We start from the raw sequence: 230,686 nt of genomic DNA, 5'->3' as shown, positions 1-230,686 counted from the left end.
GATAGGTCTTGCCAGTGTTGGGATCGTAGATCTTGCCGTGCCATTTGTCGCCGTTGGCCACAAAATCGCTGAGGATGGGGAGCCCTACCAGCTTGCGCTTCTGCAGCGCGGGATTGGGGTTCTTGACGTCCGTGGTCACTCCGCTCTTGGGAGGCTCCAGCAGCCGGGTGATCTTGCCGCACAATGTCGCGCCGCAGGGCGCAATGGTGACGAGCGCACGCTTGTCCACCGTATGCCACCGGCCGGTGATGGACTCTGCGGCAAAAGCAGGGGCCGCCAGGGCCAGCGTGCCGGCAGCCAGAATTGCGACAGAAGCGAAAACGCGCATATTGTTCTCCACCTGGAATAGGATTAGCCTTCCACCCTCGGCCCGCATCAGACGGGCACCAGAACGGCATCGCCGGTTCCGGTGATAACGCGGGGAAGGAAAAGCATGAAGCGGAAATTTGCAGCAGCAATCGCGCTGATGGCGTGCGTCGCATCGACACCGCTGGTCGCAAGGGACATCGCCGTCGCGGCGGGACCGGGCGCGCAGGAGCGGCTGCAGGAGGCGCTGATCGTTGCGCAGCCGGGCGATGTCGTGAAGCTGGGCGAAGGCCGGTTTGCGCTGACCGATGGATTGTCGCTCGATATCGCGGGCGTCACCGTCAAGGGCGCGGGGCCGGACAAGTCGGTGCTCAGCTTCGCCGGCCAGTTGGCGGCGGGCGAGGGCCTGCTGGTGACGTCGGACAATGTCGTGCTGCGCGATTTCGCGGTGGAAGACAGCAAAGGCGATGCGATCAAGTCCAAGGGCGCGGACAATATTGTCTATCACAACATCCGGGTCGAATGGACCGGAGGCCCGAAGGAAACCAACGGCGCCTATGGCATCTATCCGGTGGAATCGGAAAACGTGCTCGTTGACTCGGTGCTGGTCATCGGCGCGTCGGATGCGGGCATCTATGTCGGCCAGTCGCGCAACATCGTGGTGCGCAACTCCATCGCGCGCTTCAACGTGGCGGGGATCGAGATCGAAAACTGTTTCAACGCCGACGTCCATGACAACGTCGCCACCAAGAACACCGGCGGCATCCTGGTGTTCGATCTGCCCAACCTGCCCCAGCAGGGCGGGCACAATGTTCGCGTGTTCGACAATATCGTCGCCGAAAACGACACCCCCAATTTCGCGCCCAAGGGCAATATCGTCGCCAGCGTGCCCAGCGGCACCGGGATCATGGTGATGGCCAATCGCGACATCGAAATCTTCGACAATGTCTTCGACGGCAATGGCTCGTCCAACATCATGGTCATCGGCTATCGCCAGAAGTACGACGACGCGAAATACCAGCCCAGCGTGCGCAATGTGCGGATCAGCGACAATGCGCATGGCAAGACCGGCTTTGCGCCGCAATTTGCAGGAGGCGAAATGCTTGCCGCGGCCTTCGGCGGCAGCGTCCCCCCGATCATCTGGGATGGCGTCGGCGGGGCGGAGGCCAGCATCGTCTCCAACGACGATGTTCCGGTGCTCAACCTGGGGCTCACCCGGTCCGATCAACCGATCGAGACCGCGCAGCCCGCGCTTGCAAAGCTCACCGGCGATGCTGCGCCCCGGCTGCCCAAAATCGTGATGCCCGAGGCGATGGAGGCCGCGATCAAGTGAAGCTGCGGCGCATTGCCCTGGCCCTCGCCTGCGCAGGTCCGCTGGCGAGCGCCGCGCCGGTACCCGGCAGCATCTCCGATAGCGCCATACAGGATGCGGGCTATCCGCGCACGCTGTCCGAATTCGGCTTCTTCACCGGGCAGGGGGTGACCGTGCCCTCGGACCAGCTGATCGGTTACAGCCTGCGCACGCCGTTGTTCTCCGACTATGCCGAAAAGCAGCGGTTCATCTACGTCCCCGCCTCGGCGCGGATCAGCGCAGATGCCAATGGCGCGCTCGATTTTCCCGTCGGCAGCGCGCTGATCAAGACCTTCGGTTATGGCGAGGGGGCCGCGTTCCGCCCGATCGAGACCCGGGTGCTGCTGCGCCGGGCATCGGGCTGGGAGGCGCTACCCTATGTCTGGAAGCCGGATATGTCCGATGCAGAGCTCAAGCTGGCAGGCACGCGTCTGACGGTCACGGTGCCCCGGGCATCGGGGAAAGCGCAGCCGATCAGCTATGCCGTGCCCAACAAGAACCAGTGCAAGGAATGCCATGCGCGCAGCGGCGCTGTGGTGCCGATCGGGCCAGTGGCCGCGAACATGGCGCTGACCGGAAAGGCGGCCGCGTCGCTGCGCAGCCGGACCAACTGGAAGGGACCGGTGTCGCTGGGCAGCGCGCCGGTGTGGAACGATGCCGGCACCGGGTCGCTCGATGCCCGCGCGCGCGCCTATCTCGCGATCAACTGCGCGCATTGTCACAATCCGCAAGGGTCCGCGAGCAACTCCGGACTCTTCCTCAATGCAGGCGCAGCGGGCGATCCGGTGGCAACCGGTCTTTACAAGCGCCCGGTTGCCGCAGGCCGCGGCAGCGGCGGGCACGACTTTGCGATTGCGCCCGGAGATCCCGATCGCTCGATCATGGTCCACCGGATGAGCTCGACCGAGCCCGGTATCGCAATGCCCGAGGTCGGGCGATCGCTGGTGCATGACGAGGGGGTCGCGCTGATCCGTGAATGGATTTCGTCGCTCCCCGCGAAATAGGGTTTGCACCCTTGCGGGCGTGGTTTAGTCGATCGCGCAGATACAGCAGACAAGGGGCCAGGGCCGATGAGCGAGTGGACGATTGGCGTGATCGGCGGATCGGGCCTGTATGCGATCGATGGGCTGGAGGACGCGCAGTCCATCCGTATCGACAGCCCGTTCGGCGAGGCATCGGACGAGGTGGTGATCGGCAGCCTGCATGGCCACCGCTTCGTGTTCCTGCCGCGCCACGGCAGGGGCCACCGGATCAGCCCGACCGATGTCAACGCGCGCGCCAATGTGGATGTGCTCAAGCGCGCCGGCTGCACCGATATCCTCGCGATTTCGGCGATCGGGTCGCTGCGCGAGGAGCTGCCACCGGGGAGCTTCGTGATCGTCGACCAGTTCATCGACCGCACCGTCAACCGCACCAAGAGCTTCTTCGGCACCGGCATGGTTGCGCATGTGTCGATGGCGGAACCGGTCTGCCCGCGGCTGTCGGGGCTTGCCGCCGCCGCAGCGCGCGCTGCAGGGGCGCCGGTCAGCGAGGGCGGCACCTATCTGGCGATGGAGGGCCCACAGTTTTCCAGCCGCGCCGAAAGCCATATGTACCGCGCCTGGGGTTGCGACGTCATCGGCATGACCGCGATGCCCGAGGCGAAATTGGCGCGCGAGGCCGAGCTGCCTTACGCGCTGGTCGGCATGGTCACCGATTATGATTGCTGGCGCGAGGGCGAGGCGCATGTCGAGGTGGGGGCTATCATCGCGCAGATGAACAGCAATTCGGCCAAAGCGCGGCAACTGGTGATTGAACTGGCCAGGTCCCTGCCGCAACAGCGGGCAGCGAGCCCGATCGACACCTGTCTCGATTTCGCGCTGATCACCGCGCCCGATGCGCGCGATCCAAGGGTGCTGGCGCAGCTCGATGCGGTTGCCGGACGGGCCCTGCGCGCGCGCTGACCGGCTCAGGCCGAGGCGGATGCGCTCCGTGTCGTGCTGCCCTGCGCCAGCGCCCAGCGGGTGATCGCCGCCATGCCCGTGGTGCCGCCGCGCACCGCGAGCCGGGCGGGCAGCGAGATCGAAAGCCCGTGCATCGATCGCGCCCAGCCGGGCAGCAGATCGACCCCGGCCTGCATCGTCATGTGATGGAACGGGGCCAGGCGCGGGCTTGCGGGTGGCTGGTTCAGCAACAGGTCGGCGATCTCGCGGGTGCGCTGGTCAAAACGCAGCGTCGGGCGCACATCGCGGATGAAGCGCTGCGCCGCCCGATAGGTGCGCGGCACCGGGTCCGCGCCCAGCATCGCGCCAACCTCGGCCATTTCGTCGAAATACCGGTCGCGATCGCGCATCGACATGTGCGGCCTGGAATAGCGGATGAAGCTTTCGACGAAGCACAGGCTCTCGGTGACATGCACCCAGGCCAAGGACTGCGGGTCGTTCGCCTCATAGGGCGTGCCATCGGGCAGGGTGCCGCGAACGTGATCGTGGATCCGCCGGATGCGGGCGATTTCGCCCAGCGCCTGCGCCTTGTCGCCATAGGTCGTCCGCGCAAGGAACGCGGCGGTGCGGCGCAACCTGCCGCGCATATCCTGGCGGAACACCGAATGGTCCCAGACCCCGGCGAGCACGCGCGGCTCGAGCATCTGGAGCAGCAACGAGGCAATGCCGCCGATCATCATCGCGGTCACATCGCCATGCACCTGCCAGCACACCGAATCCACCCCGAACAGACCTTCGTCCGTGCGCGAAATCTCGATCACCTTGCCGCCGGGTTCGGCGAAGATTCTGCGGATTTCGGTGCCGATGGAGTCGCGCAGCGTTTGCATGCCGGCAATATGGGGGCTGCGGCGCAATTTGCCAATCGATCCCGTCTGCCTGCTGCCGCATCTGGAACGCCGGATTTTACACGGTTCTATCCCCGTTGCGGGGCCATCGGTAACGCTTTGCTAATCGCCACGCGCTATGCGGATTGGCATGTTCGGACAGAAGAAGTCACCACAAGAAACTGCCGAAGCGCCGACGATTCACCGTCGCAGTCAGGGCGCGGTCGAAGGGCTGAGCGGGATCAACCCGATTTCGGCGGTGTCTTTGCTCGCCATCTGTGCGCTGTGGCCGATCGTCATTGGTGTCAGGACACTTGCGCTCACGATCACCGTCGTCGCGGGCGGTTTCGCACTCAGTGACGTTTCGCTCCCGCTGGTGATGGCCATTCTGGTGTCGATCGTCATCGATATCCTGATCTATCTGCCCTCGGTCAGCACGCGCGCGCGCCAGCTTGCCGGGGTGCGGTTTCCGCGGATGCTTGCCTGGGTGGTGTGCCTGTCGTCGGCCGCCTATTCCTTTGCGCTGCTCAGCATCTCGCACACATTGGGCCCGGTTGGAGAGCTGTTCGGGCTGATTGCCTTGCTCGGCGCGTTGCTGCCCTCTCTGGTGGTGCTGGTACCGCACCGGATGCTGATGTTCCTGGCCAGCGCGTCGACCGCCGCCGGGGTGCTTGCGGCGTGTGGCGAGCTTCAGTTCATGATCGGCGCGATGGTGTTCCTGCCCGCGATGCTGCTGGTCGCGCTGATCCGCAGCAAGGAGGACCATGAGGCTGAGGCCAAGGTCGATCAGCAGAAGCTCAACAACGAACGCGCGCGCTGCCTGCTGTCCGATTACGAGAAATCGGGCCGCGGCTGGTTCTGGGAAACCGACCGGCACGGCCGCATCGTCTATATCAGCCACGAGGCGATCAGCGCGATCGAGGCCGATCCGGACACGATCATCGGCCAGCCCCTGAGCTCGGTGATCTGCTCGCCAGGCGCCGAAGGTGGCGGCAGCGAGCGGACGTTCAACTTCCATTTCTCCGCGCGCACCGCGTTCAACGATCTGGCGGTGCATGTCGCCCAGTCGGCCGAAGAGCGCGCCTGGTCGCTTTCGGGCGGCCCGTTCTACAACGAGTTCGGCCAGTTCGTGGGCTTCCGCGGCCACGGCACCGACCTGACCGAGGTCAAGCGCTCGCACGAGGCGGTGACCCAGCTGGCGCGCTATGACAACCTGACCGGCCTTGCCAACCGGTTGTACATCAAGGAACTGTTCGAAAAGGCGCTGGTCGGCCACCGCGGCGAGCCCAATCCGTGCTCGCTGTTCCTGCTCGATCTCGATCGCTTCAAGCAGGTCAACGATACGCTGGGCCACCCTATCGGCGATGCGCTGCTCAAGCAGGTGTCCGAGCGGCTCAAGCGCACCATCGGCGACAGCGGCGAGGTCGGCCGTCTGGGCGGCGACGAGTTCCAGGTGGTGCTGCCGGGCATCATCAGCGAAGAGCGGCTGGCGGATATCGCCCGTTCGGTGATCGTGAACCTGAGCCATCCCTACATGGTAGAGGGCAACCAGATCGTCATAGGCGCCTCGGTCGGCATCGCGATTGCCGATGGCCGCCACGTCTCGGGCGCGGAAACGCTGATCCGCAACGCCGACCTTGCGCTCTATTCCGCCAAGGAAAACGGGCGCGGCATCTGGAAGTTCTACAGCGAGGACATGCACAAGGTCGCGCATGAACGCCGCGCGCTGGAAGGCGAGCTGCGTGCCGCGCTGGAGGCGGGCGGGATGAGCATCGCCTATCAGCCTGTGGTCAACGTCGCGACCGAAACGATCAGCGGGTTCGAGGCGCTGGCGCGCTGGGAGCATCCGGTGCGTGGCCCGATCAGCCCGGGCGTGTTCGTGCCGATTGCCGAGGAATCGGGCCTGATCATGCAGCTGGGCGAATGGGTGCTGCGCACCGCGTGCGCCGACGCCGCAGCCTGGCCGCGCCAGGTGCGCATCGCGGTCAACGTCTCGCCGATGCAGTTTGCCGATCCCGCCTTCCCGGCGATCGTGCTCAATGCGCTTGCGCAAAGCGGGCTCGAACCCGAGCGGTTGGAGCTGGAAATCACCGAAAGCGTGTTCCTCGACGACAAGCTCGACGCCGCCCGGATCTTCGAGCGGCTGAAGGCGATCGGCGTGCGGCTGGCGCTCGACGATTTCGGCACCGGCTATTCGGCGTTGGGCTATCTGCGCACCGCGCCGTTCGACAAGATCAAGATCGACCAGAGCTTCGTGCGCGGAGCGGCGCAATCGGGCAGCGCCAACAGCGCGATCATCCGCTCGATCGTCTCGCTCGCCGAAGCGCTCAACATGGAAACCACCGCCGAGGGCGCGGAAACCATCGACGAGCTCGAGCTGATCCGCTCGCTGGGCTGCAGCCATGTCCAAGGCTATATCTATGGCAAGCCATTGGGCCTCAAGGAAGCCAACGAGCGGCTCGCCGGGGTCGACAGCCATGTCGAACCGATCGGCCACAAGCACAGCCGCGAAACGCGCTACAAGGTGCTGCGCACCATCGGCATCCATCATGACGGCTATTGCTACCCCGCGCGCATCAAGAACATCTCGCCCGGTGGCGCGCTGATCGAGGGGCTTTGGGATGTGCCGCCCGGTACCGAGTTCGAGGTGGCGTTGGGCGTCAACTTGAAGGTCCGCGCGGTGGCGCGATGGTCGGTCGAGGATTGCACCGGACTGCAGTTCGAACTGCCGATCAGCCTTGAAAAGTTCCGCCGTTCGTCCCCGCCGCAGATCTCCACCGGGCTGCCCGAGCTGCTGCGCGCCTGACCCCGCGGCGCTCCTGCGGGCGCGCCATGCCTGTCCCGACCCGCAAACTCCATCCGTCGCGTCGGTCTTGCGCTTGCCGATCATGTGTCATAGCCTATGCCAAAATAATCTTCGACCAGCGGCACGGGAGATGAGGCTTGGCGGGCATCCGACGGAAAATGGCCATGTGGGCGATCGCCGGGCTGGGTGCGGCCTCGGTCGCGTTCGCCGCAACGGCACCGCGCGCCGCTCTGCCCGGCGCAGCACCGGCCCCCGTCGCCGCGACCGCTGCAGCGCCGCCCAACTTCGTGGTGCTGCTCGCGGACGATCTCGCGCTGATGGATCTGGGGATTTACGGCGGCGAGGCGAACACGCCAAATATCGATGCGCTGGCGCAGCGCGGGCGGATGTTCACCCGCTATTACAGCTCGCCCTTGTGCTCGCCTTCGCGCGCGATGCTGCTGACGGGGCTCGACAATCACCGCACCGGCGTCTCGACGATCCAGGAGGTGATCCCGGCAGAGCATATCGGCAAGACCGGCTATTCGCTGCGCTTCGAACCCGGCGTGACGACGATCGCCGAGCGGCTGAAGGCGCGGGGCTATCGCACCTACATGACCGGCAAATGGCATCTCGGCCATGGCGCGGGCGACCTGCCGGGCGATCACGGTTTCGATCGGTCGTTCATTCTCGATGCCTCGGGCGCGGACAACTGGGAACAGAAGTCCTATATGCCCTATTACAAGACCGCGCCGTGGTTCGAGGACGGCAAGCCCGCGAGCCTGCCCAAGGACTTCTATTCGTCGCGCTTTCTGGTCGATCAGATGGTCGACTATCTCGGAACGGGCCCGGCCGATCAGCCGTTCTTCGCCTATATCGGCTTTCAGGCGGTGCACATTCCGGTGCAGGCCCCGGCAGAGTTCACCCGGAAATACGCCGATACCTATCGCCAGGGCTGGGCCGCGATGCGGACCGCTCGCTGGCAGCGCGCGCAGGCGATGGGGCTGATTCCGCAGGGCGCGCCGCTCGCCGATCCACCTGAAGGCCTGCGTGAGTGGGACAGCCTGAGCGCGGAAGAGCAGGCGCTGTTCGCGCGGCATATGGCGATCAACGCCGGGATGATCGAGGCGATGGATCATCATGTCGGGCGGCTCATCGCGCACCTCAAGCGCACCGGCCAGTATGACAATACCGTGTTCGTGTTCACATCCGACAATGGCCCGGAGCCCAGCAACCCGATGGCGGGCGCACGCAGCATGGAGCTTTGGACCCGCGCCAACGGCTACAGCGTGTCGGCGGACAATTGGGGGGAGAAGGGGACCTATGGCTTTATCGGCCCCGAATTCGCCAATGCCGCCGCATCCCCCGGCGCGATGTTCAAGTTCTACGCGAGCGAGGGCGGGCTGCATGTGCCGATGATCATTGCCGGGCCCGGCATCGCGCCGGCCAAGCCCAGCGCGGCGATGACGACGGTGAGCGACATCGCGCCGACGCTGCTGGCGCTGGCGGGCGGCACCGCTAACGCCGATGCCTTTGACGGTGCATCGCTGGTGCCGCTGCTCAGCGGCGACAGCGATACGGTGCGCCCTGCCGAAGTGCCGGTGGGGTTCGAAGTGTCGGGCAACGCAGCGCTGTTCAAGGGGGCGTACAAGCTGGTGCGCAATCTCAAGCCTTATGGCGATGGCCGGTGGCGGCTGTTCGATATCGCCAGCGATCCCGGCGAGACGCGCGATCTCAGCAAGGCTGAGCCCGCCAGGTTCGCCGAGCTGATGGCCGATTACCGCGCTTATGCAAAGCGCAACGGGGTGCTCGAAATGCCTGCAGGCTATGATTCCACCCAGCAGATCGGGATCAACACGCTCAAGAAGATGGCGGTGCATTACTGGTGGGTGCTCGCCGGACTGGGTCTGGTGCTGATGGCGCTGCTGTATGGCGTGCTGCGGTGGGTGCGGGGGCGGGGGCGCGCGCGGCCCGCTTGACCCCGCACCTCTGTTGACATAGCCTGTGCCAATAAAATCAGGTCGGAGGAATGGATGCAAACGGTCGAGTTGCTCGGGGCTCCGGGATCACCCTATTCGCGCAAGATGCTGGCGCTGCTGCGTTATCGCCGCATCGCGCACCGCATGATCTGGGGCAGCCATATGCAGCCCATGCCCGGCTATCCCGCGCCCAAGGTCAAACTGCTCCCCACGGTCTATTTCAGCGAGGGCGATGATCGCGAGGCGGTGGTCGATTCCACCCCGATCATCCGGCGGCTGGAGGCCGAGTATGAGGGGCGCTCGGTCCTGCCCGAAGATGAGCTGCTGGGTTTTCTCGACCTGCTGATCGAGGATTTCGCCGACGAGTGGATGACCAAGGCGATGTTCCACTATCGCTGGCACTATGCCGAGGACGCCGCCAATGCCGGGCCGCTGCTGATCTTCTGGCAGGACAGCCGCTATGCCGATGAGGTGGCGCGGCCGATGGCCGACGGCTTTGCCCGGCGCCAGATCGACCGGCTGTATGTCGTGGGATCAAATGAAACCACCGCGCCGATCATCGAGGCGAGCTATCAGCGGCTGGTCGGCATTCTCGACCGTATCGTCCAGCGGCAGGGCTTCGTGCTGGGAACGCGCCCCTCGGCGGCGGACTTCGCGATCTATGGCCAGCTGACCCAGCTGGGCATTGTCGACCCCACGCCTGCGCTGATCATGGCGCAATCCTCGCCGCGCCTGCGTGCGTGGCTCGACCGGGTGGAGGACCTGTCGGGATTGCCCGATGGCCAATGGCTGGAGCCTGGCGCGCTTTGGGCGCATCTGGGCGAGCTGCTTGCCGAGATCGGTCGCGTCTATGTTCCGTTCCTGCTCGCCAACGCCCGGGCCGCCGCTGCCGGGCAAAGCGATTTCGAGACCAGTATCGACGGCAAGCGCTGGACCCAGCCGGTGTTTCCCTATCAGGCCAAGTGCCTGCTGACGCTGCGCGCGGCGCGCGACGCCCTGTCCGAGGATGCAAGGCAAGCGCTAGACGCGCTGCTTGCGGGGACCGGATGCGAAGAGATGTTTGTCACGGAGCCGGCCGCATGATCCGCAAGGGCCTGATCGCACTGCTCGTGCTGCTGGTGGCCGGCGGCACCTGGGCGTGGTTCAACAAGAGCACCGTGCTGCTGTTTGCCGCGTCGAACTTCGGCAAGCACGATGTCGCGCCCAACCGGCCGGTTCCCTGGCAGAAGGGCCCCGATGTGGCTACGCTCCCTGCCGGCGAGCGCCCGCCCAACATCGTCTTCATCCTCGCCGATGACCTCGGCATCAACGACATCTCGACCTTTGGCGGCGGCGTCGCAGGCGGTCTGGTGCCGACCCCCAATATCGACCGGCTGGCGGGCGAGGGTGCGATCTATTCCAACGCCTATTCGGGCACTGCGAGCTGCGCCCCATCGCGCGCGATGATCCTCACCGGGCGTTATCCGACGCGTACCGGGTTCGAGTTCACCCCCACCCCCGATGGCATGGGGCGCATCGTCTCGGCGCTGTCGGCGGAGATGGATTCGGGTCTGCCGCCGCTGACCTACAAGGAGGCAGCGGTCGAAGGCGCGCCCGATTTCGATGGCCAGGGCCTGCCCGGCAGCGAGCGCACGATCGCCGAGATCCTGAAACCTGCGGGCTATCACAGCGTGCATATCGGCAAATGGCATCTGGGCGATGGGCCCGAGTTCAGCGCCAACGCGCAAGGGTTCGACGAGAGCCTGTTGATGGCCAGCGCGCTGCATCTTCCCGAGGATGATCCCAATTCGGTCAACGCCAAGCTGCCCTTCGACCCGATCGACAAGTTCCTCTGGGCGCGGATGCAATATGCCACCAGCTACAATGGCGGCGACTGGTTCAAGCCCGGCGGCTATCTGGCAGATTACTGGACCGACGAGGCGATCAAGGTGATCGAGGCGAACCGCAACCGCCCTTTCTTCCTGTATCTCGCGCACTGGAACGTCCACACCCCGCTGCAGGCGACCAAGGCGGATTACGAGGCGGTGGGCGATATCAAGCCTCACCGCTTGCGCGTCTATGCCGCGATGGTGCGCGCGCTCGATCGCAGCGTCGGGCGGATCATGGCGTCGCTGAAGCAGCAGGGGCTCGACGACAACACGATCATCGTCTTTTCCAGCGATAATGGCGGCGCGGGCTATATAGGCTTGCCCGAGGTCAACGCCCCTTATCGCGGGTGGAAGCTGACGCTGTTCGAGGGCGGCATCCGCGTGCCGATGTTCGTGCGCTGGCCCGGACGGATCAAGCCGGGGACGGTGGTGGACACGCCGGTGGCGCATATCGATCTGATGCCCACCTTCGCCAAAGCCGGTCGCGCGCCGATCCCGGCTGGGCTGGCCATCGACGGCGTCGATCTGCTCGGCGACGATCCCGCAAACCCCGTTGGCAAGCGCCCCGACGACGCGATCTACTGGCAGAGCGCCTATTACCGCGTGGTGCGCCAGGGCGACTGGAAGCTGCAGGTGACCGAAAGGCCCGCCAAGACCTGGTTGTTCAACCTGAAGGACGACCCCACCGAAAAGCGCGATCTGGCTGCGAGCAATCGCGCCAAGGTGGACGAACTCAAGGCGCTGCTCGCCAGCCACCAGAAAGGCGCGCGCAAGCCGCTCTACCCGCACACCATCGAGGCGCCGGTGGCGATCGACAAGCCTCTGGGCGTGAAGTTCAAGAAGGGCGATCCCTATATCTACTGGCCCAATTGATGGCCCGATTGCTGCCTGCCGCCGAGCCGCGCCTGCCTGCCACGGCATCGTCCCTCTTCCTCGCGCTGTGCGGCATGCTGGCGGTGGTGCCGGGGATGATCCATGTGTTCGCGCCCGATGGCGGTGCCGGCATGATCGCGGGGCTGGACCTGGCGCGCGATGGCGGGCGGACGATTGGCCTGTTCGCCTGGGCAGGCGCGACGCAGATCGTCTGGGGCTTGATGATGCTGGCGGTGGCTTTGCGCTATCGCGCGCTGGTGCCGCTGGCGCTCGCGCTCTTGCTGTTCGAGCGGACCTTGCACGCGCTCAATTTCTGGGTGCTCAAGCCGGGCACCCATCATCCGCCGGAAAGTTATGCGGTGTTGGTCGCGCCGCCGGTCATCGCGCTGTTCCTGGCGCTGGCGCTGCGACATCGCGGATGATGCGAAAGCCGATATGGTTGGAGGAAAAGTCGTTTTCCTGCGGCTGGCGCGCGGCCGGGCGATAGCGCGCGCAGAAATTCGCCGCGCACAACCAGCTGCCGCCCTTGATGATCATGTGCGCATCGTCGACCGGGCTGTCGGTCCACTCCCAGACGTTGCCGATCAGATCGTGCACGCCGTTGCGGTCCGCTGAGAAGCAGGCCGCAGGCGCCGTGCCCGAAAAGCCGTCCGTGCCCTCGTCGACCACCGGAAACACGCCCTGCCAGTGATTGGCGCGCGGCTTACCGGCATCGTCCACCGCGCCGGAAAAGCGGTTGGCGCCGTCGGGAAGACCGGTGCTCGCGGTATATTCCCATTCTTCCTCGGTCGGCAGGCGGCCCCCGGCCCAGGTGGCATAGGCGCGCGCATCGGCCAGCGTCACATGCACCACCGGGTGGCGGCCCTTGCCGGTGATCGATGATCCCTTGCCCTCTGGCGCGCGCCAGGTTGCGCCCTTGCGCAGCACCCAGCGCCCGTTGCGGCCGTCTTCGTCGCGCAGGAACAGCGCGGACCCGGCAGCGGGATCGTCGCTGGTGGCGGCCTTCTCCGCATCGGTGACATGGCCGGTGGCCTGCACGAATGCGGCGAACTGGTCGTTGGTGACCTCATGGCTCTGGATCTGGAAGCCGCTGACGCGCAGCTGCATCGACGGCGCCTCTTCCGGATAACGCGGGTCGGCACCCTTGAGGAACGATCCGCCGGGCAGGGGGATGAAGCGGCCCGCGACAAAGCTCTTGGGGAGGCACCTGGCCCGGGCTGCGGCCGGCTGGTCCGGCGTCTCGTCAGGCGCCTGCTTGCACCCTGGAAACGCCAGCGATGCTGCGCACAGCAGGGCCAGCGCGCCGCGCATCGGGGTCAGTCCAGCAATTTTTCGATGGTCAGCTTGACCACGTCGGCCGCCTGCTCGATGCTCAGATTCTGGTCCTGCCGCAGCCTGCGCCAGGTCTGGAAGCCCGCGCACATCTCGATCGCCGACATCTGGATGGCATTCTTGCGCACCGCATCGGGCAGCACGTTTTCAAGACCCGTGCGCTCCAGATGCAGGAAGCGCTGGTAATTGAGCATCAGATAGTCCGAGCTGAACCGGCGGATGCTGGCAGCGATCTTCAGCGGCATGATCTTTTCATAGATCATCGCGCGGCGCTCGAGCAGCTGGCCCAACTGCGCGCGCCAGCCTTCACCGGTGAACGGCTGCTGGATGATGGGCATGATCTGCGCCTCCATCCGCTCGGTCATCTCGCTGTAAAGGCTGTCCATTTCCTCGAAATGGCGGAACACCGTGCGCGCGCTCACCCCGGCGCGCTCGGCAATCTCTGCGGCGCTGGGCTCCATCTTGCCCCCCATGATGATGTCGAGCATGGCATCGACAATCGCGAGGCGGCTGCGTTCACTGCGCTGTTTGCGGCCATCGGGATGGCGGGCTGGGGAGGGTGCGTCCATGTTAAGCGGCTTACTAGCAAGCCTTGTCGCTGTCACCCCTTGGCGCCAATCTGCGCAAGGATAGGCTGCAGCCAGGGCATGGCCATCGCTTCGGCCGACAGCACTGTCTCGATGTTGAGCTGGCCGTCAAGCCCGGCGCTGCGGTGGACCGCGATTTCGCGCCACTCTTCGGACATCGACATCCGCACCATGTCGGCACGTTTGGGGTAGACGCCGATCGCGACCTCGTCCCACAGCTCGCCGACCTGGCCAAGCGAGAGGAAGGTCACATCTGCGGCGAACATCGCGACGCCCCCGAACGTGGGGAGCAGCTGCGCCACGGCACGGCCATAGATCATATAGGCCTCGCGTCCGGTAAGGTCGGTCTCGCGGCCATCCTCGTACACCGCCTTGTCCTTGAACTTGAGCAGGTTGATCATGAAGATCGGACCATCGGGCCCCGGCTGCATCAGCCCCGCCATGGTCGCTGGATCGCCTGGAAAGACCTCGTTCAACACGGTGAAGGGCTGGGGCATATGCGGGATCCTCTCGTTTGTCCGATACCCGAAAGGCTATATATTGGCACAATGCGTGTCAATATATCGGTGCATTATCCGCCATGGTCGAGGATTACCTGCAGGAAGGCCTCTCCATAAGCCTCGAGCTTGCGGGTGCCGACGCCCGAAATGCGCGACAGCGCATCAAGCGTGCGTGGGCTGCGGTCGGTCATTTCGCGCAGCGTGCTGTCGTGGAAGATGACATAGGGCGGCACGCCGGCCTCCTGCGCCAGCTCGCGGCGACACGCTCGCAGCGCCTCGAACAGCGGATTGCTCACCGGGTTGGGGCTGTCTTCCGACCCGCGCCTGCCGCGCTTGGCGCGCTTGGGCGGCAGCACCAGCGACAGTTGCACCTCGTCGCGCAGGATCGCGCGCGCGCCGGGGCCGAGCATCAGCCCGCCATGTTCGTTGGTGTCGAGCGCATCGCGCAGCAGCAGCGCGCGCGCCACCGGCTTGATCAGCGCGACCTCGTCGTCCTGCACGATCCCGAACACCGAAAGCCGGTCGTGACCGCGCTGGGTGACCTTGTCGTTGGTCTGCCCGCGCAGCACCGCTTCGAGATGGCCGATGCCAAAGCTCTGCCCGGTGCGGTAGACTGCGGAAAGCAGTTTGCGCGCGGTCTGCGTCGCATCGACGCTCGCGGGCGGGTTGAGGCAGTTGTCGCAATTGCCGCAGGTCTCGGGCGGGCTCTCGCCGAAGTGCCGCAGCAGGATCGCGCGGCGGCAGCTGCCGGTCTCGACCAGTGCGCCCAGCGCAGAGATCCGCGCGCGCTCGCCCGCCTGGCGCTCGGGCTCGATCTCGCCGATCCGCATCCGCGCGCGCGCAAAATCGTCCGCGCCCCAGAACAGATGCGCCTCGGCAGGTTCGCCATCGCGGCCTGCGCGACCCGATTCCTGATAATATCCCTCGATCGACTTGGGCAGCCCCGCGTGCACCACGAAGCGCACATCGGGCTTGTCGATCCCCATGCCGAAGGCGACGGTCGCGCACATCACCATGTCTTCGCTGGCGATGAACGCGTCCTGGTTGGCGCGGCGTACCTCGGGCGGCATCCCGGCGTGATAGGCGCGCACCTGGCGCTTGCCACCTGGTCCAGGGAGTTTGGCCAACTGCTCGGCAAGCTTCTCGGTGCCTGCGCGGGTCTGCGCATAGACGATGCCGGGGCCGGGATTGGCGGAGACCAGATCGCCGATCTGCCGGGTAAGGCCATCGCGCGGGTGCACCGCATAGCGGATGTTGGGCCGGTCGAATCCCGCGATGATCATCCCGTCGCGTTCGATACCCAGCTGCTTGAGGATGTCCTCGCGGGTGTGCGCATCGGCGGTCGCGGTCAGCGCAAGGCGCGGACGATCGGGGAAACTGTCGAGCAGTGGCCGCAGCAGTCGGTAATCGGGGCGGAAATCATGCCCCCATTCCGAAACGCAATGCGCCTCGTCGATCGCGAACATCGATATCGGCGCGCGGCCCAGCAGGTTGCGGAACCCTTCCGAGCTCGCGCGTTCGGGAGCGACATAAAGCAGATCGAGCTCGCCCGCGCGGAAGCGGTCCTGTGTTTCCTGCCAGTCGGCATCGACCGAGGTCAGGCTTGCGGCGCGGATGCCGAGCGCGGTCGCCGCGCGCAGCTGGTCGTGCATCAGCGCGATCAGCGGCGATATGACGACGCAGCAACCATCGAGCGCGACGGCGGGAAGCTGATAGCACAGCGATTTGCCCGCGCCGGTGGGCATGATCGCCAGCGTGTTGCGCCCAGCCATGACGCGGCTGACCACCTGGTCCTGCACGCCGCGAAAGGCCGAGAAACCGAAGGTGTCATGCAACACGTCGAGGATGGGCTGAGTCATCTGCCCGCTCTTATGGATGGCGGGCAGCGCAGGGAAGGGAAAAAGCCGCGAGTGTGCGTGCCGCTCAGGCGGCGTTGTCGATGCCCAGCTCGGTCAGCTTTCGGTACAGTGTCGACCGACCGATCCCCAGCCGGCGCGCGACTTCGGTCATCCGCCCGCGATAATGGCCGATGGCGAGGCGAATGACATCGGCCTCGATTTCCTCGAGCGGGCGCAGATTGCCGTCCTCGGCATAGAGCTGGATCCCGATGCCGTCATGGCTGGCCGACGCGCGCCGCGGTTCGTCCTCGCCCAGCATGGTGGTGAGCTGCGGGAACTCGGCCGTGGTCAGCGCATCGCCGTCGCAGAAGATCGCGGCGCGGAACAGCGCATTCTGGAGCTGGCGGACATTGCCCGGCCAGTCGAAGCTCGACAGCAGCGACAGCGCCTCGTCGGTGATGCCGAGCCCCCGCATGCCGGGCTGCTCCGCGATGCGGTTGAGGAAATGGCGAACCAGCGAAGGAATGTCGCTCGAACGGTCGCGCAGCGCGGGGATGGTGATCTGCACCGGGGCGATCGCGTAATACAGGTCTTCGCGGAAGGTGCCTGCCTCGACCATCGGCTTGAGCGGCGAGTTGCTGGCGCAGATGAAGCGCACGTCGCAGCGCTGGCTGTGCCGCGCGCCAAGCGGGCGGATTTCACCCTCGCGAATGGCATCGGCAAGCTTGGCCTGCGATTCGAGCGGAACCTGATCGATCTCGTCGATAAAAAGCGTGCCGCCCTCGACCCGCTGGATCACGCCGACATGCCGGTCGAACGCGCCGGGGAACGCACCGCGTTCATGCCCGAACAGCTGCGATTCGAGCTGGCCGCTCGACGCACCCGCGCAGGTGACCAGCCGCAGCGCCAGCTTGGCGCGCGGGCTTGAGGCATGGATGGCGCGCGCGATCATTTCCTTGCCCGTTCCGCTTTCGCCCTCGATCAGCACCGGCGAATGGGTGCGCGCCGATTTCGCGGCGATGGCGAGCGCGGCGCGGAAGCGCGGCGACGATCCGATCATCTCGTCGAAATCGAGCGGCGCTGCGATCTTCTCGGTCAGCGGGCGCAGCTCGTCGGCGTCGTCCTTGCGCACGGCGGCGTTGAGCGCGGCGACCAGCCGATCGGGTGCGATCGGCTTGATCAGGTAATCGGTGGCACCTGCCCGCATCGCCTCGACCGCGAGCAGCGGCGAGGTGCTGGCGGTGAGCATCAGGATCGGCAGGGCAGGGCGGCGCGATTTGAGCTCGGCGATCAGTTCGGCGGCCTCGTCGCCCGGCACCCACTGATCGAGGATGATGGCATCGAGCATCATCCCTTCCTGCGTGCCCAGCATCGCGATCGCGGTTTCCGAATCATGCGCGAAAACCGTGCGCCAGCCAGCCTTGGCCGCCAGCGCGGCGACCAGCCGGCATTGCGCCGGTTCGTTATCGATCAGCATCACACGGCGGATTTGCTGATCTGCGTCGGTTCGTTCTTTTGCCATCATGGGTTCGTCTAGTCGCATGTGGTAAAAACCCGATTAAAGCTATGCTTGGGAGCACACTAGCGAATTGACGCTTGCGGGATTGAGCCGCACCCGGCATTCGGTTAAGGCGAACCGAGTTTAATTTCGGCAACATTTGTAATGGGGAAGGCTCTGACCATGGCCAACGACATGTCCAGCAACAACATCGAAACCGCCCGCCAGACCTATGAAGGGTTCATGGGCTGGATGAAGACCGGCACGATCATCGCGGCGCTGGTGACAGCGTTCGTCGTCGTTCTCATCGCCAGCTGACCGGCGACCTGCATGAAAATCGCGGTCCTCAAGGAGCAGGCATCGGGTGAACGGCGCGTTTCGGCGAGCCCGGAAACGGTGAAGAAATTCATCGCGCTGGGCGCGGAATTGGCGGTCGAGGCCGGGGCGGGCGAGTTCGCGTCGGTATCCGATGCCGATTTTGCCGCTGCCGGTGCCACCGTCGCCTCGCGCGCAGAGGTGCTCGCGGGTGCCGATATCATCTTCGGCATCCAGGGGCCCGATCCCGCCAGCCTGGCCGGCGCCAAGCCGGGCGCGATGATCGCAGCGTCGCTGAACCCGTTCGGCGAGCGGGCGCGCATCGATGCCTATGCCGCCGCGGGCTTTCAGGCGCTCGCGCTCGAGTTCATGCCGCGCATCACCCGTGCGCAGTCGATGGATATCCTGTCGTCGCAGTCGAACCTTGCCGGATACAAGGCGGTGCTCGATGGCGCCTCCGAATACGGCAAGGCGTTCCCGATGATGATGACCGCCGCAGGCACGGTGTCGGCTGCCAAGGTCTTCGTGATGGGTGTCGGCGTTGCCGGGCTCCAGGCGATCGCCACCGCACGCCGTCTGGGCGCGCAGGTGTCGGCCACCGACGTCCGCTCGGCAACCAAGGAACAGATCCAGTCGCTGGGCGCCAAGGCGATCTTCGTCGAAAACGTCGCCGGCATTGAGGGCGAAGGCGCAGGCGGCTATGCCACCGAGATGTCGGACGAATACAAGGCGGCGCAGGCCGAATTGGTCTCGTCGCACATCGCCAAGCAGGATATCGTGATCACCACCGCGCTGATCCCGGGCCGCGCCGCGCCGCGGCTGGTTTCCGACGCGCAGATCGCCAGCATGAAGCCCGGCAGCGTCCTGGTCGACCTTGCGGTCGAGCAGGGCGGCAATGTCGAAGGCGCCGTGGCGGGCGAGGTCGTCGTCAAGCACGGCGTCAAGATCGTCGGCCACCGCAACGTGCCCTCGCGGCTTGCGACCGATGCCTCGGCGCTGTTTTCGCGCAACCTGTTCAACTTCTTCTCGGCCTTCTGGGACAAGGAAGCCAAGGCGCCCGTGTTCCCCGACGATGACGAGATCGTCCAGGGCGTCCGCGTGACGATGGGCGGCAAGGTAGTCAGTGAGAGGCTGCTCGCGAGCTGATCGCCAGCAATCGATGTTTAGACCGGCGATCGCCGGCACATTCCCGACGGATCGTAGAACCGATCAAGCGGGGTGAATGGAGAATGTGAAGATGGACTTCATCTCAATCCTCTCGATCTTCGTGATGGCCTGCTTCGTGGGTTATTACGTTGTCTGGTCGGTGACCCCCGCACTGCACACGCCGCTGATGGCGGTGACCAATGCGATTTCGTCGGTGATCATCGTCGGCGCGCTGATTGCCAGCGCCGAGGCCGGATCGGCTGTCGCCAAGTATCTGGGGCTGCTGGCGGTGGTGTTCGCATCGGTCAATATCTTCGGCGGCTTTGCCGTCACCGAGCGCATGCTTGCGATGTACAAGAAGAAGGAGCGCAAGTGATGGCTCTGGGGGCAGCAATGAATTTCAATCGCCGTTCGATCCGCCAACGTCCGCTGGCGTTCGCCGCTGCTGCGTGCAGCGCGCTGACCTCGGTTCCCGCGTTTGCCTCGGGAGGCGATGCCGCCCCGGTGAGCCCTTGGGTGTCGCTGGCCTATCTGGTCGCCGGCGTGTTCTTCATTCTCGCGCTGCGCGGGCTTTCCAGCCCCGAAACCAGCCGCGACGGCAACCGTTTCGGCATGATCGGCATGGGCATCGCGGTGATCACCACGCTGATCACGCATGACATCGCCAACATCGTCGAGATCATCGCCGCGATCGCAATCGGCGGCGTTGCGGGCTTCGTCATCGCGCGCAAGATCAAGATGACCGACATGCCCCAGCTGGTGGCCGCATTCCACTCGCTGGTCGGCCTGGCCGCAGTGCTGGTGGCGCTGGCCGCGTGGCTCAACCCCGAAGCGTTCGGCATTCTCGATGCAACAGGCCAGATCCTCGCGGTCAGCCGCGTCGAAATGGGCCTTGGCGTTGCGATCGGTGCGATCACCTTCTCGGGATCGGTCATCGCGTTCCTCAAGCTGAACGGCAACATGTCGGGTTCGCCGATCATGCTGCCGGGGCGTCATGTCATCAACCTGGGCGTGCTCGCCGCAATCCTCGGCATGATCGCAGTCTACACCGTGTCGCCCGAAGGCGGTCCCGGCGAAGGCTGGCTTTTCCTCGCGATCACCGTGCTCGCGTTCATCATCGGCTTCCTGCTGATCATCCCCATCGGCGGTGCGGACATGCCGGTCGTCGTGTCGATGCTCAACAGCTATTCGGGCTGGGCGGCAGCGGCGATGGGCTTCACCCTGTCGAACACCGCGATGATCATCACCGGCGCGCTTGTCGGCTCGTCGGGTGCGATCCTGTCCTACATCATGTGCAAGGCGATGAACCGCAGCTTCATCTCGGTTATCGCGGGCGGTTTCGGTGCCGAATCCGGCGGCGGCGGCGATGGCGCGCCCAAGATCGATCGCCCCTGGAAGCGCGGCAGCGCCGAAGATGCGGCGTACATGATGAAGCAGGCCGAAAGCGTGATCATCGTGCCCGGCTACGGCATGGCGGTGGCGCAGGCGCAGCACGCACTGCGCGAGATGGGCGACCTGCTCAAGAAGGAAGGCGTCAGCGTCAAATATGCGATCCACCCGGTTGCAGGCCGCATGCCCGGCCACATGAACGTGCTGCTCGCCGAAGCCAACGTGCCCTATGACGAGGTGTTCGAGCTCGAGGACATCAACAGCGAGTTCGCGCAGACCGATGTCGCGTTCATTATCGGCGCCAACGACGTGGTCAATCCTGCGGCAAAGACCGACAAATCCTCACCGATCTATGGCATGCCGGTGTTCGATGTCGACAAGGCCAAGACCGTGTTCTTCATCAAGCGTTCGATGGGCGGCGTGGGCTATGCGGGGGTCGACAACGACGTGTTCTACATGGACCAGACGATGATGCTGCTCGCCGACGCCAAGAAGATGGTCGAGGATATCTGCAAGAACCTGGGGCACTGAGCCGGATGCGGAAGATCGGCCTGATCGGCGGGATGAGCTGGGTTTCAACCGAAACCTATTACCGGCTGATCAACAAGGAAGTGCAAAAGCGCGCAGGATCGCTGTGCAGCAGTCCGATGGTGATCGAAAGCCTGAACTTCTGCGATCTGGCGCAGGTGACCACGCCCGAGGGCTGGGATCATGCCGCCGAAAAGCTCACCGCAGCGGCGCGCTCGCTCGAACAGGCGGACGCCACCGCGATCCTGATCTGCGCCAATTCGATGCACAAGGTCTACGACCGGGTGCAGGGCGCCGTCAGCGTGCCGATCATCCACATCGCCGATTGCGTCGGCGAGAAGATGCAGGCCGATGGCATCAAGCGTGCCGCGCTGATCGGGACGCGCAACGTGATGCTCGAAAGCTTCTATCGCCAGCGGCTGATTCGTCACGGCATCAGCCTGCTCGCGCCCAAGATGGACCGCGTCGAGGAGATCGACCGGATCATCTATGACGAGCTGATGGAAGGCCGGGTGGTGCGCGAATCCGAGCGCACGATGAAGACCTTCCTCACCAACATCGCCAAGGAAGATGTCGAGGCGGTGGTGCTGGGCTGCACCGAGCTCGAGATGATCATCGACACCAAGGCCAATGTGCTGCCGATCTATGACGGCACCGAGATTCACGCGCATGCCGCGGTCGACTGGATCATGGGCGAGGGTTGATCGGCACGCGGCTTTGGCCGATGGAGGGTCCGTTTTCCGGCCTTTGTCCGGCACCCGCCATATTTTGAAAACGGTACCTAGCCAATGCACCCCCGCGCTCCTTATGCCTGCGATCCCGATGCCACGCGCGGACGGCAATATGCCGAAGGCGGTGCGCCAACCCGGGGCCCGCGCAGCGCATTCCAGCGCGACCGCGACCGCATCATCCACTCGATCAGCTTTCGCCGCCTTCGCCACAAGACGCAGGTGTTCGTCGCACCCGATGGCGACCATTACCGTGTCCGGCTGACCCACAGCCTCGAGGTGGCGCAGATCGGGCGGACGATCGCGCGCGCATTGGGGCTCGACGAGGATCTGACCGAGGCCCTGTGCCTGGCGCACGATATCGGCCACCCGCCGTTCGGGCATGCCGGCGAGGATGCGCTGCAGGAAGCGATGGCGGGGCAGGGCGGATTCGATCACAACGCCCACACGCTGCGCGCGCTGCACGTGCTCGAATCGCCTTACCCGCGCTGGCAGGGATTGAACCTCAGCTGGGAGGTGCTCGAAGGGCTGGCGAAACACAACGGCCCGGTCAGCGGCGCACCCTGGGCGCTGGCAGAGATCGACGCCGCGTTCGATCTCGACCTCGGCCGTCATGCCTCGCTCGAGGCGCAGGTGGCGGCGGTCGCCGACGACATCGCCTATGACAACCACGACATTGATGACGGCCTGCGCGCGGGCTTTCTGGCGTTCGACGACCTGCTCGCTCTGCCGTTCGCCGCTGCGCAATGGGACGCGATCCGCCAGCGCTTTGCCGATGTCAGCCCCGACCGGCTGCAGGCAGAGTTCGTCCGCGACCAGATCGGCCTGATGGTCAATGACGTGATCGCATCGACCCGGGCGCGAATCGCCGCTCTGGGGATCACATCGATCGCGGATGTCCGCAGTGCCGGACAGACGATCGCGGGGTTTTCCGAACCCATGGCGGCGCAGGAGCGGCAGCTCAAGGCGTTCATGTACGAGCGTGTCTATCACCACCCACGCCAGCTCGAGGCGGCGGCGCTGGCCCGCGAAGTCATCGCCGCGCTGTTTGCCGCCTATCGCGGTGATCCCGGCCTTCTGCCCGAGGACTGGCGTACCCGCATTCCCGCAGGCGAGCCCGCGCAGAGCCGCCACATAGCAGACTTCCTCGCCGGGATGACCGACCGATTCGCGCTGACCTGCCACCGCGCGATTTTCGGCCATGCGCCCGAGGGGCTCAGCCACGTCTGACGTGCGGATATTGCAACGCAGCGTAATTTGATTGACAGCCCTTGCGGCTTTGGTCATTCCCTCAGGCGTCGATGGGGCGCAAGCCCTTGAAAACGACACGGGAGAGCGCGGGGTGCAAGCCCCGCCACCGAAGGAGCAACCGCCCCGGAATCTCTCAGGTCATCGGGACCGTGTCGTTAGTCGGCGCTCTGGAAAGCGGGTGGCCCTGCCGGGCTGCTCCACCGAAGGGGTAAATGGGGGTTCGCGATGCGGATCATCATGAAAGCTCTCAGGTTCAAGTGACAGAGGGGGTTGGATGTCGGGCAGGGCCAATGGGCCGTGCCGTGGCGTTCAGCCTCATGCCACCGGAGTGCCAGATGACCACCGACTATATCGCCGAGATGCTCGAGCGCATTCCTGACAAATTGCTGACGCTGGACGCCTGGCACCGCGCGCGCGGTGGCCGGATGGTGTCGTTTGCGGGCTACCAGATGCCGGTGCAGTATGAAGGCGTCATGGCAGAGCATCTGTGGACGCGCGAGAACGCCGGATTGTTCGATGTCAGCCATATGGGCCAGGTGCTGCTGACCGGTGAAGATCCCGATGGCGCGCTCGAAACGGTGGTCCCCGGCGAGATCGCCAAGCTCCCTGTCAACCGCATGCGCTATTCGCTGTTGCTCGGCGAGGATGGCGGCGTGCTCGACGATCTGATGATCACCCGGCGCGAGCGAGACCTTTATCTGGTGGTCAATGGCGCCTGCAAATATGATGACCTTGCCTATATGCGCGAGACTTTCCCCGATGAGGTGGTGATCACGCTGCTCGACGAGCGCGCGCTGTTCGCGCTGCAGGGGCCCAAGGCGGGCGAAGCACTGGCCAGTCTGATCCCCGACGTGGCCTCGCTCTATTTCATGCAGGCGGGCGCTTTCACGCTGGACGACATGTCGCTGTGGATCAGCCGCTCGGGCTATACCGGCGAGGACGGTTTCGAGATCAGCGTGGATTGCGACCATGCCGCGGCACTGGCCGACCGGTTGTGCGCGATCGACAGCGTCAAGCCGATCGGACTGGGCGCGCGCGATTCGCTGCGGCTCGAGGCGGGCCTGCCGCTCTACGGCCATGACCTGGATGAAGACACCAGCCCGATCGAAGGCGATCTGGGCTTTGCGATCAGCAAGCGTCGCCGCGCCGAAGGCGGCTTTGCCGGTGCCGAGCGCGTGCTGGGCGAACTCACCGGCGGTGCACCGCGCAAGCGCGTCGGCCTGGCCGTCGAGGGCCGCCAGCCGGTGCGCGAGGGCGCCGAGCTGTTTGCGGGTGATCGTCTGGTCGGCAAGGTGACCTCGGGCGGTTTCGCCCCCAGCCTGGGCGCGCCGATCGCGATGGGCATGGTCACGGCCGCGCACGCCGCCATCGGCACCGCGCTGGAAGCCGAGGTGCGTGGCAAGCGCATCGCGGTCACCGTCGCTGCCATGCCCTTTGTACCCCATCGCTACCACCGGCCCACCGCGGCCTGATTTTACCTGAACGAACGGAGCCGGATCATGAGCCGCTATTTTACCGAAGAACATGAATGGGTCGAAGTCGAAGGCGACATCGCCACCGTCGGCATCACCGACTACGCGCAGCAGCAACTGGGCGATGTGGTGTTCGTCGACGTCCCCACCGAGGGCAAGCAGTTCGACAAGGGCGATGAAGCCGCGGTCGTCGAATCGGTCAAGGCCGCCAGCGACGTCTACAGCCCGGTCTCGGGCACCATCGTCGAAGGCAATGACGTGCTCGCCGACGAGCCTGCTTTGGTCAACACCGATCCCGAAGGCGATGGCTGGTTCTTCAAGCTCGAGCTCAGCGATGCCAGCGAACTTGAAGGTCTGATGGATGAGGGCGCGTACAAGAAATACGTCGCAGGCCTCTGATCCGACACGCAATCCCTGATTATACCCGGGCTATTCCGCCACAGGACATCACTCACCCATGCGCTATCTTCCCCTCAACTCCCATGACCGTCAGGCGATGCTGGCCACCGTTGGCGCCGCGACGATCGACGACCTGTTCATCGACATTCCACAGGAAGCGCGGCTGAGCGGGCCGATCCACGATCTGCCGATGCACGCGCCCGAAATGTCGGTCGAGCGCCACATGAAGAAGCTTGCCGGCCAGAACCTGGTTGCCGGCGAAGTGCCGTTCTTCATGGGGGCAGGCGCCTATCGCCACCATGTTCCCGCCTCGGTCGATCACCTGATCCAGCGCGGCGAGTTCCTCACTGCCTACACGCCCTATCAGCCCGAAATCGCGCAGGGCACCCTGCAGATGCTGTTCGAGTTCCAGACTCAGGTCGCACGGCTGCTGGGCGTCGATGTTGCCAATGCCTCGATGTACGACGGCTCGACCGCGTGCTGGGAAGCGATCGGCATGGCGCGGCGGATCACCAAGCGCGCGACCGCCCTGCTGTCGTCGGGTCTGCATCCGCATTATGTCGGCGTCGCCAAGACGATGGCGCGCTTCACCGGCGATGCACTGGTGCACTCCGCGCCGACGCTGACCGCAGACACCGATATCGACGCTCTGATCGCGCAGATCGACAAGAACACCAGCTGTGTCGTGGTGCAGTATCCCGACATTCTGGGCCGCGTGGGTGATCTCACCGCGCTGGCGCAGGCGACTCAGGGAGCCGGCGCTCTGCTGATCGCGGTGGTGACCGAGCCCGTGGCGCTGGGCGCGCTGCGCAGCCCGGGCGAGATGGGCGCGGACATCGTGGTCGGCGAAGGCCAGTCGCTGGGCGTCGGGCTGCAGTTTGGCGGGCCCTATGTGGGCCTGTTCGGCTGCAAGCAGAAATACGTCCGCCAGATGCCGGGCCGGCTTTGCGGCGAGACCGTCGATGCCGAGGGCAAACGCGGCTATGTGCTGACCTTGTCGACCCGCGAGCAGCATATCCGCCGCGAAAAGGCGACCAGCAACATCTGCACCAACTCGGGGCTTTGCGCACTGGCGTTCAGCATCCACATGACCCTGCTGGGCGAAAAGGGGCTGCGCTCGCTCGCCGAGATCAACCATGCGATGGCGGTGACCGCCGCTGACCGTCTGGCGCGGGTTTCCGGCGTGTCGGTCCTTAATGACAGCTTTTTCAACGAGTTCACTCTGGTTCTTCCCAAGGATGCGCGCGCGATCGTGCGCGAATTGGCTGATCGCCAGATCCTCGGCGGGGTTTCGCTCGGACGGCTTTACCCTGAAGAAGCGGCGCTTTCGAACGGGCTGATCGTCGCGGTGACAGAGACGGCGACGCATGAGGATATCGAGGCCTTCGCGGCCGCTTTGCAGGAGGTGCTGGCATGAGCATGAACAACCAGGGCCGCCCGACTCGCCAGTCGGTGGACGATGACGCAGGCACCGCCCAGGCGACCAGCACCGGCAACCGCGCGCTGATGCTGGAAGAGGCGCTGATCTTCGAAATCAGCGACTCCACCCGCACCGGGGTCGATCTGATGGAAGCCCCCAAGGTCGCTTCGCGCCTCGGCGGGCTCGAGCGCAAGGCCGCGATCGGCCTGCCCGGCCTGTCCGAGCAGGAAACCGTGCGGCATTACACCCGCCTCAGCCGCCAGAACTATGCCATCGATCTTGGCCTGTTCCCGCTGGGATCGTGCACGATGAAGCACAATCCGCGGCTGAACGAAAAGATGGCGCGGCTGCCCGGATTTGCCGACATCCATCCGCTGCAGCCGATCCACACCGTGCAGGGCGCTCTCGCGGTCATCGACGAACTCGGCGAATGGCTGATCAAGCTCACCGGCATGGCGGGCGTCGCGATGTCGCCCAAGGCGGGCGCGCATGGCGAACTGTGCGGAATCCTCGCGATCCGCTCGGCGCTCGAGGCGCGCGGCGACAAGCGTTCGGTGATCCTGGTCCCCGAAAGCGCGCACGGTACCAACCCTGCGACCGCGGCATTCGTCGGCTATCAGGTCGAGGACATTCCCGCCAATCCCGATGGCCGCATCAATCTGGAGGCGCTGCTGGCGCGTCTGGGCCCCGATGTCGCCGGCGTGATGATCACCAACCCCAACACCTGCGGGCTGTTCGAGCGCGATCTCAAGACGATCTCGGATGCGGTCCATGCAGCGGGCGGCTTCGTCTATTGCGATGGCGCCAACTTCAACGCGGTCGTGGGCAAGGTGCGCCCGGGCGATCTCGGCGTCGATGCGATGCACATCAACCTGCACAAGACTTTCTCCACCCCGCATGGCGGTGGCGGTCCCGGTTCGGGTCCGGTGGTGTTTTCGCAAGCGCTCGCGCCGTTCGCGCCTTTGCCGTTTGTCGAGCGGATGGACGATGGCCGGCTCGCGCTGATCGAGGAAGAAAGCGCCGAGGACCATCACGCGTCGAGCTTCGGCCGCATGGTCGCCTTCCATGGCCAGATGGGTATGTTCACCCGCGCGCTGTCGTACATCCTGAGCCACGGCGCGGACGGCCTGCAGCAGGTCGCCGAGGATGCGGTGCTCAACGCCAATTATGTACTGCGCTCGCTCGAGGACGTGCTCGACGCACCGTTCGGAGCTGCGGGGCCGTGCATGCACGAAGCTTTGTTCTCCGATGCGGGGCTGGCCGAGGGCTTTTCGACCATCGATATCGCCAAGGGGCTGATCGACGAGGGCTTCCACCCGATGACGGTCTATTTCCCGCTGGTGGTGCATGGCGCGATGCTGGTCGAACCCACCGAAACCGAGAGCAAGGCCGCGCTCGACCAGTTCATCGGCGCATTCCGCTCGGTGGCATTGCGCGCCAAGGCAGGCGATCAGTCGCTGCACAGCGCGCCGCATTTCGCTCCGCGCCGCCGTCTCGACGAGACGCTGGCCGCGCGCAAGCCGGTGCTGGTGTGGACCGAGCCCGCCACCGCGCAGGCCGAAGCTGCAGAATAGGAGAGGGGAGGCCCACCCGGTGACGCGCCGGGTGGGCACTTTCCCGGATCGCGGCGTTGGTCCGAGCGCCTAGAGCCAGCGCCGGACGCGGCGGCAATAATCCTCATACGGCTTGCCAAAACGCGTCGCCAAATATTTCTCTTCCTTGGCAATCACCGCCCGGTCGATGGCGATGAAGGCAAACGGCACGAACAGCAGCACGCCCATGCTGGCATCCCAGATCGCATAGCCGACATGGATGATCAGCATCGCCAGATACATCGGGTTGCGGCTGTGCCGATAGGGCCCGCGCGCGATGATTGCCTGGCTGGGTGTCCACGGTTCGGGGTTTTCGCCATAAGCGCGGAACAGCCCGAGCGAGACGATCAGCACCATGATCCCCGCCATCATCAGCGCAAACCCCGCCCAGGTAAGATCGCGGCCGATCGGCATGACGGGCAGGCCCAGCAGCCGGTCGGTTAGCAATCCGAGCAGGATGAAGCCCAGGAACACCAGAGGCGGCGGAAAGCCGACCGCAGGCGCAATGCTGGCTTCGATCCGCGGCAGCTGGGGTGGTTCGTCGTCCATCGCCGCCACCGTGCCGCCTCGTACCGGCTCTGGCAAGCTGCCTGATTGCGCGGTGGTCGATATCGCGGCATGGTCCTTTGCATGACTGACCCGAAACCCTGGCTGATCGACGAGGCGGGCGCCGAAGCGCGCCGCCATGCGCCTGCGACCTTGCGAAACCGCGATGCGATCACCGATGTGCTTCGCGGCGTGCTGCCGCCCCAAGGCACGGTGCTCGAGATCGCCAGCGGCAGCGGCGAGCATATCGTGCATTTCGCGCAAGCCTTCCCGCACCTCGTGTGGCAACCCAGCGATTGCGATCCCGCCGCGCTCGCCTCGATCGCGGCCTGGGCGGCGCAAGCGGGCGCATCCAACGTGCAGCCGCCGCTCGCGATCGATGCCGCGCAGCCCGGCTGGCCGCTCAAGCGCGTCGACGCCATCATCTGCATCAACATGGTGCACATCAGCCCGTGGGATGCGACGCTGGGACTGTTCAAAGGCTGCGCCCGGGCGCTCGCTGCGGAAGCGCCCATCATTCTCTATGGGCCTTATCTCGAGGAGGGCGTGGAGACGGCAGCCTCCAATCTTGCGTTCGATGAATCGCTCAAGGCGCGAAATCCGGCATGGGGACTGCGCCACCTTGATGCCATGGATCGCGTCGCATCGGACCATGGCTTCGCGCGGACCAGCCGCCACGCCATGCCAGCCAACAATCTCACGCTGGTTTACCGGAGGCGTTCGGCGTAGCGCGTGCTGAATCGAAGCTATGTCGGCTTTTGAGGTGCGAGAAAAAAGCTGCCGTTCGGCAAGCGACCCCAAAACAGACATTGAGGAACGTCTGCTCTGACCATTGTCCCCTATAGTGGAATCTTCCGCGAGAGGCTGTAGGTGAGGATGGACGCGAGGATGGACGAGCCGGATTGGACGATGGAGGATCACCTGCTGCATGGGCGAGCAGCGATCCGGAAAATAGCAAACGTTGCTGACCAAAACATCTCTGAGCCAAAGGTCTGCTTCCACCTTTACCCCCTCACGTCAGGTGATGAGGAAAACTGGGGTATGGAGGCGCAGTATTGCCAGCTTGCGAGGCGCGAGTTCGAAAACTGTGGTCAAGAGTTTGATGTTGATTACGTGGGAGGGCACTGCGGCATTGAGGCATGGCAAGACGTCATGCCTACCGAGGATTGGCTCACAAGTGCGGTTCCACTGATGTGGGGGACGGCTGCGAAGGCCAACATGTACCTTGCAGGATGGAGCTTCGAGCCGCGCACCGGGCCTTACATCTCCGTGAGCAGGTCGGTGAATGTCTATAACGGAAGCAAAATCAGCGAGCATCCGCCACCCGCCGCAGCCCAGTCATTTGGACGGTTGGGCGATTGGTTAAGAAGGCAGCTTCGTTGAGGCGACGCACTAAAAGCCGAATGTCTGGTTTCCACCCACAAACGGTCGTTCCCGATGCATCGGTAACTCTCCAAGTCCGGTCAGGCAGCTATCCGATGAATTCTGCCAAAGCCGACAACCCATTCACAGACCCCTTGGCGGCCAGCCCGCTTTGTCCGTCATCCCGGGCTTGACCCGGGACCCAGGGTTTTGATTCCCGGCGGCGCACGTGGTTGCTCTGGGCCCCGGATCAAGTCCGGGGTGACGATGAGGGGTGGGGCGGCTTTTTGCTGCGGCGCTGATCGCGATGCCCGGCAAACACCCTGTCGCTGGTCTATCGCCGGGTTTGACGCAATTCTATTGTCAAGCCGCCCGCATTCCGCCTAGCCTGCCCGCGTAAACGGCAGGGCCAAAATGGTCCGCCCTCACGACATTGGAGAGAGACATGCTGGCAACCACGGCGCTCGCGCGCACCGATCTGGGATCGACCATCGCCTATTGGGCGCACGAACGCCCCGAGGGCATTGCGCTGGATGACGGCGTGCGGCGGATCAGCTATCGCGAACTCGACGCTCTGGTGGATCGTTATGCCCGCGCGTTTGCCGGGGCCGGGCTGCAGCCGGGGGAGCGTATCGCCTGGCTGGGCAAGAACGCGAGCCTCTATTTCATCCTGCTGGTCGCAGCCTCGCGCGCGGGCTTGGCGATGGTGCCGGTCGGCTGGCGGCTGGCAGTGCCTGAGGTGCGCTATATCCTTGCCGATACCGGTGCCGCGCTGCTGGTGTGTCAGGATGCGTGTGCAGGCTTGGCGGCAGCGGCAAGCGAAGGCCTTGAGTCGTTGCGTTTCACGCTGGTCGAAGGCGACAGCGATGTCGGAGCCATGACGTCACTTGAAGCCTGGACCGATGCGCAGCCCAAAGGCGACCTTCCCGACGCCGATCCCGATCGCGGTGTGCTCCAGCTCTATACCTCGGGCACCACCGGCAACCCAAAGGGCGCGGTGCTGTGCAACCGCAACATGTTCGGCCTGCGTCCGATCATCGAGGCTTCCGATGTCGATTGGTACAAGATCAACCACCACGATTCGATGCTGGTGATCATGCCGGTGGCGCATATCGCGGGCTCGGGTGTGGGGACGATCGCGTTCTACAACGGCTGCCGCGCGGTGATCCGTGCGGAGTTCTCGCCCGATGCGGTGCTCGATTGCGTCGCCGATGGCGTGACGCACATGTTCTTGGTGCCCACCGCGCTGCAGATGGTGGTCAACCACCCGCGCACGGCGACGACCGACTGGTCGCGTATGAAGCTGGTGATGTACGGCGCAGCCCCGATCCCGCTCGAGCTGCTGCGCCAGTGCATGCAGACCATGGGTGCCGATTTCTGCCAGCAATACGGCATGACCGAAACCACCGGCACCTTCTGCGCCCTGCCGCCCGAGGATCACGACCCGGCGGGCAACGAGCGGATGCGCTCGGCGGGCAAGGCGCTGCCCGGGGTCGAGGTGCGGATCGTCGATGGCGGCGGCAACACGGTGCCCAATGGCACGATCGGCGAGATCGCGACGCGCTCGCCGCTCAACATGGTGGGGTACTGGCGCAACGAGGCCAAGACCCGCGAGACGGTCGACGCCGATGGCTGGCTGCGCACCGGCGATGCGGCGTATATGGACGATGACGGCTATGTCTTCATCCAGGACCGGGTGAAGGACATGATCATCTCGGGCGGCGAGAACGTCTATCCCGCCGAGGTCGAGAACGCCATCTTTGGCCATCCCGACGTGCTCGAAGTCGCGGTGATCGGTATTCCCGACGAGAAGTGGGGCGAGGCGGTCAAGGCGGTGGTGGTGCCCAAGCCGGGGCACGAGGTCGATCCGGCATCGGTGATCGCCTGGGCGCGCGAGCGGATCGCGCCGTTCAAGACCCCCAAGACGATCGATGTCATTCCCGAGATGCCGCGCAATGCCACCGGCAAGATCCTGCGCCGCTCGCTGCGCGAGCCTTACTGGCAGGGGCGCGAGCGGCAGGTCGGCTGAGCGATTGGCGGGCGTCGGGCGCGGGATCAGCCCTTGCGCAGCCGCGCCAGCCGGTTTTCGCGCCAGGCGATGTACAGGCCCGAACCGATGATCAGCGGTGCCCCGATCCAGGTCGCGGGTACCGGCCAGTTCTGCCAGATCAGCCATCCGATCAGCGCGGCCCAGATCAGGCTCGAATAATCCATCGGCAGCACGACGGAAACCGGCGCCAGTCGCAGCGACCAGGTGATGCCCAGCTGTGCCGCGGCCCCGAACAGCCCCATCAGGGCGATGATCCCCCAGGTCTGCGCATCGTGCGCCTGGCCGACGAACAGCATCGCGATGCCCAGCGGCACCATCGAGCTGACCGAGAACCAGAACATTGTCGTCACCGGGCTTTCGGTCGCGCCCAGCTTGCGGATCAGGATGCTCACCCACGCGGTCATCGCCACGCCGCACATCGCGACCAGCGCGCCGGTCGGCGGGATGTGGCCATCGCCGGGCTGGATCACGACCAGCACGCCGGTGAGCCCGATCGCGATCGCTCCCCAGCGGTGCACCCCGACCGATTCCCTGAGCAGGAAGATCGACAGCAAGGTGGCGACCACCGGCACCATGAAGCCGATCGCGGTCGCCTCTGCGATCGGCAACAGCGCAAACGACAGGAAGTTGAGCGTCATCGCGACCATCCCCACCACCATCCGGCTGGCATGAGTCCAGGGACGCTGCGTCTTGAGCGCGGCCAGCCCGGGGCCGGCCAGCGCGACGGGGACCATCAGCAGCACGCCCATCAGCTGGCGATAGAACACGCTTTCGAGCACATGAACGCCGCGGGCCGAGGCGAGCTTGACGCAGGCGAACATCGCGGTGAGGAATATCGCCGAAAACAGCCGCGCGGCGATGCCGTAAAGCGGCCTGTTGATCGAGGCAGCAGGCGCTGATTCCGGCGCAGGCAGGGGGTCGGGCAGGGCCATTGTCTGCCCTGCTATCAGCCAATCGGCCGCGCGTCATCCCGGAGCAGCGCATTTGTGCCGGACAATCGCACCTTGCCTTGCCTGGACGGGCATTTTCGCATGGGGCCTATGGAAAAGGGCAGGGTGGTCGCACTGGCCAAAGCGGGGCGATTGGATTATTCGCCTGATGCCCTTGAGGATAGTTCTTCTCCAGACCAGAGATGTCAGCGACAGGATTGCCATGACCACCCAGTTCGAGCTCACCGAAGACCAGCTTGCCATCCAGGAAGCCGCGCGCAAGTTCACCGCCGACCGGATCACGCCCTTTGCCGCCGAATGGGACGAGAAACACATCTTCCCGCGCGACACCATCAAGGAAGCCGCCGATCTCGGTTTCGCCGCGATCTATGTCAGCGAGGAAAGCGGCGGCATCGGGCTTGGACGGCTCGAGGCGGCGCTGATCATGGAGGCGATGGCCTATGGCTGCCCCTCGACCAGCGCGTTCATCTCTATCCACAACATGGCCGCCTGGATGATCGACACCTTCGGTTCGGAGGATCTGAAGGGCCGCTATCTCCCCGACCTCGTGACCATGGACAAGATCGCCAGTTACTGCCTGACCGAGCCGGGATCGGGGTCGGACGCCGCTGCGCTCAAGACCAAGGCGGTTTGCGATGGCGATCATTATGTGCTGAACGGCTCGAAGCAGTTCATCAGCGGCGCGGGCGCCAACGACGTGTATGTCACCATGGTGCGTACCGGCGAGGATGGCCCCAAGGGCATTTCGTGCCTGGTGATCGACAAGGACACCCCGGGCGTCAGCTTCGGCGCCAACGAGAAGAAGCTGGGATGGCACAGCCAGCCCACCGCGCAGGTGATCTTCGACAACGCCCGCATCCCCGTTGCCAACCGAGTCGGTGCCGAGGGCGACGGCTTCCGCTTCGCGATGATGGGGCTTGATGGCGGGCGCCTCAACATCGGCGCGTGCTCGCTGGGCGGGGCGCAGCGCTGCCTCGACGAGGCGGTCAACTACACCAACGACCGCAAGCAGTTCGGCAAGCGGATCAACGAATTCCAGAACACCCAGTTCATGCTCGCCGACATGGCGACCGATCTGGAGGCCGCGCGCGCGTTGCTGTATCTCGCCGCCGCCAAGGTTTCGGCCAATGCGCCCGACAAGACCAAGTTTGCGGCGATGGCCAAGCGGCTGGCTACCGACAGCGGGTCGAAGATCGTCAACGATGCGCTGCAACTGTTTGGCGGATATGGCTATCTGCAGGATTATCCGATCGAGCGCTTCTGGCGCGACCTGCGCGTGCATTCGATCCTCGAAGGCACCAACCAGGTGATGCGGATGATCGTCGCGCGCGAAATGCTGCGCCAGTAAGGATGACCGACATGACCAGCGATGTTCTCACCCGCGTCGAAGGGCGCACCGGCATCATCAGCCTCAACCGCCCGCAGGCGATCCACGCGCTGACCACCGCGATGTGCCAGGCCATGACCGATGCGCTGGTCGCCTGGATCGACGACCCTGCTGTCGAGGCGGTGATGATCGACCATGCCGAAGGCCGCGGCTTCTGCGCGGGCGGCGACATCCGCATGCTCGCGACCAGCGGCGCGAAGGACGGAGCCGAGGCGCGCGAATTCTTCTTCATCGAATATCGGCTCAATCATCTGCTGTTCGTCTATCCCAAGCCGGTGGTGGCGTTCATGGATGGGATCACCATGGGCGGCGGGGTCGGCCTGTCGCAGCCCGCGCGCTATCGCATCGCCACCGAAAACACGCGCTTTGCGATGCCCGAAACCGGCATCGGCCTGTTCCCCGATGTCGGCGGCGGCTGGTTCCTGTCGCGGCTGCCGGGGCGCACCGGCCAGTTTCTTGCGTTGACTGGCGCGCGGCTGGATGGCGCGGAGTGCCATGCGCTGGGGCTGGCGACGCACTATCTGCCGTCCGACACACTTGCCAACGCCAAGGCGCAAATCGCCGAACACCCCGACCGGATCGACGAAATTCTCGAGAGCCTTGCGGTCGAGCCGCCGCCGGCACGCATTCTCGGCAACCGCGATCTGATCGACCGGCTGTTCGCATCGGACCGCTACGAGGACATCCTCGCCGCGCTGACCGCCGAAGACTCGGAATGGAGCGCCAAGGAGCTTGCCACGCTGAGCCACAAGTCGCCGCAGACCTGCAAGGTGGCGCTGCGCCAGCTGAAGATCGGCGCGCACATGCCTGATTTCGCTGCCGAAATGGTGCAGGAATATGCCATCGGTGCGCGCGTCGTGCAGATGCACGATTTCATCGAAGGCGTCCGCGCGCTGATCATCGAGAAGGACAACGCGCCGCGCTGGAACCCGCAAACGCCCGAGGGCGTGACCGACGAGCTGCTCGACACCATTTTTGCGCCGCTGCCTGCTGATCAGGCCTGGACGCCCTTGGAGATTGCCTGATGACATATGAAACCCTGCTCGTCGAACAGCGCGGCGCCGTCACGCTGATCACCCTGAACCGCCCGCAGGCGCTGAACGCGCTCAACAGCCAGGTGCTCGCCGATCTGATCGCCGCGCTCGCCGCGTTCGATGCCGATGCCAGCCAGGGCTGCGCGGTGCTAACCGGGAGCGAAAAGGCGTTCGCAGCCGGTGCAGACATCAAGGAAATGGCAACGCAGTCCTTCGCCGACATGTATGGCGGCAACTTCTTTGCCGGCTATGACCGCGTCACCGCCACCCGCAAGCCGATTATTGCCGCTGTTGCAGGCTATGCGCTGGGCGGCGGCTGCGAGCTGGCGATGATGTGCGATTTCATCATCGCGGGCGACAACGCCAAGTTCGGCCAGCCCGAGATCAAGCTCGCCGTTACCCCTGGAATGGGCGGATCGCAGCGGATGGCGCGCGCCATCGGCAAGGCCAAGACGATGGACATGTGCCTCACCGGGCGGATGATGGACGCGACCGAGGCCGAGCAATCGGGTCTGGTGGCGCGCGTCGTGCCCGTCGCCGATCTGGTCGACGAGGCGGTCAAGGCCGCCGCTATCATCGCCGGCATGGCGCCGCTCGCCACGCTGGCGGTCAAGGAAATGGTCAACGCCGCGTTCGAGACCACGCTGCAGCAGGGCGTCGTCTTCGAACGCCGCCTGTTCCACGGGCTGTTCGGCAGCGAGGACCAGACTGAAGGCATGGCTGCGTTCGTCGAGAAGCGCCCGGGCAGCTGGACCGGTCGCTAGACCCGGCCTGCAAGCGCGGGTCTGCGCTAGACCTTGCCCCAGCCGCAATGTGTGTTAGCTTGACCGGACAAGGGGACGGGCAAAAGCCCGCCCCGGTGTCCGGGAGAGGGGGCATTTATGCGGCAACTGCAGGGGATGGACGCATCATTCGTCGCGCTGGAGCAGCGCAACGCGCCGATGCATATCGGCTCCATCCTGATCTACGATCCATCGACCGCGCCGGGCGGGTTTGTCCGCTTCAAGGACATATTGGCGTTCTTTGAATCGCGCATGCATCTGTCGCAGACCATGCGGCAGCGGCTGGTCAAGGTGCCGCTCAACCTCGATTACCCCTATTGGATCGAGGATCCGGATTTCGATCTTGAATATCACGTTCGCCACGTCGCCTTGCCCAAGCCGGGCGACTGGCGGCAATTGTGCATCCAGGCCGCGCGCATCTTCTCGCGCCCGCTCGACCTGACCCGCCCGCCCTGGGAGATCTGCGTCGTCGAAGGGCTCGACAATATCGAGGACGTGCCCAAGGGCAGCTTCGCGATGATCACCAAGATGCACCATGCCGCGATCGATGGCATGTCGGGCATCGATCTGATGGATGCGCTGCACACCCTGCGCCCCGATGACCCGGCTCCGCCAGCGTCCCAGGCCTGGCGACCCGACCGCGTCCCCGATCCGCTGGGCCTGTTCCTGAAAGGCTATGCCCGCGCCTGGCTCAACCCGTGGCGGCAGACCGGCGTGATCGCCAAGGCCGCGCCCGGACTGTACCGTGCGGCCAAGGGGCTGGTGACCAACGAGTTCAGTCTCAACACCGCCATCGCCGCCCCGCGCACCCGGTTCAACGTGCCCGTCTCGCCCAACCGCGTGGTCGAGGGGCGCACCTTCAGCCTGGCCGATATCAAGGCGCTGCGCGCGCTGTCGCCCGGGTGCAAGATCAATGACGTGTTCCTCGCGATCATCGGCGGTGGTCTGCACCGCTATCTGACGGCGCATGGCGAACTGCCCGAGAGCAGCCTCACCGCCATGGCCCCGATTTCGGTGCGGGCGGAGAAGGAAAAGAACACCATGGGCAACCAGGTGTCGGCGATGATCGTGCCTTTGGGCAGCCATATCGCCGATCCGGTCGAGCGCCTGGCCTATGTCCATGAGCAGACGGTCCGCTCCAAGGCCATGACCGACGCGATCGGCGCGCGGCAGATGACCGAAATGAGCAAGGTGTCGCCCGCATTGTTCATGGCGCTGGGGGCGCAGCTCTATACCCGGCTGGGGCTGGCCAATTACGTGAAGCCGCCGTTCAGTACGGTGGTGACCAATGTCCCGGGACCGCCGGTGCCGATCTATTCGACCGGCGCCAAGATGATCAGCATGCACGGCCTTTTGTGCCTGACTGACGGGCTGGCGCTGGGGCATGTGGTGCAAAGCTATGTCGACCAGGCGACCATCGCGTTCACCGCCTGCCGCAAGGCGATGCCCGATCCGGAATTCTATTCCGAATGCCTGCAGGCCTCGTTTGCTGACCTGATGGGCGCGCTGGCGGCTGGGGCATCACCGCCTGCCGAAAAGGCCGCACCCCGGCGCAAGCGCAAGAGCAAGGCGAGCGTCGCTGCGTGATGGGTCTGGTCTTTTGGCCCTGACGCTCCATATTGCATGACAGATCGGAGACATTGATGACCGCTACCGCTACCCAGTCTGCCAAGCCGCCGCACCTTTTCTGGACCCTGGCGGAAGGCCGGGCGGTGGTCGAGCTGGGAGCGTTCTACGCCTTTCGTGGCGCGCTCTCGATGCTGCCCAGGGGGGATGGGCACAGCGTGCTGGTGCTGCCCGGCTTCCTCGCCAGCGACCGCTCGACCAAGCCGATGCGCAACCTGCTGACCAGCCTGGGCTATGACGCGCATGGCTGGGACATGGGCCGCAATATCCGGATCGACAACGCGCGCGAGACGCAGATGAACGATCTGCTCCACGGCATTCACGAACAGTCGGGCCGCAAGGTTTCGATCATCGGCTGGAGCCTCGGCGGGGTGTTTGCCCGCGAGATTGCCAAGAACGCGCCGGACAAGGTCCGCCAGGTCATTTCGCTCGGCAGCCCGATTTCCAACGACCGCGGGCACACCAATGCGCGTAAGCTGTTCGACAGGCTCAACGGCCCCGAACCCGAGCCGCTGCAGCAGGGGCGCTTCCGCAATCTCGATGAAGCTCCCCCGGTTCCGACGACATCGATCCTGACCAAGACCGACGGCATTGTTGCATGGCGTGGATCGGTGCAGAAACCCGGCCCGCAGACCGACAATATCGAGGTGATCGCCAGCCATTGCGGCCTGGGCGTCAACCCGATGGTGATGTACGCCATCGCCGACCGCCTGGCGCTGCCCGAGGACGACTGGAAGCCGTTCGAGCGTTCAGGCTGGCGTTCCGCAGTGTTCGGATCGATCAAGCACGATTGACACCGGCGATGATCTGATTCGCCGCCAGTCGCCCGGTCTGGGCCGCGCCGTTCATGTAGCCGGTGTGGCTGTCGGACAGATGTTCGCCGGCAAACAGGATGGCTCCCGATGGTAGCGGCGCGGTCACCTTGCCATCGTCGTCCTCGCTCCAGAAATGCGCGGCGTAGCGGGTGAGCTGACCCGGCAGGAAGCGCGAATAGGCGCCCTGCGCGTACGGGTCGGCGGCCCATGCGGTGCGGCGCAGCGTGCGGGCGGCAAGGCCGGGGACGGCCGGGGCGATCTCGCGTTCGCAGGCGCGCAGGATGCCTTCGGGGCCCAGATCCTGCAGGCCCGAGACCTGCGATCCGCCAAAGAACCAAGTCAGCACGCCCTCCGGCACGGAATCCTGGCCCGCGCTCGCGCCCCAGAATTCGCTGAACAGCCCCGGCTCGCCGGTCCGCGCCGCCCACGCCGCGCCGCCTGCGCCCACCAGCGGCTCCCAGGGACGGGTGGCATAGCCGGCGTTGATCTTCTCGTTGCGGCCGCAACTGAACTCCTGGGTCAGCGACTGCCACGCGGGCGGAAGGGTGTCGCCGAAATCGATGGTGCGCAGGATCTGTGCGGGCACGGTGATGATCACCCGGTCGGCAGTGACGCTCTGCCCGTTGGCGAAGGCGAGCACCAGCGCCTTGCCCTTGCGGCGGACCGACAGCAGCGCGTGCCCGGTCCTGATCCGGTCCATCAGCGGCTCGGCCAGCGCGCGCGGGATGGTCGAGGACCCGCCGGCGAGGCTGTAGCGCTCGTCGCTGCCCGAGATCAGCGCCACGCGGTCATCGGCAATCGCGGGCAGGTTGAAGAACAGCTCGAGCGCGGAAACATCGCCGGGTTCAGAGCCATATTCGGTGCGGATCGTCGCCTCGACCAGCGCGCGGGCGCGCGGTGTCGCGGCGGCACCTGCGCCGTCGAGATACTGGCGCACCGACATTGCGTCGAACCGGGGCGCGTTGCGCTCGAAATCCTCGTCGACCAGCGTGGCATCTGCGGCAATGCGCGCGGCGAGCGGGCGGAACTCGGCGATCAGCACGGCCTCGGATAGCTCCACGCCATCCACGACGAAGCGCTCGCGCGCCACCATCGCGCCGCGGTCGATCAGGCCGATGTTGAAGCGCCTGGCCAACGCAAGGATGTCGGTGTGGTTGGTGTTGACCAGATGCGCGCCGTCCTCGACGTACAGGTTGGTCTCGGGCAGGCCGGTCGAGGTCAGCACCCGCCCACCGATGCGGCCGCGCGCCTCGTAGATCGTCGCATCGAGCCCGGCTGCCACCAGCCGGTCGAGCGCGACCAGCCCGGCCAGCCCTGCGCCGATGATCGCGATGCGCGATGTTCTGCCCGCCGCCGCCAGCGCGCTTCCGTCCCACGCCGAGGCCAGCCCCATCGCGGCCAGACCCGCGAGCACGTCTCGGCGGTTGAGGCCCGGACCATGCCCGGCTTTGGATGTGGATGTTTCGCTCGCCTTGGCGAGCAATTGCCAGAGTATTCCAGTACCGCGCATGATCATGCCCCCCGGTTTCCAGAGGGACACAGGCTAACCTAACGCCCGCGCTGGTCAAGGAATCGCTGTGGATCGCGCACGATTGGGGCTGGACAATGCGGCGCGCCACCCCAAATGGACGCGATCTGAGGAGAGTTGCATGTTGCACAGCATCTGGGGCCAGTTGGCCATCGCCATGTCCGCGCTGGCAGGCACCGCAGCGATCGCGGATGCGCGACGGATGCGCAGGCGCGACTTCGACCGGGTGGGCTTCATGCCCTGGCCGCTGATCCTGATCGTGTCGGCAGTGATCTCCGTGTTCGCCACCGCGATCGCTCTCAAGGGCTATTGATAAGCCGGACGGCTTTTACAGACAGGCTTCCAGATACGCCTGTTCGAAGCCGAACTGCCGCGCCTTTTCGAGCGTATAGGGGCGCAGGCCCGTCGAGCGGTACTCGCCGATGATCTTTCCGTCGGCACCCTCGTCCATGTACTCGAACTTGAACAGCTCCTGGGTGACGATGACCTCGCCCTCCATGCCGATCACTTCGGTGACGTTGGTGACGCGGCGCGAACCGTCGCGCAGACGCTTGACCTGGACGATGATGTCGACCGATTCGGCGATCTGGCGGCTGATCGCTTCCTTGGGGATCTTGATGTCGCCCATCAGGATCATGTTTTCCATACGGCCCAATGCCTCGCGAGGGCTGTTGGCGTGGAGCGTACACATCGATCCATCGTGGCCCGTGTTCATCGCGGCGAGCAGATCGAAGCACTCCGCGCCACGAATTTCGCCGAGGATGATGCGGTCGGGACGCATACGCAGCGCGTTCTTGACGAGATCGCCGATGCTGATCGCGCCCTTGCCCTCGAGGTTGGGCGGGCGGGTTTCGAGCGGAAGCCAGTGCGGCTGTTGCAGGCGAAGTTCGGCGGCGTCTTCGATGGTCAGCACGCGCTCGCCCGGATCGATCATCTTCGACAGCGCGTTGAGCATCGTGGTCTTGCCCGAACCGGTACCGCCCGAGATGACGATGTTGAAGCGGCAGGCACCTGCGATCTTGAGCGCGGTCGCCATCTTCTCCGACATCGCGCCCCAGTCCTTGAGGTTGTCGAGCGTGATCGGCTTTTCGGAAAACTTACGAATCGAGATCGCGGTGCCGCGCAGCGACAGCGGCGGGATGATGACGTTGACGCGGCTGCCGTCCTTGAGACGGGCATCTGCCAGCGGCGTGGTCTGGTCGATGCGGCGGCCGACCTGGTTGACGATGCGCTGCGCAATCTGCAGCAGATGCTCTTCATCGCGGAACTGGATAGGCGCGATGGTGAGCTTGCCCTTCTTTTCGATATAGGTCTGCTCGGGGCCATTGACCATGATATCGGTGATATCCGGATCGTTGAGCAGCTCTTCGAGCGGGCCGAAGCCGAGCAACTCGTCGATCAGCACCTTTTCGAGCGCGAACTGCTCGCGCCGGTTGAGCGTGAGCTTGAGTTCGGCGAGCACCTCAAGGATGATCGGGCGAAATTCCTCGGCCAGCTCGTCCTTGGTCAGCGTGGCGGCAGCTTCAGGATCGACGCGCTCGAGCAGGCGCGGCAGCACCTGTTCCTTGATCTTGTGGACAGAAGCTTCGAAGCCTTCGACCCGCGGGCCCAGATCGGCGACCGAATTGGCGCGATCCGACAGCCGGGTCATCGCCTCGTTCAGCGCAACGCTTTCGGGGGTTTCGTCCAGCATTTCCAGGCTGGGAAGGTCTGCAGAATCGAGGTCGGGGAACTGGTCGCCGCCCATGTCGAGCGACAGGCCCAGTCGCGATTCCGGGGCAGGAGCGGCCGATCCGCCCTTCATCGGGCGCGCGACGCCAAAGCTGGGGCGCGCTCCGGCGCCCATCTGCCCTATTCCGTTTTTCCTGCCAAACGCGCTCATGGTGACCGATTTTCCCGGATTTGCGGACAGATCGAAACATCTGCCGATGACCTACATGGTGAATAGCCCGGAAACTTTGACAATATCCTAACGCCTGGATGGCGAGGGGTTGGCGCAGAACGCCGGGCAGCGGCGATGCGGCTTGCATCGATCCGGATATCGGGCATTAAGCCCGGCAAAAGTTAACAACATCCAAGCAGGCGTGCGCATTGCCCGACAATTCCAGTTCCAAAGCGGAAGGTTCGGCTTCGGCCGACGCCCGGCGCAGCAATGTCGCAGCGGGCATGGCCTATGCGCTGGCCGGGTTTGCGCTGCTGTCGGGCGGCGACGGGCTGATAAAGTCCACCAGCGGCGAATGGCCCGGAATGGCGGTGGCGGCGCTGCGCTTCACCATCGGCGCCGTCGGGCTGGGGATCGTTCTGCTGCTGGTCGAGGGGCGTGAGGGCTTCCGCTTTCCCCTGCCCAGAGTACAGCTGGCGCGCGGGTTCTTCCTGGCGGTCGCCACGCTCACCTTCTTCACCAGCATCTTCCTGATGCCGCTGGCGACCGCGGTGTCGATCCAGTTCATGGCCCCCTTGCTCACCGCTGCGATCTCCGCGCTGCTCTATCGCGAACGGCTCAGCCGGGGCCGCTGGGTGGCGACATTGGTGGCGTTCATAGGCGTGATCATCGTGCTGCGCCCCAGCTTTGCCGAGCTGGGCTGGGCAGCATTGCTGCCGCTGGCGGCGGCGTTCGGGATGAGCGGGCTGATGATGGCCAATGCGCGCGCGGCAGGGTCGGGCAGCGTGCTGCTGATGCAGTTCATCGTGGCGGCCATTGCGGCGCCGATCCTGCTGCTGGCGGCAGCGATCGGCCATTTTTCGGGCTATCCGCCGCTGCAGATCGGCTGGCCGACGCAGCACGTCGTGCTGGTGTGCACCGTGGTCGCGGTCTCCGCCAGCTTTGCGCATATGCTGATCTATACCGCCACTGTGCGCGGATCGGCCGCGGTGGTTGCGCCGATGGTCTATGTCCAGATTCTGGTGGCGATCGGCCTCGGCGTGGTGTTCTATCAGGATTATCCCGATCTGGTGGCGCTGGTCGGAACCGGGATCATCATCGCCAGCGGCATCTATCTGCTGCGCGACGGACGCAAATAGGCACGCCAAAAGGGGTAGGGCTATGGGACTGGCTGGCTGGATCATCGCGATGGCATTGCAGGCGGGTGCCCTGCCGAGCCTGCCCGCGCCGCCATCGCTGCCGTGCTGGATCGAGGGGCGCTGGGTCTCCGAGGAAGCCGAAGGCAAGTGGACCGAGGAGAACTGGACCGGGTGCCGCGCGCAGACCATGCTGGGAACCGGGCGCGGCGGCCGCGCCGATGCGGTCACCAGCTATGAGTTCATGCGCATCGCGCGCAACGAGAATGGCGATCTGATGTTCTACGGATCGCCCTTCGGCAACCCCGCCGCGGCGTTTCGCGCGGTCAGGGCGGGGCCGGCCGAGGTGGTGTTCGTCAACCCCAACCACACATATCCCCAGCGCATCCGTTACTGGATGGAAGACGGGATGCTGCTCGCCGAAGCTTCGATGATCGATGGCAGCAAGCCGCAGGCGTGGCGCTACAAGCGGGTTGCAGTAAAATAGCGCCAGGCGCTTACAGCAGCCATTCAATCGGCAGCGCCCGCCAGAACACCACCTGCATCCGCCGCACCAGCGTGGTGCCGGGGTCGTGGGTGTGGATCACCGTGCCCTCGGGCCGCTCGTCGATCCATTCCAGCTCGCCCCGGGGCGTCAGTCGCACCTGATAGGCGCGCTGGCGCATCGGTTCACTGAACAGCTGCTGCAGCCTTTGCGCCAATGCCGGGCTGTCCATCAGAAAACCCAGCTCGGTGTTGAGGTGCATCGAACGCGGATCGAAGTTGAACGATCCCACGAACAGCCGCTCGCCATCGATGGTGAAGGTCTTGGCGTGCAGCGAGGACCGGCTGGAGCGCGGTAGGCTGCCCAGCACGCCGCTGCGCGGGGAGGGGTGACGCGGCGCATCGCCCTTCATCTCCCAAAGCCGCACGCCCGCGCGCAGCAGCCGCTTGCGGTAGCGCGAATAGCCGGCATGGACCACCGCGACATCGGTCGACGCCAGCGCGTTGGTCAACACGTCGACCGATGCACCGCGCGCCGCGATCGCTTCGAACATCGCCGCGCCCGACCTGGCAGGAACGAAATAGGCGGATACCAGCGCCAGCCGCTGCGTCGTCTCGTCCATGATCGCACCGATCTCGCCGATCGGTGTCCGCGACCTCGGTTCATGGCCCAGCGCCTTGGCGGGATTGTCGCTGATCATCGTCACCGGCACCCAGTCATAATCGAGCGAAGTGTGCGTCAGCGGATCGGCATAGGACAAAGTGTCCACGGCGGCGGCATAGGCTTTGGCAAGCGGGTCGGTCTCCATCATCTGCGCGATCCTGCCCGAGAGGTCATCGAGCGCACCTGGCGTGGCGGCGGGGAGGATCAATGGCGCGGGATAGGAGGAGGCGCTGGTCCAGTAGCGCGCGAAATCCGTCGCCATCTCGGGCACGATCGCCCCGATGGCGAGCACGTCGAGATCGGCGAATTCTGGCTGGTCGCCGGGGCCGAAATATTCATCGCCGATGTTGCGCCCGCCGATTATGGTCATCTGGTTGTCGGCGGTCAGGCTTTTGTTGTGCATCCGCCGGTTGAGCCGGAAAAAGTCGAGCAGATAGCCCATGACCTTGGGCTTGCGGATGACAAAGGGGTTGAAAAGGCGGATTTCGACATTGGGATGGCTTTCCAGCGCCACCAGCTCGTCATCCAGCCTGGCGATGCCGTTGTCGTCGAGCAGCAGCCGGACGGCCACGCCCCGGTCCGCGGCCTGGCGGAGCTCTTCGAGCATCAGCAGCCCTGCGACATCCTCGCGCCAGATGTAATACTGCACGTCGAGATAGCGGTCGGCGGCGCGGATGAGCTTGACCCGCGCGGCATAGGCTCCGCGCGAATCCACCAGCGGGAGGATCCCCGATAGGTCGGGATGCGCGGCCTCGAGCCCGGCAATCGCCTGGCCGATCCGGCTGTCGGGCGTGTCCTGCGGCGGAGGAGCGGGCGGATGCGGTGGCAGGGTGGGCAGCCGGAAGGCGATTCGGAGCACGATCCACACGCCAGCAAGAACGGCGACGGCAATCGCAATCCAGCCGGTGGCGCTCATGATTCCTCGGGCTGGCGAAGGCCCGGCAGCCGCAGCCGCGCCCAGACAGGGAGATGATCCGACGCCAGCGCTGCCAGCCGGCTGGCGTGCACCGCGGCCTGCTCGACCGCCAGATCTGCGGACACGAACATCCGGTCGAGATGCCCCACCGGCCAGCGTGCAGGGAAGCTGGGGCCGGGGCGGACATGCTCGAAATGCCGCACCAGATGCAGTAGGCCCGAAGGCTCGCGCCGCCATTCGTTGAAATCGCCGGTGATCAGCGTCGGTCGTTCCTCGTCCTGAGCGTGGACATGCCCGACCAGCGCCTTGAGTTGGCGCGGGCGCCACAGGCCCGACAGATCGAGATGCGCGCCGACGATGCGCAAGGGGTGGCCGTCGATCGCCAGATCGGCGAGCACCGCGCCGCGCGGCTCGAGCATCGGCAGCTTCAGCCGTTCGCCGCGCAGGATTTCGACCCGTGGGGAAACGAGGATGGCATTGCCGTGCCAGCCGATGCCGTTGCGCGCGGTCGAGACCGGCACCACCTGCCAGCCTGCCTCTGCCACCAGCCCTGCAGGGAGCGCGCTGTGCCGCTCGCCGAGGCGTCGGTCCGCCTCCTGAAGCACAGCGATATCGGCACCTGTCTCAGCCAGCACCCGCATGATCCGTTCGGGGTCGTGCCTGCGGTCGGCGCCGATCGCCTTGCGGATGTTGTAGCTCACGACACCAAAGGTTTCGGGGCTGGCGGCGGTCATGAAATGTCTGGCCTTGGTTGAAACACGGGGTCGGGAGATGGCAGGCGCCGGGTGGGCACCAGAGTTCTATACGATGCGAATAGGCGATTGTTGCGCCGACCGCCAGTTGCAGCCGCGCGGATCATCCCGCAGGCGGCGGTACCAGCCCGATCGCCTGCAGCAGCGCAGCCTGCAGCAGCATCGTCGCCAGCCAATATCCCGCCGCGCTGGCGATGGTCCGGACACTCGCCCTGCCGACCCCCAATGTCACCACCAGCACCGGAAGCACGAACCCGATCCAGATGATGAAGGCGCTGCCCAGCGCCATCGTCCAGGGCGGGGCCTGATCCGGCGCAAGGATCACCGCGCCCGCCAAGATCGCGACAAGCCAGAATTGGGCGAGCAGCGCGGCGATCCCCACGCCGATCGACAGGCGCAGCCCCGATATCCTCGCCCAGGCAACTCCCAGGGCAAGCCCGGCAAGGGTCGCGGCGAAAATGGGAGCGATGTTCAGCCATATATAGATCATGCAGCGCGTGTCCCTTGCAATCCTGCGACCATGCACCAGTTGGCGGCAGATGACGAGAGCACTGGAGACTGCCCGGGTCGCAGTGCAATCCCCGCAATCGTCGGGATTTGCTGCAATGCGGTATTTACATTGGCCCCCCGGCCATTAGGTTGTCATACAGGACTGATCCAGGCGACGGGGGTGGCGGCAGTGGCAATCGATTTCAAGGTCAACGGCAAGCAGGTCAGCGTCGAGGCGGACGCGGACACTCCGCTGCTCTGGGCGCTGCGCGAGGAACTGGAGCTCACCGGCACCAAGTTCGGTTGCGGTATCGCCGCGTGCGGCGCATGCTCGGTGCATGTCGATGGCCAGATCACCCGGTCGTGCAGCGTGCCGATCAGCGACATCGCGGGCAAGTCGGTCACCACGATTGAGGGGCTGAAAAGCGCCGATGGCGCGCTGCACAAGGTGCAGCAGGCGTGGATCGACGCGCAGGTGCCGCAATGCGGCTATTGCCAGTCGGGTCAGATCATGGCCGCAGTGGCGCTGATCGAGGCGACCGGCAGTCCGAGCGATGCGCAGATCGACGAGGCGATGACCAACATCTGCCGGTGCGGCACCTATCCACGCATCCGCAAGGCCATTCTGGCGGCGACCGGTCAGGCCGCAACCGCGCTCAAGGGAGAGGCATGATGGCTGACAATCCCACACCGCACCTCGATGCTCCGCTGGAAGCTGCTCCGCCCAGAAAGAAGAAGGGCATGGTCCGCCGCGCCTTTCTGATCGGTGGCGCGCTGCTGGTCGGCGGCGGGGTCTTCGGCGTCTACTGGAGCGACAGGTCCGCCAATGCCCGCGCCAAGGCGCTTACCGAAACCGGCAACGATCACAATTTCCTTGGCTGGATGAAGATCGCCGAGGACGACACCGTCACCGTCTATTCGCCGCACATCGATTTTGGCCAGGGCACGCACACCGCGCTGGGCCAGATGCTGGCGGACGAGCTCGATGCCGACTGGAGCAGGGTCAGGGTCGAGCAGGCTCCGGCCGATCTAGCCTTTGCCAACAGCGCGCTGGGCAAGGGCTTTCTGGCCGAAATGTCGGGTGCACCCGGCGTGATCAACGCGCTTCCCAACGCGATCATCGGGATGATCGCCCGGTCGATGCCGTTGCAGATCACCGGCGGCTCGTCCGCGGTGCGCTATACCGGGCAGTTCGGCATGCGCACGGTGGGTGCGGCGGTGCGGCTGGCGCTGATCGAGGAGGCCGCCGACCGGCTGGGCGTTCCGGCAAGCGAACTGACCACCGCGGACAGCAAGGTCATCCACGCAGGATCGGGCAAGTCGCTGCGCTATGGCGAACTGGCCGCGGGTGCGGCGGAACGCTCGCTGACGGGCAGCCCCGCGCTCAAGACACGCGACCAGTACAAGCTCATCGGCAAGCCGATTGCACGGCTGGACATCCCCGCCAAGGTAGATGGCAGCGCGGTCTATGGCATCGACCTGGTTCTGCCCGACATGCGCGTCGCGACGATCGCGGCGGCGCCGGTGCGTGGCGGCAAATTGCTCTCGGTCGATGAAAAACCTGCGCTTGGCGTTGCCGGGGTCGAAAAGGTGGTTAAGCTGGACGATGCGGTGATCGTGGTCGCCAAGCGCTACTGGCAGGCACTCAAGGGGCTGAAGGCGCTGAGCCCCAAGTTCTCAGATGGCGGGCACGGCGCGCTGTCGAGCGACACTATCCATGCCGCGCAGGAAAAGCTGCGCACATCGGGCAAGCCCGAGAACGAGGGCGGCAAGGGCGATGTCGATGCCGCATTCGGAGTGGCGGGCGCGAAGACGCTTACCGCCGATTATCGGGTGCCCTTCCTGCACCATGCGATGATGGAGCCGTTCACGCTCACCGGGCACTACAAGGACGGTAAGCTCACTTTGTGGGGCGGTCTGCAGGACCCGCTGTCGACCCGCGTGCGTGCGGCCAAGGCGGCCGGGATCGATGTCGATGCCGTCGTCTTCAACCCCATGCTGATGGGTGGCGGCTTCGGGCGCCGCTTCCCCGATGTCACCGAGATCATCGATCAGGTTGCGCTGCTCGCCAAGCAGCTGCCTTATCCGGTCAAATTGGTGTGGAGCCGCGAGGAAGAGGTGCGGCACGGCACCTATCGCCCGCAATCCTCGGCTCAGCTCAAGGCGACTTTGGGCAAGGACGGCAAGATCAGCGCGTGGCGCACCGATTATGTGCAGAGCGGCGATGCCGAGGGCGAGACGAGCTTCATCTACGCCATCCCCGCAACCTCGCGGAGGCATTTCAGCTATCAGTCGAACCAGCGTGACGGGCCTTGGCGCTCGGTCAATTCGACCCAGATCGGCTTCTACAACGAAAGCTTCATCGACGAACTGGCACAGGCGGCAGGCGAGGACCCCTATCAGTTCCGCCGCAAGCATCTGCCCGCGGATTCGCGGCATCTCAAGGTGCTCGACACCGTCGCCAAGCGTGCCGGATGGGGCAGCCCGCTGCCCGAGGGTGTCGGGCGCGGGATTGCCATCGTCGAGAGCTTCGGCACGATCGTCGCCGAGGTGATCGAGGCGACGGTGCGCGAGGATGGCAGCCCCCAGGTGCTCAAGGCGTGGGCGGTGGTCGATTGCGGCACCACGGTCAATCCGCTCAATGCCGAGGCGCAGATCGCAGGCGGCATGGTGATGGGCCTTTCATCGGCGATCGGCGAGGCAATCACCATCGACAAGGGCGCGGTGGTGCAGAGCAATTTCAACGATTACAATATCCTGAAGCTCGCAGGCGCGCCTGCCGTGATCGATGTGCATTTCATCGAGAGCGGGGCGAAGATGGGCGGGATCGGCGAGCCCGGCGTGCCACCGGCATCGCCAGCGCTGGCCAATGCACTGTTCGCCGCGACCGGCAAGCGCATCCGCACATTGCCGCTGATGACACAGGCCAAGGCCTGACCGGGCGCGGCTGACATGCTGCAGGGCTGGGGCGCGCTGATCCTCGCGGCGGGCGCCGGGCGGCGCTTTGGCGGGTACAAGCTGCTCGCCGATCTGGGCGGTGCGCCGGTGATCCGCCGCACAACCGAGGCGGTGCTGGCGGCAGGGTTCGGCGATGTCGTGGTGGCGACCGGGGCCGAGCATGCGCGGATCGACGCCGCGCTCCAGGGGCTGTCCTGCCGCATCGTTCCGACCCCTGGCTGGGAAGAGGGCATGGCCGCCTCGATCCGCACCGGCAGCGCCGCGCTGGCGTCGTGCAGGTCAGGGTTATTCGTGTTTCTGGGCGATATGCCGCTGGTGCCTGCGCATCTTGGAGCCCAACTGGCGGAGATCGCCATTCAGGCTGGCTATGCCGCGCGGCCTGTGGTCAAGGACAAGCCCGGCCATCCGGTGTGCTTTGTGGGGGAGGCGGTGCGCGACCTTGCGTTGCTGAAAGGCGATCAGGGGGCAGCGTTCGGTCTCAGGCAGCGCAGCGATATCGGCTATCTGCCGACCGACGATATCGGCGCGATCCTCGACATCGATTCGCCCGAGGATTTGCTAGCGGCCGAGCGCGCATGGAACTCGCGCGTCACGTCGGCGACCAGCGACAGCGCGATATCGCGAGGCGCCTTGCCGAAGCCCTGAAGCCCGATCGGCGCGTGCAGCCTGGCGATGGCGGTTTCGCCCACGCCATGGCCGCGCAATTTGTCGCGCCGCATCTCCAGCCGCGCGCGTGCGCCGATGGCGCCGACGTAGAACGCATCCGACTTGAGCGCGTACGCCAGGCCTTGCTCGTCGTCCTCGCGGTCGTGCGACATCACCGCGACTGCGGTCCAGCGGTCGAGGCCGATTGCGTCGAGCGCATCCGCCGGGGCACTGCGCTGATAGCCGATGCCGTCGAACGGGGCTGCCTCAGGGCCATTGGGTGTGACCAGCACGACATCCAGCCCCATCTGCCGCGCCAGGCCGGCGCTCGCCAGCGCCGAGGCATCTTCGCCGATGATCACCAGCCGCAGCGTCGGCTCGAACAGTTTGGCGAAGCGCGATCCATCCCAGGCCCGGGCGGGTGCATCACCGCCAGGCCGCGCAGCGCGCACGCGCCCGTCGCTCGACCACAGCACCGGCGTGCGCTCGGCAAAGCCGCTGAGCAGTGTCGCGACCGCTGGGTCGCTTGTCGCCAGCGGTTCGACCAGCACCAGGATCCCCGATCCACAGGCCAGCTTGATGTCAATCCACGGGCTGCCCTCGCCATAGCGCAGCAGCCTGGGTGCGCCATCGGCCATCGCCGCGCGGCCATGGGCCGCAACATCAGCCTCGATGCACCCGCCCGACAGAAAGCCCCAGTGATGGTCTTCGGTGATCAGCATCTGCGCGCCAATGTCGCGCGGCGCTGGACCGGATATCTCGACCAGTGTCGCGATGGCGCACATCGCGGAACGATCGCGCTCGGCCAGCAGCGGCTGCCGGATGTCGTCGATTTCGGCTGCCAGCCGCCATTGGCTCATCGCGCGCCCGTCCTTAGCCGCGCTGCAGCAGCATGTCGGCCATCGCATCGATGATCGCCTCGCTATCGAGCCTGTAGGTGCGATAGAGATCGGGCAGGTCGCCGGTCTGGCCGAAGCGATCGGTGCCCAGCGGGCTGACGCGATGGCCGTGCACACCGCCCAGCCACGAGAGCGCCGAAGGCGAACCATCAAGCACCGTGACCAGACCCGCATCGGGACCGAGCGCGCCCAGCAGCCGCTCGATATGGCTCGGCCCCTGCGCCTTGCCGGTCCAGCGCGCCGCTCGCTGGGCGGACCAGTCGCGGTGCAGCCGGTCGGGCGATGTCACGGCAAGCAGCCCGAGTCCGGGAATGTCGTCGCTGAGCGCTTCCCACGCCGCCATAGCCTCGGGCGCCACCGCGCCGCAAAAGGCGATCGCGGCTTCCGCCGCGCCCGAAGGTTCGCGCAGCCAATAAGCGCCCGCGATTGCGTCATCCTCCCATGCCCTGCTGTCGCGCGCGACCTGCTCGATCACCCGTGTGGTGAGCCGCAGATAGACCGAGCTGCCGCCATCCGCCTGCATGTGCCTGAAGGCCCAGCCCATCATCAGCGCGACCTCGTCGGCAAACGCCGGTTCGAAGCTCTCCAGCCCCGGCTGGCCCATGCCGATCAGCGGCGTGTTGATCGACTGGTGCGCGCCGCCTTCACCTGCCAGCGTGATGCCCGAAGGCGTGCCGACCAGCAGAAAGCGCGAATCCTGATAGCAGCCATAATTGAGCGCATCGAGCCCGCGCGCGATGAAGGGATCATACACCGTCCCCACCGGCATCAGCCGGGTGCCGAAATGCGGTGCGGCAAGCCCCAGCGCTGCGAGCGCGAGGAAGAAGTTGTTCTCGGCAATCCCCAGCTCGATATGCTGGCCTGCGCGGTGCGCCGACCATTTCTGCGCGCTGGGGATCTTCACCCGCTGGAACACATCGGCAAGCTCCTGTCGCCGGAACAGCCCGCGCTGGTTGACGAACGCGCCAAGGTTCGTGGTCTGCGTAACGTCGGGCGCGGTGGTGACAAGCCGGTCGGCGAGCGGCTCGCTCGACTTGGCCAGATCGTGCAGCACCTTGCCGAACGCCGCCTGCGTCGATTGCTCCGCACCTTCGGGTACGGGCAGACGATCGGGGAGGGGGATCGCAGGCGCGGCATGCTCGGCCTGTTTGCGCGCGATCGGGCTGCTGTCGACGAACGCCTGCAGCGTGGCCGCAAGATTGTCGCCCAGCCCTGACCATTTGCCCCATTCCTCGCCCGGCGCGATTGCCAGATCATCGCGCAGGCTTTCGATCTGGCCGGTGTTCATCATGCCCGAATGGTTGTCCTTGTGCCCCGCGAGCGGGAGGCCATAGCCCTTGACGGTATAGGCGATCAGCAGCGTGGGCCGCTCATCATCCATGCTGTCGAACGCGTCCAGCAGGGTTTCGATGCAATGCCCGCCCAGATTGGTCATCAGCCGGGCAAGCTCGGCATCGTCGAACGATCCGAGCAGGTCGGCCACGCCGCGCTTCTTGCCGATGTCGTGCATCAGCCGCTCGCGCCACGCCGCTCCGCCGAGATAGGTCAGGGCGGCAAAATCGGCGTTGGGGCAAGTCTCGATCCAGTCCTCCAGCGCCTTGCCGCCGGGGCGCTTGAACGCGGCGCGCTGCAGCTTGCCGTGCTTGAGCGTGACGACGCGCCAGCCGCAGGTCTCGAAGATATCGTCGAAGCGGCGGAACATGCGGTCAGCGGTGGTCGCATCGAGCGACTGGCGGTTGTAATCGACCACCCACCAGCAGTTGCGCAGATCGTGCTTGTAGCCCTCGATCAGGCATTCGTAGATATTGCCCTCGTCGAGCTCGGCATCGCCCATCAGCGCGATCATCCGGCCCGATTGCTCCTCGCGCATCTGGCCGTGCGCGATTAGATAATCCTGCACCAGCGACGAAAAGGCGGTGACCGCAACCCCAAGGCCCACCGATCCGGTCGAAAAATCCACTGGGATGCTGTCCTTGGTGCGCGAGGGGTAACTCTGCACCCCGCCAAGCCCGCGGAAGCGCTCCATCTTCTCGCGGGTCTGCTCGTCCAGCAGATAATGGATGGCGTGGAGCACGGGCCCGGCATGCGGCTTGACCGCGACCTTGTCCTGCGGGCGCAGAGCATGGAAATACAGCGCCGCCATGATCGCAGTCATCGATGCGCAGCTTGCCTGGTGCCCGCCGACCTTGAGCCCGTCGCGTTTCTCGCGCAGCGTGTTGGCGTTGTGGATCATCCACGACGACAGCCAGCGCAGCCTTTGCTCGATCTGGGTCAGCAGCTCGACGGTCTCGGCGCGGCTGTGCTGCACTGGGGTGTCGGCGGCGAGGGGGAGGGTAGGCATTCGCGGGAGAACCTTCCGATGGGCGAGGCTAATGGGCCAGGGAACAAGGCCTGATGCTATATCGTCTGCGCGCTGCAGATTGCTAGGCTGGAATGGCCTTTGCGCACCCCAAGCGCGAAATGTGCAGCGGCGGCAGCTAGCGTCCCTTGACATTCGGGCCATGCGACCGACCTCTTGAAGCGTGTCGATCGGCACCAGCGGGCTTGGGCATGCGCAAGGGCGATACGCGATGGGCAAACAGAACACCGGCGAGTTCATCGACCAGATCATTCACACCACCGCCAGCGACGGCAAGAGCATCTGCATCCGCTCGATCCGCAGCAGCGATGCCGAGCAGATGCGCGAGGGCATCGCGCACCTTTCCACCCAATCGCGTTATCTGCGCTTCTTCTCGCTGCAGCCGATGCCTTCGGACAGCGTCATCGCGCGGCTGGTCGACGCCGACGGGCACGACCACATCGCGTGGGGCGCGATCCATCTGGATGGGGCGGACAATCCGGCTATCGGCGCGGTGCACGCGATCCGCAGCACCGATGAGCAAAGGTCGGGCGAGTTTTCGGTCGCGATCCTCGATGATTATCACGGCATCGGGCTGGGACGGATGCTGACCGCGGTGCTGCTGATCAACTGCTGCGCCGAGCAGTTGCAGGTGCTCGACATCCAGACGCTGGCGGAAAACCACGCAGCGATCGGCTTCATCCGCTCGATCGGCGGCGAGCTCAAGCAATGGGACGGCGGGGTGCAGGACTATGTGCTCGAGGTGAAGCCCGCGATCGCCAAGCTGCGCGAGACCAGCGACCTGCAGGGAATTCGCGACATCTTCAAGGCGCTCGACCAGTATCTCTGATCGGTACGCGCACCGCGCGCGGGTCAGCGCGGGGCGTTGCCCATCATTTCGCCGAGGCGCACCGGCCGTTCGGGTGTCCAGTCCGGGTTGAGCGCGACCGCACCCGGGCGGAAAAGCATGATCACCGTCGATCCCAGCAGGAAGCGGCCCATCTCCTCGCCCTTGGCAAGCGTGATCGCCTGATCGGTGTAGTCCCATTGCGAGGGCCTGCCGGTGCGCACCGCGTTGACCACACCGTGCCAGGGTGTCGCCATGCTGCCCACCACGGTCGCGCCGACCAGCACCATCACGAACGGCCCATGTTCGGGCGAATCGAACACGCACACCACGCGCTCGTTGCGCGCGAACAGATTGGGCACCCCGCGTGCGGTGACCGGGTTTACCGAATAGAGCGCGCCGGGAACATGGATCATCCGCACCAGCCTGCCGTCGCAGGGCATGTGCAGCCGGTGATAGTCGCGCGGCGAGAGGTAGAGGTTCGCAAAGCGGCCGTGGCGGAACTGCTCTGCCAGGGTCGCATCGCCGCCAACCAGATCGGTGATGGTATAGCGGTGACCCTTGGCCTGGACGATGTGATGATCGTCGATATCGCCCAGCTGGCTGATCGCGCCATCGACCGGACAGACGAAATCGGCCGCTGCCAGCGGGCGCACGCCCGGGCGCAGCGGGCGGGTGAAGAAGTCGTTGAAGCTGGCGTAGCTTGCGATATCGGGGTTCTCGGCCTCGCTCATGTCGACCCGGTAGCGGGCGACGAACCAGCGGATCAGCCGGGTGGTCGCGCCGCCGCCGCGCGCTCCGGCGACGCGCCCGGCAAGCGTGGTGACCAGCTGCTTGGGAAGCAGGTGCTGGAACAGGATGCTCAGGCGATCGGACATGCACCGACCTGTGTGCGAAAAACCGCTTCAGGTCCAGTCACTGCGCGCCGCAGGTGCGCTCAATCGAGCCCGAGCTTGCGCAGCACGCGATAGCCTAACGACTTGAACGCGTTGTTCACCGGATAGCGCCGCGGCGGGGAAGGGTTGAGGCCGAACCGGCGCAGCACGCTGTTCATCGCGTGCGCATCGGTTTCGGCATAGCTCCATTCCGATCGCCAGGTGATCGAGAGCGAGATCGAGGGCCTGTCGCCATTGCGGACGTAATGCGGCGACATGACGGGAACGAAGATCGCCTGGCCGGGCTCCAGCCGGTAATCGGTACCGTGCAGCGCGAAGGCATCGTCCCAGGGCAGGTTGCGCGGGCCGCCACCCGAGTGATACGCCTCATGCGCCTCAGGCGCGGCAAAGCGCGGATCGCCTGCGGGGAACACGGTCATCGTCTTCCAGCCGCGCAGCTGCAGCAGGATGTTGTGCTCGGGATCGAAATGATAGGGGGTCATTGATCCGGGTGACGAGACGAAGATGAAGCCTTCGGGCCGCAGCATCTCACCGGTCGTCCCTTTGGTGACGTCCTCAAGCTCGCCCAGCAGCGTCAACAGCAAATCGCGATAGGCGGGGATCTGCTCTATGTTCTTGAGTACGCACCAGCTGTTGGCGCTGTCGATGCTGCGGATCGTCTCGCCGATGCTCATGCCGTTCGAGGGCACGTCTTCAGGGCGGATGCCGATTGGCAGGTCGCCGCGATTGTACTCGAGCGACTTTTCGGGCAGCAATTCCCCCAGCAGCGCCAAAGCTTCCAGATCGAGCAGCGGGTGCTGCAACAAACAGTGGCTGAGCACGTGCGGGGTTTCTGGATAGCACAGCGCAAAGCGCGCCTTGGCATCGCCGGTGAACACCGAACCGGTCAGCGCGCCAGCAAAATGGTCCGGATGGGGCTGGTCAGTCATCATCATTCTCCACGGAATGGGAAGGCTTGGGATCGCCCCCGGCGGCGGCGCGGCGGCGGTCCATGAAACGTTCGCCCTGGCGGAACAGGCCGAACAGGGCAGGGCGGCCATAGCCCTTGAGCGCCACCGACACCCGCGCGACATGGCGGCGTTCAGCCCATAGGCTGTCGATCATGGGATGGCCCTCGGCAGCGCAACTGTCCATCCAGGCGAGGCCATAGTCCTTGAGGATGTCGAGATTGTCGATCTGCAGCAGCACCCCGGGCGAGAAGCGGGCATATTCCTCGGCAAAGGCGGTCTTGAACGAAAAGCCGCCCGGCGGGCTGAGGAAATTGACCAGCATCGCGATCGCTTGCCCGTCGAGCCGCATCGCAATGAGGTGCAGCCGTCCGGCTTGATGCGCGGCACGCGCCGCCTCGCGAAACAGCGCGAGAGTCTCCGCCATGTCGGCGAGCGCCGAGCCGTTGCGGCCTTTCCAGCCCGATTGCTCCAGCGCCAGGAATTCGTCCAGCCAGGCGTTGAGACCTTCGGTATCGCAACCCTGGACGGTCTCGACCTTGCCCAGCTCTGTCAGCCGGTTGCGCAACCGCGCGAGCTCCTTGCGCTTCTTCTTGCGCACCACCTGCTCGTAATAAGTCTGTCCGTCCAGCGTGGTCGCCAGCATCGCGCGCTCCTCGGCCAGCGCGATGGCGCAGGCGCGTTTCTGCCGCGCGCACACTTGCTCCAGCGCGGCAAACACCGGGCCGTCGGTTGCGATGCCATAGAGGTGGAGGAACAGCCCCGCGCCGGGGGCGCGGTCCAGATCGGCGAGAATTGCCTGCCAGAATGCGCTCTCATGCCCTGGCCGCACCAGAGGCGTGCCGAGGAAGCAGTTGGGGTGGCGCCAGTTCTGGCTGTGCGGCACAGGCCAGCGGCCATAATGCTTCTCGCGCGCGATCGGCATCAGGCCGCACAATTGGCCATCGACATGCAGCGCGGCGATCTGCGCGCGGCGCAGCGCATCGCAATGCGCGATGGCCGGGACCAGAAACTCGGGAGCGTGAAAGACATTGGGCTCGCTGGCTGCATCGGCGAGCAGGCGCCAGCTGCGCAGAAACGCCGCATCCAGCGCGGCAGGGTCGAGCATCGTCAGACGCACCGCGCCTGCATCCGCCGGGGCGGGTGTCGATGCGGCCATGACCAAGCCCTGATCCATGCGGCTAAAGCAGTCCTGTATCAGTCCGCAACATTCACGGACCCCCCGGGGATGCTATAGGCCCAGACATCGAAACAACAGCTTAAGTGCATTGGTTAACCCGTTAAGCGTGTGCGGCGAGCATGTCGCGGCGCTGCGGGCAAGAAAAAGCCCCGCCGGAATGGACCGGCGGGGCGAGTTGTCGTTCGACTGGAGAGGCTAACGCAAGCCTCAGCCCGCTGCAAGCGCCGCGAGCAGAAGCAAGGCCACGATGTTGGTGATCTTGATCATCGGATTGACCGCAGGCCCGGCGGTGTCCTTGTACGGATCACCCACGGTGTCGCCGGTGACCGCCGCCTTGTGCGCATCCGATCCCTTGCCGCCATGATGGCCATCCTCGATGTACTTCTTGGCATTGTCCCATGCGCCGCCGCCCGAGGTCATCGAGAGGGCAACGAACAGGCCGGAGACGATCACGCCCAGCAGCAGAGCGCCCAGCGCGGCAAAGCCGTTGGCCTGGCCTGCCACGGCGGTGATCACGTAGTATACCACGATCGGCGCGAGCACCGGCAGCAGCGAGGGGATGATCATCTCCTTGATCGCAGCCTTGGTGACCAGATCGACCGTGCGGGCGTAATCCGGCTTCGAGGTGCCCAGCATGATGCCGGGATTGGTGCGAAACTGCTCGCGCACTTCCTCGACCACCGCACCTGCGGCACGGCCCACTGCGGTCATGCCCATCGCTCCGAACAGATAGGGCAGCAACGCGCCCAGCAGCAGTCCGACGATGACATACGGGTTGGAGAGCGAGAAATCGACCGGCACATCAGGGAAGAACTCCTTGAGGTCGGTCGTATACGCGCCGAACAGCACCAGAGCGGCAAGCCCGGCCGAACCGATGGCATAGCCCTTGGTCACGGCCTTGGTGGTGTTGCCCACCGCATCGAGCGCATCGGTCTTTTCACGCACGCTGTCGTCCAGCCCCGCCATTTCGGCGATGCCGCCTGCGTTGTCGGTTACCGGACCATAAGCGTCCAGCGCAACGACCATGCCCGCGAGCGCGAGCATCGCGGTTGCGGCAAAGGCGATGCCGACGACCCCTGCCAGTTGATGCGCGACGATCACCGCGACGACGATCAGCAGCGTCGGCAGCGCGGTCGCCTCGAGGCTGATCGCCAGACCCTGGATGACGTTGGTGCCGTGCCCGGTTTCCGATGCCTTGGCGATCGAGCGCACCGGACGGTAGTTGGTCCCGGTGTAGTATTCGGTGATCCAGATGATCAGCCCGGTAACGCCCAGGCCGACCAGCATCGTGAGATACAGGTCCATGCCGGTGAAGGTCTGGGTGATCACGCCCTCTTCGGGCTTGAGCGAATAGGCGCTGCCCATGCCGATGATGGCATCGGTGACGAAATACAGCCCGATGGCCGAGAGCACCGCGGTGACCGCAAAGCCCTTGTACATCGCGCCCATGATCGAGTTGGACGATCCCAGCCGGACGAAATAGGTGCCGATGATCGAGGTGATGATGCAAAGCCCGCAGATGCCGAGCGGAAGGCCGACCAGCGGCAGCAAGGCCGTATCGTCACCTGCAACCAGCAGCGCAATCGCGACCATGGTAACGCCGATGGTGACGACATAGGTTTCGAAAAGGTCGGCGGCCATCCCGGCGCAGTCGCCGACATTGTCGCCGACGTTATCGGCGATGACGGCGGGGTTGCGCGGGTCATCCTCGGGAATTCCGGCCTCGACCTTGCCGACGAGGTCGGCGCCGACGTCTGCGGCCTTGGTGAAGATGCCGCCGCCCAGTCGCGCGAAGATCGAGATCAGCGAGGCGCCGAAAGCGAGTGCGACGAGACCGTTGACGATGTTGCGGTCTTCGGGATCGCTCAGGCCATGGCCCGCGATCGCGTAGAGATAATAGAAATAACCTGCAGTGGCGAGCAATCCTAGCCCAGCCACGAGCATGCCGGTGATCGCGCCCGCCCGGAACGCAAGCGTGAGGCCGGCCTGCAGCGAGACGCTGGCGGCTTGCGCGGTGCGCATGTTGGCGCGGACCGAGATATTCATGCCGATATAGCCTGCCACGCCCGAGAGCACCGCGCCCAGCAGAAAGCCGATGGCGGAAACGGGATTGCCGAACTTGTCGAGAAGCGCCCAGACGAGCGCGAGCACGACGACTCCAACGATGGCGATGGTGCGATACTGGCGGCCGAGATAGGCCTGTGCGCCTTCCTGGATGGCGGCGCCGATTTCCTGCATTCTTGCGTTGCCAGGTGACTGGCTGAGGACCTGGCGGCTGGTGATGATACCGTACAGAACTGCAACCACCCCACACAGGATGGCTATCAAAACAACATTCATGCGTCGCTCCCCCAAAAAAGCGAAGGCCTGTTGGCCAAGGTCGGTGATCACCGCGCCCTTCACATGAACGTCAGCGTCCCGGCGCATAGGTATAAGCGGGGTTTGCGGGGGCGCAACTTAATAAAGTTAGTGAGGATCGGCGGCTTCAGCCGTGCAGCCAACCAAGTTTTGCCGGCAGGTCGACCGGCATTCCGTTCCAGCTGATCGTGAGGCCCGAGCCCTCGGCAAAGCCTCCGACACGTACGGCCGGCACCGGCAGATGCGCCTGTCTATCGGCGGCGAAAAGCAGTTGATAATCATCGCCTCCGGTGGCCGCTGAAAGCGCTGCGTCCTGGTCCGCCGCGAACGCCGCGACGAAATCCTGGGACAGCGGCACCTTGGCCAGATCGACATTGACGCCCAGCCCCGAAGCGTCTGCCATCCGCGCGGCATCGATCAGCAGCCCGTCGGACACGTCCATCATCGCGTGGGCGATCTGCGCCAGCGCGCGGCCGTCGGCGATGCGGGCCTGCGGGCGGCGATAGGCGCTGATCAGCGAGCGGGGTTCGGTCCTGCCCGCCTGCAGCAGTTGCAGCCCGGCCCAGCCATCGCCGATGGTGCCGGTGACGAACAGTCCGTCGCTTGCCAGCGCGCCGGAGCGCGAGGGCGGCACCGGCACCGATGGCAGCCCGATCGCGGTCAGCGAGAGCACGCGCGGCGCGCCTGCCGCCGCGCTGATCGTGTCGCCGCCGATCAGCAGCATGCCGTAATGGTCAAGCGCTTCGCCCAGCCCCTGAACAAACGCGCTGTCCCACGCGGCATCACCGCTGAGCGTGTGCCCGGTGAGGCAGGCAAGCGGGGTGGCGCCCTTGGCGGCAAGATCGGAGACGTTTACCGCCACCAGCTTCCACGCGACATCGGCAGGCGGGTCATCGGGGAGGAAATGCACGCCCTGGGCGAGCATGTCCTTGGTCAGGACGAGGGACTGCTTGCCGATGGTCAGCACCGCTGCATCGTCGGCCAGCCCCCGCGCTGCCGGATCGGTCCCGATGCTGCGGAGAAGGTCGATATAGGCGGGCTCGGTGGTCAAGATCGACCAACCTTGCCTCTTTCGTCACCCTCGCGCAGGCGTAGGTCCCGCTTCTTCGTCAGGTTCACGCAGAAGCGGGCTTCCCGCATTCGCGGGAATGACAGGGAGTGGCCGTTAAGCCCGCACATCTTTGGCGATCGCGTCGAGCAGCCCGTTGGCAAAGCGCGTGTCCTTGGCATCGAAGAACGCGTGCGCGACATCGAGATATTCGTTGATCACACTGCCCACCGGCACATCGGGCCGCGCCAGCAGCTCATACGCGCCCGCGCGCAGGATCTGGTGCAGCGTGCGGTCGAGCCGGGTCAGCGACCAGCCGCTGGCGAGCTTGGCCTCGATCAGCCCGTCGATCTCGACCAGCCGCGCGGTGGTGCCCTGCACGATGTCGTCGAAGAAATCGACATCCGCATCGGCATACTGATCGTCTTCGATTTCCGCGCCCAGCCGGTGCATGTGGAATTCGTGCAGCAGCTGCGCGATGGGCGTTTCCTCCATCGTGTGCTGGTACAGCGCCTGGACCGCGGCAAGCCGCGCGGCGGAACGGGATTGGGATTTCGGGTTCATCTGGGTTCCATCATGTCAGGCGGCGCCGGACGCTGTCGGCATGCGCGGGCAGGCCCTCCATCTCGGCGAGCGCGACCGCAGCCGGGCCGATGGCCTGCAGCCCCTCGCGGCCCAGTTCGATAAAGCTGGTGCGCTTCATGAAATCGAGCACCGAAAGGCCCGACGAAAAACGCGCGCGCCGCCCGGTGGGCAACACATGGTTGGGCCCGGCGACGTAATCGCCCACGGCCTCCGGCGTCAGGCGGCCGAGAAACACCGAACCGGCGTGACGGACCTTGTCGAACAGCGCCTGCGGATCGTCCACCGCCAGCTCCAGATGCTCGGCTGCCAGCCGGTTGACCAACGGCATCGCGTCTTCAAGGCTCTCGACGACAATGATCGCGCCATTGTCTTCCCACGCTTTGGTTGCGACCTTTTCGGTCGAAAGCTGGGTCAGCTGCACGCCGACCAGATCAGCGACGATATCGGCAAAGCCCGCATCGTCGGTGAACAGGATCGACTGGCTGGTCGGATCATGCTCGGACTGGCTGAGCAGATCAGCGGCGATCCATTCAGGGTCGCTCTTGTTGTCCGAGACGACAACGATTTCCGAGGGACCTGCCACCATGTCGATACCGACGACGCCATAAAGCTGGCGCTTGGCCTCTGCCACCCACGCGTTGCCGGGGCCGGTGATGACATCGACCGCGCGGATCCTTTCGGTGCCGAAGGCGAGCGCGGCGACGGCTTGTGCGCCGCCGATGCGCCAGATTTCATCGACGCCTGCCAGATGCGCCGCAGCCAGCACCAGCGGGTTGACCGCGCCCTTGGGGGTTGGAGTCACCACCACCAGCCGCTCTACCCCTGCGACCTTGGCGGGGATGGCGTTCATCAGCAGCGAAGACGGATAGGCCGCGCGCCCTCCGGGAACGTACAATCCCGCGGCGTCGACCGCGCTCCACCGCGCGCCCAGGCGCACACCTGCGGCATCGGTGTAATCGCGGTTCTCGGGCAATTGCGCCTCGTGATAGGCGCGAATGCGGGCAGCGGCCAGATCGAGCGCGGCGCGCAACTCGTCGCTCAGCGCCGCATAGGCTGCCGCGCATTCCTCCTTGCCGATGCTCCAGGCCCCGCCTGAAAGGCTGTGGTCGTCGAAGCGCTTGGTGTACTCCGCCAGTGCCGCATCGCCGCGTGCCTTTACGTCGGCGATGATCGCGCTGACATCGCGGCTGACTTCTATATCGCTCTCACGCCGTCCGCGCACGAGCTTGTCGAACGCTTTGCCAAAGTCCTTGTCGCGGGTGGAAAGCCTGAGCGTCATGCCGCCTGCCTCTGTTCGGCCGCAAGATCGCGGAAGGCGGACATCAGCGGACCCAGGCGCGCGTGATCCTTCTTGAGCGCGGCGCGATTGACGATCAGCCGGGCGGAAACCTGGGTGATCACCTCGGTTTCAACCAGGCCATTGTCTTTGAGAGTCCGGCCCGATTCCACCAGATCGACGATCTGCCGCGCCAGACCCAGCGAGGGGGCGAGCTCCATCGCGCCGTTCAGCTTGACGCACTCGGCCTGCACGCCCTGCCGCTCGAAATGGCGGCGGGTGATATTGGGGTATTTGGTGGCGACGCGGATGTGCGACGGGCGGGGTTGCGATGCGCCTGCTTCATCGACAGGCTCTGCCACCGAAAGGCGGCAATGGCCGAAATTGAGGTCGACCGGGGCGTACAGGTCCGAATAATCGAACTCATCAATCACGTCCGATCCGACGATGCCGATCTGCGCTGCGCCATGTGCCACGAAGGTTGCGACATCGAAGGCGCGCACGCGGATGATGTCCATGTCCGCGCGATTGGTGCGGAATCGCAGCGAGCGGTTCTTGGGATCGTGGAACTCCGCCGCAGGCTCTATTCCCACCCGCGCGAGCACGGGCAGCGCATCGTCGAGGATTCGCCCCTTGGGGATTGCAAAGATCAGCGTGTCGGCCATGGTGGCGGCATGTAGGGGCAAGCAGGCCAAAGGGCAATATGGAGCGGCGCGACGAAATCGAACGGCAAATCGGCGAACAGGCCGATCATGCGGCGCATAACGACGCGCCCGCGACGGCGGCGGTCTGCCGCGCACTGATCGCTCTGGCGCGGGGCGGCACTGCCTGCGGTGCGCGGATTGCGAACTGGCCAGGCGATGTGCTCGCCGATGCGATGCCGCTGCGGCTGGCGGGCGGGCTGCACCATCTGTTCCGCAAGGGGGAGGCCCCCGAACTGGGGGCGGTCTACGCCCGGGAGGTCCACGCGCAGAACTCGGTGGACGCCATCGTCGCCGATGTCGTCGCTCGGCACGATGCCGAACTGCTCCCGTGGTTCGATGGCCCGCCGCAGACCAACGAGGCGGGGCGCTCGTCGAGCTTCGTCGCCGCGCTGCACTGGCTGGCGAGCCGCACGACAGGGGTGTTCGCGCTCAACGAGATCGGGTCGAGCGCAGGGATGAACCTGCTGATCGACCGCTATGGCTATGATCTGGGCGGGGTGGTCTCCGGCCCGGCGGACGCGCCGTGCACGATCCGCCCCGACTGGCAGGGCCCGCCGCCACCTGCGATGCCTTTCAAAATCGCGAGCGTGCGCGGCTGCGACCTCCAGCCCATCGACGTGCGCGACAATGCCGCCGCCGATCGGCTGATCGCCTATATCTGGCCCGAGGCGCACGCCCGGTTCGAACGCATGGAGGCAGGCATCGCGATGATCCGGCACCGCGCGGTCGATCTGGTGCAGGCAGACGCCGCCGACTGGATTGCGGCGCGGTTGGCGGAACCGCAGGAGGCCGGGGTGACACGGGTGCTGATGCACTCGATCGTCTGGCAATACATCCCGGCCCAGAGGCAGGCGATGATCGAACGCGCGATGGCCGAGGCGGGAGCCGCAGCGACACCGGAGCGCCCGCTGGCGTGGATCGCGCTGGAGACAAACCGGACGACATTCCGGCATGAATTGAGGGTGCGGTACTGGCCGGGCGGCGGTGAGGTACACCTGCTGGGCGAGGCGCAGGCGCATGGCGCGTGGGTGCGGTGGATGGGGTGATGGGAGCCTTGCCCTAGCGGGTCAGATCGCGTCCGCTTTTGTCGCCCGGAATGAGGGGGCTGAATGGCCGGAAATGGATGGTTTGCTGCCGCTGTTGCTTTCCGACCGGGCGTGATAAAGACCGGCTATGACAATCGTTTATGACCTTTGGTTCACCCGCGAATACGACGATCGCGAGGATACGGAACTTCATATCGGGATTTACGCCAGTCGTTTTGAAGCAGAGGCCGCCATCGAAGCTCTGAAGGACAAACCCGGGTTTCGAGACTATCCAGAAGGGTTCGAGGCGCACGAAGTCGTTCTTGGCCAAACAGGTTGGCAATACGGCTTCGTGACTACCATCGGCGCTCCACCAAAAGATGCTGCGGGCGAGGCGTTCGACTTACCGGCGTTCGATTGAGTAACGACCGCAACGGGGTCGTTTGCTGAATGGCAACTTTCTGACAGAAATGCTCCAAAGCCGCCACCACCCGCGCAGCCTGAGCCTGTCGAAGGCCACGCGCCACCCTCAACTCAAAATCACATCATTCCCTTGAACTTGTTTCAGGGCTCATTTCTCCCCAAGCGGCTTCGGCTCTTTGGGGCGCGATGGGTCCTGAAACGAGTTCAGGATGACGGAAGTGGGATGGGGATTAGGGAGAGCCTTGCGGCGATTGACAACCCCTTCGCGGTATCGCGTCTGTGCGTGAGCCCCCTTTTGTTTCGCGCGAAGGCGCGAAGAAGGGGGGCTGCGATGGGCAGCCGAGGCTCTACACGACCCCTGGGCTCCGGCTTTCGCCGGAGAGCGATTGTAGTGGGGGCTGAGGATGGCGCGGGGCCCTCGACGGGCTCAGGCTGAGCGGGGGTGGTGTGGGCTCAACGCGCTGCCAGAAATCCCTCTATCGCCGCGATCAGCGCGTCGGGCTGTTCCCACGGCACGAAATGCCCGCCGGGAGCCTTCACCAGCGTGAGATCTGGCACCAGCGTTTCGATACCGTCGAGCAAGGAGGGTCGCAGCGCATAGTCGTCCATCGCCCAATAGAGCAAAGTCGGCTGGGTGACCGGCGGGAAGGGGCGGTCGAGGTATGCGGGGCGATCAATCTCGCCTTGCAGCGGCGGGACGATCAGCGGGCTGGCGCGGTACCAGTTGACCATCGCGGTGAACGCACCCGGCGTCTGCCATTGCGCGAGGTAGATCGCGCGCTCCTCGGGTGTGATCCGGCTGACCGCGCTGGGCTCGGCGAAGCGCGAATCGAAATACGCGTCCCAGCCCATCTGCGCGACGATGTCCTCGAAATCCGGGCGGCGCATTTCGGTGATGTATTGCGCCGAGGCGCGCTGGTCGGGGTCGTCGAAAAGCGCCTTCTGATAGGTGAACGGGTGCGCGGCGTTGGCCATGATCAGGCGCTTCACCCTGTCAGGATGGTTGAGTGCTGCCATCCAGGCGATCGCGCCGCCCCAATCGTGGCCGACCAGGGTGAACGTGTCGACGCCCAGATGATCTGCCAGCGCCAGCAGGTCGGCGACCATATTCTTCGGCTGATATGCTTGCACGCCTTCAGGCTTGGACGATCCCGCAAAGCCGCGCTGGTCTGGTGCGATCAGCCGGTAGCGGTCGGCAAAATGCGCCATCACGTAGCGCCAGGTGCGGTGCGATTCGGGAAAGCCGTGCAGCAGGATCAGCGGCGGTGCGTCTGCAGGGCCGGTGATCGCGACGTCGAGTTCGACCCCGGTGGGCAACGCGATGCGGGTGAGGGGGAGGTCCATCATGCGCGCGCTTTCACGTCCGCCCCCGCGTCAATGGAACCTCCGGAATCGGGATGAACTCGAGTTCGTCGCCGGGCACCTTGGGGAAGGCCCCAGCATTCCAGCGCTCGGCAGCCTCTTGGATGCGGGCGTTCGACGATCCGACGAAGTTCCACCAGATGTGCCGTTCCGATCCGAACGCCGCTCCGCCCAGCAGCATCGCGCGGCCGCCGCCGATGCTGTCCAGCTTCGGCTTTGCGCCGGGCGCGATCAGGTAGAGCAGATACGGCTCGAGCGGCAGCCCGTCGAGCGCTGCATCGCCCTCGACCAGCATCACCGCCCGCTCGTCCGCCTCGCTGTCGATCGGGATCGATCCGCCCGGCCGGAGCACGATATCGGCATAGATCGTCGGGCTGTGGCAGGTCGTGGGCGCGGTCTTGCCCCAGAGCGAGCCCATGATCACCTTGGCCGATGCACCGCCGCCGTCGATCGTCGGCAGGTCCGCGCAGCCGATGTTCTCGAACGCGGGGGCTGCGTCTTCCTGGCCGTCGGGCAGCGCCAGCCAGGTCTGCATGCCGAACAGCTTCGCGCCGCCGGCCATCTCGTCCGCCGGGCTGCGCTCGGAATGGACGATGCCGCGCCCGGCGGTCATCAGATTGACCTCGCCAGGGTGGATGGTCTGGAAGGTGCCCAGAGAATCGCGATGATCGATCGCGCCGGTGAACAGATAGGTGACCGTCGCCAGCCCGATATGCGGATGGGGGCGTACGCCGAGGTCGCGCCCGATATCGAGTTGCGCGGGGCCGAACTCGTCGACGAAGATGAACGGGCCGACCATCGCGCGCGCCTTTTGCGGCAGCACGCGGCGCACGCTGAACCCGCCCAGATCGTGCGTCACGGGCAGCAGGGTGAGCGAAATGGGGCTGGTCATGCACGGTCTCCGAACACGCGCCTGAGGCGGCGATGTCGATGGTGGAAGAATATGCGGATCAGGCCGGCCGTCAACCGGGGCAGGAAGCGCGGTTCGAACGTGAGCTTATCGGTAACCCTGCACCCCGTGCCGTGCGCGACGATGCGCCGCTCGTGCCGCCAGTGCGCCATTCCGGTCATCGGCGAGCATTCGACGAACCCCGATCCGGGATCGAGCGATTCCAGCGTGAGCCCGCTGGTCCCGGCTGGGATCAGGCCGCCAAGCAACAGCCGGCTGTGGAACAGCGGCCTGCCGGGCGTCATCGGAACATCGGTCAGCCGTTCGATCCCGGACGGCGCGGTCATCGCAAGCAGCGGCATCATCTCGCGCCGCAATCCCGCGAGCGATGTCGCCGACAGCCAGACGCTTTCGCGATCTGCGGCAAGGGTGGAACTGAACGTGGCGGTTGTCCGGCCCAGCGTTATTCCCCCGGCGCGCGCGCCTTGATCGCCATTGCGTGCACCTTCTGCCCCGGCAGGTCGCCGAGCGCTGCGTTGACCATCCGCTGGCGCTCCAGCCGCGATTTGCCGGCAAAGGCAGCGCTTTCGATCACCACCGTGAAGTGCGATTCGCCGCTGCCGTCATCGCCCATATGGCCGCTGTGCTTGGCGCTGTCGTTGATCACGTCCAGCTGGATCGGCGACAGAGCCGCGGTCAGCCGGTTTTCGATTTCGCTGGCCATCGGCCCCTTGGTTTTCATGTCCATGCCACCCTATATAAGCCGCTCTTCGCTGCAATGCGAGGCGCGTAATGGCAAGGGATGGTCGGGGTTTTGGCGGAACGGGACGGATCGGAAAAGGAAGGCAGCGCGCGGCGTCGTGCGCGGTTCCATGGCCGGATCGAAGGCACCGGACACCGCTGCGACTGGGCCGAGTGCCCCGAAGATGGCGAATTCCGCGCGCCGCCGGAAGAAAACCGCGCGCATGGATCGCGCTTCGACGGCCCGGGCCGCTACCGCTGGTTCTGCCTCGAACACATTCGCGAATTCAACGAGCGCTACAACTTCTTCTCCGGGATGAGCGCCGAGGAGATCTACGAGGCGCAGCGGCCGACCTCAGGCTGGGACCGCGAAACGCGCGCCTTTGCCGCAGGCGCGGGCCAGGCGCCGCGCTGGGGCGACTTTTCCGATCCGCTCGACGCCATTGGTGCGCGCTTCCGCCAGAACATCAAGGATCGGGCGGCGGCCCAGGCCAATGATCGCGCTGCAGCCCAGCGCGGCCTGAGCGTCGCAGACCGCAGCGCGCTCAAGACATTGGGACTGAGCGCGGACGCCAACCGGACGACGATTCGCCAGGCCTATTCGAAGCTGGTGCGCGCCTACCACCCCGACCGTAACGGCGGCGACCGCACCCACGAGAAAGCCTTGCAGGAGGTCATCGCCGCCTATACGCACTTGCGCAAACTTGCTGCTTTCACCTGATCGTGCCATCGGGCATTGCAGCTCCCTTAAGCGACCGATTAACAGCGGACACCCACATGACAGACATTTCCAATACCCAGCCTGACAGCCGTGACGGCACCCTGCTCGATGCGCCCGACCGGATGGTGAAGGCGCGCGACGTGTTCGGCGTCGACATTGACATGGAAGTGCCCGCGTTCAGCGAGGCCGACGAGCGCGTCCCCGATCTCGATCCCAGCTATGTGTTCGACCCGGAAACCACGCTGGCGGTGCTTGCTGGCTTTGCCCACAACCGCCGCGTGATGGTGCAGGGCTATCACGGCACGGGCAAGTCGACGCACATCGAACAGATCGCCGCGCGCCTCAACTGGCCGTGCATCCGCATCAATCTGGATGCACATATCAGCCGTATCGATCTGGTGGGCCGCGATGCCATCGTGCTGCGCGACGGCAAGCAGGTCACCGAATTCCGCGAAGGCCTGCTGCCATGGGCGCTGCAGACCCCGACCGCACTGGTGTTCGACGAATATGACGCGGGCCGTCCCGACGTGATGTTCGTGATCCAGCGCGTGCTCGAGACCGAGGGCAAGCTGACCCTGCTCGACCAGAACCGCGTTATCCGCCCCAACCCCTATTTCCGCCTGTTCGCCACCGCCAACACCGTGGGCCTGGGCGATACCAGCGGGCTGTATCACGGCACCCAGCAGATCAATCAGGGCCAGATGGACCGCTGGAACATCGTGTGCACGCTCAACTATCTGCCCGCCGAGACCGAAGCCAAGGTCGTTCTCGCCAAGGTGGGCGAGACCGACCCCAAGGTGGTCAAGAACATGGTCAAGGTCGCCGACCTTACCCGCCAGGGCTTCATCAACGGCGATATTTCGACCGTGATGAGCCCGCGTACCGTGATCAGCTGGGCACAGAACGCCGCGATCTTCCACAACATCGGTTTCGCCTTCCGGCTGTCGTTCCTCAACAAGTGCGACGAGGCCGAGCGCATGCTGGTCGCGGAATATTACCAGCGCGTGTTCGGCGAGGACCTGCCCGAGAGCATTATCGGCAAGGGGTAATTTGCGCGGTTGCTGAGGGCTGACAGCCGAGGATTGCGTGTTGATGGCGATCGAAAGCGCAATCCGGAGAGCGCACCCCCACGCAACTCTCTCCCATCGAGGGGGAGGGCTTTGATCAACCGCAACCCTCTCGCGCTTGCTGTCATATTGATATAATACACCGCTGTGTTCAAGAAATTGCGATTCGGATCGGGGCGTTTTGGGGGCGGCGGGGTTTCCGCCGTTGATGCCCCGTGGCCGCCGCCGGGGTTGGGCGAGGCGCGCAATCCGTGGCTCGATCCTGCGGACGTAAGATCGGTAGCGCCAGAGCCCATCAAGCCGCCGCGCAACCGCTGGTGGTGGGCCAAGCGCATCCTCGCGGCAGTCTTTGTCCTGTTCCTGATCCTGCTCGCCTGGCTGGCGATTACCGCGCCGTTGTCCAAATCGCTGCAGCCGATCGCGCCGCCGGAAATCACTTTGCTCGCCGCCGATGGTACGCCGATCGCGCGCAGCGGGGCGGTGGTCGAAGAGCCTGTCGTGGTCGAGCGCTTGCCGGAGCATGTCGTGCAGGCGTTTCTCGCGATCGAGGACCGGCGGTTCTACAGCCATTGGGGGATCGATCCGCGCGGTCTTGCGCGGGCGCTGTGGGCCAACGTCTCGGGATCGAGCGGTACCCAGGGCGGTAGCACGATCACTCAGCAACTCGCCAAGATCAGCTTCCTCACCCCAGAACGCAGCCTGACCCGCAAGCTGCGCGAGATGCTGATCGCGTTCTGGCTGGAAGCCTGGCTGACCAAGGATGAGATCCTGGGGCGATACCTCTCCAACGCCTATTTCGGCGACAACGTGTACGGGCTGCGCGCGGCCTCGTTGCACTATTTTGATCGCCAGCCCGAGCGGTTGAAACCCGAACAGGCGATCCTGCTCGCCGGGCTGGTTCAGGCGCCGTCGCGCTTTGCGCCGACGCGCAACTGGAAGGGGGCCAGCCGCCGCGCCAACATGGTGCGCACCGCGATAGTCAACGCAGGATTCATGACGCGGGAACAGGCCGATGCGCTGCCCCAGCCGCGGCTGGATGTGCACGAACGGCCCAAGCTTGCCAACGGCACCTATTTTGCCGATTGGGCGATGCCGCAGGCGCGCGCGCTGACCGAGATGTCGCATGCCAGGCTCGAGCTCACCACGACGCTGGATTCGCGGCTGCAGCGTGCAGCCGAGCGGATCGTCGCGCGGGCGGGACTGGGCAAGGCGCAGGTGGCGCTGGTGGCAATGCGCCCCAATGGCGAGGTCGTCGCCATGGTCGGTGGCAAGAGCCATGCGCAGTCGCCCTTCAACCGTGCCACCCAGGCGCGCCGCCAGCCGGGATCGACCTTCAAGCTGTTCGTCTGGCTCGCCGCGCTCGAAGCGGGGATGGAGCCAAGCTCGGTCGTCGATGACAGCCCGATCACCACCGGCACCTATCGCCCGCGCAACGCTGGCGACCGCTATCGCGGCGTGATCAGCCTGGAAGAGGCGTTCGTGCACTCGAGCAATGTCGCAGCGGTCCGATTGTTCCAGCAAGTGGGCAGCGAAAAGGTGATCGAACAGGCGACCAAGCTGGGGCTCAAGGGGCCGTTCACCGAAGGCGATCCCAGCCTGGCGCTGGGCAGCGCCAGCGCCAGCCTTATCGAGCTGACCGCGGCCTTTGCCGGGGTTGCGGGCAACAGCTGGCCGGTCGAACCGCACGCCTTCAAGCGCGAGGAGCAGGGCTGGTTCGAATGGCTGGTCGATGGCCCGGACAGCTATTCTTCACGGGTGCACGAGCAGATGCAGGACATGCTGCGCGCCGCTGTCAATCGCGGGACCGGCCGTGCGGCCAGTCTCAACATCCCCAATTTCGGCAAGACCGGAACCAGCCAGGACAATCGCGATGCGCTGTTCGTCGGCTATGCCGGAGATCTGGTGGTGGGCGTTTGGATCGGAAACGACGACAACAGCCCGATGAGCGGAATCCGCGGCGGCGGTCTGCCCGCGCGGATCTGGCGCCAGTTCATGGGCGAGGCGGTGCGCGGCGCCGTTCCGCCGCGCCGTGCCGCACCGGTGGCGCCGCCCGAGGAGGTAGACCCCGACCCCGCGATCGATCCGATCATCGAAGGCGAGATCGAGGCGCAGGTCGGCGGCGCGAATGTGCGCGTCACCCCCGATGGCCTGACGATTTCGGGCGATGTCGGCGGCGCGCCGGTTGCGGTCACCGTCGATGGCAACGGCGCGCAGGTCGAGCGGCGCAGACCCGAGCCTCCTGCTCCGCCCGGGCAATAGCTGCCCCGTATCGGCAGGCTGCTTGACATCGCAGGCCCGGGTGTTCAGCGATAGCGCATGACCAACCGCACGCCACTTGATGACCTGAAGAACGTTCTCGCCGGTACCGCGCGCGCCATCGCGCATCAACCCGAGGTCGAGGTGGCGTTCACCGCGGATCCGCCGTCGCAATCTGGCACCAAGCTGCGTGTGCCGATGCCGGGGCGCAAGCTGCCCGCAGATCAGGTCGCCGAGGCGCGCGGTTTTGCAGACCTCTACGCGCTGCGGCTGAAGCATCACAACCCCGCCCAGCACAACGCCAATGCGCCCAAGGAGGCGGTTGCCCGCGCTGCATTCGATGCGGTCGAGCAGGTGCGGATCGAGGCGCTGGGCAGTCGCGCGATGAGCGGTCTGGGGGCCAATCTGGATGCCGCGCTCGACATGCGCATGCGCTCGGACCCGATCGCGCGCGCGACCAAGGTCGACGAGGTGCCGCTCTCGACCGCTCTGGGGCTGATCGTGCGCGAACGGCTGACCGGCAAGCCTATGCCCGCAGGGACCGTTGCCGGGGTCGATCTGGTGCGCGACTGGATCGAGAGCAAGGGTGGCGAGGACATCGACAATCTCGCGCTGTCGCTCGACGATCAGGCGGCGTTTGCTGCGCTCGCCACCCGGCTGCTCGAACATCTCGACCTCACCGAGGGCCAGATGGACGAGGAGGACAGCCAGGACGACGGCGACGATGACGATTCGTCCGAAGAGGGCGAACCCGAGGACCAGGACGGCGAGCAGGAAGGATCCGATCAGGGCCAGACCGAGGCGCGCGGCGAGGAGCAGACCGGCGAGAACGAGGACGGCGACCAGTCCGAAACCGAAGGCGAGATGGAGCAGGGCGACGACGGCGACCCCGGCGAGATGGGCGACGATGGCATGATGCCGACGCGGCCCAACCGCCCCTGGACCGATCTTCCTTCCGATTTCGAATACAAGGCCTGGTCCACCCGCTTTGACGAGGTGGTCGAGGCCACCGACCTGTGCGACGAGGACGAACTGCTGCGGCTGCGCGCCTATCTCGACCAGCAGCTCGCGCATCTGCAGGGCGCGGTGACCAAGCTCGCCAACCGTCTGCAGCGCCGGTTGATGGCGCAGCAGAGCCGCAGCTGGGATTTCGACCAGGAAGAAGGGATGCTCGATGCCGCGCGGCTGGCAAGGATCGTGGTCGCGCCCGGACATTCGCTATCGTACAAGATCGAGCGGGAAACCGACTTCCGCGATACCGTAGTCACGCTGCTGATCGACAATTCCGGATCGATGCGCGGTCGCCCGATCAGCATCGCGGCGATCAGCGCGGACATCATGGCGCGCACGCTGGAACGCTGCGGGGTCAAGACCGAGATTCTGGGCTTCACCACTAAGGCATGGAAGGGTGGCCAGTGCCGCGAGGACTGGCTGGCGCAGGGCCGCCCGCAGCTTCCCGGACGCCTCAACGACCTTCGCCACATCGTCTACAAAAAGGCCGACGAGCCCTGGCGGCGTGCGCGCAAGAATCTGGGCCTGATGATGCGCGAAGGGCTGCTCAAGGAGAATATCGACGGCGAGGCGCTGCTGTGGGCGCACAACCGTCTGCTCGCCCGCCACGAGGAACGCCGCATCCTGATGGTAATTTCGGATGGCGCGCCGGTCGATGATTCTACGCTGTCGGTGAACCACGGCGCCTATCTCGAACAGCATCTGCGCAAGGTCATCGACTGGATCGAGAAGATGTCGCCGGTGCAGTTGATCGCCATCGGCATCGGCCACGACGTCACCCGCTATTACAAGCGCGCGGTGACGATCATGGATGCCGAACAACTGGGCGGCACGATGGTCGAGCAACTGGCGGGGCTGTTCGACGACGAGTGATGCGGGCTGGCGCGGCGCTAGGCCAGACTTGCCAAAGGTCGGCGCCCAGCTTAACCAAGCGATTAAATCGCGAACCCTGATCCGGAGATCTGCCTTGAACGTATCCGAAGCCGTTGCAACCCGTCGGTCCGTGCGCCAGTTCAGGCCCGATGCGGTTCCGCTCGACATGCTGCAGGATATCCTGACCAAGGCGCAGCGCGCGCCCTCGGGGGGCAATACCCAGCCATGGCATGCCATCGTGCTGACCGGCGAGCCGCTTGCCGATCTGACCGCCAAGATCAAGGCGAAGGCCGCGAGCGAGCCGATGGGTGCGGGGATGGAGTACGACATCTACCCCAAGGGCCTCGAGGGTCGCTACGAGGAGCAGAGGCGGCTGGTCGGCAAGCGGATGTTCGACGCGCTGGGGCTCGCGCGCGAGGATGGCGCAGGTCGTATCGCGCAGATGGCCAAGAACTGGGACAGCTTCGGTGCCCCGGTGCAGATCTTCACTTATTGCCGCACCTATATGGGGCCGCCGCAATGGTCGGACATGGGCATGTGGCTGCAGACGGTGATGCTGCTGCTGCGCGAGGCGGGGCTCGACAGTTGCCCGCAGGAAATCTGGGCGATGTACGGCAGCTACATGCGCGAGCTGCTGGGCATCGGCGACGAGTTCATCTTCTTCACCGGCATGGCGGTGGGCTATCGCGACCCCGATGCACCGATCAACAATTTTGCGGTTCCGCGCGTCGACCTGTCCGAGGCCATAGACTTTCGCGGTTTCTAAAGCGGGTCGGGGGCAGCGACATCCAAGGTTCATCGGGCGCTGTATAATCTGCCATCATTCCGATGCGGCAACTGGTCACGCCGCATCGGGGGGATTATAGCATCCCCAAACGAATCCAGACCGGGTCGCGCCGAAATCAGGATTTGCCGCCGCATCCTCAGGGATCGAGGCAAATGGGGTGTGACAATGTGCGACGGCCAGACAGGTGACACACGAGCGGACGCAGCGGCCACGGTGCCTGCGTGCGGGGCGCCATCCGGCCGCGTTGCCGCGTGCTCCAGCGCCTGGGCAAGCATGGACATGAACGCGCCGGGGGGCGGCAGCTGAGATCATGGCGCTGAAACCAGACACCGCTTCGGCCCCCAGCAGCCGCGATGAGGTTGGCCGTTCGGCCAACCGGCTCATTCGCCAGCTGGGGCTCGTGCGGATGCTCGCGACCTTGGGCTTTCTGGTGTTCGCGCTCGCGGTGGCGCGTTACAGCCCCACGATGCCGCTGCTCGGCGATGCCGAAAACGCGATGTACGACATGCGCGCGGCCAATTTCGCCAAGAAGGTCGATCAGGACCCGCGCATCCTGATGGTGGTCTATACCGACGACACGCTGATCGATACCGGCCAGCGATCTCCGGTCGACCGCACCATCCTTGCCAATGCGCTGACCAACATCGACAGGATGGGGGCAAAATCGATCGGCATCGATATTCTGTTCGATCAGCCGCAGGACGATGACGAGGCGCTCAAGACCGCATTCCGATCGATGCAGACCCCCACGCACGTCGCTTATGCATCCAACGAGACCAACACCGAGGCGATCCAGTTTCGCCAGCAGGAGTTTCTCGAGCAGTTCCTCAAGGACATCACCACCGCCAAGACGGTGCCCACCAGCATCCGGCTGCTGACCGATCCGGATGGTGTCGCGCGGCGCTGGCCCGACCAGCCGAAGAACCTGCCGCCGATCATGGTGCGCGCGATGACCCCGCCCAACGCAGCGTTCGCCGACTATCGCGGTGCGATCCGCTTCCGCCTCCCGCTGTCGTCGGACCGCCCGGTGATCAACAAGCTGCCGATCGACCTGTTTGCCGACCCTGAAAGCGCCGAGTTCGTCGCCAGCGAGGTCAAGGGCAAGCATGTGCTGATCGGCGGGGATTTCGTCGATTTCGACAAGTTCGATACCCCGCTCACCCGCATCGGCGATGTCGTCACCGGCGATTCGCAGATGATCGGGCTCGAAGTCCATGCGCACATGATGTCGCAGTTGCTCGACAACGATCAGCCGTTCTCATTCCCTGGCTGGTCGCTGTGGGTGATCGCTTTGGTGGTGGTGCTGGCCGGCTGCGCCACCGCGATCAGCCAGGCGCGTGCCTGGATCATGGGGCTGCTGCTCGGATCGCAGATCCTGTTCTTCATCACCGTGCCGTTCATCCTGCAATATCAGGGGTTCGATACATTAGACCTGCCAAGCTTCGGTTGGGCGACCGGATGGCTGCTCGCCTATACCTCGGTGGGCGCCGCCGCACGCGTGGTCGGGTCCAAGCAGCGCGCGTTCGCGCAGAACGCGCTGGGCAAGTACCTGCCCCGCTCGGTCGCGGCGGAAATCCTCAAGGACCCCGACAAGCTCGCGCTGCACGGCGAGAAGCGGGAGATCTTCTGCGTATTCACCGATCTGGAGGGTTTTACCAAGCTGACCCACGCGATCGAGCCGGAGATGGTGGCGTTCCTGCTCAACAACTATCTCGACAAGCTCGCCGACGTGGTGCTGCAATATGGCGGCACGCTCGACAAGTTCGTGGGCGATGCGGTGGTCGCCTTCTGGGGCGCGCCGATCAGCTTTCCCGACGACGGGGAGCGCGCGGTGCGAGCCGCCTGGGCGATGTACGAGGCTGGCGAGGAGTTCCGCCGCAGCGCGCCCGAAGGCGTCCCGCCGATCGGCCGCACCCGCGTCGGCGTGCATTTCGGCGAAGCGATCGTCGGCAACTTCGGCGGCGAGGGGCGCATCCAGTACACCGCGTTTGGTGACAGCATGAACACCGCCGCGCGGCTCGAGGCGGCGAACAAGAACCTCGACACCCGCGTGCTGGTCAGCCGCGAGGCGGCGGAGCGCTCGGGGCTAGACTGGTATCGTCCGATGGGCCGGATCGTGCTAAGAGGGCGCGCCAAGCCCGTGGATATTTTCGAACCCGCGCCGGACATGCCGGCAGGTGAACGTACCCAAATCGCTCAACTCGTGACTGCGCACGAGGCGGGAGATTCAGACGCTGTGGTTCAACTCACATCACAGCTGCAGGAAATGGGGCAGGAAGAGGCCATCGCGAATCTGTTCAAGCGACTTGGTCAGACACAAAAAGGAGAAAGCTATGTTCTCGGTTGATAGGAAGTCCGTACTTCACCGGGCGCTTGCGTTGGGTGCAGTTTTAGGCCTGGGGGTTGCCGTCAGCGGTACCGCGATGGCCCAGTCCATGGTGGTGCGATCGGCGGGGCCTTCCGCTGCGCAATATCCGGCCGGCAAGAAGCTGCCCGCCAACACCAAAGTGGTACTGAAGGCCAGCGACCGCGTGACCGTGCTCGACAAGGCCGGCACCCGCGTCCTTTCGGGCCCCGGTACCTTCACTCTCGATGGCGCGGTCAAGCGTGACCAGACGCAGAGCACGCAGATCGCCAGCCTGCTGTCTACCAGCGGCGGTGCCAGCCGGACCCGGACCGGAGCCGTGCGCGGTGCGCCGTCCGCAGCCAAGCCTTCGGCGCCCCGCAGCCCCAATCTGTGGTTCATCGATGCCAGCCAGTCGGGCAAGTTCTGCGTGGCCGAGCCCAACCGCCTGCTGTTCTGGCGCGCCAGCGTCGCCGACGACGTGAACCTCAAGCTCGCCAACGCCAGCGGCGCCAAGGCCGATCTGCTGTGGAAGAAGGGATCGGGCAACCGCGTCTGGCCCTTTGCCGAAGTGCCGGTGGTCAGCGGCAGCAGCTACACGCTGACCGGACCCGATGGCGCGGCCAGAAAGATCGACCTGGTGGTGCTGCCCAGCGTTCCGGCAGAGGTCGACGAACTGGCCGGCACGCTGATCGAGAATGGCTGCGAGAACCAGCTCGGTCTGCTGGTCGAGACGATGGCCGCCGTCGAGCAGGAGGTCAGCCCCGCAGGCGATCGCTGAACCAACCGCGATTTTATCCCCCGCCCGTGCCGCTGCGACCGGCGCGGGCGGGGTTTTTGTGTCTGCGCCATGGTGCTTGACGGCCCGCGCGGTTTGCAGGCAAGGGTTGCCGCATCATGACCCAGCCTGCACCCGATCCCCAAGCCGCACCGCTGATGCTGTTCAACAGCCTGACGCGCGCGGTCGAGCCCTTCACGCCCGTTCATGCCGGCGAGGCTCGCGTCTACAGCTGCGGGCCGACGGTCTACAATTACCAGCATATCGGCAACATGCGGGCCTATGTCTTTGCCGATACGCTGGGACGCACGTTGCAGTGGAAGGGCTACAAGCTCACCCATGTCATCAACATCACCGATGTTGGCCATCTGACGTCCGACGCCGACGAGGGCGAGGACAAGATGGAGCGCATGGCTGCGCGCGAGGGCAAGTCTGCGTGGGATATCGCGCGCTTCTATCAGGAGGATTTCGAGCGCGATCTGGCTCGCCTGAATGTCCAGCCCAAGCAGCACCCGCGTGCGACCGAATATGTCGGGGCGATGATCGAGTGGGGCAAGTCGATGGCCGACAAGCACTGCTATGAGCTGGACAGCGGGCTCTATTTCGATGTGTCGACTGTGGCCGATTATGGCCGCCTGGCGCGCGCGGTGACCGAGGACGGTGAGGGCCGGATCGAGAGCGTGGAAGGCAAGCGCAACGCCGCCGACTTCGCGATCTGGCGCAAGACTCCGCCCGGAGAGACCCGGCAGATGGAATGGGATTCGCCTTGGGGTCGGGGCGCGCCAGGCTGGCATCTGGAGTGCTCGGTGATGGGAGAAAAGCTGCTCGGCTTCCCCTTCGACATCCATACAGGCGGTATCGACCACCGCGAGATTCATCATCCCAATGAAATCGCCCAGAATCAGGCATTCTGCTGCACGAACGGCCTGGATGATCCGCGAAATTCGGGCGCCAAGATCTGGATGCACAACAACTTCCTGATCGACCGCACCGGCAAGATGTCGAAATCGAGCGGTGAGTTCCTCCGGCTGCAGCTGCTCATCGACAAGGGGTTCCACCCGCTCGCCTATCGGCTGATGTGCCTGCAGGCGCACTATCGCAGCGAACTCGAGTTCAGCTGGGACAATCTGCTCGCGGCGCTGACGCGGCTGAAGCGGCTGGTGATGGCAGTGGCGGCATTGCGCTCCGGCGCGAGCGCCGCGCCGAGCGTTGATCACCCGCGACTGGTGCAGTTGCTGGGAGATTTCGATGCTGCGGTGTCCGACGATCTCAACACCGCCAAGGCGCTGACCGTGCTGGACGAGGCTCTGGCGCAAAAGAAGATCGATGCGGGCCAGCGGCTCGCAGCGATCGGGGCGATGGATGCGGTGCTGGGGCTCGACCTGATGGCACTCGAGCGTTCGGCGCTGCGCCTCCGCCCGGTGGCGATCGAGATCGATGAGGCGCGCATCGAGCACATGCTCAAGCTGCGCAAGGATGCGCGCGCGGACAAGAACTTCGCCGCATCCGACGCGATCCGCGACGAGCTGACAGCCGCGGGGGTCGAGGTGATGGACGGCGATCCGCTGGGCTGGGAGTGGCGGATCGAGGTCTAGAGATTTGTTGACGTTTACCTACAGCGTAATCGCAGATGCGGTCGCATTCGTTAGAATGCCGACATGCTCCAACCGATCCTCTGGCTGCTGATCTGCGCGGTTCACGTGTTGCCGGCAGCGGCACTGTTCCAGCCGGGCCTGCTGGCGGCCCTTTACGGAATGGCCCCCGCAGACCCGGCGTTCCTTCTCGTCCAGCACCGCGCGGCATTGTTTGCATGCGTGGTTGTCGTCTGTATCTGGGCGATCTTCGACCCCGGCGTTCGCCGGCTGGCGGCAGTGGTGGCCGCCGTCAGCATGGTTTCGTTTCTTGTGTTGTTCTGGTCTTCGGGAGCGCCTGCATCGCTGCGAAGCATTGCGCTTGTTGACCTTGCTGCCCTGCCGCTGCTTATTGCTGCTGGCTGTCTCGCCTACAGGGCCTGACGCACAGGGAGCTTTTCAATGACCAAGGCCGTGATTTCCGCACTCGTACGACCATTGCTCGAACCGGCCATCCCCGATGGCGTCGATGTGGTGTGGATCGGTTCGGCGGACGAGGCCAGGGTCGAGGTGGCCAATGCCGACATCGCCTGGGTCGACATGCACGACAAGCAGGCGATGCGCGATGTGGTGCTGGCGGGCACCGGGTTGAAATGGGTTTCCACCCTCTATGCCGGGCTCGACCATTTCCCGGTCGAGGAGCTGACCGCGCGCGGCACCCGGGTCACCAACGGCGTCGGCATCAACACCATCGCGGTCGCCGAATACGCGGTGCTGGGCATGCTCAGCATGGCCAAGGGCTATGCTGACGTCGTGCGCGCCGCGGACAGGCGCGAGTGGCTGTGGACCTCGCCCGGGACGATCGAGCTTTACGAAACACGCGCATTGGTCATCGGCTATGGTGCGATCGGTTCGGCGATCGGCGAGCGGCTGAAGGGTTTCGGGGTGGAGGTAACCGGGGTTGCCCGCACCGCGCGGCCCGACGCCGGGATGCTGGGAGCTGACCAGTGGCGCGGGCGGATCGGCGAGTATGACTGGGTGGTCATTGCGACGCCTTCCACGCGCGAAACCGATGCGCTGATCGGTGCCGACGAGCTTGCCGCGATGAAACCCGAGGCGATCCTGGTCAACATCGCGCGCGGCGAATGCGTCGATCAGGACGCGCTGATCGCCGCGGTCAGGGGCAAGACCATCGCGGGCGCGTTTCTCGACGTCACCACGCCCGAGCCGTTACCGGCCGATCATGAGCTGTGGACTCTCCCCAATGTGCAGATCTCGATGCACCTCTCGGGCCGCGCGCAGAACCGGATGTTCCAGCGGGCCGCGGCCCTGTTTGCGGACAATCTGGGCCGCTATGTGCGCGGCGAGGCGCTGGTCAACGAGGTCGACCTCGCACTGGGATACTGATCGAGATCGCCGTCAGCTGTATTTGGCATGCGCGGCGGCGATCTTCACATGATAGTTGTTCGCGGCAAAGCCCGCGCCGTTATATCCCTTGGCAAAGGCCATGCACGCCGCTGCGACATTGCTGATCGCTCTCAGCGCGCTCACCAGCTTTTTCGAGGTGATGAACGCGGCGAAGGCCTTGAGATGCGCGGCTTCGGACTGCTTCATCGCGTCCCAGAACGCCTCGACCGTGGGGAAGCCCGCGGCCTGGTGGTTGAACCCCATGATCTGCGCGCCGCCGACGGAGGCGGATAGCAGCGCCGCCTTGCGATCCAGCGCCATCGCCCTCCACAACCGGATGTATTCGCCCTGGCCGCCGACATAGAGCTTCCGGTTCCAGCGCGCGCTCGACAGGTTGGGGTGGCTCGCGCGGTACTTGCCTTCGGTATAGCGATCGAAGATGTGCGCCTCGAACAGGATCTTGGGCAGATGCGGCCCGTCGAGAAAGCCGCCGGGGCCGTCAAGCGCCAGGATGTCGCCGCGGACGTCGCTGAACCAGCCGCCGCCGCTTTCGACCTCCCACACCGCGCGGATCTGCGCGACGGTGCAGCCCAGCGCTGCGGCGACTTGCTGAAAGTCCGCTTCGGTCAGTCCGATCTTGGTCGCGGTGGCAGCGGTGCCCGTCGATCGGGCAATCCCCAGCGTATCGAGCAGACTATCGATTGCGGTCACATCGGCCTGGGTGAAGGACTGGCCGGAGCGCAGGGCCTTGATCGCAGAAAAGACGGGGGAGCGGTCCATGGGCATTGACCTTTTGACAGCAAACACGACGCCGGCAGGGCAGCCGATACTGTATCGCCAGCCCCGCAATCGCAAAGTTATGATCGGTTAATTCTCCAGGATACTGGTCCAATTCCTACATTGACAGGCTGTTGGATACCCAGCGCCCGGCCGCCGTGCAGGCGATACCAGCAGGTGTTCCGCGCCCCGGACAGGGACAGCACTTTTGACGGGTGACTCGGCAAATATTTGGGGTTATGCCTTGCGTCACACGGGGCGTGGGCGGCGGAGCCCATGGTTTTTCCGCATCGCACATTCCGCCCGGGTAGCCCAAGCATAACGCACCGCCCGGTCATCCTTTCGGTCGCACGATTGCAACGACAAGCCATTTTCGGTTTCCGGGGGAGTTAATTCATGACCAAAGCATCCGATCTGTTCATCCAGTGCCTGGAGGAAGAGGGCGTCGAGTACATCTTCGGCGTTCCCGGCGAGGAAAATCTCGACATGCTCGATTCGCTCAGCCGGTCGACCAAGATCAAGCTCATCCTCACCCGTCACGAACAGGGGGCCGGCTTCATGGCGGCGACCTATGGACGCCACACCGGCAAGACCGGCGTGTGCATGGCCACCCTGGGCCCCGGTGCTACCAACTTCGTCACCGCCGCAGCCTATGCCCAGCTGGGCGGCATGCCGATCCTGATGGTGACGGGCCAGAAGCCGATCAAGAAATCCAAGCAGGGCCGGTTCCAGATCCTCGATGTCGTCGGCATGATGAAGCCGATCACCAAGTTCACCCATCAGCTGGCCAGCGCTGACAACATCCCCAGCCGCATCCGCGAGGCGTTCCGCCTGGCCGAGGAGGAAAAGCCCGGCGCCACGCATATCGAGTTCCCCGAGGACATTGCCGAGGAAAAGACCGATTCGGTGCCGCTGAAGCCCAGCCAGACCCGGCGACCCAATGCCGACAAGAAGTCGATCCGCGCCGCGGTCACCGCGCTCGAGCAGGCCAAGTCGCCGATCCTGGTGATCGGGGCAGGGGCTAACCGCACGATGACCAGCCGCATGCTGCTGCAGTTCATCGAGAAGACCGGCATCCCGTTCCTGACCACCCAGCTGGGCAAGGGCGTGATCGACGAGCGGCACCCCAAGTTCGTCGGCTGCGCCGCGCTGTCGGCGGGCGATTTCGTCCACCGCGCGGTGGAAGCTGCCGACCTGATCGTCAACATCGGCCATGACGTGATCGAAAAGCCGCCGTTCTTCATGCATCCCGGCGGCACGCCGGTGATCCACATCTCGTCCAAGACCGCCGAGGTCGATCCGGTGTATTTCCCCGAGATCGAGGTGATCGGCGATATCGCCAATGCGATCTGGCAGATGAAGGAAGATATCGTCCCCAATGGCGGGTGGAAGTTCGACCACATGCTGGCGTTCCGCAAGGCCGAGGTCGATCACACCAAGTCGCTGTCGGGCGATGCGCGCTTCCCGATCTTCCCGCCCTATCTGGTGCAGGAAATCCGCAACGCGATGCCCGACGACGGCATCATCTGCCTCGACAACGGCGTCTACAAGATCTGGTTTGCGCGTGGTTATGACGCGTACCGGCCCAACACCGTGCTGCTCGACAATGCGCTCGCCACCATGGGGGCAGGCCTGCCCTCGGCGATGATGTCGGCGATGGTCTATCCCGACCGCAAGGTGCTGGCGATCTGCGGCGATGGCGGGTTCATGATGAACAGCCAGGAGATGGAAACCGCGGTCCGGTTGAAACTCAACATGACCGTGCTGATCCTCAACGACAACAGCTATGGCATGATCCGCTGGAAGCAGGCGAACATGGGCTTCCAGGACTGGGGCCTGACCTATGGCAACCCCGATTTCGTGAAATACGCCGAGGCTTATGGCGCCAACGGCTATCGTGTCGAAAGCGCCGAGCATCTGAAGGAACTGCTCGCGCATACGCGCGACACGCCAGGAGTGCATCTCATCGATTGCCCGGTTGATTATTCGGAGAACGACCAGATCTTGAATATCGACATCAAGAAGATGGCGAAAGAGCTTTAATCAGAAATCCCCCTCTCCCGTTGAGCTTCGCTCGTCTGCGACTCAGGGGAGAGGGCCGGGGAGAGGGGAATGGATTTCCCACTGCCCACTTCATGCCAAGGGGGAGGGCGGCCCCCTCTCCCAACCCACTCCCTTCAAAGGGAGAGGGCTTCAAGGGACTTGTTATGACCACCCTCAAATCCGTCTACCCGCTCTATCTCAACAACGAGGCGCAGCAGCCGAACACCGATCTGGAGGTAACCGACAAGTTCACCGGAGAGGTCGCGTTCCGCGTCGCGCAGGCCGATGCCGCGACGATCGATGCAGCGATCGCAGGTGCGGTCGAGGCGGCAGAGCCGATGGCGCGGATGCCGAGCTATGAGCGGCAGGAGGTGCTCAACCACTGCGTCACGCGGTTCAAGGAGCGTTCGGAAGAACTCGCCTATGCACTGTGCGTCGAAGCGGGCAAGCCGATCAAGGATAGCGAAGGCGAGGTCAGCCGCCTGATCGACACCTTCCGCATTGCGGCGGAAGAATCGGTGCGGATGACCGGCGAGGTCCAGACGATGGACATCAGCCCGCGCGCCAAGGGCTATCGCGGCATGTGGAAGCGCGTGCCGATCGGCCCGTGCTCGTTCATCTCGCCGTTCAACTTCCCGCTCAATCTCGCCGCGCACAAGATTGCGCCTGCCATCGCGGTCGGCTGCCCGTTCGTGATGAAGCCAGCGAGCCGCACGCCGCTGGGCGCGATCATCATGGGCGAGGTGCTGGCCGAAACCAACCTGCCCAAGGGCGCGTTCTCGATTCTTCCCGCCAGCCGCGATGGCGCGGACCTGTTCACCACCGACGACCGCCTGAAATTGCTCTCGTTCACCGGATCGCCCGATGTGGGCTGGGATCTGAAGGCGCGCTGCGGCAAGAAAAAGGTCGTGCTCGAACTCGGCGGCAACGCTGCGGTGATCATCGATGCTGATGCCAATCTGAACGACGCGATGGAGCGCGTGATCTTCGGCGCGTTCTATCAGTCCGGCCAGAGCTGCATCGGGGTGCAGCGCATCCTGATCCACGCCGATGTCTACGATCGCTTCCGCGACATGCTGGTCGCCAAGGCCAAGACGCTGATCGCGGGCGATCCCAAGGACCGCGACACCTTTATCGGCCCGATGATCCACGTCAAAGAGGCGGCCCGCCTCGATGGCTGGGTGCAGGAGGCGGTGTCGCTGGGCGGCACATTGTTGTGCGGCGGCAAGCGCGATGGCGCGATGCTCGAAGCGACCTTGCTGGAGAACGTGCCGCACGAAGCCAAGATCGTCACCGAAGAGGCGTTCGGCCCGGTCGCGGTACTCTCGAGCTTCACCGACTTTGGCGCAGCGATGGCCGAGGTCAACAACAGCAAGTTCGGACTGCAGGCAGGCGTCTTCACCCGCGACCTGTTCAAGATGTTCGACTGCTGGGATCACCTTGATGTCGGCGGCGTCGTGATCAACGACGTCCCCAGCTTCCGCATCGACAACATGCCCTATGGCGGGGTCAAGGATTCGGGGTTGGGCCGTGAGGGCATCCGCTTTGCCATGGAAGACATGACCGAGATTCGCAACCTGCTGATCCGGGGCCAGTAGTCCACCAGAGGGTTGCACCGCCCGAGTGGGACGGCGCAACCCTGCCGACGAAGTCTGCTCAGTTAAGGCATCACAACCCCGCCCAGCGACGGTGCGGTGTTGAAGAAGTCATGCGCCTCGCTGCCGATCGCGAGCCCCAGCGGCACGCCACCGATGTTCTCACCATCGCGCCGCGGGATGCCGTCAAACCGCCAGTGCACGCCCAGATAGATCCGGCTCACCGAGTTTTCCCACACCGCCTCGGCGAAATTGTCGAAGGCCTTGTCCACCCGGGTACGGGTCGAGCCATCGGGATCGCTGGCAATGCCGTCGAGCTCGTCCGAGACGAAGCTGAAGCTCTCCTTGGCGATCGGGGCGCTGTTGTGCGTTTCGACGTCGAGCACGTCCTTGAGCGTGATCGGGCCCGGCGCGGTGTTGAGCGCCAACCGCAGCGTCTGGAACAGTGCCGCGCCAAAGGTGGCATGGCCCGAAGGATAAGCGGGAAAGTTGGGCGTCCGCGTCATCGGGCCGGCGGTATTGGTCTGCGGTGCGCCCAAAGGTGCCCAGAACGGATCGCCGCCGCGCGTCGCGTCTTCCTCGCGCAGCCCGACCACCGGGCGCCAAAGGTCGTAGAAATACTTCCAGTGCCACGCGTCAATGCCCGAATCCGCCATCGCGACGTTGAGCTGCGCGAACAACTCGGCGGCACGCGGGATATTGAGCGCGAGCGGCTCGACGACGCGGCGGGCGACCTGGTTGTACAGCCGCGGCGGCACGCCCAGGTTCATCGCGCCGTCATAGCCCCAATAGACCCCGATGCGCTCCTGTTCGGCGTTGCGCTCGCCGCGCAGTTTCGCCCCGTAGTCGCGGACCTCGTCGAAATCGTCCCTGTAGTCGGGATTGGCGAGATAGTCGGCCAGCCCGCTTCCGGGAAACGGATCGAGCGGCTGGTTGGCGGCGCCGGTGAACCGGGTGACATTGCCCCACACCGGCCCCAGCCGGTTCTGCCCGGGCTGGAACGGATCGGCGCGATGCTGGCCGTAGACCGGGTTGGCTGGCTGGTTTGTGGCGATGTCGATGTTCGATCCATCGGCGGCGCGCGCGTCTAGGATCGCCTGGCCGACCTGCTGGCCATAGGCAAAACGCGCTGCATTCACCGCGCCGGTCGAATCGTCGATATAGATGCCGTAGCGCGGGTACATCGCCTTCAGCGTCACCACCGCCGCGCCGGCGATGATGTCGGTCACGCTACCGCCGGGGGCAGGGCCAACGCCGTGCGCGATGCCTTTCTTGCTGAGCCAAGCAGCGCCCGGATTGCCGCTGGCGAAGGCCACCGCATCATGGATGGCTAGATGAACGATCGCCATCGCGCGCGAGGTGCGGATGGGACCGGGTTGCTGGGCGTTGTTGAAGCCGCGCGTGAAATCACGGCGCGAGCATTCCAGAAGTATAGCATTCCAATACAAAACGGGATTCATTGTCATTTCCTTCAGGCAAGCGTCATCGCTCTGCCAATTGCGGGCAAAGGATGAACGGGACACACGGATACGATCACCTTTTGGGTGGGCGTGCATTACTGATGATATTATGATATTCGCAGGCGTGACGGCATCGACCACGGCCTTGGTTCACGCATAGCCATGTTACTTGGCTTTACGTGTCACCCATAGGACAGATGCGACAGTTTTAGTGTTAAACTTTTGTTGAGGATGAAAGACGGCTTCTGCCGCTCAGGCTGGACAGGCGCTCAGCCGGGATAGGCGATGGCCATCACTTCCCACTCCTTGGTGCCACCCGGCAGAGTCACCATACGCAGATCACCCACCGCAGCGCCGCGCAGCGCGCGCGCCAACGGCGAATTCCAGCCGATCCGGCCAGCGCCCGCGTCCTGCTCGTCATCGCCCACCAGGGTGAGCGTGCGGCGCGCATCGTCCTCATCAGCGATCTGGACCTCGGCGCCGAACCACACGCGGCCGGTGTCCTGCTGCTCCTTGGGGTCGATGACCTTGGCGGCCTTCATCTTGCGCGCGAGCCGGTTCAGTTCGCGATCGATCTCGCGCATCCGCTTGCGGCCATACAGATAATCGCCGTTCTCGCTGCGATCGCCATTGCCCGCAGCCCAGCTGACGATCTCGACGATCGCCGGGCGTTCGACACCGAGCAGATGGTCATAGCGCGCCTTGAGCGCGGCATAGCCTGCAGGGGTGATGTGGTTGGGGCGGTCCATGAGCGGGCTTTAGCAAGGCAGGGTCGACAAGGCGACCAACACATCGGCAAATCACTTACCGTCACCCCCGCGAACGCGGGGGTCCCACTTCTGCGCAACCCTACAGAAAAAGCGGGATTCCCGTGTTCGCGGGAATGACGGAGAGGACTCAGCCGGGGCTGTTCTTTCCCAGATAGCGGGTGAGCTTGTTGTTGCCCCGCATCGTCGAACGCTCGGGGTGCATCACGTCATAGACCACGGCGTTCTCGAGCACGCGCTGGACATAGTTCTTGGTCTCAAAGATCGGGATCTTCTCGACCCATTCGACGATGTCGATACCGCCCATGCGCGGATCGCCATTGGCGCGCAGCCATTTGTTCACATTGCCGGGGCCTGCGTTATAGGCCGCCACCGCAAGCGGATAGCTGCCGCCGAAATAATCCATCATGCGCGCGAAATAGCCCGCGCCCAGCTGGATATTGTACTGCGTGTCGTCGGTCAGCGCGCCGATCGAATAGCTCAGCCCCATCTTGCCCGCCTGCTCGCGCGCGGTGCCGGGCATCAGCTGCATCAGCCCGCGCGCGCCGGCATGGCTGACCGCGTTCTGCGCATACTGGCTTTCCTGCCGGGTGATCGCGTGGATCATGGTCCAGTTGTTCTGGAAACCTGGCGGCACCGGCATCTGCGGGAAGGCGAGCGACTGGAGGTCGTCCACGCCCTTGGTCCGTGCCGCCTGGCCGACGATCACCGCAAGGTCGCGGCGCCCGATCTGGCGCGCAAGCTCTGCGGCCATCACATGCTCTTCGGGTGTTTTGGCAGAAGCGGCGACAGCTCCGAAGAAGCGCCGCTGGGTCGGCCAGTCGCCGCTGCGCGCGATGACCTGCGTCGCCTGCACCAGCGAACTTGCATTGAAGCGTCCACGCTCGACCGCGCTCACCTGCACGCGCGGTGCCTCGGCGAACGGGGCAATCTCGCGGCCCAGCCGCTCGGTGGCGAGCTGGCCGTAATAATGATCGGGATAGGCAGCGGCCATCTCGAAATAGCGGGTCGCCTGCGTCGTGTCGCCGGCAACGGCCGCAGCGCGTCCGGCCCAGTAATAGCCCTTGGAGCGGGTCTGCGGGGTGCGCGCGCCGCCGCCATAGCGCGCGAACATGCCGATGGCATCGCGCGGACGACCGAGATTCTGCAGCGCCACCGTTCCGGCGAGCCAGGTCAGGCTGGTGTAATCATCGCGCACGCCCAGGCTCTCGTCCGAGATGTCATGGCCATCGGGAAACGCGTCGTCGACCCTGGAGGCGATGTCGAAGGCGGTGCTGTACTGGCCGTCATTGTTCGCCGCGCGCGCCTGCGCCAGCAGCGTCTCGTACCAGGCCTCGGGGTTCACCGGGCGATACTGCAGCGGCGGGCGGGTAGCGAGCATCGTGCGCGCCATGCCCCAGTTGCCGCTGTCGTTCAGCCTTTTGGCGCGCTGGGCGATATAGCCTGCATCGCGCATCGCCTCTGCTCCCAGCGATCCGGCCAGACTGTCGGCATCGGGCAGGTTCTTTAGCATGGCGAGGCGCGCGGCAAAGATTGCCCGGCGCTCGGGCGAGACGAAGCCGAACTGCTCCTCTGCATCGGGCGTTGCCCTGGCCCAGAGCAGCGCGTCCATCCGCGCGTCATGATCGGCTAGCGAGAAGCCCGTGCCGAACAGGCTGAACAGCCGCATCTTGTCTTCGGGCATCATGGTGCCGCCGCGCCAGGCCCTGGCGGCCTCGGCGCGCGCAGCCTCACGCTGGCCGACCGCATCGAGCGCCACGGCATAGCGCGCGCGGCCGACATTGGTCAGCGGCGCGAAGCGGGTGAAATAGGCGACCACCTCCTGCGGCGCGGCGGGGCTGATGCCCAGCGCCTGCTCGGCGCTGCGGCGCAGTTTGTCCTCATCGGGCCAGCCGGGGTTCGAAATCAGGAAGCTCGCGAAGGTGGAGAAAGTGTAGTTGTTGGGGCTGGTGGTCAGCGAACGCCAGTTGGCGATGGTGCCCGACATGTCGGCGGGCATCGACTGCAGCAGCTGCGCGCGCGCGCGGTCCCAGTCGCTGCCGTCGCCGGATCGGCTCATCGGCGCGCTGCTGGCCGCATAATCGGACGATTGATCGCTTGCCAGGCAAGCGGCAGGGACACCCAGCAAGGGCAGGGCGATGAGTGCGGCAGTGCTGCGCGCAATTGCAATTCGTGAAACCATGCTGGACATCATGCGCTTTCGATCCTTATCAGGCGCTGAACACACAGCTATGTGCGTCTCGAAATCTTCTTGCCCGATTTGCGGGCGAGGTAAAGGAGCTACCCGATGTTTTCCGGCTCAATTCCGGCCCTTGCGACCCCGTTCCGCGACGGATCGTTTGACGAGCCCGCATTTCGTGCCCTGATCGATTGGCAGATCGAGAACGGCAGTTCCGGTCTGGTCCCGTGCGGCACCACCGGCGAGGCCGCGACGATGTCGATCGAGGAGCATGATTACATCGTGCGCGTGTGCGTCGAGCAGGCCGCCGGGCGCGTTCCGGTGATCGCCGGCTGCGGATCGAACGACACCAAGGTTGCCATCGGCCACATGCTCAACGCCAAGGCCGCCGGCGCCAGCGCGGCGCTGGTCGTGCCGCCTTATTACAACCGCCCGGGCCAGGACGGCGTGCGTGCGCATTTCAAGGCGCTGACCGAGGCGTGCGACCTGCCGATCATGCTCTACAACGTGCCCGCGCGCACCGTCACCGACATCAAGGTCGAGACGATGGCCAAGTTGTCGCGCTTCCCCACCGTCATCGGGGTCAAGGATGCCACCGGTGATCTTGAGCGCGTGAGCGCCCAGCGCGCGCAGTGCGGCAAGAAGTTCTGCCAGATGTCGGGCAATGACGAGCTTGCGCTGGGCCACCGCGCGATGGGCGGGGTGGGCTGCATCTCGGTAACCGCAAACGTCGCCCCGGCGCTGTGCGCGCAGTTCCAGGCGGCGCTCGCCAAGGGTGATTACAAGGCGGCGCTGGCGCTCAACGACCGGCTGTATCCGCTGCATTCTGCGATGTTCTCGGATGCCTCGCCCGGCCCGGTCAAATATGCCATCAACCGCGTGCGGCCCGATTTCCTGCCCGATCTGCGGTTGCCGATGACCCCGCCTGACAAGAAGAGCCGCAAGGCGGTCGATGCCGCCCTGGTTCACGCCGGGCTTATTTGATGGCGCGGCCCAAACCGGAAGCCTTTGACAAGCAGAAGATCGTCGCCGAAAACCGGCGCGCGCGGTACGATTATGCCATCGATACGGTGTACGAGGCTGGCATCGCGCTGACCGGAACCGAGGTCAAGGCGCTGCGCTCGGGCCAGGGCTCGATCGCCGAAAGCTATGCCGAGGTGAAGGACGAGCAGATCTGGCTGATCAACTCGAGCATCCCCGAATACAGCCATGGCAACCGCGAGAACCACGAACCCAAGCGCCCCCGCAAGCTGCTGCTGCATTCGCGCGAGATCAGCAAGCTGCACGGCGCGGTCAACCGGCAGGGGATGACCCTGGTGCCGCTCTCTGTGTTCTTCAACGGCCGCGGCCGCGCCAAGGTCGAACTTGCACTCGCCAAGGGCAAGAAGGCCCCCGACAAGCGCGCCGCGACCAAGGAGCGCGAATGGAAACGCGACCAGGGCCGCATCATGCGCGACAAGGGCTAGCACCTGCCTTCAAGTCGCAGGCGGAGCGTGATGCTCGCGTCGGGCTCCGATCATCGAAAAAAGCCGTCGGTTCGTGACATGACGTGCGCCAGATCACGCAGGTCCGCTATGGGCTGTGCTGCAAGGGGTCGCTACCGATTCGCGCCGGAATTGGGTAAACGTCGTTTTAATCCATCATGGGCTATGGCCTTTTGCGGCGGTGTTCCCACATGGGGCATCGACGCTGGCGTAGCGATCGATAAGGGCACAAGGGTTTGGAGTTGACTGAAGGCCGGTTCAGCCGCTGGGTGGGACGCAATCTGCCGACGCGCGAGAGCATGGAGCAGAACCGCTTCATCAAGCCCTTTGCCGCGCGCGTGCTGCGCTCTGAACTGTGGCGCTTTACCCGGCGTTCGGTGCCGCGGGGCGTCGCCCTTGGCGTTCTTGTCGGCGTGATCATCCCGCTGGGCCAGATTTTTGCCGCAGCGCTGCTGGCGCTGCCGGTGCGCGCCAATGTGCCGGTGGCCGCGCTGACCACCTTCATCACCAATCCCTTCACCACGCCGCTGTTCTGGCTGGCAAGCTATCATATCGGCAGCTTCATCCTGCGGATCGATGCAACCACTTATGGCCAGCCGGTCGCCACCGCGCTCAACCAGCCGCATGTCGAAACCTGGATGGAATGGCTGACGGGCGCTGCCTCGATCACCGCCTTCGGGCTGGTCGTGCTGGCGGTTGTGCTCGCTGCGATCGGCTATCTTGCCAGCGCCATCGGCTGGCGGGTGTGGATCGCCGGCAAAAGGCGCCGCAGGCTGACGCGGGTGCGGCACTCCTGATCGCAACATCCTGCACCTGAGCCGCATCTGCAATTTGTAACGCTGCGCAACTTGCGCTAGCGTCACCCTCTTGCAGGCGGGGCCCTACGGCCGCGCAGGGGGACCCGACGACCTTGACCACCACCCGTGCCCGACCCGAGCTTGACTGGCCGGAATGGTTGCCCGCACTGCCCGATCCCGATGCACCCGATGCCCGCATCACCGCGCTGATCATTGTCGGCGCGCTGGTTCTGAGCGGCGGTTTGATCTGGCTGGCGCTGGGCGACTGGGTACCGCTGATGCTGTTTGCCGCGGGCCTGGTCGGGCTTGCCTCGCTGATCATGGTGTATCGCCGCCAGTTTCCCGCACGAGTGCAGGTGCAGGCCGCGCTGCCCGACTGGTCGGTCACCCATGCCGCAACCGATCACCCTGTCATCGCGCTCGCGATCACCGACGAGGCCGGGCGGATGATCTGCGCCAACCAGCGCTTTGTCGACCTGTTCGGCTCAGAGGTAGTTCCGCCCAAGCTGCCGTTGGCGGGGCAGGGGGGAGATTTGCTGGCCGAGGCCGGGCGTGACGCCTGGCGCGACGGCCATGGCGGCGCTGCAGGGCTGGTGACTGCAGGTACCCGGATCGATGCAGCGGTTCAGCGGGTGGGCCGCGGGCAGGATTATCTGCTGTGGCGGTTCGAGCCGGTGCAGAAGTTCGATCTCGCGCTCGAGGCTGATCAGATGCTGGCGGGTCGCCCTGGCCGGGCGCTGGGCGAGGGCGGTTTCATGGCCGCAGCGATCAGCCCGGAAGGCCGCATCCGCGCTGCCAACAGCGCCTTTGCCGCGCGCGCCGCGGGCGCCGAGGCGGGCAATGTCGTGGGGCGTGATCTTGCGAGCTTCCTGCGCGCGGATGAGCGCAACCGCATCTATTTCGAACGCGAGGGGCGCAAGGGCGTGCCGCTCAGGCTGTTCCATCTGCCGCTGGTCGATCCGTTGCACACCACCGATCCGGAGGAGCGCGAGAAGGCGCCCGCGCTGGTCGTGCTTATCGATGAAGACGCCAGCGGCATGGATAAGGGCACCGCGCTTGGCTATGTCCAGAACCTGCTCGGGCTGCTGCCGGTGGGTCTGGCGATGACCGATCGCGACGGGCGCTTCCTGTTCGCCAACGATGCCTTTATCCGCGCCGCCGGAATCACCGAAGGCACGCTGCCACCCTATCCGGGCGATCTGGTGGTGCGCGAGGACAAGGGCGCGCTGGCCGATGCGGTGCGCCGGCATGCCAGCGGCCAGGCGATGTCCGCCGATGTCGCGCTGCGGCTGCGGCACCAGCCTGACGAGCCAGTGACGATGTCGCTGGCAGGGCTGCGCGGCATGGGCGATGCTGCGGTGTTGCTCTCGATCAAGGACAACTCCGAGGAAAGCCGTCTCAAGCGCCAGGTCGCGCAGGCCAGCAAGATGCAGGCGATCGGCCAGCTCGCAGGCGGCGTTGCGCATGATTTCAACAATGTGCTGACCGCGATCATCGGCCATTGCGACCTGATGCTGATGCGGCACAGCCCTGGCGACAGCGACTATGACGACATCCAGCAGATCCGCAGCAACTCCAACCGCGCCGCCTCGCTGACCCGGCATCTGCTCGCCTTCTCGCGCCAGCAGACGCTGCGTCCGCAGGTGCTGCAGCTGCCCGATATCGTCTCGGACACCTCGGAGCTCTTGAAGCGGCTGATCGGCGAGAAGATCGTGCTCGAGGTGCAGCACGACCGCAATCTTGGCCCGGTGCGCGCCGATCCAGGGCAGCTCGAGCAAGTCATCGTCAATCTTGCGGTCAATGCGCGCGATGCGATGCTCGCCAAGCGCCCGCCGGGCGGCACGCTCACCATCCGCACGCGCAAGATCACCGCTGCCGAAGTGCGCGCGATGGCGAGCGATATCCTGCCCGCCGACGATTACAGCGCGATTCTGGTCGAGGACAGCGGGGTGGGCATCCCGCCCGATGTCCAGGCGCGGATCTTCGAGCCGTTCTTCACCACCAAGGATGTCGGCAAAGGCACAGGCCTTGGGCTCTCCACCGTATATGGCATCGTCAAGCAGTCTGGCGGCTACATCTTCGTCGATTCGGAAACGGGCAAGGGGACGACCTTCTCGATCTACTTCCCCGTCTATCGCGGTGGCGCGGTCGAACAACGCAGCCGCAAGCCGGTCAAGGTCAACGCGGGCCAATGGGGCAATGCCCGGCTGCTGCTGGTCGAGGACGAGGACATGGTCCGTGCCGTCGCAGAGCGTGCGCTGACCCGCCAGGGCTTCACCGTCGTCACCGCCACCGATGGCGAGGACGGGTTGGAGCGGCTCACCGACAGCGGTCCGTTCGATCTGGTGGTCAGCGATGTCGTGATGCCCAATCTTGATGGCCCCGGCATGGCGATGGAGATGCGCAAGCGCATGCCCGGCCTGCCGATCCTGTTCATGTCGGGCTATGCCGAGGAGACGCTGCGCCAGAGCATCTCGATCGACCAGGTCCATTTCCTTCCCAAACCGTTTTCGGTTGCGCAGATCGTCGATGCCGTCCACGGCGCGCTCGCGGCCGCGGCCACACCGACAGACTGAAAGAACGCCCCCAACCGTGCCTGAACCCCGGACATTCCTGATCGCCGAAGACGAGGCGATGATAGCCATGCTGCTCGAGGACTTTCTCGACCTTCTGGGACACAAGGTGGCGCATATCGTCGCCAGCCTGTCCGATGGGCTCGATGCCATCGCCAGCGGCGGGTTCGACGCCGCGATCCTCGACGTCAATCTGGCGCAGGACAAGTGCTGGCCGCTAGCCGATGCGCTGGAAGCTGCAGGCATCCCCTATATCTTTGCCACCGGCGGCGGCGATACCATCCCGCCGCTGCATGCCGACGCGCCGACGCTCGCCAAGCCCTATACCACCGCCTCGCTCGAAGCAGCGCTGGACAGGCTGGGATAAATTCATTCCGGTCTTGCTTTTCTGATAATGTTCCCTACTTGTTCCAGGAGAACAAATCATATACATCACTGAGTCGTTGCACCCGATGGCGGGAGCAACTAGGCAAGGGAGGCGTGGCAATGGCCGGGCAACTGAAACTCATCCAGACCGAAAAAGAGGCGAAATCCATGGACAGGCAAAAGGCGCTCGATGCAGCGCTGGCACAGATCGACCGGGCCTTCGGCAAGGGATCGGCGATGCGGCTGGGCTCCAAGGAGGCGATGCAGGTCGAGGCGATTTCGACCGGATCGCTGGGCCTGGATATCGCGCTGGGCGTTGGCGGACTGCCACGTGGCCGCGTGATCGAGATTTACGGGCCGGAAAGCTCGGGGAAAACCACGCTGGCGCTGCACGTGATCGCAGAAGCGCAGCGCACCGGCGGTACGGCCGCGTTCGTCGATGCCGAACACGCGCTTGATCCAGTCTATGCCAAGAAGCTGGGTGTCAATATCGACGAACTGATCGTTTCGCAGCCCGATACCGGCGAGCAGGCGCTCGAGATCGTCGATACGCTGGTGCGTTCGAACGCGATCGATGTGCTGGTGGTCGATTCGGTCGCGGCGCTGGTGCCGCGTGCGGAAATCGAGGGCGAGATGGGTGACAGCCATGTCGGCCTGCAGGCGCGTCTGATGAGCCAGTCGCTGCGCAAGCTGACCGGATCGATCAGCCGCTCGCGCTGCATGGTGATCTTCATCAACCAGCTGCGCATGAAGATCGGGGTGATGTACGGCAACCCGGAAACCACCACCGGCGGCAACGCGCTCAAGTTCTACGCCTCGGTGCGTCTCGACATCCGCCGCACCGGCCAGATCAAGGACCGCGACGATATCGTCGGCAACACCACCCGTGTGAAGGTGGTCAAGAACAAGGTCGCACCGCCGTTCAAGCAGGTCGAGTTCGACATCATGTATGGCGAGGGCATCTCCAAGATCGGCGAAATCCTCGATCTGGGCGTCAAGGCCGGGATCGTCGAGAAGTCGGGCAGCTGGTTCAGCCATGATTCGGTGCGGATCGGGCAGGGGCGTGAAAACTCCAAGACGTTCCTCAAGGAACACCCCGAAATGACCGAGAAGATCGAGGCGCTGATCCGCGGCCACAAGGACAAGGTCGCCGAGGAAATGATGACCGGACCCGATGCCGAAGATGGCGAAGGCGACGATATGTGAGCCGCCGCGGCGGTCCGTCGAAGCGCTGATGGCGCCGAGACGGGCTGCTGTCGGACGATGGTCATGAAACGGAAGAAGCACAGGCAAGGGCGGTGCGGCACAGAGGCCGCGCCGCCCTTTCATTTTTGCGCACATAACGCTTCAATCTCGCTGCAACTCGTCTTATGTCGCAAGCCATGACATCGACAAACGACATAAGGCGTTCATTCCTCGACTATTTCGGGGGCAATGGCCACGATATCGTGCCTTCGGCACCGCTGGTTCCGCACAACGACCCGACGTTGATGTTCGTCAACGCCGGGATGGTGCCGTTCAAGAACGTCTTTACCGGGCTTGAACAGCGCGCCAACCCGCGCGCGACCTCGTCGCAGAAATGCGTCCGCGCCGGTGGCAAGCACAACGATCTCGACAATGTCGGCTACACCGCGCGGCATCACACCTTCTTCGAGATGCTGGGCAATTTCTCGTTCGGCGATTATTTCAAGGAAGAGGCGATCCACCACGCCTGGACCCTGGTCAACAAGACCTGGGGCCTCGCCGCCGACAAGCTCACCGTCACCGTCTATCACACCGATGACGAGGCGTTCGATCTGTGGCGCAAGATCGCAGGGCTCCCTGAAGACCGGATCATCCGCATCGCGACCTCGGACAATTTCTGGTCGATGGGCGATACCGGGCCGTGCGGTCCGTGCAGCGAAATCTTCTACGATCATGGCGATCACATCTTCGGCGGCCCTCCGGGCTCGCCGGACGAGGATGGCGACCGGTTCATCGAGATCTGGAACCTCGTGTTCATGCAGTATGAACAGCACGCCGATGGCAGCCGCACCAACCTGCCGCGCCCGTCGATCGATACCGGCATGGGCATCGAGCGGCTCGCTGCGGTGATGCAGGGCGTACACGACAATTACGACATCGACCTATTCAAGGCGCTGATCGCGGCATCGGGCCAGGCCACCGGCACCCATACCACAGGCGAGAACCAGGCCAGCCACCGCGTGATCGCCGATCACCTGCGCGCCACCTCGTTCCTGATCGCCGATGGCGTGCTGCCTGCCAATGAAGGGCGTGGCTATGTGTTGCGCCGGATCATGCGTCGCGCAATGCGTCATGCGCATATTCTGGGCGCCGCCGATCCGCTGATGCACCGTCTGGTGCCGACCCTGGTCGCCGAAATGGGGCAGGCCTTCCCCGAGCTCGGCCGTGCGCAGCCGCTGATCGAGGAAACGCTCGAGCGTGAGGAAACCCGTTTCCGCCAGACGCTCGACAAGGGCTTGAAGCTGCTTGACGAGGCCACCGCCGATCTCGGCGAGGGTGCAGTGCTGGCGGGTGAAACCGCGTTCAAGCTCTACGACACCTTCGGCTTCCCCTATGATCTCACCGAAGATGCGCTGCGGTCCAGAGGGCTTGGCGTCGATCGCGCCGGGTTCGACATCGCGATGGCCGCGCAGAAGGCTGCTGCGCGCGCCGCATGGAAGGGCTCGGGCGAAGCGGCTTCGGCGGATATCTGGTACGACATCGCCGAACGCGAGGGCGGCACCGAGTTCACCGGCTATACCGCCACCGAAGGCGAGGCGCAGGTCGTCGCACTGCTGCGCGATGGCGCCGAGATCGTTTCGGCCAGCGAAGGCGACACCGTTACCATCCTGGTCAACCAGACGCCGTTCTATGGTGAAAGCGGCGGCCAGATGGGCGATGCCGGGCGGATCACTTCGCTTGGCGGTCTCAAGGCCGTGGTCGATGACACCTCAAAGCCGCTTGGCCGTCTGCACGCGCACCAGGCGCGGGTCGAGGCGGGCAGCATTGCCGTCGGCGATACCGTGCATCTGGCGGTCGATGTCGAACGGCGCGATGCGCTGCGCGCCAACCACAGCGCCACTCACCTGCTTCACGCTGCGCTGCGCAACCATCTGGGCGGGCACGTCACCCAGAAGGGATCGATGGTCGGTCCCGACCGTCTGCGCTTCGACTTTTCGCACACCAAGGCGCTCTCCGATGCGGAGATCGCTGCGGTCGAGGCCGAGGTCAACGCCGAGATCCGCGCCAACGAGGCTGTCACAACCCGCTTGATGACCCCCGACGATGCGGTCAAGGCGGGCGCGCTGGCGCTGTTCGGCGAGAAATATGGCGATGAGGTCCGCGTGCTCTCGATGGGCCGCGCCACCGACAAGCATTATTCGGTCGAACTTTGCGGCGGCACGCATGTCCGTGCGCTGGGCGACATCGGCATTTTCCGCATCGTCTCGGAAAGCGCGGTCTCGAGCGGCGTGCGCCGGATCGAGGCGCTGACCGGCGAAGGCGCGCGGCAATGGCTGGTCGGGCGTGACGAACGGCTCAAGGCGATCGCGGCCCTGCTCAAAACCGCGCCCGACGAGGTCGAATCTCGTATCGCTGCCTTGGTCGACGAGCGGCGAACGCTCGATCGTGAGTTGGCCGAAGCGCGCAAAGCGCTGGCGCTGGGCGGCGGTTCGGGCAAGGCCGGGCCTGCGGTGGAGAGCATCGGCGGTGTCAGCTTCATCGCGCAGGTCATCGAGGGGCTGGACCCCAAGGAACTTCGCGGGCTGCTCGATCAGGCGAAGACCTCGCTGGGCTCGGGTATCGCGGCGATGGTCGCGGTCAACGATGGCCGCGCGGCCTTTGCCGCTGCGGTAACCGACGATCTAGTCGGCTCGTTCAGTGCGGTCGATCTGGTGCGGGCAGGCGTTGAGGCGTTGGGCGGCAAGGGCGGCGGCGGCCGACCCGACATGGCGCAGGGCGGCGGTCCGGATGGATCGCAGGCGCAGGCCGCGCTCGATGCGGTGCGCGCGGTCATCGCTTCGGTAAACGCGCCGGCAGCCTGATTGCTCGGGTGTATGATGGTCCTCTGCGAAGGCAGGGACCCATCTTGTTGCACCTGAACTCTGCCCATTGTCGGATCGGCATCAAACCCGAGCGGTGCGCCCCTTTAAACAGGCAAGCGCGATTTCGAGAGAGCACGAGATGGGCCCCTGCCTTCGCAGGGGAACCGTAAAGTTCAGCGCAACAAAAAAGGGCTGCAAACCGATCGGTTCGCAGCCCTTTTCATAATGTCGAAGCGGATCGGAGCGATCAGCCCTTCTTGAGCGACAGTCCGCCGAAACGCTTGTTGAAGCGTGCAACCTGGCCGCCTGCGTCCAGCATGCGCTGGTTGCCGCCGGTCCATGCCGGGTGCGAGGTCGGATCGATATCCAGCTGCAGCGTGTCGCCTTCCTTGCCCCAGGTCGAGCGGGTCTGGTAGACGGTGCCGTCGGTCATCTTGACGTTGATCATGTGATAGTCGGGATGGATATCGGTCTTCATAAGTTTGGTCCTCGTCAAACGGCTGGTTCCGACCAGCCTGCAGGATGAATGGGAAGCGGCGCGCATAACGGGCTGCGCGCCCGAAAGCAAGGGTTTTGGCGTAGCCGGCCGATCAGGCGGGCGGATCGGCGATCATCGCGGTGAAGCTGACTTCGCAGGCCAGCTTGCCGTTCATTTCCGCGCGCGCCTTGAACTTGCACACCTTGGCGCGCTTCTGTTCAAACTCGGCGTGGAGATCGAGAAGCACGCCGGGTTCCACCGGAACCCGGAACTTCGCGCCATCGATCGCCATGAAATAGACGAGCTTGCCCGAACCGGCCAGGCCCATCGATTCGACCGCGAGAATGCCAGCAGCCTGCGCCAGCGCCTCGATGATCAACACGCCGGGCATGATCGGACGGCCAGGGAAGTGCCCCTGGAAGAAGGGCTCGTTCATGCTGACGGCCTTGATCGCGTGGATCGACTGGTCCTTATCCAGCCGGGCCACGCGATCAACGAGCAGCATGGGATAGCGGTGCGGAAGCGCCGCCAGCACCTTCAGGATGTCATAGGGCTGCTCGCCGTCGGTCATGCCGCGATGCTCCGGAAATTACCGGCCTTCGGGCTGCTGCGCGGCAGGCGCTGCCGGTGCTGCAGCGGCACCGCTGGCAGCGGCCTGACGGGCCTGCTGTTCACGCTGCGCGCGGGGCAGCCAGCCCTGCGGGGGAACCAGCTGCGCGGTGGGAATGGCAGCGTTCAGCTCGGCGGTGATGTCCTTGGTCAGGTCGTAGGCGTCGTTGTGCGCGAGGGTCGATCCGACTTCGAAGACAACGCTGATCTTGCGCTTGGTCATCGCTGCACGAACGGCCGCGTCGAACTTGTCGCTGATCTGCTCGAGAACATAGGCTTCCGACAGCGCGACGGGCTGCAGGATTTCCTGGACTTCCTGCGAACCCTGTTCACGAAGGCCCTGAATCTGGCCGAGCTGCTGCTGCAAAGCTGCCTGATTGGCCTGGGCGTTGGGTGCCTGAACGTCGGCGTTGAACTTGGTCACCAGCGGCTCGAGCTGCTGACGGATCTGGTTCGACTTCGCCTGCGCCGCATCATACTGCGCCTTGTAGGTGGTCGGGCGTGCAGCGTTGGCGTTCACGAACGCAGCCGATTCCACGACGGCGCGGCGCTGATCGGCAATGCCGATGCCCTGCACGGTCTGGGCCATGGCAGGCGCGATGACGCCCGAAGCAACGGTGCCGAATGCCATCAGAGCTGCGGCGGTGCATTTCAGAAGAGTTTTCATCAGAACTGAGTCCCTACGTTGAATGTGAACAGACGGGTGTCGTCGCCCGGCTCCTTGAGCAGGGCACGGGCAATATCGATGCGGAACGGGCCGAATGGCGAGTTCCAGTTGACGCCAAAGCCCACGGAAACGCGTGGCTTGGGCGAATCGCCGAAGAACCTTTCGGTGAAGGCAAGACTGGGGGTGTTGGGCTGGCCATTGGCGTTCACCGCATTGGTGGTCACCGCAATCGCGCCATTGGCATCGACCGTGAGATATTGAAGCGCGCCGGTCACCGGGTCGCGGTTCTGCGGGGTCTGCAGCAGAGGCTGGACCACACCGAATACCGCGCCGGCATCGACGAACACCGAAGGCCGCAAGCCCAGTTCGCGCGCGCCGCTGCCCAGCGGAATGTCGAGTTCTGCACGCGCCAGATAGTAAGACCGTCCACCCAGCGCGTCGTCGACCCGGTTGCGCCGTTCGGTCACGATCGTGTTGACGATCTGGCCGTTGACGATTTCCGGATTGAAGCCCGAACGGATGACGCGCGGACCGACGCCGCGGATGTCGAAACCGCGGATCTGCGGCTGGCCCAGGAAGAAGCGGTCGGTCAGGCGGATATCGTCGATACCCTGTGCCGGGGTCCCGCGGTTTTCGAAGGCCATGATATGGCCGCCCTCTGCCGCGACAGTGAAGATGAAGCCGCTGCGGCCGATCCGCCAGTGCTTGGAGGCGTTAAGACGGGTGCGCAGATAGCTCACCGCGCCGCCAAGTCCGGCAAAGTCCTGCGACAGCGTGATGTTCTGGCCACGCGTCGGGCGGATGCGGTTGTCGCGATCATCATAGATCAGCGAGTAGCCGATCAGTGACGTCGTGCGCTTGCCCAGGTTGTCGCACAGGAAGAAGCCGGCGCGAACGGGATCGCACTCGAGCGTGCCGTCGCCGTTGAGATCGGAGAAGAACTGGTCGCGATCCAGCGTCACGTCATCGACGGTCAGCGAGTAGCGCAGCAGCGCCGACACATATTCGGTCAGCGGCACGCCCAGCCGGAACGAGGCGCCGGTGGTCAGCTGCTCGAAGGTGGTGTTGCGCGAGTTGCCGACGAAGTTGAAGCTGTTGAGATCGCGGCGGAAGATGTCCGCACCGAACGAGATGTTCTTGTCGAACACATAAGGTTCGGTGAAGCTGAGGTTGATCCCCTGCGAGAAGCGCGAATAGTTGACGCTTGCGCCGACCGTCTGGCCCTTGCCGCGGAAGTTGCGCTGGCGGATCGACGCCTGCAGGATGAAGTTCTCGATCGACGAGAAACCGGCCGACAGCTGGAGCTCGCCGGTCGCCTTTTCCTCGACGTTCGCTTCCAGGATGATGCGGTCAGGAGCGCTGCCCTGCTTCTGTTCGATCTCGAACTTTTCCTGGAAATAGCCGAGCGAATTGATGCGATTTTCAGAGCGCTTGACCAGGAAGCTGTTGAACGCATCGCCTTCGTTGAGACGGAACTCGCGCCGGATGATCTTGTCCTGGGTCAGCGTGTTGCCGTTGATGTCGATCCGCTCGACATAGACGCGCGCCGATTCCGCGAGCTCGAAGGTGATGCCCATGGTGAGCGTTTCACGGTCGCGGTTGAAGTTGGGCCGCACATCGGCAAACGCATAGCCGAACAGGCCTGCGGTCTCGCTGAGCTGCTCGACCGTGTCTTCGACCAGCTTGGCATTGTACCAGTCGCCGGTCTTCATCGACAGCTGGGCCTTGAGGCCTTCTTCGGAGAAGTCGCGGATCTGGCTTTCGACGGCCACGTCGCCGAACTTGTAGCGTTCGCCTTCCTCGACCACATAGGTGATGATGAAGTCGCGCTTGTCGGGCGTCAGTTCGGCAACGGCGGAGATCACGCGGAAGTCGGCATAGCCCTGGGTCAGATAGAACTGACGCAGCTTCTGCTGGTCGAACGCCATCTTGTCCGGATCATAGGCATCGCCCGAGCTGAAGAAGCGATAGAAGCGAGACTGCTTGGTGACCATTTCACCGCGCAGCTGGCCATCGGAAAACTTCTCGTTGCCCAGAATGTTGATCTGGCGGACCTTGGACTTGGGTCCTTCGGTAATTTCGAACACCACATCGACGCGGTTCTGGTCCTGCTGGACCATCTTCGGCTCGACGGTCGCAGCAAAACGGCCCTGTCGCTTGTACAGCTCGATGATGCGCGCGACATCGGCGCGCACCTTGGTACGGGTGAAGATCTGGCGCGGAGACAGCCGGATTTCGGGAAGGATCTTGTCGTCCTTGATCCGCTTGTTGCCTTCGAGGATCACGCGGTTGATCACCGGGTTTTCCTTGACGTCGATCACCACCGCACCGTCGTTGTTGCGGATCGAGACATCGGCGAACAGCTCGGTCTCGAACAGGTCGCGCAGCGCCTGGTCGGCCGCGACCTGGGTGTAGATGTCGCCCACGCGCAGCTGGATATAGGAGCGAACGGTATCCGCCTCGATCCGCTGCGAGCCGTTGACGGTGATCGACCGGATCTGCTGACCCTGGGGCAGCACGGGTGCGGGGACCGCAGCAGGTGCAGCCGCAGGCGGCGCAACCGGTCCGGTGGTCTGGGCAAACGCCGCAGTCGGAGTCCCCGCAAGTATCGTAGACCCCAGCAACAGGCCCAGGGCTCGCACGCCAATGGCGATTTTCTGTTCAGATTTCACGGAAAAAGACCCACCCTAAGCCATAAAACACATCAGACGGTCCCTGTAGATGCCGTCCGATAACCCGCCCCGGTGCGCAAACCCCTGCATCATCCGCCGCAATCAATCAACCAGTCTTTCAGCCCAGCAGGCCGAAGGACGCCAGATCGTTTACGGTAACGAACACCATCAGCGCCAGCACTGCTGCCAGACCCGACCGGAATGCCCATTCCATGACCCTGGGGTTCGCCGGTTTGCGCCGGATCGCCTCAACCGCATAGAACAGCAGATGTCCGCCATCGAGCATGGGGATTGGCAGCAGGTTGATGAACCCCAAGTTAATTGAAATCAGCGCGATGAAGAAGATGAAGTCATCCACTCCCGCCGAGAGCTGTTCGCCGGAAACCTGCGCGATCTTGAGCGGCCCGCCCAGCTCGGCGACCGAGCGGCGCCCCGTGATGACCTGGCCCAGGGTCGCGACCATCAACTGCACGATGTCGCCGGTGCGCTGGACAGCAACCACCGGCGCCTCCAGCAGCGACACGGGGCGAACCACGGGCTTGGCCGACATGATGCCCAGCCGCCCGATGCGGTATTCGTTGTCGAAGCGATCCTTCTGGATCTCGACGCCGATCGGGAAGCTGAATTCGCGTATCGCGCCATCGCGCTCGGCGCGCATGGTGATCCGCTCACCGGGACGATGGGCAATCTTGCGGCCGACCTCGTCGAACCATTCGACCGCCTCGCCGTCGATCGAGACAATCTTGTCGCCCGGCAGCAGACCGGCCTCGGCAGCGGCGGAGGAGGGGACCAAAGCGGCGACCACCGGCGGGGTCACACTCTTGCCATAGGCAAAGGCGAATCCTGCGAGAATCAGGATGGCGAACAGAAAGTTGATCGCGGGCCCTGCAAACACGATCAGTGCACGCTGCCACAATGTCTTGGACTGGAAGGTGCGGTTGCGCTCTTCTGCCGGGAGCGCGACCCAGTCGGGATTGGCGCGGCTGGAAGGATCCATGTCGCCTGCAAACTGGACATAGCCGCCCAGCGGCAGCATCCCCAGCTTCCAGCGGGTGCCGCGCTTGTCGGTCCAGCCGGCGATCTCGCGGCCAAAGCCGATCGAGAACGACTCCGCCTTCACCCCGAACCAGCGTCCGACCAGATAATGGCCCATCTCGTGAACGAAGACGAGTGGCCCGAGCACGAGCAGAAAGGCGAGGACGGTCAGCAGGAATCCGGGGTTTTCGCTCAATGTCAGTCCTTAGGTCTTGATCGCTGCAGCCGCGATGGTCCGCGCTTCACTGTCGATGGCCAGCACATCCTGCAGGCATTGCGGCGCAGGCGGGGTATAACCTGCCAGCACCTGCGATACAATTGCGGCGATATCGAGAAAGCCGATGCGTCCGGCGAGGAAGGCGGCGACGGCAATTTCGTTGGCGGCGTTGAGAATCGCCGGCGCGCCGCCACCTGCGGCAATCGCCGCGCGGCAGATGCCGGGGCCGGGGAAGCGTTCATCGTCCAACGGCTCGAAGGTCAGCTGGCCGATGGTCGCCAGATCCAGCGGCGCGCACTGCGTGGCGATCCGCTGCGGCCAGGCGAGCGCGCTGGCGATGGGGATCTTCATGTCGGGCGATCCCAGCTGCGCCAGCGTCGAGCGGTCGCGGTATTCGACCATCGAGTGGATCACCGATTGCGGATGGACGAGGATGCGGATCGCATCGAGCCCGACGGGAAACAAATGGTGCGCCTCGATCAGTTCGAGGCCCTTGTTGAACATCGTGGCGCTGTCGACCGAGATTTTGGCGCCCATCGACCAGTTGGGGTGCGCGACAGCCTGATCGGGCCGCGCGACACGCATCTGCTCGGATGTCCAGGTGCGGAACGGTCCGCCGCTGGCGGTCAGCGTGATGCTTTCGACCTCGTCGATGTTTCCGCCCGCAAGGCACTGAAAAATCGCGTTGTGTTCAGAATCGACGGGGAGCAGCGTGGCCCCGCTGGAGCGCGCGGCCTCGATCATCAGCGCGCCCGAAGAGACCAGCGCCTCCTTGTTGGCGAGCGCGACCGATCGACCGCGCAGCAGGCTGCGCATGATCGGGGCGAGCCCTGCACATCCGACGATCGCGGCCATCGTCCAGTCGGCATCGATATCTGCCGCATCGAGCAGCGCCTGCGGCCCCGACCAGGCCTGGATGCCCGACCCTTCGAGCGCATCGGCCAGCGCGTCGTGCTGCGCAGGGTCGCCGATGACCGCGACCTCGGCGGAGAATTCGCGAGCCAGCCGAGCAAGACCCTGCGCATCGCTGTTCGCGGTCAATGCGACCACGCGATAGGCGGCGGGGTTCAGCCGGACGAGATCGAGCGTCGAGGTGCCCACCGATCCGGTGGCACCAAAGATGCTGACGCTGCGCGGAAACGCAGACGGCGGCGGCACAGTCCTGCCGGAGGAGAGCATGTTGGGTCGCGACATATGAAAGACTATCCTAGCGCCCAAAACGCATTGCCTGCAACCAGCAGTGCGACGACCGGCGCCACCGGCACCAGACCGTCGACGCGGTCGAGGATGCCGCCATGGCCGGGGATCAGCGTCCCCGAATCCTTGACACCCGCCTGACGCTTCATCCAGCTCTCCAGAAAATCACCCATTTGCGCGATGATCGCCAGCGGCGCGCTTGCCAGTACCAGCACATAGGGCAGGGCAAACTGGGTGTGCATGAACAGCGCGAAACCCAGCGCGGCGATCATGCCGCCGGCAAGCCCCGCCCATGTCTTGCTCGGGCTGATCGACGGCGCAATCTTGGGCCCGCCGATCCCGCGCCCGGCAAAATAGGCGCCGACATCGGTCGCCCAGACGGTCGCCATCGTCCAGAAGGCGAGCAGCAGTCCGTTGTCCTGCTGGCGCAGGTACAGCAACGCCATCACCGGAAGCGCGCAGTAGAACACGCCCCAGGCCAATTTGAAGCTGCGATCGATCGTGGCGATGAAGAAGGCGCCGCCGATGATGAATCCGAACGACAGGAAGCCCGGGCCATCGGCGAAGGGCGAAAGCATCGACAGCGAGGCCATCAGTGCCAGCATGGACAGCCGCCTGCGCTCCAGCCGCCCGACCAGGCCCGCCCATTCGTGCTGCATGGTGAGCGCGCCCGCCATCAGCAGCAGCCAGAACGCGACGCCGCCCAGCCACAACGCGACGCCGGCAATGGCCACCAGCACCACGCCGGACAGGGTGCGGACCGCCAGATCATTGCCGAACAGCGAGCGGCGGACGGGGTCAGCGGCCACCAAAACGCCTTTCGCGCGCGGCGAACGAATCCAGCGCCGCTTTCAAGGCCGCGCCGTCGAAATCTGGCCAGAGCATGTCGGTGAAATACAGCTCGGCATAGGCTGCCTGCCACAGCAGGAAATTGCTCAGCCGCTGTTCGCCCGATGTGCGGATCAGCAGATCGAGCGGGGGCAGGTCGGACGTGTCGAGTGCGGCTTCGATATGCGCGGTCTGGATCGCTGCGGGGTCGATCTCGCCCCTGGCGGCGGCCCGGGCCAGCGCCTGCACCGCGCGCAGCATTTCGTCCTGCGCGCCATAATTGAGCGCTATGGCCAGCGTCGTGCCGGTGTTGGCGGCAGTGCGGTCGACGACATCGTCGATCATCTCGACCAGATCGGGCGCCAACGCCTTGTAATTGCCGATGATCTTGAGCCGGACATTGTTGGCGATGAACTCGTCGACATCGGCGCGGATGAAATGGCGCAGCAGACCCATCAGGTCGGCCACCTCATCTTCGGGCCGCTTCCAGTTTTCGGATGAGAACGCGTACAGCGTCAGCGCCTCCAACCCCATGTCGCGCGCGGCGCGTACCGTGGTACGGACCGCCTCGACGCCCTGCTTGTGGCCGATGAAGCGCGGAACGCCGCGCTTCGCGGCCCAGCGGCCGTTGCCGTCCATGATGATCGCCGCATGGCGAACGCCATGCTCGGGCGCCCCGTCTGCATGCAGATGAGAGGCTGCCTCCTGCACGGCCTTGGCCTGAACAGCCTTGGAATGTTTGGGGCCGGAGCGGAAGATCACTGACCCAGAATTTCCTTTTCCTTCTGGGTGGCGGCGGCGTCGGCCTGCGCGATGATCTCATCGGTCAGCTTCTGCACCTCGGTTTCGAAGCGCTTGCGCTCGTCCTCGCTGATCACGCCCTTTTTCTCGTCGGTCTTGAGCGAATCCATGCCGTCGCGGCGGACATTGCGGATCGCGATGCGGGCCTTTTCGGCATATTGTCCGGCGAGCTTGGCGAGTTCCTTGCGGCGATCCTCGGTAAGGTCGGGGATGGGCAGGCGCAGCGTCTGGCCGTCCATGATCGGGTTTAGGCCGAGGCCCGCCGAGCGGATCGCCTTGTCGGCGGGGCCGACGTTCGACTTGTCCCATACCTGCACCGAGAGCATGCGCGGCTCGGGCGCCGAGACGGTGGCGATCTGGGTCAGCGGCATGTGCGAACCATAGACTTCGACCGTCACCGGATCGAGCAGCGCCACATTGGCGCGGCCGGTGCGCAGGCCGGACAGATCGCCCTTCAGCGATTCCACCGCGCCGTTCATCCGGCGCTCAAGGTCTTTCTTGTCAAACTGTGCCACAGGTTCAGTCCTTCTGATGTACGGTGGTTGCCGTGCCTTGGCCGCTGAGAACGCGGGCAAGGTTGCCCTGTTCGCGGATCGAGAACACGACGATGGGGATGGAATTGTCGCGGCACAGGGCCACGGCGCTGGCGTCCATGACCTTCAGATTGTCTTGCAACACCCGGTCATAACTCAATGTATCGTAACGCACCGCATTTGGATCCAGCTTGGGATCGGCGTTGTAGACGCCATCGACGCTGGTGCCCTTGAGCAGCGCATCGCACTTCATTTCGGCAGCGCGCAGGGCCGCGCCGGAATCGGTGGTGAAGTAAGGAGCCCCGACGCCGGCTGCGAAGATCACTACGCGGCCCTTTTCGAGGTGCCGCTGTGCCCGGCGGCGGATCACCGGCTCGCACACCTTGTCCATCTCGATCGCGGATTGCACGCGGGTGGGGACGCCGAGCTGCTCGAGCGCGCTCTGCATGGCCAGGGCGTTCATCACGGTGGCGAGCATGCCCATATAATCGGCCTGCGCCCGGTCCATGCCCTTGGCAGCGCCGGCCATGCCGCGGAAGATATTGCCGCCGCCGATGACCAGGCAGATTTCAAGCCCGGTATCCTTTGCCGCCTTCACTTCGCCCGCCATGCGGGTCACCGTCGCCGGATCGATGCCGTACTGGCCGTCGCCCATCAAGGCTTCCCCCGACAGCTTCAAGAGGATGCGGCGATAGGAGGGGATGGTCATGGTTTTTCCGGTGATGAAGGCTAATCGGGCGCACGGGGGCGACGCGTGGCGCGCACCATAGTCAGTGGTTGCGCGACTGCCAAGCACGTTTGGCAGCCAGCTCTGGCGTGGTTGGTGGCAGGCGCCAGATCGAGACGCAAACGGCGGACAGCGCGAGGCTGCCCGCCGTTTTCATGGGCGTTGGCGCCGGGTCTCTTACAGACCGGCGGCTGCTGCCACTTCTGCAGCAAAGTCGGTTTCTTCCTTCTCGATGCCTTCGCCGAGCTGGAAGCGGACATAGTCCTTGAGCGTGATCTTGCCGCCCGCGTCCTTGGCGGCCTTGGCCACCACGTCGGCGATCGGGGTCTTGTTGTCGATCACGAACAGCTGGCTGAGCAGCGCGTTTTCCTTGCCGAACTTGGCGATCGCGCCATCGACCATCTTGGCCTGCACTTCGGCGGGCTTGCCGCTTTCGGCAGCCTTTTCCTCGGCGATCTTGCGTTCGCGCGCGATCATCTCGGCGTCCAGGCCATCGCTGTTCAGCGCCAGCGGGAAGGCAGCGGCAATGTGCATGCCGATCTGCTTGCCCAGCGGCTCCAGAATGTCAGCCGACACATCGCCTTCGAGCGCGACCAGCACGCCGATCTTGCCGAGGTTCGGCGCAACGGCGTTGTGCATGTACGAAACGACGGCACCCTGCGCGACCGAGACGGTCTTGATGCGACGGATCGACTGGTTTTCGCCGATGGTGGCGATCGAGTTGGTCAGCTTTTCGCCGACGGTCTCGCCATCGGGATAGGGAGCAGCCTTGAGCGTGTCGACATCGTCGCCCGTGGACATGGCAACCGACGTCACCTTGCGGACGAAATCCTGGAACTGTTCGTTCTTGGCGACGAAATCGGTTTCGCTGTTCACTTCGACAGCGACGCCCTTGAGGCCTTCGACCTGAATGCCGACGAGGCCTTCGGCGGCGGTGCGGCTCGACTTCTTCTGCGCGGTGGCGAGGCCCTTGGCGCGAAGTGCGTCAACGGCGGCTTCGATGTCGCCATCGGCTTCGGTCAGCGCCTTCTTGGCGTCCATCATGCCGGCGCCGGTGCGCTCACGCAGTTCCTTAACATTAGCAGCGGTTATAACAGCCATGTTCATGTTCCTTGTCTTGAAATGTGGTTGCAGGGGCCACAGGTGCGGGCCAGTGCCCGGCCCGTAGCCCCTGCATGTGTCAGTTTTGCGAAGTAAGCGGGTGAGCGATGGCTCGCCCGATCACATCAAGCCGTCCGATCAGGCAGCCGGAGCTGCGTCGCCGGCTTCTTCCGGGGTCGATTCGGCACCGGTGAATTCGGCAGCCGAAACTTCGGGCTCGGCAGGCGCTTCTTCAAGCGCTGCTTCTGCCGGCGGTTCGGCCATCGCGCCGACGTCCTGGCCCGATTCGACCACGGCACCGGTGCGGCCCTTGGTGGCAGCAGCGGCGATGGCATCGCAATACAGGCGCACGGCGCGCGCTGCATCGTCATTGGCGGGGACGGGGAAGGCGATGCCCTGCGGGTCGACGTTCGAATCGAGGATCGCGATCACCGGGATGCCAAGCACGTTGGCTTCCTTGATGGCGAGATCTTCCTTGTTGGCGTCGATCACGAACATCACGTCGGGAATGCCGCCCATGTCGCGGATGCCGCCGAGCGAAAGTTCCAGCTTGTCGCGTTCGCGGGTCAGCTGCAGGACTTCTTTCTTGGTGAAGCCCGAGGTGTCCCCGGCGAGCTGCTCTTCGAGCGTCTTGAGGCGCTTGATCGAACCCGAGATGGTCTTCCAGTTGGTGAGCATGCCGCCCAGCCAGCGGTGGTTGACGAAATGCTGGCCGCTGGCGCGGGCCGCATCGGCGATCGGCGACTGTGCCTGGCGCTTGGTGCCAACGAACAGAACCTTGCCGCCAGCCTGGACGGTGGCCGACACGAACTCGAGAGCGCGCGCGAACAGCGGCACGGTCTGCGACAGGTCGAGGATGTGGATGCCGTTGCGCGCGCCGAAGATGTACGGCTTCATGCGCGGGTTCCAGCGGTGGGTCTGGTGACCGAAGTGTGCTCCAGCTTCGATAAGCTGCTGCATCGTGACGACAGGTGCCGCCATAAGCTAATTCCTTTCCGGTTGTGCCTCTGGAAGACGGGAACCTGCTGGACATGCCCTCAAAGGGCCGCCGGGGCACCGGTATGTATGTCTTCCATGTGGATTGACTGCGGCACTGCGCCACAGACGAGCGCGCCCTTAAGCTCTCATCGGAGCGAAATCCAGCATTTTATGGCGCGCGGGGACATTTTTCCGCTTGACGGAACAGAACGTAGGTGGAACAAAGGGCAAACAAACAGGGTTAACCCGCCACCCGACCGGGGTTTTGGGAACCTGGGCTTGTCCACAACGTTATCCACATGTTCCCGCATCCGGTCTGGACCGCAAGCGGGTGAGGCCGAGGAAAACTTGCCATGGTTGCTGTCATCACCGCCCTGTTTTTCACCTGCGCAGCGGCATTTGCCGTGTTTACGATCAACCGATCGCTCACGGGCTCGGTCGACCGGATCGACGCGCTGTTTGCGCAGTATCGCGCCTTGGGAGATGATCGCGTCGTGACGGGCGGAATGCGTCCGGCGGTGCGGTTCAACCCCTCACCTGCACCCGACTTTGCACCGCGGACGGTCGTTGCCCTTCCGCGCAAGGCGGCAATGGTCGCTGAGGTCAGCCCTGCTGGCTGGCGCGCTGCCGCCTGACCTTGGAATAGGACCGGATGCCGAAAGGGATCAGGGTCAGATAAACCACGCAGATCGCGGTGAGCGTGATCCACGGCATGGTCAGCAGTGACGCGGCGGTGAGAGCGAACAGCGCCAGTGCCTCAAGCCTGATGTTCTTGCGCAGCCGCAGCGATGACCAGCTGAAGGTCGCGACGTTGGAGATCATCAGGAACGCAATCAGCAGGATCCACGGGGCGACCACCGTATAGTGGCGAAGTTCCTCGATCCCGGTTTCCATCCACAGATACAGCGGCAACATGGCCAGCCCGGCGCCAGCGGGTGCGGGCACACCAGTCATGTAGCCGGCGGACTTGTGCGGCTGGTCTTCCAGATCGATCTGGGCGTTGAAGCGGGCAAGACGAAGCGCGCAGCACACCGCCAGCGCGAGCGCGATCAGCCAGCCGAACCGCGGCAGTTCGTTGAGCGACCACAGGAACATTAACAGCGCGGGCGAGACACCGAAGGCAATGGAATCGGCAAGCGAGTCCAGTTCCGCACCAAAGCGGCTCTGTGCTTTCAGCATACGGGCCACACGGCCGTCGATCCCGTCAAGCACGCCTGCAAGCACTATAGCGCCCGCGGCAAGCGGCCATATGCCATCCATGGCAAAGCGGACGCCGGTGAGGCCGCAGCACAAAGCGGTCGCGGTGATCGCATTGGGCACCATCGCGCGCAGCGTCAGCCCCTCGCGCAGCCGCAGCCGCCTGCCGGCAAGATAGCGGATCGGGCCGCGCCGTCCGCGGCGTTCCAGAGGATCGGGATCGGTCATGCCAGAATATCCTTGGTCGGCGCAGGGCAGGCGGGGAGGGCGGCGGTGCCGGGCATCAGTGCGAAATTCCCTCGCGCACCGGGGTCTCGCCGATCACGGCCAGAATGGTCTCGCCGGCGACGATCCGCTGCCCCTTGACCACCGCAGGCGCAGTGCCCAGGGGCAGATAGACATCCACGCGGCTGCCGAAGCGGATCAGCCCGACCCGCTGGCCGACGGCGACAAAATCGCCTTCCTTGATGAACGGCACGATCCGCCGCGCGACCAGTCCCGCGATCTGCGTGAACCCGATGCGCGCGCCATCGCTGCGCTCGATCATGATGTGCTGGCGCTCGTTCTCGTCGCTGGCCTTGTCGAGATCTGCGTTGAGGAACTTGCCCGATATGTAGACGATCCGGCGGATCGTGCCGCCAATCGGGGCGCGGTTGATGTGGACGTCGAACACGCTCATGAAAATGGAAACCCGGTACATCGGATCGGTTCCAAGGCCTTCGGCCCCGGCCAGTTCCACGGGCGGCGGCACCAGCTCGATCATCGTGCACAAACCGTCGGCAGGCGCCACCACCAGCCGCTCGTCGAGCGGTGTGACCCGTGCCGGATCGCGGAAAAAGGCGAGGATCCACAAGGTTATCCCGGCCATCGGCCAGGCCAGTGTTTCCCATGCCAGCAACGCGAAGATCAGCGTCATGGCAGCGGCGGCGACCGCAAACTTGCGTCCCTCCGGGTGTACCGGCGGCATGCTCCAGCTCGCCAGGCCCTTGCCCCGGTTATCCAGTAATTCTTGCGACATGCCGGACCTCTTAGGGGCTGCAGGCGGGTGTGACAACGCCCAAACCCCGCCTTGCGCGGCGAACCGTGTTGCAACGCAGCATTATCATGCGCTTACCAGCGCCCGCACGCGCAGGCGCCGGGACCGGGTGCTGCACGGTTGAAACATGGGCGGACTTTGCTAAGAGCGTCCCATTCTACGATTCCTCCCTAGCAAGAAGGCGCAAATCCCGCATGGCCAAGATAAAAGTAGCCAAGCCCGTCGTCGAGATCGACGGCGACGAAATGACCCGCATCATCTGGGAGTGGATCCGCGAACGCCTGATCCTGCCCTATCTCGATATCGATCTGAAATATTACGATCTTTCGGTCGAGAAGCGTGACGAGACCAACGACAAGATCACCGTCGATGCCTCCAACGCGATCCGCGAGCATGGCGTTGGCGTCAAGTGCGCGACGATTACCCCCGACGAACAGCGCGTCGAGGAGTTCAATCTCAAGAAGATGTGGAAGTCGCCCAACGGCACGATCCGCAACATTCTGGGCGGCGTGGTCTTCCGCGAGCCGATCGTGATCTCGAACATTCCGCGTCTGGTTCCCGGCTGGACCGACCCGATCGTGGTCGGCCGTCACGCCTTTGGCGACCAGTACAAGGCCACCGATTTCCGTGTCCCCGGCCCTGGCAAGCTGCGTCTCGTATTCGAAGGCGAGGACGGCACCAAGATCGACGAGGAAGTGTTCCAGTTCCCGTCCTCGGGCGTCGCCATGGCGATGTACAACCTCGATGATTCCATCGCCGATTTCGCCCGCGCCTCGATGAACTATGGTCTCGATCGCGGATGGCCGACGTATCTGTCGACCAAGAACACCATCCTCAAGGCCTATGACGGCCGCTTCAAGGACATCTTCGAAGAGGTCTTCCAGGCCGAATTCAAGGACAAGTTCGATGCAGCCGGCATCACCTATCAGCATCGCCTGATCGACGACATGGTCGCATCGGCGCTGAAATGGTCGGGCAAGTTCGTCTGGGCGTGCAAGAACTATGACGGCGACGTGCAGTCTGACACCGTCGCGCAGGGCTTTGGTTCGCTGGGTCTGATGACCTCGGTGCTGATGACCCCGGATGGCAAGACGGTGGAAGCCGAAGCCGCTCACGGCACGGTCACCCGCCACTATCGCATGCACCAGCAGGGCAAGGCGACCTCGACCAACCCGATCGCGTCGATCTTCGCCTGGACCCGCGGCCTCATCTATCGCGGCCGCTTCGACGAGACGCCAGAAGTGGTGCGCTTTGCCGAAACGCTCGAGCGTGTTTGCGTGGAAACCGTCGAAAGCGGCGCGATGACCAAGGATCTGGCGATCCTCATCGGCCCCGATCAGGCATGGATGACCACCGAGCAGTTCTTCGAAGCGATTCGCCAGAACCTCGAAACGGAAATGGGCACCTGGGCGTAAGGCGTTGATGGCACAGCGCAGCAGCAAGGCACGGTTGGAGGTACGGCAGGCCCGGCGGGGTGATATTCCCGGAATATCGCAACTGGTCGAGCGTGCCTATCCCAGCCTGCCACCGTACAAATTCGGTGAGCTGCGCGGGCAGATCAACAACTTTCCCCAGGGCCAGTTCGTCGCCATTCTGGACGGCGAGATCGTTGGTTACTGCGCCTCGTCTCGGGTCACCGAGGCGATGGCGTTCGCCCCGCACGACTGGGAAGAGATCAGCGGAAACGGATTCGGCACGCGCCATGTGCCCACCGGCGAATGGCTGTACGGCTATGAGATGTGCGTCGATCCGGCGCAGCGCGGCGTACGCATCGGGAAGCGTCTGTACGAGGCCCGGCGCGCGCTCGCCGAACTGCTCGATCTCAACGGCATCGTCTTTGCCGGGCGGATCCCGGGATATGACAAGGCCAAGCGCACCAAGAAGACGGACAGTCCGGAAGATTACCTCGCCAAGGTGATCGACGGCAAGTTGCGCGATCCGGTGATCGGCTTCCAGATCGCAAACGGCTTCGCGCCGGTCGGCATCCTCACCCGCTATCTGCCCGAGGACAAGCAATCGCGCGGCCATGCGGTGCAAATGGTGTGGCGCAACCCCTATGTAAACCCAGACGAGCCGCCGACCCACCGCGTTCCGCGCGGTGTGGAGAGCGTTCGCCTCGCCACGGTGCAATTCCAGGCGCGTGCGGTCGCGAATTTCGAGGAGTTCGTGCGCAACGTCGAATATTTTGTCGATGTGGCAGCCGACTACAAAGCCGATTTCGTGCTGTTTCCCGAAATGTTCACCATGTCGCTGCTCTCCTTCGCCAAGAAGAAGATGGGGCCGCAGGAGGCAATCGAGGCGCTCAGCGAATTCACTCCGCGCATCCGCGACGAACTCACCCGGATGGCGATGGAATACAACATCAATATCATCGGCGGATCGCACCCCACGCGCGCCGACGATGGCGATATCCAGAACATCGCGCTGGTGGCGCTGCGCGACGGATCGATCCACGCGCAGGAAAAAATCCACCCCACGCCCAACGAGCGCTACTGGTGGAAGATCAAGGGCGGCGACAGCATCGATGCAATCCAGACCGATTGCGGTCCGATCGGCGTGCTGATCTGCTATGACAGCGAGTTTCCAGAGCTGGCGCGACGTCTGGCGGACGAAGGCGCGCGGATCATCTTCGTGCCGTTCTGCACCGACAGCCGCGAGGCGTATATGCGCGTGCGCTATTGTTGCCAGGCGCGCGCGATCGAGAACCAGTGCTATGTCGTGATGTCGGGCAATGTCGGCAATCTGCCCGATGTCGAGAACATGGATATCCAGTATTCGCAAAGTTGCATCCTGACGCCCTGCGACCTTCCGTTCGCGCGCGACGGCATCGCCGCCGAAGCCAGCGAGAATGTCGAGACGCTGACGATCAGCGATGTGAACCTGGACGACCTTAGCTGGGCACGCAGCGAGGGCACGGTCCGCAACCTGGGCGACCGCCGCTACGATCTCTATCACATCGAATGGGACCGCGCAGTGGGACGCGGCACGGCCGCTGCCAAGCGCGAGCGCGCACGGCAGGCGGCGCCTGCCGGGCCGCAGGGCGGCGGCGGCGGATAAAGCGCTGCCACGGCGCGATTAAAGGCTGACAGCCGCGGCGGCATCGGTCATTACCTGATCCATGCACAATCCGCTCGACAATCCGGTTTTCAGCGACGCCCTGGTCATTCTGGGCGCGGCCGGGATCGTCATCCCGGCCTTCGCCCGCTTCCGGATAACGCCGATCATCGGGTTTCTGCTGATCGGTATTCTGGTCGGGCCTTCGGGGCTGGGATCGCTGGTGGATGAATATCCCTGGCTGTACCACATCACCATCACCGATGCGGAATCGATCGGGCCCTATGCCGAGTTCGGCATCATCCTGCTGCTGTTCACGATCGGGCTGGAGCTGTCGTTCAAGCGGTTGTGGAGCCTGCGCAAATTGGTGTTCGGTGTGGGTGCCGCCGAGCTTTTGCTGTCAGCGCTGATCATCGGCGCTGCGCTCAACCTTGCCGGGCAGAACTGGAGCGGCGCGATCGGCCTCGGGCTGGCGCTGGCGTTGTCGTCCACCGCGCTGGTGCTGCCGATGTCGGGCACCACCTCGCCGGTGGGCCGCGCGGCGCTGGCGATGCTTCTGTTCGAGGATGTGGCGATCGTGCCGATCATCTTCCTGCTCGGCGCGCTGGCACCGATGGCGGGGGCGGTGGGGGCCACCAGCCTCGCCATGACACTGCTGCTGGGCGTAGCCACCGTGGTCGCCATGCTGGTGCTGGGCCGGCTGGTGCTGCCGCGCATGTTCGCGCAGGCCGCACGCACCAAGAGCCCCGAGCTGTTTCTTGCCGCCAGCCTGCTGGTGGTGATCACCGCCAGCCTTGCGACCGCGTCGGTCGGGCTGTCGCCGATCGTGGGCGCGCTGCTCGCGGGGTTGATCATCGCCGAGACCGAATATCGCGGCGAGGTCGAAATCCTGATCGAACCGTTCAAGGGCCTGGCGCTGGGCGTGTTCCTGATCACCGTGGGCATGTCGATCGATCTTCGCGTGATCGCCGCTTATTGGCAGGAACTCGCGATCGCGGTGGTCGGCGTGCTGGTGGTCAAGGCGGTGGTGACCGGGTTGTTGCTGCGCGTCGCAGGCGCGCGGCGCGGGACGGCGGCAGAGGCCGGCGTGCTGATGGCCAGCCCGTCCGAGACCACGCTCATCGTGCTCGCGGCCGCGGTGCAGGCGCAGCTGATCCAAGCATCGACCGCGCAGTTCTGGCAGATCGTCACCGCGATCGGGCTCACCATCACCCCGCTGCTCGCCAAGCTCGGCCACACCATGGCCCGGCACCTCGAGATGCGCGCCAGCGACGCTGCGCCGATCGACCAGTCGGATATCGCCAACGACCGCACCGTGATCTTCGGCTATGGCCGTGTCGGCGAGATCATCGCGGACATGCTCAAGCAGCACCAGCAGCCCTATGTCGCGGTGGAATCCAATGTCGATGTGGTGATGGACGCGCGGCGCTCCGGCGTCCCGATCGTGTTTGGCGATGTCGCGCGCCCCGAACTGCTCGACCGGCTGCGGCTGGGCCATGCCCGCGCGCTGATCTTGACGATGGACGATCCGGTGCTGGCGGTGCAGATCGTGCGCCGCGTGCACGGCTGGGTTCCCGACCTCACCATCATCGCCCGTGCGCGCGATACCGAGCACGCCGCCGAGCTTTACCGCGCCGGAGCCACGCTTGCGGTGCCCGAAGCGCTGGAAAGCTCGCTGCAGCTTTCCGAGGCGCTGTTGGTCGATCTGGGGATAGCGATGGGCCACGTCATCGCGTCGATCCACGAAAAGCGCGACGAGATGCGCCGCCGGATCATGGACGAGGGCGAACTCGACGAGAAGCCCGCATTGCGCTCCAGCGAGGTCGCTGCGGGGTAGGGCCTTGTCTCTCCCCTCCCGCTTGCGGGAGGAGAGAGATGCCGTCAGCCCAAAGCCGCCTGCTTTTCCTCCGCCAGCCGGTCGAGCTCGGCGCGGCTCTTCTTCTCGGATGCAGATTTCAGCTGGCCGCACGCGGCCATGATGTCGCGGCCGCGCGGGGTGCGCACCGGGGCGCTGATGCCGCCTTCGAACACGATGTCGGAAAAGCGCTTGATCCGCTCGGGGTCCGAACACTCGTAGATCGCGCCGGGCCAGGGATTGAACGGGATCAGGTTGACCTTGGCAGGCAGGCCATAACCCTTGATCAGCCGGACCAGCTCGCGCGCATCCTCGTCGGTGTCGTTCTTGTCCTTGAGCATCACATATTCGAACGTGATGCGCCGCGCGTTGCTTGCGCCAGGATAGTCGGCGCAGGCCTGCAGCAGCTCTTCCAGCCCGAACTTGCGGTTGATCGGCACGATCTCGTCGCGCACCTCTTTGGTCACCGCATGCAGCGAGACCGCAAGGTTCACCCCGATCTCCTCGCCGCACCGCGCCATCAAGGGCACCACTCCGCTGGTCGAAAGCGTGATCCGGCGCTTGGAAAGCGCCAGGCCATCGCCGTGCATCACGACCTTCATCGCATCACGCACGTTGTCGAAATTGTAGAGCGGCTCGCCCATGCCCATCAGCACGATGTTTGTGAGCAGCCGGCCATCGGCGGTGTAGGACGCAGCGTCCTCCTCGTCGTCGAGCTGGTCCATCGCGCCTTTCGGCCATTCGCCCAGTGCATCGCGCGCCAGCATCACCTGGCCGACGATCTCGCCCGGGGTCAGGTTGCGCACCAGCCGCATCGTGCCGGTATAGCAGAATCGGCAGTTGAGCGTGCACCCGACCTGACTGGAGATGCACAAGGTGCCCCGGTCCGCATCGGGGATGAACACCATCTCGTATTCCTGCGAGTCATCGGTGCGCAGCAGCCATTTGCGGGTGCCGTCACTCGACACCTGCGCCTCGACCACCTGTGGACGGCCGATGACGAAACGCTCCTCCAGCCAGGGCCGCATCTGCTTGGCGATGTCGGTCATGCTGTCGAAATCGGTCACGCCGCGGTGATAGATCCAGTGGAACAGCTGCTTCGAGCGCAATTTGGCCTGTTTGCGGTCGAGCCCGGCAGTCTCGAGCAACGCGGCGATGTCCTCGCGCATCAGCCCCATCAGGTCGGAACGGCCATCGGCGCGTGGCGTGATCGGGCGCGGCACGGGAACGGGATCGATATGGCCGGGGATGGCCATGTCCATCGAGGTCGCGGCGGAAGCTTCGAGGGAAGTGTCGGTTGTCATGCGCGCCACATAGTCAATCGGGCCGCCAAATGCTACCTCCGCGGTCCAAGCTGTTCCCAGCCAGCATGCAGGAGTTTCCATGGACCGGTTCTTCACCCTCATTGCGACCCATGTCTCGCGCGCCGTGGGGCAACCTTTCGCCTTTGTTGCGGCGATGGGCATCATCTGTGTCTGGGGGGTGACCGGGCCGGTGTTCGGCTATTCCGATACCTGGCAGCTGGTAATCAACACTGGCACCACGATCATCACCTTCCTCATGGTATTCGTCATCCAGAACAGCCAGAACCGCGATGCCGCCGCGATGCAGGCCAAGCTCGACGAGCTGATCCGCACCCAGCAGGATGCGCGCAACGCGTTTATCGGGATCGAACACCTCACCGAGGTGCAGATCGAAAAGATCCGGGCGGCGCTGGAAAGCGAGGGCGAAGCGCAGGAAGAGGCGCGGCTGGAGCGCCACGAGAGCGTCGACCGGTTCCTGAAGCGGCTTTGATCAGGAGCGCTGATCAACGGTCCCGGGCACAGCCCAAGGCGGCAGCGTCGAGCGCGGTGGCGGCGCCCTTGAGCAGATAGACATCGCGTATCGTTCTGCCGTCCGCGCCATCGGCGCTGGCGGTCATCTCGCGCGCCGAGCGCATCGCCGCAATGATGCTGGCGTCCATCGCCTTGTCGCTGGCCCAGGCGTCGCCGCCGCCGCCGATGAGCGTGAACCTGCGCACGCCGATGGTCAGCGTCACCGGGCTTCGCCTTGCCATCGGGCGGCTCAGCCTCAGGTGAAACTGGCCCCGCGTTCCGCGCCTGGGCCAATAGCCGATGCTGGCGAACGGGCGGTACTGGCGGGTTCCGCGCACGGTCTCAGGCTGGGATATGGCATAGCAGCGCGGCACCTGCGGGTCGCGAAACGCACCCCAGCTGTCGAACACGCCCAGGCTGTCGCGCGCCTGGAGCGGAGCGGCGGCGAAAACGGCGACCGTTGCCGCCAGCGCCGCCAGCCCCCGTCTCACGCATGGCCTCCGCCGGTGCCGGTGACGACGATTTCCTCGCGGCCATCGGCGATCATCACCACCGATCCCTGCGGCAGTCCGGGGGCGACCGGGGCGCCGAACACCGGGTGCGGCGGCAGGCCGAGCAGCACGCCGCGCAGCACCCGGCTCGAAATGCCGTGCATGATCACCAGCCGGTCGCCGGGGTCGGCGGCATGCTCCGCCAGCCAGTCGATGACGCGATCGGCGATCTCGGGATAACTCTCGCCATCGGGCGCGCATCTGAGCAGCATTTCCGGTGCCTCGATCACCGGGCCGACCTCGGCGATGACATCGGCATAATAGCGCCCGCCCCAGCAGCCCATGCCGATCTCGACCAGCCGGGGGTCGTGCGCCGCATCGTGCCAGTCGAGCCCGAGATGCTCGGTGATCACCGCCAGTGTCTGCAGCGCGCGGCCGGTGTCCGATGCGTGGAGCGACAGGGCAGGGCGGGGGCCCAGCACCCGGGCCAGCGCCGCGCCCATGCCATCGGCCTGGGCAAAGCCTGTGCGGGTCAGCGGTGTGTGGAGATGGTCGCCCTGCAGCCTTTTGGCGGCGTTGAACACGGTTTCGCCGTGCCGCGCGATGAACAGGCGCCCAACCATGGGAGGGCAGGAAAAACGGGAATTTTGCGTCATATCGGTCCCGTTTCGGCAATAGTGGCGGCGCGTGCAAGCCCGGGCGCCCATTTTCCACAGTTTAAACGGAATTCCGCGGCTATCGGCTTGCGGGAAAAGCCAATATTGTTAATGAAGTTGGTCCGGATTCTGCCATTATGGCAGGGCATGTCTTTTGGTTTTGAGGCCGCCCGGCCTCGGGGGATTTTCATGAAAGCGACAATCGAACGCGCGACGCTCCTCAAGAGCCTCAGCCATGTTCAGTCGGTGGTGGAACGGCGCAACACGATCCCCATTCTGTCCAACGTGCTGATCGAGGCCTCGGCAGATGGCGCACTGCGCTTCATGGCGACCGACCTCGATCTGCAGATCGTTGAAACGATGAGCGCTTATTCGGTGGAAACCCCCGGATCGATAACGGTTTCGGCGCACACTCTGTTCGAAATCGCCCGCAAACTGCCCGACGGCAGCCAGGTGATGCTCGATGCCGCCGACGGCAAGATGCTGGTCCGCGCGGGGCGCAGCCGCTTTACGCTGCCCACGCTGCCGCGCGACGATTTCCCGGTGATCGCCGAGGGCGACCTGCCGACCAGCTTCGAGCTGGCCGCGGCAGAGCTGGTGCAGATCATCGACAAGACCCGCTTTGCGATCTCGACCGAAGAGACGCGCTATTATCTCAACGGCATCTTCCTGCATGTCGCCGATGATGATCGCCCGGTTCTCAAGGCTGCGGCGACCGATGGCCATCGCCTCGCCCGCGTCACGCTCGACCGTCCCGATGGCGCAGAGGGGATGCCCGACGTCATTGTTCCGCGCAAATGCATCGGCGAATTGCGCAAGCTGCTCGACGAACGCGGCGATGCCAAGGTGCAGATCGACCTGTCCGCCAGCAAGATCCGCTTCACTTTGGGCAGCGCGATTCTGACCTCCAAGCTGATCGACGGGACCTTCCCCGATTACAGCCGGGTGATCCCGACCGCGAACGACAAGCTGCTCAAGATCGACCCCAAGGCTTTCGCTCAGGGCGTCGATCGCGTCGCGACCATCGCCACCGAAAAGACCCGCGCGGTCAAGATGGCGCTGGAAAAGGACAAGATCACTCTGTCGGTCACCAGTCCGGAAAACGGCACCGCGGCTGAAGAGGTCGAGGGCGAATATTCTAGCGACGGGTTCGAAATCGGCTTCAATGCGCGCTATCTGCTCGATATCCTGGGTGAACTAGAAGGCGATGTCATCGAACTGCATCTGGCCGACAGCAGCGCGCCGACGCTGATCCGCGAAAACGACAAATCGAATGCGCTGTACGTCCTGATGCCGATGCGCGTCTGACGCCATGCCCGGCGTCGGGGCCTTTGTCCTGATCGCCGTTATCCTTGCACTGCTGGTGCTGGTCTACCGGTTCGATCGAACCGGGGGAACTCTGACGCTGTTTGCCAGCCTGTTCGTGATCGCGCTGCTGGTGCTGATGCTGTTGATGGCTGGCCTGGTCGTCGCCGCTGGCGCAGTCTGAACACTCCTTGCCCACACAGCAAAACGCCCTCCCGGTTGGACCGGGAGGGCGTTTTTGCGTTTCGGTCTCTTATCGGCTTAGCGCCAAAAACTCAGCGCTTGTCGACCGGAACATAGGGACGCTGCGTCGGGCCGGTGTACAGCTGGCGCGGGCGACCGATCTTCTGGCCGGGATCGGAGATCATCTCGTTCCACTGCGCGACCCAGCCGACGGTGCGCGCAAGTGCGAACAATGCGGTGAACATCGTGGTCGGGAAGCCGATCGCCGAGAGGATCACGCCCGAATAGAAATCGACGTTCGGGAACAGCTTCTTCTCGATGAAATAGGGGTCGTTGAGCGCCATTTCTTCGAGTTGCAGCGCGACCTCGAACACCGGATCGCTGACCTTGAGTGCCTCGAACACTTCGCGCACGGTCTTCTGCATCACCGTCGCGCGCGGATCGTAGTTCTTGTAGACGCGGTGGCCAAAGCCCATCAGGCGGAACGGATCGTTCTTGTCCTTGGCGCGCGCAATATAGTGCGGGATCTTGTCGGGAGTGCCGATCTCGCGCAGCATGTTGAGCGCTGCCTCGTTGGCGCCGCCATGCGCCGGGCCCCATAGGCAGGCGATGCCCGCAGCGATGCACGCGAACGGATTGGCGCCCGAGGACCCTGCCAGGCGAACGGTCGAGGTCGAAGCGTTCTGTTCATGATCGGCGTGGAGGATGAAGATGCGGTCGAGCGCGCGCTCGACCACCGGGTTCACCTCATAAGGCTCTGCCGGAACGCCGAAGGTCATCTTGAGGAAGTTGCCGGTGTAGGACAGCGAGTTGTCGGGATAGACGAAGGGCTGGCCGACCGAATACTTGTACGCGGCAGCAGCAATCGTCGGCATCTTGGCGATCAGCCGATGGCTGGAAATGCGGCGATGCTCGGGGTCGGCGATATCGGTCGAGTCATGATAGAAGGCAGAAAGCGCGCCGACGACACCGCACATGATCGCCATCGGGTGCGCATCGCGACGGAAGCCGCGATAGAACTGCATCAGCTGCTCGTGCAGCATGGTGTGGCGCGAGATGGTGTAGGTGAAGGTGTCGAGCTCGTCCTTGCTGGGCAGTTCACCGTTCAGCATAAGGTACGACACTTCCATGAAGCTCGAATCCTCGGCGAGTTCGCCGATCGGATAGCCGCGGTGCAGCAGCACGCCTTCATCGCCATCGATATAGGTCAGCGCGCTGTCGCAGCTGGCGGTGGAGGTGAAGCCCGGGTCATAGGTGAAGCAACCCGTCTCGGCATAAAGCTTGCGGATATCGATGACATCCGGGCCGATCGTTCCCGACCGGATGGCATAGCTGCTGTCCTTGTCGCCGATCTTCAATGATGCGCTGTCTGACACGGTTCGTTCTCCTCAAAGCGGTTCTTTGGCAAGCTAGTGGTGTGCGTGAGGCCCCTCAGGCGGCCACGCGCGTGACGTCGTTGATCCGGGCGAGCGATTCCTCGCGTCCCAGGAGTTCGAGCACATCGAAAATGCCCGGAGAGCGCGCCTGCCCGGTCAGGGCGGCGCGCAGCGGCTGGGCGTAAGTACCGAGGCCGTGCCCCTGAGCCTCGGCGAATTGCGTAACCTTGTCCTCCAGAGCGGCGGCAGTCCAAGGCGCTGTCTCGGCCAGAACTGGCGATACTGTCTGCAAAATCGCGATCCCATCGCCTTCTAGCAAAGATTTTGCTTTCTCGTCCATGCCTAAGGGTCGCGTCTTGAAGAGAAACTGAGCGCCATCGGCAAGCTCGTTGAGGTCGCGCGCGCGAAGCTTCATCACCGGCATCGCGCGGGCAAGCAGATCGGTGCTGGCGGCGGCATCCACATCCGGCATCAATGCGGCAACCCGCGGCGCGACAAGGGCGGCGAGCGCGGCGTCTTCCATCTCGCGCAGATACTGGCCGTTCAGATTGACGAGCTTCTTGGCATCGAAGCGCGAGGGCGACTTGCCGACATTGGCGAGGCTGAACAGCTCGACCGCCTCGGCGCGCGAGATCTTCTCGCGGTCGCCATAGCCCCAGCCCAGCCGCAGCAGATAATTGAACATCGCATCCGAGACGATGCCCATGTCGTCGCGGTAATTCTCGACACCCAGCGCGCCATGCCGCTTTGACAGCTTGGCGCCGTCGTTGCCGTGGATCAGCGGGATATGCGCATAGATGGGCTCGGGCCATCCCATGGCCTGGATCAGCACGAGCTGGCGGAAGGCATTGTTGAGGTGATCGTCGCCGCGGATGATGTGGGTAACGCCCATGTCGTGATCGTCGACCACGACCGCGAGCATATAGGTCGGCGTGCCATCCGAACGCAGCAGGACATAGTCGTCGAGCTCGCGTGCGTCGACGGTGACCGATCCCTGCACCTCGTCGGCGATGGTCAGCTTGCCGGTCTGCGGCGCCTTCAGCCGGATGACATAGGGCGCGCCTTCGGGCGCTTCGGATGCGTCGCGGTTCCGCCAGCGGCCATCATAGCGCATCGGCAGCTTCTTTTCGCGCTGCTCGGCGCGCATCGCCTCCAGCTCTTCTGCGGTGGCGAAGCACTTGTACGCATTGCCCGCAGCCAGCAGCTGATGCGCGACCTCGGCATGGCGGCCTGCGCGTTCGCTCTGGAACACCGGGGTGTCGTCCCAGTCGAGACCCAGCCAGTCGAGCCCGGCAAAGATTGCCTCGATCGCTTCGGGGGTGGAGCGCGCCTTGTCGGTGTCCTCGATCCGCAGCAGCGCCTTGCCGCCGTGATGCCGCGCGAACAGCCAGTTGAACATCGCGGTGCGCGCGCCGCCGATGTGGAGGAAACCGGTCGGCGAAGGCGCAAAACGGGTGACGACCTGTCGGTCGGCCATGGCTGCCGAAACAGGCTGATTTTCGCCGCTTGCACTCACTTACGCTTTCCTTTCAAACTCGCCCGACATGGCAATTTCGACCGCCTCTAGCACGGCTTTCTGGCAGCGACAAATGGCCAGTTTGTCCCGTTTTTTACCGCCTGTCGGTCTCGGCGCGGTGGCGGAGCGCTTTGTTCTGGCAGAGCGCGATCAGCTGCCGCCCTGGATCGTGGTGGCCTTTGGCGGCGGCATTGCCGCGTGGTTCCTGCTGCCGGGCGGCGCGTGGCATGCGGCGGTGGTCGCGATGGGACTGGCGGTGGCGCTCGCGGTGCTGGGGCTGCGGGGCGGCTGGACTGCGATGGAGCTGGGGCCACGTTGCGTGTTCGTCGCTGTGCTGATGATCGCTGCCGGTACCGCGCACATGGCCTGGCGCGCCGAGCGAGTCGCCGCCGATCCACTTCCTGCGCCGTGGTTCGGCACGCTCACCGGGCGGGTGATCGAGCGCGAGATGCAGCCCGCGCGCGAGCAGGTGCGGCTGGTGCTGCGAACCGCACCCGCGCTTGGTCTGCCACAGACGGTGCGGGTGAACCTCGATCTGGCGAAGGACGATCCGCAGGCGCGCACCGGAGCGATCATCAGCGCCCGCGCCCGGCTGATGCCGCCTGCGCAGGCCTCGCTGCCTGGAGGCTACAGTTTCGCGCAGCGCGCATGGTTCGAGCAATTGGGCGCCACCGGCAGCATGCTCGATCGCCCACGCATCGTGCAAGCGGCAGCCGGGAGCAGCGGGCTGGATTCGCTCCGCGCGCGGCTCTCGGCACATATCCAGGCGCAGGTCGGCGGCGGGGCAGGGGGCATTGCCGCGACGCTCGCGACCGGGGATCGCGGCGCGATCGCCGAAGAGGATGCCGAGGCGATGCGCCGCAGTGGCCTTGCGCATCTGCTCTCGATCAGCGGGCTGCATGTCACTGCGCTGATCGGTGCGGTCTGGCTGGTCACGCTGAAGGTGCTGGCGCTGTCGCCGCCGCTGGCGCGCGCCTGGCGGTTGCCTTTGGTGGCGGCGGGGGCGGGCGCGCTGGCGGGGATCGGCTACACTCTGCTCACCGGCGCAGAAGTTCCCACGATCCGCTCATGCGTCGCGGCGCTGCTGGTTCTGGTCGCACTCGCGCTGGGGCGTGATCCGGTCTCGCCGCGGCTGATCGCAGCAGGTGCGATGCTGGTGCTGCTGGTCTGGCCCGAAGCGCTGATGGGGCCGAGCTTCCAGCTGAGCTTTGCGGCGGTAACCGCCATCGTCGCGCTGCACGATCATCCTCGGATGCGCGCCTGGGCCGCAGCGGACTATTCCTGGCCGGGGCGAGCGGCGCGGTTTCTGGCGATGCTGTTCTTCACCGGGTTGCTGATCGAATTCACGCTGATGCCGATCGCGCTGCACCATTTCAGCAAGGCCGGGCTTTATGGTGCGCTCGCCAATATGGTAGCGATCCCGCTGACGACGTTCGTCATCATGCCGATCGAGGCACTGGCGCTGGTACTCGATCTTGCGGGCTGGGGAGCACCAGTCTGGTGGCTATGCGGCGTGGCGCTCGAGGCCCTGCTGGCGCTCGCGCATGCGGTGTCCGATGCTCCCGGGGCGGTCACCTTGTTCCCCAGAATGCCCGGTTGGGCGTTTGCACTGTTCGTCACCGGCGGGTTGTGGATGTTCCTGTGGCGTAGCCGTGCACGCTGGCTGGGGCTGGCGCCGATCGCGGTCGCCAGCGTTCTGGTCGCGCTGCAACCGGTGCCCGATCTGCTGATCACCAGTGATGGGCAACATCTCGCGGTGGCCGGGGAGCGCGACCAGATGGTGGTGCTGCGCGCGCGCATCGGCGACTATGCGCTGCAGACGCTGAGCGAAAGCGCGGCGTTCGAGGGGCAGGCGACCGCGATGCAGGACTGGCCGCAGGCTGCGTGCTCCGCAGAGTTCTGCAGCTTTGCTCTGAGCTCAGGGCAGCGACGCTACGCGGTCCTGGTCGGGCGCAACCGCGAGCGGGTGCCAGAACGCGGGCTCGCCGCTGCCTGTCGCCGCGCGGATATCGTGATCGCAGGCCGCTGGCTGCCGCGCAGCTGTCGCCCGCGCTGGCTCAAGGTGGATCGCAGGTTGCTGGCCGAGACCGGCGGGCTGGCGCTGTATCTCGAAGACCAGGCGGTGCGCACCGTTGCTGCGGACCATCGCGGCCATCCCTGGTGGGACCGGGCGGTGGAACAGCGCGAGCAGGCGATGGAGGCCAAACGCGCCGCGCGGCTCAGCACTCCACCACGTTGACCGCAAGCCCGCCTTGCGAGGTTTCCTTGTAGCGCTCGTTCATGTCGAGCCCGGTGCGGCGCATCGTCTCGATCACTTCGTCCAGACTGACGCGGTGGGTGCCGTCGCCCATCATCGCCAGCCGCGCTGCCTCGATTGCCTTGACCGCGCCGACCGCGTTGCGCTCGATGCATGGCACCTGCACCAGCCCCGCGACCGGATCGCAGGTGAGGCCAAGATTGTGCTCCATGCCGATCTCGGCGGCGTTCTCGACCTGCATCGGCGTCCCGCCCCAGGCGGCGACCAGCCCGGCGGCGGCCATCGAGCAGGCGACCCCGACCTCGCCCTGGCAGCCGACTTCGGCGCCCGATATCGACGCATTTTCCTTGAACAGCGACCCGATCGCCGCCGCGGTGAGCAGGAATCGCTCGACGCCTGCCTGATTGGCACCCGGAGCGAAGCGATCGTAGAATCGCAGCACCGAGGGGACAATTCCTGCGGCGCCATTGGTGGGCGCGGTGACGACCTTGCCGCCGGCCGCGTTCTCCTCGTTCACCGCCAGCGCCCACAAATTGACCCAGTCGATCACGGTCAGCGGGTCGGAGAGCATCCGCTCCTGTCGCGCCATCAGATGCGCCATGATCAAAGGCGCGCGGCGCTTGACCCGCAGACCGCCGGGAAGCTCGCCGCCGGTGCGGATGCCACGGTCGATGCAGGCGGACATTGCGGTGGCGATCTCTTCCAGCCCTGCCGACAGTGCCCCGGCATCGCGCGCCGCCAGCTCGTTTGCGCGGGTGATTTCGGCGATCGAAAGCCCGGTCTCGGCGGCAATCGCCAGCAGCTCGGCGCCCGAGCAGAAAACATGAGGCGGATCCCACAGCCCTCCTGCGCCCGGAGCATTGCCACCGGTCTCGTCCTCATCGACCACTGCGCCGCCGCCTACCGAGAAATACGCGCGCTGATCCAGCTGCGACCCGCTCGAGTCGAACGCGGCAAAGGTCATCGCATTGGAATGATAATCGAGCCGCTCGCGCTGCAGGAACAACAGGTCTGCCGCCTCGTCGAAGCTAATGGCGTGACGCTTGCCGAGCAATATCTCGCCCGACGCCCGGATCTCGGCAATCAGCCGGTCGGCGGCATCGGGATCGCAGCTCACCGGCTCTTCTCCGGCAAGACCCAGCAGGATCGCCCGGTCGCTGGCATGGCCCTTCCCGGTCAGCGCGAGCGACCCGTAGAGCCGGGTCTCGACCCGGGTGACGCGCTCCAGCACGACGCGGTCGCTCAGGCGCTCGACGAACCGGTTGGCCGCGACCATCGGCCCCATGGTGTGCGAACTCGACGGGCCGATGCCGATCTTGAACAGATCGAAGACTGACGCGACCATGCTATTCTCCTGCGCGAACCGTTGGATCAGTCCGTCGCCCGGCCCTTAGCGCCCAGCAGATGGCGTTGCCAGAAGGCGAGTGTGGTCCAGAACATGTAATCGGCGTTTTCCTTGCGGCGAAAACCATGACCCTCGTTGCGCGCCAGCAGGTGCCAGGCGGTGCCGCCGCGTGAACGGATCGCTTCGATGATCTGGTCCGCCTCGCTCGCCGGAACGCGCGGATCGTTGGCGCCGGTGACCACCAGCAGCGGGATTTTCAGTTCGTCGACGCGGGTGAGCGGGCTGATCTCTTCCAGCTTGGCGCGCAAGGCTGGGGCTCGCTCGTCGCCATATTCAAGGCGTCTTAAATCCCGCCGGTATTCCTCTGTATTTTCAAGGAATGTGACAAAATTCGAGATCGCCACGATGCAGTTTGCGGCGTTGAACCTGCGGCCATAGCGAATGGCGCTGGCATAGCACATATAGCCGCCATAGCTGCCCCCGGTGACGCCGAAGCGGCGCTGATCGAGCATCGGATGCCTCGCCAGTCGGTCGAGCAACGCGCCAATGTCCTTGACCGAATCCTCGCGCAGATACGGGCCGTTGTCGAGGCTCACAAACCGCTTGCCGAACCCGGTCGATCCCCTGACATTGGGATAAAACAGAGCAATTCCAAGCTCGTTGACCAGATAGTTGGTACGCCCCAGAAAGCCTGCCGTCGCCTGACCCTCCGGGCCGCCATGGATCGACATGATCAGCGGCCGCTTGCCGGGGTGGCGCTGGGGATCGGGGCGGTAGAGCAGCCCGGACACCGGTTCGCCATCGAAGCTCTTGATCTCGACCAGCTCTGGCATGACGTTCTTTGCGGGATCCAGCCCGCCGGTCTCGCTTTCAGTCCACCGGGTGATCTGCAGCGTCACCGGATCTAGGCTATAGGCATCCCCGGGCGACTGGTTGGAAAAGACGGTGAAGCCCAAAGTACCCCAGGGCGCAAACTTCATCCCCGTGCCGATTTCGCCCGGCGGCAGGCCGGTGACCAGCCGCTTTTCACCGCTTGCGATGTCATAGAGGTGAAGCCGCGAAAATCCTGCTTCGTTAACGACATATGCGATAGTCTTGCCATCACTTGCGATATCGAAATTGCTGATGTCCCAGCGGCCGCCATCGATCATCGGGGTGAACAGGCCGGTATCCATATCGAGCAGCCCGATTCGCTGCACGTCCGAATCCTTGTCGCTCGAAACCCAGAGCCGCCCATCGGGCGCGAACTTGAGATTGCCATAGGCCACCGGCGTCGCATCGCGCGAGACCTGGCGGAAGGTGCCGGTTTCGACGTTGATTAGGTGCAACTGGCTATCGGTGACCGACACATAGTTGAACACCAGCAGATCGCGGCCATTGGGCGCGAAATCGATCGCCGCCCAGCCGCCGCTGTCGCTCGACAACACCAATTGTGCCGACTTGGGGTCGCGCGGGTCCATGACATAGATGTCGTTGAACACCCCGGTGCGCATGTTGCTGCCAAAGGCCACCAGCCTGCCGTCATCCGACCATGGCCCCAGCGCGTGGCGGCTCTTGCCGTCGGTGAGCAGCGTCATCCGCCCCGAATCCAGCGCATAGATCTGCGAGACCTCGTTGCCGCCGGCGTCCTTTTCGACCAGCAGCATCGATCCGTCGGGCGACCATGTCCCGCCGAAGATCGGCTCTTCTTCAAAGCTGATCTGCCGCCGTGCGCTGCCTGGCGCCGCGACCCGGTGCAATTGCGCGACGTTGCCGAACCGGGTGGTGATCAGCATCGATCGGTCCTGCGGGTTCCACCCGGCAAAGCTCGCGGTTCGATATTCCAGATAAGGCCGGGTGTCGGCCACAAGCGACATCGGGATCGGCGGCACGCCATCGGCGAGCATGGCGGCGGGGGGCGGGACCGATGGCTCTGCCGCGTCGGCTTCACGCGCCTCGATCGGTCCGGTGGCAGCCATGCACAAAGCGGCGCACAGGCCGGATACGGCCGTCCACCATCTTGCTCTGCGCATCTGCGATCCCTCCTGTTCTGGTTGAGCGCTGCTCTATTCGGCAGCAGCGCGCTTGGCAATCGGTGCGGTGACGCAGCCTGCTGCGCGTTAGCCCTAGGCAGCCCCGGCAGCACGCCCTAGAAGCGCCCGGATGAACCGCCCCGCCGCCCGTTCTCCTGCTCCCTCTGCCGCCCCGTTCGTCCTTCTCGACGACGCCCGCACCGGACACGCCAGCGCCGCCCGGCTTTACAGCAATCCCGTCCGCTGCCTGCGCGCGCGGACCGCAGGCGAGTTCGACCGGTTGCTCGAGGAACTCAAGGCCGCAGGGCGCGAGGGGCTGCATGCGGCGGGCTATCTTGCCTATGAGGCAGGGCTTGCGCTCGAGCCGCGGCTGCGCCCGCTGCTGGAGGCGCTGCCGCCGATGACCCTGGCGTGGTTCGGGTTGTTCGAGCGCCATGACGTCATGCCGCCCGATCAGGTGCCGGCCTGGCTGGCACAGCAGGGTGGGGAAGGCGAGGCCTATCTTGCGCCCGCCGGCCCTTCGATGGCGGCGGCTGATTATGCCGCGCGATTTGCCCGGGTTCACGAAGCTATCACCAGTGGAGACATCTACCAGGCCAATCTCACCTTTCAGAATGAGGCCGCGATGTCGGGGCATCCGCTGGCGCTGTATCGCGCGCTGCGCGCGGGCTCGGCGGCGGGCTATGGCGGGGTGGTGTTCGATGGCGAGGACTGGTTGCTCAGCCTTTCTCCCGAACTGTTCTTCTCGCTGCGCGAAGGCCAGGTCACCGCGCGCCCGATGAAGGGCACCGCACCGCGCCAGCACGATCCCGCGCGCGATGCCGAGGCCGCGCGCGCGCTGGAGGCATCCGAAAAGGACCGCGCCGAAAACCTGATGATCGTCGATCTGCTGCGTAACGATCTGTCGCGCATTGCCGATCCCGGCAGCGTCGCGGTGACCGATCTGTTCCGCATCGAAAGCTATCCCACCGTCCACCAGATGACTTCGACCGTCCGCGCGAGGCTGGCGCCGGGGCTCGATGCGCTTGACATCCTGCGCGCCATCTACCCTTGCGGGTCGATCACCGGGGCGCCCAAGATCCGCGCGATGGAAATGCTGCACCAGATCGAGGCCGGCCCGCGCGGCATCTATTGCGGTTCGATCGGCCGGATCGACCCGTATGCGGGCGATGCGCCGGGCGACGCCGCGTTCAATGTCGCAATTCGCACCTTGCATCTGGCAGGCGATGCGCAAAAGGTCTCGCTGGGTCTGGGATCGGGCGTGGTCGCGGATTCCGAGAGCCAGGACGAATGGCGCGAGTGTCTGGTCAAGGGGGCGTTCTTGAAGGCGGCGACGAAGAATTTTGATCTCATCGAGACGATGGGTTTCGATCCGGCGCAGGGAATTATCCGTCTGGAGTTGCATCTGGAGCGGATGAAGGCGAGCGCTGCGGCGCTCGGATTTTCATTCGATCGGCATGCGGTGCGCAATGCGCTCAACCATGCGTGCTTCTATCTCGACGCGCCCACGCGCATCCGTCTGCTGCTGGCGGCCGGCGGCGATACCGCGATCGAGATGCGGCCCGCGCCCACGCCGATGGCCGAGCCGCTGGGCGTGGTCATCCGTCCGATGATGCTGGAGGCAGGGGATATCCGGCTGGCGCACAAGACCACCGACCGCGCCTGTTACGACCAACCCCGCATCGATGCGAAGGCGCAATGCGGCGCGGACGAAGTGCTGTTCACGGATTCCGATGGCGCGCTCACCGAAGGCAGCTTCACCAGCCTGTTCGTCGAACGCGATGGCATGCTGCTCACCCCGCCGCTCACTAAGGGCCTGCTTCCCGGCGTCTTGCGGCGCGAACTGCTGGATCAGGGCAGGGCGATAGAGGCCGTGCTGACCGGGGCGGATCTTGGCCAGGGCTTCTGGCTGGGCAACTCGCTGCGCGGGCTGATGCGGGCGCGGCTGATCGGTTGATCGAACGGGGCGTGCTGCCTGCAGAATGACCTGAACACTCCCCTGTGCCGTGGTTCACAGCGGATACAGGCGAAACAGGCGAGCTTGGGGAGGGCCAAGCAAAGCCATCCCGGCACATTGCTTGATTCGCACCCGGCGCGGCTTATGTCGCTGCCAAGATTGTAACCCCGCACGTCCTGGTGACGAACATCGTCGTGCGGATACAAGAAGACGAGATCGAGATGAGCAACATTCTGACATCGGACCTGTTCCGCAATTTCATGGGTGGATTCGCGCTGGGCGCGGTCGCCCTGTTTGCCCTGCAACCCCGCGATGCCGACGCCAGCCCCCCTGCTGCGCCCGTCGTGCAGGAAGCGGCTCTGGAGAATTCCGACAGCTGATGACCCTTCGCACCCGCACTCTTTCCGCCCTTGCCGCGATCGGCCTGATCGGCGTTGCCGCGATTGCCGTCGATGGTGGCGCCGCAGCGTTCGCCGCCGAAGAGGCCAAGATCATTCCGGCGCCCAAGCTGAAGGCGGTGGAACCGGGCAAGCAGCGCGTCGCGATCTTTGCCGGCGGCTGCTTCTGGGGCGTGGAGGGCGTGTTCAGCCATGTGAAGGGCGTCAAGAGCGCGGTCTCGGGCTATCATGGCGATGGCAAGGCCAACGCCAGCTATGACGAGGTGTCCAGCGGCGCAACCCGGCACGCGGAATCCGTGCGGGTGGTTTATGATCCTGCGCAGGTCAGCTATGGCCAGCTGCTTCAAGTCTATTTCTCGGTGATTGCCGATCCCACGCTGCTCAACCGGCAGGGGCCGGATACCGGCCGCCACTATCGCACCGCTTTGGTGCCGGTGGACAAGGGCCAGGCGCAGGTCGCGCGTGCCTATATCGCCGAGCTGGAGAAATCGGGCGCATGGAAGAAGCGTATCGTCACTGCGGTCGAGCCATACAAGGCGTTCTATCCCGCCGAAACCTATCATCAGGACTTCATGTTCAAGAACCCTGACCACCCCTACATCCTGCGCTGGGATGCGGTGAAGGTCGCCAATCTCAAGCGTGTCTTTCCTGCACTCTATTCGGCAAAACCGGTACGCGGCTGACCGCAGCGCGACATCGTTGCCATTGCAACCGGCAGGTGCCGCGCGTAGATATGGCGGATGTCCATCGTCAAAGACCACGGCCACAGGCACAAGGAGCATGAGGGGGCAGACCTTGCCCATGCTGCGCGCGTATCGCTGGAAGCAGCGGGCGAGCAGTGGACCGACATGCGCGAGTCGATTTTCACGGCCCTGGCCGATATCGAAAAGCCTGCCTCTGCCTATGATATCGCCGATGCTGTCAGCAAGGCGCGCGGCAAGCGCGTCGCGCCCAACAGCGTCTATCGCATTCTCGACCTGTTCGTGCGCACCAACCTGGCGCGGCGGGTAGAGAGCATTAACGCCTATATCGCAAATTCCCACCCCGGGTGCCTGCATGACTGCATCTTTCTGGTGTGCGATTCGTGCGGATCGGCGACGCATATCGACGATGACGGCCTGTCGCGGAGTGTCCGCAAGACCGCGGAAGCCGCAGGCTATGTCGATATTCGCCCGGTTATCGAGGTGCGTGGGCGCTGCGCGGACTGCGACTGAAACTCCGCATTTGCGGAACTGTCCAAAAAACTTTACACTCAAACCGCTTGTCCATGTCGATCAATCGACAGAGCCCGCAAATGGGGCTAGGATTTGCGGTTGAAAGGGAACTCAATGACCAATCTGCCCGCCACACCGCTGCTTGATACCGTCGAAACACCGGCCGATCTGCGCAAGCTCAAGCCCACGCAGCTGCGCCAGCTGGCCGACGAACTGCGGCAGGAAGTGATCTCTGCGGTATCGGTGACCGGCGGACATCTGGGCGCGGGCCTGGGCGTGGTCGAGCTGACCACCGCGATCCATTACGTCTTCGATACCCCCACCGATCGGCTGATCTGGGATGTCGGCCATCAGTGCTATCCGCACAAGATCCTCACCGGACGTCGCGACCGCATCCGCACGCTGCGCACCGGTGGCGGGCTTTCGGGCTTCACCAAGCGTTCCGAAAGCGAATATGATCCGTTCGGCGCAGCACACAGCTCGACCTCGATCTCGGCGGCGCTTGGCTTTGCCACCGCCAACCAGATGACCGGCGCGCCTGGCAAGGCGATTGCGGTGATCGGCGATGGCGCGATGAGCGCGGGCATGGCCTATGAGGCGATGAACAACGCCGAGCGCGCGGGCAACCGGCTGGTGGTGATCCTCAACGACAACGACATGTCGATCGCGCCGCCGGTCGGCGGGCTGTCGGGCTATCTTGCGCGAATCGTCTCGAGCCGCGAATTCCTCGGCGTGCGCGAGGCATTGAAGCGTCTGGCGCGCAAGCTGCCCAAGAGCCTGCACCAGGCCGCGCGCAAGACCGACGAATATGCTCGCGGCATGGCGATGGGCGGCACTTTGTTCGAGGAGCTGGGCTTCTATTATGTCGGCCCGATCGATGGTCACAACATGGACCAGCTGGTCGCGGTGCTCGAGAATGTCCGCGATGCTGCCGAAGGGCCGTGCCTGATCCATGTCGTCACGCAGAAGGGCAAGGGCTATGGCCCGGCCGAAGCGGCCGCCGACAAATATCATGGCGTCGCCAAGTTCGATGTTGTCACCGGAAAGCAGGACAAGGCAGCCGCAGGCCCGCCCGCCTATCAGAACGTGTTCGGCGAAACATTGGCGAAGCTCGCCGATACCGACCCGACCATCTGCGCGATCACTGCCGCGATGCCCTCGGGCACCGGGGTGGACAAGTTCGCCAAGGCGCACCCCGATCGCAGCTTCGATGTCGGCATTGCCGAGCAGCACGCGGTGACCTTCGCAGCGGGGCTTGCTGCGCAGGGCATGCGCCCGTTCTGCGCCATCTATTCGACCTTCCTGCAGCGCGCCTATGACCAGGTCGTGCACGATGTCGCGATCCAGAACCTGCCGGTCCGCTTCGCGATCGACCGCGCCGGGCTGGTCGGCGCCGATGGTTCGACCCATGCCGGCTCGTTCGATGTCACCTATCTCGCGACATTGCCCAACATGGTGGTGATGGCGGCGGCCGACGAGGCCGAACTCGTCCACATGACCTATACCGCCGCATGCCACGACAGCGGTCCGATCGCGTTTCGCTATCCGCGCGGCAACGGCACCGGCGTCGCACTTCCGCAGGTGCCCGAGCGGCTCGAGATCGGCAAGGGCCGGATCGTGCGCGAGGGCAAGAAGGTCGCGATCCTCTCGCTGGGCACCCGCCTGGCAGAGGCGCAGAAGGCTGCCGACCTGCTCGACGCCAAGGGTCTGTCGACCACGGTCGCCGATCTGCGCTTTGCCAAGCCGCTCGACGAGGAACTGATCCGCAAGCTGCTGGCGACGCACGAAGTGTGCGTGACGGTGGAAGAGGGCGCCATCGGCGGTTTGGGCGCGCATGTGCTGACCATGGCATCGGACGCAGGGCTGATCGATTCCGGCCTCAAGCTGCGCACGCTGCGGCTGCCCGATACCTTCCAGGATCACGACAAGCCCGAAAAGCAGTATGCCGATGCCGGGTTGGATGCCGATGGCATCGTCGATTGCGTGCTCAAGGCGCTGCGCCACAACAGCGCGGGCGTGGCGATCGTGGGGGATGGCGCGCGCGCCTGATCCCCCTTCGCAAGCGAACACAAAAAAGCCCGGCAAATCCTTGGATCGTCGGGCTTTTTTGTGTCTGTCGTGATCGTCCGCTTATTGCGGGATCGAGGCCTTGGCGTCCTGACCATCGCCTTCGGGCGCGGCGACGATGTCGCGGGTGGTGGTGCCCTTGTCGGTGGTCTGCGTCTTGGGATCGCCCACCTGTGAACGGATGGCGGTATCGGGCGAACCGGCGCGATCGAGCGCAGCGCCTTCGACTCCGGTGCGCGCCTGCGGGCCACCGAACAGCGCATCGAGCGCCTGCTGGCTGGCCGAGACCGACTGCGGACGCACCGCGCCAGGAGTGGGCGGGGTCAGCGAGAAGTCGGGCGGGATGACCAGAGGTGCCTGACGCGACACGGCGAACTCGTCCGGACGGTCACGGTTGAAGATGCCTCCGCCCGAACCGCAGGCCGACAGCGTCGTTGCCGCGGCCGAAATCCCGGCGATCAGGGCCAGTTTGCGGCTAGGATTAAACATGCTCATTCTCCGTTTTGGCGGCTGGGGCGCCATCGCTAATCCCGCCAGCCTGAACCCCTGATGTAGGGGCCTCAGATTTGGCCGACTTGTCGCCGATTATCAGAACGCGGGCAAGCAATAACAGCACCCCGATGGTGATCGCGGCATCGGCGATGTTGAAGATCATGAACGGCCGGAAGGCGCCGAAATGCAGGTCGGCATAATCGACGACATAGCCCAGGCGTGCGCGATCGATGATGTTGCCGAGCGCCCCGCCCAGGATCATGCCCAGCGCCAGAATGTCGCCGCGCGCGCGTTCCTTCCACATCCACAGCAGCACCACCGTGGCGATCAACCCGGTGAGCGCGACCAGCAGCCAGCGCGCGGTGTCGGTCTCTGCGGTGAGGAAGCCCATCGAGACGCCGCGGTTTTCCGCCCAGGTCAGGTTGAAGAACGAGGTGATCTCGATCTGCAACCGGCTCTTGAGCGCGAGCGGCCCTGCAACGATGAACTTGGCGATCTGGTCGATGACGAGGATCGTGATGGCGAGCGCGACGCCTTCGGTGCGATAGCGGGTGAGGCTCATGCGAAGCGCTCCCTGTTTCCGTGGTCGTCATGCTGAACTTGTTTCAGCACCCATTTTGCAACTGCAACCGAAGCCGCGTGGGGAGAAATGGGCCCTGAAACAAGTTCAGGGTGACGGGGAGGGGAGGTCGGCATATTCCAGCTCACGCCAGCATCTCCGTGCAACGGTCGCACAGATTGCCGTCCTCGGTCACCTCGGGAAGGTGACGCCAGCAGCGGCCGCATTTGTGGTGGGTGGTGCGGGTGACTTCGATGACCTTGATTTCGGCGACGGATTCATCCGCAAAGCCGGAGACTTCCGCTGAAGACACGATCAGCAGCTCTTCGAATTCGTCCTTGGCCAAGGATAGAGCAGAATCCGCAGCAAGCGGGTCCTTCAGCTTGATCGCCACTTCGGCCTCGAGGCTTGATCGAATGATCTTGTCCCTGCGGAATGGCTCGATCGCTGCGGAAACGCTCAAACGCAGATCGCGCAAGCGATCCCAACGCATGACGAGTTCGCCGTCCTCTGGGAGGGTTGGCAGCACCGGCCACTCGAGCAGATGCACGCTGCCACCATCGGGATGGCGCGTGGTCCAGACCTCTTCTGCCGTGAACACCAGCACCGGCGCGGCGTAGCGCACCAGCGCCTCGAACAGCACGTTGAGCACGGTGCGATAGGCGCGGCGCTTGTCGGTGCCGTGCGGGTGCGCGGGGCCGATGTCGCAATACAGGCAATCCTTGCGGATATCGAAGAAGAACGCCGAAAGGTCGTTGTTGGCGAAATCTGCCAGCGTGCGGACATACGTATTGTAGTCGAAGTCCTCGACCGCCTGTTTCAGCTTCGCGTCAAGCTCGGCGAGCAGGTGCAGCACATAGCGTTCGAGCTCGGGCATGGCCTCGACCGCCACGCCCTCGGCCTTCTCGTCAAACCCGCCGAGTGCGCCGAGCAGATAGCGGAAGGTGTTGCGCAGTTTGCGGTACTGGTCCGAGACCCCTGCGAGGATTTCCTTGCCGATGCGGTGGTCTTCGGTGAAATCGACCGACAGCGCCCACAGCCGCAGGATGTCCGCGCCCGAATCCTTGATCAGCGTCAGCGGATCGATGGTGTTGCCCAGCGACTTGGACATCTTCATGCCCTTGGCGTCCATGGTGAAGCCGTGGGTCAGTACCGCCTTGTACGGCGCATGGCCGCGCGTGCCGCAGCTTTCCATCAGCGAGGACTGGAACCAGCCGCGATGCTGATCCGATCCTTCTAGATACAGGTCCGCCCACGGGCCGACATGGCCTTCGGGGCGGGTCAGATCGGGCCATTTGCCGCTTTCGAGCACGAAGGCGTGGGTGCAGCCGCTGTCGAACCAGACGTCGAGAATGTCGGTGACGCGCTCGTAATCGGCGATGTCGTAATCGGGGCCGAGCAGGGCAGGGGCCGCCGCGTCGTTCCACGCATCGACACCGGCCTCGCGCATCGCCGCGACAATCCGGGCGTTGACCGCGGAGTCCTTGAGATATTGGCCGGTCTTGCGGTTGACGAACAGTGTGATCGGCACGCCCCAGGCGCGCTGGCGGCTGATCACCCAGTCAGGGCGGCCTTCGACCATCGAGCGGATGCGGTTCTCGCCCTTGGCGGGCACCCAGCGGGTGTCGGTGATCGCCTGCATCGCGGTCTCGCGCAGCGTCGGCGAGGCGCACAGGCTCTCGTCCGCAGGATCGACCGCGCCGCCTTCATTCTCCCAGCCCTTTTCGGCCCGGGTCTTGGCAGGCAGATAGGTCAGCGGCATATCCATCGGGATGAACCATTGCGGCGTGCAGCGATAGATCACCCGCGCCTTGGAGCGCCACGAGTGTGGGTAGCTGTGCTGGAATGCTGCGGCGGAGAGCAAGGCTCCTGCCGCGCGCAGGTCCTCGCAGATCGGGCCGTCGGGTGCGTTGAACTTGGGGTTGATCACCGACATCCGCCGCTCATCCGCGCCGCCGAGCCACGCCCAGTCATCGCGATAGCGCCCGTCGCCCTCGACCGCGAACACCGGCTCGATGCCATGCGCCTTGCACAAGTCGAAATCGTCCTCGCCATGGTCGGGCGACATATGGACAAGGCCAGTACCCGCATCGGTGGTGACGAAATCGCCGGGCAGGAAGGGGCGGGGCTTGGCAAAGAACCCGCCGAGTGCGTGCATCGGATGGCGGGCGGTTGCTCCTGCGAGGTCTGAGCCTTTGACGTTGCCCTTTATTTCCCAAGCAAAAAGGTCAGGGCTTTCGATTTGAAGCCGACTCTTGAATGCTTCCAAGAGCGGCGTCGCAACGATGAACTTACCGGGCTCACCCAAGTTGGCAGCCAGGCCTTCTTCGTAATTCACAATTACTTCGACGAGTGAGTACTCAACCTCAGGGCCGTAAGCCAAAGCCTGGTTCACCGGGATCGTCCACGGCGTAGTCGTCCAGATCACCGCATAGGCACCAACCAGTTCGGGCGCGTTCGGCGCATCAACGATCTCGAACGCCACATCGATCTGCGTGCTCGTCACATCGGCATATTCGACCTCGGCTTCGGCGAGCGCGGTCTTCTCGACCGGCGACCACATCACGGGCTTGGCGCCGCGATAGAGCTGGCCGCTTTCGGCGAACTTCATCAGTTCCTGCACGATGGTCGCCTCGGCGGCGAAGTCCATTGTCAGGTACGGATTGTCCCAATCGCCGTTGATGCCCAGGCGCTTGAGCTGCTCGCGTTGCGTGTTCACCCATTGCTGGGCATAGGCGCGGCATTCGGCGCGGAATGCGACGGGGTCGACCTCGTCCTTGTTGAGCTTCTTCTTGCGATACTGCTCCTCGATCTTCCACTCGATGGGCAGGCCATGACAATCCCAGCCGGGCACATACGGCGCGTCCTTGCCGAGCAGCGACTGGGTGCGGCAGACCATGTCCTTGAGGATATGGTTGAGCGCATGACCGATGTGCATGTCGCCGTTCGCGTACGGCGGGCCATCGTGCAGGATGAACTTTTCGCGGCCTTTGCGGGCATCGCGCAGCTGGCGGTAGAGGTCCGCCTCCTGCCAGCGCGCCAGAATCGCCGGTTCCTTCTGGGCGAGGCCAGCCTTCATCGGGAAGTCGGTCTGCGGCAGAAAGACGGTGTCTTTATAGTCCGCGGCGGGGCTTGCAGTTGGCTCAGTCATAGTGGCTGGCGCTTAAGGCGCGCGCGGCCTTCAGGCAAGCAATTCCCGCGCGCGCACGCAGTCCGCCTCGATCTGGGCAGTGAGTTCTTCCATGGAAGCGAACTTCGCCTCGGGGCGGATGAAGTGGCGCAACGCGACCTCGATCGTCTGGCCGTAAAGGTCTTCGTCGAAATCGAAGAAATGCGGCTCGAGCAGTTCCTTGGGCGGGTCGAACTGCGGGCGGATGCCGAGGTTTGCGGCACCATTCAGCACCCGGCCATCGGCGAGGTGCCCGGTGACGGCATACACCCCATACATCGGGCGCAGATAGCTTCCCATATCGACGTTCGCGGTAGGATAGCCCAGCAGCCGTCCGGTCTTGTCGCCATGCTGCACAACGCCCTGCACCGCGAACGGCCGCGTCATCAGCCGCTCGGCCTCGTCAGGTTTGCCCTCGATCAGGCACTGGCGAATGCGGCTGGAGGAGATCACCGCGTCCTCGGTCGACACCGGGCCGACCGCTTCGCTGCGCAGGCCGAGCAGTGCGCCCAGATCGCGCAGCACCTCGATATTGCCGCCGCGGCCCTTGCCGAAGGTGAAGTCCTCGCCGGTGACCACGCCCTTCGCGCCGAAGCGGGTGACCAGTAGATCGCCGACGAAATTGCCCGCGGTGGTGTTGGCGAGCGTTTCGTCAAAGGCGAACACCAGCATCGCATCGGCGCCTGCCTCAGCGAACAACTTCTGGCGCTGGTCGAGACTGGTGAGGCGGAACGGCGCGACATCGGGCTTGAAATAGCGCACCGGGTGCGGATCGAAGGTGGCGATGATCGCCGGGCGGCTTTCGGCCTTTGCCCACGCGATCGCGCGTCCCGCCACGGCCTGATGCCCGGCGTGAAATCCGTCGAAATTCCCCAGCGCGATGATGCCCCCGCGCAAGCGTTCTGGCAGCTGATCGCCACCTTCTACCCTGATCATGGCGCTGCCCTATAGGGCCTTGCCGGGCAGGGGTTCAATGCCCTGTTTGATCAGCCTGAGCGCATTGCCGCCCATGACGGCGCGAATCTCCGCCTCGGTGAAGCCGATATCGATCAGCGCCTGCGTCACCTGGACGATCTGGCTGGCGTCGAAGCGGGTGGTCACCGCGCCATCGAAATCGCTGCCAAGTGCGACGTGCCCGATGCCGACGAGGTCGCGGACATGCTTGATCGACTGCGCGATCTTGACCGGATCGGTCGAACACAAGGCTCCGTCCCAATAGCCGATGCCGATGATGCCGCCAGTGGCGGCCACGCCGCGGATTTCGGTGTCGGAAAGGTTGCGGTTGACCCCGCACACCGCCTGCACTCCGCCGTGGCTCGAGACGACCGGGCGCCGCGCCATGGCGAGGATCTCGGCGACCGACTTGTGGCTCGAATGCGCGATATCGACGATGATGCCCTTGGCCTCCATCGCGAGGATCATCTTGCGACCGAACGGGGTGAGCCCGCCCTTGGCCTGCCCGTGCATCGATCCGCCCAACTCATTGTCGAAGAAATGCACCAGCCCCGCCATCCGCATGCCGACGCCATAGAGCCGGTCGAGGTTTTGCGCCTTGCCTTCGAGGTTCTGCAGTCCCTCGACCGAATAGAGCGCGCCGGTGACCGGCTTGCCTGCAGCGCGCGCCGCGAGCAGCCGGTCGATATCGGCCGCGCGGCGCACCAGCATCAGGCGCCCATCAGAGGCCTTTGCTGCCGCTTCGAGCCTTTGGCCGTGCCACATCGAGCGTTCGTGCACCGAAAACCAGGTGCGCACCGGCTGCAATTGCGCGATGGCGAGCAGGGTGATGTTGTCGGTATCGGCGGAGTTGCTGTCGTAATTCTGCCCACGCGGGGTCTTGGACACCGACGAGAAGATCTGCAGCGCGACATTGCCCGCCTCGAGCCGGGGCAGGTCGATATGGCCGCGTGCGGCCTTGCCGAGCAGGTCGCGCTTCCACAGCAGGGTGTCGCCGTGCAGATCTGCGATCTGCAGCGTCGCGTGCAGCTTGGTTGCATCGGCGCGGACCGCTGGCAACGGCTCGTCGGTCACGACATTGGTCTGCGCCTCGAACCGGCCCGGCAGCACGGTGACCACGTAGATCAGCCCCGCTGCCAGCAGCAGGAGCAGCCCGAACAGGACCTTGCGGATCACCGGTGGGTCACTTGCGGACCAGTGTGACGAAGCTGAACGCGGGGCGCTCGCGATGGTCGGGATCGACAGCGTGGTCGGTTCTGGCGGTTTCCTGCCACACGCCCGGATCGAACGGCGGCATCACGGTATCGCCTGCGGGTTCTGCATGCACTTCGGTCAGTTCGACGCGGTCGGCGCGCGGCAGGAACAGCGCGAAGATCTCCGCCCCGCCGATCACCGCGACGTGCGGCGCGTTGGCGGCGGCGATCGCTTCGTCGACGCTGTGCACGACTTCTGCGCCCTCGTCGTTCCAGTCGCGGCTGCGGGTCAGCACGATGTGGCGGCGTCCGGGAAGCAGCCCGGGGAGGCTGTCAAAGGTCTTGCGGCCCATGATCATCGGCCTGTTCTGGGTCAGCGCCTTGAAGTGGCGCAGGTCCATCGGCAGATGCCAGGGCAATGTGCCATTGGCGCCGATGACGCCGTTGCGCGCGCGCGCCAGCACCAGAAAGATATCGGGATGGTTCATGGTTGCCTTGCCCTGGGCTCAAGCGAAATGCGTGTGACGTGCCCCATCTTGCGACCGGGTGCCGCGCGGTGCTTGCCGTAGAGATGGAGATGGTTGGCGGGATCGGCGAGCAGATCGGGCCAGCGGCTTGCGTCCTCGCCGATCAGATTGTGCATCTCGGCGCCGTGGCACGCGAGCGCGGTTTCGCCCAGTGGCAGCCCGCAGATCGCACGGATGTGGTTCTCGAACTGACTGGTGAAAGCGCCTTCGATCGTCCAGTGGCCGCTGTTGTGGACGCGCGGCGCCATCTCGTTGAAAACCGGTCCGTCGCCAGTCGCAAAAAACTCCAGCGTGAGCACGCCGACATAGTCGAGCGCTTGTGCCACCTTGGCGGCGAGCGCGCGCGCCGCAGGCACCTGCGCGGTGATCGCGGCGCTGGCAGGGATGCTCGATCGATCGAGGATCCCTGCGACATGCGCGTTCTCGGCGCTGTCCCAGAAGCGGATATCGCCATCAAGCCCGCGCGCGAGGATTACGGAGAACTCCGCGTCGAAATCCACGAAGCCCTCGATGATCGCGGGTACGCCGCCGGCCTCATGCCAGCGCGCAACGGGATCGTCGCCGGGCATGACGCGGGCCTGGCCCTTGCCGTCATAGCCCATGCGGTTGGACTTGATGATCGCGGGCGTCCCGGCGATGGCCATTGCGGCCGCGACATCCTCGGCGGTCTCGGCAAAGCCGTAAGGCGCGGCGCGTCCGCCCAGATCGGTAACGAAGCGCTTCTCGTCGATGCGGCTCTGCGCGATTTCCAGAGCCCTGGGGCTGGGGCGAAGCGGCACCTTGCCCGCGATCGCGGCGAGCGGCGCGACCGGCACATTCTCGAACTCATAGGTCACGACATCGCATGCCGCGGCAAAAGCCGTTAGCGCAGCATCGTCGGAATAGTCCGCGCAGCTGCTGGCGGCGGAAACCTCCGCGCCCGGGCTGGTCTCTTCGGGCGCGAAGATGTGGCAGCGATAGCCAAGCTGCGCCGCCGCCATGCTGAGCATCCGGCCCAGCTGCCCGCCGCCCATGATGCCGATAGTGCTGCCCGGAGGTATGACGCTGCTCATACCGGGCGTTCGCCCACCGATTCGGTCTGCGCGCTGCGCCAGGCATCGAGCCGCTCGGCCAGCGCTGCGTCGCTTGTCGCCAGGATCGATGCGGCCAGCAGCCCTGCATTCTTGGCACCGGCTGGTCCGATGGCCAGCGTGCCGACGGGAATGCCGCCGGGCATCTGGACGATCGACAACAGGCTGTCGAGCCCGCTCAATGCCTTGCTGGAGACAGGCACCCCCAGCACCGGCAGCCGGGTCATGCTGGCCACCATGCCGGGCAGGTGTGCTGCGCCGCCGGCGCCCGCGATGATCACCTTGAAGCCTGATTCGACAGCGCCTCTGGCGAATTCCACCAGCCTTTCGGGGGTTCGGTGGGCCGAGACGATGCGGCAATCATGCGCGACGCCGAGCTCGTCCAGAACTGCCGCTGCCCCTGCCATGGTTTCCCAGTCGGACTGGCTGCCCATGACAATGGCGACCGGGGGCGCAACCGGCACCGGGTCGGGCTTGTGGGATGGCTCGGCCACGCATTTCTCTCCGCAGGTTTGCTGGTTCGATCAGGGTCTTAAAGCCAAAGACCCGCACCCGCAATCGCCATGAAAAGGAAATTGGGCAGGCCAGTCGAGCGGTCTATCCTGTCCCGCTTGTGCACAGATTATACATGGTTTCCTCAATTTTCATCATGCTGCGCTGCGTCATAGTTGCTATGTCGTGCGTGAGGATCGCATCCGGGGGCTTCCAGGTAAAATCAGATGAGAATGAACGACGTTCAGGGCGACGAGGGTGCCTTTGCACCCCAGGCTGATATGGCGATGAGCCATGAACAGCTTGCGCTGCTCTGCGCCGATCTCAAGCAGCAGAACGCCAGGCTCAGCGCGCGGGTGCGCGTGCTTGAGGACGAAATCTGCCGCGACACGCTGACCCCTTTGTACAACCGTCGTCATTTCGAACAGGCGGTGGCGCTGGCGATCGCGCACTGCCAGCGTTATGGCAGTCGCTCTGCCCTTTTGTTCATCGATGTCGACGACCTCAAGGCGATCAACGATACCTATGGCCATGCCGGGGGCGACGAGGCGCTGCGCACTGTCGCGGACGTTCTGCTGGCCAATGTCCGCTCCACAGATGTCGTCGCGCGGATCGGTGGCGATGAATTCGCGCTGCTGCTCGGCACCATCGGCGACGATGATGTCGAGCAGAAGATCGCCGAACTGACCGCGGGAATCGAGGCGTGCCGACCGCAGTTTTCTGGCGGCAAACCCTGTCTTTCGGCGACCTTTGGCCACGCCTTCATCCATGCCGATGACCGCGCCGACAAGGTTCTGGCGCGCGCGGACAGCCAGATGTACCGCTCAAAACGCCTGCGCGGTGGCGCCCGCCGCTGACGCACCGCGTTTTCTGCCCGATATTTGGGCGGCGTTAACGCTTATGCTTTACGCGGCGTTACATGACCCAGTGGCACAAAGTCCTGATCGCTATGGGGTTCAGTGTGGGCGTCACTTTGGTGTCCATGCTGGCAATGGCGATATTGACCGGTGAACATATCCCCTGGCCGTTCTGGGCCTTTGCCGCCGTGTGCCCGGCGATCATCTCCGGCCCCGTCACCTATATCCTGGCCAGCCAGGCAGAAGTGAACCGCAGGTTGAACCAGCAGTTGATGGCAACCCAGGCGGTGCTGCGCGCGCAGGCCGATATCGACCATCTCACCGACACGCTCAACCGCGCGGCATTCTATCGCCAGGCGTCCGACTATGCCGACGATGCGCCCGGCTGCGTGCTGCTGGCGGATATCGACCATTTCAAGGCGATCAACGATCTGCACGGCCATGCCGCAGGCGATCATGCACTGCGCATCGTGGCCAGGACACTGCAGGCGGCGCTGCGCCCGAACGATCTGCTCGGCCGCGTCGGGGGCGAGGAGTTCGCCGTCCTGCTGGCGGCCATGCCCGAGGAACTGGGTATCGTCATCGCCGAGCGGGCACGCTCGGCCATCGCCGGCCTCGAGGTCGCCACCGCAGATGGAACGCCGGTGGTCCTGTCGATCTCGATCGGGGTCGCGCCGCTGGAGGCGGGAGACTCGCTCGAACAGGCACTGGCGCAGGCTGATGCTGCGATGTACGCCGCCAAGCGCGGCGGCCGCAACCGGGTTCGCGCCGCAGGATAACATCCCGATTGCCAGCACGCGCGCTCGCTGCAATGCTGCAGGCCTGACAGCAAAAACAGGGGTTTGCGATGCGAATGAAGGCTTTGGTGGTGGCACTGGCGATCTCGGCGATGGCAGTGCCTCTGGCGGCGCAGCCCGGACCGACCACCGGACAGGTGGCGGTCGATTATGCGGCGAAGATTCAGCAGGGCGATGTCATCCTCAGGGATTTTACCTTCGGCAGCGGCGAAACGATGGCCGAGCTGCGGATGCATTATGCGACATTGGGCACGCCCAGGCGGGACGCTTCGGGCCGGGTGACGAATGCGGTGATGGTGCTGCACGGCACCGGTGGCACCGGGCTGCAGTTCCTCCAGCCGCAGTTCGCCAATGCGCTGTTCGGACCCGGCGAGCCGCTCGACATCACGAAATATTACGTCATCCTCCCCGACAATATTGGTCATGGCAAATCGTCAAAGCCGTCCGATGGCCTGAAGATGGGTTTCCCCGCCTATGACTATACCGACATGGTCAAGGCACAGCGGCGGATGCTGGTCGAAGGGCTCAAGGTCGATCGGCTGCGGCTGGTGATGGGCACCTCGATGGGGTGCATGCACGGCTTCACCTGGGGGCAGGTCGATCCCGGCTTCATCCAGGCGATGATGCCGATGGCGTGCCTGCCGATGCCGATCGCCGGGCACAACCGCATGTGGCGCAAGGCCGCGATCGAGGGGATCAAGGCCGATCCGGCATGGAACGGCGGCAATTATGCCAGCCCGCCGATCATGGGGCTGCGCGTCGCCGCCAGCCTGTTGCAGGTCGCAGGCTTCGCGCCGCTCTATTTGCAAAAGGCGTTTCCCACCCGGGATGCTGCGGATGCCTATATCTCGCAGCGGATCGAAGCCTCGATCAAGGGCATCGATGCCAATGACACGATCTACCAGATCGAATCCTCGCGCAATTACGACCCTTCGGCGACGGTCGAGCAGATGACCATGCCGGTCACCTGGATCAACTCCTCGGATGATTTCATCAATCCCTGGGATTATGGCGTGGCGGAAGGCTTCGGCAAGCGGCTGCCCGATGGCAAGTATCTGCTGATCCAGGCGACCGACGACACGCGCGGCCACGGCACCCACACTTGGGCGAAGTTCTGGAAAGACGAGCTGGTGGCATTGCTGGCGCGCAGCGAGAAGTGACGTTTCGCGTTATCGTCACCCCCGCGAACGCGGGGGTCCCGCTTTCCTGAGCCGCGCTGGCCAGGAAGCGGGACTCCCGCCTGCGCGGGAATGACGAGGCAAAAGGCAGGATCTTAAGCGAACACGCTGGCAAGCTGGTCGCTGCTGGTGCCCTCTTTCGATCCGCGCAGTTCAATATACACCGCTGCGATACCCGCTGCGCCCACGGCGGCACTGACGGTGCTGAGCAGCGCGCTGCTGACCAGCGAGAGGCTTTCGCTGATCAGCGAGATCACGCCGATCGGGATGGCGATGATCATGCTGAACACAATGAACACGATGATCAGCCCCAGCAACTTCCAGCGCGACCCCTTGGTCAGCGCCGAGCTGCGGCTGAGGGATTCGAACACACCCAGGTTTTCGACCATCATCACCGGCACCGCGATCATCCACATCAGGTACAGGATGATCCCGGGGATGATGAGGAACATGAAGCCGATCGACACCCCGATGGCGACGACGATGCCCAGCCCGATCAGCGGAAACAGTTTGGCGATCGCGCGGTTGACGCACTCGCCGAAGTTCACCGGCTTGCCCGCCAGATCATTGGCTGAGGCGACGATCAGCGAGGCCTGCAGCACGATCGAGAGGAACAGGAACACGATATAGCCGATCACGCTTGAAAAGATCGCGCCCGGCGAGCTCATCAGCGCCAGCGGATCGGCGGTTTCAGGTGCCAGCACCAGGCCGATCAACAGCTGGGGCACGCCGACGATGATCAGCGACAACCCCAGGAACAGCGGTGCATTGCGCGCGATGACGCCGAAGGTATTCGAAAACACGTTGGAAATGCTGAAGTCAGCCGGTTGACTGGCCATGGAAATTCTCCCCGTTGTCTGGTCCCGCGCGCCCGAATCCTCAAAGTCTTCTTTTCTGCAGCCTAACACTCAGGGGCATCACGTCCAGTGCTGCGGGACACAGCGAGCGTCCGGCGCGCGACCGCCCTGGGCTGCAAATCGCCTTGCTCCGCCGGGCGGCATCTGCGATCAAACCGGGTGTGACAACCGGCCCCGATCTTTCCGCACCCCGCCGAGAAGGCTTTGACGCGGCCTATGATCAGGTGCGCGGGAACAGCGATATCCAGTTTTCCGCCAGCTTCGCCAAACCGCCCGAACCGCCGCCCGAATGGTGGGGCGATGTGACCCGCTGGCTGGGCGAAGTGCTTGAGCCCGTGGTCCGCCTGCTGGCCGCAGCCTGGCCGGTGCTGAGCAAGCTGCTGCTGGTCGCGCTGGTGATCGGGGTGGCGGCGCTGGCGTGGGTGATCCTTGCCCCTTACATTGCCGACTGGCGCGAGCGGCGTGCAGCCGCGGTCCCCGATTGGGTACCCGATCAGGCCGTGGCGCGGCGGTTGCTCGAAGAGGCCGATGCGCTCGCGGCGCAGGGCCGGTTCGACGAAGCCGCGCATCTTCTGCTGTATCGTTCGATCGAGGACATCGCCGCCAAACGCCCCGAACTGCTGCGGCCATCGACCACCGCGCGCGAAATCGGTGCGTTCGAGGCGCTCTCGGCGCGCGCACGCAGCGCATTCGGCATCATCGCCGGGCATGTCGAGGCGAGCTTCTTTGCGCGCCGTCCGCTCGACCGCAGCGCGTGGGACAGCTCGCGCGAAGCCTATCGCGCGTTTGCGCTGGACGGGGGCTGACATGGCAGCTGGCAACGCAAGCGGCGGCAGCGCCAATCCCTTCGCACGCGGAACCGTGCTGCTGATGGTGGCGATCGGTTTTGCCGCGTTTCTTGCGCTGCTCTACGCAATCGGGGCGGGCGGGGCATTGCGTTCGGGCAACAACGGTGCGGCGCACGGCGCCTCGGTGAGCGCGATCGGCTATTCGGCGCTCGGGCGGCTGCTCGAACAGACCGGCACCAAGGTCAGCTATGGCCGCAGCCCGAATTCGCTGCAGCAGCAGGGCCTGCTGATCGTGACGCCAGAGCTCAGCGCCGACCCCGAAGAGCTGGCAGCGATGGTCAACCAACGCCGCACCTTAGGGCCTACTCTGATCATTCTGCCCAAATGGCAGGCAACTCCCGAACAGGGATTGAGGACCGGGTGGGTGCGGCTGGAATCGCCCTCGGTTGCACTGCAGGCGCCGCAGGTCCTGTCGCAGCTTGTGCAAGCGAGGACGCGGCTGGAAGGCTTCGACAGCGAGTTCACCTCGCTCCCACCGATCGACCTGGAGAAGCCTGCACAACAGGCTGCTGTGCTGAAAGCAGCGCTCAAATCAAGGGTTACGATTAGCGGCTCAGGTCTGCGCACGGTGCTGGCTGACCCCGCAACCGGTGCGGCGCGCGTCGCCGTGATCGATGATGGTAGCTTGCCAAGTTCGCCTGAGACCGTAGCTGAACCGCAGACTATGAACGGTTTCGGGGGGCCGTTGTACCGCACGGTGATTGTTGCTGACGCCGATCTGATGAACAATCTGGGCCTCGCCAGTCGCGAGACTGCGGCGCAAGCTTTGCAGATACTGGATGTGGCGGGAGCCGGGAACGAACGAGACGTGGTGTTCGATCTTACCCAGAATGGCCTCGGCACATCTGAAAACCTGCTCTCGGTCGCCTTCCGCCCGCCGTTTGTGGGTGCGGTGGTGAGCCTGGCGCTGGCGGCGATCGCGTTCGGCTGGATGGCATTCTGCCGTTTCGGCCCGGCGCTGGCCGAGGCGCAGCCCTTCGGCTTCGGCAAGACCGCACTGGTCAAGGGTGGCGCCGGGCTGATGCGGCGATTGGGGCGCGAGCATCTGACCGCGCCTGCCTATGCCGATCTGGTGCGGGAACGCGCGGCGCGCTCGCTGGGTCTGCCTGCGGGCATGCCGCATCAGCAGGTCGATGAACGCCTGGCGATGGTATCCCCCGATGCCGAGGGCCGCAGTTATGAAACATTGAGCGCATCCATGCGCGCCGCGCGCGACCGCCCCTCGATAGTCGCGGCGGCGCGCGCTCTTCATGCCTGGAAAAAGGAACGTTTGGGATGAACATTGCCGATATCAACGCGCTGGGCGGGCGCATCCGGGCGGAGATGGCCAAGGCGATCATCGGCCAGGACGACACCATCGACCACATGCTGATCGCGTTGTTCTCGTCGGGCCATGTGCTGCTGGAGGGACCGCCGGGCACCGCCAAGACTTTCATGGCGCAATGCTTTGCCGCGTGCCTGTCGCTCGATTTCGGGCGCATCCAGTTCACGCCGGACCTGATGCCGGGCGACATCATCGGCTCCAACCTGTTTAACTTCCAGACCAGCGAGTTCACGCTGACCCGCGGCGCGATCTTCACCGATCTGCTGCTCGCCGATGAAATCAACCGTACCCCGCCAAAGACCCAGGCAGCTCTGCTCGAGGCGATGCAGGAGCGTAGCGTCACATTGGATGGCACCCGCCACGCGCTGTCGCCGCATTTCATGGTTGTGGCGACCCAGAACCCGATCGAGCAGCAGGGTGTGTACCCGCTGCCCGAGGCGCAGCTCGACCGCTTTCTGTTCAAGCTGCTGGTCGGCTATCCCAGCGCCGAGGAAGAAACGCGGATCGTCGCCGAATACGGCAAGCGCACCGGCGCACAGCGGCCATCGGCGTTCGCCATCCAGCCCCAGGTCAGCGGCGACGAGCTGGTCGCGGCGCGCGCGGCGGTGGGCGAGGTGAGGCTGGTCGAGGATGTCGTCGCCTACATCGTGCGGCTGGTGCGCGCGACGCGCGAGACTGCGGATTTCGAAAGCGGTGCATCGCCCCGCGCCGCGATCATGCTCGCCAATGCCGCGCGCGCGCGCGCAGCGCTGCAGGGCCGCGATTATGTGATCCCCGATGACGTCAAGCAGCTTGCCGCCTCGGTGCTGCGCCACCGCACCTTGCTGTCGCCCGCCGCCGAGATCGAGGGCCGCCGGGTCGAGGCGATCGTCGCCGAGCTGGTCGAGCGCACCGAGGCGCCGCGTTGATTGCGTTCTACCCCAGTCTGCGCGCCGGGCTGCTGATTGCGGGCGGAGCGCCGTTATCGGTGCTGCTGGCGGCGGTGTCACCGGGTCTTTGGGCGCTGGGCCCGGCCTGGTCGGCGGCCATGCTGCTGCTGGCCGCGCTCGATGCGCTGGTCGCGGGCCGCGCGCGCGAAATCCGGCTGGTGGTCCCTGCGAGCAGCGAGCTGGGGCAGGCTGTGGTGATCGGGGTGGAGGCCGAGCTTTCGGCCCGGACGCCGGTGCGCCGGGCGGAGGCCAGCATCGCGGTGGAGACCAGGCTGGTGCCGAGCGGGCGCGGCGATGGCGGGCTGACCGCCTCGGGCCCGTCCGATGACCTGTCGGGCAGCATTGCGCTGCATCCGGTGCGCCGCGGTTCGCTGGTGATCGAGCGGCTGTGGATCCGCTGGCAAGGGCCGATGGGGCTTGGCTGGCGGCAGGCCAGCCAAGCGAGCGGCGAAAGCGTCGCGATCCTGCCCGATATTGCCGCGGTGCGTGCGCCGGCGCTGCAGGTATTCCTCAAGGAAGCGATCTTCGGCATCCTCGCGCGGCAGATGCGCGGCGAGGGTAGCGAATTCGAGGCGCTGGTGGAGTATCAGCCTGGCTTCGACCGTCGCGCGATCGACTGGAAGAGCTCTGCGCGCCATTCCAAGCTGCTGGCGCGCGAATATGACACCGAGCGCAACAACCAGATCGTCTTCGCGCTCGATTCCGGTTCCGATATGTGCGAGCCGGTTGCGGGCCTGCCGCGGATCGACCGCGCGGTGTCGGCGGCGCTGCTGACCAGCTATGTCGCCTTGAAGGCGGGCGATCAGGTGCGGTTGTTCTCCTTCGCCGCGCGGCCAGAGCGCACCACGCCGTTCGTCTCGGGCAGCCGCAACTTCTTTCGCCTGCAATCGGAAGCCGCGCAGATCGATTACCGGTTCGAGGAGAGCAACTACACGCTTGCGCTCTCGACGCTGGCCGCGCAATTGCAGCGCCGCTCGCTGATCGTCGTCTTCACCGATTTCACCGACCCGACCAGCGCCGAGCTGATGCTCGAATCGGTGGGGCGGCTGATCGACCGGCACCTGCTGCTGTTCGTCGCGATGGAGGACGAGGAACTGCTCGCGCTTGTCGACCAGACACCCGAGACCAGCGAGCAGGTAGCGCAGAGCGTCGCGGCCGTAGGCTTGCTCGCGCAGCGTCGGATGGTGATCACACGCCTCAGGCATCTGGGGATCGAGGTGATCGAGGGGCGGCATGACGAGATCGGCACGCGGCTGATGAACGCCTATCTCAAGATAAAGCGGCGGGGACAGCTGTGAACGGGCAGGTGACCAATCCCGGCGGCGAGCAGGCGGTTGCCGCTGCGGTGCTGCGCAGCGACCGCTTCCGGCTGGAGCGCGAGGCCGACTGGGTGCGGCTCGATGGCATGATCACCGCGATGGAAAAGGGCAAGCTCAAGCGGCTCGCCGATGATGACGTGATGGCGCTGCCGGTGTTGTATCGCAACCTGCTCTCCAGCCTGTCGATCGCGCGCGAAAGCTCGCTCGATGCCGGGCTCATCGCCTATCTCGAATCGCTCACCTTGCGCGCCTATTTTATCGTCTACGGCACGCGCACCACCTTTGGCGGCTGGTGCCGCAGCTTCTTTGGCGGCGCCCTCAGCCGCGCGGTGCGCGCAATCGGGTTCGACATCGTGGTCGCGCTCGCAGCGATGGTGATCGGGGCGGTGCTGGGTTTCATGCTGGTCGATGCCGACCCGCAATGGTTTTACAGGCTGGTGCCAGCGCAGTTCAGCGACGTGCGCGTTCCCGGTGCTTCGCGCGAGGCTCTGGCGGGCACGCTGTTCGGCAAGCAGGACGGCGAGGGCCTTTCGGTGTTCGCTGCCTATCTGTTCAACAACAACGCCCAGGTCGCGATCCTCGCCTTTGCATTGGGGTTTGCCTTTGGCGTGCCGACGGTGCTGCTGCTGATCTACAACACCGCAACGCTGGGGGCGATGCTGTGGGTTTTCGCCTCGCGCGGGCTGACGGTGGAGTTCGTCGGCTGGTTGTCGATCCACGGCACCACCGAGCTGCTGGCGATCCTGCTGGCAGGCGCAGCCGGGCTGCATATCGGCCGTGCGCTCGGTTTTCCCGGAAAGCGCAGCCATCTGGCGGCGCTCAGCCAGTCGGGGCGCACCTCGGCGCAGGTGATGACTGGCGTCATTGTGATGCTCATCTGCGCCGGGCTGCTCGAAGGCTTTGCCCGCCAGCTCGTCCAGGCGACCGAAGTCCGTTATGCCATCGGCTATGGCATCCTGGCGCTGTGGCTGGCCTATTTCTTCGCTTTCCGTCCGAGGCGCAGCTGATGGCGCGCGCTGCGCAGCCGGGCCGCAGCCACGGCACCGATCCGAAGCTGAAACGCACGCTGGTGACGCCCGAAGGCGTCGCATTGGCGGTCGCTGTTGCCCCTGCCAGCGCGCGGATCGGGGCGCTTTTCATCGATCTGGCCGCGCTTTTCGGTCTTGTGCTGGGCTTTGTGCTGACGCTGGCGCTGCTCGCCTGGGCCTATTCGTCCGCAGGACTGCCTGCCGTCTCGGATGGGTTCGTCAATTTCCTGGTGGTGCTGTTCATCATCGGGCTGTTTCTGGCGCGCAACGCGTATTTCCTTTTCTTCGAGCTGGGCCAGCGGGCCGCGACCTGGGGCAAGCGCGCGGTTGGTATCCGCGTGGCCTCGCGCGATGGCGGGCGGCTGACGGCGGAGGCGGTGATCGCGCGCAACCTGCTGCGCGATATCGAGATGTTCCTGCCGCTGATGTTCATGACATCGGGCGGGGTGCAGGGGACGCTGAGCGAATTTGCCGCGTGGTCGGGGATCATCTGGGTTGGCATCTTCTTGGTCTTCCCGCTGCTCAACAAGGACCGGCTGCGCTGCGGTGATCTGATCGCGGGGACCTGGGTGGTGGAAGCCCCGCGGTCCACGCTGGGCGCGGTGGTCACCAACGGTGTGACGCCAGGCGCTGCGGCGGCGGACGCACCGAGCCTGCCGCCCGATCGCTATCGCTTCGGGGATGACGAGCTTTCTGTCTATGGCGAATACGAGCTTCAGATGCTCGAACAGGTGCTGCGCACCGCCAATCCCGATGCGATGGAAACGGTGGCCGCCACCATCTGCGCCAAGATCGGCTGGAGCGCGCCATCAGGCGATGAACGCGCATTCCTGGACGCGTATTATACCCAGTTGCGCGCGCGGCTGGAACGGGGTCTGCGCTTCGGGAGACGCCGCGCCGACAAGAACAGCTGACCTGCTCGCGCCGATGGGCGCGGGGTCTTCGCCATGTGAGCCCACCCTCTTTTGACGCGCGTCTGCAACGCTTCGTCGTTTGCGGCGTAAGGGTGTTGTTCAAATCGAAACGCGCCGGATGCGGGGCAGGTCACCTGATCTACTCCCGCAACTACGGCAGATTTCGTCACCAAGGGAGACGTCAACGTGCCTATTCTCAGCCTTATTCTTGTTCTCGTAGCAGTTGGCGTCGGCCTGTGGCTGATCAACAATTACATCCCGATGGATGGCAAGATCAAAAGCATCCTGAACGCCGTGGTCGTGATCGGCGTGATCATCTGGCTGCTGCAGGTATTCGGCATTCTGGGCTCGCTCAGCGGCGCGACCGTGGGCTGATGCTCGACCCGGCCGCTCCGCCATGTTGAGCGGAGCGGCCGGGGTCAATGTTTACCAGTGTGATTGCGCCAGTCGTCAGCCGAACCGATTGCCCAGCAATCCACTGACACTCTCCGCGCCGGGCGCTCGCTGGCTGCGCATCGCCTGCATCGGATCGGCCAGCATCGTCTGCGCTGTCTGCCAGGCGAAAACCTCCATCGACGCATCCGAACGATCGCCGCCATCGATCGCCATCAGCCGCGCACCCGTGGGGCTTGAAGCCGACGGGCGACTGACCATGCTGATCACGCCGTCTTCTGGAGACGTGCTGCTCGCCGAATCGGTCGCGGGCGGCACGATCGCGCTGGTCTGGGTCGATGCGCGTATGTAGACCGTCCGCATGACGGGCGAACCGGCAGGGTCTGAGCTGTTGTTGATCATGGTGACACGCTTTCCGGCTAAATTTCAGCTAGAGAGTGCCAGATGCGGATTTAAGCGATCATTGCCGAACGTGGCAGACGCCGGTTTAACGATGTTTTGCGCCCCTTTTCACCGCCTTGCGCCGTTCAACTTGGCCCAGGCAAGCTCCGCAAACTCGCAGAGAAGGGGCCGGGTGTCGCGCGGATCGATTATATCCTCCACCGCGAAATGTTCCGCGCTGCGGAATGGGCTGCGGACCTTGTTGAGCCGGTCGCGGATCGCCTCGAGATGCGCCGCCGGATCAGCGCTCGCCTCAAGTTCCGACTTGTAGGCAACCTCAACCCCGCCGTCGATCGGCAGCGAGCCCCAGTCGCCGCTGGGCCAGGCAAAGCGATACTGGAACCGCTCGGCGTTCGACATCGCGGAGCCTGCAATGCCATACGCGCGGCGCACGATCACCGATGCCAGCGGTACCGTGGCGCGATAGATCGCGTTCATCGCGTTGACGCCGTAGCGGATGGTGCCCGCACGCTCGGCATCAGCGCCGATCATGAAACCGGGATTGTCGACCAGATGCACTATCGGCAGCCGGAACTGGTCCGCAAGCCTGACGAAACGCTCGGCCTTTTCGCTGGTCTTGGCCTCCCACGATCCTCCCAGAAAGCTGGGATCGCTCGCCAGCACCGCGACCGGCCAGCCATCGAGCCGGGCAAAGGCGGTAATTACCGCGCGGCCCCAGCGTCTGCCCGTCTCGAACACGCTGCCGGTATCGAACACCTGGGTCAGCACGCGGCGCATCGCATAGACCTGCGCCGGGCTGCGCGGGACGGTGGAGAGCAGCGCCTGTTCGCGGCGATCCACAGGGTCGTTGCAAGCTGCGCGCGCGGCAAGCGTGTCGACCGAGGACGGAAGGTAGGACAGAAAACGCCGCGCGGTGGCAAAGGCCTGAGCTTCGCTCTCCACCTCCTCGTCGACCACGCCGTTGCGGCAATGGATCTCGGTGCCGCCCAGCTGCTCCTTGTCGACCGTCTCGCCGATCGCGGCGGCGACCGCGGGTCCCGCGGCGAACAGCTGCGACAGGCCCTTGACCATGATCGAATAATGGCTGGCGACCGTTCGCGCAGCGCCCAGGCCCGCGGTGGGGCCCAGCGCGAGCGCGACGACAGGCACGGTTTCCAGATTGGTGACGATGTGGTCCCAGCCGGGCACCATCGGCACATAGGTATAACCCATCGTTTCGAGCGTCTTGACCGATCCGCCGCCGCCGGTGCCATCGATCATGCGGACCAGGGGCAGGCGCAATTCGTGTGCCATCGCCTCGCACTGGACGAACTTGCGGTGCAGCGCTGCATCGGCGGAGCCGCCGCGGACGGTGAAATCATCGGCGCTGGCGACCACCGCGCGGCCGTCGATATCGCCGCGCCCGAAGATGAAGTTGGAAGCGGCAAAACCTGTCAGCTCGCCATTGGCATCATAGCTGCCGCGCCCGGCGATCTTCCCGATCTCGCGGAAGCTGCCGGGGTCGAGCAGCCCGTCAATCCGCGCGCGCGCATCCATCTTGCCGCGCGAATGCTGGCGCGCGACTTTCTCTGCGCCGCCCATATCCTCGGCGAGCGCGCGCCGCCGGTTCAGCTCATCGATTTCGGTCTGCCAGGTCATGGCGGGACGCTAGCGCGGGACCATCACCGGGTCACGCGGGAAAAGGCATCAGCCCTTCTTGGCTTTGGCCTTGGCCATCGACTGCACAGCGCCCAACGTCAGCTTGACGTGATCGCGATAGTCCATGTCGTTGTGGACGAAGGTCACCCGGCCATTGGGGGCGACGACCATGCTGGTGCGTCCGGTCATGTTGGGACGTCCGGCGAGACCCACGCCATAGGCCTGGATCATCTGCGGTGTGGCCTGCGCCACGGCGAACTTGCTCTGGCATGCCTCGGTCGAGAATTTCTTGAGCTCGTCGATGCCGTCTGCGGACAGGCCGATCACGGTCGCACCGGCCTTCTTGAAGTCGTCCATCCGCGTCGCGAATTCATGCGCCTCTGCAGTGCAGCCGCTGGTGAACGCCTTGGGGAAGAAATAGAGGACGACCGGGCCCTTTTTGAGCTCGCTCGCCAGGTTGAGCTTGTAGGCCTTGCCGGCCTTGGCGCCCGTGGTGGTGAACAAGGGTGCCTTGCTGCCGATCGCGACCTTGGCGGCGTCGGCTGCGATCGCCGGGGATGCGGCCACCAGACCTGCGGTTCCGGCGGTGAGGGCGAGAGCGGCGAGCGAAAAGGCGATGGAAGCGCGCATGTTGAAGATCCCCGTGAAATGATGCTGATCCCCATCTAGGTGGGAAATTAGGGTTTTCCAGTGCGCGCGGCCGCGGCTGCTGCATCTGCCCATGCAAAAAGCCCTTCCCCCGTCTGCGAAGGAAGGGCTTTTCGCTTGCTTGGGCTTATGCCTTGCGCGTGCCGGTCATCGCCATGGTGCCGAAGGCGCCTGCCTTGACCTGGCCGGTGATGGTGTCGCCATCGACGGTGGCGGTGCCTTCCAGCTTCATCGGCATGGGCACCTTCATGTCCATGGTCCAGGTCAGCGTGTTGCCGTCGACCTTGCCGTCGGTGATGTCGAGCGCGCCCATCTGGCCGGCGTTCGATCCGGTCCAGCTGTCGCCGTCGACGTTGACGGTCAGAACCGACTTCTGGTCCCCCATCGGCGATTTGGTGACGCAATCATATTGTCCAGCTACTGACATGTTCAGTCCTCTCTTGGGTTGGTTGAAGGGTAACTACGGCTTATTTGTCTCCGGCTGCCGGGGCAGCACGGCGAACTTCGATCGGCATGTTCAATGCCTTGAGCTGATCCTCGATCTTGGCGGCGTCACCCACGATCAGCCAGGTCAGCGTCTTGGGATCCAGCGCCTCGCGCATCGCGCCATTGAGCTTTGCGGCATCCATCGAGCGATACTGCGCCGCCAGGCTCTCGGCGTAATTGGTCGGGCGACCATACAGCGCGTCCGACTGCATCTGCGAGAGCACCGAGGACGAGCGCTCATAAGTCCCGGCGAGCTCGAGGCTGCTGCCCTTCACCGTGCGGTCGAGCTCTTCGGGCGTGACGCCCTTGTCGCCGATGAAGCCGTTCATCTGATCGATGATCGCGCTGACCGAGGGTCCGGTCTGGTTGGTCTGCACCGGCGCGAAGATGAGGAACGGCACGTCGTTCTTGGGCCGCTGGATCAGCGAGCGCGAGCCATAGGACCAGCCCTTGGTCTCGCGCAGGTCCATGTTGATCCGCGAAAGGAAATCGCCGCCCATGATGTCGTTGGCGGTCTCCAGCGCGAGGAGGTTGTCGGTGCCCTTGGCGTTGAGCACCTGGCCCGCCAGGATCAGCGACTGCGGCGAATTGGGCCGATCGATCAGGATGATGCGGCCCTGGCCGGCGGGGATGGCAGCGCTGAAATCCTTCTGCATCAGCGCCATGCGGTTGGACGGCCATTTGCCGAAGCGCTGCTCGAGCATCGGCAGCATGTCCTTGAGCGTGGTGTCGCCGACGACGAAGATCGAGGCGCGCTCGGGTCGCATCCACTGGCTGTGATAGGCGGCGAGCTGATCGCGGGTCAGCTTGGTGACAACCGCCGGATCGCCGGTGCCGGTGAGCGGCACGCCATAGGGGTGGCTTGCGCCATACAGCAAAGGCGGCAGGTTGCGCAGCGCGATGCCCTGCGGTTCGCTGAACTCGGCCTGGATGCGGGTGAGCTGCTGTACGCGCACGCGCTCCAGCTCCTTGGCATCGAAGGCCGGGTTGCGGATGACATCGGCGAGCAGATCGAGCGATGCGCCCAGGTTGGGCTTCATCGCGCTCATCGAAACGATGGTGCGGTCCAGATCCGATGTCGCGTTGATGTTGGTGCCCAACCGCTCCTGCGCTTCGGCTAGCTGGATCGAGTTGAGCGTCCGGGTGCCTTCCTTGAGTAGCGCGATCATCAGGCTGTTGGTGCCCAGCGCATCCTTCGGGTCGCTGGCATAGCCGGCATCGAAGCTGACCGCGACGCGCACCACGGGGACCGCGCTGCGGCGCGCAAACCGCACCTTGATGCCATTCGAGAGCGTCGCTTCCTCGACATCGGGGAAGTCGAGATCGGGCACCGCACCCGCTTCGGGGAAGGTGGTGCGATCGACCGCGGCGAGCGGCTGCTTGCTGGCAGCGCCTGCCGCCATCGCATCGTTGGCGAGGCTGGAATAGAAGGCCGGGGCCGCGAGCACGCCAGTGCGCGGCAGCGGTGCGCGCATGGCGGGACCATCGCCTTCGGCCTGGCCCGCGCTGCCGCCTGCGTCATCGGCATAGGCGTCGCGCTCGCCGGGCAGCACGTGCAGCTTGGCAACCGGGCGGGTGAGCCATTTGGTGGTCGCTGCGGTCACCTTCTCAGGCGTCATCGCCGCCAGCCGTTCGAGCTGCGTCTTGTAGAAGGCCGGATCGTTCGAATACAGCGCGCCTTCGGCCAGCGTTACCGCCTTGCCGGTAAAGCCGCCCACCTGTTCCAGCCCCGCGATGCGGCCAGCCGCCTCGCGCGTCGCGACCCGCTGCACCTCGTCGGCGGTCGGGCCCTTGGCGATGAAATCGGCCAGGATCTCGTCGAAGCGCTTCGAGACGGCCTCGATATCGGCGCCCGGCTTGACGTCGACATAGGCCTCGAAAACGCTGCCGTGCACGAACGGCAGCGTGGATGCCGTCACCGCGACCGCGGTCTGCTCCTCGCGCACCAGGATGTTGTCGAGCCGCGAACTGGCAAGCCCGCCAAGCACCGTGGCCGCGACATCGAGCGCGGCAAAGTCGGGATCGTTGAGCCCCGGCACCGACCAGAAGCGATACAGCCGCGCGGTCGGAACCTTGTCCTTCATCTCGGCAACCTTGACGGCATCGAGCGTGGGAAGCGGCGGATTGAGCTTGGCCACCTGGGGACCACGCGCAATATCGCCGAACCATTTCTCGACCAGCGGCCGCGCTTCGGCGACGTTGATGTCGCCGGCCAGCACCAGGATCGCGTTGTTGGGGCCGTAATGGTCGGTGAACCACTTCTTCATGTCATCGAGCGACGCTGCCTGCAGGTCGGCCATCGATCCGATCGTCGAGTGGCCATAGGGATGCTCGGTCGGCATCAGCATTTCGATCTGCTTGTATTCGACCAGACCGTAAGGCTGGTTGTCACCCTGGCGTTTTTCGTTCTGCACAACGCCGATCTGGTTGGTCAGCTTTTCCTGGGTGATCCCGTTGAGCAGATGGCCCATGCGGTCGCTTTCCAGGAACAGCGCGCCTTCCAGCCCGGCCTTGGGAACGGTCTGGAAATAATTGGTGCGATCAAACCAGGTGGTGCCGTTGAAATCGGTCGCGCCCAGCTTCTTGAGATATTCGAAATAGTCGCCCTTGGCGTTTTCCGATCCGTTGAACATGATGTGCTCGAACAGATGGGCATAGCCGGTCTTGCCCTTGGGCTCGTGCTTGGAGCCGACGTCATACCAGATCGATACCGCGACGATCGGGGCCTTGCGGTCCTCGTGGACGATCACGGTCAGGCCGTTGTCCAGCTTGAACTGCTGATAGGGGATGTTGACCGTCTTGACGAGTTCGGCGACCGGCGCGGCCTGCTGGGCATAAGCGGGCGCAATGGCGACCGTCAGCGCCAGCGCGGAGACGGCGATAAGCGAGCGAAAGGGCTTGAACATCGGAAAGGAACCTCTTTTGGGAGCGTGATCTGCTTGTTTGGTCGTTCGCGTTGGCGGGTCCGTCAGGGACCGGTCCCGCCACACGTTGCTGATTGAAACCATAAGCTCTGCGAGCCCCGTTTCAAGCGGCAATCATGGGCGATACCGCCGCTTGGCATGCGGCATCAGCTGTTGCCGGGTGAAATAGACCGGCTTGGTCTTGTGTTCGACGAATAGCTTGGCCTGATCGGCATAATGCGGGCTGTCCGGGCGCGTCGTGGCGGCGCCGAACGGCTGGATCGAGCGCGACGACACCGCGCCATCGGCGGTCCATTCGACGAACTGGATGAAGCTGTCGCCATGGCGTACGGCAAAGCGGCCATCCTTCTCATCGACATCCCACAAGGTCGCGGCACGCAGTGTGTCCGATCCGCCATCCATCGGCAGATCGATCGTGCCCTGACGCAGTCGCAGCACGGTGCCCAGCCTGGGGTCGAGCGACTGGAAATGCTTGGTGAGGTGCTCGATGGCGGCGGTCAGTTCCTCGCGCGCATCGGGCAGCGGCAGGCGGCGATAGCTCTGCCGCATTGCCGGACGCATCAGCATCAGCGCGAGCGCGTCGCCCTTGCCCTTGCCGTCCATCTGCCAGTCCCACGCGCGGAGCAGCGCCTGCGCCTGCGTGATCCGCTCGTCACCCTCGGGCTCGACCGCCAGCAGGGCGGCGATCCAGCCGGTGGCGTAATCGGACTTGTCATAGCCGACATCGTACTTGATCCGCTCGAGCGTGGCGGCATCGATCTGGCCTGCCGCCTCGAACAGCTTGATTGCCTGGCGCGCACGGTTGGTCATGTCGCTTTCGATCCCCATCAGCGGGGAGAAGGCCTCGGGCTCCAGCTCGTCGCCCGGGCCGGCTGCGACATAGGGCGTGTTGTTGGCATTCATGATATAGCCCGAGGCCGGATTGACCAGCAGCGGGACCTTGCCCCAGGGCAGATGGCCCTGCCAGATCAGCTCGCTGCGGTTGCCAGGCAGCACGCCGCGCCAGTCCGCCCCGGGCTTGCGCGCGGGGAACAGCGCATTGTACGCCATCGCGATATTGCCTGCCGCATCGGCATAGATGAAGTTGGTCGCAGGCACGCCCTGGATCGCCATCGCGGCCTTCCACTCGTCGAAATTGCGCGCCTTGTTGATGCGGAAATACTGCTCCAGCATCTTGAGATCATCGATCCCGGCATAGCGGATGGCGAACGCGCCCTTGGCGTTGAGGATCACCGGGCCGTGCGCGGAGCGATAGACGGTCTGCGGATAGGGCAGGGTGAACGGCCCCACTTTGACCTTGAGCCACACCTGCCGGGCTTCCAGATCGCGCCATTTGCCGTCGAGCTTGTACTGCGTCTTGTCGTCGCTGAGTTCGAGCTTGTAGACATCGATCAGATCGGGGCGGTTGACCGTGTTGGTCCAGCCCAGAGTCTTGTTGTGGCCCAGAAACGGATAGGGCGATCCGGGGAAGGTCGCGCCGGCGAAATCCCAGCCTTCTTCGGAATGTACCACCAGCTCGTACCAGGCGACGCCGCCGCGCCAGGGCTGGTGCGAATTCGAGATCAGCCGGGTGACGTTGTCGGTCGAGCGGGCTGGGGCCACGGCAAAGGCGTTCGATCCGTTCATGTCGGGCTCGGGGCCGATCGGGGTGACGCGTGCGACTTCCTTGCCGGTCAGTTGCGGCCCGCCCTCGATCGGCAGGTCGTTGCCCTCGACCAGCGCGCCGAGCACCGAATCGAGCCCGAAGAAGAATGGCGAGCGCAGCGCGAACCCGGCGGCGATATCCTGTCCGTTGAGCGGGAACAGCCCGGTCAGCCGGACCTCGTCGGGGTGCTTGTCGGCATAATGGTTGAGCCCGGCGGCATAGGCATCGAGCAGCGCACGGATATCGGCGGGAAGCTGCGCATATTTGCGATCCACGGTCCCGCGGATGTCGAGCAGATGCGCGGCAAAATCGACTTTGGCGCCGTCCGCTCCGGTCATCGCGCCGCTGCGCATCCGCGTCATCGCGGCGACTTCCTGCAGCGTTGCAAAGTCATCCTCTGCATGCGCGAAGGCCACGCCATACGCGACATCGGGATCGGTCTTGCCGAAGATGTGGGGCACGCCAAAATCGTCGCGGACGATCTCGACATCGTAGCTGCGCACCGGGGGCGCCTTGCCCTCCTCGGCCACCAAAGGCTCCCACACCGCCAGCGCGATAGCTACGACAACAATCAGGGCGACGAGGCCGAGGGCGATACGCTTGAAGACACGGAGCATGGCGCGCACCTTATCAGTTGAAAAATCTGCGTCTACTGACAATGCTGTAGGTAGCGGACGGTTTGCTCGTCACGGCTGGCTCGAGGCGGGCTTTGGCCCCAGCCTTGGCTTACCGCCCAGCGGTGCAAACCGCTCGGGCACCACCCGCGCCACCTTTTCGAACGCCGCGGCAAGCTCGGGGCTTTTCGCGAGAAGCAGATTGGGTTCGGGGTCGTTCCAGGCCGGCGGGGTATTTTCCATATAGCGCGGCTGCAGCGCGGCGATGGCGACGGGGCGATGGGTGTCGTCGGCCAGCGCCTCCAGCGCCCAGGCGATCGCCAGATCATCGCGGCCCACGCACATGGCTGAGCCGATGCTGCCCTGGACAGCATCCAGACGCACCGCCTCGAGCGCCTTGAGCATCGCGGCGGCTTCGTCCGTTCGCCCGAGGGTGTGCAGCGAACAGGCGCGCTGGCCAGTGATGATGGCGCGGGCGAAGGGGGACCCCTGCTTTTCGGCAATCGGCTGCGCGCGGTCATAAGAGGCGAGTGCCTCGGCATGTCGCGCCTCTCCGGCGAGGGCGGCAGCATGGTTAATGGCAAAGTTCACCACCCACGAATGCTGCTCAGGATCGAGCGAGGCCAGCGCGTCGAGCGCCTTGAGACCTTCTTCGGGACGGCCGCTGGCGCGCAGGGCGATGGCCATGGAGTTGATCGCCCAGGCAATCTGTTCGTTGATCTCGGAATAGTCCATGCCGTCCTCACGGAACGGCTCGGTGGCGTCGATCGCGGGCTTAAGATTTCCGCTCTGCAGCAGCGAATAGATGAGGCCCGCGAACCGCTCGGTGTCGTTGGGGGCAGCCTTGAAGCGCCCGGCGTTGATCTGCACGTCCAGCTTCAGCACCTCGGCCAGATTGTCGCCCGCCCGCTCTTCCAGATGTGGCCAGAGCGGGGCATAGCGCCTTTGAGACAGCAGCGCGGCATAGGCGCCGGCATTGGTCACCAGATCGGCAAGGTCGCTGTCCTTGTCCGAAAGCAGCCCGGAATCGGCCTTGGCCTGCAGCAGGTTGATCCCGGTTCCGCCGATCACTTCGGGATCGAGCTGGCCGAACGAGCGCGCCGAATAGATCGACGACCACAGCGCCAGCTTGAGATCGGGTCGCTTTGCCGTCGTGGCCGCCCTGCTGAGATCGTAGATCACCTCGGGCGGGATGCTGGTCAGCGCCTCGCCGCCACCTGTCCTGGCGAGGATATCGATCCGCGCGATGGCCTGTTCGGGGCGCGACAGGAAGGAATCGAGCGAGATCGCCACCCGGTCAAACGCTTCCTGCCGTCCCAGCTTCGCCTCGGTCAGCTCGATCGCCGCGGACGCGTCGGCGTAGCGCTTTTCCTCGATAGCGCACCACAATGCAGCATTGCCGGCCGCGAAGGTCTCGGCATTGGCAGGCGCGGCGGCGCGCTTCAGCGCTTCGGCGGTCAGCGGCACGAGCTCGTCGCACAGCAGCGGCTTGCTGCGCCCGCGTGCCTCGCCGAGCGCAGCCGCGAGCGCGGCGTCGTCAAGCTTCGAGGCATCGATTGGCGCGGATTGCAGAGGAGCGGCAGTAATCAGCGCGGTCGTTGCGAGAAAAACCGCCAGATACTTGCTGCGATGACGCCCGACTGCACAATGCATGCACGTAATTCCTCTTTTACACGTGAGCAAAAGTGGACGGGCGCGGTGAATTCGTCAATTCGTTCGTTGCGGCTGCCCAAAGGGGCAGGATGCTGGCGGCCGGCCGCTTGATAGGATATGGCTATCGAAGGGCCGAGGCTGAACGGGGGAGTGGGGAATGCATCTGAGGCAGCTGCGCTACTTCGTGGCGATAGCGCGGCAACGGCACTTTGCCCGGGCTGCGGAGGAGTGCGGCGTATCGCAACCCACGCTTTCGGCCGGACTGTCCGCGCTCGAAGCCGACCTCGGCCATCGCCTGGTCGAGCGCGACCGACGCTTTGCCGGGCTGACCAGCCATGGCGAGGCGATCCTGCCCTGGGCGGAGCAGATCCTGGGTGCGGTGGGCAGCATGGCCAGCACACTATCGGCCAGTGCCGCGCCTTTGGGGGGCGAGTTCAGCCTCATGGCGATCCCCGCCGCACAATCGCTCACCGGGCGGTTCGGCGAGGCACTGCTGCGGCGCAATCCGGGGCTGAGCCTGTCGGTACGGTCGGCAACGTCGCGCGAGATCGACCGGGCGCTGCATGCGTTTGAATGCGATGCGGGGCTGACCTATCTCGACCACGAGCCGCCTGCCAACACGCTGTCGATAGCGCTCGATGCCGAGCGCTATCTCTTCGTCACCCGCGCCGACGGGATCGATGCTGCGGTCACCGAGGCGAGCTGGCATATGATTGCTTCAACGCCGCTGTGCCTGCTGCACCAGTCGATGCAGTTTCGCCGCATCCTCGATGCGCGGATGGCGGCGCTGGGCACGTCGATCGTGCCACGCGCAGTGGCGGACAGCTATGTCGTTTTGCTGGATATGGTGCGGTCGGGCCGGTTCAGCACAATCATCCCGCACAGCTATGGCGAGCTGCTGCAGGGGCTGGACTGGGCGCGGTTCCTGCCGGTCGCGGACGAGGGCGATGCCCGGCGGATCGGCTTGGTGGTGATGAACCGCAGCCCGCTCAGCGCGGTGGTGCAGGCAGGACTGTCCGCCGCGCGTGATCTGGTCTCGGGGCAAGTCTGATAGAAATATCCTATCACTGTTCGGATCTATTGATTTGACCCGATCGGGCTGCGCTCGCATCGTTGCGCGGTCATGACACGGATCGAGACTATCATCGCCGCCCATGCGGGCCGTGAAGGGCCGTTGCTTCCGATCCTGCACGATGTGCAGGCGGCGCTGGGCCATGTCCCCGAAGAGGCGGTGCGCACGATCGCGCAGGCACTCAACCTCAGCCGCGCCGAGGTGCACGGCGTGGTCAGCTTCTACCATGATTTCCACTCCGCGCCCGAGCCGCGCAGGGTGGTCAAGCTCTGCCGCGCCGAAGCCTGCCAGGCGCGCGGGGTCGAGGCGCTGGTGCGCGATCTGCCCGATGTTGCGGGTGTGAAGGTCGAGACGGTCTATTGCCTTGGCCTTTGCAGCGTCGGCCCCAACGCGATGGTGGGCGATACGCTCCACGCGCGGCTGGATGCGGCGCGGCTGGGCCAGTTGATGGCGGACATGGCATGACGCTGGTGCGGATATCCGACGATGCGCTGGCGATCGCGTGCGGGGCAGATGCCGTGGCGCGGGCCTTTGCCGAGGCTGGCTGCATCGTGGAGCGGGTGTCGTCCTGGGGGATGCACTGGCTCGAGCCGCTCGCCGAGATCGACGGGATGGGCTTCGGTCCGCTTGCGCCCGGCGACGTGGCTGCAGTGCTTGCGGGCAGCTCGCCCAAGGCCTTGGGCGCAATCGAAGATCACCCCTTCATCGCCCGGCAGCAGCGTTTCACCTTCGCGCGGGCGGGCAAGACCCGGCCATTGAGCCTTGAGGACTATGCCGCGCACGGCGGCTGGCACGGGCTGGAGCGGGCGCGCTCGATCGGGCCGGAGGCGACGATCGACACGGTCACCCGCTCGGGCTTGCGTGGACGCGGCGGTGCGGGTTTCCCCGCCGGGATCAAGTGGCAGACCGTCGCGAACGCGTCGGGCGCGCTCAAATACATCGTGTGCAACGCTGACGAAGGCGACAGCGCGACTTTTGCCGATCGCATGGTTATGGAGGGCGACCCGTTCATGCTGATCGAGGGCATGGCAATCGCCGCGCACGCGGTCGGCGCGCACAGGGGCTATGTCTATATCCGCAGCGAATATCCCCACGCCATCGCCAAGATGGAAGCGGCGGTGGCGCTGAGCGCAGAGCTGATCGCCCCCTTCGTGTTGGAGGTCCGCGTTGGGGCGGGTGCCTATGTCTGCGGCGAGGAAACCTCGTTGCTCAATTCGCTCGAGGGCAAGCGCGGCGAGGTGCGAGCCAAGCCGCCGCTTCCCGCGCTCGAAGGGCTGTTCGGCAAGCCCACCGTCGTCAACAATGTCCTGACGCTGGCGGCGGTGCCGTTTATCCTTGCGAATGGGGCGCAAGCCTATGCGGACATCGGCTTCGGTCACTCGCGCGGCACCATGCCGTTCCAGCTCGCGGGCAACATCCGCCATGGCGGGCTGTTCGAGATCGGCTTTGGCATCACCTTGGGCGAACTGGTCCAGGATATCGGCGGCGGCACGGCCTCGGGGCGCCCGGTGCGCGCGGTGCAGGTTGGCGGGCCACTGGGTGCTTATCATCCGCCATCGGAATTCCATCTGCCGTTCGATTATGAATCCTTCGCCGCCGCCGACGCGCTGATCGGTCATGCCGGGATCACCGTGTTCGACGACACCGCCGACATGAGCGCGCAGGCGCGGTTCGCGTTCGCGTTCTGCGCAGCCGAGAGCTGCGGCAAGTGCACGCCGTGCCGCATCGGCGCGGTACGCGGGGTCGAGGTGATGGACCGCATCCGCAGCCGCTCGGGCCGCGCCGCCGACCCGGTCGAGCATCTGCCGCAGATGCGAAACGCCGCCAAGGCTCCCCGCACTCTTTCGGACGAGATCGCGCTGATCGAGGATCTGTGCGAGACGATGAAGTTCGGATCGCTGTGTGCGCTGGGCGGGTTCACGCCCTATCCGGTGCTATCGGCGCTGCGCCACTTTCCCGAAGATTTCGGCGCCGAGCCTCAGCAGCAGGTGGCGGCGGAATGACCAGCTTCCAGGAGTGCAGCCATGGGCTATGAACGGCAGACCGATCTGGGCACGCCTTTGGTGGCGAGCGACACCCAAGTCGCCTGCCTGATCGACGGCCGCGCAGTCACCGTTCCGGCGGGTACCACTGTGATGCGTGCTGCCGCGCTGGCGGGCGGATCGATCCCCAAGCTCTGCGCGACCGACAATCTCAAGCAGTTCGGATCGTGCCGGCTGTGCCTGGTCGAGATCGACGGGATGCGCGGGACGCCGGCAAGCTGCACCACCCCGGTCGTCGACGGGATGACCGTCCACACCCAGACACCGCGGCTCGAGAAGCTGCGGCGCGGGGTGATGGAGCTGTATATCTCCGACCACCCGCTCGATTGCCTGACCTGCAGCGCCAACAATGACTGCGAGCTGCAGGACCAGGCCGCCGCGGTCGGCCTGCGCGATGTGCGTTATGGCTATGAAGGCGCCAACCATCTCGAAGCGCCGGTCGATACCTCCAATCCCTATTTCGATTTCGATCCGGCCAAGTGCATCACCTGCTCGCGCTGCGTGCGCGCCTGCGACGAGGTGCAGGGCACGCTCGCGCTGACCATCGATGGGCGCGGCTTTGCCAGCAAGGTGTCCGCCGGGCTGGCCTCGGACAGCTTCCTGTCCTCCGAATGCGTCTCGTGCGGCGCGTGCGTCCAGGCGTGCCCGACCGCCAGCCTGCAGGAAAAGACGGTCAAGGCTATCGGCAAGCCCGAGCGCTCGGTCGTCACCACCTGCGCCTATTGCGGCGTCGGCTGCACCTTCCGCGCCGAGATGCGCGGAGAGCAATTGGTGCGGATGGTGCCATGGAAGGATGGCAAGGCCAATCGCGGCCACAGCTGCGTCAAGGGACGCTTCGCCTGGGGTTATGCCCAGCACCAGGAACGCATCCTGAAACCGATGATCCGCGAGACCATCGACCAGCCCTGGCGCGAGGTCAGCTGGGACGAGGCTTTGGGCTATGCCGCCGCGCGCCTCAACACTATCCGCGACACTTATGGCCGCAACGCGCTGGGCGGAATCACCTCCAGCCGCTGCACCAATGAAGAGACGTTTCTGGTGCAGAAGCTGATCCGCGCAGGCTTCGGCACCAACAACGTCGATACCTGCGCGCGGGTCTGCCACTCGCCCACCGGCTATGGGCTCAAGACCACCTTCGGAACCTCTGCCGGGACGCAGGATTTCGACAGTGTGGAGCACAGCGACGTCATTCTGGTGATCGGCGCCAACCCTACCGACGGCCATCCGGTGTTCGCCAGCCGGATGAAGAAGCGGTTGCGCGCAGGCGCGAGGCTGATCGTCATCGATCCGCGGCGCACCGATCTGGTGCGCTCGCCGCACATCGCGGCGGACTATCATCTGCCGCTGCGCCCGGGAACCAATGTGGCTATCCTGACCGCCATCGCGCACGTCATCGTCACCGAAGGACTGGCCGACGATGCGTTCATCCGCGAGCGCTGCGACTGGGACGAATACAGCCATTGGGCCGAGTTCGTTGCCGAGGAGCGTCATAGCCCCGAATTCCTTGCGGCCGTCACCGGGGTCGATGCCGAGACGGTGCGCGGTGCGGCGCGGCTTTTTGCCACCGGCGGCAACGGCGCGATCTATTACGGGCTGGGAGTTACCGAGCATTCGCAGGGCTCGTCCACCGTGATGGCGATTGCCAACCTGGCGATGGCGACGGGCAATATCGGGCGGTCCGGCGTGGGCGTGAACCCGTTGCGCGGGCAGAACAACGTCCAGGGCGCGTGCGACATGGGCAGCTTCCCGCACGAGCTTTCAGGCTACCGGCACGTCTCCGATCCCGCGGCGCGCGCGCTGTTCGAGGCCGAATGGGGCGTTGCGATCGATCCGGAGCCGGGCCTGCGCATCCCCAACATGCTCGATGCCGCAACCGACGGCACGTTCAAGGCGATCTACATCCAGGGCGAGGATATCTTGCAGTCCGACCCGGACACGCATCATGTTGCGGCAGGCCTGGCAGCGATGGACTGCGTGATCGTCCACGACCTGTTCCTCAACGAGACCGCCAATTACGCGCATGTCTTCCTGCCCGGATCGACCTTCCTCGAGAAGAACGGCACCTTCACCAACGCCGAGCGCCGCATTCAGCCGGTGCGCAAGGTAATGGAGCCATTGAATGGCCTCGAGGACTGGCAGGTGACGCAGGAACTCGCGCGCGCGATCGGGCTGGACTGGAACTACACCCACCCGTCCGAGATCATGGACGAGATCGCGCGGCTGACTCCCAGCTTTGCAGGGGTCAACTACGACCGTCTGGATGCCGAAGGCTCGCTGCAATGGCCGGTGAACGAGGCTGCGCCCGATGGCAGCCCGATCATGCATGTCGATGGCTTCGTGCGCGGCAAGGGACGGTTCGTGGTCACCGATTATGTGCCCACCGACGAGCGTACCGGCCCGCGCTTTCCGCTGCTGCTCACGACCGGGCGGACCTTGAGCCAGTACAATGTCGGCGCGCAGACCCGGCGCACCGCCAACACCGTGTGGCACAGGGAGGACGTGCTCGAGATGCACCCGGTCGATGCCGAGAACCGCGGGCTGGGCACCGGCGACTGGGCGCGGCTCGCCAGCCGTTCGGGCGAAACGACGCTGCGGGTGGTGGTGACCGACCGTGTCGCGCCGGGTGTGGTCTACACCACCTTCCACCACCCCGCGACGCAGGCCAATGTGGTGACCACCGACTTTTCCGACTGGGCGACCAATTGCCCGGAATACAAGGTGACGGCGGTGCAGGTCGCGCCTAGTAACGGACCCAGCGACTGGCAGGAGGCCTATGAGGCGCAGGCGACGCAATCGCGCCGCATTGCAGGCCATGACAGCGCGATGGAGCCCGCCGAGTGAGTGCGTATACCGATGACAAGCTGGTCCACATGGCCAACCAGATCGCGCGCAATCTCGCGCTAGACGAGGATCCGGTCGGCGCGGTGGCCGCGCATATCCGCGCCTATTGGAACCCCCGGATGATCGATGGACTGCGCCGTCAGAGCGATGCTGCGCTCGAGCCGGTCGCAGCAGCGGCGATCGCAGGCCTCGAACCAACGCATGGTTGAAGGCGCGCGACCATTTGGCCTGCGCGAGCATTTCGCGGATGGATCGCCCCCGCGCGATATTGAGCGTGCTCTTGTGGAGGAAGCGCCGATCGCGATCGAGATCAATGGGCTCGGCTATGCGGTGATGATGGCGACGCCATCGGATCTGAAAGACTATGCGATGGGCTTTTGCCTGTCCGAACAGTTGATAGCATCACCGGCCGAGATGGTGTCGGCCTTTGCCGCGCCGGTCGAGGCGGGTGGATGGGTGCTGCGCGTGCAGCTCGCGGTCGCCAACGCTGCGCCGCTGATCGAGCGGGCGCGGTTGCGGCTGGCCGAGGGGAGCTGCGGGCTGTGCGGGATCGAAAGCCTGGAACAGGTGATGCGTCCGCTGGCCCGGGTTGCAGCGACGCTGGACGTTGAACCCGCTGCCATGTTCCGCGCGGCAGGTGCGCTGGGCGATTGGCAAATCCTGGGCAAGGTAACGCGCGCGGCGCACGCTGCGGCGTTGTGCGCAGCCGATGGCAGTATCCTGCTGGTGCGAGAGGATATCGGCCGGCACAATGCGCTCGACAAATTGCTCGGTGCCACGGCGCGCCAGGGGTTGAACGTCGGCGACCATTTCATCCTGCTCACCGCGCGGTGCAGCTTCGAGCTGGTGCAAAAGGCGGTGATTGCAGGGGCGCCGTTGCTGGTGACGATCTCAGCTGCATCGACGCTCGCAGCCGATCAGGCCGCGGCGCATGGGCTGAGGCTGGTCAGCCTCGCGCGGCACGACAGCCTGCTCGAAATGGGTCAGCCGCTCACTCGCGAATAGCCGGGATATCGAGTTCGGTCACCGATCGCACCTGCATGGCGATGGCTGCGGCATAGTTGCCGTTGCGACTGGTGGCGGGGTCGGAGACAATGGACCAGGGCAAAGGCAGCGCATCCGCGTTGACCGTTACCTGGTGACGACCGTCGATGACGCCATCGAACCGGTAGAGCCCCATCCCATCGGTGCGCACCGCCTGCAGGCCATCGAGAATGACGATGATATCGGGCACGCCGCGCTCGTCGGCATCGCGCACGCCATTGGCGTTGGCATCCAGGAACACGCGGCCCCGCAGCGATCCCGTCCCCCCCACCGGATATTCGGGCCGCCCCAGCACGCCCTGCGCCCGCCCGCCGGAGAACACATATTGCAGCGAGATCGATCCGGCCTGCAGGCGGAACGAGCTGCGCTGGATGCGGGCGATCTCGTCGGGCGTGAAGCCCAGCGGAGAGGTCGCCTGGCCGATCAGCCCGTTGCGACTGAGCAGGCTCGAGCGCGTATCGGTGAACGATGCGGTCAGCGTCCAGCTCGACGACAGCCGCGCGGTGGCCACCAGCGTCGCCGAGAACGCCTGGTCCTGCTGCGATGCCAGCACATCGAGCACGCCTCCGGTCGAATCGACCGGGCCGAACAGCGACTGGGCCGAGCGGCTGGCGTTGCTGCGATAGGCAAGCGTCGCATCGACGGTGATACCGGTGAACGGGTTGGCGCCGCCGCTGATGCCGATGCCGATGCTGTTGCCGCGTTCGACCCCGGCAGGATCGCCCGGCACGATCGCTTGCTGCAGCATCCGGCGGTGATCGAACGACAGCTGGGTGCTCAGCCTGCTGCCCGAGGGAAGCCAGGCCGGGAGCGTCCAGTTCTGGTTCCATCCGATGCGGTAGAAGTCCGATGCTGGATCGTGGCTCCACCCTGCCTCGATGCGGGTGGTTCCGACATCGGAGGCCAGATCGAAAAATGCCAGCAGCTGGCTGGCGGTCTGGCCGTTGGCGACCCGCAGCGTGGTGTTGAGCCCCGCTGCCATGCGGAAGGTCAACTGCCGCCGGACATCGACATTGGCCAGGATGCCGCTGGAGCTTTGCCCGTTGACCGATACCACCGCATCCACGCTCGCCGTCCAGCGCCAGCGCTGCGACGAAACCGAAAATCGGTAATAGGCGCCATAGGCGTTGTTGACGATCGCCGCTGTGCCCCAGGCCAGCCCGGGATCGAAGTAATAGAAGCCGCCGCTATGCGCCGCGCGGCCCCGGCGCAGGCTTGCGTCCAGCCAGAAACCGCCCGCTTTGCCGGTCTCGCGGAACACGAAATTGGGGTCCGGGTTGCCGCTGAGGTTCGACCAGATGGTGTTGGCCTGCAGCTGGAAGCCATCCCTCTCGACCTTTACGCTGGCCAGCGCGCCTTGCGACGAAAGGCGGTCCTGGCCTTGCGACGGGCCGGTGGCCAGAATGATCGCAAAAGGATCGCGGCTGTCATCGACCGCGATGGCCTGAAAGCCCAGCGATACGCCCGGACCCACATCGGCCTGGCCGCCTGCGGTCATGCTGAGGCCCGACAGGCTGGAAAAATTGCCCAGTCGGATGCCGCCCAGCAGCCCGGGCTCACCCACCGCCAGATTGAAGCTGGCAACAGGCTCCAGATCGAGCCCTGCGGTGAGCACCGAGAGCGGGGCAAAGCTGTTGAACTGCACCGATCCGCCGAGCAACGGGGATGTCGGGATGAAGAACCGCTGCTGGCGGCGCAGCAGGTCGATCGATTGCGTGGCGACATTGCCCACGCTGCTGTCAATCACCCAGCCATTGTCGAGAGGCAGGCCAGTGCTGGACAGGGTGAGCGCGCCGTTGAAGCCGCTGCCCTGCGAGGCGGTGAAGGCGCGCGCCGCGGTGCCGGTGCGCAGCTGCGCGTCGATGCCCAGCATGCCGTAGTTTATCGTCTGGTAGCGGCCCGAAACCGTGAGCCCGAGCTCTTCCTGCACCTGATCGAATGCGGAGACATCGAGCCCCTCGATCCGGGCCTTGGGCACGATGCGCGAACCGCCCAGTTCGACCACCAGCGAGCGCAGGTTGCCCTTGCGATTGATGTTGCTGTCCTCGCCCGCCTTGGTCTGTTCAGGCAGGGCGCCGCCATCGATCAGCCGGTCGACATAGGCTTGGTCCGCGGCGCCTTCGTCGGGCGCGCTTTCCTGTGCCGTCTGCGCGAGCAGCGGCGGACTCGACGCTGCGACGCTTGCGATCAGCGTCAGCGCCGGTCGCAGCAGCCGCCCGCGTGCAGGATATGCCGATCGGTCACCGCGCATCGTGTGGCATCAGGGTTCGAACACACCGTCGAACTGGAATGAGCTCACGGAATCATTGATCGTGCCGCTTATCGTCAGGGGGAACGCGATCGGATCGGCCTCTCGACCCGGCTGTTCTGGCCGCTCGCGCGCCTCGATCGCGTCGCCGCCCTTGTCGACGTTGAGTGCGATACGCCGGGTTTCTCCGGGCAGGATCGGCAGCGTGGCGGGGGCGAACTCGCGCAGGACGCCCTTGGCATCCTTGCCGCGCAGAAACGCGGACAGGCGGCCATGCGCAAGTCCGGTGTTCTCGACCATCAGCACTGGTGTCGGCGTGCCGTTGATGTCGGCGACGTCCACCTTCACGATGCGCAGATTGGGCTTGATGTCGCCCACCGTCACATAAACGATCAGCGCCAGCTGGGCGACCACCGGCACGCTCACACCATCCGCCGGCGACAGGCGCTGTTCGTTGCTCGAGATCACGATGGCAAAGCGACACTCCATCGGCGGCGTATCGGCAGGTGGGGTTACCTCGAAGCGATAGCGCAGCTGGCCCTTGGCCTGCAGTACGGTCTGGCGGCGCTCGATCGACACCCATGGGCGGCAGGAATCGGGCTTGAGCGAGTTACCCAGCACCACGCCGCCATCGGGGGTCAGATCCCATTCGGCGGTTTCGAAGCGGAGGTCGGCGGCGGTGTCGGCGGCATTGGCCAGTTCGGCGACGCCGCGCACGGTCTGCCCGGGATTGGCGGCCAGTTCAAATCTGGGCGGGGCGAGCGACAGAGCGAAGTCCCCCGCCTGGGCAGGCAGCGGCGCCAGCCAACAAACGATTGCGAAAGCAAGGAAAACAAGACGGCGCGCAGGTGCGGTCACGATGCTGGATGTCATGGGGCCAACTCTATCTCAAAGCCGAACGACAGGGATTCGGGGCCCGCAAGCCGTGCGCTGTCCACCTCGAGCCTGAGGTCGATGATATCGCGCAGGATCGGCGAACCGATCGGGCCGGAATAGACCAACGCACGCTCGCCCGAGATCAGCGATCCCGCCAGCAGGCCGCCACCGGTGCGCCAGCTGGCGCGCACGGTCGGGCCGCTGGAGCGCGGCAGGGTCATGTAGATGCGGCCCACCTGGCCGACCCAGGTCGCAAGATTGAGCTGGACGCTGACCCGCGTGCTCGCCGACACGATGTTGGATGCGCCGGCAGGCCCGCTTGGCTGCCATTGCATTTCCAGAAACGGATCGAGCACCACCGTCCCGCTGTCGTCGACGCGGAAGGTGCGCACGCCGGGGTCCGGCGCAGCTACCGTCTGCGCAAGCGCAGGGGCGGTCAGCGCGGCGCTCAGGCAGCACGCGAGGGCAAGGGCGAACAGGCGCATCATGGCAGCGACAGGGTGTAGACCGCGCGGCCGGTATAGGTTCCCGCCGCCGGAAGCACCGAGTTGGCGTACTGGAAGGTCATGCACTGCTCCTTCCAGGTGTTCGCCGGGAAGGTCGCCAATGTCTGGGTTCCGCCGGTGAAGCTGCCATTGGGGAACTGGAAGACGGTGTCGCCGATACCCGACATGGTCCAGGTGATCTGGCTGAAGGGGATGGTGTCTGAACCGCTGGTGAGGTTGGCGGGCGTGGTGACGGTGAGCGTCGCGACGCCAGAGCTCGTGCCGCCGGGTCGCGACCATGCGCCGATATAGACCTGCGAGGGAGGGGTGCAGAAGACGAAGCCGTCAATCGGGCTTTGCGATACCGTGCTGTTGGAGGTCATCTGCTGCGCCGTTCCCGATGCGACGACGCCCGCCGGGACCGAGACCGAAACGGTGTTTACCGTGCCATTGTTGCCGGGGGTGCCGCCATTGGAGTGCGTGCCTGAATAGCCGCCCTGACCGACCTGGAGATAGATCGCGCGCGAGCCAGAGGAGATGGTGATGGTATAGGCATGAGCCGGCGCCGCCGGAACCAGCGCAGCAGACAGCGCGAGGATGCCGGCCCCGATACGGAGTTTCGGATAGCGCTGCGCCGTTTCGCGCAGGACATGCGCGAAGGCAGGAACGTGCCTTGAATTCATTATACTCCCCCCCCGGGGAAACATCGATTTGGGGGGATATAATCACATCACATTGCCCGCCCAAGTAAAATCAGGGCAGCGCCACCAGAAATGCGGCAGAGTGTGTGTCTAAAGATACAGTGGGCTCGATGCTGCGCAAAAGCGGCCTATCGTCGGGCTGCGCGAGCGAAACCTGCACAAGCGGATTGGCCTGCGCGCCTTCGCCCGGATGCGTGGATTCAGCGGCGCCGGTGCCGGTCGCCAGGGTTCCGGCATTGCTCGAGGCAACTACACGCGGAAGCGTCGTGGGATCGGGCTCCAGGCCATCGGCGCGCACCGCCATGGCGGGAACACGCAATGCCCATGGCGATTGAAGTGCATCTGTAGCGGCGTCGCGCGGGTCGATCCGCAAGGTCAGGATTTCCGGGATCAGGATCGTGAAATTCAACCGCACCGATGCGGCCAGCGGGGCTTCCTTACCCGTCTCGAAGTGCGAGGCGGCATATGCGGATTCGGCCAGGGCACTGGCGGCAAGCACGAGGCTGATCGCGAATGTCGTGCCCTTTTGCATGTGTCAGCCGGCTGTCCCGATTTGCGTGAAAATTCACTTTGTCGTGATCGACTATTTACGTCAACGCCGGGTTCAGCATTTTGGTTGCGCGAAATGGTAAAAGCCGCCGCAATACTGGTTGCGACGGCTTAAGACCTGTAGAAATCTGGTAAACGGGCGCTGTGCGGCAGCGCGCCTTCAAGCGCGTGATTACGGCATCGAAACGCCGTAGGTCACGCGACCATTGTTGGCGTTGACGCCACCATAGGTGCCCGCCGCCACGACATTGTCGTTGCGATAGGTGAAGGTCCAGCGCGCATCGAGGTTGGTAACCTTTGTGCCGCTGGTGGTTGGCAGGTTGATGCTTGTCGTGCTGCCATCGACCAGGCTGGGATGGCTGAGCGCGGTTGCGGACGTGTTGGTGGTCACGCCGACGTTCATCTGCGACCACGAAATCGTGTCGCCCGCGCCGTTGCTCATCGCACCCAGGGTCGACGAGCTGAACGCGATCGTTCCGTTGTTGCCCATGACACGAGCGGTCACCTGGCCACCGGTGAGGTCGCCCCCGGTGCCGGAGATCGCGGTTCCATCACCCACATTGGCGGCAGGCACGGTGTAGACCAGATTGTCCACGGTCGTGCTGGTGGCCATCGAAGTCCCGGTGCCGACGCGAAGGTAGACAAACTTGGGAATGGTGATGGTGAAATCGAGGTTGGCCGTCGCCGTGAGCGGGCTGCTCGTACCGGTGACAAAGCGGGATTCTGCGTGCGCGGTGGCAGGCAGCATGGTGAGACCGGCGAGGCAGAAAACGACCCGGGATAGCGTTTCTTTTTTCAACGTAAGTGCTCCGACATAGGTAGTTTGAGTTGTGAGGCAAACTCGGAGCCCTAGATCGTCCCAATGTTTTAAGATCGCGTTAGCCAGCTTCGTTCAGCTTAGTGTTTCCCGGTGTTTTCGAGGTATTTTGCACCACTATGGGTCCAAAAATGGGACAGATATTTACTTTTGGGCATGCGCAATGGATTACGCAAACGTCAACTCGGGTAACACCCCGCGTACGCTTGACCATGCGCGGTGACGAGTCGACAGTCGTTGCGACAATAGGTGCCGCCGAGTCGGCTTCGAGTCGGGCGATCGGGGGCAGGGATCGGCAATGGGCACAGCAGCAAAAGCGATTACGGGGGTTGCGGTTTTTGCCGCCGGCGTCGCTGTGGCGATGGCGCTGCGCCCCGATGCTCAGGTCAGCAAGGATGCGGACACAGGGCAGCCTGCCGCCACCCCTGCAGCCTGGTCCGTTCCCGATATCGATGCGCTGCCCGATGATCCCTGGGGTCGCACCGTTCGCCACGGGCGCGATCTGATCGCCCAGACCGCCGCGGCGATCGGGCCAGAGGTGGCGGACCCTGCAAGGCGGCTGTCGGGCAACAACCTCAATTGCCAGAGCTGCCATCTGCAGGCGGGCACCCAGCAGTTCGGCCTGCCGCTGGTCGGCGTGTTCGCCGACTTTCCGCAATACAGGGGCCGGTCGGGCCGCGTGAACACCATCGAGGACCGGGTCAACGGCTGCATGACGCGCAGCATGAACGGCAAGGCGTTACCTGAAGGCGGCGAGGATATGGTGGCGATCGTCGCCTATCTCAAATTCCTGAGCAGCGGTCGGCCGGTGGGCGCGCCGACCGAGGGGCGCGGGTCGGTCAAGCTGGCCGACCTTGCCCGCGCGGCCGATCCGGCGCGCGGCAAGGCGGTCTATGCCCAGCATTGCGCGGTCTGCCATGGCAGCGATGGCGCAGGGCAGCGTGCGGGCAAGCCCGGGGATGCGAAGGGCTATACCTATCCGCCGCTCTGGGGTGCGGATAGCTACAACAATGGCGCAGGCATGGGCAGGGTCACCACCGCTGCCGGTTTCATCCGCAGCAACATGCCGCTTGGCACCCGCTGGCAGGCGCCGGTGCTATCCGAGGAGCAGGCCTTCGACGTCGCCGCCTATATCAACAGCCAGCCGCGCCCGCAGCGCGCCGGGCTCGAGCGGGATTATCCCCGGCTCGAGGAAAAGCCGGTGGACGCGCCTTATGGCCCCTATGCCGACGATTTCTCCAGCGAGCAGCACCGCTTCGGCCCGTTTGGCCCGATGCGCAACCCCGCCAAGAGCAGCGCCAAGCCCTGATATTTGGGCGGCAGGGCACCCGCTCAACTGATTTTCTGGTCCGATGACCGGCGGCCGTGCCCGGCACGGCTTGCATCCTGCGCCAGAAATGGTAGCGCTAACGTAACGCGCGGGCCGATAGCCAGGATCCGGCAAGGCATGAGGAAGAGGAGACATTGCGATGAAACGACTGACCGGGCTGGCGCTGGGCGCCGCACTGGTGGCGCTGGCCACGACGGCGGGATGTTCAGGCGAGCAGGCTGCCCCTGCGGGCGACGCGGCAAGTCCTGCGACCGACCGGGCGAAGGCCGATCCCTCGCGTTATCTTTCGCAGCCTTTGGTCACGGAAATCTACACCGCAGACCCCTCGGCGCATGTCTGGGACGGCAAGATCTATGTCTATCCCAGCCATGACATCGACGGGCCGACCCCCGAAGACGATCTGGGCGCGCATTTCGAGATGCGCGACTACCGCGTGCTCAGCATGGACAGCATCGGCGGCAAGGTGACGACGCATCCGGTGGCGCTGGACGTCAAGGACGTGCCCTGGGCGGACAAGCAGATGTGGGCCCCCGATGCGGCGCGCAAGAACGGAACCTATTTCCTCTATTTCCCCGCCAAGGACAAACAGGGCGCATTCCGCATCGGCGTTGCGACATCGAAGTCGCCCACCGGACCGTTCAAGGCCAATCCGCAGCCGATCAAGGGCAGCTTCTCGATTGATCCTGCGGTGTTCACCGATGAGGACGGCAAATCCTATATGATCTTCGGCGGCATCTGGGGCGGGCAGCTCCAGCGCAATGTCACCGGCAGCTATGATCCCGACGGATCGAAGACCGATCTGGAAGCGCCCGACAAGCCCGCGCTTGCGCCCAAGATTGCGGCGATGGCCGATGATATGATGGAGTTCGCCGAAAAGCCGCGCGACGTCCTGATCCTCGATGCGGCGGGCAAGCCGATCCTGGGCGGCGATACCGACCGGCGATTTTTCGAAGCGGCCTGGATGCACAAATATCAGGGCAGATACTATCTGAGCTATTCCACCGGCGACACGCATTATCTCGTCTATGCCACCGGCACCTCGCCTTATGGGCCGTTCACCTATCAGGGACGTATCCTCGAGCCGGTCGAGGGTTGGACATCGCATCATTCGATCGTCGAATGGGACGGCCGCTGGTGGCTGTTCTATGCCGACACCCAGCTTTCCGGCACCACCCGGCTGCGCAACGTCAAGGTGACCGAGCTTTTCTACAACAAGGACGGCACGATCAGGACGATGAACCCGATGCTCAAATAGCCGCTGGACCCCGCGCCGACCTCAAAACCTGAAGAATCCAATCTGGAGATAGAACACATGATCAACGGTGCCATGCTGATCGGCGACACCGAGCGCCAGGCGGCCTCGCGCTTCCAGAGCCACGACCCCGCCACCGGTGCTGCGCTCGAACCCGGATTTTCCAGCGCCACGGCAGAGGATGTCGCCGAAGCGTGCGCATTGGCAGCCGCCGCTGCACCTGGCTATGCCGCAAGCGATCCCGAGAGCCGTGCGGTGTTTCTCGAGGCGATCGCGAGCGCGATCGAGGCAGTGGGCGATGATCTGATCTTGCGCGCAATGCAAGAAAGCGGCCTGCCGCGCGCGCGGCTCGAAGGCGAGCGCGGACGCACCACAGGGCAACTGCGGCTTTTCGCCAGCGTCGTGCGGCAGGGGGACTGGCTTGATGCGACGATCGACCCGGCGATGCCCGACCGGGCTCCGCTGCCACGGCCCGATCTGCGCCGGATGAACCTTCCCGTCGGCCCGGTCGCGGTGTTCGGCGCGTCCAACTTCCCGCTCGCCTTTTCAGTGGCGGGCGGTGACACCGCGTCCGCGCTCGCTGCAGGCTGCCCGGTGGTGGTCAAGGGCCACCCCGCGCACCCCGGCACCGGCGAGCTCGTCGCGCGCGCGATCCAGAGCGCGGTGACGCAATGCGGGATGCCTGCGGGCACCTTTTCCTATCTGCCGGGTGAGACCAATGCACTGGGCGCCGCCCTGGTCGGCGACCCGCGCATCAAGGCTGTGGGCTTCACGGGATCGCGCGGAGGCGGGCTGGCGCTGGTGCGCATCGCCGCCGAGCGTGCCGAACCGATCCCCGTCTATGCCGAGATGTCGAGCATCAACCCGGTGATCCTGATGCCCGCCGCGCTCGCTGCACGCGGCACCGCACTTGCCGAGGGGTTCGTCCAGTCGCTGACCATGGGGGCAGGGCAGTTCTGCACCAACCCCGGCCTGGTAATCGCGGTCGGCGGCGAGGCACTCGACGGCTTCGTCGCCGCGGCAGGCGAGGCGCTGTCGCGCAGCGCGCCTGCCACCATGCTCAGTCCCGGCATCCACGCCAGCTTCGAACAGGGCGTGGCTCTGCTTGCGCAGCATGATTCGGTCGAAACCGTGGCGCGCGGTCTGCCCTGCACCGGCGAGAACCAGGCCGTCGGCGCGCTTTTCCAGACCAGCGCGGCGCAGTTCCTCGCCGATGCGGCGCTGGGGCATGAAGTTTTCGGATCGTCCTCGGTGATCGTCCGCTGCGCCGATTTGGCAGAAGTCGTCCGGGTCGTAGCCAGCCTGGAAGGTCAGTTGACCGCAACGCTGCAGCTCGACCAGGCCGACATTGCCGATGCGCGGCGCCTGTTGCCTGTGCTGGCGGACCGGGTCGGCCGTGTGCTTGCCAATGGCTGGCCGACCGGCGTCGAGGTGGCCCATGCCATGGTGCATGGCGGGCCGTTCCCCGCGACCAGCGACGGCCGCACGACATCGGTGGGCACGCTTGCGATCCACCGCTTCCTGCGGCCCGTGGCGTTCCAGAACCTGCCGCCCGAGCTTCTTCCGAATGCGATCGGCGAGACCAATCCCTGGGGTCTCGCCCGCCGCATCGATGGCATCCGCGAGGGATCGCCGCGCTAGGCGCGGGCTGCATCCCCCGGCCGATACGCTGGCCGGGGGATGCGGACATCTTTCTAACCGGTCGTCATTGGGCTACGCACGCGTAGAACCATCAAGGGGAGGCAACCGGGTCCATGCAACGAGCGAGCAGCGTATCGCCGCGCATTCACGGGGCCATCGCCCATGACATCGGCGTGGAGATCGTCGGCGGGATCCGCAAGCCCGGCGATGTCTTCGGCGGCGAGATCGAGGCAAGCGAGGCGCTTGGCGTCTCGCGTACGGCCTATCGTGAGGCGATCCGCATCCTGGCGGCCAAGGGGCTGGTGGAGAGCCGCCCCAAGGCCGGGACCCGGGTCACCGCGCGCGACCGCTGGAATTTGCTCGATCCCGATGTGCTGGCCTGGACCTTCGAGGGTGAGCCCGACACCGAGTTCATCCTCGACCTTTTCGAACTGCGCGGCGTGATCGAGCCTGCCGCAGCCGGCTTTGCCGCGCGGCGGCGTAGCCAGGCGCACCTCGATGAGATGGCAGGAGCGCTGGACGAGATGGCAAGGCTGGGACTGGCCGATCCCGAGGGCAGGGCCGCCGACCAGCGTTTCCACCGTGCGATCCTGACCGCGGCCGGCAACGATGCGCTCGCGGCGCTGGCAAGCTCAGTGGGCGCGGCCGTCAGCTGGACCACGACCTACAAGCAGCGCAACCGCGCGCTGCCGCGCGATCCCTTGCCCGATCACGTGCGGGTGCATCAGGCGATCGTCGACAAGGACCCCGTTGCCGCGCATGCCGCGATGGCCGAACTGCTGCACCTTGCGCTGGCCGATATGGAACTGCCGCTGCGCGAGTGATCCCGCAGCCGGGTCAGCGCGCGACCGACAGGCGGTAGACCATGACGTGGCGATAAGGCATTCCCGGATCGACACGCGCCGACGCGAACTGCGGCTTGTTAGGCGCATCGGGGAATTTCTGCGGCTCAAGCGCGATGCCGTCGCCCATCCGGTAAAGCTGCCCGTTCTTGCCCGCCACCGTGCCATCGAGGAAATTGCCGGTGTAGAGCTGTATCCCCGGCTCGGTGGTCAGCACCTCGAGCACCCGCCCGGATGCAGGATGCTCCAGCCGAGCGGCGAGTTGAGGTTGCGCGGTCAGCCCCTTGTCTAGCGCGAAATTATGGTCATAGCCCCGGCCGAACAGGATCTGCTCGTCGCGCCCGTCGCGCACGCCGGATCCGGGCTGGCGCGGGGTACGGAAATCGAACGGCGTACCCTCGACCGGACGCAGCACCCCTGTAGGAATGAGCTGCGCGTCAACCGGAGTGATCGCCGATGCGGGGATCGTCAACAGGTGGCCCAGCGCGCCCTCGGGCGAGCCCTGACCCGCGAGGTTGAAAAACGCGTGGTTGGTCATGTTGATGACCGTCGGGCGGTCGGTACTGGCCTCGAACGCGATGGTGAGCGCGCCCTTGTCGTCCAGCGTATAGGTGACTTTCGCCTCGACCCTGCCCGGATAGCCCTGGTCGCCATGCTCGCTGGTCAGCGCCAGCGTGACCGAGGCTTCGGCACCCTGCGTCATCTCGACGATCCGCCAGGCCCGGGCATCGAACCCCAGCGGACCGCTGTGCAGCGCGTTGGACTCGCTGTTGCGTGCAACCTCATAGGTCTTGCCGTCGATCGCAAATCGGCCGCCTGCGATGCGGTTGGCATAGCGACCGATGGTCACGCCGAAATAGCCGCCCTTTGCAGCATAATCGGCGGCATCGTCATAGCCGAGCAGCACATCGGCGGACACGCCGTCGCGATCGGGTGCGGTGAGCGACTGCAGAGTCGCACCGAAATTCAGAATGCGCGCGGAAACCTGGTTGGCACCCGTCAGCACTACTGCCTCCAGCGGTGTCCCATCGGTGAGGGTTCCGGCAGGCGCGCGCTGGGCGGTCGCGGCAAATGCTTCGGAGGGCGGGAGCAGGGCCATCAGCAGCAGCCCTGCCTCGAAAAATCGTGCCATGCATCCTCCATCACGCCATGCTTTCGAAAACTGTTATGGTAGCGGATATACTCAGACAGTTTTTTCGGCACAAGAGCGCCGTGCGGGCAGCGGGGCGGGGATGGTCTATCGACCGGAGGCAGATAAAACGGCGTGAAATCAAGGATTCTTGTCGTCATCCTTAGCCGGCTTGTGGCTGCAGGCCTAAGCTTGACAACATCCACTTGACAGAAATAACTCGGAGTATTACCCATTGGATTGATAGCGCTACCATCAGCGTGGACCTCTGGCAAAAAGCCTGGGCCGAACAAGGGGAGGATAACATGGTTTCTCGAATCGATTCAGTGCGCCTTGCGCTCTTGGGAGCTGCTGCAGTTTCCGGATTGATGACGCCCGGTCTTGCGTTCGCGCAGGCCGTGCCCAATCCGCCGGCCGCCACGGCAGAAGAAGAAATCGACCCCGCCGCTGCGGACGACACTGCTGGCGAGATCGTGGTCACCGGCTTTCGTGCCTCGCTGGAAAGCCAGACCGCCGCCAAGCGGAATTCGATCGGCTTTACCGACTCGATCTTTGCCGAAGACATCGGCAAGTTCCCCGACACCAACATCGCAGAATCGCTGAACCGCATCCCGGGCATCACCATCGGCCGCGAAGTCACCGGCGAAGGCTCGTCGGTCGCCATTCGCGGTCTTGGTACCAACTTCACCCGCGTGCTGCTCAACGGCACCCCGGTGGCGATCGCCTCGGTGCGTTTCGATGCGCAGAGCACCAACCGCGAAGTCGATCTGGACCTCATCCCGACAGAACTGTTCACCCAGCTGACCGTCGCCAAGTCGCCTACCGCAAGCCTGCTCGAAGGCGGTGCGGCAGGTACGGTCAACCTGCGTGCTGCGCGTCCGTTCGACAACCCCAAGCCCTATATCAGCTATGGCCTGCAGGGATCGAAGGTGAGCGGCGCCGACAAATGGGGCTATCGCGGCCATCTGGTGGCGAGCGCGACGTTTGGCGACTTCGGCATCCTCGTTGGCGGCGCAGCGGTGCGCAACAACTTCAATGTCGAGGGCTATGAGACCATCGGCTTCACAAACCCCAACCTGACTGCAGCCCAGCGCACCACGGGAACACGCAACGCCACTGGCGGCGGCAACTTCACCATCCCCGCCACCGTGCCTTCGCGCGCGGGCAACGGGCTGACCCCCGGCGCGGTGATCGACGAGGCGTTTTTGCTGCGCAACAATCCGGGTGCGACGATCGACCAGATCGACAACGGACTTCTTCCCCGCCTCGGCCGCCCGCGCAGCGAAAACGGCTTCCGGCAGCGCTATAACGGTCTGGTCTCTATCGAATGGCGCCCTAGCGACAACTTCAATTTCTATGTTGATGGCATGTATGCCCAACGCGATACCGAGTTCACCCGCACCGCGATGAACTGGGTCGGCCGCAACGGGGCGGTCATCCCGATCAACACCACTTATGACAAGGCGGATTGCGCTGCGGGCTGCACCGTGACCGGCGGTACTTATGCCAACGCGCAGTTCTTCCTCGAATACCGTCCCTACAAGGACACGCAGGACTATTACGGCATCAATCCGGGCATCGAGTTCAAATTGAACGACTGGATCAAGGGTGACCTGCAGGCGAACTACACCAAGAGCAATTTCCGCCGCGAAAGCCCGACCTTCCTGGTGATTACGCCGCCCAACAGCGGATTGACCGTGAACTTCCAGAACGATGGCGGCATCCCGACCATCCAGTCTAGCATCGATCTCAACAACCCCGCCAATTTCGGCTGGGATGGCGGCGGCCGAGTCAATCTGAACGGCGAGGAGCGCGCCACCGAAACCAAAGGCGTGCGCGGCAGCCTGCTGTTCGGCGACGAAACCCGGTTCAGTGTCCGCGTCGGAGGTGCGTTCGACGATACCAAGCGGCGTATCACGCCGTTCGACAACACTGCATTGTGGCAGAACGCGATCTGCGGCAACGGACCCAACATCACCCTGCTGGCGCCCAACAGCGCAACGACGCCGTGCACCGGCCTCAACCAGCCGGGCACCGCGACGCCCGCCGGCTTCCCGACCTTTCCGGGCTATGGCACCAACTTCACCGCAGGCGGCGTGCCGATCCGCTATGCCGGATCGCTCATCCCCACCGCTGCAGTGCCCAGCTACCTGCTCCCCGGTGACAATGGCTATATCACCGTCGATTGGGACAAGGTGCGGCGCGACACCAATTACGACGCGCTGCTCGCCGGTGCCACCGAGACCGGATCGGGCAGCAGCGGCGCCAATGGCGGCCTTATCCGCGAAAAGGTGACCGGCGCCTTTGTCGAGGGCAACGGCATCTTCGAGATGGGTGACAACACGCTGCGATTGAACGGCGGCGTGCGTTATGTCCGCACTGAGCAGATCGTCGGTGGCCGCGTCTCGATCCCCGATCCGCGCAACAACCCCGCGGGCGCGCCGCCGGTCGCAGATGGCGGGCGCTTCCCCAACACCATTCTGTTTCCGACCACCAACACCCGCTATTCGAACTTCCTGCCCTCGCTGAGTGCCGCGTTCGACTTCGGCGGCAAGGCGGTGGCGCGTGCCTCGGTTTCGCGGACGCTGACCCGGCCCGATCCCAATGCGCTGCTTCCCGGAGCGAGCTTCATCCAGCCTTCTGCCGATATCGGCAATGTCGGCAACAATGCGCTCGATCCGTTCATCTCGGACAATATCGACCTGGGCTTCGAACTGTACACCGGCGGGGAAGGCGTGATCGCCTTTGCGGCGTTCCGCAAGTCGATCACCGGCTTCACCGTCAACGGCCTCACCAACGTGCCCTTCTCGTTCTTCGAGCAGTTCGGCATCAACGTGGACTCGCTGACCCAGGCGCAGCGCGAGGCACTGGCCGCACGCGCCCAGCCGGGCCAGGCGCTGCGCGATGTCGGCGTAGTGGTGCAGCAGCAGGTCAATGCCGATGGCAAGCTCAAGGTCAACGGTCTGGAGTTCCAGATCACGCAGCCGTTGGACTTCATCACCAAGTACATCGGCGTCACGGGCTTCGGCTTCCAGGGCAACCTGACGCTGATCGATCAGAAGGGCGAGGGCACCGGCGCACCTGCGGTGGCGATCGGCGTGGCGCCGACCACCTACACCGCGACCGGATATTACGACAAGAACGGCATCTCGGCGCGTCTCACTTATGTCTACAACGAAGGCTCGCAGAATTCGAACCCCAACCAGAACGGCATCCCGCAGGCGGCGATCTTCGGTCGCAGCTACAGCCAACTCGATTTCTCGGGCAATGTCGATCTGGCGCAGGTGTTCGGCAACGACTATCTGCCGACCCTGGTGATCAACGCGATCAACATCACCAAGGAAGCGCAGAGCAGCTTCTTCCAGTTCCCCAACGCCACATTCAACGAATACAATCCGGGTCGCACCATTCTGGTGGGGATCCGCGGCCGCTTCTGACCGCCCCCCACCGGAACTTCCCCTCCCATTGGACCGGTCGAGCGATCGACCGGTCCTTTCTTTGCGGCGCATGGCCGCGAGTGTTTCAGGCACGCTGAAGCAACCCGCCGGCTTGAGGCCGACAAGTGCAGACGGGCTTGCCGGATGCCGCGTCAGTCGAAAAGCGAGAGCGGGACCGCGTCGGCCATCGCACGGAAGCCAGCCGGGTTGGGGTGCAGCCCGTCGCCGATATCGAAGGCGGGATTGAGATGCGCAGGCCTTGCCGGATCGCGCATCACCGCGTCGAGATCGATGACGCTGTCGAATGCGCCCGAACTGCGGATCCAGGCATTGATCGCCTGCCGATCGGCTTCGCTGGCGGCATCGGGGTCGTAAAACGTGTTGCCCATGAACGGCAGGATGGTGGCGCCGTGCACCTTGACCCCCCTGGCATGCGCGCGTGCGATGATCTGCGCATAGGCACCGGTGATCTGGTCGACCAGCGAAGCATGATCGGCTGCGGTTGCGGTCTTCTGCCGCGCCAGCGTGCCGATATCGTTGATCCCTTCGAGCACGATCAGGTGGCGGATGCCCGGCTGCGCGAGCACGTCGCGGTCGAGCCGCGCCAGCGCGTTCGGCCCCAGCCCATCGAGCAGCACGCGGTTGCCGCCGATCCCCTGGTTGATTACCGCTGCGCGGCCATCGAGCCGCCGGGCGAGGAAATCAGTCCAGCGGTCGTTGCCGTTGGTGGTGGATCCGCGCCCGTCGGTAATCGAATCGCCGAGCACCACCACGCCATCGCGCGCTTTGCAGCTGGTGACCTCGATCCCCGAGAGCAGATACCAGTGATCGACTGCGGTGGCTCCGGCGAGCATCGGTGCCCGCGCCGCATCACCGCGGACGACATAGGAGGTCGCGCGCGATCCGGGGTGCGAGGTCTGGCCGCCGGGTTCGGCCAGGACATGCACGCTGATCGCCAGGTCCTGGAACGCTCCGCCCGACCATGCGACGGGATCGCTCAGCCACTCGCCGCCCGGCGGAATGATCGCACCCGCCGCGCCGCCAAAGCTGAGCGTGCGCAGCGTCGCCGCGTCGATATCTCCGCTGGCGTTGTTCGTCGAACGCGCCAGCGTGGCCCCGCCGATGCGCAGCGGTGTCGTGCCGAAGACATTGGACAGCCGCACCCGCAGATGCGACCCCGCGATGCTCGGCCGCACTATCTGGCGCAGCGTGGCGTTGTCGAGCGCGCCAGCGGGCAACGCATTGGCCACATCGGGCAGCATCTGCGACGAGGCCCAGGCGGCCTTCCACGGGCAGGTTGCGCCTTGCGGATCGGGCGACTTGGCAGCAGCGGCCGCAGGGGGCATGGCCAGCGCCAGTGCGAGGAGAGATATTGCCGTTCGCATCACATCATCCCTGAATTGCGGCCCGTCAGGCTTAGCGGTACCGGTAGAGCTTCACGCGCTGGATCTGCCAGTCGCCAGGGAACAGGCGGATGTGCCGCCCCTGATGGGTCTGGTCGCCGTTGAGCAGCCGGCCTGGTTTCCAATTGCCCGCAGCATCGAACACGCCTTCGTGCGCGACGTCGATCCCCGCCAGCGACTGGTCGCCGCCCACCGGCTTGAAGGTGACGGTAATGCCTTGCCCCGCGATCAGATATTCCTCCGGGCCGATCTGGATGATCATGCCGCCAAAGCCTGCGGTTTGCGGAGTGAGCGCCGGGCGCTGGATGTCCATGGTGAACGAGACGGTGAAGCGATAGTCGCCGATCACGCGCTCCTGCGGCGCAAAGTCGACGGTCTCGTCATAGGCCTGATGCGGCTTGAACCCTGCGATCCGGTCGGTGCCCTGATGCTGCAGGATGAAGGGCTTGAGCTGCTGCAGCACGCCATAGGCCTGTTTGAGCGCGCCCGGTTCCGCGTCGATCGAGTCGATCGAGAACGGGCTGAAGCCGATCGAGTCGTGCTCGGCGAGGGCATAGAACGCATTGGCCGGGACCGCGGGATTGTCCGCATTGTGCGCCTCTGGGACGAACAGTGGATTGTCGCTGCGGTCGTAGCGCGCAATGATCCGCGTGAAATTGGGGAAATAGATATCCGGAGCCAGGAAGTCGATCGACGGCGCGCCTGCCTTCCACACATCGAACAGATGGGGCAGGGGCCCGCCGCTGGGATACTCGCCCGGTGCCCGTCCGGGACGGTTTAGCGCGACGTTGACGTACATTGGCATGGCATAGCCTGCCTTGCCCGCGCGGGTGAGTTCGTCGGCAAAGCGCGCATAATGCCATGCGGTGAACACCTCGGCGGCGGCATCGCCCGGGCCGAACAGCTCTTCCCAACTGCCCTGCATCTTGGCGCCGCGCTCCAGCCACATCGCCTTCATCTCGGGCACCAGGCTGTCGCGGTTGCGCGCCAGATAGTCGGTCAGCTGGGCGGGGACCGGCTCGCGAAAGGCCGCATTGGCAGCAGGGCTGTAATCGCGCGCCACCGGGAGCATGCCGATCTCGTTTTCGACCTGAGTCATCACGACGGTGTTCTGTGCGTCATCGACCGCCTTGATATGCGCCATCAGCGCGGCAAAGGCGCGGCTGTCGGCCTTGAGCGTTTCCGCGCCAAAGGTCGACAGGATCTCGATGCCCTGCCCGCCAGGCGTTTGCGCGCGGGGGAAGCGCGCCTGATCGCGTTTCACCCACGACGGCACATAAGTCGACATGCTGTTCTTCCACGCGCCGAACCACAGGATGACCAGCTTGAGATCGTTCGCGCGCGCCGCCTTGAGCATTGCGTCGAACGACGACCAGTCATAGCGGCCTTCGACCGGTTCGATCAGCTCCCATGCCACCGGCGCCAGCACGGTATCGACATGCATCGCCTTCAGCCGCGCCCAGTGCGGCGCCATATAGTCCGCGCTCGATGCCGCCGAATTGCTGAGCTCGCCACCGATGATCAGGTGCGGCTGCCCGTTGACGATCAGCTGCGTGGCGCTGCCCTGGCGGCGCAGCTCGGGCGGATTGGCAAGGCCTGGGAGGGGCAGGGCGGCAATGGACAAGGCTGCCGAACACAGCGCGAGCTTGCGGATCATGGGGTCATCCTTTCAGGGGACTGAAACGTGGCGCAGGCACCATCGGCCGAACGCAAGATGCTGAGCACGCGGGTCATCGGCTGCTGGCAACCTGCACGGGCGCGTAACGCGGGTTGAGGAAGTGGAACACGACCAGTGCGACCAGATAGGCCATGCCGCACGCGATAAAGAACGGTTCGTAGCTGCCGACCCGGTCGAGCAGCACGCCGAGCGACTTGGAGGCGATGAACCCGCCGCATGCGCCTGCAAACCCGCCCAGCCCGATCAGCGTGCCTTGCGCGAACCTTGGAAACTGGTCGCCCGGAAGCGCGAACAGGTTGGTCGAAAAGCCCTGATGCGCGGCGCAGGCGAGGCCGATGCAGCCCACCGCGATCCAGATATTGTCCGCCTCGATCGCGAACATCACCGGCAGCGCGAACAATGCGCAGACGAACATGGCCTGCTTGCGGGCGCGTCCGGTGGCGACGCCTTTCTTGAGCAGGTGGGAGCTGTACCAGCCGCCCGCGATCGCGCCGACATCGGCCAGAATATAGATCGCCACCAAAGGCGGACCGAAGTTCTTGAGGTCATAGCCATATTGCTTGTTGAAGAAATCGGGCAACCAGAACAGGAAGGTCCACCACACCGGATCGATCAGGAAGCGACCGGCCATGTACGCCCACGCTTCGCGGTGGCGCAGCACGTTGAGAAAGCCGGTGCGGCCGGCATCGTCCGCGGGCTCCGCCTCGATCCAGGCGCGCTCTTCGGGCGTGACCTTGGGGTGCTGCGCGGGGTTGCGGTAGAAGCGCCACCAGACGAACAGCCAGACCAGGTTGAACAGCCCGGTAACGATGAACGCCCAGCGCCAGTCGAACGCGAGGCCAACGACGATGAACGAGACCAGCAGCGGGGTGATGATCGCACCGACATTGGCCCCCGCGTTGAAGATGCCAATTGCTAGCGCGCGCTCCTTCTTGGGGAACCATTGCGAGGCGGCGGCGAGTGCCGAGGGGAAGGTGCCCGCCTCGCCCAGCGCGAGCGGGATTCGCGCGATGACGAAGCCTGTCGTCGATGTCACCAGCACCTGCGCAAAATGGCCGATCGTCCACAGCCCCATCGCCAGCAGATAGCCCGCGCGCGGGCCGATGCGGTCAATCAACCAGCCGAACGCCAGAAAGCCGATGCCATAGCAGACCTGGAAATAGCCTGAGATGTCGCCATAGCCCGAATTGGTCCAGCCATAGAGCGTCTCGAGCTGTGGCTTGAGCACGCCGAGCACCAGCCGGTCGATATAGGACAGCACCACCGCAGCAAACAGCAGCGCGCAGATGACCCAGCGGATACGGCCGCGCGGTTTGACAACCGTGGCTTCGGGGGTGGGCGGCACCTGTGTCACCAGTTATACATCGTGCCATCTTCCAGCCGGTTCACCGGCAGGAAGGCGCGGCGATATTCGTAACCGGCGGCGAGTTCCTCGTCGATATCGACGCCAAGGCCGGGCTCGTCACCGGGATGCATCGCGCCGTCGGCAAAGGTGTAGGCGTGCGGGAAGACCGCGTCGGTCTCGGGCGTGTGGCGCATATATTCCTGCACCCCGAAATTGGGCACCGACAGGTCGAAGTGCAAAGCTGCGGCCATGCACACCGGAGAGAGGTCGGTCGCGCCGTGGCAGCCGGTGCGGATCTGATACAGATCGGCGAGCGACGCAATGCGGCGCAAATGAGTGATGCCGCCTGCGTGTACTACGGTGGCGCGGATATAGTCGATCAACTGGTTCTGGATCAGCTCGCGGCAGTCGTGGATCGAATTGAAAATCTCGCCGACAGCCAGCGGCGCGGTTGTGTGCTGACGGATCAGCTTGAAGGCTTCCTGGTTCTCGGCAGGGGTCGCATCCTCCAGCCAGAACGGGCGATAGGGCTCAAGGTCCTTGCCCAGCCGCCCCGCCTCGATCGGGGTCAGCCGGTGGTGGATGTCGTGCAGCAGGTGCACGTCCCAGCCCAGAGCCTCGCGCGCCGCCTTGAACAGTTCGGGCACCACGCGCAGATATTTGCTGGTGTTCCAAACGTTCTCGGTGGGCAGGTCGGCATCGGCGGGTTCGTAGAAATAGCGGTCCTTGCTGACGCCATAGGTCGATGCCATTCCGGGGACGCCGCACTGCAGGCGGATCGCCTTGTAGCCCTGGCGCTGGTAGTCGAGCGCGACCGCGATCGTGTCCTCGATTGTGGTGCCATTGGCATGGCCGTAGACCATGACGTTCTCGCGGCTCGCCCCGCCGAGCAGCTGGTAGACGGGAAGCCCAGCGATCTTGCCCTTGATGTCCCACAAGGCGGTGTCGACCGCGGCGATCGCGCTCATCGTCACCGGCCCGCGCCGCCAGTACGCACCCTTGTAGAGATACTGCCAGATATCCTCGATCCGGTGCGCATCGCGGCCGATCAGGCAGGGGATGACATGGTCGGTCAGATAGCTCGCGACCGAAAGTTCGCGTCCGTTGAGCGTCGCATCGCCGACGCCGGTGGTGCCGTCGTCGCAGATGATCTTGAGCGTGACGAAGTTGCGGCCCGGGCAGGTGATGATGACGCGGGCATCGACGATTTTGGGCATGGTGATCCTTAGGCGATTTCGAGGGTAACGGTTTGAAGGTTGCGGCTGTCGGGGCCGGTCATGATGTCGAACAGTCCGGGCTCGACGACCTCGCGCATCTGGTCGTTCCAGATGGCAAAAGCATCGGGTTCGAGCACAATGGCAACGGTCCTGCGCTCGCCCGGCTTGAGCGTGACTCGCTGGAAGCCCTTGAGCACCTTGATCGGCTGGGTGACCGAAGCGACCTGATCGCGGATATAGAGCTGCACGACCTCGTCGCCTTCGCGATCGCCGACGTTGGCGACATCGACCGATACGGTAACGCCGGCACCCGGTCCGATGCGTGAGGTGGAGAGACGCGGCGCGCTCAGCTCGAAGCGGGTGTAACTGAGGCCGTGGCCGAACGGGAACAGCGGGTCGGTGGTGTCGAAAAGATAGCCGCGGCGTGCCGAGGGCTTGGCGTCGTAGAACACCGGCACCTGACCGACATGCCGCGCGACCGTCACCGGGAGCTTGCCGCCGGGGTTCACATCGCCGAACAAGGCTGCTGCCATCGCATGGCCGCCCTGCTGGCCCATGTACCAGCACTCGAGAAGCGCATTGGCCTGCCCCGCCACCGTTGGCCAGGAGGGCGGGCGACCGTTGATCGCGATCACGACCACGGGCTTGCCGGTTGCCTTTATCGCCTCGAACAGCTCGTTCTGCTCGCCCACCAGATCAAGGCTGGTGCGGTCGCCCAGATGGTTCTTGGCAAAGCCCTCGCGGCTGGTCTGCTCGGTATCGCCTATCGCCAGCAGGATGACATCGCATGTCTTCGCGACCTCGACAGCCTCGGCGATCAGCTGGCGGTTCCTTGCCGGGTCGGCGAGCAGGATCTCGTTGGCCGAGCGGTCCTCGCTCTGCGTGATGAACACGCCCTGCGCGAAAATGACCTCGGCCTGGTTCTTCAACCGCGCCTTGACGCCGTCGAGCAATGAGACGGGGTTGGTGGGCAGCGAAGAATAGCCGCCCAGCCGCGCGATTGCAGCATTCGGCCCGATCACCGCAACGCGCTTGTGCGCGCCGGGATTGAGCGGCAGCGTGCCGTCGTTGGTCAGCAGCGTGATCGCCTTTTCGGCAGATGTCCGAGCGAGCGCCAGAGCTTCGGCATTGGCGGTGAGCTTGGCGGCAGCGCGAGTATCGACCGGTGCGGCCTCGAACAGCCCGGCGCGGAACTTGAGCGTCAGCATCCGGCGGCAGGCCTGATCGACCAAGGCCAGCGGAACCTTGCCAGCACGCACCTGATCGCCCAGCGTGCGGAAGGCCTCGCCATCGGGCAGATCGCTGTCCACTCCGGCGATCAATGCCAGCCGTGCAGCTGCTGCCATATCGGGCGCGACATGGTGCAGCGAGGCAAGCTCGCCGATCGCGGCATAGTCGCTGACGATCAGGCCGTCGAAACCCCATTCGCCGCGCAGCACGTCGCCCAGCAGCCAGCGGTTGGCGTGGCTCGGCACGCCGTCGATCTCGTTGTACGATGGCATCACGGCGGCGATCCCGGTCTGCTTCACGATCTTGCGGAAGGGCGGGAAGAAGCGCTCGCGCAATTCGCGTTCAGCGAGCGGGGCAGGGGCGACATTCTCGCCGCTTTCGGGCTGACCGTGCCCGGTCATGTGCTTGAGCGTCGCGAACACCCTGCCCGGGGCGAGGATTTTGCTGCGCCCCTGCAGCCCCAGCACGGCGGCGATGCCCATCTCGCCGCACAGATACGGGTCCTCGCCAAAGGTTTCCTCGATCCGGCCCCAGCGCGGGTCGCGGGCGATGTCCACCACCGGCGACAATGCCAGAATTCCGCCATGCGCGCGCACCTCGCGGCCGATGACCGAGCTGACCTTTTCCATCAGGTTGCGGTCGAAGGTTCCGGCGAGTGCAATCGCCTGCGGGAAGCTGGTCGCGGTCGGTGCCATGTAGCCGTGCAGGCACTCCTCGTGAAATAGGATTGGGATGCCCAGCCTAGTCGACCGCGCCCATTTTTGCGCAGCATTGATGAAGGCGATCGTGTCTGCGGGCGCGCGCCAGCGCCCGGTCGGGGCGGCGATTGCCGGACCCGCCGGATTGTTGTTGGCAGTGGCCGCGCCACCCCGGTCGGAGGGGCGGGCGACCTGGCCGAATCCGTGGGGATAGGCGGCGGATGCCTTTGCCGGATCGAACGCCAGTGCATCGTCCATCACGTCGCGCTTGGTGCGCGACAGCGTGATCAGCTGCGCGACCTTTTCGTCCAGCGTCATCCGCGAGAGCAGATCGTCGACCCTGAGGTCGATAGGGGCGGCAGGGTCGCGGTAGATCGGGGTTGCCGCGCGCGCGGCCAGGGGCATCATCGCCAGCAGGGAAGCCGATGCGCTCCAGCAAAACATCTCGCGGCGGCTCAGTGTGCCGCTCGTGACTCTACCCTTGGTCAACGCTCTCTCCCTACCCGAACCGCGCAACATTTATATTGATGTTGTCGCCATGATACCGCTAACATGCACGGCACAACAACGGCTTGTCAATGCTGTTGGCCAACGTCAGTGCAAGATGCACGGCGTCACGGGAGAGGATCGATGAAACTGTTCACCCTGCAGAACCCGCTCTGGGCCTGCGCCATGCTGGCGCTGGCCAGTCCTGCCCTTGCCAATGACGGATACCATTTGTGGCTTGGCGAGGGGGCGACGACCCAGCCGCGCGCAGGGGTCGAAGCAAGGGGCCAATCGGAGACGCTGCGGCTGGCTGCTGAAGAGCTTCGCCGCAATCTGCCGGCGCTGTCGGTTCCGGTCGTGGTCGCGAAGGCCGACGACCCCGTGCTTGCCGGTCTGCGGCTCGACGCGCGCGATCTCGGTCCCGAAGGCTACGCCGTGCGGCGGGCGCAGGTCGCGGGTCGCGAGGTGTTGCTGGTCACCGGTTCCGGCGATGTCGGAGTGCTCTACGGTGCCTTTGCGCTGCTGCGGCATATCAACAGCGGCGGCGATATTGCGAACATCGATCTTGTCTCTTCGCCGCAGACGAAGCTGCGCATCCTCAACCATTGGGACAATCTCGATGGCGTGGTCGAGCGCGGTTATTCCGGCCAGTCGCTTTGGGACTGGTGGGTGCTGCCCGACTTCAAGGACCCGCGCTATGCCGATTACGCTCGCGCCAATGCCTCGATCGGAATCAACGGCACGGTGCTCAACAACGTCAACGCCAAGGCGGACAGCCTGACCGCACCCTATATCGCCAAGTCTGCAGCTTTGGCCGATGTCTTCCGCCCCTATGGCATCCGGGTCTATCTGTCGGCGCGCTTTTCCGCACCGATCGAGATCGGCGGGCTCAAGACGGCCGATCCGCGCGATCCGGCGGTGGCGGCGTGGTGGAAGGCCAAGGCCGACGAAATCTACCGTGCGATCCCGGATTTCGGCGGCTTTCTGGTCAAGGCCAACAGCGAGGGTCAGCCCGGCCCGCGCGATTATGGTGCCAGCCATGCCGATGGCGCCAACATGCTGGCCGCGGCGGTCAAGCCGCATAACGGCATCGTGATGTGGCGCGCGTTCGTCTATGCCGATACCGATCCCGAGGATCGCGCCAAACAGGCCTATACCGAGTTCAAGCCGCTCGATGGCAGCTTCGCCGACAATGTGCTGGTCCAGGTCAAGAACGGCGCGATCGATTTCCAGCCGCGCGAGCCGTTCCACCCGCTGTTCGGCGCGATGCCCAGGACGCCGCTGATCGCAGAGTTCCAGATCACCAAGGAGTATCTCGGCTTCGCGACGCATCTTGCCTATCTCGGCCCGCTGTTCGAGGAGGTGCTCGATGCGCCGACCGGCGTGCGGCGCGGAGAAACCGTGGCCTCGGTAGTTACCGGCAAGGCCGACGGCCATACGCTCAGCGGGATGGCGGGGGTCGCGAATATCGGGCGCGACCGCGACTGGTCCGGGGGCACGTTCAATCAGGCCAACTGGTATGTCTTCGGGCGAATGGCCTGGGACCCCGCGCTCTCGTCAGAGGCCATCGCCCGCGAATGGGCGGCGCAGACCTTCGGCAACGATCCGGTCGTCATCGATACCGTCGTTGCGATGATGATGCGCTCGCGCGAAGCGGTGGTCGATTATACCGGGCCGCTGGGGCTCGCGCATCTGTTCGCCACGGGTCACCATTACGGGCCCGGGCCGTGGGTATCCGATCTGGCGCGACCCGAATGGAACCCGGTCTATTATCACCGCGCGGACAGGCAGGGCATCGGCTTCGATCGCACCCGCACCGGCAGCAACGCGGTCGCGCAATATGCACCAATGCTCGCCAAACGCTATGCCGACCCCAAGACCACGCCAGTCGAGGAGCTCTTGTGGTTCCACCATCTGCCCTGGAATTTCCGCATGCCAGGCGGTAGCACGCTGTGGGATGAGCTGGTTCGCCGCTATGACCGGGGCGTGGCAGAAGTGGACACGATGCGCAGCCAATGGGCGACGCTCAGGCCACGGATCGATGCCGAGCGCTGGACCAAGACCGATGCGTTTCTGGGCGTGCAGCAGCGCGAGGCCCGGTGGTGGCGCGATGCGAGCCTGGCGTACTGGATGTCGATCAACGGCCTGCCGCTGCCCAAGGGATCGGCCGCCCCGCAGCACGATCTTGACTGGTACAGGAAGCAGAGCTTTCCGTTCGCGCCGGGCAATCCCAAATAGCGCCAGAACCGGGGTTGGCCGGCATTCGTGCCATCTCGCCTTTCCGCGGCAGCGCGGCTAAAGGGCGGGTATGGATATTCGCCTGAAAGACCGTGCATGAAGGAACCCCGAGGCCCAAGGCGTCAGCGCAACGTCCCCACGATCAGCGACGTGGCGGCCCAGGCGGGGGTTTCCCCGATGACGGTGAGCCGCGTGATCAATGGCGAAAGCAATGTCCGCGATGACACCCGCCGCCGGGTGGAAGAGGCGATCGCCGCGCTGAATTATGCGCCCAATGCCGCCGCACGCACGCTGGCCGGGGGCGACGACATCCGCATCGGTCTGCTGCATTCCAACCCGTCCTTTGCCTATCTGAGCGAGTTTCTGGTGGGCAGCCTCGATCAGGCCAGCCGCAGCAACGTGCATCTGGTGGTCGAGAAGTGCGACGACGATGGCGGCGAGGCGGCTGCGGTCGATCATCTGCTGCGCGGCCGCATCGATGGCGTCGTGTTGCCGCCGCCGCTCAGCGACTCGCTGCCCATCCTGTCGGCGCTGGAAGCGCGCGGGATTCCGGTGGTCGCGGTTGCCACGGGCCGCGCGCCCGACTGGGCGCTGTCGGTGAGCATCGACGACCGCCAGGCCGCGTATGACATGACCCGGCATCTGATCCAGCTGGGCCATGTGCGCATCGGCTTCATCACCGGAAACCCCAACCAGACCGCCAGCGCAGAGCGTCTGGACGGTTATCGTGCCGCGCTCAACGATGCAGGGCTGACCACGGGGTCGGAATTGGTGGCCGAGGGGATGTTCACCTACCGCTCGGGGCTGGATGCTGCCGATCTGCTTCTCGACAGCGCCGATCCACCCACCGCGATCTTCGCCGCGAACGACGACATGGCGGCGGCGACGGTCGCGATCGCGCACCGCAAGGGGCTCGACGTTCCGGGCGACCTGACCGTGTGCGGGTTCGACGACACCGCGCTTGCCACCACCATCTGGCCCGAGCTGACCACGATCCGCCAGCCGGTGATCGAGATGTCGCGCCGCGCGGTCGAGCTGCTGGTGCGCACCATCCGCAACGGCAAGGCGGCTGCTGCGGACCAGCCGGCGCATGTCCTGGCCGACTACGAGCTCATCCGCAGGCAATCCGATGCGGCTCCGCGCCGCCGCCCGGCGGCGCGCAAGCCCGGCTGAGCGGCCATCAGCCCTCCATGTCTTCCAATTCGCGCCCGCGGGTCTCGACCACCATCTTGTGGACGAACAGATAGGATATCGCCGCAAACAAGGCATAGCCCAGATAGGTGACCGCCAGCCCCGGCGATGCGGCGAGCGCGGGGAAGCTCACCGATATCGCGGCATTGGCCATCCACTGCGCAAAGCCCGCCACTGCAAGGCCCGATCCGCGGATCTGGTTGGGAAACATCTCGCCCAGCATCACCCACATCACCGGGCCCCAGCTGAGGTTGAAGAAGATGACATAAAGGTTGGCGGCGATCAGCGCGATCAGGCCGTTGTTGCCGGGCAGCGAGACTGCACCATCGGCAGCCGTGACCGCGGTCGAGAAGGCATAAGCGACGATGGCGAGCGTGACCGCCATGCCCGCCGAGCCGAACAGCAGCAGCGGCTTGCGCCCGATCCGGTCGACCAGCAGCATCGTGGCCAGGCACGCCCCGATCGAGAGCACGCCCGACAGGATGTTGGTCTGCAGCGCATAATCCTCCGAGAAGCCGACCGCCTCCCACAAGGCTGCGCCATAATAGAACACAACGTTGATTCCCACGGCCTGCTGGAACACCGCAAGCCCGATGCCGGTCCACACGATCGGGCGGATCTTGCCCGATGCCTTGTCGATCAGATCGGACAGGCGCGCGCGGTGCTGGTCGGTGGCCAGACTGTTGCGGATTTCCACCACCTTGCGGTCCGCCTCCGCCGGTCCGAACAGCCGGGTGAGCACCTTGTGCGCATCGGCCTCGCGTCCGCGCGCGACCAGATAGCGCGGGCTTTCGGGAATCGCGAGAAGCGCCAGGCCATAGATTGCGGCGGGGATGGCCTGCAGCCAGAACATCCAGCGCCAGGCGGGGTAGCCCATCCAGAATTCGGCGGTCGATCCTCCCGCCAGCCGTGCCAGCGCGAAGTTGGCCACGAACGCGCCGGTCAGCCCGGTGATGATCATCACCTGCTGGATGCTCGAGAGCCGCCCGCGAATATTGGCGGGGGTGACTTCGGAGATATAGACAGGAGAGATCACGCTGGCCGCGCCCACGCCCAGCCCGCCGATGATGCGCGCGATGATGAAGACGACCGAGGACGAGGCTGCGCCCGCCATTAGCGCGCTTGCCAGGAACAGCGCGGCCGAGAGCAGCATGACCCCGCGCCTGCCGATGCTGTCGGCCATGCGCCCCGCACCAAAGGCGCCGATGGCAGAGCCGACCAGGATCGCGCCGACGTTGACGCCGATGCCCAATTTGCCCAGATCGAACGCGCTCTCCAGCCCCTTCTGGGTGCCGTTGATCACCCCCGAATCATAGCCGAACATGAACCCGCCGATCGTCGCCACCGCAACGATCGCGACGATAAACCCCATGTTGACGCGCTCTTCGGCCGTCCCTGCCACCGTCGCCATCTCTCCTGCTCCTTTTATTGTCTCATTATATCTTGGCCGGGGTGACCGGCAGCCCGGCAACGCCGGGATCGAACGTAACCAGATGACCCGCCAGCGGCTGCGCTGCGAGCGCGGCAATATCCAGCCCCTTGCGCGCGGTCGTTGCATAAGCCGTTGTGAGCTCCGCTCCGCCAAACGCGATCTTGGTGACATTGGCCACCGGAAAGCGGACAAAGCGTATCATCCGGCCTGACGGATCGTATCGCCTCACGCCCCATCCGCCGTAGAACGCCACCCACAGACAGCCCTCGGCATCGATCACCGATCCATCGGGATAGCCCTCATCTTTGCCGATCACGATATGGCGCTCGGGCGCGCCCAGCGCGCCATCGTCCGCAATTGCGACGCGCCAGATGGTCTTGCCCAGCGTGTCGGTGTGATACAGCGTGCGGCCATCGGCGCTGATCGCAGGGCCGTTGGTGATCGCCACCGGGGGCAGGCGGGTGTCGCGGCACGCGCCGCCATCGCAGCGATACAGCCGCCCGGTCATTGCAGCCTCGCCATCGTCCATGCTGCCGAACCAAAGCCGCCCGGTGCGGTCTGTGGCGGCATCGTTCAACCGGTTGCCCGGATGATCCGGCTCGGGATCGTGCAGCAGCGCGAAGCTGCCGGTGACAGGATCGAAGCGGTGCAAGCCGGTCTTGACCCCGGCGATCATGTCGCCGGCCTCGGCGGGCAACACCCAACCGACCTGGTCGGGTGCGGACCATGTCCGGCTGGAGCCATCTTTAGGGTCGAAGCGATGGACGGTCCGTCCCTTGATGTCGACAAACCACAGCGCGTTGCCGGTCCAGACCGGCCCTTCACCCAGCATCGCGCCGACGGGCAGGACCGAGCGGACGGTCATGTCAGCGCCAGCCTGCATCGACGAAATATTCGTGACCGGTGCACATCCGCGCATCGTCCGATGCGAGGAACAGCGCCAGCGCTGCGACATCGTCGGGCTGGATCCGCTCGCTCAGGCACTGCGCGGCGACGATCTCGGCCTCGCCCTCGGGGGTGTACCATTGTTCCTGTCGCGGGGTCTGGACATTGCCGGGCACGATGGTGGTGACGCGGATGTTGTCGCGCCCCAGATCGCGCGCCAGCCCCCGGGTCATTCCCTCGATAGCCGCCTTGGCGGTCTGGTACAGCACCAGATCGGCCAGCCCCAGATGCCAGCTGATCGATCCGAAGTTGATGATCACGCCGCCGCCTGCGGCCTGCATTGCCGGCACCACCGCCTGCGCGGCGAAGAACAGGTGGCGCAGATTGGTGGCCATGCGGTCATCCCAATAATCGGGCGTCACCTCCATCACCGTGTGGCGATCGTCATTGGCGGCGTTGTTGAGCAGGATGTCGATCCCGCCCAGTTCGGCCCTCACACCGTCAAGACAGGCCTTGAGCGCATCGATATCGCGCAGGTCGCAATGGACGAAATGCGTCCCCGCCAGCCGGTCGGCAAGCGCATGGCCCGCTGCATGGTTGACGTCGACGAAAGCGACATGCGCGTCCTGCTGGACAAACCGTTCCACCAGCGCAGCGCCGATTCCGGTGGCGCCTCCGGTAACGAGTACCCGCTTGCCCGAAAGGCTGGGATAGATGGCGGAGTTGAACCCCGACTGCACCTGGTCTGCCTGCAATATCGTCGCGCTGGTCATGCCGCACCCCGCAGCAGGCCACGGCCTGCCAGATTGGCCATCAGCGCGCCGATGCCCATCTGCCAGGGCGGCGCATCGCGAGAGGTCACCACAGTGTTGACCAGCCGACCCAGCTTGCGGTTCTCGATAGCGACGATGTCGCCCACCTTGTGGGTGAATCCCCGCCCGGGCTCGTCGCGGTCCTCGACCGGGGCGAACAACGTGCCCATGAACAGCACGAAGCCATCGGGATACTGGTGCTCGCTCAGCGTCTGGCGCACCAGATCGAGCGGGTCGCGGCTGATCTCGCGCATGTTGCTTTCGCCGTTGAGGACGAAGCCGTCCTCGCCGGTGATGGTCAGGCGCACATCGGCCTGGCGGACGTCGTCGAGCGTGAAGCTGGTGTCGAACAGGCGCACCAGCGGGCCGAGTGCGCACGATGCATTGTTGTCCTTGGCCTTGCCCAGTAGCAGCGCTGACCGGCCCTCGAAATCGCGCAGGTTGACATCATTGCCCAGCATTGCGCCGACCGGACTGCCGGCGCTGCTCACCAGCAGGGCAATCTCCGGCTCGGGATTGTTCCAGTGGGAATCGGAGCGGATGCCGATCGCCGCATCGGCGCCGACCGAGGCAAGCACGGGCGCCTTGGTGAACACCTCGGCATCGGGGCCGATCGCAACTTCCAGATATTGCGACCAAAGCCCGTCTTCGATCAGGGCGGTCTTGAGCGCGGCGGCTTCGGCAGAGCCCGGAACGACCGAGCGGATCGATCCGCCGACGCGGGTTTCGAGCCGCTCGCGGATCGCCGACGCCGCGTTCCAGTCGCCGCGCGCGCGCTCCTCGATCACTCGTTCGATCGCCGAGACCGCAAAGGTGACGCCGCACGCCTTGATGCACTGCAGATCGACCGGGCTGAGCAGATGTTCGTCTGCAAATGCAAAGCGGCCGAGATGCTCGCCGCCATTGCCGGTAAAATCGCCACGCTCGATCAAGGCTGTCGTGGTGGGGGCGACCTGCGCCATGTCGTACAGCTCGCCGCCTACGACCAGAAAGGGGCTGGGGCCGGCCTCGGTCAACCTGCGCCCGGCGAACACGCCCGTCATCCAGTCGTCGGGCATCGCCGACCGATTAGCTTGGGGATCCCCCTCCATGTAAAACACCTTGCTGTTCTTGTGATAGCGCTACCATCATACTTTTGGCGGGCTTGTCAAGCGCGTAGCATCAGATCGCACAAAGATGGCGCGGGTCAGGGGGTGTGGACATAGGGGCCGACCAGCGTTCCGGTGAAGCCGCGCGCCCGCCGGGTGCTGAGGAACCGGGCATCCAGACCGGCCTTGAGCGTGCGCGACCGGCCGCCTGCCGCATAGTCGAAGGCCATATTGCCGCCGTCGGCGCGGATGGTAAGCGTGACCGGGCCCTGCGATTCCAGGGGATGCGCGGCCACCAGCGTATCGACGTCGGCCCGGTCGCGGACGAACAGCGCAACCATCGGCTTGCCCTCTATGCGGGTGATGCCGAAGAAGAGGAAGGACTGATCGGACTGCATCGCCGCCAGCCCGGCCCGGGCGCCATCCTTGTCCGGGGCATATTCCAGCACCGTCGACATGGTGGCGATGTGGTGCTGCTGGCGTCTGCCGATAAAGCCAGGCACTCCGCCCTGGTCGCCCATGGCCGCTGCGCCCTCGATCACGAGCGCACCGCGGTCGAGCCGATGGAGAGGCGCCTTGGGCGTCCGCACCGTCAGCCATTGCGGCGCGAGGGCAGGGCCATCGAAGCTGTCGATATAGCCGAAGTCGCCCGACAGAGGCGGCGAGGCAGGGGTGTCGGCGGCAAGCGCAGGGCGCTTCGCGACAAAGGGGATGCGTTCGCCATCGGGCAGAATGAGTGGCCAGCCAGCGCGCCACGTCACCGGCAGCAGGAATGTCTCGCGGCCGATATTGTAGGTGTCGTCGTCATAGGGCCGGGTGGCGAGGAAAGTCGCCCACCATTCGCCATCGGGTGTCTGGACGAACTTGGCGTGCCCTGCCGAGGTGACCGGGTTGGGCCGCCTGGGATCGAGCGTGCGCTGGCTGAGAATGGGGTTGCCGGCATAGGGCGTGTAAGGCCCGCGCAGCTGGGAGGATCGCAGCACCACTTCGCTGTGCTTGTCGCCGGTGCCGCCTTCTGCCGCGATCAGATAGTAGAAGCCGGCCTTGCGGATGATGTGCGGTCCCTCGATCCAGATCGGGTTGGTACGCAGGTCGATGCCGCCATTGACCAGCTGCGTGCTCTCGCCGACCATGGTGCCCGCCCGCCAGTCGAACTCCTGGATCCAGATCGCGCGGTGGCCATCATAGCGCGGCGGCTCGTCGGGTGCGCGGTTGTTGACGATGTATGCCCTGTCGCCGTCCCAGTGGATCGACGGGTCGATGCCTTCGAACGGAAGCCATGTCGGGTCGGACCAGGGGCCGGCGGGGTTCTTGGCGGTGATGAAGAAATTGTCCCGGCACCCCACACAGGTCCCGACGATGTAGAAGGTGCCATCGTGCCAGGAGATGTCGGGAGCAAACACGCCCTTTGACACCTGAAGCCCGGTGAAGTCGAGCTGGCCGGGCCGGTCGATGGCGTTGCCGATCTGCTTCCAGGTGACCAGATCGCGCGAATGGAAGATCGGCAGGCCGGGAAAATGAGTGAAGGTCGAGGTGACGAGATAGTAATCCTCGCCCACCCGGGTGATCGAGGGATCGGGATAATAGCCCGAGAGCACTGGGTTGCGATATTGGCCCGGCCCTACCGTCACCTGCTCCTGCGAGCGGCCCTCATAGCGAAACTCCTCGAACCGCGCGGGCGAGGCGAGCGCGAGCGGCGACATCGTCGCTGCGAGCCCGGCCGCTGCCGCTATCAGTCCCAGCTCTGTCCGCGATGCCATCTTCATCCTCCATGCTGCGCCCGCTCGCTCAGAGTGCGGACGTTCGAGGCACTTGGGAATAACTCAGACAATTATGCGTGTCAAAGCTGTCTGATGGGTTTGGCTGGAATGGCCAGTCCGGTCAGGCGACGCGGCGGGCCCGGGCGGGCTCTGCGGCATCGTTGGGCTCGGCCTGAGTGTAGCGCATGTTGGCGATCATCGCATCGACCAGCTCGATCCCGACCGGACGGCTGAACAGATAGCCCTGGATGTTCGAGCATCCCTGCGCGCGCAGTGCCTCGAGCTGGTCCTTGTCTTCGACGCCCTCGGCAATCGTTTCCATCCCCAGCGCCGAGGCGAGCGCGGTAATAGCGCCGATGATCGCCTGCGAGCTGATGTCGGTCGCCAGATCGTCGACGAAGCTCTTGTCGATCTTGATCTTGTCGAACGGGAAAGAGCGCAGGTAATTGAGTGAGCTGTATCCCGTGCCGAAATCGTCGAGCGCGATCCGGACCCCGCAGTCGCGCAGCGCATTGAGCATCGCGGTGGTGCGCTCGATGTTGTCGATGAACAGCGATTCGGTCACCTCGAGCTCGAGCCTGTTGGGCTTGAGCCCGGCCTTGTCGAGCGCCTGCATCACCAGCAGGGGCAATCCGGCATTCTTGAACAGCACCGGCGAGAGGTTCACCGCGATGCGGATGTCATCGGGCCATTGGCCCGCGCGCTGGCAGGCCTCGTTGAGCACCCATTCGCTGATCGGCACGATCATGCCGGTGTCTTCGGCCAACGGAATGAACTCGGCGGGTGACACCAGCCCACGCAAAGGGTGCTGCCAGCGGACCAGCGCCTCAAAGCCCATGACGCGGTTTTTCTCGAGGCTGAACAACGGCTGGTAATTCAGCAGGAACTGCCCCTCGCGCACCGCCTCGCGCATGTCGATTTCCATCTGATGGCGCTTGCGGGCCTCGAGATCCATCGCTTGCTCGAAGAAGCACGAGCAATTGCGGCCCTCCTTCTTTGCGCGATAGAGCGCGAGATCGGCATTCTTGATCAGCTCGTCGGGGCAATCGCCATCCGTCGGCGCCACAGCGATCCCGATGCTGGAGCTGGTCTCGAGCCGGTGGTCGGAGAGCTGGAAGGCGGAGTGGAACACCGCGCTGACCCGGTCCGCGAGCAGCGCGATCTTGGCATGGGGTTCGATCTGGTCGATCAGGATGGCAAATTCGTCGCCGCCCTGGCGGCTGATCAGCGCGCCGGGCATGCTGGTACGAAGCCGTTCGGCAACCGCGCGCAGCAGCTCGTCACCCACGGGATGGCCCAGCGTGTCGTTGACCGCCTTGAAGTTGTCGAGATCGAAATACATGATCGCGATACGGTGGGTGGTGGCGCGCCTGCCAAGCGCGAACTCCAGCTGCTCGGCGAACAGCTTGCGGTTGGGCAGCCCGGTCAGCTCGTCGTGCAGCGCGATATGGGTGATCCGCTCCTCGCGCTCCTTGATCGATTCGACCATCGAGTTGAAGCTGTCCGCAAGCCGTCCGACCTCGTCATCGGTGGTGATCGACACCGTCTCGCGCGACCCGCGACTGATCTCGCGCGCGGCGTTTTCCAGCGTGGCGATCGGGCGGGTGATCCCGCGCGAAACGAATGCGCCGATCAGCACCGAGAGGGTCAGGCCCACCGCGCTCAGTGCCAGCAGCAGATATTTGATCGGGTTGTATTCGGCCAGCGCGCTGCTCAGCTCATAGCGCAGCACCACCCGGGGCTTGAGGCTGGTGTCGAGCGCGGGAAGGGGCTTCGACCAGTACAGAATGCGTTCGCCATCGAGCCGCGTTTCGACCGGGGCCCTGCCGCTGGCCTGCGACAGGTCGATCCCGCCCGGCAGCGGGCCGGTCGCGCGGATCCGCGCTGACATGCCCGCAGGCGCGAGCCGCGCCAGTTCGCGCATTGCGGCAGCATCGAGCGGCCTCGCCAGCACCAGCCAGCCCGCCAGATCGGGGATGAGGATCGGTGCGGCGACCGCATTGTGATAGCGACCGCCCACCTGGAACACGCCGCGATCGATCCCTGAATCGACCGCCTCCCATAATGCGTCCTGTTCGGTCGCGTTCATCGGGGCGCCGGTGCTGATGAAGTCGCCCTGCAGCGGGATCATGATCGCCAGCGGCGCGCCCGCCCTGACCCTCAGGCTTTCGAGCGCGCTGGTGATGGTCGGCTGGTCGTCGAGTGCGAAAGCTTCGCGGAACCCGAAATCTGCCGCCAGCACGTCCGCGGATGTCCGCATCTGCCTGGCCTGGAGCTCCAGGATCTTGTCGAAGGTTGCGGCGTTGGTCGCCATTTCCTTGGTGGCCACGCTCTCGGCGTAACGCTCGACCCCATCGGTCGCGACGATGATGAAGGCGCCGAAGGTGAGCGCGATCACCACGCCATACCAGACCGTGATGCGGGTGGCGAGCGACCGGAAGCGTCCGCGGAGCGGCAGGGTGGAGGAGTCCATCGCGCGTTACTTCTGGGTACGCAGATCGACCGAGATCGCGCGCGTGGTCGGCTGGCCTGCAGCAAGCATCACGGCTTCCTCGTGCTCGCCGGTGCGGCTGCGCAGCGCGGGATGCCAGACCTTGACGACGGCCGCGCCACCGGGAAGCTGGGCGAGGCGGACCTGGCCGTTGTGATCGGTCTTGGCGGCATAGGGGGTGTCGACCACCTTGACATAGCCACGCATCTGGTCGTGGATCTTGCAGCCCAGCGCGACGCTGCCGGCCACCGCGAAGCTGTGGCTGCGGGTCTCGTCGCGACCATAAAGCTGGATGTCGATCTTGGCCGATTTGGAGAAGCTGTAGATGCTGTGACGTACCTTGTCCTGGTTGGGGAAGCGCACCGTGGCGCCCGCCGGGACGATCAGCGTTCCGGGGGTGAAGGCGATGTTCGCTTGCGCCATGTCATATTTCCAACCGAAGCGGATCGGCCCGCTGGAGGCGCCGGCCTTGGGGTACACCATCACCACCGCATCGCGGACGGGAAGACCGCTGGCCTGCCGGACGGTGAGCGCCAGCGTGGCGGGCCCTGCGGCCTGGGATGATGGCACGGCAAGGCAGGCGAGAACGGCGGCACTGAGGGCGGCAACGAAGGGGGCGCGGGGGGTAGTCATCCTCTCGGAGCTAGCCCGCAAGAGTTAAAAAGTTGCTGCTTCCGTTAGGAAACTCAACGGTTTAAGCCGTCAAAAACCGTGATTCTGCATATTTTACATTTGGCGGCAATTTGGGGGCATCATGCTTAACTCTTGGTTAGGCAGTTCTGAATTACCCGCCGGTCATGAACGTTCATCCTGCTCTGCGCACCCTTGCGTGCCTGATCGGCCTTGCCGCCCTTTCCAATCTTCCGGCGCATGCACAGGACCTGCGCAACGGCGGCAAACTGCTGCTGACCAACGGCGTGAGCACCATCGAGGGTTCAGGTGGTGGCGGGCTGGCCACCTGGAGCACGATCGCGGGCAATGCGACGCAGGAGGGCATCGGCGGGTCGGCGCACGGCACGATCATCGAACTGCCCGATTACAACTGGACCAGCTACGGCGTCTCTCTGGGCTTTTTCGATCGGCTGGAACTGAGCTATGCGCGTCAGAACCTCGACACCATCGACATCGGAACAGCGCTGGGCCTGGGGCGGGGATATACGCTTAACCAGGATGTTTTCGGCGCCAAGCTGAAGCTGGCGGGCGATGTCGTCTATGGCGATCCGCTGATGCCGCAGATCGCCATCGGGGTGCAGCACAAACGATCGAGCGACGATGCGGTCGTCGCCGCGGTCGGGGCCGCATCGCCGCATGGCACCGATTTCTATATCAGCGCGACCAAGCTATTCCTGTCGCACAGCCTGCTCGCCAACGCGACAGTGCGGTTCACCAAGGCCAACCAGGCCGGGCTGCTCGGCTTCGGCAGCGCGACGCAGAACAATCACAAGCCGCAATTCGAAGGCTCGATCGCCTATCAGTTCTCGCGTCGGTTCGTGGTCGGGGGCGAATATCGCACCAAGCCCGACAACCTGGCCATCGCGCGCGAGGATGACTGGGTGGACCTGTTTGCCGCCTATGCCCTGACCCGCAACGTCACGGTTACCGCCGCCTATGTCGACCTTGGCAGTGTCGCGACCGCCGAAAAGCAGCGCGGCGCGTTTCTTTCGCTCCAGGCCGCCTTTTGAAATTCCGGACAGGACCACGGACATGATCAGCCTCATCTTTGCCCTCACACTGGCCAGCATCCAGGAAATGCCGGTGGATGCCGTGCCCGACATCGCCAGCGAGAGCCAAACCGAAGCAGAAGCCGAAGCCGAAGCCGCAGGCAAGCCCGAGCCTCAGCGTGATCCGGTGACCGGGGAGCTTCCGGTCGATCCCTATCAGCCGTCCAATGCGCACGCGGGCGCTGCGCCGTTTGCAGGCACCGGCATGCGCGATGCCTTTCACGGGCAGGAAGGCATACACCGTGTCGTCAACGGCATGGTCGACCGCGCCATCGTCGATCCGAGGATTTCGGAGGTCTTCGTCTCGCATGATCTGGTCCGGCTGCGCCGCACGCTGTTCGAGCAGTTTTGCCACATCCTCAATGCCGGATGCGACTATACCGGGCGTGACATGGCGACATCGCACCGCGACCTCGGGTTGCAGATCGATGATCTCAATGTTCTGGTCGAGAACCTGCAGGCGGCGATGGCGGATGAACGGGTCGGCTTTGCCGCGCAGAACCGCTTCCTGGCAAAGCTTGCCCCGATGAAGCGCGATGTCGTCACTCGCTGATCACTCTGGCCCTGCGCAGGCGGGGCATTTCCAAACCGCTGCGGGCATGATATTGACACAGGTGTAAGTCCAGACTCCACTCGCCGATCAGGTGCCATGATGACAGACGCCGTGTTTCGCCATCCCGACCGCCCCGTGCCGAAGTTTCGGCCCTTCAAGGCGATGCACCATTTCCGCAAGCTGGTGGCGGACAAGGAAGACACCGAGCAGGTGTTCCACATCTTCCAGTGCCTCCCGCGGATGGGCCTTGTCGATGAGGCGAAGGCCTTCGTCTACAGCGATTTCGGCAAGGCGCTGCGCGAGAGCGAACCCTATCTCCCCGATCTGCTCGACGATCATGCAAGGCTGCGCGCCATGCCCAAGGGGAGCGTCGCGCATGCCTATGTCGATTTCATGGAGCGCGAGGGGCTGAGCGCTGCCGGGCTGGTCGAGGAATACGACCGGTTCCAGCGGGGCCGTCGCTATGGCGACCTGATCGAATGGTACATCAACCGGCTGCGCGACACGCACGACCTGCTGCATGTGCTCACCGGCTATGGCCGCGATGCGCTGGGCGAGCAGTGTGTGCTGGCGTTCACCTATGGCCAGAACCCCGCGCCCGGCAACATCTTCATCGCCTATATGGGCGCACTCAACATGACCCGGACGGTGCGCAGCGATGCGCCGGTGTTCAAGGCGATCGGCGAGGCGAAGCGGCTGGGCAAGGCGTGCCCGCGCATTTCCGAGCAGTCGATCGCGTCGCTGCTCGCCGAGCCGCTGGCCCAGGCCCGCAAGCGGCTGAACATCACCCCGGCGGCGTTTTACGGGATGGCGCACGACCGGCTGCGTGCGCGCGGCATCGATCCTTATGACCTGCTCGGCAAGGCCCGGACTGCCTGAGCGTCGCTCAGGCAGTCTGAGGCTGTCTTCGCGCGCCCACTATCAGTCGGTGAGCGCGCGCATCGCCATGAGCACCCGCTCGGTCCATTCCGGGCGGCAGATCAGCAGGTCGGGCATGTAGGTGTCGGCCTGGTTGTAGACGAGGGGCGTTCCGTCGGCGCGGCTGACGTGGAGCCCATGCGCTGCGGCGACCGCGACCGGGGCGCAGCTGTCCCATTCGAACTGGCCGCCGGTGTGCAGATAGATTTCCGCCTCGCCGCGCACGATCGCCATCGCCTTGGCGCCCGCGCTGCCCATCGGCAGAAGTTCGGCCGCCAGCGTCTCGGCTACCGCGAGCGCCTCTTTCGCGGGGCGGGTTCGGCTGACAACCATGCGCGGAATGGGCGCGCCCGGCGGCAGCGGCTGGGGCCGGTCGCTGCGCAACACGACATCAAGCGCGGGCAACGCAACCGCACCGATACTGGCGACCCCATCGATAGATAGCCCGATATGCACCGCCCAGTCGGCGCGCTCCTCGCCATATTCGCGGGTGCCATCGACCGGATCGATGATCCACACGCGGCGGTGCGCGAGCCGCTCCAGATTGTCCTTTTCCTCTTCGGACAACAGGCCGTCATCGGGCCGCTGCTGGCGCAGGGCATGGACCAGCAGCTGGTTCGCGGTCTGGTCGCCGGCCTTGCCCAGCGATGCGCCTGACACCAGCCCCGATTGCCTGACGTCGAGCAGGATGCGGCCTGCGGTGTGCGCCAGGTGCGCGGCAAGGTCGCCATCGGTCATACTCATTTCAGCGGCATCAGCTGGCGAATGATATGCTCGGCGGCTTCCCCAGGCGTCATTGCGACCGTATTGACGCGGATGTCAGGGGCTTCGGGCGGCTCATACGGGCTGTCGATCCCGGTGAAGTTCTTGAGCGCGCCCGCACGGGCCTTTTTGTAGAGGCCCTTGACGTCGCGCGCCTCGGCGACCTCGAGCGGGGTATCGACGAAGATCTCGATGAACTCGCCCTCGGGCAGCATCTTGCGTACCATTTCGCGTTCGGCGCGGAACGGGCTGATGAATGCGGTGAGCACGATCAGACCGGCATCGGCCATCAGCTTGGCGACTTCTCCGACCCGGCGGATGTTCTCGATCCGGTCGGCTTCGGTAAAGCCAAGGTCGCGGTTGAGACCGTGCCGGACATTGTCACCATCAAGCAGGAAGGTGTGCCGGTTCATCAGGTTGAGTGACTTTTCGACCTCGTTGGCGATGGTGGACTTGCCCGAACCGGAAAGCCCGGTGAACCACAGCACCTTGGGCTTCTGGTTCTTGAGGCCGGCATGGACCTCGCGGGTGATGTCGGTTGCCTGCCAGTGGACGTTCTGCGCGCGGCGCAGCGAGAAGTGGAGCATGCCCGCTGCCACGGTGCGGTTGGTGAGCTTGTCGACAAGCACGAACCCGCCCAGCGTCTGGCTGTCAGCATAGGCTTCGAACACGATAGGCTTGTCGGTGGCGATCTCGGCGACACCGATCGCGTTGAGCTCGAGCGTCTTGCACGCAAGATGCTCAAGCGTGTTGACGTTGACGGTGTATTTGGGCTGCTGCACAGTGACCGACACGGTCTGGGTGCCGAGCTTGAGCCAATAGGACCGGCCCACCAGCATCGCCTCGTCGTCCATCCACACGATGGTCGCCTCGAACTGATCGGCTACCTGGGGCGGGTTGTCCGCGGTGGCGATGACATCGCCGCGCGAACAGTCGATCTCGTCGGCGAGGCACAATGTGACCGACTGGCCCGCAACCGCCTCGTCGAGATCGCCCTCAAGCGTGACGATGCGGCTGATGTTGCTGGTCTTGCCCGAGGGCAGCACGCGCACGGCATCGCCTGGCCTCACTGATCCACCAGCGATCAGCCCGGAAAAGCCCCGGAAATCGAGATTGGGGCGGTTGACCCACTGGACTGGCATGCGGAACGGGCGCGTCTGTTCCTGCGCGCTGTTCACTTCGACCTCTTCGAGATGCGCGATCAGGCTGGGGCCAGAGTACCAGGGCGTGTTGGCCGAGGGGGCGGTGATGTTGTCGCCCTTGAAGCCGCTGATCGGCATCGCGGTGAAATCGGTGATGCCGATGCTGGTGGCAAATTCGCGATATTCGGCAACGATCTCGTCGAAGCGGGTCTGGCTGTAGTCCACCAGATCCATCTTGTTGACCGCCAGCACGATGTTGCGGATGCCGATGAGGTGCGCGAGATAGCTGTGCCGCCGCGTCTGGGTGAGCACGCCCTTGCGCGCATCGATCAGAATCACGGCAAGGTCCGCGGTCGAGGCGCCGGTGACCATGTTGCGGGTGTACTGTTCATGCCCCGGGGTGTCCGCGACGATGAACTTGCGCTTTTCGGTGTTGAAGAAGCGATAGGCGACATCGATGGTGATGCCCTGCTCGCGCTCGGCTGCGAGGCCATCGACCAGCAGCGCAAAGTCGATCTCCTGCCCCTGGGTGCCGACGCGCTTGCTGTCCGCCTCGAGCGCGGCGAGCTGGTCCTCGAAGATCATCTTGCTGTCGTACAGCAGCCGTCCGATCAGCGTCGACTTGCCATCGTCCACCGATCCGCAGGTGATGAAGCGCAGCATCGTCTTGTGCTGGTGGACGTCGAGATAGGCGTGGATGTCCTCGGCGATGAGAGCCTCGGTCTGATAAGCGTTGTCCATCAGAAATAGCCCTCCTGCTTCTTCTTTTCCATGCCCGCGCCGCCGGCATCCTTGTCGATCACCCGGCCCTGACGTTCCGAGGTGGTGGTGAGCAGCGTTTCCTGGATGACCTCGGGCAGCGTGCTCGCGGTGCTCTCGACCGCGCCGGTGAGCGGGAAGCAGCCCAAGGTGCGGAAGCGGATCGACCGATCGGTGATCTCTGGCGTGCGGCCCAGCACCCGAGTCAGCCGCTCGACATCATCGGCCATGAACAGCTGCCCCTCCCATTCAAAGGTCGGGCGGACGGCGGCAAAATAGAGCGGCACGATCGGCACATCGTTGAGCTGGATGTACTGCCAGATGTCGAGTTCGGTCCAGTTGCTGATCGGGAAGACGCGGATGCTCTCGCCCTTGTTCTTGCGGGCGTTGTAGAGGTTCCACAGTTCGGGACGCTGGTTCTTGGGGTCCCAGCCATGGCTTGCGGTGCGGAACGAGAAGATGCGCTCCTTGGCGCGGCTCTTTTCCTCGTCGCGCCGCGCACCACCAAAGGCCGCGTCGAACCCGTGCAGGTCGAGCGCCTGTTTGAGGCCTTCTGTCTTCCACATGTCGGTGTGCAGCGGGCCATGGTCGAAAGGGTTGATCCCGCGCTCAGCGGCTTCGGGGTTCTGGTAGACCAGCAGCTCCATCCCGCTCTCGCGAGCCATCCGGTCGCGCAGCGCGTACATGTCCTTGAACTTCCAGGTGGTATCGACGTGCAGCAGCGGGAAGGGCGGCGGCGAGGGATAGAATGCCTTGCGCGCCAGATGCAGCATCACCGCGCTGTCCTTGCCCACCGAATACAGCATCACCGGCTTTTCCGCCTGAGCCACCACTTCGCGCATGATGTGGATCGCTTCGGCCTCGAGTCGTTCGAGATGGGTCAGGGTGCGGGTCATCGCGTGGTTGGCTCCGTGTTTCGTGATCATCGCAATGGCATAGTGTGTAGGGGCTTGAACCTCCCAGATGGGAGGGTAGAAGCAATGCCATGCGTTTTGACGATGGCCTGCTGGAATCGCTGCATGAGGGGATGTTCGAAACCCCCCTGTGGGACGGATTCCTGAAACGCTTGCGCGTGGCGGCGGGTGCGACCTGCACCATGCTTGTGATCCGTCCAGAGGGTCAGTCCGACGTGGCTGAGCTGCTGGCAGGCGAAGGTCCGACCGCCGCGCTGAAGGGCCTCATGCTGGCGGCTCAGATGCGCGAGGGCCGGGGGTATGCGCTCGATGACCTGCTGGAGGCGGCCAACCGGCATGATCGCGATCAGGTGCGCCAGGCCATGCAGGCTGCGCGGATCACGGCCGTGCGCGCAGTGCGGATCACCGAGCCCAGCGGCGTGGATGGCTGGCTCGCCTCTGCCGGCGGCCGTGCGCTCGGCTCTGCCTCCGGCGCGTTGCTGCTGGGGCTGGCACCGCATCTGCGGATCGCCTTGCGCAGTTTTGCCGCGCTCGAGCGTGAACGCTTTCGCTCGGCCGTCACCGGAGAGGCCTTCAACAGGCTCAAGATCGCCTGGCTCACGCTGGACACGCAGGGACGGATCGTCGAATCGACGCAGAACATGGAGCAGATGTTCCAGTGGGGCACACTGCTGCGGCGCGGCCGATACGACCGCCTTGTGCCTGCATCGCCATCCGTCGATCGCCAGCTCGCCGCCTATCTCAAGCAGGTGGCATCGGGCCGGACGATGCGTCCTCTGGCGATCCGGCTCAGCCAGGATCCGTGGCTCGACATGCTGGTGGCGCCGTTGCAGGGCGATACCCTTTCGGGACATCGGTCCGCAGCAGTCATCGTCTATGTTAGCGGCGACCGGCGGTCGCAGGCGGATCGTTGCGAGCAGCTGGTCGATCTGTTCGGGCTGCTGCCCAGCGAGGCGCGATTGGCCTGGCTGCTGGCGCAGGCGACGAGCATAGCCGAAGCGGCGGAAACCCTGGGGATCACGGTGGAGACCGCGCGCAATTATTCCAAGAAGATCTACGCCAAGACCGGCGCGCGCGGCCATGCCGAGCTGGTGCGGGTGATCATGACCAGCGTGCTGGCGCTGAGTTAGCTGCGACGGGCCGAGCCATCGACGCTGCGTTCGGCATTGACCTGCATGCTATAGTGTAACATTCCTGTTCGCCATAACCAGACCGGGGCATCAAGCCCCGATAGAGGGGGTCGTCTTGCATCGTCACTTTACCGCATCCGCGTCTGCGCTCGCATGCGCCGTTTCCATCCTTGTAACGCCAGCGCTCGCCAGCCCGGTCGAGCAGACCAAGGGCAATTACGAGGACAAGTTCCGCCAGCTCGAGGGCGAAGACTGGCCGACCCCGACCGATTACCGCAACGCCTCCGGCGCGCCCGGCTACCGCTACTGGCAGCAGAAGGTCGATTACGACGTCCAGGCGCGGCTCGACGAGGCCAAGCGCACGGTCAGCGGCACCCAGACGGTGCGCTACCAGAACAATTCGCCCGACGCGCTGCCCTATCTTTGGCTGCTGCTCGATCAGAACGATTACAAGCGCGATTCGATCGCGGCGATGACCGAGACCGTATCGGGCGACAAGATCAGCCTTGCCGAAGTGCGCCGCGTCAAGCGCATGCAGGAATGGGAGGGCGGCTTCACCATATCTGCGGTGCGCGACGCCTCGGGCAAGGCTCTGCCGTTCACCGTGGTCGACAGCCTGCTGCGCATCGATCTGGGGCAGGCGGTCGCGCCCAATGGCGGCGAAACCAGCTTCTTCATCGACTGGTCGTTCCCAATGGTCGAAAACAAGGTCGTCGGCGGCCGCTCGGGTTACGAATGCTTCACCCAGCCCGGCGAGGACGGCAACTGCATCTTCGAGGGCGCGCAATGGTTCCCGCGGCTCGCGGTCTATTCGGACTATGAAGGCTGGCACAACAAGGCGTTCATCGGCTCGGGCGAGTTCACGCTGGAGTTCGGCGATTATCGCGTCGCGCTGACCGTGCCTGCCGATCATGTCGTCTCGGCCACCGGCGTGCTGCAGAACCCCGATGCGGTGCTCAGCGCGGCGCAGCGCCAGCGGCTCGAACAGGCCAAGACCGCAACCAGCCCGGTCTATGTCGTGACGCCCGAAGAAGCCGTGGCCGCAGAGCGCAGCAAGGCCTCGGGCGAGAAGACCTGGGTGTTCGCGGCGGAAAACGTGCGCGATTTCGGCTGGGCCTCGTCGCGCAAGTTCGCCTGGGATGCGCTGGGCGTGAAACAGGATTTTGCCGAACAGCCCCTGGTGATGGCGATGAGCTTTTTCCCCAAGGAAGCCCGGCCTTTGTGGGATGCGTATTCGACCAAGTCGATCGCCCACACCATCGATGTCTACGGGAAGTTTGCCTTCCCCTATCCCTATCCTGTCGCGCAGTCGGTCAACGGTCCGGTGGGCGGCATGGAGTATCCGATGATCACCTTCAACGGCCCGCGCCCGGTGAAGGACAAGAAGACCGGCAACCTCACTTACACCGACCGCGCCAAATACGGGCTGATCGGCGTGGTGATCCACGAGATCGGCCACAACTGGTTCCCGATGATCGTCAACTCGGACGAGCGGCAGTGGACCTGGATGGACGAGGGGCTCAACACCTTCCTGCAGTTCCAGGCGGAAAAATTGTGGGACAAGGATTATCCAGCGCGCCGCGGCGAGCCCAAGGACATCGCCGAATACATGCTCTCGACCAACCAGATGCCGCTGATGACACAATCGGATTCGGTACTGCAGTTCGGGGCCAACGGCTATGGCAAGCCTGCCACTGCGCTGACCATCCTGCGCGAGACGGTGCTGGGCCGCGAACTGTTCGACCGCGCGTTCCGCGAATATGCGGAACGCTGGCGGTTCAAGCACCCCACGCCCTATGACTTCTTCCGCACGATGGAGGAAAGCTCGGGCGTCGATCTCGACTGGTTCTGGCGCGGTTGGTTCTATTCGACCGACCATGTCGACATTGCGCTCGACAAGGTGGTGCGCGCCACGCTGGAGCCTGCGGATGCGACCGCCGCTGCCGCCGCGCGCAAGAGGGAGCGCGATACCGAGCCGAAGTCGCTCACCGCCCAGCGCAACGCCGGGCAGCAGACCGTGGTCGAACGCGACCCGGCTACGCGCGACTTCTATGACGCGGTCGATCCGCTCGACGCCACCGCTGCCGACAAGCGCAAGGCTGCGGAGGCCTATGCCGACCTGACTGCAGAGGAAAAGGCCGCGCGGCAGGTGACCGACAATTTCTACCGCTTCAGCTTCGCCAACCGCGGCGGGCTGGTAATGCCGGTGATCCTCAAGATGGATTTTGCCGACGGATCGAGCGAGACCGCGCGCATCCCCGCCGAAGTGTGGCGCTATAACCAGAAGAACGTGACCTGGCAGTTCGTGACGGCAAAGACCCTGGTCCGGGCTGAGGTCGATCCGCTGTGGGAAACCGCCGATGCCGATCGTTCGAACAACATCTATTCAGGCCAGGTCGATCCCAGGACGTTGAAGATCGACACGCCCGAAGAAGGCAAGAACCGGATGAAGGATTCGGACATGAAGGTGCTGCCCGATTCGCTGCGCACCTATGACGTGCCGCCGAAATGAGGGGTTTGCGACTGATCGCCGGTGCTCTGGCGCTGGCCGCTGCTGCAACGTTCACGCCTCAGGCCGGAGCGCATCGCGGGCATGATGCGATGAGCGTCGTCACGCTGGCGGACAATGGCGCGGTCACCGTGTCGCACCGGTTCGAGGCGCATGATCTGGAACCGGCGCTGGCCGAGATCGCGCCCGATGCGCAGACCAGCCTGGATGATCCCGCTGCGATTGAGGAACTGAAGACCTATCTGCTCGCGCATTTCAGCCTGTCCGCCGATGGCGCGCCGGTGGCGCTAACCGTCGGGTCGGTCGAGATCGGGGTGCGCGATGTGCGGGTGGACTATACCGGCAGCGTGATCGGCAATCCCAGGGCGCTGGAAGTGCGTTCGACCATCCTGCGCGATATCTATCCGCGCCAGGTCAACCAGGTCGTGGTGCGGCGTGGCCCGAGCGTGCAGACGCTGCGCTTTGCGGGGGGCGAGGCCAAGACGGTGCTGCTGCGCCCCGGCCCGGTCATGCCGAGCCCCAAGGCCCGGTGATCGCAAGCGTCATCGCGGGACTGTACAGGTTGACGAACAGCGTCGATCCATCGGGCGAGAAGCACGCACCGGCAAGCTCGGTCTGCTGGCGGCAGCGACCCAGCGTGTAGAGATCGCCCGCCGGGGTCACCCCGCGCAGGTGGTTGTTCACGATCAGCGAATACTGGTCCTCGCACACCACGAGATGGCCGTTCGGCGCGACGGTCAGGTTGTCGCCGAAGTTGAACAGCGCCGGATCGCTGGATTCCACGAAATTCTGCAGCGTCCCTGGAGACGTGCGTTCGCCGGCCTGGCCCTCCGCCCTGCTGGGGCGATAGCGCATCACCTGGCCGAGCTTGGCCGCGCCGCCCGAGGTGCAGCAGAAATAGATCGATCCGTTGCCGAAATGCACGCCCTCGCCGCGCGCAAACCGCGCAGCGCCTGCAGCATGGCCGCGAAGCCGCAGATCGTCATCGGGGCTGTGGGTGCCGTCGAGATCGACCCAGCGCACCGGCCTGCCGGTGCCGCGCGGCAAAGTCACCTCGGACCAGTTGCGCGTGTCGTCCAGCCCCGGTTCGACAAAGGCCAGCGCCTGCAGCCTGCCGCCAGCGGCAAGCTCGCCGCGCCTGGCTGGGAGGAAGCGATAGAACAGCGAATCGTCGCGGTCCTCGGTCAGGTAGACGATGCCGGTCGCCGGATCGACCGCGGCGGCCTCGTGGTTGAACCGCCCCATGGCGGTGAGCGGGACCGGCTCAACCAGGCCCTTGTGCGCGGCGGGAACCTCGAACACCCAGCCATGATCGCGCGCTACGCCATTGCCCGCGCGGGTGACATCCTCCTCGCAGGTCAGCCAGCTGCCCCAGGGGGTGATGCCGCCCGAGCAGTTGCGGATCGTGCCCGCGAGGCTCTGATACTGCGCCTCGACCCGTCCGCGGCGCAGATCATAGATCAGCGTTGAGGTGCCGCCGGGCAGGGCGCGGCCGTCGTTGGTCCGGTCGTAGGCCAGGGCGACCGCGCGTTCGCCAAATGGTCCCGATCCGTGGTGCTTGACCTGCAGTTCGTGGTTGCGCACCAGCGCGACGCGGTGGCGATCGAGCGCGAAGCATCCCATGCCGTCGGCACGGTCGCCCACGACATGCCCGTCGTCCATGGCGTCGCCCGCGCGCGAGATAACCCGATAGGCATAGCCCCGCGGCAGGTCGATCACGCCCTCGGGGTCCAACACCAGATCGGCGCTCGACACGCTGGCGCCCAGCCCCCGGGCAGTGCACCCGGCAAGCCCGGCAAAGGCGAGCGCGGTCAGGCTCTTGGCAAACTCGCGGCGATCCATTTTCCCGCCCCTCTTGCTGGTGATGGAACTGTGTATCACGCCGCCTCTATCAGCCGACAGGATCAGCGTCCACCGGTGCATCTTCCGTGCGTGGCCGCCGGATCAGGAACACCAGCAGGATCGCGAACACGGTCATTACCGCGATCAACAGCCAGGCATCGTTGATGGCATCGACCAGCGCCTGCCGTTCGACCAGCGGCCGCACCAGCTCCTCGGTGAACTCGTCGGGGGGCGTGCCGATCTGCTCCAGAAATGCATCGCGCGGGATCCCGATGCCCACCGCAGTATCGACATCGCCTGCGGTCAGCCGGTCGGCGATGGCCTGCCCATGGGTGTCGGCGCGGGTGAAGATGGTGGTATCGATCAGTGCCAGCCCGATCGCCCCGCCCAGGTTGCGCATCAGGTTGAACAGGCCGCTGCCATCGGCGATCTTGTCGGTGGCGAGATACCCCAAAGCGATGCGCGTGGGTGGCAACAGGCAGAACATGCTGGCCCCGCCGCGCAGGATCTGCGGCACCACCATCTCGGCAAAATCGGTCTGAGCAGTCTGGTTGATGCTGGCGAGCAGTCCGGCTGCAAACAGCCCGAATCCGAACAGGCACAAGGTGCGCGCGCCGATCCTCTGTTCCAGATACACCGCCAGCGGGGCGGCGAGCAGTTGCGCGATGCCGGTGACCAGCATGATCTGCCCGATGCGGAAGGCGTCATGCTCGCGCACCAGCCCCAGGAAAAACGGCATCAGATAGGTCGATCCGAACAGCCCTGCGCCCAGGATGAAGCTGAGCGCGCAACCGACGGCAAAGTTGCGGTCGGCAAAGCAGTGCAGGTCGACCAGCGGGCAGGCGGCGTGCCATGTCCGCCAAACGAACCAGGCGGTGCTCAGCACGAAGATCGCCAACAACGCAGCGACGCCCGGCGCAAGCCAGCCCAGCGATGGCGCGTCCTTGAGCCCGATCTGCAGCGCGGCGAGCCCGGCGGCGAGCAGCACCAGGGCGAGCAGGTCGATCGAGCGGTCGCAGCGCGCGTTGCTCTCGGCGCTGCGCAGAGCCCATGCCGCCCCCAAAGCTGCGAGCACGCCGGGAACGATGTTGATGCGGAACAGCCAGTGCCAGGAATAGGTTTCGGTCAGCCAGCCGCCGACGATCGGGCCGATCGTGGGCGCAAACACTGCCGCGACCCCGGCAATGGTGGTCGCCAGCCCCTGCGACCTGGGCGGGAACAGCAGGAACACCGCCGAGAAGACCGCGGGGATCAGCGTCCCTCCGGCAAAGCCCTGCACGATCCGCCACCCGATCAGCGTCTCGAAGCTTTCGCTCTGGCCGCACCCGGCGGACGCCAGAGTGAACACCGAGATCGCGCAGACGAACAGCCAGCGCATCCCGAGCCTTGCGGTCAGATAGCCAGTCAGCGGGATCGCGACGATCTCTGAAGTGAGATAGGCCGTCTGCACCCAGATCATGCGCTCGGGGCTGATCCCCAGCGCCTTCTGGATGGTGGGGAGCGATGTCGCGACGATCTGGATGTCCAGAATGGCCATGAACATGCCGATGCACATGCACAGAAAGCCGAACCACGGCAGAAACCGGGACCTGGGCGTTTCAGCGTGGCTCATGCAGCGGGTTCAAATCCCCAAATGGCAAGGTGACCAGGGAGTGGCCGGGAGGCGTGCCAGCTTCACGGTCTGGCTGGGCTGGTAAAGGCTGGCAGGCAGGCTGGCTAATGCTTTGTGTCCTGATTCACAAAACCCTAGTTCTTGGAGCCCTGCTCGCGTTCGGCCTTGATCCGGTACATCGCCGCCTTGCAGGTGGGCGAGGTCTTTTCGACCTTGGCGATCATGCAGGCTTCCACCTTCTTGCGGCTCATCGTTTTCATTTCGGCGGGGCACAGGACCCGCGCTTCCTTGGCACAGGCTTTCTTGCCGATATCGGTGGCTGCGTGCACAGGCATGGCAAGGCTCATGGCCAGAAGCATCGAGCCGGTCATCGCGCCAAGCCGTACGCCGCGCGTTGCCGATGCCTTCTGCAGTGCATTGGTTGATCGCATGTGGTTGAACACCCTTTCCGCGCTGGCGGGTCTTCCGGTGCGACCCGCGCTTCCCGGCGATTCACCGGGCGTGCAGGGCAGGAGTATCGATGTTGCGGCAACGCATCAACCGCAGAGCGACTGGCCGAGCCAACGCGGCTGCACGCCGCGAGCAGGGATCGGTGCGCTGCGCCATCATCGCTGCTGGCTATCGTGCTCACGTGCCAATATAGGTTGGCCATAAACGTCGGGGATGGGGCAGCTTTATATGCTGACGAGAATGGGTTCATGGATCAAGCGCCACAAGGTGTGGTCGGCGCTGATTGCGCTGGTGGTGCTGTTCGTCCTCTATAAGATCGTCGCTCCGACGCCGCATGACTATGAATATACCGGAGAAAAGGTCGGGCGCGGCGAGGTGCTGCGAGTCGTCTCGGCCAGCGGCAAGGTGCGCGCGCTCAACACCATCAAGGTCGGCACCGAAGTCTCGGGCCAGGTCACCAAGGTCTATGTCGACTTCAACTCGCCGGTCACCGCAGGCCAGATCCTGGCCGAGATCGACCCGACACGGGTGCGGGCGCGGGTCCAGCAGACCGAGGCTCAGGTGGCGCTTGCTCGCGCAGGATTGCAGCAGACCGCTGCCAATGTGCTGCGCGCGCGGTCCGAACTTGAAATCCAGGAACGCGATTTTGCCCGGCAGCGCGATCTGGCGCAGCGCGGGTTCGTCTCCAAGGCCAATCTCGATGCGGCCCAGACCCGGCTGAACAGCGCGCGCAACGCGCTCGACGTCGCCCTGGCGCAGACCCAGAGCGGCAACGCCCAGATCCGGCAGGCCACCGCCGAGCTGTCGTCGGCCCGGCTCGACCTCAACCGCACGGTGATCATCGCGCCTGCCAGCGGGGTGATCATCGACAAGCTGGTCGAGCCCGGCACCACCGTTGCCGCCAGCTTCCAGACCCCCAATCTGTTCGAAATTGCTGCCGACACCACCAAGATGCAGGTAGAGGCCTCGGTGGACGAGGCGGATATCGGCCAGATTGTCGAGGGTCAGAATGTGACCTTCACCGTCGACAGCTATCCCGATGACGTGTTCCGCGCCAAGGTCCGCCAGGTCCGCAAGGCACCGGTCGAAACGCAGAATGTCGTGAGCTATCTGGTAATTATCGATGTCGACAATCTCGACGGAAAGCTGCTGCCCGGCATGACCGCCAATGTCGAGATCATCACCGGTGCCAAGAAGAACGCGCTGCGGGTTCCCACCAACGCGCTCAGGTTCCGTCCCAAGGCAGCCGATCGCGGTCCGCCGGTGGAGGAACAGCCCGCCAAGCCGGGCAAGAAGGAGGCGCCGCGCCAGACGCTGTATCTCGCCGGTACCGACGCCTACAAGCCGGTCAGGAAGCAGGTGCGCATCGGGCTGCAGGGCGACGAGTACACCGAGATCCTCTCGGGCATCAAGGCCGGTGACACGGTGCTGGTGCGCACCAAATCGCTGAAGCCCAAGGCAGAAACCGACGATACGGATGAAGATGACAGCGCCGCTTCTTGAGACGCATGATCTGGTCAAGGATTATGTGATCGGCGGTGAGCTGGTGCACGCGGTCAACCGCGTCTCGCTGAGCATCCAGCGCGGCGAATTCGTCGCGATCATGGGGGCCAGCGGATCAGGCAAGTCGACCTTCATGAACATGATCGGCTGTCTCGACGTGCCGACCTCGGGCACGCTCCTGCTCGATGGCATCGACACCAAGACGCTCGACAGCGACGAGCTGGCCGAGATCCGCAACCGCAAGATCGGCTTTGTCTTCCAGCAGTTCAATCTTCTCGCCCGCACCAGCGCGCTCGACAATGTCGCGGTGCCGCTGATCTATGCCGGGGTGCGCGCTGCCGAGCGGCGCGAGCGGGCGCAGGCCAAGCTCGAGGCGATGGGGCTTGCCAATCGCATGCAGAACACGCCTGCCAAGCTTTCGGGCGGGCAGCAGCAGCGTGTGGCGATCGCGCGCGCGCTGGTTACCGATCCGCTGATCCTGCTGGCGGACGAACCCACCGGTGCACTCGATACCCAGACATCGCTCGACATCATGGGGATTTTCCAGAAACTCAATGACAAGGGGATCACGCTGGTTATCGTCACCCACGAACCCGACATTGCCGAATATGCCGAGCGCCGCATCGTGTTCCGCGATGGCAAGGTGATCGAGGATGCGCCCGTCACATCGCGCCGCCGGGCGGTCATGGCATGAGCGAGCTGCTGAACGCGCTCGCCGGATGGGGCGTCAACGTTGCGATCGCGATCACGGCGCTGCGCACGAACCTGCTGCGTTCGATTCTGACCACGCTGGGCGTGATGATCGGCGTGTTCTCGGTGATCCTTGCGGTCGCGGTGGGCAATGGCGCGCAGGTCTCGGTAAACCAGCAGATCGCCACGCTCGGCTCGAACATGGCGATCGTGGTGCCCGAGCCCGAGCGCGCTAACGGCCCGCCCAGACCCGGCGACCGGGGCAGGCTGACCGAACGCGATGGTGAGGCCATCGCGCGTCAGGTGCCTGGGGTGAACGCGGTCGCACCGCAGATCCGCACCAGCGTCCAGATGGTCACCGGCGGACGCAGCGCCTCGACCCAAGCGATCGGATCGACTGAAGAATACGGAAGCATTTCCAACCTCGCCGCCTCCGATGGCCGATTCCTGACCGGAAGCGATGTCGGCGCCGCAACGCGGGTGGTGGTGATCGGGCAGACGGTGGCCGACAAGCTGTTCGTCGACATCAATCCCATCGGCGAGACGGTGCGGATCAACCGCGTGCCGTTCACCGTCATCGGTCTGCTCGAAAGCAAGGGCAGCAATCTGGGCAACGACAATGACGACCAGATCATCATGCCGATCTCGACATTGCGCCAGCGGCTGTCCACCGGCCCGGCCCAGGGTCCGGACGATGTGACTCTGCTGTTCGTCGGCTTCGAGGACGAGGATTCGCTGGTTGCGGGCGACCGCGAGATCAAGAGTCTTCTGCGCGCGCGCTACCGGGTGTCGAAAGGTAAGATCACGCCGTTTACCGTGCGCACCACCAAGGAGATCGCAGAAACATCAGGCCAGGTGACCCAGATCTTCCAGGCGGTGCTGGTGGCGATCGCTTCGATCTCATTGCTCGTGGGCGGCATCGGCATCATGAACATCATGCTGGTCAGCGTGACCGAGCGGACGCGCGAGATCGGCCTGCGCATGGCGCTGGGGGCGAAGCGCCGCGATATCCGCAACCAGTTTCTGGTCGAAGCGGCAGTTCTGTGCCTGATCGGCGGCGCGATCGGCCTCACCCTGGCGATGGTTGCAGCCGCAGTCTTCCAGCAGGTAGCCGAATTCCCGGCGCCGATCGGCTGGGACACGGCGGTCCTTGCCGTCGCGTTTTCTGCCGTCATCGGGCTGGTGTTCGGCGGCTACCCCGCCATCCGCGCATCGCGGCTGTCGCCGATCGAGGCGCTGCGCAGCGAGTAACAGGTGCGTTGCACGCACCTGGCTGGCCCGTCAGCTTTTCGCCAACCCTGCGGCCTCGACCGGTGTCGCGACCGGCTGGTCGCTGTCCTTGCGCTCGGAATAGCGATCGACCAGCTGATCGGCGTGCGGGCGCAGCAGCACCGTGAAGCGCACCAGTTCCTCGACGACATCGACTATGCGGTCGTAATAGCTCGATGGCGTCATGCGTCCATTCTCGTCAAACTCGAGATAGGCCTTGGCGACGCTCGACTGGTTGGGGATGGTGAACATCCGCATCCAGCGGCCCAGGATCCGCAGCGTGTTGACGCTGTTGAAGCTTTGAGAGCCCGCGCTTACCTGCATCACCGCGAGCGTGCGGCCCTGGGTCGGGCGCATGCCCTGATAGGCCAATGGCAGATGGTCGATCTGGGTCTTCATGATGCCGGTGATCTGGCCATGGCGTTCGGGGCTGCACCAGATCTGGCCCTCGGACCAGATCGAGTGCGCGCGCAGCTCTGCGACCGCAGGGTGATCGTCGTTCTCGACCTGATCGGGCAGCGGCAGATCCCGGGGATCGAAAATGCGGGTTTCGCAGCCGAAATGCTGCAGCAGCCGCGCCGCTTCCTCGACCACCAGCCGCGAATAGGAGCGTTCGCGCAACGACCCGTAGAGCAACAGGATGCGCGGCCTGGGATCGAGCGGACCCAGTCCCAGCGCCGGGACACGGTGCGCATAGGCCGGATCGAGCGCAGGCAGGTAGTCCGGGTCGGCCAGATGGCGCAGGCGTTCAAAGCCGGGTCCGTCGGTCATGCCATCTGCGGACGTCATGCGCTGGCACCGCTGCTGGCGCCCGCAGCGTTGCCGATGTCGGCAAGCTTGCGCTTCAGCGCTATCTGGTCGAGGCTTTCGATCGGCAGCGCGACGAACCGCTCGATCCGGTCCGACAGATAGCGCAGCGCCTCGAGGAACGCCTCGCGCTGGCCGTCGCCCTCCACCGCGGCGGGGTCTTCGATGCCCCAATGCGCGGTCATCGGGTGGCCCAGCCAGACAGGGCAGGTTTCGCCCGCGGCATTGTCGCACACGGTGAAGATGAAATCGAACTCGGGCGAACCGGGGGCGCTGAACGCGTCCCAGCTCTTGGATTCGAACCCGCTGGTCTCGAAGTCCATGTCCGCGAGAACCGAAAGCGCCATCGGATGGACCTGTCCCTTGGGGTGGCTGCCGGCGCTGTATGCCCTGAAGCGCCCTTCACCGATCTTGTTGAGCACAGCCTCGCCCAGGATCGAGCGGGCACTGTTGCCGGTGCACAGGAACAGAACATTGTAGATGGGGTCAGCCATATTCGAGCCTCATGCTTTCTCGGGTAGGGCAGGGGCGCAGCCGAGCCCTGCAACAAGATCGCCGCACATTTCGGGTGTGCCCTGGCAGCAGTCCTCCAGCAGGAAGGTCAGCAGGCGGCGCATCGCGGGATAATTGGCGCGGTAATGGATCAGCCGGCTTTCGCGCTCGGACTGGACCAGCCCAGCGCGCTCCAGGGTCGCCAGATGGTGCGACATGGTGGAGGGCGGGACACTCTGCTGCTCGGCAATCGCTCCCGCGACCATGCCATCGGGACCTGCCTTGACCAGCATGCGGAAGACCGCAAGCCGCGTCTCGTGCGCAAGCGCGCCAAGCGCATCCACTGCCCATGTCTGAATGCCCGGATCATCCATTATCACTACCTTTCGACAACTATCGAAATACTGTGTCGGCTGATGTGGTCAAGGCATAATTCGAGAGTTGTGGAAACATCCGTCGCAGGGGAGCGGGCTTTGGCGATCGGTGCGTGTGAAGCGGACGTAAAAAAACCCGCCAACCGTATGGTTTGGCGGGTTTTTTAATGGTGGGCGTAGCAAGGATTGAACTTGCGACCCCTGCGATGTCAACACAGTGCTCTACCACTGAGCTATACGCCCCACCGGTGGTACCTGCCCGCACCAAGGCGCTGGCAAGGGCGGTCCATTACAAAGAGGCGGCGATGGACGCAAGCGGTATTTGTACCAAAAACCGCATGATAGCTTTCAAAGGCTTTGGGCGAAGGTGCCGCGGGCAAACACGCGGTCGACCTCCAGCACCAGATCCTTGAGGTGAAAGGGCTTGGAGAGCACGCGCGCGCTGGGCGCGGCCTGTTCCGCCTTGAGCGTCACTGCGGCAAAGCCGGTGATGAACATGACCTTGGTCTCGGGCGAGATCCGCCCGCAATGCTGCGCGAGTTCGATCCCGTCCATCTCGGGCATCACGATATCGGTGAGCAGCAGATCGAAATGATCCTCCTGCAGCAAGGGCAACGCAGCGGTGCCGCGATCAACCGCAACCACGGTGTAATCGGCCTTTTCAAGCGCACGCTGGAGATAGGCGCGCATCGCCGGATCGTCTTCTGCCAGCAATATGCTCAACATCGCCCTGTTCCTCTGCCCGGTTTCTCCAGCCTGCTTATGCCGGATGCGGTTAAGATTTTCCAGCATGCTGTAAGTCATTTGCCGCGCTGCCCCGAAGTTGGACACGCCCGGTGTCATCGGTAAACGGACAGCGGGGGCACAGGACGTTGGCGTTGCCGACTTTGACTCGAAGGACAGATTGCCGCATGGCTGATGTCCATGGATAATCGATCCGCCGACAACGCCTCCCCATCGCGGTTGTTCAGCCTGGCTGGCCTCGCCGAAGCGCGCCTGCCGGTACTGGTGGCGGTCCCGCATGCGGGGCGGGATTATCCCGATGAAATCCTCGTCAATTCACGCGTGACCCCGCAGGTTCTCGAGCGTCTTGAAGACCGCCATGCCGATATGCTGGCTCTGCAGGCAGCAAAGACCGGGTGCGCCACTCTGGTCGCGCATGTCGCGCGGGCGTGGATCGACCTCAATCGTGCCCCCAGCGAAATCGATCCGCAGATGATCAGCAACGCCCCGCGCACCGCCTTTGCCCAGCCCAGCGCCAAGGTGCGCGGCGGGCTCGGACTGGTTCCGCGCCGGCTGGCCGATCATGGCGAGCTTTGGCGCAGACCCTGGACCCGTGAGTCGATCGGCGCGCGCGTATCGGGCATGCACGATCCCTATCACCAGGCGTTGTCGCACGCGCTTGCCAGTCTGAAGGCTCGCTTCGGCTGCGCGATGCTGATCGACCTGCACTCGATGCCGCCGCTCAGGCCCGAGGGATCGGGGCCGGTGCCGCGAATCGTGGTGGGGGATCGCTATGGCCGGTCTGCCGGGGCAAGGCTGTGCGATCTGGCGCAGCGGACGCTCGCCCGGCGCGGCTATGAGGTCGCGCTCAACCATCCCTATGCCGGCGGCTATGTGCTCGAGCGCCATGGCCGCCCGGCGCGCGATATCCACGCGCTGCAGATCGAGGTGGACCGCAGCTTGTATCTGGACGAGGCGCTCAGCGAACGCGGGCAGGGGCTCGAGGCGATGCAGGAGGCGGTTGCGGATCTTGTCCGGACGCTGGCGGACGATCTGCTGCAGCATGGCGGACGCACCGACATCGCCATCGCCGCCGAATAGCCCATCGCATCCAGCCAAGAAAAAACCGCCTCGTGACGAGTCACGAGGCGGCCAAGGTTCAGGGAGGAGGTGCACAAGTGCACCTGTCGGGACGCGAAAGGGGGGGAAGCATCCCGACAGCCTCAATCTAGGGTAGAATGACCTGCAGTTCAATGGCTGCGATGCGAAAATAACAACACTTCAGAAATCTCTTGCTAATGCGAGCTACTCGCAATAACTCTGATGCAGGCGGCGCGATCCCGTGATGCCGCACAATCGGAGGGAGTCGAGGACCATGGGTATCTGGTGGCAGGATCTGATCGATCGACCTGACCTGGGGTCGGCAACCCTGTTCGAGGCGAAGCTTGTTGTCGCGCTGCGCATCGCGGTGTTCGCGCACAAATCGGGTGCCGATCCCGCGCCTCATGTCTCCGCCCGGCTGGGCAGCATCGCGCTGTCCAATCATCTGTCGCTGGTGCTGGAGGCGATGGGGCAGGTGTGGCCTGAACCCTTTGGCGTCTCGCGCCCATGCTGCGGTCGTCTGTCACCTGACGAGGCGATGTTCGTCGGCATGGTGCGCAGCGCGATGCGCGGCAACCGGGCGAGCTTCGACCGGCAGACCCGCGAGATGATCGCAGAAGATGGGCGCACATTGATCTACAACCTGATGTGGCAGATCGGCCGCATGGCGGCTGCGGCAGAGGCCACAACCGGGCAAGTCCGGCCCCGTGAGGGCTAGACCCCGGTTCGCAACACCGGATCGGAAAGGTCGGTATCCTCGACCACATAGGCGCGGATGAATTCCGCGATCGCATGGAATCCGTCGCCGAACGCCGCGCCGGTGCGCCAGATCGCTGCGATCGACCGGCGCGCATTCCAGCCTGCGATATCCAGCCGTGCGACGATTTCTGCACTGTGGGTTTCGGTTGCCAGATAACGCTCGGGCAACAGCGCGAAGCCGATCCCTGAGCCTACCATCTGGCGGATGCTGTCGAGGCTGGTGCCTTCGTAATCGTGCAGGATATGCGCACCCACCTGATCGCAGATCTCGCGGGTCTGGCGATGGAAATGGTGCCGCCGGTCCAGGGTGAGAAATCCTGCGCCCTTGAGCGCGCTGGGCGGAATGTTCTTCTGCCCGGCCAGGGGATGATCGGGCGGCGCGATGACGAACAGCCGCTCGCTGAACAGCGGCTCGACCACGATCCCGCTGGCATCGACCGGCATGGGTGAGAGCATCATGTCGAGCGCGCCGCGCATCACCTCGCGCACCTGATCATCGGGAATGCCTTCGCGGATGTGCAGGCGCAGGTCGGGCTGTTGCCGGTGCAGACCCGCCACGATCGCGGGCATCAGATAGGGTCCCAGCGTCGGGGTGATCCCGAAGCGCAGCGTTCCGCCGATGCCCTTGCCCGCGCGCCGCGCCAGATCGGAAAGATCGCGCACCTGCACCAGGATCTCTCTCGCGCGCGCGGCAATATCGCGGCCCAATGGGGTCAGTTGGACATCCTGACCGCTGCGATCGATCAGCGAGGCGTCAAGCCGGGCCTCCAGGGTGCGAAGTTGCTGGCTCAACGTCGGTTGCGAGACGTGCACCGCAAAGGCTGCGCGTCCGAAATGGCGGTGGTCGTCGAGCGCGACCAGATATTGCAACTGCCTGAGGCTGGGCATGGCGGCGTCCTTTGCATGATAGATGTTGGCTATCGATCCGGGGCAGTTCTTTCAAATGGTAACAATGATACTCTGTGCCATATGTCAACCATACCGAGCAGATGGAACGGTCTCTCCCCGAACCGCTCCCACCCACATCTGCTTGACTGATTCCGCAGCTAGATCGGACACCCCAAGGCTGCGGATAGGGTGACGCATCGGTCCGCCGAGGTCGCAGCTTGAGCCTCCGATGCGTCACCCGACTATCCCATCGCACAACACGGAATGGAAGACTTGGTCTGCACCCAAGGTCACGCGCGGCGCGGTACCGTTGGCCTGGCCGACCGGGTCAGGGCTGGACAACCCCGGCAAAGTCGTCGGTCAGCTGCAGCGAGTCCAGATCGGCCGCCACCGCGACCAGATCGGCGCGAGCCTGCGCCAGCCGGAACTCGGCATCCAGCCTGCGGATCGATGCGTTTGCCGCCGCATCCTCGCGCAGGTTCACCAGGAAGAAGTCGCTGGCGCCCGCCTGGAACAGCCTTCGCTCGCCGGCTGCCAGCTTGTCGGCCTGAACCTCCTCGTCGCGCGCCAGCACCGCCAGCCGCTCGGCTGCAGTCAGGTTGGTGGAAAGCTGCTCGATCTCTGCGATGATCTG

200 protein-coding genes, 1 tRNA gene, 1 pseudogene and 1 riboswitch (2 of these 203 running past the window's edge) are annotated in these 230,686 nt (G+C 64.9%); of the genes and pseudogenes, 101 read left to right on the top strand and 101 right to left on the bottom strand.

The genetic code is table 11. The annotated features are described in order from the left end of the window. Positions 1–376, bottom strand: partial view of a DUF2147 domain-containing protein gene (locus BSY18_RS08430; protein ID WP_335617685.1) — the 5' portion only. Its footprint begins 95 nt before the window's first position; 376 of the gene's 471 nt are visible here — the first part of the coding sequence; its start codon is at positions 374–376; the stop codon falls past the left edge of the window. 57 nt (positions 377–433) lie between these two features. On the opposite strand from BSY18_RS08430, the gene BSY18_RS08425 reads away from it, so the two are divergent. From BSY18_RS08425 to BSY18_RS08415, 3 genes are all read left to right on the top strand, one after another. Beyond that, a complete protein-coding gene (locus BSY18_RS08425; protein WP_069050293.1) occupies positions 434–1,639 on the top strand; it encodes a parallel beta-helix domain-containing protein in 1,206 nt (401 codons plus the stop codon). Then, complete coding sequence (locus BSY18_RS08420) at positions 1,636–2,661, top strand: SO2930 family diheme c-type cytochrome (protein WP_236823489.1); 1,026 nt, start codon at positions 1,636–1,638, stop codon at positions 2,659–2,661. The genes BSY18_RS08425 and BSY18_RS08420 overlap by 4 nt, the downstream gene beginning before the upstream one ends. A gap of 66 nt (positions 2,662–2,727) precedes the next feature. Next, complete coding sequence (locus BSY18_RS08415; RefSeq protein WP_069050292.1) at positions 2,728–3,600, top strand: S-methyl-5'-thioadenosine phosphorylase; 873 nt, start codon at positions 2,728–2,730, stop codon at positions 3,598–3,600. A 5-nt stretch (positions 3,601–3,605) separates the two neighbouring features. Here the strand turns inward: BSY18_RS08415 and BSY18_RS08410 are convergent, their stop codons facing one another. Beyond that, positions 3,606–4,466: an oxygenase MpaB family protein gene (locus BSY18_RS08410; protein WP_069050291.1), complete on the bottom strand. Its 861-nt coding sequence runs from the start codon at positions 4,464–4,466 to the stop codon at positions 3,606–3,608. Between the two features lie 148 nt (positions 4,467–4,614). On the opposite strand from BSY18_RS08410, the gene BSY18_RS08405 reads away from it, so the two are divergent. The 5 genes from BSY18_RS08405 to BSY18_RS08385 all read left to right on the top strand — a co-directional run bounded on the left by BSY18_RS08405 (position 4,615) and on the right by BSY18_RS08385 (position 12,390). Continuing rightward, positions 4,615–7,269 carry an EAL domain-containing protein gene (locus BSY18_RS08405; protein WP_236823488.1) on the top strand — a complete coding sequence of 885 codons (2,655 nt, stop codon included), beginning with the start codon at positions 4,615–4,617 and terminating at the stop codon, positions 7,267–7,269. Positions 7,270–7,433: 164 nt separating this feature from the next. After that, entirely contained in the window at positions 7,434–9,227 is a 1,794-nt protein-coding gene (locus tag BSY18_RS08400; protein WP_150126239.1) for an arylsulfatase, read from the top strand. Positions 9,228–9,281: 54 nt separating this feature from the next. Then, positions 9,282–10,310, top strand: coding sequence for a glutathione S-transferase C-terminal domain-containing protein (locus BSY18_RS08395; RefSeq protein ID WP_069050289.1), 1,029 nt, complete (start codon positions 9,282–9,284; stop codon positions 10,308–10,310). Continuing rightward, positions 10,307–11,968: a sulfatase gene (locus BSY18_RS08390; protein WP_171900192.1), complete on the top strand. Its 1,662-nt coding sequence runs from the start codon at positions 10,307–10,309 to the stop codon at positions 11,966–11,968. The genes BSY18_RS08395 and BSY18_RS08390 overlap by 4 nt, the downstream gene beginning before the upstream one ends. Continuing rightward, positions 11,968–12,390, top strand: coding sequence for a hypothetical protein (locus BSY18_RS08385; RefSeq protein WP_069050288.1), 423 nt, complete (start codon positions 11,968–11,970; stop codon positions 12,388–12,390). The genes BSY18_RS08390 and BSY18_RS08385 overlap by 1 nt, the downstream gene beginning before the upstream one ends. Here the strand turns inward: BSY18_RS08385 and BSY18_RS08380 are convergent. The 5 genes from BSY18_RS08380 to BSY18_RS08360 all read right to left on the bottom strand — a co-directional run bounded on the left by BSY18_RS08380 (position 12,347) and on the right by BSY18_RS08360 (position 17,750). After that, the gene (locus tag BSY18_RS08380) at positions 12,347–13,279 is read right to left on the bottom strand and encodes an SUMF1/EgtB/PvdO family nonheme iron enzyme (RefSeq protein WP_083231377.1); all 933 of its coding nucleotides are present in this window, start codon (positions 13,277–13,279) and stop codon (positions 12,347–12,349) included. The two genes, BSY18_RS08385 and BSY18_RS08380, sit on opposite strands and share 44 nt — an antisense overlap. Positions 13,280–13,284: 5 nt before the next feature. Next, the gene (locus BSY18_RS08375; protein WP_236823487.1) at positions 13,285–13,869 is read right to left on the bottom strand and encodes a TetR/AcrR family transcriptional regulator; all 585 of its coding nucleotides are present in this window, start codon (positions 13,867–13,869) and stop codon (positions 13,285–13,287) included. Between the two features lie 32 nt (positions 13,870–13,901). Then, positions 13,902–14,384 carry a DUF1330 domain-containing protein gene (locus tag BSY18_RS08370; RefSeq protein WP_069050287.1) on the bottom strand — a complete coding sequence of 161 codons (483 nt, stop codon included), beginning with the start codon at positions 14,382–14,384 and terminating at the stop codon, positions 13,902–13,904. A 74-nt stretch (positions 14,385–14,458) separates the two neighbouring features. Next, positions 14,459–16,246, bottom strand: coding sequence for a DNA helicase RecQ (recQ, locus tag BSY18_RS08365; RefSeq protein ID WP_069050286.1), 1,788 nt, complete (start codon positions 16,244–16,246; stop codon positions 14,459–14,461). Between the two features lie 64 nt (positions 16,247–16,310). Beyond that, complete coding sequence (locus BSY18_RS08360) at positions 16,311–17,750, bottom strand: sigma-54-dependent transcriptional regulator (protein ID WP_236823486.1); 1,440 nt, start codon at positions 17,748–17,750, stop codon at positions 16,311–16,313. Positions 17,751–17,906: 156 nt separating this feature from the next. Here BSY18_RS08360 and BSY18_RS08355 point away from each other — a divergent pair, with 156 nt between their 5' ends. From BSY18_RS08355 to gcvPB, 10 genes are all read left to right on the top strand, one after another. Further along, on the top strand, positions 17,907–18,041 hold the full coding sequence (locus tag BSY18_RS08355; protein ID WP_054134796.1) for an aa3-type cytochrome c oxidase subunit IV: 135 nt from the start codon (positions 17,907–17,909) through the stop codon (positions 18,039–18,041). 12 nt (positions 18,042–18,053) lie between these two features. Beyond that, entirely contained in the window at positions 18,054–19,184 is a 1,131-nt protein-coding gene (locus BSY18_RS08350; RefSeq protein ID WP_069050285.1) for an NAD(P) transhydrogenase subunit alpha, read from the top strand. Between the two features lie 91 nt (positions 19,185–19,275). Continuing rightward, the gene (locus tag BSY18_RS08345) at positions 19,276–19,560 is read left to right on the top strand and encodes an NAD(P) transhydrogenase subunit alpha (protein ID WP_026091457.1); all 285 of its coding nucleotides are present in this window, start codon (positions 19,276–19,278) and stop codon (positions 19,558–19,560) included. Continuing rightward, positions 19,560–21,104, top strand: coding sequence for an NAD(P)(+) transhydrogenase (Re/Si-specific) subunit beta (locus BSY18_RS08340; protein WP_236823485.1), 1,545 nt, complete (start codon positions 19,560–19,562; stop codon positions 21,102–21,104). The genes BSY18_RS08345 and BSY18_RS08340 overlap by 1 nt, the downstream gene beginning before the upstream one ends. A 5-nt stretch (positions 21,105–21,109) precedes the next feature. Beyond that, positions 21,110–21,805 (top strand): aspartate/glutamate racemase family protein, encoded by a 696-nt coding sequence (locus BSY18_RS08335; RefSeq protein WP_069050284.1) that lies wholly within the window; start codon positions 21,110–21,112, stop codon positions 21,803–21,805. A gap of 84 nt (positions 21,806–21,889) precedes the next feature. Then, the gene (locus BSY18_RS08330) at positions 21,890–23,059 is read left to right on the top strand and encodes a deoxyguanosinetriphosphate triphosphohydrolase (RefSeq protein ID WP_069050283.1); all 1,170 of its coding nucleotides are present in this window, start codon (positions 21,890–21,892) and stop codon (positions 23,057–23,059) included. A gap of 88 nt (positions 23,060–23,147) precedes the next feature. Then, positions 23,148–23,240, top strand: a riboswitch (glycine riboswitch). A gap of 175 nt (positions 23,241–23,415) precedes the next feature. Further along, positions 23,416–24,552 (top strand): glycine cleavage system aminomethyltransferase GcvT, encoded by a 1,137-nt coding sequence (gcvT, locus tag BSY18_RS08325; RefSeq protein WP_117353580.1) that lies wholly within the window; start codon positions 23,416–23,418, stop codon positions 24,550–24,552. Between the two features lie 27 nt (positions 24,553–24,579). Continuing rightward, positions 24,580–24,951: a glycine cleavage system protein GcvH gene (gene gcvH / locus BSY18_RS08320; protein WP_069050282.1), complete on the top strand. Its 372-nt coding sequence runs from the start codon at positions 24,580–24,582 to the stop codon at positions 24,949–24,951. 58 nt (positions 24,952–25,009) lie between these two features. Beyond that, entirely contained in the window at positions 25,010–26,368 is a 1,359-nt protein-coding gene (gene gcvPA / locus BSY18_RS08315) for an aminomethyl-transferring glycine dehydrogenase subunit GcvPA (RefSeq protein WP_069050281.1), read from the top strand. Next, positions 26,365–27,945, top strand: a complete 1,581-nt coding sequence (gene gcvPB / locus BSY18_RS08310; RefSeq protein ID WP_069050280.1) for an aminomethyl-transferring glycine dehydrogenase subunit GcvPB — start codon at positions 26,365–26,367, stop codon at positions 27,943–27,945. The genes gcvPA and gcvPB overlap by 4 nt, the downstream gene beginning before the upstream one ends. Before the next feature lie 69 nt (positions 27,946–28,014). Here gcvPB and BSY18_RS08305 read toward each other — a convergent pair whose 3' ends face one another. After that, positions 28,015–28,512 (bottom strand): methyltransferase family protein, encoded by a 498-nt coding sequence (locus tag BSY18_RS08305; RefSeq protein WP_069051802.1) that lies wholly within the window; start codon positions 28,510–28,512, stop codon positions 28,015–28,017. A gap of 81 nt (positions 28,513–28,593) precedes the next feature. Between BSY18_RS08305 and BSY18_RS08300 the strand changes: the two genes are divergently transcribed. The 3 genes from BSY18_RS08300 to BSY18_RS08290 all read left to right on the top strand — a co-directional run bounded on the left by BSY18_RS08300 (position 28,594) and on the right by BSY18_RS08290 (position 31,900). Further along, positions 28,594–29,238: a DUF938 domain-containing protein gene (locus tag BSY18_RS08300; RefSeq protein ID WP_069050279.1), complete on the top strand. Its 645-nt coding sequence runs from the start codon at positions 28,594–28,596 to the stop codon at positions 29,236–29,238. Positions 29,239–29,397: 159 nt separating this feature from the next. Further along, the gene (locus tag BSY18_RS08295; protein ID WP_150126238.1) at positions 29,398–29,892 is read left to right on the top strand and encodes a hypothetical protein; all 495 of its coding nucleotides are present in this window, start codon (positions 29,398–29,400) and stop codon (positions 29,890–29,892) included. A 424-nt stretch (positions 29,893–30,316) separates the two neighbouring features. Beyond that, positions 30,317–31,900: a fatty acid--CoA ligase gene (locus BSY18_RS08290; protein WP_069050277.1), complete on the top strand. Its 1,584-nt coding sequence runs from the start codon at positions 30,317–30,319 to the stop codon at positions 31,898–31,900. Between the two features lie 26 nt (positions 31,901–31,926). Here the strand turns inward: BSY18_RS08290 and BSY18_RS08285 are convergent, their stop codons facing one another. Continuing rightward, positions 31,927–32,853 carry a DMT family transporter gene (locus BSY18_RS08285; protein WP_083231375.1) on the bottom strand — a complete coding sequence of 309 codons (927 nt, stop codon included), beginning with the start codon at positions 32,851–32,853 and terminating at the stop codon, positions 31,927–31,929. A 220-nt stretch (positions 32,854–33,073) separates the two neighbouring features. Here BSY18_RS08285 and BSY18_RS08280 point away from each other — a divergent pair, with 220 nt between their 5' ends. The 5 genes from BSY18_RS08280 (at position 33,074) to BSY18_RS08260 (ending at position 38,494) form a co-directional block, all read left to right on the top strand. After that, positions 33,074–34,219: an acyl-CoA dehydrogenase family protein gene (locus tag BSY18_RS08280; protein ID WP_069050276.1), complete on the top strand. Its 1,146-nt coding sequence runs from the start codon at positions 33,074–33,076 to the stop codon at positions 34,217–34,219. A gap of 11 nt (positions 34,220–34,230) precedes the next feature. Next, positions 34,231–35,283, top strand: a complete 1,053-nt coding sequence (locus BSY18_RS08275) for an enoyl-CoA hydratase/isomerase family protein (protein WP_069051800.1) — start codon at positions 34,231–34,233, stop codon at positions 35,281–35,283. Then, the gene (locus tag BSY18_RS08270) at positions 35,283–36,056 is read left to right on the top strand and encodes an enoyl-CoA hydratase (protein ID WP_069050275.1); all 774 of its coding nucleotides are present in this window, start codon (positions 35,283–35,285) and stop codon (positions 36,054–36,056) included. Before BSY18_RS08275 ends, BSY18_RS08270 begins: the two co-directional genes overlap by 1 nt. A 117-nt stretch (positions 36,057–36,173) precedes the next feature. Then, positions 36,174–37,661: a WS/DGAT/MGAT family O-acyltransferase gene (locus tag BSY18_RS08265; RefSeq protein WP_069050274.1), complete on the top strand. Its 1,488-nt coding sequence runs from the start codon at positions 36,174–36,176 to the stop codon at positions 37,659–37,661. 56 nt (positions 37,662–37,717) lie between these two features. After that, the gene (locus BSY18_RS08260) at positions 37,718–38,494 is read left to right on the top strand and encodes an esterase/lipase family protein (protein WP_069050273.1); all 777 of its coding nucleotides are present in this window, start codon (positions 37,718–37,720) and stop codon (positions 38,492–38,494) included. Here the strand turns inward: BSY18_RS08260 and BSY18_RS08255 are convergent. Continuing rightward, on the bottom strand, positions 38,481–40,025 hold the full coding sequence (locus BSY18_RS08255) for a flavin monoamine oxidase family protein (protein WP_069050272.1): 1,545 nt from the start codon (positions 40,023–40,025) through the stop codon (positions 38,481–38,483). The two genes, BSY18_RS08260 and BSY18_RS08255, sit on opposite strands and share 14 nt — an antisense overlap. A 139-nt stretch (positions 40,026–40,164) precedes the next feature. Between BSY18_RS08255 and BSY18_RS08250 the strand changes: the two genes are divergently transcribed. Beyond that, complete coding sequence (locus BSY18_RS08250) at positions 40,165–40,356, top strand: hypothetical protein (protein WP_069050271.1); 192 nt, start codon at positions 40,165–40,167, stop codon at positions 40,354–40,356. 15 nt (positions 40,357–40,371) lie between these two features. Here the strand turns inward: BSY18_RS08250 and BSY18_RS08245 are convergent, their stop codons facing one another. Continuing rightward, a complete protein-coding gene (locus tag BSY18_RS08245) occupies positions 40,372–41,925 on the bottom strand; it encodes a CpaF family protein (protein WP_054134622.1) in 1,554 nt (517 codons plus the stop codon). A gap of 209 nt (positions 41,926–42,134) precedes the next feature. Between BSY18_RS08245 and BSY18_RS08240 the strand changes: the two genes are divergently transcribed. Next, positions 42,135–43,064, top strand: a complete 930-nt coding sequence (locus BSY18_RS08240) for a DMT family transporter (protein ID WP_236823484.1) — start codon at positions 42,135–42,137, stop codon at positions 43,062–43,064. A 22-nt stretch (positions 43,065–43,086) separates the two neighbouring features. Then, a complete protein-coding gene (locus tag BSY18_RS08235) occupies positions 43,087–43,548 on the top strand; it encodes a DUF6265 family protein (protein ID WP_069050270.1) in 462 nt (153 codons plus the stop codon). A gap of 10 nt (positions 43,549–43,558) precedes the next feature. On the opposite strand, the gene BSY18_RS08230 is transcribed toward BSY18_RS08235, so the two are convergent. The 3 genes from BSY18_RS08230 to BSY18_RS08220 form a co-directional block, all read right to left on the bottom strand. After that, entirely contained in the window at positions 43,559–45,124 is a 1,566-nt protein-coding gene (locus tag BSY18_RS08230) for a phospholipase D family protein (protein WP_069050269.1), read from the bottom strand. Continuing rightward, positions 45,121–45,858, bottom strand: a complete 738-nt coding sequence (locus BSY18_RS08225; protein WP_069050268.1) for an endonuclease/exonuclease/phosphatase family protein — start codon at positions 45,856–45,858, stop codon at positions 45,121–45,123. The genes BSY18_RS08230 and BSY18_RS08225 overlap by 4 nt, the downstream gene beginning before the upstream one ends. Positions 45,859–45,979: 121 nt before the next feature. After that, entirely contained in the window at positions 45,980–46,366 is a 387-nt protein-coding gene (locus BSY18_RS08220; RefSeq protein WP_069050267.1) for a hypothetical protein, read from the bottom strand. Positions 46,367–46,546: 180 nt separating this feature from the next. Here BSY18_RS08220 and BSY18_RS08215 point away from each other — a divergent pair, with 180 nt between their 5' ends. The 3 genes and pseudogenes from BSY18_RS08215 to BSY18_RS21400 form a co-directional block, all read left to right on the top strand. After that, on the top strand, positions 46,547–47,038 hold the full coding sequence (locus tag BSY18_RS08215) for a (2Fe-2S)-binding protein (RefSeq protein ID WP_369814838.1): 492 nt from the start codon (positions 46,547–46,549) through the stop codon (positions 47,036–47,038). Beyond that, positions 47,035–49,302, top strand: a complete 2,268-nt coding sequence (locus tag BSY18_RS08210) for a xanthine dehydrogenase family protein molybdopterin-binding subunit (protein WP_083231372.1) — start codon at positions 47,035–47,037, stop codon at positions 49,300–49,302. The genes BSY18_RS08215 and BSY18_RS08210 overlap by 4 nt, the downstream gene beginning before the upstream one ends. A gap of 15 nt (positions 49,303–49,317) precedes the next feature. Then, a pseudogene (locus BSY18_RS21400) lies at positions 49,318–49,797 on the top strand (nucleotidyltransferase family protein); the annotation flags it as partial. A 26-nt stretch (positions 49,798–49,823) separates the two neighbouring features. Here the strand turns inward: BSY18_RS21400 and BSY18_RS08205 are convergent. Together BSY18_RS08205 and BSY18_RS08200 are read right to left on the bottom strand one after the other, a co-directional pair. Then, entirely contained in the window at positions 49,824–50,828 is a 1,005-nt protein-coding gene (locus tag BSY18_RS08205; RefSeq protein ID WP_069050266.1) for an XdhC family protein, read from the bottom strand. Between the two features lie 13 nt (positions 50,829–50,841). Then, the gene (locus BSY18_RS08200) at positions 50,842–53,208 is read right to left on the bottom strand and encodes a transketolase (protein WP_069050265.1); all 2,367 of its coding nucleotides are present in this window, start codon (positions 53,206–53,208) and stop codon (positions 50,842–50,844) included. 181 nt (positions 53,209–53,389) lie between these two features. Here BSY18_RS08200 and BSY18_RS08195 point away from each other — a divergent pair, with 181 nt between their 5' ends. Beyond that, complete coding sequence (locus BSY18_RS08195) at positions 53,390–54,055, top strand: GNAT family N-acetyltransferase (RefSeq protein WP_236823483.1); 666 nt, start codon at positions 53,390–53,392, stop codon at positions 54,053–54,055. A 23-nt stretch (positions 54,056–54,078) separates the two neighbouring features. On the opposite strand, the gene asd is transcribed toward BSY18_RS08195, so the two are convergent. From asd to hisG, 8 genes are all read right to left on the bottom strand, one after another. Continuing rightward, positions 54,079–54,930, bottom strand: a complete 852-nt coding sequence (asd, locus tag BSY18_RS08190) for an archaetidylserine decarboxylase (RefSeq protein WP_069050264.1) — start codon at positions 54,928–54,930, stop codon at positions 54,079–54,081. 59 nt (positions 54,931–54,989) lie between these two features. Next, positions 54,990–55,877, bottom strand: coding sequence for a cupin-like domain-containing protein (locus tag BSY18_RS08185; RefSeq protein ID WP_069051796.1), 888 nt, complete (start codon positions 55,875–55,877; stop codon positions 54,990–54,992). Continuing rightward, positions 55,870–57,072: a GNAT family N-acetyltransferase gene (locus BSY18_RS08180; RefSeq protein ID WP_069050263.1), complete on the bottom strand. Its 1,203-nt coding sequence runs from the start codon at positions 57,070–57,072 to the stop codon at positions 55,870–55,872. The genes BSY18_RS08185 and BSY18_RS08180 overlap by 8 nt, the downstream gene beginning before the upstream one ends. A 210-nt stretch (positions 57,073–57,282) precedes the next feature. After that, positions 57,283–59,415, bottom strand: coding sequence for a sodium-translocating pyrophosphatase (locus tag BSY18_RS08175; protein ID WP_069051795.1), 2,133 nt, complete (start codon positions 59,413–59,415; stop codon positions 57,283–57,285). A 145-nt stretch (positions 59,416–59,560) separates the two neighbouring features. After that, a complete protein-coding gene (gene thiL / locus BSY18_RS08170; RefSeq protein ID WP_069050262.1) occupies positions 59,561–60,484 on the bottom strand; it encodes a thiamine-phosphate kinase in 924 nt (307 codons plus the stop codon). Positions 60,485–60,598: 114 nt separating this feature from the next. Continuing rightward, a complete protein-coding gene (gene nusB / locus BSY18_RS08165; RefSeq protein ID WP_069050261.1) occupies positions 60,599–61,045 on the bottom strand; it encodes a transcription antitermination factor NusB in 447 nt (148 codons plus the stop codon). A gap of 10 nt (positions 61,046–61,055) precedes the next feature. After that, complete coding sequence (hisD, locus tag BSY18_RS08160) at positions 61,056–62,345, bottom strand: histidinol dehydrogenase (protein ID WP_069050260.1); 1,290 nt, start codon at positions 62,343–62,345, stop codon at positions 61,056–61,058. After that, positions 62,342–63,007, bottom strand: coding sequence for an ATP phosphoribosyltransferase (hisG, locus tag BSY18_RS08155; RefSeq protein ID WP_069050259.1), 666 nt, complete (start codon positions 63,005–63,007; stop codon positions 62,342–62,344). Before hisG ends, hisD begins: the two co-directional genes overlap by 4 nt. Before the next feature lie 38 nt (positions 63,008–63,045). Between hisG and BSY18_RS08150 the strand changes: the two genes are divergently transcribed. Together BSY18_RS08150 and BSY18_RS08145 are read left to right on the top strand one after the other, a co-directional pair. After that, positions 63,046–64,092: a DUF2332 domain-containing protein gene (locus tag BSY18_RS08150; RefSeq protein ID WP_069050258.1), complete on the top strand. Its 1,047-nt coding sequence runs from the start codon at positions 63,046–63,048 to the stop codon at positions 64,090–64,092. Positions 64,093–64,219: 127 nt separating this feature from the next. Continuing rightward, positions 64,220–64,492: a hypothetical protein gene (locus tag BSY18_RS08145; protein WP_054136012.1), complete on the top strand. Its 273-nt coding sequence runs from the start codon at positions 64,220–64,222 to the stop codon at positions 64,490–64,492. Positions 64,493–64,947: 455 nt separating this feature from the next. Here the strand turns inward: BSY18_RS08145 and BSY18_RS08140 are convergent, their stop codons facing one another. The 4 genes from BSY18_RS08140 to BSY18_RS08125 form a co-directional block, all read right to left on the bottom strand. Next, positions 64,948–65,841, bottom strand: coding sequence for an alpha/beta fold hydrolase (locus BSY18_RS08140; RefSeq protein WP_069050257.1), 894 nt, complete (start codon positions 65,839–65,841; stop codon positions 64,948–64,950). Positions 65,842–65,851: 10 nt separating this feature from the next. Then, positions 65,852–66,748, bottom strand: coding sequence for a pirin family protein (locus BSY18_RS08135; RefSeq protein ID WP_069050256.1), 897 nt, complete (start codon positions 66,746–66,748; stop codon positions 65,852–65,854). Beyond that, on the bottom strand, positions 66,745–67,110 hold the full coding sequence (locus BSY18_RS08130; protein ID WP_069050255.1) for a hypothetical protein: 366 nt from the start codon (positions 67,108–67,110) through the stop codon (positions 66,745–66,747). Before BSY18_RS08130 ends, BSY18_RS08135 begins: the two co-directional genes overlap by 4 nt. A 98-nt stretch (positions 67,111–67,208) precedes the next feature. After that, complete coding sequence (locus BSY18_RS08125) at positions 67,209–67,493, bottom strand: BolA family protein (protein WP_054134604.1); 285 nt, start codon at positions 67,491–67,493, stop codon at positions 67,209–67,211. A gap of 66 nt (positions 67,494–67,559) precedes the next feature. Between BSY18_RS08125 and BSY18_RS08120 the strand changes: the two genes are divergently transcribed. The 10 genes from BSY18_RS08120 to BSY18_RS08075 all read left to right on the top strand — a co-directional run bounded on the left by BSY18_RS08120 (position 67,560) and on the right by BSY18_RS08075 (position 80,301). Further along, a complete protein-coding gene (locus BSY18_RS08120) occupies positions 67,560–68,207 on the top strand; it encodes a J domain-containing protein (RefSeq protein WP_236823482.1) in 648 nt (215 codons plus the stop codon). Positions 68,208–68,263: 56 nt separating this feature from the next. Continuing rightward, positions 68,264–69,256 (top strand): cobaltochelatase subunit CobS, encoded by a 993-nt coding sequence (cobS, locus tag BSY18_RS08115; RefSeq protein ID WP_054134602.1) that lies wholly within the window; start codon positions 68,264–68,266, stop codon positions 69,254–69,256. A 165-nt stretch (positions 69,257–69,421) separates the two neighbouring features. Continuing rightward, positions 69,422–71,533, top strand: coding sequence for a transglycosylase domain-containing protein (locus BSY18_RS08110; RefSeq protein ID WP_236823481.1), 2,112 nt, complete (start codon positions 69,422–69,424; stop codon positions 71,531–71,533). 57 nt (positions 71,534–71,590) lie between these two features. Continuing rightward, positions 71,591–73,414: a cobaltochelatase subunit CobT gene (gene cobT / locus BSY18_RS08105; RefSeq protein ID WP_054134601.1), complete on the top strand. Its 1,824-nt coding sequence runs from the start codon at positions 71,591–71,593 to the stop codon at positions 73,412–73,414. 28 nt (positions 73,415–73,442) lie between these two features. Continuing rightward, positions 73,443–74,180 (top strand): nitroreductase, encoded by a 738-nt coding sequence (locus BSY18_RS08100; RefSeq protein ID WP_335617684.1) that lies wholly within the window; start codon positions 73,443–73,445, stop codon positions 74,178–74,180. Between the two features lie 331 nt (positions 74,181–74,511). Then, on the top strand, positions 74,512–76,548 hold the full coding sequence (locus tag BSY18_RS08095) for an adenylate/guanylate cyclase domain-containing protein (RefSeq protein WP_069050253.1): 2,037 nt from the start codon (positions 74,512–74,514) through the stop codon (positions 76,546–76,548). A gap of 76 nt (positions 76,549–76,624) precedes the next feature. Next, complete coding sequence (locus tag BSY18_RS08090; protein ID WP_150126237.1) at positions 76,625–77,326, top strand: hypothetical protein; 702 nt, start codon at positions 76,625–76,627, stop codon at positions 77,324–77,326. 116 nt (positions 77,327–77,442) lie between these two features. After that, positions 77,443–78,918, top strand: a complete 1,476-nt coding sequence (gene cysS, locus BSY18_RS08085) for a cysteine--tRNA ligase (protein ID WP_069050251.1) — start codon at positions 77,443–77,445, stop codon at positions 78,916–78,918. A gap of 63 nt (positions 78,919–78,981) precedes the next feature. Further along, positions 78,982–79,338: a hypothetical protein gene (locus tag BSY18_RS08080; RefSeq protein WP_069050250.1), complete on the top strand. Its 357-nt coding sequence runs from the start codon at positions 78,982–78,984 to the stop codon at positions 79,336–79,338. Positions 79,339–79,356: 18 nt separating this feature from the next. Next, positions 79,357–80,301 carry a D-2-hydroxyacid dehydrogenase gene (locus BSY18_RS08075; protein ID WP_069050249.1) on the top strand — a complete coding sequence of 315 codons (945 nt, stop codon included), beginning with the start codon at positions 79,357–79,359 and terminating at the stop codon, positions 80,299–80,301. Between the two features lie 12 nt (positions 80,302–80,313). On the opposite strand, the gene BSY18_RS08070 is transcribed toward BSY18_RS08075, so the two are convergent. After that, complete coding sequence (locus tag BSY18_RS08070; RefSeq protein WP_083231369.1) at positions 80,314–81,081, bottom strand: N-acetylmuramidase family protein; 768 nt, start codon at positions 81,079–81,081, stop codon at positions 80,314–80,316. A 393-nt stretch (positions 81,082–81,474) separates the two neighbouring features. Between BSY18_RS08070 and BSY18_RS08065 the strand changes: the two genes are divergently transcribed. Continuing rightward, complete coding sequence (locus BSY18_RS08065; protein ID WP_069050248.1) at positions 81,475–83,121, top strand: acetolactate synthase large subunit; 1,647 nt, start codon at positions 81,475–81,477, stop codon at positions 83,119–83,121. Between the two features lie 164 nt (positions 83,122–83,285). Continuing rightward, a complete protein-coding gene (locus BSY18_RS08060) occupies positions 83,286–84,719 on the top strand; it encodes an aldehyde dehydrogenase family protein (protein WP_069050247.1) in 1,434 nt (477 codons plus the stop codon). Positions 84,720–84,781: 62 nt separating this feature from the next. Here BSY18_RS08060 and BSY18_RS08055 read toward each other — a convergent pair whose 3' ends face one another. The 3 genes from BSY18_RS08055 to BSY18_RS08045 all read right to left on the bottom strand — a co-directional run bounded on the left by BSY18_RS08055 (position 84,782) and on the right by BSY18_RS08045 (position 89,134). Beyond that, entirely contained in the window at positions 84,782–86,176 is a 1,395-nt protein-coding gene (locus BSY18_RS08055) for a vanadium-dependent haloperoxidase (protein WP_069050246.1), read from the bottom strand. Positions 86,177–86,445: 269 nt separating this feature from the next. Beyond that, entirely contained in the window at positions 86,446–86,925 is a 480-nt protein-coding gene (locus BSY18_RS08050; RefSeq protein WP_069050245.1) for a GreA/GreB family elongation factor, read from the bottom strand. A gap of 148 nt (positions 86,926–87,073) precedes the next feature. Next, positions 87,074–89,134 (bottom strand): lytic transglycosylase domain-containing protein, encoded by a 2,061-nt coding sequence (locus BSY18_RS08045; RefSeq protein ID WP_083231625.1) that lies wholly within the window; start codon positions 89,132–89,134, stop codon positions 87,074–87,076. A 96-nt stretch (positions 89,135–89,230) separates the two neighbouring features. Between BSY18_RS08045 and dapA the strand changes: the two genes are divergently transcribed. The 7 genes from dapA (at position 89,231) to alaS (ending at position 98,388) form a co-directional block, all read left to right on the top strand. Continuing rightward, positions 89,231–90,106, top strand: coding sequence for a 4-hydroxy-tetrahydrodipicolinate synthase (gene dapA / locus BSY18_RS08040; protein WP_054134589.1), 876 nt, complete (start codon positions 89,231–89,233; stop codon positions 90,104–90,106). Then, positions 90,106–90,588: an SsrA-binding protein SmpB gene (gene smpB, locus BSY18_RS08035; protein WP_069050244.1), complete on the top strand. Its 483-nt coding sequence runs from the start codon at positions 90,106–90,108 to the stop codon at positions 90,586–90,588. Before dapA ends, smpB begins: the two co-directional genes overlap by 1 nt. 260 nt (positions 90,589–90,848) lie before the next feature. Then, entirely contained in the window at positions 90,849–91,403 is a 555-nt protein-coding gene (locus tag BSY18_RS08030; RefSeq protein WP_425456413.1) for a DUF2062 domain-containing protein, read from the top strand. A gap of 113 nt (positions 91,404–91,516) precedes the next feature. After that, positions 91,517–93,979 (top strand): ATP-binding protein, encoded by a 2,463-nt coding sequence (locus BSY18_RS08025; protein ID WP_442856572.1) that lies wholly within the window; start codon positions 91,517–91,519, stop codon positions 93,977–93,979. Between the two features lie 16 nt (positions 93,980–93,995). Then, complete coding sequence (locus tag BSY18_RS08020) at positions 93,996–94,343, top strand: response regulator (RefSeq protein ID WP_069050243.1); 348 nt, start codon at positions 93,996–93,998, stop codon at positions 94,341–94,343. Between the two features lie 119 nt (positions 94,344–94,462). Continuing rightward, positions 94,463–95,548 (top strand): recombinase RecA, encoded by a 1,086-nt coding sequence (gene recA, locus BSY18_RS08015; protein ID WP_054134586.1) that lies wholly within the window; start codon positions 94,463–94,465, stop codon positions 95,546–95,548. A 176-nt stretch (positions 95,549–95,724) separates the two neighbouring features. Beyond that, positions 95,725–98,388: an alanine--tRNA ligase gene (alaS, locus tag BSY18_RS08010; protein ID WP_069050242.1), complete on the top strand. Its 2,664-nt coding sequence runs from the start codon at positions 95,725–95,727 to the stop codon at positions 98,386–98,388. Between the two features lie 247 nt (positions 98,389–98,635). On the opposite strand, the gene rpmE is transcribed toward alaS, so the two are convergent. The 12 genes from rpmE to rpsB all read right to left on the bottom strand — a co-directional run bounded on the left by rpmE (position 98,636) and on the right by rpsB (position 110,234). Beyond that, the gene (gene rpmE / locus BSY18_RS08005) at positions 98,636–98,866 is read right to left on the bottom strand and encodes a 50S ribosomal protein L31 (protein ID WP_054134584.1); all 231 of its coding nucleotides are present in this window, start codon (positions 98,864–98,866) and stop codon (positions 98,636–98,638) included. A 112-nt stretch (positions 98,867–98,978) separates the two neighbouring features. Continuing rightward, positions 98,979–99,437, bottom strand: a complete 459-nt coding sequence (gene fabZ / locus BSY18_RS08000; RefSeq protein WP_069050241.1) for a 3-hydroxyacyl-ACP dehydratase FabZ — start codon at positions 99,435–99,437, stop codon at positions 98,979–98,981. A gap of 18 nt (positions 99,438–99,455) precedes the next feature. Next, entirely contained in the window at positions 99,456–100,142 is a 687-nt protein-coding gene (locus BSY18_RS07995; protein ID WP_054134582.1) for an OmpH family outer membrane protein, read from the bottom strand. Then, positions 100,142–102,814: an outer membrane protein assembly factor BamA gene (gene bamA / locus BSY18_RS07990; RefSeq protein ID WP_083231367.1), complete on the bottom strand. Its 2,673-nt coding sequence runs from the start codon at positions 102,812–102,814 to the stop codon at positions 100,142–100,144. The genes BSY18_RS07995 and bamA overlap by 1 nt, the downstream gene beginning before the upstream one ends. Positions 102,815–102,932: 118 nt before the next feature. Continuing rightward, positions 102,933–104,045, bottom strand: a complete 1,113-nt coding sequence (gene rseP, locus BSY18_RS07985) for an RIP metalloprotease RseP (RefSeq protein WP_069050240.1) — start codon at positions 104,043–104,045, stop codon at positions 102,933–102,935. Positions 104,046–104,054: 9 nt separating this feature from the next. Next, positions 104,055–105,260, bottom strand: a complete 1,206-nt coding sequence (dxr, locus tag BSY18_RS07980) for a 1-deoxy-D-xylulose-5-phosphate reductoisomerase (protein ID WP_083231366.1) — start codon at positions 105,258–105,260, stop codon at positions 104,055–104,057. Positions 105,261–105,268: 8 nt separating this feature from the next. Further along, positions 105,269–106,075: a phosphatidate cytidylyltransferase gene (locus BSY18_RS07975; RefSeq protein ID WP_069050239.1), complete on the bottom strand. Its 807-nt coding sequence runs from the start codon at positions 106,073–106,075 to the stop codon at positions 105,269–105,271. Further along, positions 106,062–106,730, bottom strand: coding sequence for a polyprenyl diphosphate synthase (uppS, locus tag BSY18_RS07970; RefSeq protein WP_236823511.1), 669 nt, complete (start codon positions 106,728–106,730; stop codon positions 106,062–106,064). The genes BSY18_RS07975 and uppS overlap by 14 nt, the downstream gene beginning before the upstream one ends. A gap of 119 nt (positions 106,731–106,849) precedes the next feature. Then, positions 106,850–107,407, bottom strand: coding sequence for a ribosome recycling factor (gene frr, locus BSY18_RS07965; RefSeq protein ID WP_054134579.1), 558 nt, complete (start codon positions 107,405–107,407; stop codon positions 106,850–106,852). Positions 107,408–107,411: 4 nt separating this feature from the next. Next, positions 107,412–108,134 carry a UMP kinase gene (gene pyrH, locus BSY18_RS07960; protein WP_054134578.1) on the bottom strand — a complete coding sequence of 241 codons (723 nt, stop codon included), beginning with the start codon at positions 108,132–108,134 and terminating at the stop codon, positions 107,412–107,414. A gap of 195 nt (positions 108,135–108,329) precedes the next feature. Continuing rightward, positions 108,330–109,253, bottom strand: a complete 924-nt coding sequence (tsf, locus tag BSY18_RS07955) for a translation elongation factor Ts (RefSeq protein WP_054134780.1) — start codon at positions 109,251–109,253, stop codon at positions 108,330–108,332. Between the two features lie 138 nt (positions 109,254–109,391). Further along, positions 109,392–110,234 carry a 30S ribosomal protein S2 gene (gene rpsB, locus BSY18_RS07950; RefSeq protein ID WP_069050238.1) on the bottom strand — a complete coding sequence of 281 codons (843 nt, stop codon included), beginning with the start codon at positions 110,232–110,234 and terminating at the stop codon, positions 109,392–109,394. 350 nt (positions 110,235–110,584) lie between these two features. Between rpsB and BSY18_RS07945 the strand changes: the two genes are divergently transcribed. Next, positions 110,585–110,866 carry a hypothetical protein gene (locus BSY18_RS07945; protein WP_069050237.1) on the top strand — a complete coding sequence of 94 codons (282 nt, stop codon included), beginning with the start codon at positions 110,585–110,587 and terminating at the stop codon, positions 110,864–110,866. Here the strand turns inward: BSY18_RS07945 and BSY18_RS07940 are convergent. Both BSY18_RS07940 and BSY18_RS07935 read right to left on the bottom strand, forming a co-directional pair. Then, positions 110,835–111,554, bottom strand: coding sequence for a CDP-alcohol phosphatidyltransferase family protein (locus BSY18_RS07940; protein WP_054134779.1), 720 nt, complete (start codon positions 111,552–111,554; stop codon positions 110,835–110,837). The two genes, BSY18_RS07945 and BSY18_RS07940, sit on opposite strands and share 32 nt — an antisense overlap. Before the next feature lie 157 nt (positions 111,555–111,711). After that, positions 111,712–112,446, bottom strand: a complete 735-nt coding sequence (locus tag BSY18_RS07935) for a phosphatidylserine decarboxylase (RefSeq protein WP_054134575.1) — start codon at positions 112,444–112,446, stop codon at positions 111,712–111,714. A 212-nt stretch (positions 112,447–112,658) separates the two neighbouring features. Here BSY18_RS07935 and BSY18_RS07930 point away from each other — a divergent pair, with 212 nt between their 5' ends. The 3 genes from BSY18_RS07930 (at position 112,659) to BSY18_RS07920 (ending at position 117,355) form a co-directional block, all read left to right on the top strand. Beyond that, positions 112,659–113,879 carry an NADP-dependent isocitrate dehydrogenase gene (locus BSY18_RS07930; RefSeq protein WP_054134574.1) on the top strand — a complete coding sequence of 407 codons (1,221 nt, stop codon included), beginning with the start codon at positions 112,659–112,661 and terminating at the stop codon, positions 113,877–113,879. Between the two features lie 7 nt (positions 113,880–113,886). Continuing rightward, the gene (locus BSY18_RS07925; RefSeq protein WP_054134573.1) at positions 113,887–115,521 is read left to right on the top strand and encodes a bifunctional GNAT family N-acetyltransferase/carbon-nitrogen hydrolase family protein; all 1,635 of its coding nucleotides are present in this window, start codon (positions 113,887–113,889) and stop codon (positions 115,519–115,521) included. A gap of 61 nt (positions 115,522–115,582) precedes the next feature. Beyond that, positions 115,583–117,355, top strand: a complete 1,773-nt coding sequence (locus BSY18_RS07920; RefSeq protein WP_069050236.1) for a cation:proton antiporter domain-containing protein — start codon at positions 115,583–115,585, stop codon at positions 117,353–117,355. Positions 117,356–117,399: 44 nt separating this feature from the next. On the opposite strand, the gene rlmN is transcribed toward BSY18_RS07920, so the two are convergent. Further along, entirely contained in the window at positions 117,400–118,677 is a 1,278-nt protein-coding gene (gene rlmN, locus BSY18_RS07915; protein WP_171900189.1) for a 23S rRNA (adenine(2503)-C(2))-methyltransferase RlmN, read from the bottom strand. Positions 118,678–118,756: 79 nt separating this feature from the next. On the opposite strand from rlmN, the gene BSY18_RS07910 reads away from it, so the two are divergent. After that, positions 118,757–119,167 (top strand): low affinity iron permease family protein, encoded by a 411-nt coding sequence (locus BSY18_RS07910; protein WP_069050235.1) that lies wholly within the window; start codon positions 118,757–118,759, stop codon positions 119,165–119,167. Between the two features lie 13 nt (positions 119,168–119,180). Here BSY18_RS07910 and BSY18_RS07905 read toward each other — a convergent pair whose 3' ends face one another. Both BSY18_RS07905 and BSY18_RS07900 read right to left on the bottom strand, forming a co-directional pair. After that, positions 119,181–119,678, bottom strand: a complete 498-nt coding sequence (locus BSY18_RS07905) for a hypothetical protein (RefSeq protein WP_236823478.1) — start codon at positions 119,676–119,678, stop codon at positions 119,181–119,183. Then, the gene (locus BSY18_RS07900) at positions 119,675–120,301 is read right to left on the bottom strand and encodes a histidine phosphatase family protein (RefSeq protein WP_236823477.1); all 627 of its coding nucleotides are present in this window, start codon (positions 120,299–120,301) and stop codon (positions 119,675–119,677) included. The genes BSY18_RS07905 and BSY18_RS07900 overlap by 4 nt, the downstream gene beginning before the upstream one ends. A 222-nt stretch (positions 120,302–120,523) precedes the next feature. Between BSY18_RS07900 and dnaN the strand changes: the two genes are divergently transcribed. Both dnaN and BSY18_RS21250 read left to right on the top strand, forming a co-directional pair. Further along, complete coding sequence (dnaN, locus tag BSY18_RS07895) at positions 120,524–121,642, top strand: DNA polymerase III subunit beta (RefSeq protein ID WP_069050233.1); 1,119 nt, start codon at positions 120,524–120,526, stop codon at positions 121,640–121,642. Between the two features lie 4 nt (positions 121,643–121,646). Beyond that, entirely contained in the window at positions 121,647–121,823 is a 177-nt protein-coding gene (locus BSY18_RS21250; RefSeq protein WP_156318005.1) for a hypothetical protein, read from the top strand. A gap of 91 nt (positions 121,824–121,914) precedes the next feature. Here the strand turns inward: BSY18_RS21250 and BSY18_RS07890 are convergent, their stop codons facing one another. After that, a complete protein-coding gene (locus BSY18_RS07890; RefSeq protein ID WP_054134568.1) occupies positions 121,915–123,198 on the bottom strand; it encodes a citrate synthase in 1,284 nt (427 codons plus the stop codon). 55 nt (positions 123,199–123,253) lie between these two features. Then, complete coding sequence (gene gltX, locus BSY18_RS07885) at positions 123,254–124,675, bottom strand: glutamate--tRNA ligase (protein WP_069050232.1); 1,422 nt, start codon at positions 124,673–124,675, stop codon at positions 123,254–123,256. Positions 124,676–124,787: 112 nt separating this feature from the next. Here gltX and BSY18_RS07880 point away from each other — a divergent pair, with 112 nt between their 5' ends. Continuing rightward, positions 124,788–126,953, top strand: coding sequence for a ComEC/Rec2 family competence protein (locus tag BSY18_RS07880; RefSeq protein WP_069050231.1), 2,166 nt, complete (start codon positions 124,788–124,790; stop codon positions 126,951–126,953). On the opposite strand, the gene BSY18_RS07875 is transcribed toward BSY18_RS07880, so the two are convergent. Both BSY18_RS07875 and BSY18_RS07870 read right to left on the bottom strand, forming a co-directional pair. After that, positions 126,934–128,316 (bottom strand): L-serine ammonia-lyase, encoded by a 1,383-nt coding sequence (locus tag BSY18_RS07875; RefSeq protein WP_069050230.1) that lies wholly within the window; start codon positions 128,314–128,316, stop codon positions 126,934–126,936. The two genes, BSY18_RS07880 and BSY18_RS07875, sit on opposite strands and share 20 nt — an antisense overlap. Positions 128,317–128,342: 26 nt before the next feature. Then, positions 128,343–130,274 carry a S9 family peptidase gene (locus BSY18_RS07870; RefSeq protein ID WP_069050229.1) on the bottom strand — a complete coding sequence of 644 codons (1,932 nt, stop codon included), beginning with the start codon at positions 130,272–130,274 and terminating at the stop codon, positions 128,343–128,345. Between the two features lie 184 nt (positions 130,275–130,458). Here BSY18_RS07870 and pabB point away from each other — a divergent pair, with 184 nt between their 5' ends. From pabB to dxs, 5 genes are all read left to right on the top strand, one after another. After that, the gene (gene pabB / locus BSY18_RS07865) at positions 130,459–132,285 is read left to right on the top strand and encodes an aminodeoxychorismate synthase component I (RefSeq protein ID WP_069050228.1); all 1,827 of its coding nucleotides are present in this window, start codon (positions 130,459–130,461) and stop codon (positions 132,283–132,285) included. 179 nt (positions 132,286–132,464) lie between these two features. Continuing rightward, positions 132,465–132,665, top strand: a complete 201-nt coding sequence (locus BSY18_RS07860; protein WP_069050227.1) for a hypothetical protein — start codon at positions 132,465–132,467, stop codon at positions 132,663–132,665. Then, complete coding sequence (msrA, locus tag BSY18_RS07855) at positions 132,665–133,366, top strand: peptide-methionine (S)-S-oxide reductase MsrA (protein ID WP_069050226.1); 702 nt, start codon at positions 132,665–132,667, stop codon at positions 133,364–133,366. The genes BSY18_RS07860 and msrA overlap by 1 nt, the downstream gene beginning before the upstream one ends. 57 nt (positions 133,367–133,423) lie before the next feature. Next, entirely contained in the window at positions 133,424–133,897 is a 474-nt protein-coding gene (locus BSY18_RS07850; protein WP_054134560.1) for a Fur family transcriptional regulator, read from the top strand. A gap of 114 nt (positions 133,898–134,011) precedes the next feature. Beyond that, positions 134,012–135,946 (top strand): 1-deoxy-D-xylulose-5-phosphate synthase, encoded by a 1,935-nt coding sequence (gene dxs, locus BSY18_RS07845; RefSeq protein WP_054134559.1) that lies wholly within the window; start codon positions 134,012–134,014, stop codon positions 135,944–135,946. Positions 135,947–136,027: 81 nt separating this feature from the next. Here dxs and BSY18_RS07840 read toward each other — a convergent pair whose 3' ends face one another. The 8 genes from BSY18_RS07840 to purE all read right to left on the bottom strand — a co-directional run bounded on the left by BSY18_RS07840 (position 136,028) and on the right by purE (position 144,362). Further along, positions 136,028–136,453 carry a DUF3035 domain-containing protein gene (locus BSY18_RS07840; protein ID WP_054134776.1) on the bottom strand — a complete coding sequence of 142 codons (426 nt, stop codon included), beginning with the start codon at positions 136,451–136,453 and terminating at the stop codon, positions 136,028–136,030. Beyond that, on the bottom strand, positions 136,446–137,018 hold the full coding sequence (lspA, locus tag BSY18_RS07835) for a signal peptidase II (protein ID WP_054134558.1): 573 nt from the start codon (positions 137,016–137,018) through the stop codon (positions 136,446–136,448). Before lspA ends, BSY18_RS07840 begins: the two co-directional genes overlap by 8 nt. Before the next feature lie 142 nt (positions 137,019–137,160). Next, complete coding sequence (ileS, locus tag BSY18_RS07830) at positions 137,161–140,166, bottom strand: isoleucine--tRNA ligase (protein WP_069050225.1); 3,006 nt, start codon at positions 140,164–140,166, stop codon at positions 137,161–137,163. A 30-nt stretch (positions 140,167–140,196) separates the two neighbouring features. Continuing rightward, positions 140,197–141,120 carry a bifunctional riboflavin kinase/FAD synthetase gene (locus tag BSY18_RS07825; protein WP_069050224.1) on the bottom strand — a complete coding sequence of 308 codons (924 nt, stop codon included), beginning with the start codon at positions 141,118–141,120 and terminating at the stop codon, positions 140,197–140,199. Between the two features lie 9 nt (positions 141,121–141,129). After that, positions 141,130–142,311 (bottom strand): dipeptidase, encoded by a 1,182-nt coding sequence (locus BSY18_RS07820; protein WP_442856579.1) that lies wholly within the window; start codon positions 142,309–142,311, stop codon positions 141,130–141,132. Positions 142,312–142,321: 10 nt separating this feature from the next. Then, positions 142,322–142,819 (bottom strand): dihydrofolate reductase, encoded by a 498-nt coding sequence (locus tag BSY18_RS07815; RefSeq protein ID WP_069050222.1) that lies wholly within the window; start codon positions 142,817–142,819, stop codon positions 142,322–142,324. Continuing rightward, positions 142,816–143,910 carry a 5-(carboxyamino)imidazole ribonucleotide synthase gene (locus tag BSY18_RS07810; RefSeq protein ID WP_069050221.1) on the bottom strand — a complete coding sequence of 365 codons (1,095 nt, stop codon included), beginning with the start codon at positions 143,908–143,910 and terminating at the stop codon, positions 142,816–142,818. The genes BSY18_RS07815 and BSY18_RS07810 overlap by 4 nt, the downstream gene beginning before the upstream one ends. Beyond that, positions 143,907–144,362, bottom strand: coding sequence for a 5-(carboxyamino)imidazole ribonucleotide mutase (gene purE, locus BSY18_RS07805; RefSeq protein ID WP_069050220.1), 456 nt, complete (start codon positions 144,360–144,362; stop codon positions 143,907–143,909). The genes BSY18_RS07810 and purE overlap by 4 nt, the downstream gene beginning before the upstream one ends. Before the next feature lie 291 nt (positions 144,363–144,653). Here purE and BSY18_RS07800 point away from each other — a divergent pair, with 291 nt between their 5' ends. From BSY18_RS07800 to BSY18_RS07790, 3 genes are all read left to right on the top strand, one after another. After that, positions 144,654–145,277 carry a GGDEF domain-containing protein gene (locus BSY18_RS07800; protein ID WP_069050219.1) on the top strand — a complete coding sequence of 208 codons (624 nt, stop codon included), beginning with the start codon at positions 144,654–144,656 and terminating at the stop codon, positions 145,275–145,277. 62 nt (positions 145,278–145,339) lie between these two features. Further along, positions 145,340–146,056, top strand: a complete 717-nt coding sequence (locus tag BSY18_RS07795) for a GGDEF domain-containing protein (RefSeq protein ID WP_069050218.1) — start codon at positions 145,340–145,342, stop codon at positions 146,054–146,056. 74 nt (positions 146,057–146,130) lie between these two features. Continuing rightward, positions 146,131–147,234, top strand: coding sequence for an alpha/beta fold hydrolase (locus tag BSY18_RS07790; RefSeq protein WP_216094721.1), 1,104 nt, complete (start codon positions 146,131–146,133; stop codon positions 147,232–147,234). A gap of 113 nt (positions 147,235–147,347) precedes the next feature. Here BSY18_RS07790 and BSY18_RS07785 read toward each other — a convergent pair whose 3' ends face one another. After that, a complete protein-coding gene (locus tag BSY18_RS07785) occupies positions 147,348–148,091 on the bottom strand; it encodes a hypothetical protein (RefSeq protein WP_054134549.1) in 744 nt (247 codons plus the stop codon). 179 nt (positions 148,092–148,270) lie between these two features. On the opposite strand from BSY18_RS07785, the gene BSY18_RS07780 reads away from it, so the two are divergent. The 7 genes from BSY18_RS07780 (at position 148,271) to BSY18_RS07750 (ending at position 154,846) form a co-directional block, all read left to right on the top strand. Then, positions 148,271–148,915 carry a hypothetical protein gene (locus tag BSY18_RS07780; protein ID WP_069050217.1) on the top strand — a complete coding sequence of 215 codons (645 nt, stop codon included), beginning with the start codon at positions 148,271–148,273 and terminating at the stop codon, positions 148,913–148,915. A gap of 1 nt (position 148,916) precedes the next feature. Continuing rightward, the gene (locus BSY18_RS07775; RefSeq protein ID WP_069050216.1) at positions 148,917–150,236 is read left to right on the top strand and encodes a DUF4350 domain-containing protein; all 1,320 of its coding nucleotides are present in this window, start codon (positions 148,917–148,919) and stop codon (positions 150,234–150,236) included. Next, positions 150,233–151,189 (top strand): AAA family ATPase, encoded by a 957-nt coding sequence (locus tag BSY18_RS07770; protein WP_054134546.1) that lies wholly within the window; start codon positions 150,233–150,235, stop codon positions 151,187–151,189. Before BSY18_RS07775 ends, BSY18_RS07770 begins: the two co-directional genes overlap by 4 nt. Then, a complete protein-coding gene (locus BSY18_RS07765) occupies positions 151,186–152,508 on the top strand; it encodes a DUF58 domain-containing protein (protein WP_069050215.1) in 1,323 nt (440 codons plus the stop codon). Before BSY18_RS07770 ends, BSY18_RS07765 begins: the two co-directional genes overlap by 4 nt. Next, positions 152,505–153,536, top strand: a complete 1,032-nt coding sequence (locus BSY18_RS07760; protein WP_069050214.1) for a stage II sporulation protein M — start codon at positions 152,505–152,507, stop codon at positions 153,534–153,536. The genes BSY18_RS07765 and BSY18_RS07760 overlap by 4 nt, the downstream gene beginning before the upstream one ends. Further along, positions 153,536–154,471, top strand: coding sequence for an RDD family protein (locus tag BSY18_RS07755; protein ID WP_054134543.1), 936 nt, complete (start codon positions 153,536–153,538; stop codon positions 154,469–154,471). Before BSY18_RS07760 ends, BSY18_RS07755 begins: the two co-directional genes overlap by 1 nt. Positions 154,472–154,657: 186 nt before the next feature. After that, positions 154,658–154,846, top strand: coding sequence for a Thivi_2564 family membrane protein (locus BSY18_RS07750; RefSeq protein ID WP_054134542.1), 189 nt, complete (start codon positions 154,658–154,660; stop codon positions 154,844–154,846). A gap of 75 nt (positions 154,847–154,921) precedes the next feature. Here BSY18_RS07750 and BSY18_RS07745 read toward each other — a convergent pair whose 3' ends face one another. The 7 genes from BSY18_RS07745 to BSY18_RS07715 form a co-directional block, all read right to left on the bottom strand. Further along, positions 154,922–155,266, bottom strand: coding sequence for a hypothetical protein (locus BSY18_RS07745; protein ID WP_069050213.1), 345 nt, complete (start codon positions 155,264–155,266; stop codon positions 154,922–154,924). A gap of 108 nt (positions 155,267–155,374) precedes the next feature. Further along, positions 155,375–156,904 carry an acyl-CoA carboxylase subunit beta gene (locus BSY18_RS07740; RefSeq protein ID WP_069050212.1) on the bottom strand — a complete coding sequence of 510 codons (1,530 nt, stop codon included), beginning with the start codon at positions 156,902–156,904 and terminating at the stop codon, positions 155,375–155,377. 48 nt (positions 156,905–156,952) lie between these two features. Then, positions 156,953–157,534 carry a peroxiredoxin gene (locus BSY18_RS07735; protein WP_069050211.1) on the bottom strand — a complete coding sequence of 194 codons (582 nt, stop codon included), beginning with the start codon at positions 157,532–157,534 and terminating at the stop codon, positions 156,953–156,955. 145 nt (positions 157,535–157,679) lie between these two features. Continuing rightward, positions 157,680–157,979: a hypothetical protein gene (locus BSY18_RS07730; protein WP_033926600.1), complete on the bottom strand. Its 300-nt coding sequence runs from the start codon at positions 157,977–157,979 to the stop codon at positions 157,680–157,682. Between the two features lie 40 nt (positions 157,980–158,019). Next, positions 158,020–160,944: a M16 family metallopeptidase gene (locus BSY18_RS07725; RefSeq protein WP_069050210.1), complete on the bottom strand. Its 2,925-nt coding sequence runs from the start codon at positions 160,942–160,944 to the stop codon at positions 158,020–158,022. A gap of 132 nt (positions 160,945–161,076) precedes the next feature. Further along, positions 161,077–163,224: a penicillin acylase family protein gene (locus tag BSY18_RS07720; RefSeq protein ID WP_069050209.1), complete on the bottom strand. Its 2,148-nt coding sequence runs from the start codon at positions 163,222–163,224 to the stop codon at positions 161,077–161,079. A 69-nt stretch (positions 163,225–163,293) separates the two neighbouring features. Next, positions 163,294–164,874 carry a tetratricopeptide repeat protein gene (locus tag BSY18_RS07715; protein WP_069050208.1) on the bottom strand — a complete coding sequence of 527 codons (1,581 nt, stop codon included), beginning with the start codon at positions 164,872–164,874 and terminating at the stop codon, positions 163,294–163,296. Positions 164,875–165,031: 157 nt separating this feature from the next. Between BSY18_RS07715 and BSY18_RS07710 the strand changes: the two genes are divergently transcribed. From BSY18_RS07710 to fdhD, 6 genes are all read left to right on the top strand, one after another. After that, entirely contained in the window at positions 165,032–165,925 is an 894-nt protein-coding gene (locus BSY18_RS07710; protein WP_069050207.1) for a LysR family transcriptional regulator, read from the top strand. A 72-nt stretch (positions 165,926–165,997) separates the two neighbouring features. Beyond that, positions 165,998–166,411, top strand: a complete 414-nt coding sequence (locus BSY18_RS07705; protein ID WP_069050206.1) for an NAD(P)H-dependent oxidoreductase subunit E — start codon at positions 165,998–166,000, stop codon at positions 166,409–166,411. Further along, the gene (locus tag BSY18_RS07700) at positions 166,408–167,949 is read left to right on the top strand and encodes an NADH-ubiquinone oxidoreductase-F iron-sulfur binding region domain-containing protein (protein WP_069050205.1); all 1,542 of its coding nucleotides are present in this window, start codon (positions 166,408–166,410) and stop codon (positions 167,947–167,949) included. The genes BSY18_RS07705 and BSY18_RS07700 overlap by 4 nt, the downstream gene beginning before the upstream one ends. Before the next feature lie 21 nt (positions 167,950–167,970). Then, on the top strand, positions 167,971–170,829 hold the full coding sequence (gene fdhF / locus BSY18_RS07695; protein ID WP_069050204.1) for a formate dehydrogenase subunit alpha: 2,859 nt from the start codon (positions 167,971–167,973) through the stop codon (positions 170,827–170,829). Continuing rightward, the gene (locus tag BSY18_RS07690; protein WP_054134531.1) at positions 170,826–171,038 is read left to right on the top strand and encodes a formate dehydrogenase subunit delta; all 213 of its coding nucleotides are present in this window, start codon (positions 170,826–170,828) and stop codon (positions 171,036–171,038) included. Before fdhF ends, BSY18_RS07690 begins: the two co-directional genes overlap by 4 nt. Then, positions 171,031–171,834: a formate dehydrogenase accessory sulfurtransferase FdhD gene (gene fdhD, locus BSY18_RS07685; RefSeq protein WP_069050203.1), complete on the top strand. Its 804-nt coding sequence runs from the start codon at positions 171,031–171,033 to the stop codon at positions 171,832–171,834. The genes BSY18_RS07690 and fdhD overlap by 8 nt, the downstream gene beginning before the upstream one ends. On the opposite strand, the gene BSY18_RS07680 is transcribed toward fdhD, so the two are convergent. From BSY18_RS07680 to BSY18_RS07655, 6 genes are all read right to left on the bottom strand, one after another. Then, positions 171,821–174,124, bottom strand: a complete 2,304-nt coding sequence (locus tag BSY18_RS07680) for an SdrD B-like domain-containing protein (RefSeq protein WP_069050202.1) — start codon at positions 174,122–174,124, stop codon at positions 171,821–171,823. The genes fdhD and BSY18_RS07680 overlap by 14 nt on opposite strands. 9 nt (positions 174,125–174,133) lie before the next feature. Beyond that, on the bottom strand, positions 174,134–174,994 hold the full coding sequence (locus BSY18_RS07675; protein ID WP_069050201.1) for a hypothetical protein: 861 nt from the start codon (positions 174,992–174,994) through the stop codon (positions 174,134–174,136). Continuing rightward, complete coding sequence (locus tag BSY18_RS07670; RefSeq protein WP_054134527.1) at positions 174,991–175,485, bottom strand: hypothetical protein; 495 nt, start codon at positions 175,483–175,485, stop codon at positions 174,991–174,993. Before BSY18_RS07670 ends, BSY18_RS07675 begins: the two co-directional genes overlap by 4 nt. Further along, positions 175,482–176,165 carry a hypothetical protein gene (locus BSY18_RS07665; RefSeq protein ID WP_069050200.1) on the bottom strand — a complete coding sequence of 228 codons (684 nt, stop codon included), beginning with the start codon at positions 176,163–176,165 and terminating at the stop codon, positions 175,482–175,484. Before BSY18_RS07665 ends, BSY18_RS07670 begins: the two co-directional genes overlap by 4 nt. A 70-nt stretch (positions 176,166–176,235) precedes the next feature. Further along, the gene (locus BSY18_RS07660) at positions 176,236–176,715 is read right to left on the bottom strand and encodes a hypothetical protein (protein WP_069050199.1); all 480 of its coding nucleotides are present in this window, start codon (positions 176,713–176,715) and stop codon (positions 176,236–176,238) included. Positions 176,716–176,904: 189 nt separating this feature from the next. Further along, on the bottom strand, positions 176,905–177,480 hold the full coding sequence (locus tag BSY18_RS07655) for a hypothetical protein (RefSeq protein ID WP_069050198.1): 576 nt from the start codon (positions 177,478–177,480) through the stop codon (positions 176,905–176,907). 367 nt (positions 177,481–177,847) lie between these two features. Here BSY18_RS07655 and BSY18_RS07650 point away from each other — a divergent pair, with 367 nt between their 5' ends. From BSY18_RS07650 to BSY18_RS07635, 4 genes are all read left to right on the top strand, one after another. Continuing rightward, entirely contained in the window at positions 177,848–178,858 is a 1,011-nt protein-coding gene (locus BSY18_RS07650) for a c-type cytochrome (RefSeq protein ID WP_069050197.1), read from the top strand. A gap of 160 nt (positions 178,859–179,018) precedes the next feature. Beyond that, on the top strand, positions 179,019–180,134 hold the full coding sequence (locus tag BSY18_RS07645; RefSeq protein WP_069050196.1) for a glycoside hydrolase family 43 protein: 1,116 nt from the start codon (positions 179,019–179,021) through the stop codon (positions 180,132–180,134). A 57-nt stretch (positions 180,135–180,191) separates the two neighbouring features. Then, positions 180,192–181,772, top strand: a complete 1,581-nt coding sequence (locus BSY18_RS07640) for an aldehyde dehydrogenase (NADP(+)) (RefSeq protein ID WP_069050195.1) — start codon at positions 180,192–180,194, stop codon at positions 181,770–181,772. A gap of 113 nt (positions 181,773–181,885) precedes the next feature. Then, on the top strand, positions 181,886–182,596 hold the full coding sequence (locus BSY18_RS07635) for a FadR/GntR family transcriptional regulator (protein WP_069050194.1): 711 nt from the start codon (positions 181,886–181,888) through the stop codon (positions 182,594–182,596). Positions 182,597–182,609: 13 nt separating this feature from the next. Here BSY18_RS07635 and BSY18_RS07630 read toward each other — a convergent pair whose 3' ends face one another. Beyond that, the gene (locus BSY18_RS07630) at positions 182,610–183,746 is read right to left on the bottom strand and encodes an aldose epimerase family protein (protein ID WP_069050193.1); all 1,137 of its coding nucleotides are present in this window, start codon (positions 183,744–183,746) and stop codon (positions 182,610–182,612) included. Positions 183,747–184,111: 365 nt separating this feature from the next. Between BSY18_RS07630 and BSY18_RS07625 the strand changes: the two genes are divergently transcribed. After that, positions 184,112–187,180 (top strand): TonB-dependent receptor, encoded by a 3,069-nt coding sequence (locus BSY18_RS07625; protein ID WP_150126235.1) that lies wholly within the window; start codon positions 184,112–184,114, stop codon positions 187,178–187,180. A 152-nt stretch (positions 187,181–187,332) separates the two neighbouring features. On the opposite strand, the gene BSY18_RS07620 is transcribed toward BSY18_RS07625, so the two are convergent. The 5 genes from BSY18_RS07620 to BSY18_RS07600 all read right to left on the bottom strand — a co-directional run bounded on the left by BSY18_RS07620 (position 187,333) and on the right by BSY18_RS07600 (position 195,195). Continuing rightward, positions 187,333–188,565, bottom strand: coding sequence for an SGNH/GDSL hydrolase family protein (locus BSY18_RS07620; RefSeq protein ID WP_069050191.1), 1,233 nt, complete (start codon positions 188,563–188,565; stop codon positions 187,333–187,335). Between the two features lie 31 nt (positions 188,566–188,596). After that, complete coding sequence (locus BSY18_RS07615) at positions 188,597–190,240, bottom strand: GH35 family beta-galactosidase (RefSeq protein ID WP_069050190.1); 1,644 nt, start codon at positions 190,238–190,240, stop codon at positions 188,597–188,599. Positions 190,241–190,313: 73 nt separating this feature from the next. After that, positions 190,314–191,615, bottom strand: a complete 1,302-nt coding sequence (locus BSY18_RS07610; RefSeq protein WP_083231362.1) for an MFS transporter — start codon at positions 191,613–191,615, stop codon at positions 190,314–190,316. After that, a complete protein-coding gene (gene manD / locus BSY18_RS07605) occupies positions 191,612–192,823 on the bottom strand; it encodes a D-mannonate dehydratase ManD (RefSeq protein ID WP_069050189.1) in 1,212 nt (403 codons plus the stop codon). Before manD ends, BSY18_RS07610 begins: the two co-directional genes overlap by 4 nt. A gap of 8 nt (positions 192,824–192,831) precedes the next feature. Beyond that, on the bottom strand, positions 192,832–195,195 hold the full coding sequence (locus BSY18_RS07600) for a glycoside hydrolase family 3 N-terminal domain-containing protein (RefSeq protein WP_069050188.1): 2,364 nt from the start codon (positions 195,193–195,195) through the stop codon (positions 192,832–192,834). A 186-nt stretch (positions 195,196–195,381) separates the two neighbouring features. Here BSY18_RS07600 and BSY18_RS07595 point away from each other — a divergent pair, with 186 nt between their 5' ends. Both BSY18_RS07595 and BSY18_RS07590 read left to right on the top strand, forming a co-directional pair. Next, positions 195,382–197,475 carry an alpha-glucuronidase family glycosyl hydrolase gene (locus BSY18_RS07595; protein WP_069050187.1) on the top strand — a complete coding sequence of 698 codons (2,094 nt, stop codon included), beginning with the start codon at positions 195,382–195,384 and terminating at the stop codon, positions 197,473–197,475. A gap of 96 nt (positions 197,476–197,571) precedes the next feature. Further along, entirely contained in the window at positions 197,572–198,648 is a 1,077-nt protein-coding gene (locus BSY18_RS07590; RefSeq protein ID WP_069050186.1) for a LacI family DNA-binding transcriptional regulator, read from the top strand. A 7-nt stretch (positions 198,649–198,655) separates the two neighbouring features. Here the strand turns inward: BSY18_RS07590 and BSY18_RS07585 are convergent, their stop codons facing one another. The 7 genes from BSY18_RS07585 to BSY18_RS07555 form a co-directional block, all read right to left on the bottom strand. Further along, positions 198,656–200,077 (bottom strand): sugar porter family MFS transporter, encoded by a 1,422-nt coding sequence (locus BSY18_RS07585; RefSeq protein ID WP_083231361.1) that lies wholly within the window; start codon positions 200,075–200,077, stop codon positions 198,656–198,658. Between the two features lie 25 nt (positions 200,078–200,102). Next, entirely contained in the window at positions 200,103–200,963 is an 861-nt protein-coding gene (locus BSY18_RS07580) for an SMP-30/gluconolactonase/LRE family protein (RefSeq protein WP_236823475.1), read from the bottom strand. Between the two features lies 1 nt (position 200,964). Further along, complete coding sequence (locus BSY18_RS07575; RefSeq protein ID WP_069050184.1) at positions 200,965–201,756, bottom strand: SDR family NAD(P)-dependent oxidoreductase; 792 nt, start codon at positions 201,754–201,756, stop codon at positions 200,965–200,967. Next, positions 201,753–202,886, bottom strand: coding sequence for a fumarylacetoacetate hydrolase family protein (locus BSY18_RS07570; protein ID WP_069050183.1), 1,134 nt, complete (start codon positions 202,884–202,886; stop codon positions 201,753–201,755). The genes BSY18_RS07575 and BSY18_RS07570 overlap by 4 nt, the downstream gene beginning before the upstream one ends. A gap of 95 nt (positions 202,887–202,981) precedes the next feature. Beyond that, positions 202,982–204,649 carry a glycoside hydrolase family 43 protein gene (locus tag BSY18_RS07565; protein WP_069050182.1) on the bottom strand — a complete coding sequence of 556 codons (1,668 nt, stop codon included), beginning with the start codon at positions 204,647–204,649 and terminating at the stop codon, positions 202,982–202,984. A gap of 115 nt (positions 204,650–204,764) precedes the next feature. Continuing rightward, entirely contained in the window at positions 204,765–207,116 is a 2,352-nt protein-coding gene (locus BSY18_RS07560; RefSeq protein ID WP_069050181.1) for a putative bifunctional diguanylate cyclase/phosphodiesterase, read from the bottom strand. A gap of 6 nt (positions 207,117–207,122) precedes the next feature. Then, entirely contained in the window at positions 207,123–207,767 is a 645-nt protein-coding gene (locus tag BSY18_RS07555) for a cupredoxin domain-containing protein (RefSeq protein ID WP_069050180.1), read from the bottom strand. A 164-nt stretch (positions 207,768–207,931) separates the two neighbouring features. Between BSY18_RS07555 and BSY18_RS07550 the strand changes: the two genes are divergently transcribed. From BSY18_RS07550 to BSY18_RS07540, 3 genes are all read left to right on the top strand, one after another. Next, on the top strand, positions 207,932–208,816 hold the full coding sequence (locus BSY18_RS07550) for a DUF3034 family protein (protein WP_069050179.1): 885 nt from the start codon (positions 207,932–207,934) through the stop codon (positions 208,814–208,816). Between the two features lie 22 nt (positions 208,817–208,838). After that, positions 208,839–209,408, top strand: a complete 570-nt coding sequence (locus tag BSY18_RS07545; RefSeq protein ID WP_150126234.1) for a group I truncated hemoglobin — start codon at positions 208,839–208,841, stop codon at positions 209,406–209,408. 96 nt (positions 209,409–209,504) lie between these two features. Then, positions 209,505–210,287, top strand: a complete 783-nt coding sequence (locus BSY18_RS07540; RefSeq protein ID WP_117352968.1) for a Coq4 family protein — start codon at positions 209,505–209,507, stop codon at positions 210,285–210,287. Between the two features lie 42 nt (positions 210,288–210,329). Here BSY18_RS07540 and BSY18_RS07535 read toward each other — a convergent pair whose 3' ends face one another. From BSY18_RS07535 to cysD, 3 genes are read right to left on the bottom strand one after another with little or no spacing between them, the layout of a single operon-like run. After that, positions 210,330–211,070 (bottom strand): 3'(2'),5'-bisphosphate nucleotidase CysQ, encoded by a 741-nt coding sequence (locus BSY18_RS07535; RefSeq protein ID WP_069050178.1) that lies wholly within the window; start codon positions 211,068–211,070, stop codon positions 210,330–210,332. Continuing rightward, on the bottom strand, positions 211,067–212,971 hold the full coding sequence (gene cysN / locus BSY18_RS07530) for a sulfate adenylyltransferase subunit CysN (RefSeq protein ID WP_069050177.1): 1,905 nt from the start codon (positions 212,969–212,971) through the stop codon (positions 211,067–211,069). The genes BSY18_RS07535 and cysN overlap by 4 nt, the downstream gene beginning before the upstream one ends. Further along, positions 212,971–213,885: a sulfate adenylyltransferase subunit CysD gene (gene cysD / locus BSY18_RS07525; RefSeq protein WP_054136413.1), complete on the bottom strand. Its 915-nt coding sequence runs from the start codon at positions 213,883–213,885 to the stop codon at positions 212,971–212,973. Before cysD ends, cysN begins: the two co-directional genes overlap by 1 nt. An 89-nt stretch (positions 213,886–213,974) precedes the next feature. On the opposite strand from cysD, the gene BSY18_RS07520 reads away from it, so the two are divergent. The 3 genes from BSY18_RS07520 (at position 213,975) to BSY18_RS07510 (ending at position 218,075) form a co-directional block, all read left to right on the top strand. Next, positions 213,975–215,033, top strand: a complete 1,059-nt coding sequence (locus BSY18_RS07520) for a helix-turn-helix transcriptional regulator (protein WP_069050176.1) — start codon at positions 213,975–213,977, stop codon at positions 215,031–215,033. 115 nt (positions 215,034–215,148) lie between these two features. Beyond that, entirely contained in the window at positions 215,149–217,545 is a 2,397-nt protein-coding gene (locus BSY18_RS07515) for a M1 family metallopeptidase (RefSeq protein ID WP_069050175.1), read from the top strand. Beyond that, the gene (locus tag BSY18_RS07510; RefSeq protein ID WP_216094720.1) at positions 217,542–218,075 is read left to right on the top strand and encodes a DUF6702 family protein; all 534 of its coding nucleotides are present in this window, start codon (positions 217,542–217,544) and stop codon (positions 218,073–218,075) included. The genes BSY18_RS07515 and BSY18_RS07510 overlap by 4 nt, the downstream gene beginning before the upstream one ends. Here the strand turns inward: BSY18_RS07510 and BSY18_RS07505 are convergent. From BSY18_RS07505 to BSY18_RS07495, 3 genes are all read right to left on the bottom strand, one after another. Continuing rightward, the gene (locus BSY18_RS07505) at positions 218,050–219,384 is read right to left on the bottom strand and encodes an alkaline phosphatase PhoX (RefSeq protein ID WP_069050174.1); all 1,335 of its coding nucleotides are present in this window, start codon (positions 219,382–219,384) and stop codon (positions 218,050–218,052) included. The two genes, BSY18_RS07510 and BSY18_RS07505, sit on opposite strands and share 26 nt — an antisense overlap. A gap of 49 nt (positions 219,385–219,433) precedes the next feature. Further along, positions 219,434–220,996: a DHA2 family efflux MFS transporter permease subunit gene (locus BSY18_RS07500; protein WP_069050173.1), complete on the bottom strand. Its 1,563-nt coding sequence runs from the start codon at positions 220,994–220,996 to the stop codon at positions 219,434–219,436. Between the two features lie 134 nt (positions 220,997–221,130). Then, complete coding sequence (locus BSY18_RS07495) at positions 221,131–221,427, bottom strand: hypothetical protein (RefSeq protein WP_150126233.1); 297 nt, start codon at positions 221,425–221,427, stop codon at positions 221,131–221,133. 259 nt (positions 221,428–221,686) lie between these two features. On the opposite strand from BSY18_RS07495, the gene BSY18_RS07490 reads away from it, so the two are divergent. Genes BSY18_RS07490 through BSY18_RS07480 form a run of 3 tightly spaced genes read left to right on the top strand, consistent with a single transcriptional unit; the run spans position 221,687 to position 224,890 of the window. After that, positions 221,687–222,949 (top strand): efflux RND transporter periplasmic adaptor subunit, encoded by a 1,263-nt coding sequence (locus BSY18_RS07490; protein WP_069050172.1) that lies wholly within the window; start codon positions 221,687–221,689, stop codon positions 222,947–222,949. Then, positions 222,930–223,643 (top strand): ABC transporter ATP-binding protein, encoded by a 714-nt coding sequence (locus tag BSY18_RS07485; protein WP_069051777.1) that lies wholly within the window; start codon positions 222,930–222,932, stop codon positions 223,641–223,643. The genes BSY18_RS07490 and BSY18_RS07485 overlap by 20 nt, the downstream gene beginning before the upstream one ends. Continuing rightward, positions 223,640–224,890: an ABC transporter permease gene (locus BSY18_RS07480; RefSeq protein WP_069050171.1), complete on the top strand. Its 1,251-nt coding sequence runs from the start codon at positions 223,640–223,642 to the stop codon at positions 224,888–224,890. The genes BSY18_RS07485 and BSY18_RS07480 overlap by 4 nt, the downstream gene beginning before the upstream one ends. 30 nt (positions 224,891–224,920) lie before the next feature. Here BSY18_RS07480 and arsH read toward each other — a convergent pair whose 3' ends face one another. The 5 genes from arsH to cpdR form a co-directional block, all read right to left on the bottom strand. Then, positions 224,921–225,679 carry an arsenical resistance protein ArsH gene (arsH, locus tag BSY18_RS07475; protein ID WP_069050170.1) on the bottom strand — a complete coding sequence of 253 codons (759 nt, stop codon included), beginning with the start codon at positions 225,677–225,679 and terminating at the stop codon, positions 224,921–224,923. A gap of 14 nt (positions 225,680–225,693) precedes the next feature. Further along, positions 225,694–226,209 (bottom strand): arsenate reductase ArsC, encoded by a 516-nt coding sequence (locus BSY18_RS07470; protein ID WP_069050169.1) that lies wholly within the window; start codon positions 226,207–226,209, stop codon positions 225,694–225,696. Between the two features lie 9 nt (positions 226,210–226,218). After that, the gene (locus BSY18_RS07465; RefSeq protein ID WP_069050168.1) at positions 226,219–226,581 is read right to left on the bottom strand and encodes an ArsR/SmtB family transcription factor; all 363 of its coding nucleotides are present in this window, start codon (positions 226,579–226,581) and stop codon (positions 226,219–226,221) included. 168 nt (positions 226,582–226,749) lie between these two features. Beyond that, positions 226,750–226,824: transfer RNA gene (locus tag BSY18_RS07460), tRNA-Val, on the bottom strand. A 105-nt stretch (positions 226,825–226,929) separates the two neighbouring features. Continuing rightward, complete coding sequence (cpdR, locus tag BSY18_RS07455) at positions 226,930–227,307, bottom strand: cell cycle two-component system response regulator CpdR (RefSeq protein ID WP_054136398.1); 378 nt, start codon at positions 227,305–227,307, stop codon at positions 226,930–226,932. 198 nt (positions 227,308–227,505) lie between these two features. Here cpdR and BSY18_RS07450 point away from each other — a divergent pair, with 198 nt between their 5' ends. Together BSY18_RS07450 and BSY18_RS07445 are read left to right on the top strand one after the other, a co-directional pair. Beyond that, the gene (locus BSY18_RS07450; protein WP_069050167.1) at positions 227,506–228,405 is read left to right on the top strand and encodes an N-formylglutamate amidohydrolase; all 900 of its coding nucleotides are present in this window, start codon (positions 227,506–227,508) and stop codon (positions 228,403–228,405) included. Between the two features lie 274 nt (positions 228,406–228,679). Then, positions 228,680–229,123 (top strand): hypothetical protein, encoded by a 444-nt coding sequence (locus BSY18_RS07445; protein WP_069050166.1) that lies wholly within the window; start codon positions 228,680–228,682, stop codon positions 229,121–229,123. Here the strand turns inward: BSY18_RS07445 and BSY18_RS07440 are convergent. Then, complete coding sequence (locus tag BSY18_RS07440; protein ID WP_054136400.1) at positions 229,120–230,052, bottom strand: hydrogen peroxide-inducible genes activator; 933 nt, start codon at positions 230,050–230,052, stop codon at positions 229,120–229,122. The two genes, BSY18_RS07445 and BSY18_RS07440, sit on opposite strands and share 4 nt — an antisense overlap. A gap of 328 nt (positions 230,053–230,380) precedes the next feature. Beyond that, positions 230,381–230,686: the 3' portion of a TolC family protein gene (locus BSY18_RS07435; protein ID WP_083231359.1), read on the bottom strand. Its footprint extends 1,197 nt past the window's final position; only the last 306 of its 1,503 coding nucleotides appear in the window; the start codon falls outside the window, past its right edge; the stop codon is at positions 230,381–230,383.

This window comes from Blastomonas sp. RAC04 (assembly GCF_001713435.1).
In the GTDB taxonomy this organism is placed as follows: Bacteria; Pseudomonadota; Alphaproteobacteria; order Sphingomonadales; family Sphingomonadaceae; genus Blastomonas; species Blastomonas fulva.
The sequence above is the reverse complement of the archived record's forward strand: the minus strand, read 5'-3'. Positions and strand labels throughout refer to the sequence as shown.

Excerpts from the sequence above, each read along its gene's own strand:
- BSY18_RS07655 (WP_069050198.1), bottom strand. The coding sequence starts at position 177,480 with ATGCTGCCTGCCACCGCGCACGCAGAATCCCGCTTTGTCACCGGTACG.
- BSY18_RS07510 (WP_216094720.1), top strand. The coding sequence starts at position 217,542 with ATGAGGGGTTTGCGACTGATCGCCGGTGCTCTGGCGCTGGCCGCTGCT.
- BSY18_RS07580 (WP_236823475.1), bottom strand. The coding sequence starts at position 200,963 with ATGACCGTCCGCTCGGTCCTGCCCGTCGGCGCGATGCTGGGTGAAGGG.
- BSY18_RS08200 (WP_069050265.1), bottom strand. The coding sequence starts at position 53,208 with ATGCCTACCCTCCCCCTCGCCGCCGACACCCCAGTGCAGCACAGCCGC.
- gltX (WP_069050232.1), bottom strand. The coding sequence starts at position 124,675 with ATGGCCGACCGACAGGTCGTCACCCGTTTTGCGCCTTCGCCGACCGGT.
- BSY18_RS08070 (WP_083231369.1), bottom strand. The coding sequence starts at position 81,081 with ATGGACCGCTCCCCCGTCTTTTCTGCGATCAAGGCCCTGCGCTCCGGC.
- BSY18_RS07755 (WP_054134543.1), top strand. The coding sequence starts at position 153,536 with ATGGCGCGCGCTGCGCAGCCGGGCCGCAGCCACGGCACCGATCCGAAG.
- BSY18_RS08235 (WP_069050270.1), top strand. The coding sequence starts at position 43,087 with ATGGGACTGGCTGGCTGGATCATCGCGATGGCATTGCAGGCGGGTGCC.
- BSY18_RS07870 (WP_069050229.1), bottom strand. The coding sequence starts at position 130,274 with ATGGCTGCCACCGGACCGATCGAGGCGCGTGAAGCCGACGCGGCAGAG.
- BSY18_RS07560 (WP_069050181.1), bottom strand. The coding sequence starts at position 207,116 with ATGGACTCCTCCACCCTGCCGCTCCGCGGACGCTTCCGGTCGCTCGCC.
- BSY18_RS08390 (WP_171900192.1), top strand. The coding sequence starts at position 10,307 with ATGATCCGCAAGGGCCTGATCGCACTGCTCGTGCTGCTGGTGGCCGGC.
- arsH (WP_069050170.1), bottom strand. The coding sequence starts at position 225,679 with ATGACCGACGGACCCGGCTTTGAACGCCTGCGCCATCTGGCCGACCCG.
- fdhD (WP_069050203.1), top strand. The coding sequence starts at position 171,031 with ATGGTTGAAGGCGCGCGACCATTTGGCCTGCGCGAGCATTTCGCGGAT.
- BSY18_RS08280 (WP_069050276.1), top strand. The coding sequence starts at position 33,074 with ATGACCACCCAGTTCGAGCTCACCGAAGACCAGCTTGCCATCCAGGAA.
- BSY18_RS08255 (WP_069050272.1), bottom strand. The coding sequence starts at position 40,025 with ATGCGCGGTACTGGAATACTCTGGCAATTGCTCGCCAAGGCGAGCGAA.
- BSY18_RS07635 (WP_069050194.1), top strand. The coding sequence starts at position 181,886 with ATGCAACGAGCGAGCAGCGTATCGCCGCGCATTCACGGGGCCATCGCC.
- BSY18_RS07710 (WP_069050207.1), top strand. The coding sequence starts at position 165,032 with ATGCATCTGAGGCAGCTGCGCTACTTCGTGGCGATAGCGCGGCAACGG.
- BSY18_RS07585 (WP_083231361.1), bottom strand. The coding sequence starts at position 200,077 with ATGGCGACGGTGGCAGGGACGGCCGAAGAGCGCGTCAACATGGGGTTT.
- gcvH (WP_069050282.1), top strand. The coding sequence starts at position 24,580 with ATGAGCCGCTATTTTACCGAAGAACATGAATGGGTCGAAGTCGAAGGC.
- BSY18_RS07520 (WP_069050176.1), top strand. The coding sequence starts at position 213,975 with ATGCGTTTTGACGATGGCCTGCTGGAATCGCTGCATGAGGGGATGTTC.
- BSY18_RS07565 (WP_069050182.1), bottom strand. The coding sequence starts at position 204,649 with ATGAAGATGGCATCGCGGACAGAGCTGGGACTGATAGCGGCAGCGGCC.
- BSY18_RS07535 (WP_069050178.1), bottom strand. The coding sequence starts at position 211,070 with ATGAGTATGACCGATGGCGACCTTGCCGCGCACCTGGCGCACACCGCA.
- BSY18_RS07935 (WP_054134575.1), bottom strand. The coding sequence starts at position 112,446 with ATGTCGCAAGAATTACTGGATAACCGGGGCAAGGGCCTGGCGAGCTGG.
- purE (WP_069050220.1), bottom strand. The coding sequence starts at position 144,362 with ATGGGCAGCCAGTCCGACTGGGAAACCATGGCAGGGGCAGCGGCAGTT.
- BSY18_RS08285 (WP_083231375.1), bottom strand. The coding sequence starts at position 32,853 with ATGGCCCTGCCCGACCCCCTGCCTGCGCCGGAATCAGCGCCTGCTGCC.
- BSY18_RS08300 (WP_069050279.1), top strand. The coding sequence starts at position 28,594 with ATGACTGACCCGAAACCCTGGCTGATCGACGAGGCGGGCGCCGAAGCG.
- BSY18_RS08045 (WP_083231625.1), bottom strand. The coding sequence starts at position 89,134 with ATGTCCAGCATGGTTTCACGAATTGCAATTGCGCGCAGCACTGCCGCA.
- pabB (WP_069050228.1), top strand. The coding sequence starts at position 130,459 with ATGAACCGCCCCGCCGCCCGTTCTCCTGCTCCCTCTGCCGCCCCGTTC.
- BSY18_RS07670 (WP_054134527.1), bottom strand. The coding sequence starts at position 175,485 with ATGATGCGCCTGTTCGCCCTTGCCCTCGCGTGCTGCCTGAGCGCCGCG.
- BSY18_RS08065 (WP_069050248.1), top strand. The coding sequence starts at position 81,475 with ATGACCAAAGCATCCGATCTGTTCATCCAGTGCCTGGAGGAAGAGGGC.
- dnaN (WP_069050233.1), top strand. The coding sequence starts at position 120,524 with ATGAAAGCGACAATCGAACGCGCGACGCTCCTCAAGAGCCTCAGCCAT.
- BSY18_RS07785 (WP_054134549.1), bottom strand. The coding sequence starts at position 148,091 with ATGGCCAGTCAACCGGCTGACTTCAGCATTTCCAACGTGTTTTCGAAT.
- fdhF (WP_069050204.1), top strand. The coding sequence starts at position 167,971 with ATGGGCTATGAACGGCAGACCGATCTGGGCACGCCTTTGGTGGCGAGC.
- BSY18_RS07550 (WP_069050179.1), top strand. The coding sequence starts at position 207,932 with ATGAACGTTCATCCTGCTCTGCGCACCCTTGCGTGCCTGATCGGCCTT.
- BSY18_RS07675 (WP_069050201.1), bottom strand. The coding sequence starts at position 174,994 with ATGACATCCAGCATCGTGACCGCACCTGCGCGCCGTCTTGTTTTCCTT.
- BSY18_RS07705 (WP_069050206.1), top strand. The coding sequence starts at position 165,998 with ATGACACGGATCGAGACTATCATCGCCGCCCATGCGGGCCGTGAAGGG.
- BSY18_RS07625 (WP_150126235.1), top strand. The coding sequence starts at position 184,112 with ATGACGCCCGGTCTTGCGTTCGCGCAGGCCGTGCCCAATCCGCCGGCC.
- BSY18_RS08060 (WP_069050247.1), top strand. The coding sequence starts at position 83,286 with ATGACCACCCTCAAATCCGTCTACCCGCTCTATCTCAACAACGAGGCG.
- BSY18_RS08210 (WP_083231372.1), top strand. The coding sequence starts at position 47,035 with ATGATGGCTGACAATCCCACACCGCACCTCGATGCTCCGCTGGAAGCT.
- BSY18_RS08415 (WP_069050292.1), top strand. The coding sequence starts at position 2,728 with ATGAGCGAGTGGACGATTGGCGTGATCGGCGGATCGGGCCTGTATGCG.
- uppS (WP_236823511.1), bottom strand. The coding sequence starts at position 106,730 with ATGGACGGCAACGGCCGCTGGGCCGCGAAGCGCGGCGTTCCGCGCTTC.
- cysS (WP_069050251.1), top strand. The coding sequence starts at position 77,443 with ATGACCCAGCCTGCACCCGATCCCCAAGCCGCACCGCTGATGCTGTTC.
- BSY18_RS07660 (WP_069050199.1), bottom strand. The coding sequence starts at position 176,715 with ATGCAAAAGGGCACGACATTCGCGATCAGCCTCGTGCTTGCCGCCAGT.
- BSY18_RS08345 (WP_026091457.1), top strand. The coding sequence starts at position 19,276 with ATGGACTTCATCTCAATCCTCTCGATCTTCGTGATGGCCTGCTTCGTG.
- BSY18_RS07450 (WP_069050167.1), top strand. The coding sequence starts at position 227,506 with ATGGATAATCGATCCGCCGACAACGCCTCCCCATCGCGGTTGTTCAGC.
- BSY18_RS08205 (WP_069050266.1), bottom strand. The coding sequence starts at position 50,828 with ATGAGCCAATGGCGGCTGGCAGCCGAAATCGACGACATCCGGCAGCCG.
- BSY18_RS07485 (WP_069051777.1), top strand. The coding sequence starts at position 222,930 with ATGACAGCGCCGCTTCTTGAGACGCATGATCTGGTCAAGGATTATGTG.
- cobS (WP_054134602.1), top strand. The coding sequence starts at position 68,264 with ATGACAGACATTTCCAATACCCAGCCTGACAGCCGTGACGGCACCCTG.
- hisD (WP_069050260.1), bottom strand. The coding sequence starts at position 62,345 with ATGACGCTCAGGCTTTCCACCCGCGACAAGGACTTTGGCAAAGCGTTC.
- BSY18_RS07665 (WP_069050200.1), bottom strand. The coding sequence starts at position 176,165 with ATGAATTCAAGGCACGTTCCTGCCTTCGCGCATGTCCTGCGCGAAACG.
- BSY18_RS08140 (WP_069050257.1), bottom strand. The coding sequence starts at position 65,841 with ATGATGGACCTCCCCCTCACCCGCATCGCGTTGCCCACCGGGGTCGAA.
- BSY18_RS08230 (WP_069050269.1), bottom strand. The coding sequence starts at position 45,124 with ATGAGCGCCACCGGCTGGATTGCGATTGCCGTCGCCGTTCTTGCTGGC.
- rlmN (WP_171900189.1), bottom strand. The coding sequence starts at position 118,677 with ATGACAACCGACACTTCCCTCGAAGCTTCCGCCGCGACCTCGATGGAC.
- BSY18_RS07570 (WP_069050183.1), bottom strand. The coding sequence starts at position 202,886 with ATGGAGGGGGATCCCCAAGCTAATCGGTCGGCGATGCCCGACGACTGG.
- BSY18_RS08180 (WP_069050263.1), bottom strand. The coding sequence starts at position 57,072 with ATGGATCAGGGCTTGGTCATGGCCGCATCGACACCCGCCCCGGCGGAT.
- BSY18_RS07840 (WP_054134776.1), bottom strand. The coding sequence starts at position 136,453 with ATGTTTAATCCTAGCCGCAAACTGGCCCTGATCGCCGGGATTTCGGCC.
- BSY18_RS07900 (WP_236823477.1), bottom strand. The coding sequence starts at position 120,301 with ATGGTTGGGCGCCTGTTCATCGCGCGGCACGGCGAAACCGTGTTCAAC.
- BSY18_RS07770 (WP_054134546.1), top strand. The coding sequence starts at position 150,233 with ATGAACATTGCCGATATCAACGCGCTGGGCGGGCGCATCCGGGCGGAG.
- BSY18_RS07590 (WP_069050186.1), top strand. The coding sequence starts at position 197,572 with ATGAAGGAACCCCGAGGCCCAAGGCGTCAGCGCAACGTCCCCACGATC.
- BSY18_RS07630 (WP_069050193.1), bottom strand. The coding sequence starts at position 183,746 with ATGGCACGATTTTTCGAGGCAGGGCTGCTGCTGATGGCCCTGCTCCCG.
- BSY18_RS08275 (WP_069051800.1), top strand. The coding sequence starts at position 34,231 with ATGACCAGCGATGTTCTCACCCGCGTCGAAGGGCGCACCGGCATCATC.
- cysD (WP_054136413.1), bottom strand. The coding sequence starts at position 213,885 with ATGACCCGCACCCTGACCCATCTCGAACGACTCGAGGCCGAAGCGATC.
- BSY18_RS07465 (WP_069050168.1), bottom strand. The coding sequence starts at position 226,581 with ATGGATGATCCGGGCATTCAGACATGGGCAGTGGATGCGCTTGGCGCG.
- BSY18_RS08220 (WP_069050267.1), bottom strand. The coding sequence starts at position 46,366 with ATGATCTATATATGGCTGAACATCGCTCCCATTTTCGCCGCGACCCTT.
- BSY18_RS07715 (WP_069050208.1), bottom strand. The coding sequence starts at position 164,874 with ATGCATTGTGCAGTCGGGCGTCATCGCAGCAAGTATCTGGCGGTTTTT.
- BSY18_RS07500 (WP_069050173.1), bottom strand. The coding sequence starts at position 220,996 with ATGAGCCACGCTGAAACGCCCAGGTCCCGGTTTCTGCCGTGGTTCGGC.
- hisG (WP_069050259.1), bottom strand. The coding sequence starts at position 63,007 with ATGGCCGACACGCTGATCTTTGCAATCCCCAAGGGGCGAATCCTCGAC.
- BSY18_RS08130 (WP_069050255.1), bottom strand. The coding sequence starts at position 67,110 with ATGATGCCGCTGCTTGCGATGACCGCGCCGTCCGGGATCGAACGGCTG.
- BSY18_RS08150 (WP_069050258.1), top strand. The coding sequence starts at position 63,046 with ATGGAGCGGCGCGACGAAATCGAACGGCAAATCGGCGAACAGGCCGAT.
- lspA (WP_054134558.1), bottom strand. The coding sequence starts at position 137,018 with ATGAGCCTCACCCGCTATCGCACCGAAGGCGTCGCGCTCGCCATCACG.
- BSY18_RS07725 (WP_069050210.1), bottom strand. The coding sequence starts at position 160,944 with ATGTTCAAGCCCTTTCGCTCGCTTATCGCCGTCTCCGCGCTGGCGCTG.
- cpdR (WP_054136398.1), bottom strand. The coding sequence starts at position 227,307 with ATGTTGAGCATATTGCTGGCAGAAGACGATCCGGCGATGCGCGCCTAT.
- BSY18_RS08330 (WP_069050283.1), top strand. The coding sequence starts at position 21,890 with ATGCACCCCCGCGCTCCTTATGCCTGCGATCCCGATGCCACGCGCGGA.
- dxr (WP_083231366.1), bottom strand. The coding sequence starts at position 105,260 with ATGTCGCGACCCAACATGCTCTCCTCCGGCAGGACTGTGCCGCCGCCG.
- recA (WP_054134586.1), top strand. The coding sequence starts at position 94,463 with ATGGCCGGGCAACTGAAACTCATCCAGACCGAAAAAGAGGCGAAATCC.
- BSY18_RS07745 (WP_069050213.1), bottom strand. The coding sequence starts at position 155,266 with ATGATCAACAACAGCTCAGACCCTGCCGGTTCGCCCGTCATGCGGACG.
- BSY18_RS08245 (WP_054134622.1), bottom strand. The coding sequence starts at position 41,925 with ATGAGCGCGTTTGGCAGGAAAAACGGAATAGGGCAGATGGGCGCCGGA.
- BSY18_RS08350 (WP_069050285.1), top strand. The coding sequence starts at position 18,054 with ATGAAAATCGCGGTCCTCAAGGAGCAGGCATCGGGTGAACGGCGCGTT.
- gcvPA (WP_069050281.1), top strand. The coding sequence starts at position 25,010 with ATGCGCTATCTTCCCCTCAACTCCCATGACCGTCAGGCGATGCTGGCC.
- BSY18_RS07940 (WP_054134779.1), bottom strand. The coding sequence starts at position 111,554 with ATGGTGCCCAATGCGATCACCGCGACCGCTTTGTGCTGCGGCCTCACC.
- BSY18_RS08055 (WP_069050246.1), bottom strand. The coding sequence starts at position 86,176 with ATGAATCCCGTTTTGTATTGGAATGCTATACTTCTGGAATGCTCGCGC.
- BSY18_RS07800 (WP_069050219.1), top strand. The coding sequence starts at position 144,654 with ATGAACGACGTTCAGGGCGACGAGGGTGCCTTTGCACCCCAGGCTGAT.
- dapA (WP_054134589.1), top strand. The coding sequence starts at position 89,231 with ATGTTTTCCGGCTCAATTCCGGCCCTTGCGACCCCGTTCCGCGACGGA.
- BSY18_RS08265 (WP_069050274.1), top strand. The coding sequence starts at position 36,174 with ATGCGGCAACTGCAGGGGATGGACGCATCATTCGTCGCGCTGGAGCAG.
- BSY18_RS07910 (WP_069050235.1), top strand. The coding sequence starts at position 118,757 with ATGGACCGGTTCTTCACCCTCATTGCGACCCATGTCTCGCGCGCCGTG.
- BSY18_RS08175 (WP_069051795.1), bottom strand. The coding sequence starts at position 59,415 with ATGAATGTTGTTTTGATAGCCATCCTGTGTGGGGTGGTTGCAGTTCTG.
- BSY18_RS07740 (WP_069050212.1), bottom strand. The coding sequence starts at position 156,904 with ATGACCTGGCAGACCGAAATCGATGAGCTGAACCGGCGGCGCGCGCTC.
- ileS (WP_069050225.1), bottom strand. The coding sequence starts at position 140,166 with ATGACTGAGCCAACTGCAAGCCCCGCCGCGGACTATAAAGACACCGTC.
- alaS (WP_069050242.1), top strand. The coding sequence starts at position 95,725 with ATGACATCGACAAACGACATAAGGCGTTCATTCCTCGACTATTTCGGG.
- BSY18_RS07825 (WP_069050224.1), bottom strand. The coding sequence starts at position 141,120 with ATGATCAGGGTAGAAGGTGGCGATCAGCTGCCAGAACGCTTGCGCGGG.
- BSY18_RS08050 (WP_069050245.1), bottom strand. The coding sequence starts at position 86,925 with ATGGACCGCCCCAACCACATCACCCCTGCAGGCTATGCCGCGCTCAAG.
- BSY18_RS07945 (WP_069050237.1), top strand. The coding sequence starts at position 110,585 with ATGGTTGCTGTCATCACCGCCCTGTTTTTCACCTGCGCAGCGGCATTT.
- BSY18_RS07920 (WP_069050236.1), top strand. The coding sequence starts at position 115,583 with ATGCACAATCCGCTCGACAATCCGGTTTTCAGCGACGCCCTGGTCATT.
- BSY18_RS08335 (WP_069050284.1), top strand. The coding sequence starts at position 21,110 with ATGCGGAAGATCGGCCTGATCGGCGGGATGAGCTGGGTTTCAACCGAA.
- BSY18_RS08135 (WP_069050256.1), bottom strand. The coding sequence starts at position 66,748 with ATGACCAGCCCCATTTCGCTCACCCTGCTGCCCGTGACGCACGATCTG.
- msrA (WP_069050226.1), top strand. The coding sequence starts at position 132,665 with ATGACCCTTCGCACCCGCACTCTTTCCGCCCTTGCCGCGATCGGCCTG.
- BSY18_RS08425 (WP_069050293.1), top strand. The coding sequence starts at position 434 with ATGAAGCGGAAATTTGCAGCAGCAATCGCGCTGATGGCGTGCGTCGCA.
- BSY18_RS08125 (WP_054134604.1), bottom strand. The coding sequence starts at position 67,493 with ATGGACATGAAAACCAAGGGGCCGATGGCCAGCGAAATCGAAAACCGG.
- BSY18_RS08290 (WP_069050277.1), top strand. The coding sequence starts at position 30,317 with ATGCTGGCAACCACGGCGCTCGCGCGCACCGATCTGGGATCGACCATC.
- BSY18_RS07720 (WP_069050209.1), bottom strand. The coding sequence starts at position 163,224 with ATGCTCCGTGTCTTCAAGCGTATCGCCCTCGGCCTCGTCGCCCTGATT.
- BSY18_RS07775 (WP_069050216.1), top strand. The coding sequence starts at position 148,917 with ATGGCAGCTGGCAACGCAAGCGGCGGCAGCGCCAATCCCTTCGCACGC.
- BSY18_RS08405 (WP_236823488.1), top strand. The coding sequence starts at position 4,615 with ATGTTCGGACAGAAGAAGTCACCACAAGAAACTGCCGAAGCGCCGACG.
- BSY18_RS07575 (WP_069050184.1), bottom strand. The coding sequence starts at position 201,756 with ATGACCAGCGCGACGATATTGCAGGCAGACCAGGTGCAGTCGGGGTTC.
- dxs (WP_054134559.1), top strand. The coding sequence starts at position 134,012 with ATGACCAATCTGCCCGCCACACCGCTGCTTGATACCGTCGAAACACCG.
- BSY18_RS08095 (WP_069050253.1), top strand. The coding sequence starts at position 74,512 with ATGGCGCTGAAACCAGACACCGCTTCGGCCCCCAGCAGCCGCGATGAG.
- BSY18_RS07640 (WP_069050195.1), top strand. The coding sequence starts at position 180,192 with ATGATCAACGGTGCCATGCTGATCGGCGACACCGAGCGCCAGGCGGCC.
- cobT (WP_054134601.1), top strand. The coding sequence starts at position 71,591 with ATGACCAACCGCACGCCACTTGATGACCTGAAGAACGTTCTCGCCGGT.
- cysN (WP_069050177.1), bottom strand. The coding sequence starts at position 212,971 with ATGGACAACGCTTATCAGACCGAGGCTCTCATCGCCGAGGACATCCAC.
- tsf (WP_054134780.1), bottom strand. The coding sequence starts at position 109,253 with ATGGCTGTTATAACCGCTGCTAATGTTAAGGAACTGCGTGAGCGCACC.
- BSY18_RS08295 (WP_150126238.1), top strand. The coding sequence starts at position 29,398 with ATGGACGAGCCGGATTGGACGATGGAGGATCACCTGCTGCATGGGCGA.
- BSY18_RS07815 (WP_069050222.1), bottom strand. The coding sequence starts at position 142,819 with ATGAACCATCCCGATATCTTTCTGGTGCTGGCGCGCGCGCGCAACGGC.
- BSY18_RS07930 (WP_054134574.1), top strand. The coding sequence starts at position 112,659 with ATGGCCAAGATAAAAGTAGCCAAGCCCGTCGTCGAGATCGACGGCGAC.
- rpmE (WP_054134584.1), bottom strand. The coding sequence starts at position 98,866 with ATGAAGACCGATATCCATCCCGACTATCACATGATCAACGTCAAGATG.
- BSY18_RS07810 (WP_069050221.1), bottom strand. The coding sequence starts at position 143,910 with ATGAGCAGCGTCATACCTCCGGGCAGCACTATCGGCATCATGGGCGGC.
- BSY18_RS07545 (WP_150126234.1), top strand. The coding sequence starts at position 208,839 with ATGATCAGCCTCATCTTTGCCCTCACACTGGCCAGCATCCAGGAAATG.
- BSY18_RS08250 (WP_069050271.1), top strand. The coding sequence starts at position 40,165 with ATGTTGCACAGCATCTGGGGCCAGTTGGCCATCGCCATGTCCGCGCTG.
- BSY18_RS08260 (WP_069050273.1), top strand. The coding sequence starts at position 37,718 with ATGACCGCTACCGCTACCCAGTCTGCCAAGCCGCCGCACCTTTTCTGG.
- recQ (WP_069050286.1), bottom strand. The coding sequence starts at position 16,246 with ATGACTCAGCCCATCCTCGACGTGTTGCATGACACCTTCGGTTTCTCG.
- BSY18_RS08185 (WP_069051796.1), bottom strand. The coding sequence starts at position 55,877 with ATGACTGACCAGCCCCATCCGGACCATTTTGCTGGCGCGCTGACCGGT.
- BSY18_RS08375 (WP_236823487.1), bottom strand. The coding sequence starts at position 13,869 with ATGGACGCACCCTCCCCAGCCCGCCATCCCGATGGCCGCAAACAGCGC.
- BSY18_RS08395 (WP_069050289.1), top strand. The coding sequence starts at position 9,282 with ATGCAAACGGTCGAGTTGCTCGGGGCTCCGGGATCACCCTATTCGCGC.
- BSY18_RS07680 (WP_069050202.1), bottom strand. The coding sequence starts at position 174,124 with ATGCGCGGTGACCGATCGGCATATCCTGCACGCGGGCGGCTGCTGCGA.
- BSY18_RS07595 (WP_069050187.1), top strand. The coding sequence starts at position 195,382 with ATGAAACTGTTCACCCTGCAGAACCCGCTCTGGGCCTGCGCCATGCTG.
- BSY18_RS08410 (WP_069050291.1), bottom strand. The coding sequence starts at position 4,466 with ATGCAAACGCTGCGCGACTCCATCGGCACCGAAATCCGCAGAATCTTC.
- BSY18_RS07850 (WP_054134560.1), top strand. The coding sequence starts at position 133,424 with ATGTCCATCGTCAAAGACCACGGCCACAGGCACAAGGAGCATGAGGGG.
- BSY18_RS07480 (WP_069050171.1), top strand. The coding sequence starts at position 223,640 with ATGAGCGAGCTGCTGAACGCGCTCGCCGGATGGGGCGTCAACGTTGCG.
- BSY18_RS07700 (WP_069050205.1), top strand. The coding sequence starts at position 166,408 with ATGACGCTGGTGCGGATATCCGACGATGCGCTGGCGATCGCGTGCGGG.
- BSY18_RS08225 (WP_069050268.1), bottom strand. The coding sequence starts at position 45,858 with ATGACCGCCGCCAGCCCCGAAACCTTTGGTGTCGTGAGCTACAACATC.
- BSY18_RS07440 (WP_054136400.1), bottom strand. The coding sequence starts at position 230,052 with ATGCCCAGCCTCAGGCAGTTGCAATATCTGGTCGCGCTCGACGACCAC.
- BSY18_RS07615 (WP_069050190.1), bottom strand. The coding sequence starts at position 190,240 with ATGATCCGCAAGCTCGCGCTGTGTTCGGCAGCCTTGTCCATTGCCGCC.
- gcvT (WP_117353580.1), top strand. The coding sequence starts at position 23,416 with ATGACCACCGACTATATCGCCGAGATGCTCGAGCGCATTCCTGACAAA.
- BSY18_RS07880 (WP_069050231.1), top strand. The coding sequence starts at position 124,788 with ATGGCCAGTTTGTCCCGTTTTTTACCGCCTGTCGGTCTCGGCGCGGTG.
- BSY18_RS07730 (WP_033926600.1), bottom strand. The coding sequence starts at position 157,979 with ATGTCAGTAGCTGGACAATATGATTGCGTCACCAAATCGCCGATGGGG.
- pyrH (WP_054134578.1), bottom strand. The coding sequence starts at position 108,134 with ATGACCATCCCCTCCTATCGCCGCATCCTCTTGAAGCTGTCGGGGGAA.
- manD (WP_069050189.1), bottom strand. The coding sequence starts at position 192,823 with ATGCCCAAAATCGTCGATGCCCGCGTCATCATCACCTGCCCGGGCCGC.
- BSY18_RS08270 (WP_069050275.1), top strand. The coding sequence starts at position 35,283 with ATGACATATGAAACCCTGCTCGTCGAACAGCGCGGCGCCGTCACGCTG.
- BSY18_RS07540 (WP_117352968.1), top strand. The coding sequence starts at position 209,505 with ATGATGACAGACGCCGTGTTTCGCCATCCCGACCGCCCCGTGCCGAAG.
- BSY18_RS08075 (WP_069050249.1), top strand. The coding sequence starts at position 79,357 with ATGACCAAGGCCGTGATTTCCGCACTCGTACGACCATTGCTCGAACCG.
- BSY18_RS08355 (WP_054134796.1), top strand. The coding sequence starts at position 17,907 with ATGGCCAACGACATGTCCAGCAACAACATCGAAACCGCCCGCCAGACC.
- BSY18_RS07645 (WP_069050196.1), top strand. The coding sequence starts at position 179,019 with ATGAAACGACTGACCGGGCTGGCGCTGGGCGCCGCACTGGTGGCGCTG.
- BSY18_RS07995 (WP_054134582.1), bottom strand. The coding sequence starts at position 100,142 with ATGAAAACTCTTCTGAAATGCACCGCCGCAGCTCTGATGGCATTCGGC.
- BSY18_RS08360 (WP_236823486.1), bottom strand. The coding sequence starts at position 17,750 with ATGATGGCAAAAGAACGAACCGACGCAGATCAGCAAATCCGCCGTGTG.
- BSY18_RS07735 (WP_069050211.1), bottom strand. The coding sequence starts at position 157,534 with ATGCGCGCTTCCATCGCCTTTTCGCTCGCCGCTCTCGCCCTCACCGCC.
- BSY18_RS08380 (WP_083231377.1), bottom strand. The coding sequence starts at position 13,279 with ATGCGCGGCGCGCTGGCCCTGCTGTGCGCAGCATCGCTGGCGTTTCCA.
- BSY18_RS08370 (WP_069050287.1), bottom strand. The coding sequence starts at position 14,384 with ATGCCCCAGCCCTTCACCGTGTTGAACGAGGTCTTTCCAGGCGATCCA.
- BSY18_RS07795 (WP_069050218.1), top strand. The coding sequence starts at position 145,340 with ATGACCCAGTGGCACAAAGTCCTGATCGCTATGGGGTTCAGTGTGGGC.
- BSY18_RS08385 (WP_069050288.1), top strand. The coding sequence starts at position 11,968 with ATGGCCCGATTGCTGCCTGCCGCCGAGCCGCGCCTGCCTGCCACGGCA.
- smpB (WP_069050244.1), top strand. The coding sequence starts at position 90,106 with ATGGCGCGGCCCAAACCGGAAGCCTTTGACAAGCAGAAGATCGTCGCC.
- BSY18_RS08400 (WP_150126239.1), top strand. The coding sequence starts at position 7,434 with ATGTGGGCGATCGCCGGGCTGGGTGCGGCCTCGGTCGCGTTCGCCGCA.
- BSY18_RS08305 (WP_069051802.1), bottom strand. The coding sequence starts at position 28,512 with ATGGACGACGAACCACCCCAGCTGCCGCGGATCGAAGCCAGCATTGCG.
- nusB (WP_069050261.1), bottom strand. The coding sequence starts at position 61,045 with ATGAACCCGAAATCCCAATCCCGTTCCGCCGCGCGGCTTGCCGCGGTC.
- gcvPB (WP_069050280.1), top strand. The coding sequence starts at position 26,365 with ATGAGCATGAACAACCAGGGCCGCCCGACTCGCCAGTCGGTGGACGAT.
- asd (WP_069050264.1), bottom strand. The coding sequence starts at position 54,930 with ATGTCCGATCGCCTGAGCATCCTGTTCCAGCACCTGCTTCCCAAGCAG.
- BSY18_RS07555 (WP_069050180.1), bottom strand. The coding sequence starts at position 207,767 with ATGACTACCCCCCGCGCCCCCTTCGTTGCCGCCCTCAGTGCCGCCGTT.
- BSY18_RS07445 (WP_069050166.1), top strand. The coding sequence starts at position 228,680 with ATGGGTATCTGGTGGCAGGATCTGATCGATCGACCTGACCTGGGGTCG.
- BSY18_RS07620 (WP_069050191.1), bottom strand. The coding sequence starts at position 188,565 with ATGCGAACGGCAATATCTCTCCTCGCACTGGCGCTGGCCATGCCCCCT.
- BSY18_RS07470 (WP_069050169.1), bottom strand. The coding sequence starts at position 226,209 with ATGGCTGACCCCATCTACAATGTTCTGTTCCTGTGCACCGGCAACAGT.
- rpsB (WP_069050238.1), bottom strand. The coding sequence starts at position 110,234 with ATGGCGGCACCTGTCGTCACGATGCAGCAGCTTATCGAAGCTGGAGCA.
- BSY18_RS07490 (WP_069050172.1), top strand. The coding sequence starts at position 221,687 with ATGGGTTCATGGATCAAGCGCCACAAGGTGTGGTCGGCGCTGATTGCG.
- fabZ (WP_069050241.1), bottom strand. The coding sequence starts at position 99,437 with ATGACCGACGGCGAGCAGCCCTATGACATCCTGAAGGTGCTGGCGGCG.
- BSY18_RS08090 (WP_150126237.1), top strand. The coding sequence starts at position 76,625 with ATGGCCCAGTCCATGGTGGTGCGATCGGCGGGGCCTTCCGCTGCGCAA.
- BSY18_RS07875 (WP_069050230.1), bottom strand. The coding sequence starts at position 128,316 with ATGGTCGCGTCAGTCTTCGATCTGTTCAAGATCGGCATCGGCCCGTCG.
- BSY18_RS07925 (WP_054134573.1), top strand. The coding sequence starts at position 113,887 with ATGGCACAGCGCAGCAGCAAGGCACGGTTGGAGGTACGGCAGGCCCGG.
- BSY18_RS07495 (WP_150126233.1), bottom strand. The coding sequence starts at position 221,427 with ATGCGATCAACCAATGCACTGCAGAAGGCATCGGCAACGCGCGGCGTA.
- BSY18_RS21250 (WP_156318005.1), top strand. The coding sequence starts at position 121,647 with ATGCCCGGCGTCGGGGCCTTTGTCCTGATCGCCGTTATCCTTGCACTG.
- BSY18_RS08340 (WP_236823485.1), top strand. The coding sequence starts at position 19,560 with ATGGCTCTGGGGGCAGCAATGAATTTCAATCGCCGTTCGATCCGCCAA.
- BSY18_RS07790 (WP_216094721.1), top strand. The coding sequence starts at position 146,131 with ATGAAGGCTTTGGTGGTGGCACTGGCGATCTCGGCGATGGCAGTGCCT.
- BSY18_RS08145 (WP_054136012.1), top strand. The coding sequence starts at position 64,220 with ATGACAATCGTTTATGACCTTTGGTTCACCCGCGAATACGACGATCGC.
- BSY18_RS07650 (WP_069050197.1), top strand. The coding sequence starts at position 177,848 with ATGGGCACAGCAGCAAAAGCGATTACGGGGGTTGCGGTTTTTGCCGCC.
- BSY18_RS07505 (WP_069050174.1), bottom strand. The coding sequence starts at position 219,384 with ATGGATCGCCGCGAGTTTGCCAAGAGCCTGACCGCGCTCGCCTTTGCC.
- BSY18_RS08080 (WP_069050250.1), top strand. The coding sequence starts at position 78,982 with ATGCTCCAACCGATCCTCTGGCTGCTGATCTGCGCGGTTCACGTGTTG.
- BSY18_RS07600 (WP_069050188.1), bottom strand. The coding sequence starts at position 195,195 with ATGTTTTGCTGGAGCGCATCGGCTTCCCTGCTGGCGATGATGCCCCTG.